Raw genomic sequence first — 221507 nt, 5'->3', positions numbered from 1 at the left:
AAGAACCTCCCCTACAACGTCATCGCCGGTTCGAACGGCGACGCCTGGGTCGAGGTTCGCGGCGAGAAATACTCCCCCGCGCAGGTCAGCGCCCTGATCCTTCAGAAGATGAAGGAGACGGCCGAGAGCTATCTGGGCGAGGAGGTCACGCAGGCCGTTATCACCGTGCCCGCCTATTTCAACGACGCCCAGCGCCAGGCCACCAAGGATGCCGGCAAGATCGCCGGTCTCGAGGTGCTGCGCATCATCAACGAGCCGACGGCCGCCGCGCTGGCTTACGGTCTCGACAAGAAGGAAGCGCGCACCATCGCGGTCTACGACCTCGGCGGCGGCACCTTCGACGTCACCATCCTGGAAATCGATGACGGCCTGTTCGAGGTGAAGTCCACGAACGGCGACACGTTCCTGGGCGGCGAAGACTTCGACATGCGCATCGTCAACTACCTCGCGGACGAGTTCAAAAAGGAGCACGGCGCCGACCTGACGCAGGACAAGATGGCCCTGCAGCGCCTCAAGGAAGCGGCCGAGAAGGCCAAGATCGAGCTCAGCTCCTCGTCGCAGACCGAGATCAACCAGCCCTTCATCTCGATGGGGACCAACGGACAGCCGCTGCACCTGGTGATGAAGCTGACCCGCGCCAAGCTGGAAAGCCTGGTCGGCGATCTGATCAAGCAGTCGATCAAGCCCTGCCAAGCCGCGCTGAAGGATGCCGGCATCGACAAGAGCGAGATCGACGAGGTCGTCCTGGTCGGCGGCATGACCCGCATGCCCAAGGTCATCGAGGAAGTGACGAAGTTCTTCGGGAAGGAGCCCCACAAGGGCGTGAACCCCGACGAGGTCGTCGCCATGGGCGCCGCCATCCAGGCCGGCGTTCTGCAAGGTGACGTCAAGGACGTGGTCCTGCTCGACGTGACGCCCCTGAGCCTCGGCATCGAGACGCTGGGCGGCGTGTTCACCCGCCTGATCGACCGCAACACGACGATCCCGACGAAGAAGTCCCAGGTCTTCTCGACTGCCGAGGACAACCAGAACGCGGTGACGATCCGCGTCTTCCAGGGCGAGCGCGAGATGGCGGCCGACAACAAGATGCTCGGCCAGTTCAACCTGGAAGACATCCCGCCCGCCCCGCGCGGCATGCCGCAGATCGAGGTGACTTTCGACATCGACGCCAACGGCATCGTGTCGGTCGGCGCCAAGGACAAGGCGACCGGCAAGGAGCAGCAGATCACCATCCAGGCGTCGGGCGGTCTGACCGACGAGGATATCGAGCGCATGGTGCAGGAGGCCGAGGAGAACGCCGAGGCCGACCGCAATCGTCGCGAGCTGGTCGAGGCCAAGAACCAGGCCGAAAGCCTGGTGCACGCGACGAAGAAATCGCTCGAGGATCACGGCGACAAGGTCGACCCGTCCACGGTCGAGGCGATCGAACTGGCCGTCTCCGCGCTGGAAGAGGCGATGGAGGGTGACGACGCCGGCAAGATCAAGTCGGGCATCCAAAACGTCTCCGAGGCGTCGATGCGCCTGGGCGAAGCCATCTATAAGGCGCAGGCCGAAGCCGAGGGCGGCGAGTCCGACACCGCCGCGACCGACGAAGCCGAAGGCGGCAAGTCCGACGATGACGAGATCCTCGATGCCGATTTCGAAGATCTCGACGATGACCAGAAGCGGGCTTGAGCCTTTCCGGTCATGAGGGCGACACAGAAGGCCGGCCCCGACGCGGGCCGGCCTTCTCGTTGGAGAATGAATGATGGCGAAACGTGACTACTACGAGACGCTCGGTGTCTCGAAGGGCGCCAGCGCCGACGAGATCAAGAAGGCCTACCGCCGTAAGGCGAAGGAGCTGCATCCCGACCGCAATTCCGACAACCCGAATGCCGAGGCGCAGTTCAAGGAAGCGAACGAGGCCTATGACGTCCTGAAGGATGCCGAGAAGAAGGCCGCCTATGACCGCTTCGGCCATGCCGCCTTCGAGGGCGGAATGGGCGGCGGCGGTCCGCGCCGTCCGGGCGGCGCCGGCGGGCCGGGGCAGGGCGATTTCGCGTCGGCCTTCTCGGACGTGTTCGAGGACCTGTTCGGCGATTTCATGGGCGGGCAGGGCGGCCCGGGCCGGGGCGGCGGGCGCACGCGCGCCACGCGCGGCTCGGACCTGCGCTACAACATGCGCGTCACGCTCGAAGAGGCCTTCGCCGGCGAGCAGAAGACGATCACCGTCCCGACCGCCGTGACCTGCAGCACCTGCGAGGGCAAGGGCACCGAGGGCGCGAGCGAACCCGCCACCTGCCCGACCTGCTCGGGCATGGGCAAGGTGCGCGCGCAGCAGGGCTTCTTCACGGTCGAACGCACCTGCCCGACCTGCTCGGGCGCGGGCCAGATCATCAAGAACCCCTGCAATGTCTGCGGCGGCGTCGGCCGGGTCGAGAAGGAGCGCCAGCTCTCCGTCAACATCCCCGCGGGCGTCGAGACCGGCACCCGCATCCGGCTCTCGGGCGAGGGCGAGGCGGGTCTGCGCGGCGGGCCGACGGGCGATCTCTACATCTTCATCGAGGTCTCCGATCACCCGATCTTCCAGCGCGACGGCGTAAACCTCTATTGCCAGGTTCCCGTGGCGATGACCGCGGCCGCGCTGGGCGGCGAGGTCGAGGTGCCCACCATCGAGGGCGGCCGCAGCCGCGTGAAGGTGCCCGCCGGCTCGCAGACCGGCCGCCAGATGCGCCTGCGCGGCAAGGGTATGCCCGCGCTGCGCGGCGGCGCGCGCGGCGACATGTTCATCGAGCTCGCCATCGAGACGCCGGTGAACCTGACCACCAAGCAGCGCGAGCTTCTGCGCGAGTTCGAGAAGATCGACGCCGACAACAATCCCCAGGGCGACAGCTTCTTCCGCAAGGTGAAGGGCTTCTGGGACGGCATGACGCAATGAGACGCCGCGCCGCGCTGGGATGCCTCGGCGCGGCGCTGGCCTGCCCCGCGATCCTGCGGGCGCAGACCCTGCCGGAGCTGCGCGACAGCGCGGCGGCCCTCGACCAGCTTCACAGCCTGATCGTCTGGCGCGGCGGCACCGAGGTGCTGGCCGAACGCTTCGGCGGCCCCGGGCTGGACCGCGTGGCCAATGTGAAATCCGTCTCCAAGACGCTTCTGTCGCTCCTCGTCGGGATCGCCGCCCAGCGCGAACTGCTGTCGGTCGAGGACCGCGTGCTCCCGCTCCTCGGTCGCGGGCCGGCCGGCGATGCGCGCGACGCCATCACCGTGGCCGACCTCCTGTCGCTCCGCGGCGGGCTGGCGAGCACCTCGGGCCCGAATTACGGTGCCTGGGTCTCCAGCCCGAACTGGGTGGAATACGTCCTGAACCAGCCGCTCGAATCCGAGCCGGGCGGGCGCTTCATCTACTCGACCGGCGCGACCCACCTGCTGGGCGCCGCGCTGTCGCGCGCGGCCGAGGCCGACCTTCTGACGCTGGCGCGCCGCTGGCTGGGCGCCCCGCTCGGGATCGACTTCGCGCCCTGGGTCGCCGATCCGCAGGGCAACTATCTCGGCGGGAACGACATGGCGCTCAGCCCGCGCGACCTGGGCCGGGTCGCGCGCATGTGCCTAAACCGGGGCGAATGGCAGGGCCGGCAGGTGATCGACCCCGCCTGGTTCGACCGCGCCTGGCAGCCCCGCGCCCGCTCGCCCTGGTCGGGCGATGGCTATGGCTACGGCTGGTTCCTGACGCGGCTCGGGGGCACGCCCGTCCACTACGCGCGCGGCTATGGCGGGCAGGTGATGGCGGTGATGCCGCGCATCGACACGGCCCTCGTGATCACATCCGACCCGACCCGGCCGGCCCGCTCCGGCGGCTATTTCGGCGACTTGCGCGACCTGATGGGCCGGGTCGCCGCGGCCTGAAGCCCGACCCGCTTCGCACCGCGCTCAGTTCCCCACGCGGCAGGCCGCGAGCAGCGCCATGTTGAGGATATCACTCGCCGTCGATCCGGTGGAGGCGATCTGGATCGGCTGGTCCAGCCCGGTCAGGATCGGGCCGATCACCGTGGCGCCCGCCATCTCCTGCATCAGCTTGACCGAGATGCTGGCCGAGTGCCGCGCCGGCACCACCAGCACGTTGGCCGGCCCGGTCAGGCGCGAGAACGGGTAGTTCGCCGCCACCTCCGGGTTCAGCGCGACGTCGACGGTCATCTCGCCCTCGAACTCGAAATCCGCGCCCCGCGCCTCCAGCACCGCGGGGGCGTGATGCATCTTCTCGGCACGCTCGGAGACCGGGTAGCCGAAGGTCGAGAAGCTAACGAAGGCCACCCGCGGCTCCAGTCCCATGGCGCGGGCGACGCGCGCGCCGGCCTGCGCGATGGTCGCCAGCCCCTCCTCGTCGGGCCATTCATGGACCAGCGTGTCGCCGATCAGGACGATCCGCCCGCGATGCAGCAGCGCGGTGATGCCGACGGCCTCCGGGTTGCCGTGGATCGGAAAGACATGGTCGAGCAGCCGCATCGCATGGGCCGATTTGCGCGTCGCGCCGGTCACCAGCCCGTCGCCATGCTCATGCGCCAGCATCAGCGCGGCGAAGACATGCCGGTCGCGGCTGGCCAGGCGGTGCACGTCCTGCCGGTCGAACCCCTCGCGCTGCAGCCGCTGGTAGAGGAAGGTCTTGTAGGTCTCGAGATGCAGCGTGTTGGCGGCGTTCACCACCTCCAGCTCGCGCGAGGCATCGGCGAGGCCTGCGGCGTCGAGCTTGGCCTTCACGTCCTCGGCCCGCCCGACGACCAGCGCGCGGCCATAGCCCGAGCGCTGATAGGCGACCGCCGCGCGCAGCACGCGGGGGTCGTCGCCCTCGGCGAAGATCATCCGCGCCTGGGCCTGCCGGGCCCGCGCGCTGATCCCCTGCACGATGCTGGCCGTGGGATCCATCCGCGCGGCCAGGGCGTGGGTATAGGCGTCCATGTCGAGGATTGGCCGCCGCGCCACGCCGGTATCCATGCCGGCGCGCGCCACGGCGGGCGGGATGACGTGGATCAGGCGCGGGTCGAAGGGCGTCGGGATGATGTAGTCGCGCCCGAAGCTCAGCTTGCGACCATAGGCCATCGCCACCTCGTCGGGCACGTCGGCGCGCGCCAGCTCGGCCAGCGCCTCGGCGCAGGCGATCTTCATCTCGTCGTTGATGGCGCGGGCATGGATGTCGAGCGCGCCGCGGAAAAGATAGGGAAAGCCCAGCACGTTGTTAACCTGGTTGGGATAATCCGAGCGTCCCGTCGCCACGATCGCATCCGGCCGGATCTCATGCGCTTCCTCTGGCGTGATCTCGGGGTCGGGGTTGGCCATCGCGAAGATCACCGGATCCTCGGCCATGCTCTCGACCATGGCCTGGGTGACCGCGCCCTTGGCCGACACGCCCAGGAACACGTCCGCCCCGGCCATCGCCTCTTCCAGCGTGCGCAGGTCGGACTTGACCGCATGGGCCGATTTCCACTGGTTCATGCCCTCGGTGCGGCCTTGGTAGATCACGCCCTTGGTGTCGCAGGCGATGCAGTTCTCGTGCCGCGCGCCCATCGACTTCAGCAGCTCGATACAGGCGATCCCCGCCGCGCCCGCGCCGTTAAGCACGATCTTCACATCCTCGATTTTCTTGCCCGACAGGTGCAGCGCGTTGATCAGACCGGCCGCACAGATCACCGCCGTGCCGTGCTGGTCGTCGTGGAAGACGGGGATGTCCATCTCCTCCTTCAGGCGGCTCTCGATCATGAAGCATTCGGGCGCCTTGATGTCCTCGAGGTTGATGCCGCCGAAGCTCGGACCCATCAGCTTCACCGCGGCGACGAATTCGTCGACCTCCTCGGTGTCGAGCTCGATATCGATCGAGTTGACGTCGGCGAAGCGCTTGAACAGCACCGCCTTGCCTTCCATCACCGGCTTGGAGGCCAGCGCGCCAAGGTTGCCGAGCCCCAGCACCGCCGTCCCGTTCGAGATCACGGCCACGAGGTTCCCCTTGGTCGTGTAGTCGTAGGCGGTGGCGGGATCGGCGGCGATCGCCTCGCAGGGCACGGCCACGCCGGGGGAATAGGCCAGGCTCAGATCGCGCTGCGTCGCCATCGCGGTCGAGGCGCTGATATCCAGCTTCCCGGGCCGCGGCTCCAGATGGTAGGCGAGCGCCTCTTCGCGCGTGATCTTGGTGCGTCCGGCCATGCGGTCCTCCCCGGTTTCGCTTCACGGTAGCGGAGGGTTCCGGTGGGCGGTAGGGTCGCCGCCGCGAAGGGGGGAAGCCATGTCCGTCACGCCGATGATGGCCCAGTATCTCGAGATCAAGGCGGAAGCGCCGGACGCCCTCCTGTTCTACCGGATGGGCGATTTCTACGAGCTGTTCTTCGACGACGCGGTGGCGGCGTCGGCGGCGCTGGACATCGCACTGACCAAGCGCGGCAAGCATCTGGGCGAGGATATCGCCATGTGCGGCGTGCCGGTCCATTCCGCCGAGAACTACCTGATGACGCTGATCCGCAAGGGCTTCCGCGTCGCGGTCTGCGAACAGCTGGAAAGCCCCGAGGAGGCGAAGAAGCGCGGCTCGAAATCGGTGGTGAAGCGCGGGATCGTCCGGCTGGTGACGCCCGGCACGCTGACCGAGGACACGCTGCTGGAGGCGCGGGCGCATAACTACCTCGCGGCCTTCCACGAGGTGCGGGGCGAGGGGGCGCTGGCCTGGGCCGATATCTCGACCGGCGCGTTCCACGTCGCCGCCTGTCCGCGCGTCCGGTTGGGGCCCGACCTGGCGCGGCTCGGCGTGGCCGAGCTGATCCTGGGCGAGGGCGCGGAAGGCGCAACCGTGGCCGAGGAGCAGGGCGCCTCGGTGACGCCGCTGGGCCGCAGCGCCTTCGACAGCGCCGGGGCCGAAACCCGCCTGAAGGCTCTATTCAAGGTGAAATCGCTCGACAGCTTCGGGCAGTTCTCGCGCGCCGAGCTCGGCGCGATGGGCGCCCTGATCGAATATGTCGAGATCACCCAGCGCGGCCGGCTGCCGCTCCTGCGCCCGCCCCGGCGCGAGGCGGCGGGCGCGATGATGGCGATCGACGCGGCCACGCGGCGCAATCTCGAGCTGACCCGCGGGGCCGGGGGCGGGCGCGACGGCTCGCTCCTCTGGGCGATCGACCGGACCGTGACCGCCGGCGGCGCGCGGCTCCTGGAACGGCGCGTCGCCGCGCCGTCGGCGCATGTCGAGACGATCCGCGCCCGGCTCGACGCGGTCGACTGGGCCGTGCGCAACGATGCGCTGGCCCAGCAGCTCCGCGACATGCTGCGCCGCGCCCCCGACATGGACCGGGCCCTGTCGCGCCTGTCGCTCGACCGCGGCGGACCGCGCGACCTGGCGGCGATCCGGGACGGGCTGGCGGCCGGGCAAAGCGTCTTTTCCGCCGTGTTCGAGACGGATCTACCGCTCGACGTCGCCGCGCTCGCGGGCGAGGAAGCGCTGAGCGAACGGCTGGAACAGGCGCTGGTCGCCGAACCGCCCGTGATGCTGCGCGACGGCGGCGCCATCGCCGCGGGCTTCGATGCCGAGCTCGACGAGGCGCGCGCGCTGCGCGACGAGGGCCGCGGCGTCATCGCCCGGCTGCAGGCCGACTACGTTGCAGCCACCGGCATCGCCTCGCTGAAGGTGAAGCACAACAACGTGCTGGGCTATTTCGTCGAAACCACCGCGACCCATGCCGAGAAGATGCGCGCCGACGCCGCCTTCATCCACCGCCAGACCACCGCGAACCAGGTCCGCTTCACCACGGTCGAGCTGTCGGAGCTGGAGACGAAGATCCTCAATGCCGGCGCCCGCGCGCAGGAGATCGAGACCCGGATCTTCGCGGCGCTGCGCCAGGCCGTGCTCGACGCCGCCGATCCGGTCTTCGCCGCAGCCCGGGCGCTGGCGGAGCTGGATGTGATTACAGCGCTCGCCGACCTCGCCCGGGCCGAGGATTGGTGCCGCCCGCAGGTCGATGAGAGCCGCGCCTTCGCCGTCCGCGCCGGGCGACACCCGGTGGTCGAACGCGCGCTCAAGCGCGACGGCGCGCCCTTCGTGGCCAACGATACCGCGCTTACGGCCGAGGACGGCGCCGCAATCCGGCTTCTGACCGGGCCGAACATGGCGGGCAAATCGACATGGCTGCGACAGAATGCGCTGATCGCCGTGCTGGCTCAGATGGGCGCCTTCGTCCCGGCCGAGGCCGCGCATATCGGCGTGGTCAGCCAGCTCTTCAGCCGGGTGGGGGCCTCGGACGACCTGGCCCGCGGGCGCTCGACCTTCATGGTCGAGATGGTCGAGACGGCCGCGATCCTGAACCAGGCCGATGACCGCGCGCTGGTGATCCTCGACGAGATCGGGCGCGGCACGGCCACCTATGACGGGCTGTCCATCGCCTGGGCGACGCTCGAGCATCTGCACGACGTCAACCGCTGCCGCGCGCTCTTCGCCACGCATTACCACGAGATGACGGCGCTCGCCGCCAAGCTCGACGGGGTCGAGAACGCCACCGTCGCCGTGCGCGAATGGGAGGGCGAGGTGATCTTCCTGCACGAGGTCCGCGACGGGGCCGCCGACCGCAGCTACGGGGTGCAGGTGGCCAAGCTCGCGGGCCTGCCCCCGGCCGTGGTCGAGCGGGCCCGCGCCGTCCTCGACGCGCTTGAGAAGGGCGAGCGCGAGGGCGGGGGCAAGGCCCGCGCGATGATCGACGACCTGCCGCTCTTCCGCGCCGCGCCGGCACCGGCACCCGCCCCGCAAACGAAAAGCGCAGCCGAGGACCGGCTGCGCGAGGTTCTTCCCGACGAGCTGACCCCGCGCGAGGCGCTGGACCTGCTCTACGAGCTGAAAGGCCTAGCCGGCGGGCGTGCTTGACACGCCGACCTGCGCGGGGCGCAGCAGGCGATCATGCAGCAGGAAGCCTTCGGCCGCGACCTGGATGATGTCGCCGGCCTTGGTGTCGGGCAGGGGCGCCTCGAACATGGCCTCGTGGTGCTGCGGATCGAACCGGTCGCCGATCTCGGGCGCGACCATGGTGATGCCGTGCTTGTTGAAGACCTTCAGCAGCTCCTTGAGGGTCAGCTTGATGCCCTCGACCACGCCGTCATTCGCGTCGCCCGCCGCGTCCAGCGCGCGGCGCAGGTTGTCATAGACCGGCAGCAGGTCGCGGGCGAGCTTGGAGCCGCCGTATTGCTCGGCTTCCGACCGGTCGCGGGCGGCGCGCTTGCGGACGTTCTCGGCCTCGGCCAGCGCGCGCATCAGGCGATCGCGCATCTCGTCGCGCTCGGCGATGACGGCTTCCATGGCGGCGCGGCCCGACTTCGCGGAGTCCTCCGGGTCCTCGTCCATCGCGGCGTCGAGGTCGAATTCCTCCTCCTCGGCCTCCGGGTCGTCGAGGAACGGGTTTTCCTTCGGCTCTGCCATTCGGATCCTCTATCGTTTCGGGCCGGACAGCATCCGTCCGACCAGTTGAGCAGTGTAGTCCACGATGGGGACGATTCGCCCGTAATTGAGACGGGTGGGGCCGATCACGCCGACCGCGCCCACGATTTTTCGATCCGCGTTCATATAGGGAGAAACCACCAGAGATGAACCGGAAAGTGAGAACAACTTGTTCTCCGAGCCGATGAAGATGCGGACGCCCTCGCCCTCCTCGGTCAAGCTCAGGAAATCGGCGATGTCGCGCTTGCGCTCCAGGTCGTCGAAGAGGCTGCGGATACGCTCCAGCGAGGCGGCGTCGGCGCCTTCGCCGAGCAGGTTGGAGCGTCCGCGCACGATCAGCCGCTCCGACCGCTCGCCCTCGTTCTCCCAGGCGGCGAGGCCCTTCTCGATCAGGTCATGGGCCAGCGCGTCGATCTCCTGCCGCCGGGCGCTGACCTCCTCGGCCATCAGGTTCGACAGGTCCGAGATCGTCCGCCCCTCGATGATCGCGTTGAGCAGGTTCGCCGCCTCGCGCATCGAGGACGGGGTCTGCCCGGGCGGCGGCGTGAAGACGCGGTTCTCGACATGGCCGTCGGCGAAGACCAGCACCACCAGGGCCCGGTCGGCGGCGAGCGACACGAACTCGATATGCTTGATCGGCGCCTCGCGCTTCGGTGCCAGCACCAGCGACGCGCCCTGCGTGATCCCCGACAGGGCGCTGCCCACGCGGTCCATCATCGCGGTCACGTCATCCTCGGACGCGCCGAGACTGGCTTCGATCTTCTCGCGATCCTCGTCGCCCAGCTGCGCCTCGAGCAGGCCGTCGACGAACATCCGCAGGCCCGATTGCGTGGGGATGCGCCCGGCGCTGATATGCGGTGCCTCCAGGAGCCCGAGGAACTCGAGATCCTGCATCACGTTGCGGATCGTCGCGGCCGAGACCTTCTCGGACATGGACCGCGTCAGGGTGCGGCTGCCCACCGGATCGCCCGTGCCGAGATAGCCCTCGACCACGCGGCGGAACACCTCGCGGGAACGGTCGTTCAACTCCGACAGGATTTGCGGGTTCGCGGTCATGGCGAACGGGATCTATGCACCGCGCCCCCCGTGGTCAATCGCGGGGTTGCATGGATCCGGCGCCGTGGGCATGTGACACGGCAACAGCAGACAGGAGTATTTCATGCGCCCTTCCGGCCGCGCGCTCGACCAGATGCGCGATATCTCGATCGAGACCGACGTCACCCGCCATGCCGAAGGCTCCTGCCTGATCCGCTGCGGCGACACGCATGTGCTCTGCACCGCGTCGCTGGAAGAACGGGTGCCGCCCTTCCTGCGCGGCGGCGGGCAGGGCTGGGTGACGGCGGAGTACGGCATGCTGCCCCGCGCCACCACGACGCGGATGCGCCGCGAGGCGGCCGCCGGCAAGCAATCGGGCCGCACGCAGGAGATCCAGCGCCTGATCGGGCGCAGCCTGCGGGCCGGGATCGACCGCAACGCCCTGGGCGAGCGGCAGATCACCGTCGACTGCGACGTGCTGCAGGCCGATGGCGGCACGCGCTGCGCCGCGATCACCGGCGGCTGGGTCGCGCTGCGCCTGGCGGTCAACAAACTGATGAAGGCCGGCGATGTGATCACGGACCCGCTGACCGACCATGTCGCCGCCGTCTCCTGCGGGGTCTATGCCGGTCAGCCCGTGCTCGATCTCGACTACCCCGAGGACAGCCAGGCCGGGACCGACGCGAATTTCGTCATGACGGGCGCCGGCTCGATGATCGAGGTCCAGGCCTCGGCCGAGGGCTCGACCTTCTCGAAGGGCGAATTCGGTGAGCTTCTGGCGCTGGCCGAAAAGGGCGTGGCCGAACTGGTCGCCGCACAGAAGGCCGCCACCGCGTGAGACGGTTCGACGGCGATACGCTCCTGATCGCGACGCACAACCGCGGCAAGCTCGAGGAGTTTCGTGCCCTGCTCGCCCCGCACGGCATCACCGTGAAGTCGAACCGAGATTTCGACCTGCCCGAGCCCGAGGAGACCGAGGCCACCTTCGTCGGCAATGCCCGCATCAAGGCGCGCGCCGCGGTCGACGCGACCGGATTGCCCGCGCTGGCCGACGATTCCGGGATCGAGATCGACGGCCTGGACGGCGCGCCCGGCGTCCACACGGCGGATTGGGCCGAGACGGGGCAGGGGCGCGATTTCCACGTCGCGATGGAGCGCGCCTGGCGCGAGCTGGAAGCCCGCGCCGCGCCCGAGCCCCGGACCGCGCGGTTCTGCGCCACGCTGGTCCTGCGCTGGCCCGATGGGCACGAGGAGGTGTTCGAGGGCCGGGCGGAGGGCCGCATCGTCTGGCCGATGCGCGGCGCGGACGGGCATGGCTATGACCCGATTTTCCAGCCCGAGGGCCACGACCGCACCTTCGGCGAGATGCCCACCGACGAGAAGAACGCTATCAGCCACCGCGCCCGCGCCCTGAAGAAGATGCAGGCCGTGTTCGGGGACCCGGCGTGACGCGCCGCCTGATCTCCACCGGCTCGCCCTTCGAGCGGGAGATTGGCTATTCGCGCGCCGTGGTGCAGGGCGACTGGTGTTTCATGGCGGGCGTGACCGGCTACGACTACGCGACGATGGAGCTGCCCGCCGATCTTGGGACGCAGGTCGCGAATTGCTACGCCACCGTCCGCTCCGTCCTGGCCGAGGCGGGCTTCACCCCAAAGCATATCGTCCGGGTCCAGCACCTCGTGGCCGACCGGTCCGATATCGACGCGCTGCTGCCGCTTCTCGGGGCCGAACTCGGGCAGATCCGCCCCGCCGCGACGATGCTGGTCGCCGGCCTGATGCAGCCCGAGATGCGCTACGAGGTCGAGGTGACGGCCTTCAGAGGCGCCTGATGACGGCGCTCGAGCCCTGGCAAGAAGGCGGCTTCGGCCTGTACTTGCATTGGCCGTTCTGCGCCGCGAAATGCCCTTATTGCGACTTCAACAGCCATGTCTCGCGCCGGATCGACCAGGATGAATGGCTGGCCGCCTACCTCCGTGATCTGGAGCACTGGGCCGAACGCACGCCCGGGCGCGTCCTTTCCTCGGTCTTCTTCGGCGGCGGCACGCCATCCCTGATGGAGCCGCGCATCGTTGGCGCGATCCTCGACCGGGTGGCGGCCCTCTGGACCCCGGCAAACGATATCGAGATCACGCTGGAGGCCAATCCAACCTCGGTCGAAGCGGATCGCTTCGCCGGGTTCGTCGGCGCGGGGGTGAACCGCTTCTCCGTCGGGTTGCAGGCGCTGAACGACCCGGATCTGCGTGCGCTCGGGCGGCTGCACAGCGCCGCCGAGGGCCGCCGCGCCGTCGATATCGCGCGGAGCGTCTGCGACCGCGTGTCTTTCGACCTGATCTACGCCCGCCAGAACCAGAGCCTCGCCGATTGGGAGGCCGAGCTGCGCGAGGCGCTGTCCTTCGCGGGCGAGCACCTGTCGCTCTACCAGCTGACGATCGAGGCCGGCACGGCCTTCGGCGACCGGTTCCGGGCCGGTCGGCTGCGCGGCCTGCCCTCCGACGATCTCTCGGCCGAGATGTTCGAGTTGACGCAGGCGCTCTGCGCCGAGGCCGGCCTGCCGCGCTACGAGGTCTCGAACCACGCGGTGCCGGGCGCGGAGAGCCGGCACAACCTGATCTACTGGCGCGGCGGCGATTGGCTCGGCATCGGGCCCGGCGCGCATGGCCGGATCGCGCGGAACGGCTCGCGTGTCGCGACCGAAGCGACGCGGATGCCCACGGCCTGGCTAGAGCATGTCGCCGAACGGGGCACCGGTACCGCCGAGACCGAAGACCTTCAAACTACTGATATCGCAGAAGAATACTTGATCATGGGGTTGCGGATGCGCGACGGGATCGACCTGGATCGCCTGCGGCGCATGGGCGGGCACGTCGACGCGGCGGCCCTTGAAGACCTGACCGCGGCCAAGCTCCTGGAGCGCGACGGCGCGCGGTTGCGGGCCAGCGAGAGCGGCGTGCTTCTGCTGAACCGGATCCTGGCCGAGCTAGCGCCGGTCTGAGCCCGAAAGGACGGCGCAGATCCGGTCCAGCTCGTCCAACGAACTATAGCTGAGCGTGACGCGGCCGCTCTCATTCGCGGCCTTGTGGTCGATCTTGACCGAAAGCCCCAGCGCTGCCGTCAGGTCCCCCTCCAGCGCGCGCGTGTCGGCATCCTTGTCGCTGCGCTTCGGAGCGGTGGCCGGCGCGTCGCCCTCCATCGCGCGCTTGGCCAGGCGCTCCGTCTCGCGCACGGACAGGCCCTTCGCGATCACCGTGCCGGCCAGTCCCGCCGGGTCCGGCGCGTTGATCAGAGCCCGCGCATGCCCGGCGCTGAGCACGCCCTCGCGCACATGCGCCTGCACGCTCGCGGGCAGCTTCAGAAGCCGCATCAGGTTGGCGACATGGCTCCGGGACTTGCCCAAGACTTCGGACAGCTTCTCCTGCGTGTGCCCGAACTTGTCCATCAGCTGGCGGAAGCCCTCCGCCTCCTCGATGGCGTTCAGATCGGCGCGCTGGATGTTTTCGATGATGGCGACCTCGAGAAGCTCGGTATCGTCCATCTCGCGTATGACGACCGGCACCTCGTGCAGGCCGGCGCGCTGCGCCGCGCGCCAGCGGCGTTCGCCGGCGACGATCTCGTAGCGGGCATCGCCCCCGCCGCGGGCTGTCCGCACAATAATCGGCTGGATCACCCCGCGCTGCCGGATCGACGCCGCCAGGTCGGACAGCTCGTCCTCGTCGAAATCCCGGCGCGGCTGGTTCGGATTGGGCCGCACCGTCTCGATCGGTACCGAGCTGTCGGGCCGCGGCGGGCGGCTGCGCGCGCCCTCGGCATCGACGCCCACATCCGCCATCAGGGCGGACAGGCCGCGCGCCATCGGTCGGTTCGGTTTGCCGTCAGACATTGGCGACCAGCTCCTGTTCGTGGCGCGCGAGCACTTCGCTGGCCAGGCTGCGATAGGCCACCGCCCCGCGAGAGGACGGATCGTAGTTCAGAACCGGCATGGCATGGCTCGGCGCCTCGCTCAGGCGGACATTGCGCGGGATCTTGGTCTCGAAGACGAGGTCGCCCAGCGTCTCGCGCGCCTCGTCCTCGACCTGCAGGCACAGGTTGTTCCGGCGGTCGAACATCGTCAATACGATGCCTTCGAGCCGCAGATCGGCATTCGCCGTGCTCCGCACCTCCCGCACCGTGAGAAGGAGTTGCGACAGCCCTTCCAGCGCGAAAAACTCGGCCTGCAGCGGGACGAGGATCCCGCTGGAGGCGACGAAAGCATTGATCGTCAACAGGTTGAGCGACGGCGGGCAGTCGATCAGCACGTAGTCGTAGGGCGTGTCCCGGTGATGCAGGGCGTTGCGCAGATGCATGACGCGCCGGCTGCTGGCCATCAACTCGCCATCCGCCGAGCTCAAATCCATCGTCGACGGGATGATGAAGAGCCCGTCCACCGCCGTTTCCCGCGCCAGTTTCGCGGCAGAGACATCGCCGAGAAGCAGGTCATAGACACTCTGCACACGCCGGTCGCGTTCCACGCCCAGACCGGTCGACGCATTGCCCTGCGGGTCGAGATCGACGATCAGGACCCGCTTTCCGCGCATGGCGAGGGCCGCGCCGAGATTGATCGCTGTCGTCGTCTTTCCGACACCGCCCTTCTGATTGGCGATGCTGATGATCCGGGCTTTCATGGGGCGGGGCTCACCTTTCGGATGCAGAGGATCGCGGCCGCCGGGTCTGTCCGGCTGGGCACGACGTCACAGTCAAACTGCCAAGTTTCCCGCGCTGCCTCAATCTCGGAACGCCAGGATTGCCCCTTGGGAAAGAGATACTGTGTCTTTGGGACCGCGTGGCGCGACGCCAGGGCCAGAAGCTGCGGCAGGGGCGCCAAGGCCCGCGCCGAAATGATGTCAGCCGCTTGCGCGGGGGCGTTCTCGATCCGGTCCTGCACGATTTCGTAGTGCAGCCCCAATTCGCGCCGGACGGTGCGCAGAAATTCGCATTTGCGCTTGTCAGCCTCCATCAACGTCAGATCGCGACCATCGTCGCGCAGGATCGCCAGCACCACGCCCGGCAGACCACCGCCCGATCCGAGGTCGAGCCAGGCTCTGGTTGGCGGGGCCAATTCGAGGATCTGGGCGCTATCTTCGATATGCCGCGTCGCGATCTGGTCGATCGTGCTCGGCGAGACGAGGTTAATCGCCCGATTCCACTTGCGGAGCAGCGCTTCGTATCGTGTCAGGCGGTCGGTTGTTTCACGTGAAACATCCACGATCGGCTACGCGGACTGACGAGCATGGGCGCGGACTGTCGCCAAGACGACGACCATCGCCGCGGGCGTCATGCCTTCCAGCCGCCCCGCCTGGCCGAGCGTCTCGGGTCGCGTGCCGTTCAGCTTCGCGCGGATTTCATTCGACAGCGCCTCAACCGTCGACCAATCGATATCCCCGGGGATCTCGACCGCATCGTCCTTCTTCAATGCCGCGATCTCGCGATCGGCGCGTAAGATGTAGTTGGCGTAGAGGGCCTCACGGGCAATCTGCAGCATGTCGTCATGTTCGACGCCCGCAAGCTCAGTGGCTGCAAGCAGGGTCGGAACGTCCAGTCCCGGCATCGCCATCGCGTCGTAAAGCGCGCGGTCGGGCGCGGTATCGGGAAGCGTTGCGCCGTGCCTGCGCAGTGCCACGGCGGGGATCTTGGTCCGACGCGCCATGTCGCGGGCCACCGCAAGGCGCTGCATCTTCGTCTCGAACGCCAAGCGCCGCGTATCGGACACGCAACCGAGTGCGATCCCCATGCCCGTCAAACGCTCATCCGCATTGTCGGCGCGGAGCTTCAGCCGGAATTCGGCGCGTGAGGTGAACATGCGATAGGGCTCGGTCACGCCGCGCGTTACCAGGTCGTCGACCATCACGCCGATATAGGATTGCGTCCGGTCGAAGGACGGCGCATCGACGCCCCGGGCCTGCGCCGCGGCGCTCAGACCTGCGACGAGCCCCTGCGCGGCGGCTTCCTCGTAACCGGTCGTACCGTTGATCTGGCCCGCCAGGAACAGCCCGGGCCGGGCGCGCAGCTCGAGCGTCCGACGCAGCTCGCGCGGATCGACATAGTCGTATTCGATCGCATAGCCCGGCTGGACGATCTCGGTTGCCTCCAACCCGCGGATCGACCGGACATAATCCAGCTGCACATCGACGGGAAGCGAAGTCGAGATTCCGTTCGGGTACACGAGATCGCTCTCGACGCCTTCCGGTTCGAGGAAGATCTGGTGCGAGCTCTTCTCGGCAAAGCGGACGACCTTGTCCTCGATCGACGGGCAGTAGCGCGGTCCGACGCCGCCGATATGGCCACCATACATTGCCGAGCGGTCCAGATTGGCGCGGATGATCTCGTGGGTCGTGGCGTTTGTATGGGTGATCGCGCAGCAGACCTGCGGGGCCGTGACGCCCGTGCTCAGGAAGGAAAACAGCGTTGGCGCGTCGTCGCCCGGCTGCATTTCAAGTTCGTCCCAGGCGATGCTGCTGCGCTTCAGGCGGGGCGGCGTTCCGGTCTTGAGGCGACCGAAGCGGATATCGAGCCCGCGGACCCGCTCCGCCAGCATGTCGGAGGCCTGCGCACCCATCCGGCCGCCGCGCCGTTGTTCGTCGCCGATATGGATGACGCCGCCGAGGAACGTGCCGGTGGTCAGGATGACCTTCGTCGTCGAGAGGATGCCGCCGTCGGCAAGGACGATCTCGGAACCGCCATTCCCGGTCTCGCGCAGGTCGGTGACCTCGCCATAGACGGTCTCGATGCCCGCCGTCCCGGCGATCTCCGCCTGCATCGCGGCGCGGTACAGATCGCGGTCGATCTGCGCGCGCGGACCTTGGACCGCCGGACCCTTGCGACGGTTAAGCAGACGGAACTGGATGCCGGCCCGATCGGCGAGGCGACCCATGATTCCGTCCAGCGCGTCGATCTCGCGAACCAAGTGGCCCTTGCCAAGTCCGCCGATTGCCGGGTTGCAGGACATGGCGCCAAGATCGCTCTCGCGCATCGTCACCAGCGCGACGGACACGCCCATGCGCGCGGCGGCATGCGCCGCTTCGCAGCCGGCATGACCGCCACCGATGACGACGATGTCGAAAGACTGTTTCACGTGAAACACCGCTATTTGCCGATGCAGAAGGAGGCGAAGATGTCGTCCAGAATCGCCTCGATATCAACCCCGCCGATGATCGCCCGCAGCGTGTCGGCCGCGGCCTGCAGTTCCGCCGCCACCAGCTCCGCTTCGATCGCCGAATTTTCCAGAACCGTCGCGATGCGCTGGCGGGCCTCGTTTAGCGCGGCGCGATCGCGCTCGCGCGTGATCAGCCCGGCATCGGCGCTCTGCTCGGCCAGGCGCGCGTGGACGCTGTCGAGAAGGGCGTCGATGCCCGCCATCGTCTTGGTCGAGATCGTCCCGCGCGGGTCGATATCGGCCCGGGTCCGAATGCGCAGATCGCCGGGCTGTTCCGGGAGGCCCAGTTCGTCCGCGCCGTCGCCTGCAAGGAAGATCCGCAGATCCGCCGCACTGGCACGTTGTCGGGCGCGTTCCACCCCAAGCTGCTCGATCCTGTCCGCCGTCTCGCGGATGCCGGCCGTGTCGAGGAACGTCACCGCGAGACCGCGAAGGTCGGTTCGGACCTCGATGACATCCCGGGTCGTGCCGGCGATATCCGAGACGATCGCGGCATCGGACCGCGTCAACGCATTGATAAGGCTTGACTTTCCTGCGTTCGGGGGCCCCACGAGCGCGACGGTGAAGCCCGAGCGGATCCGCTTCGCCGCACGCACGCCCGCGAGCTCCGCGTCGATCTCGGAGAGTAGTTGCGCGAGAATCGCGGTGACCTCGGGCGACACGTCTTCCGGCACCTCTTCGTCGGCGAAGTCGATGGTCGCCTCGGTCAGGGCGCGGGCGCGGATCAGCCGGTCGCGCCAGCCGGTCACCCGGGCCGAGATCTCGCCGGTATAGACGCGCATCGCCTCGCGACGCTGCGCCTCGGTCTCGGCGTCGATCAGGTCGCCCAGCCCCTGGACCTGCAGCAGGTCCATGCGGTCGTTCATCAGGGCACGGCGGGTGAATTCGCCGGGCCGGGCGAGGCGAGCCAGCCCGGTCCGGGCGATGGCGTCCAGCACCGCGCGGATGATCGCGATGGAGCCGTGGAGATGCAGCTCAACCACCGCTTCGCCGGTGAAGCTGGCGCCCTCGTCGAAGCGCAGGACCAGCGCCTCGTCGAGCAGGGCGCCCCCGTCATCCGTCAGCCGCTGCACCGAGGCGCGGCGGGCCTCCGGCGCGCGGCCTCCCAGCCGCTCGAGGATCGCGACACTGTCCGGGCCCGAGAGCCGGATGACGGCCACGCCGGCTTTTCCCTCGGCGGTGGCGAGGGCGAAGATCGTGTCCTCCACCCGGGCCCCCGGGTCAGGAATTCATCGAGTCGAAGAAATCGGAGTTGGTCTTCGTCTGCTTCAGCTTCGAGATCAGGAACTCGATGGCGTCGGTCGTGCCCATCGGGTTCAGGATCCGGCGCAGCACGAAGGTCTTCTGCAGGTCCTTGGCATCGACCAGCAGCTCCTCCTTCCGGGTGCCGGACTTGAGGATGTCCATCGCCGGGAAGACGCGCTTGTCGGCCACCTTGCGGTCCAGCACGATCTCGCTGTTGCCGGTGCCCTTGAACTCTTCGAAGATCACCTCGTCCATGCGCGAGCCGGTGTCTATCAGCGCGGTCGCGATGATCGTGAGCGAGCCGCCTTCCTCGATGTTCCGGGCGGCACCGAAGAACCGCTTGGGACGCTGCAGCGCGTTTGCGTCGACACCGCCGGTCAGGACCTTGCCCGAGGACGGGACGACGGTGTTGTAGGCGCGGCCCAGGCGGGTGATCGAGTCGAGCAGGATGACGACGTCGCGCTTGTGCTCGACCAGGCGCTTGGCCTTCTCGATGACCATCTCGGCCACGGCGACGTGCCGGGTCGGCGGCTCGTCGAAGGTGGAGGAGACGACCTCGCCCTTCACCGAGCGCTGCATGTCGGTCACTTCCTCGGGGCGCTCGTCGATCAGGAGCACCATCAGGTAGCAATCGGGATGGTTCGTCTCGATCGACTTGGCGATGTTCTGGAGGAGCACGGTCTTACCCGTCCGCGGCGGAGCCACGATGAGCGAGCGCTGGCCCTTTCCGATGGGCGCGACCAGGTCGATGATCCGCGCGGAGCGATCCTTGATGGTCGGATCCTCGATCTCCATCTGGAAGCGCTCGTCGGGATAGAGCGGCGTCAGGTTGTCGAAGCTGACCTTGTGCTTGGCCATCTCCGGGTCAGCGAAGTTGATCTGCGTGACCTTGGTGATCGCGAAATAGCGCTCGTTGTCGTCGGGCGCCTGGATCAGACCCTCGACCGTGTCGCCGGTGCGCAGGCTGTGCTGGCGGATCACCTCGGGCGAGACGTAGATGTCGTCCGGGCCGGGCAGGTAGTTCGCCTCGGGCGCGCGCAGGAAACCGAAGCCGTCCTGCAGGACCTCCAGCACGCCTTCGCCGTAGATCTCCCAGCCCTCGTCGGCGCGTTCGCGAAGGATCGAGAACATCATCTCGCCCTTGCGCATCGTCGAGGCGTTCTCGATCTCGAGCTCTTCCGCCATCTCGACGAGATCTTTGGGCGACATGGCCTTCAGGTCGCGCAGGTTCAGCGTCTCGGGCGGGCCGTCGGGGGCGACGGTCTCGGCCTCGTCGAAGGTTTCGGGGGCATCGGTCTGGATGTCGTCGCGCATTGGGCAACTCCGCAGGGACACGGGCCCCGTGGGGGCCGGTCGGTCGTGGAAACTGGAAATCGGCGCATGGGTCAGGACGACCCGCCGTCGCGTGTCAGCTACGCCGCGGGGCGGGGGAAGTCAATCAGAGCGGCTTCACGACGACCGAGACCACGATCACCAGAAGCAACAGGGTCGGCACCTCGTTCATCATCCGGTAGCGGCGGCCGGTCAGCCCGTCGCCCGCGACCAGCGCCTTGCGCTGGCCCGCGCACCACATGTGAAACCACGTCATCGCCAGCACGGCGGCAGCCTTCACCCAGGGCCAGATCATCGTCCAGTCGACGACGCCCAGGCCCACGAGCCAAAGCCCGAAGACCCAGGTCGCGATCATCGCCGGGTTCATGATCGCCTTCAGGAGCCGGCGTTCCATTACCTCGAGCACCGGGAGCATCTCCGGCACCTCGGCGCGTTTCTCGGCGTGATAGACGTAGAGACGCGGCAGGTAGAACAGCCCGGCCATCCACGCGATCACCGAGATCACGTGACCCGCCTTCACCCAGAGATAGAGATCGCCCATCATGCCCCCCCGTTCGATCCCTCTCCCTATAAAAGAAAGAATTAAAGAAGGAAGATTTGGATAGTTGGAGGCCTGAATAACGGGGATTATCAGGGCGTCCCGGATCGGTTCACAGGCCGGCTTGGCGATGGCGCTTGCCCGCGCGGCTCTGGGGATAAGGCGGTCGGATGGCTGCGGGGCAGGCCGATCGGCTGTGGAGCGCTCTTGGGGTACGTTTCAGGGAAACGAGGGACAGAACAGCGCTCCACAGCCACCGGGCAAACCGGCGCGGGCGTGAAAGGTTCCGGCGCATCGCGGGAAAAACCGGCGCTTATCCTCGACCGCGGCGCAGGGCTGGCCTATCCCTCGGCCGGACACAGGCTTGCGAACAGGGTTACGGACAGAACCATCCACATGCTGACACTCGCGTCCCGATCCCCCATCCGCGCCACGCTCCTGAAGAATGCAGGGATCGCCTTCGAGGTCGCGCCCGCCCGCGTCGACGAGGACGCGGTGAAGGACGCGCTTCTGGAGGAGGGGCTGGGTCCGCGCGACGTGGCGGACGCGCTGGCCGAGCTGAAGGCGCTGCGCGTGCGCGCGCCGGGGCTGGTGCTGGGCTGCGACCAGACGCTGAGCTTCGAGGGGGCGCTGATCGGCAAGCCCGCGAGCCCCGAGGCGGCCGTGGCGCAGCTGGCGGCGATGGGCGGCAAGCGCCACAAGCTGCATTCGGCCGTGGTCATCGCCGAGGACGGGCGGCCCGTCTGGCGGCATGTCGCGGACGTGACGATGATGATGCGCGTCGCCTCCGAGGCCTACCTTGCGGATTACGTGGCGCGGAACTGGGAGGAGATCCGGCATTGCGCCGGCGGCTACATGCTGGAGGGCGAGGGCGCGCGGCTGTTCCACCGGGTCGATGGCGATTACTTCGCCGTCCTGGGGCTGCCGCTCCTGCCGCTGCTCGATTACCTGATCACGCGCGGCGAGGTCGCGATATGACGATCCTGGCCGGGGTGATCGGCGATCCGATCGGCCACAGCCGGTCGCCACGCCTGCACGGGCACTGGCTGCGGCGCTACGGGATCGACGGGCAATATGTGCCGCTGCATGTCCGCCCCGCGGATCTGGAGGCGACGCTGCGCCTTCTGCCGCGGATCGGGTTCGCGGGGATCAACGTGACCCTCCCGCACAAGGAAGCGGTCTTCGCGCTGGCTGACACGGTGACCGACCGGGCCCGGTCGGTCGAGGCGGCGAACACGCTGAGCTTCCGGGATGGCGGCATCCATGCCGACAATACCGACGGGATCGGCTTCATCGCCTCGCTACGGCAGGGCGCGCCGGGCTGGCCTGCGGACCGCCCCGCGGTCGTGCTGGGGGCGGGCGGCGCGGCGCGGGGCATCGTCGCGGCGCTGCTCGACGCGGGCGTGCCGCACGTGCGGATCGCGAACCGGACCGCCGCGCGGGCCGAGGCGCTGGCCGCGCGGTTTCCGGCGGCGGAGGCGATCGCGTGGGACGCCACCCCTGCGGCGCTGGCCGATTGCGGGCTTCTGGTGAACACCACGAGCCTCGGGATGGCGGGTCAGCCGCCGCTCGAGATCGCGCTGGATGACCTGGCCCCGGAGGCGGTCGTCACCGACATTGTCTATGCACCGCTCGTCACCGACCTGCTCGCGCGGGCCGCGGCGCGGGGCAACCCGACGGTGGACGGGCTGGGCATGTTGCTGCATCAGGCTGCGCCGGGTTTCGCCGCCTGGTTCGGCGCGACGCCCGAGGTGGATGACGCGTTGCGCCGCGCGGTGCTGGGATGATTGTGCTCGGGCTGACGGGCTCCATCGGCATGGGCAAATCGACCACGGCGCAGATGTTCCGCGATCTGGGCGTGCCGGTCTGGGATGCGGATGCGACGGTGCATCGCCTCTATGCGCCGGGCGGCGCGGCGGTCGGGCCGATGGCCGAGGCGTTCCCGGCGGCGATCCGTGACGGGGCCGTGGACCGCGCCGCGCTTCGCGCGATCATCACGCGCGACCCGCAGGCCCTGCGCCGGATCGAGGCGATCGTCCATCCGCGGGTCGCCGCCGACCGCGCCGCCTTCCTGGAGACGGATGCGCCGCTCGTGGTGCTGGACATCCCGCTGCTCTTCGAGACCGGGGCCGAGGGGCAGGTCGACCGCATCGCCGTCGTCTCGGCCCCCGCCGATCTCCAGCGCGCGCGTGTGCTCGAACGCGGCACCATGTCGGAGGCGGAGCTCGACGCCATCCTCGCCCGGCAGGTTCCCGATGCTGACAAGCGCGCGCGGGCCGATTACATCATTCCGACCACCGACCTGGAGACAGCGCGCGCCGCCGTCGCCGCCATCGTCGGAGAGCTGCGGGGGGAGACCTGATGCGCGAGATCGTGCTGGACACCGAAACCACCGGCTTCGAGCCGGACACCGGCGACCGGATCGTCGAGATCGGCTGCGTCGAACTGGTGAACCACGTGCCCACGGGCGAGGTCTACCACCAGTATATCAACCCCGAACGGTCCATGCCGCAGGGCGCCTTCGAGGTGCACGGGCTGGGCGACGACTTCCTGAAGGACTTCCCGGTTTTCAAGCAGATCGGCCACGCCTTCGTGGACTTCATTGGCGACGCGAAGCTGATCATCCACAACGCCGCCTTCGACATGAAATTCCTCAATGCCGAGCTGGACTGGATGGGCCTGCCGCGGATGCCGATGGACCGCGCCATCGACACGCTGGCCATCGCGCGGTCGAAGTTCCCGGGCTCGCCCGCCTCGCTCGACGCGCTCTGCAAGCGCTTCGGCGTGGACAATTCCTCACGCACCAAGCACGGCGCGCTGCTCGACAGCGAGATCCTGGCCGAGGTCTATCTGGAGCTGATCGGCGGCCGCCAGCCCACCATGTCGCTGGTGGGCACCGGCGGGCGCGACCGCGGCGGCGATGCCGGCGCGTGGAAGCCGCGGCCGCGACCCGCGCCCTTGCCGCCCCGGCTGAGCGAGGCCGAGGCCGCCGCCCATGCCGCCTTCGTCGAGGGGCTGGGCGAGGGCGCGTTGTGGAAGCGGTCGGGCTGACCGCCCGGCGGGCCGGTCAGGCCTGCTGGCTGTTCGCCTGCTCGGCCTGCGCGCGACGCGTCAGCTCGTTGCGGTAGAGCGACACGAAATCGATCTGTTCGAGGTTCAGCGGCGGGAAGCCTCCGTCGCGCGTTACGTCCGACACGATGCGGCGCAGGAACGGGAAGAGCATGCGCGGGCATTCGATCAGTAGGTAGGGATGCAGCTGCGCCTCGGGCACGCCTCCGATCTGGAACAGGCCGGCATAATCCAGCTCCATCGCGAAGATCGGCGTGTCGCCGCCCTTGGCCTTGGCCGTGATGTTCAGCTTCACCGCGACCTCGAACTGGCCCTCGGTCGGACGCTTGCGCGCGTCGAGACCGACCTGGACGTTGATGTCGGGCTGGCCCTCCATCGTCTGGCCCTTCTGGGCGCTGACATTCTCGAAGGACAGATCGCGGATGAACTGGCCCAGCACCTGAAGCTGCGGCGGCTGCGGGGCTTCGCCATTGGGGGCGGGCGTGGTCGCGGTCGGCTTGGCGTCGTCTTCGGCCATGATGGCGGGTCCTCGGTCTGGATTGGCTTTTTCGGGTCGCCGAGGGGGTAGCAGAGCGGCCGTGGCCGAACAACCGGGCGGGTCAGTCGCGCGGCTGGGTCCAGCCCGAGGGCCCGTCGCGCCGCGGCATTTCGACATAGTCGCCTTCGATCACGTCATCGGGCTGCGGCGGGTGGCGCGGATCGCGCGGGCCTGTGCCCACGGTGAAGGATTGTACGCGAACGCGCTTGCGGATCTTCGCGAGCACGAGGTCGCGGACCTGCGGCACCAGCAGCGCGAAGCCCAGCCCGTCGGTGAAGAAGCCCGGCGTCAGGAGCAGCAGGCCCGAAGCCAGGATCATCGCACCATGGGCCAGCGGCCGGGTCGGATCGTTCAACTCCTCGAGCGAGCGCTGGATGCGGCGGATTTCGGCCAGCCCCTGCCGGCGCACCAGGAAGGTGCCCAGCGCGGCGGTCGCCACGACGATCGCCAGCGTCGGCCAGAGGCCGATCCAGCCGCCCACCTGGATGAACAGCGCGATCTCGAGGATCGGAACGGCGACGAAGATCGCGAAAAGCCACATGCGGCGCAAACCCTTCGGAGGCGGGGCGCTTCCCTTGACCCCTTGCCGCACTTACATATGTGCGGGTCTTGGGATACCAACCCCTCGCGCCCGGAGAGAAGGATGGACGACGCCGTGATACAACTTCTGGTACTGGCCGGGATCGCCCTCTTCCTCGTGATCCGGCTGAAGAACGTGCTCGGCACGCGAACCGGCTTCGAGAAGCCGCCCGCGGTCGATGCCGCCGGCCGCGCGGATGTGCGCCGCGACTTCGAGGTGATCGAGGGCGGGCCCGACCGGGACATCACCGATCATGTCGATGACGGCACGCCCGCCGCCAAGGCGCTGGCCGCGATGAAGCTGGCCGAGCCGGGCTTCTCGGTGACCGAGTTCGTCGGCGGCGCGCGGCAGGCCTACGAGATGATCCTGATGGCCTTCGAGAGCGGCGATCTGGGTCAGGTTCAGGCCTTCCTGTCCGAGGATGTCTACGAGGCGTTCCTCTCGGTCGTCTCGGAGCGCGAGGACAAGGGCCTGCGGGTCGAGGCCAATTTCGTCGGCGTGCGCGAGACCGTGCTGCAGGAGGCCGAGTTCGACCGCGCCACGGACGAGGCGCAGATCACCCTGCGCTTCGTGGCCGAGCTGACCTCGGTCGTGCGCGACGAGGAGGGCACGATCGTCGAGGGCAACCCCAACGAGATCAAGAAGCAGCGCGACGTCTGGACCTTCGCCCGCCGCATGGGCGTCGACGATCCGAACTGGAAGCTGGTCGCGACGGGCGGCTGACATGACCGGCCCGCGCGCGGATACGGCCGCCCCCGAAACGGGGCGGCCTTCGTTTTCCGGGATGACGGGCTGGGACGCGGACGATCTGGACGCGGCGCTGGCGGCCTTCCGCCTCTGCTCCGACGGGCCCCTCGTCCAGGCGGCCAAGCACGCGAGCGACGCGCGCCGGTTCTTCGAGAGCCGGTTTCGCCCCGGAGCCGAGCTGGCTGGGCACTTCACCGGCTATTACGAGCCCGAGATCCCCGCGAGCCTGACCCGCAGCGACGCCTTCCCCGTCCCGATCCACGCCATGCCGCCGGGCGGCGTCTCGGCCACTCGGGCCGAGATCTCGCCGTTCCTCGCGGGGCAGGAGATCGCCTGGCTGCGCGACGAGGTGGACCGGTTCTTCCTCCAGGTGCAGGGCTCCGGCCGGTTGCGCCTGCCGGGGGGCGCGACGATGCGCGTTGGCCATGCCGGCAAGAACGGGCAGCCCTATGTCTCGATCGGCAAGCTCTCGGTCGAACGCGGCGTCTTCGGACCCGGGATCACCGCCGACGCGCTGAAGGACTGGCTCCGCGCCGACCCGGATCGGGGCCACGCGGTCATGAATGAAAACCCGAGCTACGTCTTCTTCGAGATCCTCGACCTGCCCGAAGGGTCGGGCCCGCGCGGCACGCTCTGCCCGGTCACCTCACTCCGGAGCCTCGCCGTCGATCCCACGCACACTCCCCTCGGGACGCCGGTCTGGATCGAGGTCGCCGGCCACGCGCGGCTCTGCATCGCGCAGGATACCGGCTCGGCCATCAAGGGCGCGGGCCGGGCCGACCTGTTCTTCGGCTCGGGCGATACCGCGGGCCGCGCCGCCGGCGCGCTGAACCATCCGGGCCGCTTCGTGCCGTTGGTGCCGCGATGAGCCGCCGCCGCCGCCAGCTTTCGCCCGAGGACCGGGACATCTGGGCACGGGTCACCCGGTCGGCCGATCCGCTGCACAAGGCCCGGCGCGATCCCGCGCCCGAGCCGCCCGCCAAGCCCGCCCCCCGGTCGCAGCCCGCGCCGGAACGGGCCCGCGTCGATCCCTTCCGGCTGGGCGAGCGGGCGAAGGCCCGCGGCTCGACCCATTCCCTGACCCCGAGCCTGCCCGAGCAGGTGCGTGCCCAACCCCTGCGCATGGACGCCAAGACGCATCGGCGCATGACCTCCGGCAAGCTGCGGCCCGATGCCAAGATCGACCTGCATGGCATGACGCTGGACCAGGCGCATCCCGCGCTGATCCGCTTCGTGCTGGGTGCGCAGGCCGAGGGCCGGCGGCTCCTGCTCGTGGTGACCGGCAAGGGCAAGCGGCGCGAGAGCGAGGGGCCGATCCCCACCCGGCTCGGCGTGTTGAAGCATCAGGTGCCGCAATGGCTGCGGATGCCGCCGCTGGGCGCGGTCGTCCTGCAGGTCAGCGAGGCGCATCGCAGCCATGGCGGCGCGGGCGCTTATTACGTCTATCTGCGGCGTTAGGGCCTTCGCCGCGCGCCCTGGATCGCCCAGGCCGACAGGGCCGCCGCGCCCAGGAAGTAGACCGCGATGGCGGGCATCTGCGCCGGAAAGCTCACGCCCAGGTCGATCGCCACCGCCGTCAGGCCCGGGCCGATGGCCGAGCCGAAGACCATGATCGCCGTGCCCATCGCCTTGATCGCGCCGATATGGCGTGTGCCGAAGAACTCCGCCCAGAAGGCCGGAGGCACGGTGGCTTGCGCGCCCGTCCCGATGCCGAAGACCAGGAGGCCCAGCGCCGCGCCCGCCAGCCCCTCGGCCGCCCAGATCAGCGCGAAGGCGAGCGCGAAGGGCAGCAGGTAGACCTGCATCAGCCGGCCGGCCCCGAACCGGTCGATCAGCGCGCCCGAGCCGAAGGTGACCGCGACCGAGACGGCGGTGAAGACCGGAAAGAGCGCGGCGAAATCGACCAGCGCCCAGCCCTTGGTGGCGGTCAGGTGAACCTGGTGGAAGAACAGCGCCGTGCCGAAGGCCGGCGGCCCGAGGAGCAGCGGCACCAGCGCCCAGAAAAGCGGGTGGCGCAGCACCTCGCCCCGGGTCCAGTGCCGGTCGCCGAGCCCCGTGGCCGATGTCGAAGCGGCGACGGATTGCGGCGTCCGCTCGGCTCGCAACAGGCGCAGCACGACCGGCATCACCAGCACGGCCAGCCCCGCCGCCACCACCCAGAGCAGGCGCCAGTCCACCAGTGCCATGGCCGAGACGAAGATCACCGGAAGCGCCGCCTGGCCGATGGCGAAGCCCATGGCCGAGATCGACAGCGCCTTGCCGCGCGTGGCCACGTACCAGCGCGCCATCGCGACGGCGGCGAAATGGCTCATCAGGCCCTGGCCCGCGAAGCGCAGCAGGAAGACCACCCCGACCAGCGCCGCGACCGAGCCGGCCACCGCCATCCCGAGGCAGGCCAGCGCCAGCAGGCCCAGCGCGACCATGGCCAGCACCCGGATCCGCAGCCGGTCGGTCAGCGCGCCGGCCCAGACCATGGCCAGCGCCGAGCTGGTGGTGGCGACCGTGTAGGTCAGGCCCCAGCCGCCGTCGCTGAGGCCGAATTCGGCCATGATCTGCGCCGCGAAGAGCGAGATGAAGAAGGTCTGCCCGTAGCTCGACGTGAATGTCAGCAGGAGTCCCGCCGACAGAAAGGGCATGTTGGCCCGGGCGAAGGCCCAGTAGCCGGGCGCCGCGGATGCGGCGGCGGTCACAGAACGTAGCGCGACAGGTCGGTGGAGCGCGACAGCTCGCCCAGATGCGTCTCGACGAAGGCGTCATCCACGGTGACGGCATCGCCGGCGCGGTCGGGCGCTTCGAAGGACAGCTCCTCGAAGACCCGCTCCAGCACGGTATAGAGCCGCCGGGCGCCGATATTCTCGACGCTGGAATTCACCTCGGCCGCGATCCGCGCCAGCGCGGCGATGCCGCCTTCGGTGAAGCTGACGGTGACCTCCTCGGTGGCCATCAGCGCGGTATATTGCAGCGTCAGCGCGTTGTCGGTCTCGGTCAGGATGCGGACGAAATCGGCCTCGGTCAGCGCGCGCAGCTCGACCCGGATCGGCAGACGGCCCTGCAGCTCGGGCAGCAGGTCCGAGGGCTTGGCCACGTGGAACGCGCCCGAGGCGATGAAAAGGATGTGGTCGGTGCGCACGGGCCCGTATTTCGTCGAGACGGTCGTGCCCTCGATCAGCGGCAGCAGGTCGCGCTGCACGCCCTCGCGGCTGACATCGCCGCCGCGCGTGTCCGACTTGGCGCAGACCTTGTCGATCTCGTCGATGAAGACGATCCCGTTCTGCTCGACCGCGCGCACCGCCTCGCGGGTGACCGCCTCCTCGTCGAGAAGCTTGTCGGCCTCCTCGTCGATCAGCAGGTCGTAGGAGGCGGCGACGGTCAGCCGCTTCTTGACGCGGCGCTGCATCATCTTGCCGAAGATTTCGCCCAGGTTGGCCATCTGGTCCATGCCGGGCTGGCCGGGGATCGCCATGCCCATCGGGTTCGAGGTGTCGGCGACCTCCAGCTCGATGATCTTGTCGTCCATCTCGCCGCTCCGCAGCTTGCGGCGGAAGGCCTCGCGCGTGCTGTCGCGCGCGTCCGATCCGGCCAGCGCCTCGATCACGCGATCCTCGGCGGCGCCGTGGGCGCGGGATTTGACGTCGTCGCGCATCCGCTCGCGAACCATCACCATGGCGGCATCCATCAGGTCGCGGACGATCTGCTCGACGTCCCGCCCGACATAGCCGACCTCGGTGAATTTCGTGGCCTCGACCTTCAGGAAGGGGGCGTTGGCCAGCTTGGCGAGGCGGCGGCTGATCTCAGTCTTGCCGACGCCGGTGGGGCCGATCATCAGGATGTTCTTGGGATAGACCTCCTCGCGCAGGTCGTCGCCCAGCTGCTTGCGCCGCCAGCGGTTGCGCAGCGCGACGGCGACGGCGCGCTTGGCGTCCTTCTGGCCGATGATGAACCGGTCCAGCTCGGACACGATCTCGCGCGGGGTCAGGTCGGTCATGGGCGTCTCCTTCGCGGCCTACCTAAGGGCCGATCACGGAAACGCAACGCCGGTCACGAGCGCGTGGACGGGGATGGCGGCGAGATCGGCAGTGGCGCGCAGTCTGCCGCCACGCCCCATCGACAGGAGATGTCCCGATGCACCGCAGAACCTTCCTCGCCTCCGCCGCCGCGCTCGCGGCCTCCCCCGCCCTGGCCGGGGGCCATGGCCGGCTCGGCAGCTTTACCGGCGCGTCGGGTCACGCGACCAACGGCACCGCCGAGATCGCCGATGGCCGGGTGAACCTGCTGGCCGATTTCCGCTTCGATGGCGCGCCCGATCCGAAGGTGGCGCTGGGCCGCGACGGTTATGATCCCGCCACGCTGATGGGCCCGCTCGCCGCCGATAGCGGGGCCAGCAGCTACGCGCTGCCCGCGGGCGTGGACCCGGCGGATTACAACGAGGTCTGGATCTGGTGCGAGCGGTTCAACGTGCCGCTCGGCGTGGCGCGGCTGAACTAGGCCGCGGGCGGCAGCCGGTCGCGCAAACGGCCCGGCAGCGGCGCGACCAGCCGGGCCCGTGCCGCCTGCCAGCCCGCGCCCAGCGCCACGAGCGCGGCCCCGATGGCCAGGATGACCGGCGCGAAGGCGTCGCCCTCGGTAGCGACGGCGACCAGCGCCACCGTGTAGCCCGCCGCCGAGATCAGGAAGGATCGGCGGTCGATCACCACGGCGACGAGCGCGATCGCGGCCAGGAACACCGCCAAAAGCGCGCGCGCCCCGGTTCCGCCCTCGAGCAGCGACAGGGCCACGGTGTTCACGATGGCCGGGGCCGCCACCACATGCAGCCAGAACCCGCTGGCCGAGCGCAGGCTGACGCGGTGCGGATCGGCCATGTCGAAGCGCATCGCGAAGCCGAAGAGCACGAGACCGAAGGCCAGCGTGCCCAGTGCGAAGGGCCCTTCGCCGGACAGCAGCAGGAGCGACTCGGTCGTGACGTCCTCGCCGGTCGCGGCCGCCAGCGTCAGGATCAGCGCGCCGAACGCCGCCGCCGCCATCGCCGCCATGGCGAAGGGCACGCGGTAGCGCAGCCAGAACGCCCCCACCGCCAGCGCGGTGAGCAAAAGCGGCAGGATCGAGCCTTCGGGATCGACGCCGCCGAGCAGCGTCACGCTGCGGAACAGGAGCGACAGGAGCCCGAAGGTGACGATGGTCCAGCCGACGGTCAGCAGGATCGCCGGGGCCACCATGCGGCGGCGGCGGATGAAATACTCGGCCAGCAGCGCAATCAGAAGCAGCGTGGCCGACAGGCCCAGCGTCCAGACCGCCGACCAGTCGCCCAGCCCGGCCGCGAGAGCCAAGACGCCGAACCAGCCGCTCGCCAGGATGCCCAGCCCGACCACGATGAAGATCTCGTTGAAGCCGCGGAACAGCTCGAACGGCTCCTCGCCAGGGCGGGCGCCGTCGCGGCCGTTGCGGCGGTCGGCGGCGAGCGCGGCCAGCCGCGCGGCCTGGGCCTCGGTGACGATGCCCGCGCCGACGGCGGCGCGCAGGTCGGCGGGCTCCAGCGTCATCCGATGGTTTCGACGGTGATGTTGCCGTTGGTGTAGACGCAGATATCGGCGGCGATCGCCATCGCGCGGCGGGCGACCTCCTCGGCGGAAAGGGCGCCATCCATCAGCGCGCGCCCCGCGGCGAGCGCGTAATTCCCGCCCGAGCCGATGGCGGTCACGTCATGTTCGGGCTCCAGCACGTCGCCCGCGCCCGTGACCACGAGGAGATCCTTGCCGTCGGTGACGATCAGCATCGCCTCCAGCTTCTGCAGGTACTTGTCGGTGCGCCAGTCCTTGGCCAGCTCGACGCAGGCGCGCTGCAACTGGCCGGGCGCGGCTTCCAGCTTGGTCTCCAGCCGTTCGAGCAGGGTGAAGGCGTCGGCGGTCGAGCCGGCGAAGCCGCAGACCACCTCGTGCCCGCCGGGGTTGAGGCGGCGCACCTTGCGCGCGGTGCCCTTCATCACGGTCTGGCCGACGCTGACCTGTCCGTCGCCCGCGACCACCACCTTGCCGCCCTTGCGGACGCCGATGATCGTGGTGCCGTGCCAGCCTGGAAATTCGCTCATGAGGTGCCCTCCGGTCGCATTGGTCCCGGATATGGGCCGTCAGGCCCGGATGCGCCACCCCGACCGGCGCGGCACCCGGACGGCGAGCATCGGCATGAGCCACGGCCCCCGGAAGCGGCGCAGGTCCAGCGCCTCGTAGACGCCGCGCACCCGCTCGCCATCGATGACCGTCTCGACCTCGCAGCGATTGTAGAAGGGCGCGTCCAGCATCGCGCGGACCTGGCGGGGCCGGTGCCCGGGATCGCAGCGCGTCGCGCGCGCGACCAGCCAGTTCGAGCGGCGGAAGCGTTGCAGCGGCGGGGGCGCGTCCATCGCGGCGGCTCGGCCGTCGGCGTCGAAGCGAAGCGCGGTGTGAAGCCGCGTCCCGTCGCGCCGGATGCCGTCGTAGAAGGCGACCGCGCCCGTCTTCGTCGGGAAGCGTCCCCAGCTCCAAGTATCGAAATCGGCCTCCAGCGCGCGGGTGCCGAAATTGCCGTCGAGATAGCCGTGACCGTCCCAGCTCCAGCCCGGGCGGTCGATCTCGACCCGGATATCCGCGACCGGCGCGAAGGGCCGCCAGACATGCGCGCCGTCGCCGGTCAGCGGAAGCTCGACGCCGGTGACCGCGCTGGGCGTCACCGTGATGCGGCCCCGGATCGCCGATCCGTGGGGCGTGGCGCGCTCATCCATGTCGATCACCAGACGTTCGCCGTCCCAATGCAGCGCGGAGGGGCCGAGCGTCAGCGTCTCGGCGCTCTGGTGCAGCGCGGCGCGGCCGCGATCGGTCATCGTCCAGCGCCCGCCGCGCCCGTAGGTCACGACGTTCAGGCAGATGTGGTTCTCGGGATCCGCGCGGCCGCTCCAGCGATACCAGGGCGAGAAGACCGAGCCGATGAAGGCGATCACCGAGACGGCGCGCTGCCCGTCCTCGGAGATGCCGTCGACATACCACCAGGCATAGCCGTCCGGCGGGACGGCGAGGTCGAAACGCGGTCCGCCAGTATCGCCTCGGCCGCGAGCCGACCGGAGGTGGCCGCCATCGGCACGCCCGCCCCCGGATGCGTCCCGCCGCCCGCCAGGTAGAGCCCGGGCAGCGCCGTCCGCGCCCGCGGCCTGCGGAAGGCTGCCGTCATGCCCCGCGGGCTCAGCCCGTAAAGCGCGCCGCGACTGGCCGGGAACAGTGCCGCGAAGCCCTCCGGCGTCGTCAGGGCCGTTACGTCGGGGGTCGGATCGAAGCGCAGACCCATCCACGCCAGCCTGTCGAATGTCGTCCTTCGGCATGTCTCTGCTTCCTCCGGGTCGGGTCTCGTGGCGTCGCGCGGCGGGCCGTTGACGATGATCTCGAAGCGCTCCGGCCCCTCGGGGGCTGCGCCGCCGCGATCCTGCGCGCAGACGTAAAGGGTGGGATCGGCGGGCAGGCGGCCCGCCGCGATCTCGGCGAATTCGGAATTCGGGCGACGCGCGAAGAACACGTTGTGATGCTCCGGCGCGCGGCCCGCCGGGCGGGCGGCGAAGGACCAGACGAAGGCCGATAGGCTGCGCGGGGACACGGCCGCTTCGGGGACCGTGGCCGCCGCGGCGTCGCCCAGCAGGCCGGTGCGCAAGGCGCGGGGGTCGCCGTTGAAGACCACCCGGTCCGCGGCATGGCGCCCGTCGGCGCAGCGCACGGCGGTCACCCGGCCGCCCTGCACTTCGATCCGGTCGGCCCGGCTGCCGAAGCGGAACCGCGCCCCGGCGCGTTCGGCCACGGCCTGCATGGCGCGGGCCAGCCGGTGCATCCCGCCCCGGACGGCCCAGACCCCGCGCGATTCGGCTTGCCAGACCAGCGCCAGCAGCGCGGGCACCCGGGCGGGGTCGCCGCCGACATAGGTCGCGTAGCGCCCGAAGAGCTGCCGCAGCCGCGGGTCGTCGAAGCTGCGGCGCAGAAGCCCGTCCAGCGTCCGGCCGGGCGCCATCGCGGGCAGGAGCGCGGGGTCGCGGGCCACGACGCGGGCCATCCCGTGCGGGCCCGGATCGGCGGCCTGCATCATCGGCGCTTCGAACGCGTCGAAGAGCCGGGCGGTGCGGGCGTGGAAGCGGCGGAACTGTCGCGCGGCGGTCGCGCCAGCCATTGTGCCGATGGCGTCGGCCGAGCGGTCGGCATCGGGGAACAGGTCCAGACTGGCGCCGTCTTCCCAGTGGTGACGGGCGAGGACGGGCAGGGGGTCGAGCGTGACCTCGGTGTCGAGCGAGGTGCCGCAGGCGTCGAACAGCGCCGCGAAGACCGGGCGCAGCGTCAGGACGGTGGGCCCCGCATCGACCGGACCGGCGGGGCTCGGGACGGTGCGCATCTTGCCGCCGGGCGCCTTCGCGGATTCGAGCACGGTCACGTCGCAGCCGGCATGGGCCAGCCGCATCGCGCAGGCGAGGCCGCCGATCCCTGCGCCGACGATGACCACCTTTTCGGGCATGTTCCCCCGCACGTTGACAGATGTCGCAACTGTCAACATCATGTGACACATTCTGTCACGACGCAATGACATGCCGCGCGAGGTCCCCGCATGACGCTGAACACCCGCATCGAGGCCGCCATCGATGGCGCGCTGGGCCGCGCGACCGCGGGCTCGGTCCCGCCGAAGCTGGCCGCCGCGCTCTACCATGCCGTCAAGCCCGGCGGGGCTCGCATCCGGCCGACGATCTCGCTCTCGGTCGCGCTGGCCTGCGGCGACGACAGGCCAGCGCTGGCGGATGCCGCCGCCTCGGCGATCGAGCTGATCCATTGCGCCTCGCTGGTCCATGACGACATGCCGTGTTTCGACGATGCCGCGATCCGGCGGGGCAAGCCCTCGGTCCACGCGAAATACGGCGAGGCGCTGGCGCTGCTGGCGGGCGACAGCCTGATCGTGCTCGGCTTCGACGTGCTCGGCGTCGCCGCATTGGAGAACCCGGCCCGGGCCGGACGGCTGGTGGGCGAGATGGCGCGCTTCACCGGCATGCCGCACGGCATCTGCGCCGGGCAGGGCTGGGAGAGCGAGGCGACCATCGACCTCGCCACCTATCACCGCGCCAAGACCGGCGCGCTCTTCACCGCGGCGACCCGCATGGGGGCCCTGGCTGCCGGCGAGGATCCGGAGCCCTGGACCGAGCTCGGCGCGCGCATCGGCGAGGCGTTCCAGGTGGCCGACGACCTACTCGACGCGCTGCAGCCCGAGGCCGTGACCGGCAAGCCCGCGGGCCAGGATGCGCGGCTGGCGCGGCCCTCGGCCGTGACCGAGCTGGGCGTCGCCGGCGCGATCAAGCGGCTGGAAGACATCCTCTCCGGCGCGATCGCCTCGATCCCCGCCTGCCCCGGCGAGGCGATGCTGGCCGAGATGGTGCGCGCCACCGCCGCGCGGCTGACGCCCGCGCATACCGCCACCGCCGCCGAGTGACATGACGCTGGCCGATCCCGCGCCCCCGCCGCGCGCCGCCCGCGCCGGCTGGGCGATGCGGCTGGTCGCCTCGCGTCGGTTCCAGTCCCTCGTCGCCGCCACCCCGATCCTGCGCCGCTTCGCGCGCCGGGACGGCGAGGCGCTGTTCGACCTTGTTGCGGGCTTCGTGCATTCGCAGATCCTGTCGGCGGTCGTCGAGCTGCGTCTGCTGCACCGGCTGATGGACGGGCCCGCGGACGCGGCGACGCTGGCGGCCGGCACGCATGTCGCGCCCGACCGGATGGCGCAGCTTTGCGATGGGGCGAGCGCGCTGGGGCTGATGCGGCGCGACGGCGCGACTTGGCGGATCGCGCGTCGGGGTGCGGCGTTGCTGGGCGTGCCGGGGCTCGAGGCGATGATCGCGCATCACTCGGTGCTCTATCGCGACCTCGCCGATCCGCTCGCGCTGCTGCGCGGCGGCGAGACCGAGCTGTCGCGCTTCTGGCCCTATGTCTTCGGCGCCGGGGCGGCCGCGGATCCCGCGACGGCGCGGCGCTATTCCGACCTGATGGCCGACAGCCAGGCGCTCGTGACGGAGGAGACGCTGCGCCGCGTCGACCTGGCGCGCGCGGGCACGGTGCTGGATGTGGGCGGCGGGACCGGCGCGTTCCTGACCGCGCTCGGCCGGGCGCATCCGGGGCCGCGCCTGCATCTCTTCGACCTGCCCGCCGTGGTGCCCGATGCCCGCGCCCGGTTCGCTGCGGCGGGGCTGGGCGATCGGGTTACGATCACGCCAGGCAGCTTCCGCGACGACCCGCTGCCCGGGGGCGCCGACACGATCACGCTGGTGCGCGTGCTCTACGATCACGACGATACGACAGTGCTGAGCCTGTTGGGCGCGGTGCACGCGGCCCTGCCGCCCGGCGGCCGGCTGATCGTGTCCGAGCCGATGACCGGCGGGGATCGGCCGAGCCGCGCGGGCGACGCTTATTTCGCCTTCTACTGCATGGCGATGCAGACCGGACGGGCGCGCAGCCCGGAGCGGATCAAGGCCCTGATGGCGCAGGCGGGGTTCACCCGGATCACCGATCGCGGCACCACCCGCCCCTTCGTGACGCATGTCCTGTCCGCAGAGCGGCCTGACCTGTCAACCTGACACTCACGCTGTCTATTCTGGTTGACACAAATCAATCCGGAAGTAAGAGTCGAACGGCAATCCGGCGAGTCCCTCGTCAGGATCGCCATCGAGGGGAGCTACCTTGCAGACCGACGCGGTTCTCATTTCCGGTCCCGGGGCGATCGCCCTGGCCCCGCTGGGTCTCAAGGCCCCGCAGGGCGGCGATGCCGTTGTCCGCATTCTGCATTCCGCGATTTCCACCGGGACGGAGAAGCTGCTCTGGACCGGCGAGATGCCGCCCTTCCCCGGCATGGGCTACCCGCTGGTGCCCGGCTACGAGGCCGTCGGCGAGGTGGTCGAATCCCGCAGCGCCGCGCTGGGCGTCGGCACGCGGGTCTTCGTGCCCGGCGCCGATTGCTACGAGGATGCGCGCGGCCTGTTCGGCGCCGCCGCCGGTCACGTGACGACCGCCGCCGACCGGCTGGTTCCGGTCGATGCGGGCCACGGTCCCTCGGGGGCGCTGCTGGCGCTGGCTGCCACCGCGCGCCACGCCATCGCCGGGCTGCGGACCGAGCTTCCCGACCTGATCGTCGGCCACGGCACCTTCGGGCGCCTGCTGGCCCGTCTGACCCTTGCCGCCGGCGGCCGGCCCGTCGTCTGGGAGCGTGACGCCGCGCGCCGCGACGGGGCCACCGGCTACCAGGTCATCGACCCCGCCGACGACATGGCGACCTATGACACGATCTTCGACGCCTCGGGCGACACCGGGCTTCTCGACACGCTGATCGGGCGCCTGAACAAGGGCGGCGAGATCGTGCTGGCCGGGTTCTACGCCAAGCCCGTCTCCTTCGCCTATCCGCCCGCCTTCATGCGCGAGGCGCGGTTCCGCGTCAGCGCCGAATGGACCCGCGACGACCTCGTGGCCACGCGCGACCTGGTCGAGGCCGGGATCCTGTCGCTCGACGGGCTGATCACGCATGACCGCCCCGCCGCGGACGCGCCCGACGCCTACGCCACGGCATTCGCCGATCCGGCCTGCCTCAAGATGGTCCTGAACTGGGAGGGCCACGCATGAGCCTGGACGACGCCCCGAACCTGCGCGATTTCTCCGACCGCCTGCGCGAGGAGGCCTCTGAGGAGCCCAGCCTCGAAGTGCCCCAGGGCGAGCCCAAGTCCAAGACGCAGATCATCGCGATCTACGGCAAGGGCGGCATCGGCAAGAGCTTCACGCTCGCCAATCTCAGCCACATGATGGCCGAGCAGGGCAAGCGCGTGCTGCTGATCGGCTGCGACCCGAAATCGGACACGACCTCGCTGCTCTTCGGCGGCAAGGCCTGCCCCACGATCATCGAGACTTCGACTCGCAAGAAGCTCGCCGGCGAGGAAGTCGCCATCGGCGATGTCTGCTTCAAGCGCGGCGGCGTCTTCGCGATGGAACTGGGCGGGCCCGAGGTCGGCCGCGGCTGCGGCGGACGCGGCATCATCCACGGCTTCGAGCTTCTCGAGAAGCTGGGCTTCCACGACTGGGATTTCGACTACGTGCTGCTCGACTTCCTGGGCGACGTGGTCTGCGGCGGCTTCGGCCTGCCGATCGCGCGAGACATGGCGCAGAAGGTGATCCTGGTCGCCTCGAACGACCTGCAGTCGCTCTACGTGGCCAACAACGTCTGCTCGGCGGTGGAGTATTTCCGCAAGCTGGGCGGCAATGTCGGCGTCGCGGGCCTGGTGGTGAACAAGGACGACCATTCCGGCGAGGCGCAGGCCTTCGCCAAGGTCGCGGGCATCCCGGTGCTGGCCTCGATCCCGCAGGATGACGACCTGCGCAAGAAATCCGCCAACTACCAGATCGTCGGCACCGCCGCGAGCGAATGGGGCAGCCTGTTCGCCGCGCTTGGCGATGCGGTGGCCGTGGCGCCGCCGGTGCGGCCGACCCCGGTGGACCAGGACGGTCTGCTGGCGCTGTTCGATGGCTCCGAGACCGGGGCCGGCGTGACGCTGGAGCCCGCGACCGATGCCGATATGCGCGGCAAGTATTACGCGCCAAAGCCCTCGCTGGAGGTCGTCTACGACGATGCCTGACGATTTCCGCGATATCGGGCCGGAAACGGCGGGCGGGTGCGCCACCCCCGAGACCCTGGAGGCCGCGGCCCGCAAGGCCGGGCAGGGCGACCTGCTGGACCGCTACAAGGCGGATTATCCCGTCGGTCCCCACGACAAGCCGCAAAGCATGTGCCCCGCCTTCGGATCGCTGCGCACCGGCCTGCGGATGAAGCGGGTCGCGACGGTCCTGTCCGGCTCGGCCTGCTGCGTCTACGGGCTGACCTTCGTGTCGCATTTCTACGGCGCCCGCCGCTCGGTCGGCTACGTGCCCTTCGACAGCGAGACGCTGGTCACGGGCAAGCTCTTCGAGGATATCCGCGACGCCGTCCACAAGCTGGCCGATCCCGAGAAGCTCGACGCGATCATCGTCACCAATCTCTGCGTGCCGACCGCCAGCGGGGTCCCGCTGCGGCTGTTGCCCGACCAGATCGACGGGGTCCGGATCATCGGCATCGACGTGCCGGGCTTCGGCATCCCCACCCATGCCGAGGCCAAGGACGTCCTGGCCGGAGCGATGCTTTCCTATGCCCGCAAGGAAGTGGCGGCCGGCCCTGTGCCGATGCCAGCCGCGGGCAAATCCGATCGTCCGACAGTTGCGCTGTTGGGCGAAATGTTTCCGGCGGACCCCTTGGGGATCGCTGGAATGCTCGCGCCACTCGGTCTGGCGGCAGGTCCGGTCGTTCCCTGCCGTGAGTGGCGCGAGTTCTATTCTGCGTTGGATTGCAGCGTCGCTGCTGCGATCCATCCCTTCTACACCGCCGCCGTGCGGGAGTTTCAGGCGGCCGGACGCCCGATCCTCGCATCCGCGCCCGTGGGCGTGGACGGCACGGCGGCGTGGCTCACTTCAGTCGGCGACGCCTTCGGGATTTCGGCCGCCAAGGTGGCCGAGGCGCAGAACCAATTCACCCCCGCGATCCGCGCCGCGCTGGACGCCGCGCGGATCGACGGGACGATCACCGTCTCGGGCTACGAGGGCTCGGAACTCCTGGTGGCCCGCCTGCTGATCGAAAGCGGCGCGGATGTTCCTTATGTCGGCACCGCCTGCGCCAAGTCGCCCTGGTCGGCGCCGGATGTCGAATGGCTGGAGGCGCGCGGCGTCACCGTGAAGTTCCGCGCCTCGCTCGAGGACGACCTGAGCGTCGTCGAGGGCCTGCGCCCCGACCTCTCCATTGGAACCACGCCGGTCGTGCAGAAGGCCAAGGAGCTGGGGATCCCCGCGCTCTATTTCACCAACCTGATCTCGGCGCGCCCCTTGATGGGGCCGGCTGGGGCCGGGTCGCTGCAGCAGGTCGTCAACGCGGCGATGGGCAACAAGGACCGCATGGCGCGGATGCGCGGCTTCTTCGAAGGCGTGGGCCATGGCGATACCGCGGGCGTCTGGGAGGGCGATCCGAACCTGCGCCCCGATTTCCGCGCCGCGCATCAGAAGAAACTCGACAAGAAGGCGCGGGCCGACAAAGCCGCGCAGATGATCTAGATGCTGGTCCAGGACCATGATCGCGCGGGCGGCTACTGGGGGGCGGTTTACGCCTTTTGTGCCGTGAAGGGCCTGCAGGTCGTCATCGACGGCCCCGTGGGCTGCGAGAACCTGCCGGTCACCAGCGTGCTGCACTACACCGACGCGCTGCCGCCGCACGAGCTTCCGATCGTGACGACGGGCCTGGGCGAGGAAGAGCTGGGCCGCGACGGGACCGAGGGCGCGATGAAGCGCGCCTGGGGCACGCTCGACCCGGCCCTGCCCGCGGTCGTCGTGACCGGCTCGATCGCCGAGATGATCGGCGGCGGCGTCACCCCCGAAGGCACCAATATCCAGCGCTTCCTGCCGCGCACCATCGACGAGGACCAGTGGCAGGCCGCCGACCGCGCCATGACCTGGATCTTCACCGAGTTCGGGATGACCAAGGGCCGGATGCCCAAGGAAAAGGCCCGCCCCGAGGGATCGGCGCCGCGGGTCAACATCCTCGGGCCGATGTACGGCACGTTCAACATGCCCTCCGACCTGGCCGAGATCCGCCGCCTCGTCGAAGGCATCGGCGCCGAGGTCAACATGGTCATGCCGCTCGGCGCCCATCTTGCCGAGATGCGCGACCTGGTGAATGCCGACGTCAATATCTGCATGTATCGCGAATTCGGGCGCGGCCTGGCCGAGGTTCTGGAGAAGCCCTATCTGCAGGCCCCGATCGGGGTCGAGAGCACCACCGCCTTCCTGCGCAAGCTGGGCGAGCTGACGGGGCTGGACCCCGAGCCCTTCATCGCGACCGAGAAGCATTCCACGCTGAAGCCGGTCTGGGACCTGTGGCGCTCGGTCACGCAGGATTTCTTCGCCACGGCGAGCTTCGGAATCGTCTCGAACGAGACCTATACCCGCGGCATCCGGCTGTTCCTGGAAGACGACCTCGGCCTGCCCTGCGCCTTCGCGGTGCCGCGGCTGCAAGGCCAGAAGACCGACAACGACGCCGTGCGCGAGCTGATCGCCACCAAGCGGCCGCTGATCGTCATGGGATCGATCAACGAGAAGATGTACATGGCCGAGGCCGGCGCCGGGTTCGGCCCGAAGCCCGCCTTCATCCCCGCGGGCTTTCCCGGCGCCGCGATCCGGCGCGCCACGGGGACGCCCTTCATGGGCTATGCCGGCGCGACCTACCTGCTGCAGGAGATCTGCAACGGGCTGTTCGACGCGCTGTTCCACATCCTGCCGCTGGCCTCCGAGATGGATGCCGCGGAGGCGACGCCCAGCCAGCTGCGCCGCGACTTCCCCTGGGAGCCGGAGGCGCAGGCCCTGCTGGACCGCATCGTCTCCGACTTCCCCGTTCTGACCCGCATCTCGGCCGCCAAGTCGCTGCGCGATCGCGCCGAGGCCGCGGCCCTGAAGGCGGGCGCCGCCCGTGTCGATGCCGACACGATCGCGCGCCTCGCACCCCGTTCACCCGAGACGAAGGAGGACGCCAATGTCTGACATGACCTCGAACCCCCCCTGACCCGCCACCGCAAGGAACCGGGCTGGGAGTACTGGATGTATTTCGTCCCCGTGCTCGCGCTGTCGCTGCCCTTGGCGGCGCTGCGCGCGGCGGGGGCGGTGCTGACATCCGACGCGACCCCGCGGCCGGGCATCCTGACCGATGCCTGGACCCGCGCGAAGGACGTGACGACGACCATCTGCTCGATCTGAGCGGAGGCGGCGCCGCCTGCGGGCGGCGGCCAACGAATACCCCGGCACGTCAGACACGCCGGGGGTCAATTGGGCTCCCTCTCCCGTGGCCGGGCGGAACGGAGCCAGGCTTTCATCCCCCGCCAGGGGGGTGGACGGCCGGTGTCGCAATGAGGCGGCACCGGGGCCCGGCCGCAGGGTGTGCGGCGTCAGTTCAAGGGAGTTTTTCCAATGGCTGACAGAACCGACCTGTCCTTCACAGGTCTCACTGACGAGCAGGCCCAGGAACTGCATGCGGTGTATTTGAGCGGGCTCTGGCTTTTCACGGCCGTGGCCGTCGTCGCTCACATACTCACGTATATCGTGTTCCCGTGGTTCAGCTTCGGAGGGTAATTGATGAGCAAGTTCTACAAGATCTGGCTGGTCTTCGACCCCCGTCGCGTCTTCGTCGCGCAGGGCGTCTTCCTGTTCCTGCTGGCGGTGATGATCCATCTCGTTCTGCTGTCCTACGATGGCTATAACTGGTTCGAGCTGAGCCAGGCCGCGAGAATGGCCGAGTGACCTGACCCGGCGGTGGGCGGGCCAGGACGGCTCGCCCACGCCAACCCCCAGACAATCCGGCGGGCCCGAACCCGCCATGAACCCGCGGAGGCTGCCCCATGGCACTGCTCAGCTTCGAAAGAAAATACCGCGTCCGTGGCGGGACGCTGATCGGGGGCGATCTCTTCGACTTCTGGGTGGGGCCGTTCTATGTCGGCTTCTTCGGCGTCGTCGGGATGTTCTTCGCGATCCTCGGAACACTTCTGATCTTCATCGGCGCGATGTGGCAGGGGACCTACAACCCCTGGATCATCTCGATCGCACCGCCGGACCTGTCGGTCGGCCTCGGCATGGCGCCGCTGCGCGACGGTGGGCTCTGGCAGATCATCACCATCTGCGCGCTGGGCGCCTTCATCGGCTGGGCCCTGCGCGAGGTCGAGATCTGCCGCAAGCTCGGCATGGGCTACCACGTGCCCTTCGCCTTCGGCGCGGCGATCTTCGCCTTCGCCACGCTGAACGTCTTCCGGCCGATGCTGATGGGCGCCTGGGGTCACGCCTTTCCCTACGGCATCTTCAGCCATCTCGACTGGGTGTCGAACACCGGCTACGCCTATCTGCACTTCCACTACAATCCGGCGCATATGCTGGCGGTGACGCTGTTCTTCACCACCACGCTGGCGCTCGCGCTCCACGGCGCGCTGATCCTGTCGGCCGCCAATCCCGAGAAGGGCGAGGAGGCCAAGTCGCCGGATCACGAGGACACGTTCTTCCGCGACTTCATCGGCTACTCGATCGGCACGCTGGGCATCCACCGCCTCGGCTTCCTGCTGGCGATCAATGCCGGCTTCTGGTCGGCGGTCTGCATCATCATCTCGGGACCCATCTGGACCAAGGGCTGGCCGGAATGGTGGAACTGGTGGCTGACGCTGCCGATCTGGCCCGGTCAGGGAGGCATGTGACATGAGCTGGTGGCCCGAATATCAGAATATCTTCACCCAGGTTCAGGTGCAGGGCGCACCCGAGATGGGGATGGACAACGAACACGAGATGTCGCGCGAACGCACGCGCGGCGCCTCCTTCAGCACGCTGATCGGCCTTCTGGGCAACGCGCAGCTCGGCCCGATCTACCTGGGCTATTACGGCATCATCAGCCTCGCGACCGGCACGCTGTGGTTCAACATCATCGGCTTCAACATGCTGAGCCAGGTCGGCTGGTCGATCCCGGAATTCATCCGGCAGCTGTTCTGGCTCTCGCTGGATCCGCCGAGCCCCGTCCACGGGCTGAGCATGCCGCCCCTGCATGACGGCGGCTGGTACATGATCGCGAGCTTCCTGCTGCTGGTCTCGGTCATCTCCTGGTGGCTGCGCAGCTACAGCCTCGCCAAGCAGCACAAGATGGGCAAGCACGTCGCCTGGGCCTTCGGGGCCGCGATCTGGCTGTTCCTGGTGCTGGGCCTGTTCCGTCCCGTCCTGATGGGATCCTGGTCCGAGATGGTGCCCTACGGCATCTTCCCGCATCTGGATTGGACCACGGCCTTCTCGATCCGCTACGGCAATCTCTACTACAACCCGTTCCACTGCCTGAGCATCGTGTTCCTCTACGGCTCGGTGCTGCTCTTCGCGATGCATGGCGGCACGATCCTGGCGGTCACCCGCTACGGCGGCGACCGCGAGCTGGAGCAGATCTACGACCGCGGCACCGCGACCGAGCGGGCCTCGCTCTTCTGGCGCTGGACCATGGGCTTCAACGCCACGATGGAAGGCATCCACCGCTGGGCATGGTGGTTCGCGGTCCTGACCCCGATCACCGGCGGCATCGGCATCCTGCTCACCGGCACGGTCGTCGATAACTGGTTCATCTGGGCGCAGGAGCACAACTTTGCCCCCACCTACCTCGAGCCTTACGGCTACGAGTTCTACGTCCCGGAGGGTCAGTGATGTTTCCGAAATGGTTTGACGACTGGAACGCCAAGAACCCGACCAACGTCTTCGGCCCCGCCATTCTGGTGGGGACCGTGGGCGGCGCGCTCTTCGTGGCGGCGATGGTCGCTTCCTGGGGGTCGCCCTTCTACGACGAGACGACCCAGACCGGCCCCCGCGGCACGGGCATGCATGTCGTCAGCTTCGTCGGGACGGAACCCGATCCGACGATCGCGGACTACTACACGGAGCCGCCCTACGAGGCGGAGCCGGGCGAGCCGCTGGCCGGCGAGGTCTACGAGAACCTGCAGGTCCTGGGCGAGGTCAGCGAAGGCAACTTCCTGCGCCTGATGACCGCGATCACGCTGTGGGTCGCGCCCGAGGAGGGCTGCATCTACTGCCATGTCGAGGGCCCCGACGGCGAGATCAACCACGCCTCGGACGCGAACTACACCAAGGTCGTCTCGCGGCGCATGATCCAGATGACGCAATACATCAATGACGAGTGGTACGCGCATGTGAACGCGAACCAGGAGGTCGGGGTGAATTGCTACAGCTGCCACCGCGGCCAGCCGGTCCCCTCCGAGATCTGGTTCCGCATCGACCCGGTGGTCGAGTCGATGGAAGGCTGGGCCGGGGTGCAGAACCGCGCCACCGTGCAGTCGCAGTTCACCTCGCTGCCGTCGGACGCGCTCTATCGCTACCTCTACGAGGACAACCGGATCACCGTGCACGACCTCGAGAGCCGCGTGGCCGGCGTGCCCTCGGACCCGGACGTGCCGACCTGGCAGGACACCGAGCGGACCTATTCGCTGATGAACTACTTCGCGAATTCGCTCGGGGTGAACTGCGTGTTTTGCCACAATTCGCGGGCCTTCTACGATCCGGCGCAATACACGCCGCAATGGGCCACGGCCTCGCTGGCGATCCTGATGGTGCAGGAGATGAACAACATCTTCCTCGAGCCGCTGGGTCCGGTCTATCCCCCTGAACGGCTGGGACCGGTCTATGCGGATGCGCCGAAGGCGGCCTGCAAGACCTGCCACAAGGGCTATTACAAGCCGATGCAGGGTCTCAACATGATCGCCGACTGGCCGGAGCTGGCCGAGAGCGACATCTGATCCGACGGGATCCAACGGGGGGCGCGGTCCGGGAAACCGGGGCGCGCCCTTCGCGATTTCGGGGTGGGAAATCGTGGGTGATCCACGGGTGATCTGCGGGTGATCCGTGTCGGACGTCGCTCAGCCGAAGATGGCGGCGCGATGCTCGGCCATGTAGATCCGCAGCCAGGGCGTGAAGCGGCCCGGATCGGCGGCGATCTCGGCGGCGAGCGTGTCGAGGTCGACCCAGCGGACGGCCTGCACCTCGTCGGGATTCGGATCCACAACTAAGCTGGCGGGGGCGTCGGCGACGAAGGTCTCGACCACCTCGTGCTCGATCAGGCCGCCGCCGACATCGGCGCGGTATTCCAGCACGCCGCGCGGCCGCAAGACGAGGCCGGTGATCCCCAGCTCCTCGCGCAGGCGGCGGGCGGCGCAGGCCGCGCCGTCCTCGCCCCAGGCGGGGTGGGTGCAGCAGGTATTCGCCCAGAGGCCCGGCGTGTGATATTTCCCCGCCGCGCGCTGCTGGATCAGCATGCGCGGCCCGTCCATCACGAAGACCGAGATCGCCTTGTGGCGCAGGCCGCGCCGGTGGACCTCGAGCTTCTCGACCGGGGTGACGGCGCCGTCGACCCAGGCGGGGATCATCGCGGTCATGGGATCACTCGGCGGGATGGGTCGCCCCGCCCGACGGCGGTGTGGCCGTCAGCCCCGTCGCCGGGATCAGCCCCATCAGATGCGCGAGGTTCTTCGCGCCGATCCGGATATGTGCCCATGGCCGCGCCTTCACGAGTTCCTTGTTCATATAGGCCTCGAAGGTCAGCCGCTGCACGTCGATATCGTGGCAGAGCGTGACGAAGCGTTCGCGCCGGTCGTCGGAGCGATAATAGGCGTTCTGCATCGCGCCCAGCACGCGGAACACCGCTTTGTGGTCCTTCATGAAGAGCTTGCGGGCGAGGCGGAGATGCTTCGCCTGTCCGGTCGCCAGCACCTTCTCGCAGGCCAGCGCAGCGACGCGTCCGCCGACCATCGCGTAGTAGATCCCCTCGCCCGAGGACGGCGCGACCACGCCGGCGGCATCGCCGGCCAGCACCACGTCGCGGCCGTTGTCCCAGCGCTTGAGCGGCTTGAGCGGGATCGGCGCGCCCTCGCGCCGGATGGTCTCGCATTCGGTCAGGCCCGAGGCTTCGCGCAGCGCGCGGGTCGCCTCCTTCAGGTCGACGCCGTCGCGGCCGGTGCCCATGCCGACGCTCGCCGATTTGCCGTGGGGGAAAACCCAGCCGTAGAAATCGGGACTGATCGCGCCGTCATAGATCACGTCGCAGCGCGCGGGGTCGTACTCGCCGGTCTTGCCGGGCGCGGCGATGATCTCGTGATAGGCGATCACGTAGGGGATCGCCTCGCCGCCCGGCACGTCGGCGCGGGCCACGCCCGAGCGCGCGCCGTCGGCACCGATCACGAGGCGGGTCGCGATACGCGTCTCGGCGCCGGTGGCCTTATCGCGGTAGACGACCACGGGGTCGTCGCCGTCGCGGTCGACGCGCAGGAAGGTGCCGGTGCGGTGGTCGGCCCCGGCGCCGGCGGCGCGGACCCGCAAGAACTCGTCGAAATGCTCGCGGTCGACCATGCCGACATAGCCGTCCTCGATCGGGATATCGACGCGGCGGCCGGTGGGCGAGATCATGCGCGCGGTGTCGATCTTCGCGACGATCTGCGTGTCGGGGATGTCGAAATCGCGGATCAGTCGTGGCGGCACCGCGCCGCCGCAGGGCTTTATGCGCCCGGCCTTGTCGATCATCGCCACCTTGTGCCCCTGCCGGGCCAGGTCATGCGCGGCCGTGGCCCCGCAGGGCCCGCCTCCGATCACGACGACGTCATGGGTCATGGTCATTCTCCGGGTGTGAGCATGGGGGCATGGGACGGGGCGGGCACGGTGCGCCGCGCCATCATCGCGGCGGCGAGAAACAGCGCCGCCTCGAACAGGAAGACCGCGCCGAAGGCCTGCGCGTCGGGCAGGGCGGTGCGGCCGAGATCGACCAGCGCCGCGCCGGTCAGCCCGCCGAAGCCCGCGGCCACGGCCTGCGCCGCGCCCCAAAGCCCCATGCGGGTGCCTTCGCGCGCCGCGCGGCCCTCGCCGGCGAGCGCCATCATCGCGCCGATGGCGGCCACGGCGAACATGCCGTTGAAGAAGCCGAGCGCGACGGTGGCCGGGGTCAGCGGCGCGCGCAGCGCGATCGCCGCCAGCGCCAGCGCGGAGCCGAGGCAGCCCGCGATCACCCAGTGCCGCAGCGCGCCGATCCGGAGCCCGGTGCACATCAGCCCGACGCAGACCATGCCGAGGAAGACCCCGCCGTTCTGCGCGCCCGAGAGCGAGGTGCTCTGGCCCGGGGTGAAGCCGTAGACGAGCCCGGCGAAGGGTTCGAGGATGAGCTCCTGCATGAAATAGGCGGTCATCGACAGGAAGACGAAAAGCGTGAAGGCGCGGGCCCGCGGCTCGGCCCAGATCTCGGCCAGCCCGTGCAGGAGCGGCGCGGCGGGCGTGGCCGGCACGGGCGGGACGCCGCGTTCGATCCGGCCGATGGCGAGCGCGGTCAGCGCCACCGCGACGAGGCCCAGCGCGCCGGTGATCTTGAGCAGGCGGGCGGGGGTGTATGGGTCGAGGAGCTGGCCGATCAGCCCGGCGGTCAGCGCGATCCCGAGGATCATCATCAGCCAGGTGATCGTCGCCGCGGCCGCGCGGCGACTCGGTGCCGTCGCGGTGGCGAGCAGCGCGAGGAGCGAGGTGCCCGAGGCGCCCACGCCCAGCCCGATCAGCGCATAGGCCAGGACCGACAGCGCGAAGCCCGCCGCGAAGCTGGCGGCCAGCACGACGATGGCGAGCGCGGCGAGAAAGGCGCCCGCAGCGAGCGCCGCCATGCCGCCCACGATCCAGACCGTGCGGTTGCCCGCCACGTCCGAGCGGTAGCCCCAGCCGGGGCGCGAGATCTGCACGCCGTAATGCAGCGCCACGAGGAAGCCGGGCAGGAGCGCGGGCAGCGCCAGCTCGACCACCATCAGCCGGTTCAACGTCGAGGTCGTGAGCACCACGATCGCGCCCAGCGCCATCTGCACCAGGCCGAAGCGGACGATCTGGACCCAGCTCAGCATGTCAGGCCCCGCCCAGCGCCAGCGCGGCGACCATCATCCCGGCGACCGAGAGCAGCACGCCGGTGCCGTTGAACCAGGGAGCGAGGCCCTTGGGGTCGCGCAGCATCCGCCGCATCGCGGCCAGCTGCGCGACGATCAGCGCGGCGATCAGCGCGGCGTGGACCGGGTCGCCCCAGGCCCAGAGCAGGCCGGCCACGACGAGCTGCGGGGCGAGCATGATCGCGCAGGCCAGCCGCGCGGCGCGGTCGGGGCCCAGCGTCACCGGCAGCGAATCGACGCCGTGGACCCGGTCGCCTTCGAGCGCCTTGAAGTCGTTGAAGGTCATGATGCCATGCGCGCCAATCCCGTAGAGCAGGGCGACGATCAGGATCCGCGCGTCGGGCATGCCGGCGGAGAGCACGGCGGCGCCGGTGATCCAGGGCAGGGTCTCGTAGCTCAGGCCCACGAGGCCCGGGCCCCACCAGCCCGAGCGCTTCAGCCGCACCGGCTCGGCCGAGTAGGCCCAGGCGGCAAGCACCGCGAGGATCGTCGCGCCGAATCCCCAGGGGCCCAGCTGCCAGCCGACGAGAAGGGCCAGCACCGACATGGCCAGCGCGATCCAGAGGCCCCAGCGGCCGGGCACGCGGCCCGAAGGGATCGGGCGGTCGGGTTCGTTGACCGCATCGACATGCCGGTCGCACCAGTCGTTGGCCGCCTGGCTCATCCCGCAGGTGATCGGACCGGCGAGCGCGAGGCCCAGCATCACGAGCCCGAGATTGGACATCGGCGACACGCCCGAGGAGACGGCGCCGCAGAGATAGGCCCACATCGGCGGGAACCAGGTGATCGGCTTGACCAGGCGCAGCATCGCGCGCGGCTCGGGGAGCCGGCGGGCGGGGGGCAGGGATGGCTGTAAACTTTGAGTGACAGTCATGCCTGTACTCTAGACCTGACCGTGCGGCGCCGACAAGGAAATTGACGTGGCGGCGCGGCCGCCCGCCTAGAGCTCGTCGCGCTGCAGCAGACCGTATTTGCGTAGCTTGACGTAGAGGCTCTGGCGGCTGAGGCCCAGCATCTCGGCGGCGGCGACCCGGTTGTTGTTCGTCAGGTCGACGGCGGCCTCGATGCACTGCTTCTCGATCACGTCGGTCATCGCGGCGATGATGTCGCGCAGCGGCACGGAGCCGACCTGCGCGGTCGCGTCCTCGAGGCCGCGGGCGTTGAGCGGGCCGGGGGTCTCGTCCTCGCCGACTCCGGCGCGGGCGGCGTCGCGCAGCACGAAGGCGCGGCCGTCATCGGGCAGGGTGGCGACGGTCACCTCGACCGCGCGCTGCGAGCCGAAGGCGGTGACGATCCGCGTCGCGAAGCTGGACGGGCCGTCCGGGTCGAGGAGCACCTTGAGGTCGATGCTGCCGCGCGCCAGGAAATCCGCGAAGGGCTTGCCGCGCAGCTGCCCGACCGTGTCGAGATCCGTCATCGTCAGGAAGGCGTCGTTGGCCTCGGTCACGGTGCCCGCCGCATCGGTGAAGACGATGCCCTCGGCGGCGGTGTCGAAGAAGGCGTCGCGCGCGGCATGCGGGGTGCCGGTGGCGAATTCCGCCTCGCCATGGGGCTCGAAGCGGCAGAGGATCACCCGCTCGCCCGCATTGCGGAAGAGGCGCGGGATCAGCGTCACCGCGCGCTCGCCCTGGCGCAGCGCGACATGCAGACCCTCGGGCTCATCGCGCGAACCGGCGGCGGTCAGGGTCTCGATGAACTCTGCGCGGCGGCGGCCCTCGAAGGCCTGGGTGAAGGCCGAGCCGGTCAGCTCGTCGCGGTTGCCGCCCAGAAGGCGCGCGGCGGGGGCGTTCAGGTCCAGCACTCGGCCGGTCGTCGCGTCGACCAGCGCCAGCGGGTCGCGCACCGAATCGAGGATCACGCGATAGCGCGTCTCGTAGATCCGCTCGGAGACATAGTCCTTCTCGAGGGCGAGCTGCGCGCGGACCAGCCGCTGCTGCAATTCCGCGAGCGGGCGCATGTCGCGGCCCAGCATCAGGACGCGGCCTTCGCGCCCGGTGCGATGAAAAGTGTAGCGGACCGGGAAGTCCCAGAGCGCGCCGTCGGCGTGGTTGACCTCGATCGCCTCGGATCCGTTCGCCGCGCCGTCCAGCGTCGCGGTCAGCTGGCGCTCGACCTTGGCGATAGAATCGGGGGCCAGGAACTCGGCGATCGGCCGACCTTCCCAATGGTCGATGCGGCCCAGGCCGGAATTGAGCGGGTTGGTGGTGACCGAGATGATGCGACCCGAGGGGGCGACCAGCAGCGCCATGTCGGCGGCCGTGGCGACGATATCTCCGAAATACTCGGGCGCGATCCGGGGGCCGGCGCGCTCGTTCCAGAAATCGCTTTCCCTCGTGTTCATCGCGGTGTCCCCGCTGGTGGTTGCATGGGTTCGGGGTAATTCCCGGCGGTCCGGACTGGCAATATCATCCTTGCGAACGGCAGGGCTCCATGTCGCAAAACGACAGGGCCTCCGCCACCGAATTCGTCGTGAGGTCGGCGCGCAGCCGCTGGCCGATGCCGCGATCCTGCGCCACGGCCGGGCCGCCGACCACGACGGGCAGGGCCCGCTGCACGTCGCGGCGCAGCAGACGCACGAGATCGGTCAGCCGGGCGGCGGAATGGCCGCTTCCGACCGACACCATCAGCGCGGCCGCGGGGAAGCGTTCGATCATCGCCGGGATGCGGCGCCCCTCGACGCCGGAGATCAGGCGCACCGGCGCGCCCATGCGGCGCATCTCCTCGGCGGCGAAGACCGCGGCGAGGCTGTGCTGCTCCCAATGCGGCACGATCAGCGCGATGGCGGGTTTTTCCGCCGGCGGCAGGGCAAAATGGCCGAGGCGGCGCACCGCGTCCTGGATCCGCGCCGCGGCGATGGTGACGTCGACGAAGGACAGCCGGTCGTCGTTCCAGCCCGATTCGAGCCGCCGCGTGATGGCCGGCAGGACCCGGGTCAGCATCGCCACCCGGAGGATGGCGTCGCCGCGCGCGAGATCCAGAAGCGCCCGGCGGGCGAAATCCTCGGAATGCAGGAACACCCGCTCGCCCAGCACGACCAGCGCCGAATCGGCCGCGGGTTCGACCGGGGCCACGCCGGCGAGGCGGAGGACGGCATCGACGAGGTCATGCCCGTCACCGCGCTCCGCGATGGCAGGAACGAGTACCCTGGGAATGACCTTGGTCGTGTCGTCGTAGGGGGTCGTCATCTGCGGCCTCCCTCGAAGAGCTAACGCAGGGACAAGAACGCCCCATCGCAGGCGGTTTGTCAAGCAAAGCTGACAGTCCATCGGCGAAACCCGTCCGAAGCCCGTGACAGGTTCGTGCCGGCTGTGTAAGTTCAAGTTGACACCGTGACCGTAAATCGGATGATACGCCTAACCGGAGGGGGAGTCGTCACCATGGATGTGCCGCACCGAACCCGCGCCCGCCCCAGGCTCTACACGCCCGAGGAACGCGCGCGACGAGACGCCAGCCGCTGGACCTTGGTCCAGGGCCTGCTTGCGCCGTTGCAGTTCCTCGTCTTCCTCGTCTCGCTCGCCCTGGTCGTCCGCTTCCTGCTGACGGGCGACGGCTACGGCGCCGCCAGCGCCTCGATCGTGGTGAAGACCGGCGTGCTGCTGACGATCATGGTGACCGGCTCGATCTGGGAGAAGGCGGTGTTCGGCCGCTGGCTCTTCGCGCCGGCCTTCTTCTGGGAGGATGTCGTGAGCTTCGGCGTGATCGCGCTGCATCTCGCCTATGTCTGGATGCTGCTGGCCGGCGGCTTCTCGCCCGCCGCCGAGATGGCCGTCGCGCTGACCGCCTATGCCGCCTACGTCGTCAATGCAGGGCAGTTCCTGTGGAAGCTGCGCCTGGCGCGCCGGGACCTGGCCGCATGACCGGCTGCACCGACACCCCCGTCCTGAAGGAGCGCGGCCAGCACGAGGTGTTCTGCGGGCTGACCGGGATCATCTGGCTGCACCGCAAGATGCAGGACGCGTTCTTCCTGGTCGTGGGTTCGCGCACCTGCGCGCATCTGCTGCAATCCGCCGCCGGCGTGATGATCTTCGCCGAGCCGCGCTTCGGCACCGCCATCCTGGAGGAGGGCGACCTCGCCGGGCTGAAGGACGCCAACGAGGAGCTGGACCGCGAGGTCGCGCGCCTGCTGGAGCGGCGGCCCGATATCCGCCAGCTCTTCCTCGTCGGCTCCTGCCCGTCGGAAGTGATCAAGCTCGACCTCGCCCGCGCGGCCGAACGGCTGAGCGCGGAACATGCGCCCAATGTGCGGGTGCTGAATTATTCCGGGTCGGGCATCGAGACGACCTTCACCCAGGGCGAGGATGCCTGCCTGGCCGCGATGGTGCCCGGGTTGGCCGCGACCGATGCGGAGACCCTTCTGCTGGTAGGCGCGCTGCCCGACGTGGTCGAGGACCAGGCGCGCGACCTGCTGGCGGCGATGGGCATCACCTCGGTGCAGGTCCTGCCCGGCCGCCGGGCGGCCGCGGACCCGACCGTGGGGCCGAACACGCGCTACGCGCTGCTCCAGCCCTTCCTGGGCGACACGGCGGCGGCGCTGGACGCGCGCGGCGCGACGCGGATCCCGGCGCCCTTCCCTTTCGGCGAGGAGGGCACGACGCTCTGGCTGCGCGCGGTGGCCGACGCCTTCGGGGTCGATGACGCCACGTTCGCCCGCGCCACCGACGCGCCCCGCGCCCGCGCCCGCAAGGCGGTGGCCGCCGTCGCCGGGACACTGCGCGACAAGCGGGTCTTCTTCCTGCCCGACAGCCAGCTGGAATTGCCGCTCGCCCGCTTCCTGACCCGCGAATGCGGCATGCAGGCGGTCGAGGTGGGCACCCCCTTCCTGCACGCGCAGATCATGGCCGACGAGCTGGCCCTGCTGGCCGAGGGACCGCGCATCGCGGAGGGCCAGGACGTCGAGAAGCAGCTCGACCGCGTGCGCGCCGACCGGCCCGACCTGACGGTCTGCGGCCTGGGTCTCGCCAACCCGCTGGAGCGCGAGGGGCTGACGACGAAATGGGCCATCGAGTTGGTCTTCACGCCGGTCCATTTCTACGAACAGGCGGGCGATCTCGCATCGCTCTTCGCGCGGCCGATCCGGCGTAAGGCCCTGCTGGCGGCGGGGCGCGGGGACGCGCCGGTGGCGGTGGCCGCCGAATGAAGCTGACGGTCTGGACATACGAGGGCCCGCCCCATGTCGGCGCGATGCGCGTCGCGACGGGCATGGAGGGGCTGCATTACGTCCTGCACGCGCCGCAGGGCGACACCTATGCCGATCTGCTGTTCACGATGATCGAACGGCGCGGCCAGCGCCCGCCGGTGACCTACACCACCTTCCAGGCGCGCGACCTCGGCTCGGACACGGCGACGCTGTTCAAGGATGCCTGCCACGCGGCCTATGACCGGTTCCGCCCCGAGGCGCTGATCGTCGGCGCGTCCTGCACGGCGGAGCTGATCCAGGACGACCCCGGCGGGCTGGCCGAGCGGCTGGGCCTGCCGGTGCCGGTGATCGCGCTGGAGCTGCCCAGCTATTCCCGCAAGGAGCTGTTCGGCACCGACGAGACCTTCTACCAGCTGGCCCGCCAGCTCGCGCAGCCCTGCGAACGGACGCCGGAGGTGTCGTGCAACATCCTCGGGCCCGTGGGCCTGGGCTTCCGGCACCGCGACGACGTGGTCGAGGTGACGAAGCTGCTCGACGCGATGGGCATCGCGGTCAATTGCGTGGCGCCGATGGGGGCGCGGCCCTCGGATCTCGGCCGCCTGGGCGCGGCGCATTTCAACGTCCTCCTCTATCCCGAACATGCCGAGGCCGCCGCCCGCTGGCTGGAGCGCGAGCATGGCCAGCCCTTCACCCGCACCATCCCGATCGGCGCGCAGGCGACCCGTGCCTTCGTCGCGGAGGTCGCGGAGCTGGCCGGCGTCGCGCCCGTCCTCGACGCGGCGAGCCTGCGCCAGCCCTGGTGGAGCGCCTCGGTCGACAGCACCTACCTGACCGGCAAGCGCGTCTTCGTCTTCGGCGACGCCACCCACGCCGTGGCCGCCGCGAAGGTCGCGCGGGACGAGATGGGCTTCGAGGTCTGTGGGCTGGGCTGCTACAATCGCGAATTCGCGCGGCCCCTGCGCGCGCTGGCCCGCGAGATGGGCGTCGAGGCACTGATCACCGACGACTACCTGGAGGTCGAGCGGGCGATCGCCGCGGCCGCCCCCGAGATGATCCTCGGCACGCAGATGGAGCGGCATATCGGCAAGCGGCTGGGCATTCCCTGCGCCGTGATCTCCTCGCCGGTGCATGTGCAGGACTTCCCCGCCCGCCACTCGCCGCAGATGGGCGTCGAGGGTGCGAACGTGCTGTTCGACACCTGGGTGCATCCGCTGGTCATGGGGCTGGAGGAGCACCTGCTGACCATGTTCCGCGAGGATTTCGAGTTCTCCGACGCCGCCGGGCCCTCGCATCATGGCGGCCACGCGCCCGCGGCCGCCCATCCGGCGGAACCGGAGTCCCCCCAAGGCATTTCCGGCCAAAGGACGGACGGGGAGCCCGTCTGGGTCGAGGCCGCCGAGCGCGAGTTGCGCAAGATCCCCTTCTTCGTGCGCGGCAAGGCGCGGCGGAATACCGAGATCTTCGCCGTCGAGCGCGGCCTGGCCGAGATCGGCGTCGAGACCCTTTACGAGGCGAAGGCCCATTATGCGCGGTGACGGCCCCATCCCCGGGCCCGCGCCCTATCGCGTTGCCATCGTGACGATGGACGCGCATTCCGCCGGCACGGTGGCGCGCGTCGGCGCGCGGCTGGCGGGCGAGTTCCCGGGTCTGGCCGTGAGCGTCCATGCGGCCGCCGAATGGGCCGAGACCCCGGCCGCGCTGGACGTGGCGCGCGCGGCGGTCGCAAGCGCCGATATCGTGGTCTGCGGCCTTCTGTTCATCGACGAGCATATCCAGGCGATCCGCCCCGCGCTGGAGGCCCGGCGCGACGGGTGCGACGCGATGGTCGGCATGGTCAGCGACCCGGCCATCGTGAAGCTTACGCGAATGGGCGAGCTGGACATGGGCCAGCCCTCCTCGGCGGCGGTGCAATTGCTGCGCAAGCTGCGCGGGTCGAAATCGCCCTCCGGCTCGTCGGGCGAGAAGCAGATGAAGATGCTGCGGCGGCTGCCCAAGCTTCTGCGCTTCATTCCCGGCAAGGCGCAGGACCTGCGCGCCTGGTTCCTGTGCATGCAGTATTGGCTGGGCGGATCGGACGACAATTTCGAGGGGCTGCTGCGCCACCTGATCGGGCGCTACTCGACGCGCTTCGACACCGACGCGCCGGCGCCGGTCGAATACCCGGAGGTCGGACTCTACCACCCCGATCGCGGCATCACCGAGGAGGTGCCGCCCGAGACCGGCGCGCCGACGGTCGGGCTTCTGCTGATGCGCTCCTACGTGCTGGCGGGGGATGCCGCACATTACGACGCCGTCATCCGCGCCTTCGAGGCGCGCGGGCTGCGCGTGCTGGCGGCCTTCGCGGGCGGGCTGGACATGCGGCCGGCGGTGGAGCGCTATTTCACCGGCGGGCGGATCGACGCGCTGGTCGGGTTGTCGGGGTTCAGCCTGGTGGGCGGGCCCGCCTATAACGACAGCGCCGCGGCGGTGGACGTGCTGAAGGGCCTCGACGTGCCCTATCTCGCGGCGCATCCGCTGGAATTCCAGACGCTGGGCCAATGGGGCGCGTCGGCCACCGGGCTGGGCCCGGTCGAGACGACGATGCTGATCGCCTTGCCCGAGATCGACGGCGCGACCAACCCGACGGTCTTCGCCGGGCGCCACGACGCCTCGGGCTGCGCGGGTTGTGCGCGGGCCTGCCCGGGGGCGACCGACCGCGCCATGGCGCCCTGTCCCGAGCGGGTCGAGCGGCTGGTCGAGCGCGCCGCGCGGCTGGCGCGGCTGCGCCGGGCCGAAGTGGCCGAGCGCCGGGTCGGAATCGTGCTCTTCAACTTCCCGCCCAATGCCGGCGCGACCGGCACCGCGGCCTATCTCGCGGTCTGGGAATCGCTTCTGAACACGCTGCGGCGGCTGAAGGCCGAGGGGCATGACGTCGCGGTCCCGGCCGATGTCGATGCCTTGCGCGCCGCCCTGCTGGAGGGCAGCGCGGCGCAATACGGGCAGGACGGCAACGTCGCTGCCCGCATCCCCGCCGATCGGATCGTGGCCGAGGATCGCTGGCTTTCGGAGACCGAGGCTGCCTGGGGTCCCGCGCCGGGCCGCCAGCAATCCGACGGGGCCGGTGTGTTCGTGCTGGGCGCGCGGTTCGGCAAGGTCTTCGTCGGACTGCAGCCCGCCTTCGGCTACGAAGGCGACCCGATGCGCCTGCTCTTCGAGCGGGGCTTCGCGCCGACCCACGCCTTCAGCGCCTTCTACCGCTGGCTGCGCGAGGATTTTGGCGCCGATGTGCTGCTGCATTTCGGGATGCATGGCGCGCTGGAATTCATGCCGGGCCGGCAGGCCGGGATGGGTGCCGCCGACTGGCCCGACCGGCTGATCGGCGACATGCCGAACGTGTATCTCTATGCGTCCAACAACCCGTCCGAGGCGACGCTGGCCAAGCGCCGGTCGGGCGCGGTGACGGTGACCCATGTGACGCCGCCCTTGCTGGCGAGCGGTCTCTACAAGGGGCTTCTGGCCCTCAAGGACAGCCTGACGCGCTGGCGCGGCGGCGACCGGTCGGACACGCTGGCGGCGCTGATCGCCGACCAGGCGGCGGCGGTGGACCTTGTGGGCGGGCCGGACGATCTGTGGCTGGCCCTGCTCGAGACCGAGGCCGCGCTGATCCCCGAGGGGCTGCATGTCGTGGGCGCCGACCTGACCGAGGCGCAGCTCGCGGCCTATCTGGGCCACCTGCCGGAGGCCGCGCGCCCCGAGGCCGAGGCGGCGCTGCGCTCGGGCGCGGAACTGGACGGGCTGATGGCCGCGCTGGCGGGGCGCTTCGTGGCGCCGGTGCCGGGCGGCGACCTCGTCCGCTCGCCCGAGATCCTGCCGGCGGGGCGCAACATCCACGCCTTCGACCCGTTCCGCATGCCCACGGCCTATGCCCTGCGCGACGGCGCGGCGCAGGCGCAGCTTCTGCTGGAGACCCATGCCGCGCTGCCGCGCTCGGTCGCGCTGGTGCTGTGGGGGTCGGATAACATCAAGTCGGACGGCGTGCCGATCGCGCAGGCGATGGCGCTTCTGGGCGCGCGGCCGCGTTTCGACCATTACGGGCGGCTCTGCGGGGCGGAGTTGATCCCGCTGGTGGAACTCGGCCGCCCGCGGATCGACGTGGTGATGACCCTGTCGGGCATCTTCCGCGACCTGCTGCCCTTACAGACCCGAATGCTGGCCGAAGCCGCCTGGCTGGCCGCCAGCGCCGAGGAGCCCGCCGAGGCCAATTTCGTGCGCGCCCACGCGCTGGCCTATGCCGAGCGGATGGGCTGCGACCTGGAGACGGCGGCGCTGCGCGTCTTCTCGAACGCGGAAGGGGCCTACGGCTCGAACGTGAACCAGCTGGTCGACAGTGGCGCCTGGGACGACGATGGCGAGCTGGCGGATGCCTACGAGGCCCGAAAGAGCTTCGCCTACGGGCGCAACGGCAAGCCCGTGCGGCAGGCGCAGCTTCTGCAGGCGGCGCTCGGCGATGTGGACCTGGCCTATCAGAACCTCGAATCGGTCGAGCTGGGGGTGACCACGGTCGACCATTACTTCGACACGCTGGGCGGTATCAGCCGGGCGGTGAAGCGCGCCAAGGGCAGCGAGGCGCCGGTCTATATCGGCGACGCGACCACCGGGACGGCCAAGGTGCGCACGCTGGCGGACCAGGTCGCGCTGGAGACCCGCTCGCGCAGCCTGAACCCGCGCTGGTTCGAGGGGCTCCTGAAGCACGGCGCCGAGGGCGTCCGGATGATCGAGAGCCAGGTGACCAACACCCTGGGCTGGTCGGCCACGACCGGCGCCGTGGACCCCTGGGTCTACAAGCGCCTGAGCGAGACTTTCGTGCTGGACGAGGCCATGCGGCGCCGTCTGGCGGACTTGAACCCCAAGGCCTCGGCCCGGATGGCGAATCGGCTTCTCGAAGCCGGGGATCGCGATTTCTGGCAACCCGATGCCGACACGCTGGCCGCGTTGCAGAACGCCGCCGACGAGCTGGAAGACCGGCTCGAAGGCATCGTGGCCGCGGAATAGGAGAGGAACGACAATGCCCAAGGATATCCCCGACCTGAAGGGACTGGACGGCGAAGGCTCGGTCCAGGTCCACCAGGACGACGCCGCGAAGATCGAGGGGGCCAAGGTCTTTTCGGTCTACGGCAAGGGCGGGATCGGCAAGTCGACGACCTCGTCGAACCTGTCGGCGGCCTTCACCAAGCTGGGCAAGCGCGTGCTGCAGATCGGCTGCGACCCGAAGCACGACAGCACCTTCACGCTGACCGGCAAGCTGCAGCCCACGGTGATCGACACGCTCAAGGAGGTCGATTTCCACGCCGAGGAGCTGCGCCCCGAGGATTTCGTGACCGTGGGCTATGGCGGCGTGCAATGCGTCGAGGCCGGCGGCCCGCCCGCGGGCACCGGCTGCGGCGGCTACGTGGTGGGGCAGACGGTGAAGCTCCTCAAGCAGCACCACATGCTGGAGGACACCGATGTCGTGATCTTCGACGTGCTGGGCGACGTGGTCTGCGGCGGCTTCGCCGCGCCGCTGCAGCATGCCGACCGGGCGCTGATCGTGACCGCGAACGACTTCGACTCGATCTACGCAATGAACCGGATCATCGCCGCGGTGCAGGCCAAGGCGAAGAACTACAAGGTGCGGCTGGCGGGCTGCGTGGCGAACCGCTCGCGCGAGACCAACGAGGTCGACCGCTACTGCGACACGGTGGGGTTCAACCGCATCGCGCATATGCCCGACGTGGACGCGATCCGGCGCTCGCGGCTGAAGAAGAAGACCCTGTTCGAGATGGATGACGAGGAGGACATCGTCCGCTGCCGCGCCGAATACGTGCGGCTGGCCAAGACGCTGTGGGACGGGACCGAGGGGCTGGCCCCCGATCCGCTGCCCGACCGCGAGATCTTCGAGCTGCTGGGGTTCGACTGATGGCATTCGACGCGCTCCATGACGCCGGGCCGACCCCCGCCGGGGGCGGTGACGCCTATGCGTCGACCCGCGCCCGGGTGGAGCGCTATTTCGACGGCACCGCGACGCGGGCCTGGGAAGACCTGACCTCGGATGCGCCGGTCTCGGGCATCCGGCGCACGGTGCGCGCCGGGCGCGACCGGATGCGCGCCGCGATGCTGGACCGTCTGCCCCGGGACCTGCGCGGCGCGCGGGTGCTGGACGCGGGCTGCGGCACCGGTGCCAAGACCGCGGCGCTGGCCGCGCGCGGCGCGACGGTGGTGGCGGTGGATGTCTCGCCCAAGTTGCTCGGCATCGCCGCGAAACGTCTCGACCCCGCGGTTTCGAGCCGCGTCAGCTTCCGCGCGGCCGACATGTTCGACCCCGCGCTGGGCGCCTTCGACGCGGTCGTGGCGCAGGATTCGATGATCTATTACGCGGCGCCCGAACTGGCCGGCCGGTTGAACGCGCTGGCGCCCCGCGCCGGGCGCATCCTGTTCAGCCTGGCGCCGCGCACGCCGTTGCTGATGGCGATGTTCTGGGCTGGCAAGGCCTTCCCCCGCGCCGACCGCTCGCCCGCGATGGTGCCGCATTCGGCCGCCGCGCTGGCCCCGCGGCTGGACGGCACGCTGCAGGAGGTCGAGCGGGTGACGAGCGGCTTCTACATCTCTACCTGCCTGGAGCTGTGCGCGTGAGCGCGATGCGCCATATCGCCCTGAAGGCGCTGCCCTTCTCGGATGCCGGCTCGGACGCGCTGCCGCTGAAGCAGCTCCTGCGCCTGTCGCTCTTCCAGGTCTCGGTCGGGATGGCGGCGGTGATGATGCTCGGCACGCTGAACCGCGTGATGATCGTCGAGCTGGGCCTGTCGGCCTTCCTCGTCGCGGCGATGATTGCGCTGCCGGTGCTGATCGCGCCGTTCCGCGCGCTGCTGGGCTTCAAGTCGGACACCCACCGCTCGGCCATCGGCTGGAAGCGCATTCCCTATCTGTGGTTCGGCACGCTGTGGCAGTTCGGCGGGCTGGCGATCATGCCCTTCGCGCTGCTGATCCTCGGCGGCTACGACCAGGTCCGCATCCCGGCCTTCGCGGGCGAGGCGTTCGCCGCGCTGGCCTTCCTGATGACGGGGCTGGGCATGCACATGACGCAGACGGCCGGGCTGGCGCTGGCCGCCGACCGCGCCGATGACGAGACGCGGCCGCGCGTGGTGGCCCTGCTCTACGTCGCGTTCCTCGCGGGGATGCTGGTCAGCGCCCTGCTGATCGGCTGGCTGCTGCGCGATTTCGACGGGGTCCGGTTGATCCAGGTGGTGCAGGGCACGGCCGTCGCGACGCTGGTGCTGAACGTCGTCGCGCTCTGGAAGCAGGAGAGCCTGCGGCCCACCACCAAGGCCGAGCGCGCCGCGCCGGCCCCCGCCTTCGCCGATGCCTGGGCCGACCTGTCGCACGGCGGGACCGCGGGACGGCTTCTGCTGGCGGTGTTCCTGGGGACCGTGGCCTTCAACATGCAGGACGTGCTGCTGGAGCCCTATGGCGGCGAGATCCTGGGCCTTTCGGTCTCGAACACGACGCTTCTGACCGCCTCTTGGGCGACCGGCGCGATCCTCGCCTTCGCGCTGGCGGCGCGCTGGCTTGCGCAGGGGCTGAACCCGACCCGGATGGGCGCGCGCGGCGTGCTGGCGGGCGTGGCGGCCTTCTCGGCGGTGATCTTCGCCTCGCCGCTCGGGTCGGCCCCGCTGTTCTTCGCCGGCGCCTTCGGCATCGGCTTCGGCGGCGGGCTCTTCGCGGTGGCGACGCTGGTCACGGCGATGACGCTGCCGGTGACCGATATCGCGGGCCGGGGCCTGGCGCTGGGCGCCTGGGGCGCGGCGCAGGCCACGGCCCAAGGTGTCAGCACGGCGCTGGGCGGCGGCATCCGCGACGCGGTGGACGCGCTGGCGACCTCGGGCGCGCTGGGCCCGGCGCTGAACGATCCCGCGACGGGATACTCGGTCGTCTACCACGCCGAGATCGGACTTCTCTTCCTGACGCTCGTGGCGCTCGGCCCGCTCGTCAGGCGCACGGACAGACCTTCAGACAGACCCGAACCCAAGGAGGCCAGGATCGGACTGGCCGACTTCCCAACCTGAGAATGGAGGACGACCCATGGTGGACGCCTTTTTCGGAGATTTCGACCTCGCGAGCCTCTCGCTCTACCTGTTCTTCGGGTTCTTCGCCCTGCTGATCTACTATCTGCAGACGGAGAACATGCGCGAAGGCTACCCGCTGGAAAACGACGACGGGACGCTGGCGCCGAACCAGGGCCCCTTCCCGCTGCCCAGCCAGAAGACCTTCATCCTGCCGCATGGCCGCGGCACCGTGACCGTGCCCGACATGGCCCCCGAGGGGCGCGAGATCGCCATGGCGAAAACCGCCGTGCCGAACGGGTTTCCCTTCGAGCCGACGGGCGACCCGATGCTGGACGGGGTCGGCCCCGCCTCCTGGGCGCCGCGCCGCGACGTGCCCGAGCTGGACGGCCACGGCCATCCGAAGATCGCGCCGATGGACAAGGTGCCGGGCTTCCATGTCAGCGCCGGGCGCGACCCGCGCGGCCTGCCGGTGAAGGGCGGGGACGACAAGGTCGCCGGGACCGTCAGCGACATGTGGCTGGACGTCCCCGAGCAGCTGGTCCGTTTCATCGAGATCGACGTGCCCGAGGCGGGGAAGCGCCTGATCCCGATCCAGCTGGTCCGGATCTTCGCCGACCATGTCGAGGTGAAGAGCCTCTACGAACGCCATTTCGCCCAGATCCCCGCGACCCGGTCGCCCACGCAGGTCACCCTGCTGGAGGAAGACAAGATCATGGGCTTCGTGGGCGGCGGCAAGCTCTATGCCGCGCGCGACCGGCAGGAGCCGCAGCTCTGAGCCGCTGCTGACAAGGAGGACGACCCAGATGGACCATGACGATTTCGATCAGGAGCCGATCCCGGGCCTGCCCGAGATGTTGCCCCCGGGCGAGGAGATCCTGTGGCAGGGGGCACCGGACTGGCGCGCCCTGACGCGGGACGCCCTGAAGGTCCGCTGGGTCGCCGGCTATTTCGCCCTGCTCTTCGCATGGCAGGCGACGGCGGCGGCGGCGGTGATGCCTTGGGCGACCGCGCTGGCGCAGTCGACCTTTTACCTGGTGCTGGGCGCGGTGGCCTGCGCCCTGCTGGCGGCGATCGGCTGGTGCCAGGCGCGGGCGACGATCTACACGATCACCAATCGCCGCGTGATCCTGCGCATCGGCGCGGCGCTGAGCATGACGGTGCAGTTCCCGTTCAACTGGATCGGCGCGGCCGACCTGGTGACGCGCCGCGACGGTACCGGCACGATCGCGCTGCGGACGCTGGGCACGACGCGGTTCAGCTATTTGCTGATGTGGCCGCATGTCCGGCCGTGGCGCTTCGCCAAGACGCAGCCCGCGCTGCGCGCCATCCCCCGGGCGGCCGAGATCGCGCGCCTCCTGGCCGAAGCCGCGCAGGCCGAGATGTCGTTGCCGCGGGTGACCGCCGCTGCGCCGACGCAACCCCAACCCACGGGCGCCATGCCCGTCCCGGCGGAGTGAGACCATGACCCCCGAAGCCCGCCTTCGCCTGCGCGACAAGGAAATGATCCCGACGATCCTGCTGCGCGCCATGGGCACGTTGGTGGCCTGCGCGCTATTCATCACGACCTATGCCGTCCTGACCGATCGTCCGCTCGAGGCGATGCCGGTCATGGAGGGTGAGGCCCCGATCCTGCGCGAGCGCGCGATCATCATCGATGCCGACGGCGCCACCGGCGCGGCCCGCGTGCTGGACACCAACGGCACGGTGATCGCCGACCTTGATCCAGAGCAAGGCGGGTTCATTGCCGGGGTGCAACGTGCCCTGAGGTTCGAACGCAACCGCATGGGTGTGGAGGAGGCGCTTCCGGTCCGCCTCGTCCTTTTCGAGAACGGCCAGCTTTCGTTGCGCGACGACGCGACGGGCTGGCGGGCCGAACTGATCGGGTTCGGGGCGAAGAACGCAGACAGCTTCGCCAAACTGCTGAACTGACCAAAGGGAGGAACGACCCATGGGATTTCTGACGAGAACACGCGAGGAGGCGCCCTGCACGGTCGAGGTGTCGCATCGCTTCGAGGAGCTCTCGGCGCATGTGCGGCTCGATAACGGGGCGGTGATCCATCCCGGCGACACGGTCGAGGTCCAGGGGCCCGAGATCATGGCCCCCTACGGCGAGGTCGTGCGCGAGAGCCGGATCGCCGTGATCACCCGCGCCAGCCGTCTGGAGCGGATGTGGACCCGGGCGACCGGAGACTTCGAATTCATGGAGCTGTGCGAGTTCAGCTTTTCCGAGGAGGCGCTGTCATGAACGTTCAGACCACGCATTCCGCCGACGCCACCACCGTCGAGGCCGCGCTGGCCGCCGACAACCAGCACGCCGTGATCGACAGCGAGACCGCCACGCAGGTCGCGATGTCCAACACGCTGCTGACGCCGCGCTTCTACACCACCGATTTCGACGAGATGGACGCGATCGACGTCACGCCGGTGCGCGCCGACTGGGACCAGCTGATCGCGCAGATGAAGGCCGACCCGAACAAGGGCCATTTCAAGAAGAACGAGGACTGGGACCATATCGACTGGGACGGCATGGAGCCGGGGCTGCGCGCCGAGTTCATAGACTTCCTGATCTCGTCCTGCACGGCCGAGTTCTCGGGCTGCGTGCTCTACAAGGAGATGAAGCGCCGCGGGTCGAACAGCGACATCACCACGCTGTTCCAGCTGATGGCGCGCGACGAGGCGCGGCATGCGGGCTTCATCAACGACGCGCTGCGCGAGGCCGGGATCGCGGTGAACCTGGGCTTCCTGACGCAGAAGAAAAAATACACCTATTTCCGGCCCAAGTTCATCTACTACGCGACCTACCTGTCCGAGAAGATCGGCTACGCCCGCTACATCACGATCTTCCGCCACCTGGAGCAGCATCCCGAGCATCGGTTCCATCCGATCTTCAAGTGGTTCCGGGAGTGGTGCAACGACGAGTTCAGCCATGGCGAGGCCTTCGCGCTGTTGATGAAGACCGACCCGAAGCTGACCTCCGGGCGCAACGTCTGGTGGATCAAGTTCTTCCTGACCGCGGTCTACGGCACGATGTATGTCCGCGACCACCAGCGGCCCAAGTTCCACGCCGCGCTGGGGGTGGAGCCCGACTGGTACGCGCAGGAGGTGTTCCGCAAGACCTCCGAGATCAGCCGCCAGGTCTTCCCGATCACGCTGGATATCGACCATCCGCGCTGGATGCCGACGCTCAAGCGCCTGCAGAAGGCCAATGCCGATCTCGCGGCGGCCCAGAAGAAGACCGGGTTCGCGCGGCTGGCCGGCAAGCTCTCGGGCTCGGCCCGGGCGGCGCTGGCCTTCGCGTCGCTCTACACGATCCCGGCCAAACGCCACGACGTGCCGGTCGAGACCCGGCTGGAGCCGGCCTACTGATGCCCGGCTCGCCCTGGATCGCGGCGGCGCTGGCCGTCTTCGCCTGGTGGGCCTCCACCGGGGCGATCCTCGTGGCGACGCGCCGGGCCGAGCGCACGGGCCGCCCGGCCCGTGCCGTACTGCTCGCCACGCCGGTCATGGCGCTGGGCATCGCGGGCTTCTTGTGGTCGGCGGGCCGGACCGACGTGATCGCGGTCTATGCCGCCGCCGCCAGCGCGCTGGCGGTCTGGGGCTGGATCGAGCTGGCCTTCTTGGCGGGCGTGATCACCGGGCCCTCGCGCATGCCGGCCAAGCCCGGCGTTCCGGAATGGGAGCGCTTCATCCGCGCCTGGGGCACGGTGGCCTATCACGAGATGGCCCTGACCGGCGCCTTCATCGCGCTGGCGATGCTGTCGCATGGCGCGGCCAACCGCTTCGGGCTGTGGGTCTTCGCGATCCTGTATGTCGCGCGGATCAGCGCGAAGCTGAACCTCTACCTGGGCGTGCGGAAGGTGAACACGGAGTTCATCCCCCGCCATCTGTCCCACCTGCCCAGCCATTTCCGCGAGGCGCGGATCAACTGGCTGTTCCCGACAAGCGTGACCGGCCTGAGCTTCGCCGCCTTCGCCTGGTCGGAGCGCGCGATCGCCGCCGCTCTGCCCGCCGAGGCGGTGGGGTTTGCCCTACTGGCCGCCCTGACCGCACTGGCGCTATTGGAGCACTGGTTCATGGTCGTGCGCCTGCCCGACGAAAAACTGTGGCGCTGGATGCTGCCCAAGAGACAAGAGATGATGGAGGAGGGGCCCGATGCCGTTCGATAAGCTGTTCGAGGAACAACTCGACACCCTGAAGGCGGAGGGCAACTACCGCTATTTCGCCGACCTGACGCGACAATGCGGCCAGCATCCGCGCGCCAAGAACCACCATGACGGCGAGACGCGCGACGTCACCGTCTGGTGCTCGAACGACTATCTCGGGATGGGGCAGCATCCGGACGTGGTCGAGGCGATGGCCGAGACGGCCCGCGCCTGCGGCACTGGCGCGGGCGGCACGCGGAACATCTCGGGGACCAACCACCACCATCTGCTGCTGGAGCGCGAGCTTGCGGATCTCCACGGCAAGGAAGCGGCGCTCCTCTTCACCAGCGGCTACGTGTCGAACTGGGCGGCGCTGTCGACGCTGGGATCGCGCCTGCCGAACGCGGTGATCCTGTCGGACGCGCTGAACCACGCCTCGATGATCGAGGGCATCCGCCATTCCCGCGCCGACAAGGTGATCTGGAAGCACAACGATCCCGAGGACCTGGACCGCAAGCTGGCCCGCCTGCCCGCCAACACCACCAAGATCGTCGCCTTCGAGAGCGTCTATTCGATGGATGGCGACATCGCGCCGATCCGCGAGATCGTCGAGGTGGCCGAGAAGCACGGCGCCATGACCTATCTGGACGAGGTCCACGCGGTCGGCATGTACGGCCCGCGCGGCGGCGGCGTGGCCGAGCGCGACGGGCTGATGGATCGCATCACCCTGATCGAGGGGACGCTGGGCAAGGCCTTCGGCGTGATGGGCGGCTACATCACCGGGTCGGCGGCACTGTGCGACTTCATCCGCAGCTTCGCCTCGGGCTTCATCTTCACCACCGCGCTGCCGCCCGCCGTCGCCTCGGCCGCGACGGTGTCGATCCGTCATCTGAAGGCGTCGGAGATCGAGCGCGCGCAGCAGCGCCGCCAGGTCGCCCGGCTGCGCGCCCGGCTGGATGCCGAGGGCATCCCGCATGTCCGCAACCCCAGCCACATCATCCCGGTGATGGTGAAGGACCCGGTGAAATGCCGGATGCTGTCGGATTACCTGATGGACCAGTTCGGCATCTACGTGCAGCCGATCAACTACCCCACCGTGCCCAAGGGGACCGAGCGGCTGCGCTTCACCCCGGGCCCGAACCACACCGATGCCGATATCGACCGGCTGGTCGAGGCGCTGTCCTCGCTCTGGCGGCAATGCGCCCTGGCGCGTGCGACGGCCTGACGCGTAACGCGGCCCTTTCCTTCGGCCCGGCGGGCCATAGCTCTCCTGACAGACGGGGCGCGGGTAATACCGCGCCCCGAAAAACGAAGGAGACTGCAAGATGAAACTGACCCGACGCCAGAGTATCGCCCTCGCCGGTGCCGCCGCCGCTTCCGCTGCGCTGCCCCGTGCCGCCGCCGCCGACGCGCATGCGACCGTCCACGAAGTGCAGATGCTGAACAGCGCCACCGAAGGCCGCGACCGCAACGTGTTCGAGCCCGCGCTCGTGCGTGCCCAGCCGGGCGACACGATCCGCTTCATCTCCACCGACCGCGGCCACAATTCGCAGAGCAATTCGGACATGCTCCCCGAGGGCGCCGAGGAGTGGAAGAGCGACATTAGCGAGGATTTCGAGATCACCCTCGATGTCGACGGCACCTATGGCTACTACTGCACGCCGCACCGCGGCACCGGCATGGTCGGCCTGATCCTCGTCGGCGAGATCGACGAGGCGCAGTACCAGGCCGCGAAGGACGCGCGGAAGCAGGGCCGGGCCCGTCAGCGCTACGAAGACATCTTCGCGCAGGCCGACGAGCTTCTGGCCTCCGAATCCAGCTGATCGCCACGACGGCAACACGCTATGCCGGCGCCCTTCGGGGCGCCGGTTCGCGTTTCGGGGCCCCCGAAGACGCGCGCGATTGACGACCGGCGGTGCGCGGGGGATGTTGAGCCCTCGCCATTCCAGAAACGGGACACCGCCATGAAAACCCTTTCGACCCTGACCATCGCCGCCGCCCTGTTGGCCGCGGCCCCCGCCTTCGCCGATGCCCACGCGCCCGACCTGACTGCCTCGGGCGACGCCGGCGCGGGCGAAAGCGCCTTCCGCCAGTGCCAGTCCTGCCACGTGGTCCAGAGCCCCGATGGCGAGGTCCTCGCCGGACGTGCCGCCAAGACCGGCCCGAACCTCTGGGGCGTCGTCGGCCGCACCTACGGGATGGTCGAGGATTTCCGCTATTCCGACATCATGCTGACGGCCGGCGAGCAGGGCGCCATCTATGACGAGGCCAATTTCGTGGCCTATGTGCAGGATCCGACCGGCCACCTGCAGGAGATCACCGGCGAGGACGGTCGCGGCAAGATGACCTACAAGGTCCGCAAGGAAGAGGATGCCGTGAACCTCTACGCCTTCCTCGCGCAGTTCGGGGCCGAGGACGCCGCCACCAACTGATCGCCGCTTCAGCCGGTGGGCGCGACGCCCGCCCGGCCCAGAAACTCACCCACGGCCTCCGCCACCTCGGCGGGGGCCGTTTCGTGCAGAAGATGCCCGTGGCCCGCGATCTGGCGCAGCTCGGCGCCGGGCAGGCGGTCGGCCATGGCGCGGCTGACCTTCGGATCGACGGCGCGGTCCTCGGCCCCGGTCAGCAGAAGGACCGGCGCCGTCAGGTCGGGCGCGCGCCGGATCAGCCGCTCCAGCGACCAGTTCGCCATCATGGCGAGCGCCCCGCCCACATGGTCGCGATCCGAGACGAGGCGGTGATAGAGGGCGAGGCCGTCGGCATCGATCCGGCTGCCCGTGCCCTCGAGCAGGCGGCGCGTCCGCGCGGGGGAGCCCGCGGCGGTGAAGAAGATCGGCGTCAGCGGGTTGAGCGCGAGCGCCTTGGCCATAATCGGGAAGAGCCAGCCGGCGAGGCCCTCGAACTCCTGAAAGGCGCCGTTGATGGCGATGACGGGCCGGGGCGCGTCGAGCGCCATTCGCAGCGCCACCGCCGCGCCCGCCGAATGGCCAATCAGCGCGGCCGGCGTCACGTCCAGCCGCTCCATCAGCCGGGTCACGTCCTCGGCCATCGGGTCGAGGCCCGAGCGTCCGGACCGGCCCAGCCGGGTGAAGCCGTGGCCCGGCAGGTCGATCATCGTGACGCGGTGGTCCTTCGCCAGGAGCGGGGCGAGGCCGCGCCAGCTATGGGTCGCGCCGCCCGCGCCGTGCAGGAGCAGAAGGTCGGGCCCCGCGCCGATCTGCTGGACGTGCCAGCGATGCGGGCGCGATTCGACGAAACGCGAGGCGTCGGCGAAGGGCCAGTCGGGCGGGATCACAGCGCGTCCGCCACGGCGCGGCTGAGGCGTTCGGCATCGGCGCGGGGCAGGGGCAGGCAGGTCGCGCCCATCCGCGCCGCCAGTTCGGCCAGCGCCGGGGCGGGGCGGTTTCCGGTGTCGATGACGAGGCCCGGGATGGCGCGCGCCCGGATCGCGGCGGCCAGGGTCGCGGCGTCCTGCGCGGCGGCGGCGCGGCTGGTTTCGCCCGAGAGCGCGACATTGGGCCGCCCGTCGGTCAGCACGACCAGCGCCGGGTCCATGCCGCGCCCGCGTGCGTGGTGCGCCAGTTCCAGACCCTCGCGCAGGCCCGCGGCGAGCGGGGTGCCGCCGCCGCCGGGAAGCCCCGCCAGCGCGCGCTTGGTGCGCAGGAGGCTGCGCGTCGGCGGCAGCAGAAGCTGCGCGTCGGCGCCCCGGAAGGCGATCAGGGCGACGTGGTCGCGGCGGGCATAGGCCTCGGCCAGCAACAGCTCGACCGCGCCCTTCGCCTCGGCCAGCCGCGCGAAGGCGGCGGAGCCCGAGGCGTCGACGGCGAAGACGATCAGCCGGTCGGATTTCACCTCGAACCGCTTCAGCCGGATGTCGGAGGCGCGGATGCGCACCCGCTCGCCCGGGCCGCCGCCGCGCAGGCGCTGCCACGGGGCGGCGGCGCGCAGCGTGGCGGGCAGGTCGATGCGGGCGCGCCCGTCGGGGCGGCCGGGGCGCGAGGGCAGGGGCCGCCCGCGCCGGTTGCCCTTGCGCGCGGCCCCCGCGCCGGTGCCCGCCGCGCGCGGGACATGGCCCGCGGCGAGGCGCGCCAGCAGGTCGGGGGGAAGCTGCGCCAGCGCGGCCTCCAGCAGGATCTCCGCGCCCTCGGGCGGCAGGTCCGGCGCCGCGGCCTCGTCTTCGGTGTCGGGCGGCGGATCGGGGGGCGTATCCTGTTCCGGCTCGGCCTCGGGCTGGAGCAGCCGCGTGGCCCGCGGCACCAGCGCGACCGCGGTGGCGAAGGCGAGATCGGCCTCGGCCACGTCCGCGCGGCCGTCGAGCGCCGCCGAGAGCCGCGCGACGCGCAGTGCCTGACCCGGCGCGCGCAGCGACGCGATGCCGAGCGCTTGGGCCAGTGCCACCAACCGCTGGCGCGCCGTGTCGTCGTCGAGCGCCGCGCTGTCCGGCAGGGGCGCGAGGGCCGGGGCCTCGACGGCGCGCAGGCCCTCGAGGTCGATGGAGAGCGCCATGCGGTCGGCGAGGGCCGGATTTAGCCCCTCATCGGCGACGCCCTCGTCGAGGGCGAGCAGCCCGGTCCGTCCCGCATCCAGCGCCTGCCCAAGCCGGGCGCAGAGACCGGGCGTGGCGCGTTCCGCCATGGCGAGGATCGCGACCTCATGGCGGTCCAGAAGCCCGGCGCGGTGGCGCGCCTCGCCGGTCCGCAGCGCGGCATCGAGGTCGAGCCCGCCCAGCAGCACCTCGTCGGAGATGTCGGGATGTAGCCGCGCGACCGGGCCCAGGCGGTCGTGGAGCCGGCCCAGCCAGAGGCGCCGCGCGTCGGAGGATCGGGCCCGCAGGTGCAGCCCGCCCAGGGCCACGGGATCGGCGGCGAAGCAATGCAGGGCGCGGATCGCCGCGGCCCAGCGGGGCGCGCTCACGCCAGCACCTCCTCCACCGCGCGGGCGACGCGTGCGGTGGTGCCGGCCTCGTCCAGCGGATCGCGGCGCAGGCGGTGGCGCAGGGCCATGGCGGCGACCCGGCGCAGCTGATCGCGGCCGGGCGCGCGGGCCCCGTCGAAGGCGGCGAGCGCGCGGGCGGCGCGCAACAGCGTCAGCTCGCCGCGCAGCCCGTCGGCGCCCAGCGCGATGCAGAGCGCGGCGCAATCGCGCAGCACGTCGTCGCCGGCACCGGTCCCCGCGAGGCGGCCGCGCGCCGCCACGATCCGGTCGCGCAGATCGGCCTGGGCGTCGCCCCAGTCGCCCACGAAGCCGTCCGGGTCGCGGTCGAAGGCGTCGCGGCGCTTCACCACCTCGATCCGCTCCTCGATATCGCTGGGCGAGGCGACCTCGACCGACAGGCCGAACCGGTCGAGAAGCTGGGGCCGGAGCTCGCCCTCCTCGGGGTTGCCGGAGCCGACCAGCACGAAGCGGGCGGGGTGGCGGATCGACAGGCCTTCGCGCTCGACCACGTTCTCGCCGGATTGCGCGACGTCGAGCAGCAGGTCGACGATGTGATCCTCGAGCAGGTTGATCTCGTCGATATAGAGATAGCCGCGATTGGCGCGGGCCAGCAGCCCCGGCTCGAAGGCGGTCTCGCCGCGCGCGAGCGCCGCCTCGATGTCGAGCGCGCCGGTCACGCGATCCTCGGTCGCGCCGAGCGGCAGGTCGATCACGGGTGTCGGGCGCGCCTCGACCGCGGTGCCGGCGCCGCGGGCCCAGTCGGGCACGTCGGCCGGGTCGGCGGAGTTCACCGGGCAGCCCGCGACCATCTTCAGCGGCGGCAACAGGCCCGACAGCGCGCGCACGGCGGTCGACTTGCCGGTGCCGCGATCGCCGAAGACGAGGACCCCGCCGATCGACGGATCGACCGCGGTCAGGATCATCGCGGTCTTCATCTCGTCCTGGCCGACGATGGCGGCGAAGGGGAAGGGCGTCATGCAAGGACCTCGTGGATCGGGCGGCCCTGCCAGCGGCCCTCGGCGTCGGTGATGCGGAACCGGGCGTAGAGCTCCTCGGCGAACCAGTCGCCGTCGCGCACGGCGCGGATGGCCTCGGCATGGGGGCCGGAATTGCGCGCGAAGCGGGCCATGGCCTGCGCGTCGGGCCAGACCGAAAAGGTGACCTGATGCAGCAGCGGCACCTCGCCCACGCCGATCTTCAGTCGGACGGCGGGGTCTTCGCCCACCCGGGCCGAGATATCGGGCACGCGGCGCCAGAAGCGCAGCAGGTTGCGCGGCCGGATCGTCGCGCGGGTCAGCGCCGCCAGCGGGCCGGTCGGCGCGGCCGCGCCCGCGAAGGGCTGCGCGCCCGACCAGCGCCCGCGGGCCGAGACCGTGTCCAGCGTCAGGGTGCAGAATTCGGTCGCGCGGTCCGACCAGCGGCCCAGGACCGGCGCGGACAGCCCCGCCCGCGCGGCCGCCGGGTCCGACCAGCAGCAGAGGATCGCCCAGACCGCGGTGTTCGGGATCGGGGTGAAGCCCTCGCCCGTCCCCGAGCCCATGAGCTTCCAGAAGCGCAGGCCGGGCAGGCGTGCCAGCGGCCAGCGCGACAGGCCCATCTGCGCGAAGGCCCAGAGGCGGTCGCGCAGGGGGTCGAAGCGGTAGAGGCTGAGCGTCACGGTCTGAATGGTCGTCGTCCCTTCGGTCGCAGCCTGTCACGCGGCCCGGCACAAGGGAATAGCGTTTCAGACAGGTTATGTGTAAACCGAACTGGACAGAAGCGGAAGTCCGGCAGCATGACACGATTCGAACAGATCGACGGGACGCGCCCCCATGCCGTGGTCATCGGGGCGGGGCTCGGCGGGCTGGCCGCGGCGATGCGGCTGGGCGCCAAAGGCTGGCGGGTGACGGTGCTCGACCGGCTGGACATGGTCGGCGGGCGGGCGTCGTCGATCACCGAGGCCGGGCACCGCTTCGATCTCGGGCCGACGATCGTCACGGCGCCGTCGGTCTTCCGCAAGCTCTTCGCCGATTGCGGCCGCGATTTCGACCAAGCGGTCGATCTGCGGCCGCTCGACCCGTTCTACACGATCACCTGGCCCGACGGCTCGAAGCTCGATGCCCGCGCCGCGCATGCCGACATGGAGGCCGAGGTCGCGCGCCTGTCGCCCGGCGACGTGGCGGGGTGGAAGCGCTTCCTGCGCGACGCCGAGCGGCGCTATGTCGTGGGCTACGAGGGGATGCTCACCAAGCCGATGCACCGGCTCTGGGAGACGCTGAAGGTCTTGCCCGAATTCGCCATGCTGCGGGCCGACCGCTCGATCCTGGGGCTGGCCCGGGCGCGGGTGCGCGACGAGCGGCTGCGCATGGCGCTGAGCTTCCATCCGCTCTTCATCGGCGGCGACCCCAGCCGGGTGACCTCGATGTATGCGCTGGTCTCGCATCTGGAGGCCAAGCAGGGCGTGCATTACGCGATGGGCGGGGTCGGCGCGATGGCCGACGCGATGGCCGGAGTCGTGGATGATCAGGGCGGGCTGATCCGGACCGGCGCAGAGGTCGACCGCATCCTGCAGGACGGCACGGGCCGCGCGCGCGGCGTGCGGTTGGAGGGCGGCGAGGAGGTCGCCGCCGATATCGTCGTCTCGAACGCGGATGCCGGGCATACCTACGCCAAGCTGCTCGACGGCAAGCGCCGCCGCTGGACGCCGGGCAAGCTCGGGCGCGCCAAGTGGTCGATGGGCCTGTTCGTCTGGTATTTCGGGACCGAGGGTACGGCGGATATGTGGCCCGAGGCCGGGCATCACACCATCCTCTCGGGACCTCGCTACGCGGGGCTTTTGCGCGACATCTTCCGGCGCGGGCACCTGGCCGAGGATATGAGCCTCTATGTCCATCGCCCTTCGGTCACCGACCCCTCGGTCGCGCCGGCGGGCGGTGACACGTTCTACGCGCTCTCGCCCGTGCCGCATCTGGGTCATGCCGACCCGGTCGACTGGGCGCAGGCGGCGGATGCCTATCGTGACCGCGTCGCCGCGGTGCTGGAGGATCGGCTGCTGCCCGGTTTCCGGGAGCGTATCACCGCCGAGACGACCCTGACCCCGCCCGATTTCCGCGACCGCTACCTGTCGCCGCATGGCGCGGGCTTCTCGATCGAGCCGCGGATCCTGCAATCGGCCTGGTTCCGCCCGCACAACGTCTCGGAGGAGGTGCCGGGCCTGTTCCTCGTCGGCGCGGGCACGCATCCGGGCGCGGGCCTTCCGGGCGTCGTCGCCTCGGCCGAGGTGCTCGAGCAGGTCGTGCCGCCCATCGCCGCCCCCGTCTCCTACGCACAGGCCGCCGAATGACCGATCTTGCCGCCGAAACCGCCGCCGAATCCGTCGCCGACATGGCGCATTGCCGCGAAGCGATCCGCACCGGCTCTCTCAGCTTCCACGCCGCCTCGCGGCTGCTGCCCGGACGGGTCCGGGACCCGGCGCTGGCGCTTTACGCCTTTTGCCGGCTGGCCGATGACGCGGTGGACGAGACGGCCGACAAGGCGCCCGCCGTGCTGGCCCTGCGCGACCGGCTGGAGGCGGCCTTCGCCGGCCGGCCCCGCAACGCGCCCGCCGATCGCGCCTTCACCCGCGTGATCGAGACCTTCGACATGCCGCGCGCCCTGCCCGAGGCGCTGCTGGAGGGGCTGGCCTGGGACGCGACGGATCGCCGGTACGACACCCTGTCCGAGTTGCGCGCCTATTCCGCCCGCGTGGCCAGCGCCGTGGGCGCGATGATGTGCGTCCTGATGCGGGTTCGCGACGCCGATGCGCTGGCGCGGGCCTGCGACCTGGGCGTGGCGATGCAGCTGACGAATATCGCCCGCGACGTGGGCGAGGATGCGCGGGCCGGTCGGCTCTATTTGCCGACGGACTGGATGGCGGGGGTCGGGCTCGATCCGCAGGCCTTCCTCGCCGCGCCCGAACCCGACGCGCGCACGGCCGCGCTGACCCGCCGCCTGCTGGCCGAGGCGCGGCGGCTCTACCACCGCTCCGAGGCGGGGGTCGCGGCGCTGCCCGTCGCGGTGCGGCCCGGAATCCTCGCCGCGCGGCACATCTATGACGGGATCGGCGGCGCGGTGGCGCGCAACGGCCATGACAGCATTTCGCGGCGGGCCCGGACGGGCCGGGCGCGCAAGCTGGGCTGGCTGGTGCAGGCCGGCCTTCACGCGGCCACGGTGACGCTGCTGCCGCGCTCGGCGGTGCTGCACGCCCCGCCGCTGGACGAGACCGCTTTCCTGGTGCGCGCCGCTGCCGATCCGCGCCACGCCAGCCAGGGCTGGGGCGACGAGCTGGCCGCCGTCTTCGCGCAGCTGGCCGCCACCGACCGCTTGCGCGCGGGGCCCCTCGACGGATCGGGGGCGCGGCCTAGCTGATCCGTCATGGATTGGCCGCTGTTCATCATCTTCCTTGCCGCCTGCGGGGCCGCGGCCACCACCGGCGCCGTCTTCCAGCCCGGCGACTGGTACAAGCGGCTGGACAAGCCGGTCTGGACCCCGCCCGACTGGCTCTTCCCGGTGGCGTGGACATTCCTCTACCTCGCGCTGGCCTTCGCCGCGGCGCGGGTCGCGACGATCCCCGGGGCGCATTACGCGCTGGCCTTCTGGGCGATGCAGATCGCGTTCAACACGCTCTGGACGCCGATCTTCTTCGGTCTTCGCAGGCTGGGCCCCGCGCTGGTCGTGCTGGGCGGGCTGTGGGTCGCGGTGGTGGGGCTGCTCTGGGCGCTCTGGCCGCTCGACGCGCTCGCCTTCTGGATCACCGTCCCCTACCTCGTCTGGGTCAGCTATGCCGGCGCGCTGAACGCGAGCATCTGGCTGCGGAACCGCCACGCGGTTCCGGCCTGAGGGTTCAGCCCAGATAGGCCCGGAGCGCCGGGGTCGGATTGGCGAAGAGCTCGGCCGTCGGCACGGGCGGCGCGGCGCGGCCCTCGGCGATCACGCAGGTCTCGTCGGCCACGGCCCGCGCGTCGGACGGATCATGCGTCACCATCACGACCGAGAGACCCCGCTCCGCCGCCGTCTCGCGCAGCAGGTCGAGCATCTCGCGGCGGAGCGCGGGGCCCAGCGCGCTGAACGGCTCGTCGAGCAGCAGCCAGGGCCGGTCGCGTAGGAGCGCGCGGGCCAGCGCGGCGCGGCCCTGCTGCCCGCCCGACAGGTCGCGCGGCAGGCGGTCGCCCAGCCCGGCGAGGCCCACGCGGTCGAGCACGGCGTCGCGGCGCGCGCGCTGATCGGCCGAGAGGCGCAGGTCGGGGCGCAGGCCCAGCCCGACATTCTGCGCCACGCTCAGATGGGGAAAGAGGTTCTGGTCCTGGAACAGGATCGAGAGCGGCCGCGCGCCGGGCGGCAGGTCGGTGATGTCCTGGCCTTCGACGAGGACGCGGCCCGATGCGGGGGCGAGGAAGCCTGCGATCACCGACAGGAGCGTCGACTTGCCCGACCCGCTGGCCCCCATCAAGGCGGTGATCGCGCCGCGGCGGAAACCCAGGTCGGCGTCGAGGTGGAAGTCGCCCATGACGATCTCGATCCCGTCAAGCCGCATCGCGCGTCCCCCGTTCGAACAGCCAGAACAGCCCCAGCGACAGGATCACGAGGATCAGCGCCGCGGCCTTGGCCTCGGCCATCCGGTAGGATCCCATGAGCTGGTAGAGCGCCAGCGGCAGCGTCGCCTGGTCGGGCGCGGCGAAGAGCGCGATCACGCCCAGGTCGCCCGCCGCCAATGCCGCGGTCAGCCCGCCGGCGAAGCCCAGCGGACGGCGCAGCCGCGGCAGCGCGACGAGGCGTAGCCAGGCGATGCCGCGCATCCCCAGCGACGCGGCCAGCCGGTCATAGTCGCGGCGCATTTCGCGCATGGCGGGGATCAGGGCGCGCAACGCGAAGGGTAGGGCCAGCACGACGTTCACGCCAGCGGTCACCGGCAGGGCCAGCGCGACCGGGTTCGCGACGGGAAGCAGCAGGATGAACAGCCCGACGCCCAGCACGAGGGGCGAGGCCGCGATCGACAGCGTGCCCGCCGTCTCGACCCAGCCGCCCCGCGGCGTCGTCGCCGCCAGCGCCATGGGCATGGCCAGTGCCAGCGTGGTCGCGGCGGCCACCAGCGCGATGACGAGCGAGCGCAGCGCCGCCCACCAGACGGAGGCTGGCAGGTCGGTCAGCGCGGCGACGCCTTCGGCCAGCACCACGACCATCGGGGTCAGCAGGAAGGCGCAGGCCAGAGCCACGGCCAGCGCATCCTGCGCGCGCAGGCCGGGGCCGTCGCTGTCCCAGCGCGGCGCGACCCGGTCCAGCCCCGCGCCGAAGCCCGAGGGCAGCGCCAGCCTGAGCGACAGAAGCGCCGCGCCGGTGCCGATGGCCAGCTGCAGCGCCCCGAGGATCGCGGCGCGGCCGAGGTCGAAATCGAAGCGGAAGGCCTGATAGATCGCCAGCTCGACCGTGGTCGCGCGCGGGCCGCCGCCCAGCGCCAGCGCCACGGCGAAGCTGGTGGTGCAGATCAGGAAGATCACCGTGAAGATGCCGGGCACCACCGCGCGCAGCATCGGCCATTCGATCCGGCGGAGGGTGTCGGCGGCGGTGAAATTCAGCGCGGCGGCGAGGCGCAGGCGCTCGCCGGGGACGGCCTGCCAGCCCTGCAGGATCAGCCGGGTCGCCAGCGGCACGTTGAAGAAGACATGCGCCAGGATCACGCCCTGCCAGCCGTAGATCGAGACCGGCGCGATCCCGACCCAGCCCAGCCCCGTATTCACGAGGCCGGCGCGTCCGAACACCGCCACCAGGCCCAGGACCGCGACGATGACCGGCAGGATGAAGGGCGCGCCGAGCAGCAGGACCACCGCGCCGCGGCCCGCGAAGCGCCGCCGCGCCAGGGCGCGGGCCACCGGGATCGCCAGCAGGACCGACAGCGCCGCCGACACCACCGCCTGCCAGAGCGTGAAGCGCAGCGCGGCCCAGTCGCGCGGGTCGAGCGCGGCCCAGCCTTCCGCCCGCCACGCCACCGCGGCGAGCGGCAGGAGGAGCGCCGCCGCGACCAGCGCCGCGGCGGCTTGTCCGATGCGGGTGCCGGTCAGCGGCCCGACCCTGCCCGCCGGGGCCTCATCGGCCGAGGCCGGCCTCGAAGGCGGCGACGGCCGTGTCGCGCAGGGCCTCCGCCGTCTCGCTGTCATAGAGCAGCCCCGTCTCCGGCAGATCGAGCTTGGCGAAGCCCTCGGGCAGCTTCTCGGGCGCGAGCCGGGCCGGGAAGGACCAGTTGCCCTCGGGGATGATGGACTGGAAGTCCTCGGACAGGACGAAATCCATGAAGCGCTGCGCCAGCTCGGGCTGGTCGCTGCCGGCGACCTGCGCCGCCGTCTCGACCATCACGTAATGGCCCTCGGGGAAGATCGCGGCGCGCTTGGTGTCATCGCCTTCCGCGATGATGTGATAGGCGGGCGAGGTGGTGTAGCTGAGCACCATGTCGACCTCGCCCTCGGTGAACAGGCCGTAGCTTTCGGACCAGCCCTGCGTGACCGTGGTGATCTTGGGCGCGAGCGCGGCCCAGGCGGCCTCGGCCTCGTCGCCGAAGACGTTCTGGATCCAGAGCGCGAGCGCCAGGCCCGAGACCGAGCTGCGCGGATCCTGGATCGCGATCGACAGGTCGTCGGGCGCGTCGAGCAGGGCCTGGAAGCTCTCGGGCGCGTCGGTCTTGGTGCTGTCGTAGACGAAGGCCGTGTGGCCCCAGTTGAAGGGCAGGAAGGTGCGGTCGGTCCATTCGACGGGCATGGTCAGCCCCTCGATCCCGACCCCGTGCGGCGCGAAGAGGCCGGTCCGGCGCGCGCGCTCCGCGTCGTCGGTGTTCAGGCCGATGACGACATCGGCCCGCGTCCGCTCGCCTTCCAGCAGAAGCCGCGGCAGAAGGTCGCCGGTCACGTATTCCAGCTCCTCGCCGGTGGCGGTTTCGAAGGCCGCGGCGATGGCGGGGCCGGGGCCCCATTCGCTGGCGAAGTAGTCGGGGGCGTAGACGGTCAGCGGCTCGGCCAGCGCGGGGCTGGCGAGCAGGGTGATGGCCGTTGCGATGGTGGATCTCATGTCTCTCTCCCACATGCGACGGACGGGGTTCGGGTGAGAGCATCGCACCTTCCCTCCGCCGGTCTTAACCGGTTCAGGTTCAACGGGTCCGCTTTCGCATCTCAGCCCTGGTGGGCCCCCCGAGGTGGGCTGACAGATAGGGGAACGGCCTGGCGAGGTCCAGAGCAGCCGGGCCGCCGCGGCACGCGGGGCGCTTGCGGGGTGGCGGGGGGCTGGCTAGACCGCGCGGACGAGGAGAGCGTCCATGTCCCTGAACACCTTCGGCCACCTGTTCCGCGTCACCACCTGGGGCGAAAGCCACGGCCCCGCGCTGGGCGCGACCGTCGATGGCTGCCCGCCGGGCGTGGCGATCGATGCGGCCGACATCCAGCAGTGGCTGGACCGCCGCAAGCCGGGCCAGTCCAAGCACACGACACAGCGCAAGGAGCCCGACGCGGTCGAGATCCTCTCGGGCGTCTTCGAGGGGGTGTCCACGGGGACGCCGATCCAGCTGATGATCCGCAACACCGACCAGCGGTCGAAGGATTACGGCGAGATCGCCGAGAAATTCCGGCCGGGCCATGCCGACATCACCTATTGGCAGAAATACGGCATCCGCGACTATCGCGGCGGCGGCCGGTCCAGCGCCCGCGAGACGGCGGCGCGCGTGGCCGCGGGCGGCGTGGCGCGCTCGGCGCTGGCGGTGCTGGCGCCCACGGTGCAGGTGACCGGCTACATGGTGGCGATGGGGCCGCTCGACATCGACCGCGCCCGGTTCGACTGGGATGAGATCGGGCGCAACGATTTCTGGTGCCCCGACCCGGTGGCGGCGGGCGAATTCGCCGATCACCTGGATTGGCTGCGGAAGGACGACCACAATTCCGTCGGCGCGGTGATCGAATGCGTGGCGCGCGGGCTGCCCGCGGGGCTGGGCGCGCCGGTCTACGGCAAGCTCGACACCGACCTCGCGGCGGCGATGATGTCGATTAACGCGGTCAAGGGCGTGGAGATCGGCGAGGGCATGAACGCCGCGCGGCTGACCGGGCGCGACAATGCCGACGAGATCTCGATGGGGCCCGACGGGCCGGTCTATTCGTCGAACCACGCGGGCGGCATCCTGGGCGGGATCAGCACCGGGCAGGACGTGGTGGTGCGCTTCGCGGTGAAGCCGACCTCGTCGATCCTGTCGGAGCGGCGGACGATCACCAAGTCCGGCGAGGACACGACCATCGTCACCAAGGGCCGCCACGACCCCTGCGTCGGGATCCGCGCGGTGCCGGTGGCCGAGGCGATGATGGCCTGCGTGGTGCTGGACCACCTGCTGCTGCATCGCGGCCAGGTCGGCGATGCGGGCGGGCGGATCGGCTAGGGCGCGCCATCCGTCGCGGCGGGGGCGGTACGCGGGGCACGCAGGCGCGACAGCTGCACGGCCAAAATGCCGAAGGTCACGATCAGCACGCCCAGGATGTCGAGCGGACCGAGCCGTTCGGAGAGCAGCGCCCAGGCGATGACCACGCCGAAGAACGGGTTGAGGAAGTGGAAGGTCGCGGCCGGGGTGGCGCCGATGCTCTGCACCAGCTTGAACCAGATGAAGGTCGCGGCGAGGCCCGGGATCAGCGTGGTGTAGGCGAAGGCCGTCACCAGGAGGGGCGACCAGGTCACGTCCCAGTCCTCCAGCGCCAGCCCCACGGGGAGGAGCGCGAGGCTGCCCACCAGCATCTGCAGCCCGACGACCATCAGGAGGTTGCCTCCGCCCGAGGCGCCGCGCACCGACAGCGTCGCGACGGTCAGCGCCACGACCCCCAGCACGCAAAGCGCGATCGAGCCGGCATCGGCGCCGCCCTGCAGCCGCGTGCCCATGATCAGCAGGACGCCGAGCGTGCCCGCGACCAGCCCCGCGACGCCCAGAAGGCGCGTACGCTCGGCGAAGAGCACCCAGTTCGCCAGCGCCACCAGGAGCGGCAGGGTCGAGGCGATGATCGCGGCGAGCGAGGCCTCGATCTCGCTGCATGGCGACGAAGTTCAGCCCCAGATAGAGCGCGTTCTGGCAGATCCCGAACACGATCACCGCCCGCCACTGGGCGCGCGTCAGGCGCAGCCGTTCGCCCAGCGCGAAGGCGATGGCGCATCCCAGGACCCCCGAGATCGCGAAGCGCAGCGACAGCGACAGGATCGGCGGCGCCTCGGCCACGATGATGCGCGCCGAGGTGAAGGCCGAGGACCACATCACGGCGAAGGTCAGGCCGAGGAGAAGGGCGCGCGGATCCATGCGCGCGACCCTGCCGGAATCACCGGGGCGCGCAACGAAAAAGGGCCGCCCGAAGGCGGCCCCGGAACGGTTCGTGCCGGAAGGGTCAGGAGTTGACCGATTCCTTCAGGGCCTTGGCGATGGTCATCTTGACGACCTTGTCAGCGTCCTTCTTGAACTGCTCGCCCGTCGCGGGGTTGCGCACCATGCGCTCGGGGCGCTCGCGGCACATGATCTTGCCGACGCCGGGGAGCGTCACGGCGCCGCCGTTCGACACTTCCTCGGTGATGATGCCGGTGATCGCATCGAGTGCGGTGTTCGCCGTCTTCTTGTCGGTGTCCATCTTCTCCGCCAGCGCGGCAACGAGCTGAGTCTTGGTCATCGGCTTATTCGCCATCTGAATCTCCCTGTTTCAATTCTTGGGGCCGTTTCAGGCTGAGCGCACCCTAACCTCGCAAATCACGACCTCACAAGCGATTTGACGATAAAATAAAGGGGTTTTAGGGGGGAACGCTTCGTCAAAGGAAGGCGGTCTCCTCGAAACTGCGCAACTTCCGGCTGTGCAGCCGCGCAAGGGGCATCTCGCGAAGCGACTCCATCGCCCGGATCCCGATCAGCAGATGGCGGCTGACCTGGGTGCGGTAGAAGGATGAGGCCATTCCCGGCAATTTCAGCTCGCCGTGCAGGGGCTTGTCGGACACGCAGAGCAGCGTGCCGTAGGGCACCCGGAAGCGAAAGCCGTTGGCGGCGATGGTGGCCGATTCCATGTCCAGCGCGACGGCGCGCGATTGCGACAGGCGCTGGACCGGGCCGGCCTGCTCGCGCAACTCCCAGTTGCGGTTGTCGATGGTGGCGACGGTGCCGGTTCGCATGATCCGCTTCAGCTCGTAGCCCTCGAGCTGGGTGACATCGGCCACCGCGGTCTCCAGCGCGACCTGCACCTCGGCCAGCGCCGGGATCGGCACCCAGACCGGCAGGTCGTCGTCGAGCACGTGGTCTTCGCGCAGATAGGCGTGGGCGAGGACGAAATCGCCCAGCGACTGGCTGTTCCGCAGGCCCGCGCAATGCCCGACCATCAGCCAGACATGCGGGCGCAGCACGGCGATATGGTCCGTCGCGGTCTTCGCGTTCGAGGGTCCCACGCCGATATTGACCAGCGTGATCCCCGCCTGGCCCGGGCGCGTCAGGTGGTAGGTCGGCATCTGCGGCATCTTGGGCGGATCGACCATCGGTGCGTCCGGATCCTCGGGCGTGACGCGCTGACCCAGGGGACCGACCAGTTCCGCATAGCCCGAATCCGGATCGCGCAGCGCCTGGCGCGCATAGGCGATGAACTCGTCGACATAGAACTGGTAGTTGGTGAACAGGACGTGGTTCTGGAAATCGTCGGGGCTGGTGGCGGTGTAATGCGACAGCCGCGCCAGCGAGTAATCGACGCGCTGCGCGGTGAAGGGCGCGAGCGGCCGGGCGCCGTCCTCGTAGGTGAAGCCCACGCCGTTCACGATGGCGTCGTTCGTCGTCTCGAGGTCGGGCACGTCGAACACGTCGCGCATCAGGAAGGGCAGGACGCCGTCCTGCGGGACCTCCAGATCGCCGTCGTTCATCACTGCGAAATGGATCGGGATCGCGGTGGCGGACTGGCCGATCCAGATCGGGACCTCGTGGGATTTCAGGAGCAGGTCGATCTGGTGCGTCAGGTAGTTCGCGAAGAGGTCGGGCCGGGTGACCGTGGCGGCATAGCGCCCCGGATCTGTGACATGGCCGAAACTGAGCCGGCTGTCGGTGCGCCCGTAGCTGGTCGTGGTGATGCGGATCTCGGGGTAATAGGCCCGGAAGCGGCAATCGGGCATCCCGGCCGATTGCAGCGCGGTCTGGAAATTGTCGCGCAGGTAGCCCGTCGCCTCGCGGTAGAGACGGATCAGCTCCGCCACGGCCTTCGCCGGATCGGTGAAGGGCTGGGCCTCGGCCCGGCCGGGAGTGCAGAGGGGGGTCAGGTCGGTCATGCGGTCTCGATAAGGTCCGTCAGTTCGAATTTCGTGACATCCACCAGCCCCAAATCGCTGATCCGGAGTTCCGGGATCACGACCAGGGCCAGCAGGGAATGCTGCATATAGGCGTTGTTGAGCGTGCAGCCCGCCGCGCGCATCGCCGCGCCCAGCGCATCCGCCTTCGCGGCCACCTCGGCGGCCGGCCGGTCCGAGATCAGCCCCGCGATGGGCAGCTCGACCAGCGCCTGCTCGGTCCCGTCGGCGAAAAGCGTCACGCCGCCGCCGACCTCGGCCAGCCGGTTGGTGGCGCGGGCCATGTTCTCGGCATCGGTGCCGACGACGATCATGTGGTGGCTGTCATGCGCGACGGTTGAGGCCATGGCCATCGCGCCCTCGTAGCCGAAGCCCGACACGAAGCCGTTCACGACGCCGCCGGTGCCGCGATGCCGTTCCACCAGCGCGATCCGGCAGGTGTCGCCCGCGATCTGCACCGCGCCGTCCGCCACCGGCAGGCGGCGGGTCAGCGCCTTGGTGGGCGCCTGGTTCTCGACCACGCCGATGACGCGCGCGCTGACCTCAGTGGCGCCCTCGGGCGCGGGGACGGCGAAATCCGCCGCCGTCAGCGCGCGGCCCAGATGCACCGTGTCGCGGGCCTGGGCGGGCCAGTCGCCATGCGGGCAATCGGCGGTCAGCTCGCCGTCCATCGCCACCGTCCGGCCCAGCGCGATGACGCGCCCGATGGGAAGGTCTCGCAGGTCCGAGGTGAAGACGAGATCGGCGCGCCTGCCGGGGGCGATGGCGCCCAGCTCGCGCTCCATCCCGAAATGGGTCGCGGTGTTGATCGTGCACATCTGCAGCGCCACCAGCGGATCGCATCCGCACGCGATGGCGTGGCGCAGGACGCGGTTCATGTGGCCGTCGCGGGTCAGCGTGCCCGCGTGGCTGTCATCGGTGCAGAGCACGAAGTTGCGCGGGTCGAGCCCCCGCTCGGTCACGGCGGTGATCTGGCTCTCGACGTCATACCATGCGCTGCCCAGCCGCATCATCGACCGCATCCCCTGGCGCACGCGGGCCACGGCATCGGCCTCGCAGGTGCCCTCGTGATCGTCGGCGGGGCCGCCCGCGGCATAGGCGTGGAAGGCAGGGCCCAGATCGGGCGAGGCATAGTGCCCGCCGATCGTCTTGCCGGCCCGCGCGGTGGCGGCCATCTCGGCCAGCATCTTCGGATCGCCCGCCGCGACGCCCGGGAAGTTCATCATCTCGCCCAGGCCCACGATGCCCGGCCAGGCCATCGCCTCGGCCACGTCCGCGGGCGTGATCTCGTGGCCCGTCGTCTCCAGCCCCGGCGCCGAGGGCGCGCAGGATGGCATCTGCACGAACATCGAGCAGGGCAGGCCCCGCGCCTCGTCATGCATCAGGCGCACGCCTTCCAGCCCCAGGACATTGGCGATCTCGTGCGGGTCGGTGAACATCGCCGTGGTGCCGTGCGGCAGGACGGCGGCGGCGAATTCCGCGGGCGTCAGCATGCCCGACTCGACATGCATATGCGCGTCGATCAGGCCGGGGATCACGAAGGCGCCCTCCGCGTCGATCACCTCGGTCTCCGGGCCGATGCAATGACCGGCATCGGGGCCGACATAGGCGATGCGGCCCTGCGCGATGGCGATCTGCCAGTCAAGGATCTCGCGGGTGTGGACGAGGGCGACGCGGCCCCCCCGGATCACGGTTTCGGCGGGCTGTCGTCCGGCGGCGACGGCGATCAGGTCGGCGGCGCAATCGGGCCAGGCGGGCAGGGTCTCGGGCGTCATGGCGCAGCGTGTCACGCGCCGCGGACGGGTGCAATGGCCGCACCGGGAACCGCCGTGGCAGCGTCGCGCGTTGCCCTTCCATGGCACCGCTTCCCGACCTGATCTACTACCCCGACGACCGGCCCGGCATCACCCGCCGGAAGGCGGGGCGCGGCTGGTCCTATCGCGCGCCCGACGGCACGACCATCGACGACGCGGCGGAGCGTGCGCGGATCGACGCGCTGGCCGTGCCGCCCGCCTATGCCGATGTCTGGATCAGCCCGGAGCGGCGCGGCCACCTGCAGGCCACCGGCTACGACGCGCGGACGCGCAAGCAGTACCGCTACCATGAGGATTGGGCGGCCTGGCGCGCGATGCAGAAATACGAGGAGCTGCCGGAATTCGGCGCCGCCCTGCCGCGCCTGCGCCGCCGCGTGACCGAGGCGCTGAAGGGCGAGGCGGGCGAGCGCGACTTCGCCATCGCCGCGGTGCTCCGCCTGATCGACCGGCTGTCGATCCGCGTCGGTACGCCGGAATACCGCGCCGAGAACGGGACCGAGGGCGCGACGACGCTGCGCCAGGGCAACCTGCGCTCGCAGGACGGCAAGCTGCGGCTGGACTGGACCGCGAAGGGCGGCAAGCGCGTGCGGCGGCAGCTCGGCGACCGGCGCCTCGTGCGGGCGCTGCACGATCTGGCGGACCTGCCGGGCGCGCCGCTTTTCGAATGGATCGAGGGCGGGACGCGCTACACCGTTCAGGCCGACCAGGTGAACGACTGGCTGCGCGACGCGAGCGGGCTGGAGGAGGCGACGGCCAAGACCTTCCGCACCTGGAACGGGTCGGTCGCCGCGCTGGAGGCCGCGATGAAGGCGGGCGAGGGCGTGACGATCAAGACCATGGCCGACGCCGCCGCGAAGGTGCTGAACAACACCGCGACCGTGGCGCGGAACTCCTACATCCATCCGGCGGTCATCGACCTGTCCGAGGATTGGCGCGACGTCGCCGTGCCGGAGAACCCGCGCGGCCTGCGGCAGGGCGAGCGCGCGCTGCTGTCGCTGCTGGGCTAGGTCAGGTAGGGCAGGTCGCCCGCCAGTCCGATCCGGTTGAGCACCCAATAGGCGCCGACCACCGCGATGACGATGGAGCCCGGGATCGCGATGGCGGGGCGGTACCACGATTTCCGGCCGAACCACGCGCCCACCACCAGGAAGGCGATCGCGATCACGGCGAGCTGTCCGATCTCGACGCCGATATTGAACGCCACCAGCGAGGCGATCAGCGTCGCGGGCGCCATCCCGGCCTCCGAGAAGACCGAGGCGAAGCCCAGCCCGTGCAGAAGGCCGAAGACGAAGACGACGCCGATCCGTTCCCAGGTGATGTCGCGCCGGCCCTTCGACCAGATGTTCTCGATCGCGACCCAGACGATGGAGGCGGCGATGACGGTCTCGACGATCCACATCGAGCTTCCGGGGATGTTCACGACGCCCAACGTCGCCAGGGCCAGCGTCACCGTATGCGCCAGCGTGAAGGAGGTGACCTGCCACAGCAGCGGCCGCCAGTGCAGCGCGTAGAAATAGAGGCCCAGCACGAAGAGGATGTGATCGAGACCCGCCGGGATGATGTGCTCGAAGCCCACGACGACGTTGCGCAGGAAGGCGGCGCCCGCCGTGACCTGCGCGGCGCCCGCGCGCGGCAGCGGGTCCGACAGCGAGCCGGAGGCGAGGATCGCCTCGTAGCTGTCCTCGCCCATGTCGTCGCCCACCTGCCGGACGATGACGTTGCCGAGGCTGGCGTCGAAGCCGAAGATCACCGGAGCGTCGTCGGGCGGCAGGTCGGCGGTCAGCGTCAGTTCGCTGTCGCGGCGGATCTCGGGGTTGCCGATCGGGGGGATGTCGATCTCGGCCAGCGTCAGCGGGATCTGCGCGTCGCCGGCAATCAGAATGATGTCCGCGTCGATGGCGGACCAGGCCTCGGTCAGCGCGGCGGCCAATTCCTCGGGGGGCAGTTCGCGCAGGCGGTCGTGCCGGTCGGCCAGCGGCGAGTCGTTGGTGTCCTGCACGGCGCCGAGGTCGATCCCGGCGATCAGCGGCTCGACCGCGGTGCGCAGCCGGATCGTCACCCGGTCGGCATCCACGTCGATCTCGGCGAAGGAGGGCTCGACCTCATGTGCCGAAGCCGTGATCGTTGCCCCGATTGACAGCGCCAGCGCCAGCACCATCCTCGCGGCGACCCGCAGGAGATTGTCCATGTTCACCCGACCCTCGCTAATCCTCGCCGCAACCTGCATTCTTTCGACGCCGATTCAAGCACATGAATTCTGGATCCAGCCCGAGGATTACACCGTCGCGCCCGGCGATCCGCTGCGCGCCGGCTTCCGCAACGGCGAGGAATTCGAGGGCTCGAGCCTCAGCTACATCTCGACCCGGTCGACGCGGCTGGACATGGCGCTGGGCGACGGCGCGGTCGAACCGATGCCCGCGCGGCTGGGTGACAGCCCCGCGATCCAGATGGATGCGCCGGCCGAGGAGGGGCTGCTGATCCTCGTGCACGAGACCGCCGACATGCGCGTGACCTATACCGAGCGCGAGGGACGCAGCGCCTGGGAGCGCTTCAGCGGGTTCGTCGAACACAAGGACCTGGCCGGCGTGCTGGAGGCGCACGACGCGCGCGGGCTGTCGCGCGACAGCATCGTCGAGGCCTACCGCCGTTTCGCCAAGGCGCTGGTCGCGGTGGGCGCGGGGACGGGCTCGGACCGCGACATGGGCCTGCGCACCGAGATAGTCGCCGGGCTGAACCCGTATACCGACGACCTGTCGGGCGGGCTGCCGGTGCAGGTCCTGCTGGAGGGCGCGCCGAAGCCGCAGGCACAGATCGAGATGTTCGAGCGCGCGCCCGACGGCACGGTCGCCATCACCATCCACCGCGCCGATGGCGAAGGCCGCGCGACGCTGCCGGTGAAGGCGGGGCACGAATATCTGCTCGACTCGGTCGCGATGTTGCCGCTGGAGCCCGCGGGGGACCTTGATCCGGCCTGGCTGTCGCTCTGGGCCGCGTTGACCTTCGCGGTGCCCGGGGCGTAGATCGGGCCGACCGTTTTCCCGGAGGCCCAGATGGACAAGTTCGAGACCCTGACCGGCGTGGCCGCGCCGCTGCCGCTGATCAATGTCGATACCGACATGATCATTCCCAAGCAGTTCCTGAAGACGATCGCGCGCACCGGCCTCGGCAAGAACCTGTTCGACGAGATGCGCTTCGACGACCAGGGCCGCGAGATCCCGGATTTCGTGCTCAACAAGCCGGCCTATCGCGACGCGCAGATCCTGGTGGCGGGGGACAATTTCGGCTGCGGGTCGTCGCGCGAGCACGCGCCTTGGGCGCTTCTGGATTTCGGCATCCGCGCGGTGATCGCGCCCAGCTATGCCGACATCTTCTTCAACAACTGCTTCAAGAACGGCATCCTGCCTATCGTCCTGCCGCAGGAGCAGGTCGACGCGCTGATGGAGGATGCCGGCAAGGGCGAGAACGCGCGCATCACCGTCGACCTCGAAAACCAGATCGTCGTCGGCGCGGACGGGACGGAATACCCGTTCGAGGTCGACGCCTTCAAGAAGCACTGCCTGCTCAACGGCTTGGACGATATCGGCCTGACGCTGGAGAAGGCGCCGGCGATCGAGGGCTTCGAGGGCCGGATGGCGCAGGAGCGCCCCTGGGTCTAAGTCCGGCGGATTAAGGCCAACTCGCAAATACCTGAAATCAAAGATCTTTCGGTGTCGAGCCGGAAGGCCTGATGCGTTCCGGGCACAGTCATCGGCGCAATTCCGTTTCCGTTGCAGGTCAGGCGGTTGCGGGGTGAAGTTAAACAAGGCAAGGTTGGGGCAACAATGAGGCAGGCACCCGCAACAGGGTGAAACAACGAAACGGGGCTCGGCACGAACCGGGTCCGTCCTTCGAGGATGGGTAGGCAGTGATATCGCAGCTCTCCGGTGCGTGCATCCGTGCGGTGCTCGTCGTGATGATGGTCCTGATGCCGTCGCTGCTCCTGCCGGAGACCAATCCGCAGATCTCCGATGCCATGGTGCTGCTGGCGCTTTTCGCCGCGCTCTTCGTCATCGTCGAATACGGATCGACCTATCCCGGTCTCGTCGAATTCCGCGCCGCGCCGCCCTTCAACCGCGTCCGCTTCGGGATGCTGGTCGTCACGCTCCTGGTCATCGCGATCACCCTGCGGGGCCAGAGCGACGCGACGACGCTGTCGCGCCTGTTCTCGGCGGTGGGGATGCTCCTCGGCGAGTCGATGGATTTCCCGCTCAGCCCGATCCGCCTGATCGTCTGGCTGATGCCCGAGGGCACGACCCTGTCCGAGGCCTACCTGATCCGCGCCGCCGCCGGGCTGGCCTATCTGGTGTCGCTGGTGGCGCTGACGGTCTTCGCCATCCTGATCCGGGTGCGCAGTTGGCCCTCGCCCACCGGCAGCTTCAACGTCTGGGTCAACCTGCCGACCTTCGATCCCACCACCGGGGCCGACGTGGTCATCCGGCTCAAGCGCGACGGGGCGGTTAACATCCTGTTAGGGGTCCTGCTTCCATATGTGAGCCCGCCGATCGCGGTCTTCGTGGCGCAGACCTACGGGATCTCGATGATCGGCAGCGACCTGATGACGGTCTGGGTGATCGCGATATGGGCCTTCCTTCCCGCTTCCCTGTTCCTGCGCGGCATCGCGATGCGCCGGCTCGCGCTGATGATCTCGAAGAAGCGCCGCCGCGTCGACGAGGCCGAGGCCGCGGCCGCCGATCCGGCTTTCCTGCCGGCCTGACGGCGCTCCTGCTGGCGGCGCCCGCCGCCGCCGAGACGCTGCGCATCGCCACCTTCCATTCCGGTCTGGGGCGCCGGGGCCCCGGCGTGATGCTGCGGGACCTGGCCTCGGGGCGCGACGCGCAGGCTGAGGCGGCGCTCGACGTGATCGCGTCGGCCGCGCCGGAGGTGTTGCTGCTCCTCGATATCGACTGGGATCTCGGCGGGGCCGGGCTGGCGGCGCTGCGCGACCGGCTGGCGGAGCACGGGCTGGACTATCCGCATGCGGTGGCGCTGCGGCCCAATTCCGGCCTCCCCTCGGGCATCGATCTGGACGGCAATGGCGCGGCGGACGAGGCGCGCGACGCGCTGGGCTATGGCCGCTTCACCGGCGATAGCGGGCTCGCGCTTCTGTCGATGCGCCCGCTCGGGCCGCCGCGCGACCTGAGCGGCGTGCGCTGGTCCGCGCGGTCCGCGGCGGTGGCGGTCCTGCCCGAGGCGGCCCACCCGGTCGTCCCGCTGGCCACGACCGCGCAATGGGTGGTGCCGATGGGCGATGTGACGCTGGTGACCATGGCCGCCGGGACGCCGGTCTTCGACGGGCCCGAGGATCGCAACGGCAAGCGCACCGCCGACGAGCTGGCCTTCGTTGCGGAATTGGCCGGGGGCGCGACCCTGCCAATCGTGCTGGGACGCGCCAACGTGGATCCGCGCGACGGCGACGGCCCGCGCGCGGCGATCCGCGCCCTGCTGGGGCACCCCGCGCTGCAGGACCCCGCACCGCGCGGCGCGGGCGGCGGCGGGGCTGGCCATGCGGGCGACCCGGCGCTCGACACCGTCGCCTGGGACGGGCCGGGCCCGTTGCGCGTCGATTACGTCTTGCCGGCGCGCGCCCTGGCCGTGCGGGACGCGGGGATCGTCTGGCCCGCGCCGGGCGATCCGCTGGCCGAAACCGTCGCCGCCGCAGGCAGCGGGCGGCTGGTCTGGGTGGACATCGCCCTGCCCTGAGCCTTCCTTGACGGGTCCGGGGGCCTGGCTTAGGCCATGCGCGACCGCATCCAGGAAGGCCCCGCGACATGGCGAACCCCTCTCTCCTCATCCTGCCGGGCGACGGCATCGGCCCCGAAGTCATGGCCGAGGTCCGGCGCGCGATCGACTGGTTCGGCGCCAAGCGGGGCCTGGTCTTCGATGTGTCCGAAGACCTTGTCGGCGGCTGTGCCTACGACGCGCATGGCACGCCCCTGACCGACGAGACCATGGCCAAGGCGCAGGAGGTGGACGCGGTCCTGCTGGGCGCCGTGGGCGGCCCGAAATACGACAAGCTGGATTTCTCGGTGAAGCCTGAGCGCGGGCTGCTGCGCCTGCGCAAGGAAATGGACCTGTTCTCGAACCTGCGCCCGGCGCAATGCTTCGACGCGCTGGCCGATTTCTCCTCGCTCAAGCGCGAGGTCGTCGCCGGGCTCGACATCATGATCATCCGCGAGCTGACGAGCGGCGTCTATTTCGGCGAGCCGCGCGGCATCCACAAGGAAGGCAACGAGCGCGTCGGCATCAACACCCAGCGCTACACCGAGTCCGAGATCGCGCGCGTCGCCCGCTCGGCTTTCGAGCTGGCGCGCAAGCGGTCGAACAAGGTCTGCTCGATGGAGAAGGCCAATGTCATGGAGTCGGGCATCCTCTGGCGCGACGTCGTGCAGGAGGTCCATGACGCCGAGTACCCGGATGTCGAGCTCAGCCACATGTATGCCGACGCGGGCGCGATGCAGCTGACGCGCTGGCCCAAGCAGTTCGACGTGATCGTGACCGACAACCTGTTCGGCGACCTGCTCTCCGACCTCGCCGCGATGCTGACCGGATCGCTCGGGATGCTGCCCTCGGCCTCGCTCGGGCTGCCGATGGCGAACGGGCGGCCCAAGGCGCTCTACGAGCCGGTCCACGGCTCGGCCCCCGATATCGCTGGGCAGGGCAAGGCCAACCCGATCGCCTGCATCCTGAGCTTCGCGATGGCGCTGCGTTATTCCTTCGACGAGGGCGCGAATGCCGACCTGCTGGAAGGCGCGGTGCAGACCGTGCTGGCCGACGGCGTGCGCACCGCCGACCTGATGGGCCCCGATGGCGGCACGCCGGTCAGCACGACCGAGATGGGCGACGCGATCCTCGCGGCGCTGGACGCCGCCGCCTGAGACCCGTCCGGCCCGCGGGGAGGGCGGGCCGGTTCCAATCGCGAGAGACCGCCATGTCCGACAAGACCTCCCCGCTTCCCGGCATCCTGTCGGCCCTGGCCGCCTTCGCGGTCTTCTCGCTGCACGATGTCGCGATCAAGCTGCTGGGCGGCGGCTATGCCGTCTTCCAGATCGTCTTCTTCGCGGTGCTGTTCAGCTTTCCGCTGGCCGTCGTGATGCTGCTGCGCGACGACGTGGCCGGCACGCTGCGCCCGGTCCACCCGTGGTGGACGGCGCTGCGGACGGGGAGCGTCGTGATCACGGGCATGGGCGTCTTCTACGCCTTCTCGGAGCTTCCGCTGGCGCAGGTCTACGCGATCATCTTCGCCAGCCCGCTCCTCATCACGGTGCTGTCGATCCCGATCCTGGGCGAGAAGGTGCGCGCCCACCGCTGGGCCGCCGTGATCGTCGGGCTGATCGGCGTGATGATCGTGCTGCGCCCGGGTGGCGGCGTCGATCTGAGCTGGGGCCATGCCGCGGCGCTGGGCGGGGCGTTCTTCAGCGCGCTGGCCTCGGTCATCGTCCGCAAGATCGGCCGGGACGAGCGGACGCCCGTCCTGATGCTCTATCCGATGGTGGCGAATTTCGTGGTGATGGGGGCGATCCTCCCGCTCGTCTACCGGCCGATGCCGCTGGGCGATCTGGGGCTCTGGGCGCTGGTCGCGGTGGGCGGGTTCGCGGCGGGGCTTCTGATGATCCAGGCCTATCGCCGGGCCGACGCGGTCTTGGTCGCGCCGATGCAGTATTCGCAGATCATCTGGGCCGCGCTCTATGGCTGGCTGTTCTTCGGCGAGGCGATCGACGGCGGGACGGCCGCGGGGGCGGCTGTGATCATCGCCTCGGGGCTCTATATTGTGCTGCGCGAAGGCCGGGGGCGGTCGAACACCACGCCCGTTCTTCGGACCCGGTCGCGCGCCGAGACCGGGACGGCGATGCGCATCGGACCGATGATGAGCCAGGCCGAGCGCGATATCCGCGCCGCCGCCCGCGCCCATTACGGCTGAGCCGGGGCGCGGCCCGCAAACCCCCTTGCCTTGGCCCGGCTTGGGCCGTATCTGCCGCCCATCCGGCGCGGGGCAGGCCCCCGCGCGGATCCTCGAACGGTCGGGCAGTGGCGCAGCCTGGTAGCGCACCTGCTTCGGGAGCAGGGGGTCGGAGGTTCGAATCCTCTCTGCCCGACCATCGAGACCCGCCTCAGCGCAGTCGCCCCGCCGCCGCCGCCGTATAGAGCGCCGCGGTCCCGCCCAGGCCCTGCCGGCGGATGCGGTTGCGCATCAGCGACCCGGCGCCGCGATCGGCGGCCAGGCTGCGGGCGAGCGTCAGCGCCTCGTCCGTGATCAGCGTCCGCCGCGCGATCAGCGCCGCGCAATTGGCCGCGATCCAGCGCCCGAACGTGCCGTCGGTCAGCCGGGCGAGCCGCCGCAGCGCCGCGCCGGGTCCGCTGGGGCTGCCCATCAGGTTGCCGTCATGCTGGCGGTAGTCGAGCGCGGGGACGGGGTCGAGAATGGCGCGTCCCCCCGCGGCGAGGACGAGGAGCGAGAGCCACCAGTCGTGGAACGGCACGCCCGGCGGCGGGCCCGCCGCGCGGACCAGGCGCATCGTCTCGGGGGGCAGCACCATGCTGTGCCCGGCGATCGGGTTCTCGACGAAGGCGCGCCGCAGGTCGGACGGGTTGCGCGGGCGCCGCCCGGTGCGGCCGCCCGGGCCATGCACCGCCGCCGCGCCGTAGATCACCGGGCGCGGCCCGTCCCATTCGGCCAGCCGGCGCAGCGCGCGCGACAGCTTGTCGGGATACCAGACATCGTCCTGATCGCTGAGCGCGACATGCATCTCCGGGCCGAGTGGCAGCTCGGGATGGCAGAGAAGCGTCAGGAAATTCGTGGTCGCGCCGAGGCAGGGCCCCGGCAGGACGCGGACCGCGTGCCGGCCGCGATGCCGTCGGGCGAAACGATGCAGCAGCCGGACGGTCCCGTCGGTCGAGCCGTCATCGGCCACCCAGAGCCGCCAGTCGCGATGGTCCTGCGCCGCGATGCTGTCGAGCTGCGGCTGCAGGAACGCCTCGCCGTTGCGCGTGCACATCAGGATCAGAACGGGAGTCGCGTCGCCGGAAATGGCCCGCTCCTTTCGGATGATTTGAGGCGAAACGGTCTCGAGCGTCACCGTGCCGCCTTCGCAAGACCAAAGCCAGACCAAGCGGCGCCACCATTCCTGCCCCATCGAAACGAAGGTGGGCTTAACAATGGCGACGTTCCATCATCTTGCCACGATCACGACCCCGGACGACGTGCTGGTCACCGGGATCGTCGATCTGGATATCCACGAGATCGGCGGCGTGACGCGGCTCTATGCCGGCACGCGCGCGGGGGGCGGGCTGTCGGTCTTCGAGATCGGCGCGACGCTGGAGCTGGTCGATTTCGCGCTCGACGGCGCGCAGATCGGCCTGTCGGCGCCCGCGCGCATCGACCGCGTGACGCTGGACGGGCAGGACATGCTGATCCGCCACGGCGCCTTCGAGTCCGGGCTGCGCGGCTTCGAACTGGACGCCCAGGGCCGGCTCGCCGATGCGTTGGCGCTGGGCACGCCCCCGGGCGCGCGCTTCGCCACCTTCGAGACGGTCGCCACCGATGCCGGGCTGATCGCCTTCACGACCGACGCCTTCAGCGCCGGCATGACCGCATGGTCGCTGGCGCCCACCGGCGGGATGACGCGGCTCGCCGATTACGACCTCGGCGCCGAAGCGCCGGGCCTCGACGTGCCCGACATGGCACAGGTCGCCATCGGCGACACGACGATCCTGCTGGCCGTGTCGCGCGGCGAGAACAGCCTGACCAGCTACCGCGTCGCCGCCGATGGCAGCATCGCGCGGGCCGACACCGCCTCCACCGCGGCGGGCGAGTTGCCGATTTCGGTGCCCATGGCGGTCGAGACCGTCTCGGTGGCGGGCGCGACCTATGCGGTAGTCGCCGCCTTCGAGAGCGACTCGCTTTCGGTGCTGCGGATCGGCGCGGATGGGCGGCTGACCCCGGTCGACCATGTCGTCGACGGGCTGGAGACGCGCTTCGGCGGCGTCACCGCCATCGCGACCGTGGAGGCCGAGGGCCGCGCCTTCGTCTTGGCGGGCGGCGCGGATGACGGCGTGTCGCTTCTGGAGCTGCTGCCCGGCGGGCGCCTGCTGCACCGCGCCTCGGTCGCCGATGCGCTGGACACGACCCTGGCCAATGTCGAGGCGATCGCCGCGACGGCCCGCGCGGGCGGGCTCGACATCTTCGTCGCCTCGCAGGCCGAGGCCGGCATCACGCGTTTCGCCGTCGACTTGCCGCCGGGCGACGGCCCGCAGATCGGCACGGCGGGGGCCGACATCCTGACCGCCGCGCCCGGGGGGCAGTTCCTCGACGGTCTGGCCGGGGACGACACGCTGCAGGGCGGGGCAGGCGACGATGTCATCCGGGACGGGGCCGGCATCGATTCGCTCTATGCCGGCGGGGGAGAGAACATCTTCGTCCTCGCGGCGGATGGCGCCGAGGACCGGATCTGGGAGTTCCGCATCGGCCAGGACCGCCTGGACCTGACGGCGTGGGAAGGTCTGCGCAATGTCGAGCAGCTGGCCATCGCGACGCAGCGGCGCGGCGCGACGATCACCTATGGCGAGGAGGTGCTGTTCCTGCGCAGCGCCGACGGCACGCGGCTCGAGGTCGAGGATCTGCGCGCCTACGGCTTCGTGGACCTGTCGCATTTCGCCCCGCGGGACCTTCTGGCCGTCACCGGCACCGCGGCGAGCGACGCGATCATCGGCGGCGACGCCGCGGAGGACGTGGCCGCCGAGGGCGGGGACGACACGGTCGATGGCGGCGCGGGGGACGACATCCTGAACGGCGGCGCCGGTCGCGACCTGCTGCGCGGCGGCGACGGCTCCGACCTGCTGCAGGGCGGAAGCTGGGCCGACACGCTGGAAGGCGGCACCGGCGACGACACGCTGCGCGGGCAGGAGGGCGACGATCTGCTCGACGGCGCGGACGGGGCGGATCGCCTCGATGGCGGGCAGGGCGCGGACACGCTGCGCGGCGGGCTCGGGGACGACTGGTTGAGCGGCGGGAGCTGGTCGGACCTGCTGGAAGGCGAAGACGGCGACGACCTGATCGAGGGCGGCGAGGGCAACGACTCGCTGGACGGCGGTCTGCGCGACGACACGCTGCGCGGCGATGGCGGTCAGGACGTGCTCTACGGCGCGGACGGTCACGACGTGATCGAGGGCGGCAGCGGCGCCGACCGCGCCTGGGGCGGCTCGGGCGACGACCTCATCGACGGCGGGACCTGGTCCGACGTCCTGCATGGCGAGGACGGCAACGACACGATCCTTGCCGGGGACGGGACCGACCAGCTCTTCGGCGGCGCCGGCGCCGACCTCTTGCGCGGCGGGGCCGGGCAGGACGTACTGCGCGGCGGCACGGGCGACGATGTGCTCTGGGGCGAAAGCTGGTCGGACGCGATCTATGGCGAGGATGGCGATGACATCCTCGAGGGCGGATCCGGCGACGACATGATGGAAGGCGGCGCGGGGCGCGACGTGCTGCGCGGCGGGACGGGCTTCGACCGGCTTTTCGGCGGCGATGGCGACGATTGGATCGAAGGCGGCGACCAGCGCGACCGGCTGGAGGGCGGCCCCGGCGCCGACACGCTGGATGGCGGCACCTGGAACGACATGATTTTCGGCGATGGCGGCAACGATCACCTGATCGGCGGCGAGGGCGAGGACGGGCTGTCGGGCGGCGATGACGACGACTGGCTGCAAGGCGGCGTCGGACGCGACCAGCTCTATGGCGGGGGCGGCAACGACCTGCTGGAGGGCGGCAGCTGGGCCGACAGTCTCTATGGCGGCTTCGGCGACGACACGCTGCGCGGCGAGGAGGGCAACGATAGCCTTCTGGGCGGGGGCGGCGCGGACAGCTTCGTCTTCGAGAGCGGCCTCGACGTCGTGACGGATTTCGACCCCGCGGTGGACCGGCTGCTCTTCGCGGCGGAGCTCTTCGGCGGCACGCGGCCCAGCCAGGCCGATCTCGAAGCCTATGCTCGCGTCGTCGACGGCGATCTTCTGCTGGCTTTCGACTCCCTTAACGGCCTGCGGCTAGAGGGTCAGACGACGCTGACCGGCGTGGCCTGGGATCTGTTCGCCGGCTGAGCCGGTCCTATCGAGAGGTGGCGGGATGACGGTGCTCACTATCCATATCGGCGCGCACAAGACCGGGACGACCGCGTTGCAGCGCGCGCTGGACGGAAACGCGGCCGCGATTCAGGCGCAGGGGGTGCTCTACCCCGATGTGTGCCGCTTCCACCACGCGCAGCATCGGCTCGCCTTCGCGCTGAAGGGCATGGCCGATCCGGTCCGCGGCGACCGCCCGGACCTCGCGGCGGAGGCCGGGGCGCTGACCGCCGCGCTGGACGCGACCGACCTGCCGAAGGTCCTCGTCTCGTCGGAGGAGTTCTTCTCGGCGCCGCCCGAGCGCATCGCGGCCCTCCGCGCGGTCCTGGACGGGCGGGCGGTGCGGCTGGTCGCGACGGTGCGGCGGCCGGACGCGATGTTCCTGTCGATCTGGAACCAGAAGGCCAAGCAGCCGGGCAACGGGTTCGCGCGCATGGCCTCCTCCTTCCTGGACGACCCGCGCAGCCTCGATCCGGATCTCGACTTCCGGTCCTGCCTGCAGGCCTGGACCGACGCCTTCGGTCCCGAGGCGCTGACGCTGCTGCGTCACGAGGAGGGGCCGCCGGTGGCGCAGATGCTGGGCGCGCTCGGTTGTCCGCCGGACGCGGTCGCGGTGCCCGGGCCCGCCAATGCCAGCCTTTCCGGCGCCGCGGTCGAGGCGATGCGCCTGGCCAAGGCGGTGGGCCTGTCGACCGAGGCGCAGCGCAACCTTCTGACCCTCACGCAGGAGGTGTTCGCCGATCACCCGCCCTTCCACCTCGCCGCGGCGGAGCGTCGGCGCATCGTCGCGGCCTTCGAGCCCGGCAACGACGCGCTGTTCGCGGCGATGGGGGTCGAGAATCCCTACCGGGTCGAGACGCTCGACTTTCCCGACGTGCCCGCGGGACCGGGACCGAACATTCGGCTGCGCGACCTGATGATGCTTCTGGGCGAGGTGCTGGATTTCGCGGCCTGACCGCCGTCAGGCGACCGCCATCTGCCGCTGGTGAAGGGCGATGGCCGCGTCGAGATCGTCGAAATAGCGAAGCTGCCCGTCCTCGAGCACCGCGCCCGCGTCGCAGAGGCGGCGCAGCAGCGGCATGGAATGCGAGACGACGATGGCGGAGGCGGCGCGCATCCGCGCCCCCAGCACCGCCTCGGAGCGGGCGCGGAAATCGGCATCGCCGACCGCCGTGACCTCGTCCACGAGATAGGTGTCGAAGCGCACGGCCATCGAGGTGGCGAAGGCCAGGCGGGCCCGCATCCCGGCGGAGTAGCCGCGCACCGGCTGGTAGAGCTTGTCCCCGAGACGGGCGAAATCCTCCACGTAATCCAGCATCCCGCCGGTATCGACGCCGTAGACCCGCGCGATGAACCGCGCGTTCTGCGCGCCGGTCATGTCGGGGTGGAAGGCGCCGCCGAAACCCACCGGCCAAGACACCGTGCCGTCGGAGCGGACCCGGCCCGCCGAGGGCCGCATCGTGCCCGCGATGATCCGCAAAAGCGTGGACTTCCCCGCGCCGTTGCGCCCCAGAAGCGCCACCGCCCGGCCGGTCGGGAAGACCGCGCGGATCCGGTCGGCGACCACCGTCTCGCGCCCGCCGGTCCGGAAGCGCATGCTGACCCCGTCGAGCGCGATCATCAGCGCCGGTCGCGCAGCGCGTAGATGGCGAGCGTGCCGAGCGCCCAGAGCATTGCGGCGAACAGAGCGACCAGCCCCAGCAGCAGGATCCGCTGCGGATGGCGGGCCGATTCGGGCGTGGTCGGCCGGATATGGGCGGCGAGATAGCGGCTCTGCCGCCGCGCCTCTGCGCGCGCGACCTCCAGCCCGGCCAGCGCGGCGGTGTAGGATTGCTCGGCGAATTCGCGGTCGACCTGCAGCCGCTCGTATTCGCCCACCACGTCGGCGAAGGCCGCGCCGTCGCCGGTGGCGCCGCCGAGGCCCAGCTTCGCGCGCTCCTGCGCGATGCGGTCCTCGATAACCCCGACGGTCAGCCGGGCCTGGGCGATGCGCGGATCGCCGTCGCGGGTGCGTTCGCGCAGCAGGTCGAGCTCGATCAGCGCGGCGGCGAGCTGTTGCTCCAGCTGGCCGATCAGGGTCGTGCGACTGCCCGATTCGGCGGTGGGATCGACCAGCTGGTTGCGGTTGCGGAACCGGGTGACGGCGGCGCGCGCGTCCTTGAGCTGCGCCACCGCGTCGTCCAGCGTGATCCGCGCGTCGCGCAGCGCATCCTCGCGCGCGATATCGGACAGCGCCTCGACCAGCTCGCCCGAGCGGGCGAGGATCGCCCGGGTGATCGCGGTCGCGTCCGCCGGCGTGAAGGCCAGCGCGCGGATCGAGATCAGCCCCGTCGCGGGGTCGTGCGAGACGCGGACCATGCGCGCCCAGTGATCGGTCAGATCCTCGATCGTGCCCGGCGTGGGGTAGCCGAAGACCGGGTCGTCCGCCGGCCGCGACCAGATCGCGCGCAGGTCGATGGCGGCATCGACCTCGGCCACCATGCGCTGGCTGCGGATGAAGTCGTCCAGCACGTCCGCGTCCGAGACGCCGCTGCCCGACAGGTCCGCGATCCCGCCCAGGAGCGCAACGGCGGAGCGCGCCTCCTCCGTCCGGATGGAGAAGGCCGTGCGCGAGGCGTATTGGTCCGCCGCCCGGGTGAAGAGGTACCAGCCGGCCAGCGCCGCGGGCAGCAGGACCAGCGCGACGAAGCTGAGCGCCAGGAGGACGTGCCGCCCGCGCCGCGCGGCCGGAGCCACGGGCGGGCGCGGCGCCGGGACGGGCCGGGCGGCGGCGCGCAGTTCGGGGGCCGGGGCGACGGGTTTGTTCATGACCCCGGTCTGCCTCATCCAACCTTAAGACTCCGTGTGCCAAGCCGCCTGCATGGTCGATTTTCCCGCTCCCCCCGCCCCGCGCGGCCGCGCGCCCGGCGCGGTCCGGACCGTCACCGCGCTGATCCTGCGCGAAATGGCGACGGGCTATGGCCGCTCGCCCGGCGGTTATCTCTGGGCGGTGCTCGAGCCGGTGGCGGCCATCGCGCTGCTGACCGCGATCTTCTCGCTGGGATTCAGCGCGCCGGCGCTGGGCCGAAATTTCGCGATCTTCTACGCCACCGGGCTTCTGCCCTTCCTGATGTTCACCGACCTGGCCGGAAAGGTCGCGGCGTCGCTGACCTATTCGAAGGCGCTCCTGTCCTACCCGGCCGTGACCTTCTTCGATGCGATGCTGGCGCGGTTCCTGTTGAACCTGGTGACGCAGCTGACGGTCGGCGCGGTGGTGCTGGGCGGGATCCTGCTGGCATTCGAGACGGGGACGGCGCCGGACCTGCCGCGCATCCTGGGGGCGGCGGGACTGGTCGCGGCGCTCGGCTTCGGCCTCGGGGCGATCAATTGCCTGCTCTTTACGCTGGTCCCGCTCTGGCAGCGGGTCTGGAGCGTCGCGACCCGGCCGCTCTTCGTGCTGTCGGGCACGCTCTACGTCTTCGAGGCGGTGCCGCAGCCCTGGCGCGACTGGCTCTGGTACAACCCGCTGATCCACGCGGTGGGGGCGATGCGCGCGGGGTTCTACCCCTATTACGACGCGGGCTATGTCTCGATCCTCTATCCGCTGGGCCTGTCGCTGGGGCTCTCGGTGATGGCGCTGCTGTTCCTGCGGCGCCACCACCACGCGTTGCTGGCGCGCTAGGCGCGGCGTTTCTCGGCCGCGGGCCGGGACCGCCCGACCATCTGCGCCAGCCATGCCTCCGGCCCATCCTCGAGCCGCAGCAGGCTGCCCGGCGCGCCCCGGGCCATCGCGCCCCGCAGCGCCTCCGCCTGCGCGCCGAGGTCGAAGCAATGCACCGGCAGCCCGGTCGCCAGCGCCTCATGCGTGGTGAAGGAAAAGGTCTCGGGGCAGATCGACGGGATCAGCCAGCGGGTGATGCCGTATCCGGCGGCGAGCGGGCCGAGATCGGCGATAGCATAGCTGCCATGGACGCGGGTGCCGCGGGCGAGCGGGTGGCCCGGCAGGATATTCCCGAGAAGCACGATCTCCGGCCTGCGCGCCGCAGCCGCGGCTGCGCTGAGCGCGCCGAGCGCCGCCGCGCCTTTCTCCGGGCCGATATTGCCGAGGATCCCGATGACCTCAGGGCCCGGCCGCCGGGGCAGGCGCGGCACTGCGTGGGGCAGGGCATGCGGCCGGATCGTGATGCGCGCGGCGCAGCCCGGATAGGCGGACGCCACGATATCGCGGCCCGAGCGCGAGAAGACGCGGATCTCGGCGGCCTCGCGCATCAATCCGCCCCAGGCCGCCCGCCACGCGCGCAACGGCACCGAGGCGCCGCCGGGCCGGCGGGCCACATGGGCGGGATCGGTGCAATCGGCATCGGGCACGCCGCGCCACGTCCCGTCCTGGTCCATCAGGTTGAAGCTGGGGCTGAGCGGCAGGTAGTCGTTCATCAGCACGGTGATGCGGCCCGCCGGGCCCGCGATCCCGCGCAGAAGGTCCGGCAGCGCGACGGGGTCGCGTTCGCCCACGCCACAGGAATAGAGGACATGCCGCCGGGACACCGGCGCCAGGAGCGCGTGCAGATCCGCGATTTCGTCGCTCGCGCCTGCGATCACGCCCCCGTCAACATGCAGCTCCAGCCGCCAGCGGGGGCTGCCGCCGACGCGCAGGACCAGCGCGCCGCCCGACGCCTCGACCGCCTCGGCCAGCAGGCGCTGCAGGTAGAGCTCGGCCCCCCCGCCCATGCTGTGGGCCAGGAAGATCGGGACGGCCTCCGCGCCGCATCCGGCGGCGAGCTTCGCGATGCCCAGCGCCAGGCGCGGCGTGCGCAGCGGGTCGGCCGCGATGAAGGCCTGCACCTCCGCGTCGTACCGGGGATAGCGCGCGGCGATCAGCGCGCTGGCCTGACGGATAAGGGCGCGCTTCGCCTCGGAGCCGAAGGACTGGCCGCCGCGGTGCTCCACGAAGAGCCGCGGCTGCACGACGTTCCGGCCGCCGAGACGCCGCACCCGCTGGCACCAGTCGACTTCCTCGCCATAGCCGCGGCCGAAGGCGGTATCGAGTTGCGGAACGCGCGCGAGAAAGCGCCGCGACATCGCCATGCAGAAGCCGACGCCGGTCGGCGCCTCGATCGGAGTGGCAGGCGCGGCCAGCCTCCGGGCGCGGCGGTCGATCGCGTCGGCCTGTCCCGGGCGCAGCGCGTTCGCCCGGCAGATCCGGGGCGCGGTGAAGATCTCGGCATCGTTCGACATGGGCGTGACGCTGGCGACGCGGCGATCGGCCAACGGCGCGGTCAGGCGGCTGGCCCAACCATCGGGCACCAGCGCGTCGGAATTCAGCAGGACCACGTCCCCGTCCCGGCGCGCCGCCAGCGCGAGACCGCGGTTCACCGCGCCCACGAAGCCGAGGTTGCGGGCGTTCTCGACAAGGCTGACGCGGTCGGGATCGCGCCGCGCGGCCCAGGCCTGCAGCCAGGGACGGATCCGGGGATCGGTGGAGCAATCCTCGACCAGGATCAGGTGCCAGGGCAGATCGGTGTGCCGCTCGACCCGGTCGAGGCATTCGCGCAGCAGATCGAAGGCATTGAAGACCGGAAGCACGATGGTGATCGGCGCTTTCCCGTCCGCGCTCTCGTCGGGGCCGCCCAGCCAGCTCGCCTCGATCCGGTCGTCGCCCGCAGGGGCATCGCGCAGATCCAGCCGCCGGATCACCGCGTCCCGCGCGCGCGGATCCCGCGTGGCGAGCCAACGCGCGGCGGCCGGAAGGGCGGGCAGCGCGGCGCGCAGGAAGGGCCGCAGGCTGCGGCGCAGCCCGGCCCGGCGGTCGGCTTCGGTGAAGGCCGGCAGCTCCAGCTCGCGGCGCGACCCGTCGGGCAGCGTCAGGAGGAGGCGGTGATCGACCGGCTGCCAGGGCAGGTCCACGGTGAAGCCCAAGGCCGTCTGCCCAGGCAGGCCCAGCACCGCGGCGACATCCGCGCGCGTCAGGTCCGGCGCGACCTCGCGCGCGTCATGCGGGCTGCAGAGCCGGACCGTCTTGGCGCGGGTCCAGCCCTCGACCCGGAAGCGGCCGCGCGCCCAGGTGATCCGGTCGACGAAGCCCAGCCCCGTCGCGTCCGCGGGGTCCATCGCGAAGCCCTCCCGTTCCAGCACCATGTGCCGGGACGCGTAGCGCAGAAAGAGCTGCCAGCCCGCCACGGTCACGCCCGGAACCCCGCCCGGCAGATGGAATTCGTCGCGCGCAACGTCATGAGCACCCCTCCGCAATCCCGCCCCGACGGCGGTCCCGCGGGTTCTAGGCGGCGGATGGTGGGCGTTCGGTTAACACGGCGACCGCGTTGACAGGCGGCGTCCACGCCGGGCACGCCTGCGGCCCAGAGCAGGAGCCGCCATGTCCTACGTCATTCCCCCGCCCGAGCCGCCCTCGCTCGCCGTCGCGGGCCGCGCCGCGCGCTTTCCCATCCGGCGCGTGTTCTGCGTCGGGCGCAACTACGCCGCCCATGCGCGCGAGATGGGCAAGGACCCGGATCGCGAACCGCCCTTCTTCTTCATGAAGCCCGGCGATTCGGTCGTGCCTGCCGCGGGCGTGATCCCTTATCCGCCCGAGACCGCCGAGCTGCATCACGAGGTCGAGCTGGTGGTGGCGTTGGCCGCGGGCGGGCGCGACCTGTCGCCCGCGCAGGAGGCGGGCGCGATCTGGGGCGCGACCGTCGGGATCGACCTGACCCGCCGCGATCTGCAGGGCGCAGCCAAGGCCGCGGGCCGGCCCTGGGACTGGGGCAAGGGCTTCGACGCCTCCGCCCCGATGGCGCCGCTGGTGCCGATCGCGGAGGTTCCGGCGCTCGATCGCGGCGGCATCTGGCTGGAGGTGAACGGCACGCCCCGGCAGCGCGGCGACCTGTCCGAGATGATCTGGCCGGTGCTGGAGCATGTGGCGATCATCTCGCGCTCCATGGCCCTGGCGCCGGGCGACCTGGTGATGACCGGCACGCCCGCGGGCGTCGGCCCGCTGCAGCCCGGCGACCGGGTCCGCGCGGGGATCGACGGCCTGGCCGAGCTGTCCTTCGAGATCGGCGCGCGCGGCTAGAGCGAGGCGGTAATCCCGCCATCGACATAGAGCGTCGTGCCGTTCACAAAGCTGGACGCGGCCGAGCACAGGAAGACGCAGGCGCCGACCAGCTCCTCCACCCGGCCCCAGCGGCCGGCGGGGGTGCGCTTGGCCAGCCAGGCCGAGAATTCGGGATCGTCGACCAGCGCCTGGTTCAGCGGCGTCTCAAAATAGCCGGGCGCCAGCGCGTTCACCTGCAGCCCGTGCTGCGCCCAATCGGTCGCCATACCCTTGGTCAGGTTGCCCACCGCGCCCTTGGTCGCCGTGTAGGGGGCGATGCCCGGGCGGGCCAGCGCGGTCTGGACCGAGGCGATGTTGACGATCTTTCCCGCCCCGCGCCCGATCATGTGGCGCGCGCAGGCTTGGCCCACGTGGAAGACACTGGCGATGTTGGTCTGCAGCAGGCGCTCGAACGCCTCGGCGGGAAAGTCCTGCAGCGGGGCGCGGTGCTGCATGCCCGCATTGTTGACCAGGATGTCGATCGCGCCGGTCTGGGCCTCGAACCCGTCGATCGCCGCGCGCGCGGCCTCATGATCGGTCACGTCGAAGGGCAGAAGGTCCACCGTCGCACCGCCGGCGCGCAGATCAGTGACGGCGGCTTCCAGCTTGTCGCGGCTGCGCCCGTTCAGGACGATTGCCGCCCCGGCGCCCGCCAGCCCCTTGGCCAGCGCCAGCCCGATGCCCTGCCCGGATCCCGTCACCAGGGCACGCCGTCCGCTCAGATCGAAGAGGTCGAGGGTCATGGCGCGTCTCCTGCTCGGGCCTCGACTATCGCGGCCGGGCCTGTTTCTGTGATCGGCATCCGGCCCAAGTCAACCGGAGGGGGAGGGGCCATGCGCGCCATCGTCATCCACGCCGCCCACGATCTGCGACTGGAGGAGCGCCCCGATCCCGGGCCGCCCGGACCGGGCCAGGTCCGCATCCGGATGGCGGCGGGCGGGGTCTGCGGTTCGGATCTGCATTATTACAACCATGGCGGCTTCGGCGCCGTCCGACTGCGCCAGCCGATGATCCTCGGGCACGAGGTCGCGGGCCATGTCGACGCGCTGGGCGCCGGGGTCGAAGGCCTGTCGGAGGGGCAGCTCGTCGCCATCTCGCCCTCGCGGCCCTGCGGGACCTGCGAATACTGCCTGCGGGGGCAGCCGAACCAGTGTCTGAACATGCGCTTCTACGGCTCGGCCATGCCGTTCCCGCATATTCAGGGCGCGTTCCGCGATGTGCTGATCGCCGAGGCCACGCAATGCGCGCCCGCCGACGGGTTGAGCGCGGGCGAGGCCGCGATGGCGGAGCCGTTGGCGGTCGCGCTGCACGCCCTGCGGCAGGCGGGCGGGCTGGTCGGAAAGGCGGTGCTGGTGACGGGATGCGGACCGATCGGGCTTCTGACGGTGCTGGCCGCGCGCCGGGCGGGGGCGGAGCGGATCGTGGCGACCGACCTCGCGGGCTTCCCGCTCGACATGGCCCGGCGGCTGGGGGCCGATGACGGGCTCGACCTGAAGGCCGATCCGGAGGCGCTTCGACCCTGGCAAAGGGAAAAGGGCCAGTTCGACGCCGCCTTCGAATGCTCCGGCGCGGCACCCGCCCTGGCCGGCGCCATCGCGGCGCTGCGGCCCGGCGGCGTGCTCGTGCAGCTCGGCCTCGGCGGGGATATGCCCGTTTCGATGCAGGCGCTGACGGCGAAGGAGCTGTCACTCAAGGGCAGCTTCCGCTTCCACGCGGAGTTCCACGCGGGCGTGAGCCTGATGCGCAAGGGTCTGATCGACGTGACGCCGCTCATCACCCACAGCCTGCCGCTCGACGCCGCCACGGACGCGTTCACGATCGCCGGGGACCGCAGCCAGGCGATGAAGGCACAGATCGTCTTCGGCGCCTGACAAGGCTCTAACGCGGGGAAATCCGCGCGATCTCGGGGCGGGGCAGGCGGGCCAGCAGGTCGGCCACCTCGGCGCGGCAGGCGTCGCCCTGCCATTCCGGCGGAAAGGCCCAGCCCGGCAGGTCGGAGGCCCGCAACAGGATCCTTCGCCAGTCATGGACGATGACCGTGCGCAGCGCCGCGATTTGGGCGGGCGACAGCGCGACGGGGTCGAGCAGCGGGCCCGCGCGCCGCAGCGCCTGGGCCAGGTCCCGCGATGCGTCGCACAATTCGGGCGGCGCGCTCTGAGCGCGCAGCCAGTCCGGGGGCGGCCGGTCGACGGGCAGGGCGAAGCCTTCGCCCCGGGCCGACAGATGGACCCGCGGCTCCGTCCCGTCCGGCGAGAGGACCAGCCAGCAGGCGTCGGGGGCGTCGGTCGCGTAGATGCGCCGCCCTGCGGCGCGGCTTTCGGCCCGGGCGCTGGGCGTCAGGGCATGTGTGGTCGTCCGGCCGGTCCGGGTGCTTTCGATCCAGCCGTCGCGGCGCAGCCGGTGTAGCGCCGTGCGCAGCGCTTCGGGCCGGATTTCGAGCTCGGCGCCAATCGCACGCAGGGTCGCGCCGTCGAGCCCCGCGCCCGGGCCTTGGGCAAGATCGCCGAAAATGGTGACGAGTACCGACCAGACCCGCCGCGGCGCCGCCCGGTCGCGGAGCAGGTCGAGCGCGGCCCGGCTCACGCCCGGTCGCCGCGCGCGACCATGGTCAGAAGCTCGTAGGTGGCCACGGCATCCCCCGCCGCGTCGGCCACCGTCACGTCCCAGCGCACCTCGCCGTATTCGTCGTTGCGAGGTGTCTTGTCCTTGACGGTCAGGGTCGCGTGGATCGCGGTGCCGGGCGCGACGGGTTTCAGAAAGCGCAGCGCGTCGAGGCCGGTATTGGCGAGGACGGGCCCTTCATCCGGATCCACGAACAGCCCGGCGGCGAAGCTGAGGAGCAGGTAGCCATGGGCGACGCGGCCCGGGAAGAACGGGTTCCGCGCGGCGGCGGCGTCATCCATGTGCGCGTAGAACCGGTCGCCGGTGAATTCGGCGAAATGGGTGATGTCCTCGGATGTGATCACACGTGGCACGGTGGTGATCGTCTCGCCCGGCTGCAGCTCCTCGAAGTAGCGCCGGAAGGGGTGCGTCGGTCCGGAATGCGTCTCTGAACCGGGGAAAAACCGGCCCGTCACGCCGGAGAGGTGGTCCGGACTGCCCTGAACGGCCACGCGCTGCATGTGGTGCAGGACTCCCCGGATCCCGCCCTGCTCCTCGCCGCCGCCGGCGCGCCCGGGGCCGCCATGGATCATGTGCGGCATCGGCGCACCGTGACCCGTGCTGGCCGCCATCGAGCTGCGATCGTTGAGATAGATGCGCCCGTGCCACGCCCCCATCCCCTCGACCGCCTGTCGGGCGATCTCGGGATCGTGGGTGATCACGGACGCGACCAGGCTGCCTTCACCGCGATTGGCCAGCGCGACAGCGTGGTCCATGTCGCGATAGGGCAGGACGGTCGAGATCGGGCCGAACGCCTCGGTGGCGTGCACGGCCCGCGCGCCGTCGGGATCGGCGCAATGCAGCAGGATCGGCGGCAGGAAGGCCCCCGCCCCGTCCACGGCATCCGGATCGCCGCAGATCCGCCCGGTCTCGCCCGCGAGCGCATCGAGCTTCGCCAGCACGTCGTCGCGCTGCGCCTTCGAAACCAGCGCCCCCATCCGCGTCCCGGGGTCGCGCGGATCGCCGATATGGACCGCGCCCAACTTGGCCGAAAGGGCCTCGATCAGTGTCTTCGCATGGGGTTCGGGCACGAGGATGCGTCGGATCGCAGTGCATTTCTGTCCCGCTTTCGTCGTCATCTCGCGCGTCACCTCGCGCAGGAACAGATCCCATTCCGGGCTGTCCGGTCCGGCGTCGGGGCCGAGGATCGAGGCGTTCAGGCTGTCTTGTTCGGCCGTGAAGCGCACGGCGTGGCGCAGCAGGCCCGGATGGCCCCGCAGCTTCAGCGCCGTGGCGGCCGAGCCGGTGAAGCCCAGCGTGTCCTGCGGGCCGAGCCGGTCCAAAAGGTCGCCCACCCCGCCCGCGATCAGCTGCAGCGCACCCGCCGGCAGGAGGCCAGAGTCCAGCATCATTCGGACGCAGGCCTCGGTCACCTGGCAGGTCTGGGTCGCGGGTTTCACGATCGACGGCATCCCGGCCAGGAAGGCGGGCGCGAATTTCTCGAGCATGCCCCAGACGGGGAAGTTGTAGGCGTTGATCTGGACCGCCGCGCCCCGCAGCGGCACGCAGACATGTTGGCCGATGAAGCTGCCGTCGCGGGACAGGGCCTCGGGCCCGCCGTCGCGGTAGAGGCGCGCGTCCGGCATCTCGCGGCGGCCCTTCGAGGCGTAGACGAAGAGCGTCCCGATGCCGCCATCGATGTCGAAGAGATGGTCCTTGGCCGTGGCGCCGGTGGCGAAGGACAGCTCGTAGAGCGGGTCCTTCCGCTCCGACAGGTGCAGCGCCAGCGCCTTCAGGATCCGGGCACGGTCGTGGAAGGTGAGCGCGCGCAGCGCCGGCCCGCCCAGCTGCCGCGCGTGATCCAGCGCTGCCTGCATGTCGAGCGTGGCGTCGCCGGCGCGCGCGACCGGCGCGTCCGTCGCGGCATCCGTGATCACGAAAGCGTCGCGCCCCGGGGGCACCCAGCGCCCGGCGATGAAACTTCCGACCTCGATCAGCGACATGGGCAGTCTCCCTGCGCGGCAGATTGACCGGCCCCGCCGATCCCGGCAAGCCTGTGCGGGGGAGGAAACGCATGACCGACATGACGCCCGACGCGCGCGCCCGCCGTGCCGCCGACGCGATGTGGGCTGACGATGCGGCCAGCCGCTGGCTGGGCATGGAACTGGTCGCGGTGTCCGAGGGCGCGGCGACCCTGCGCCTGGCGGTGGGGGCGCATCACTGCAACGGCCACGGCACCTGCCATGGGGGCGTGATCTTCGCGCTGGCCGACAGCGCCTTCGCCTTCGCCTGCAATTCGCGCAACCAGGCCACCGTGGCGCAGCACGCCGCGGTGACCTTCACCGCGCCCGGCCGCGCGGGCGACGTGCTGACCGCCGAGGCCCGCGAGGTGACGCTGGCCGGGCGGTCGGGCGTCTATGACGTGCGGGTCACCGACCAGGGCGGCGCGGTCGTGGCGGAGTTTCGCGGGTTGTCGCGCGCCGTGCCCGGCCAGCTGTTCGAGGAGGAGAGATGAAGGACCTGACGCCGGACCCTGCGACGCTGGACCCGATCGAGACCGCGCCGCGGGCCGAGCTGGAAAAACTCCAGCTTCAGAGACTGAAACAGACCCTGGAACGGGTCTACGAGGCCGTCCCGACCTATCGCCGGAAATTCGACGCGGCGGGGGTGACGCCCGACGATCTGCGCGCGTTGGGCGACCTCGCCCGGTTTCCCTTCACCACCAAGGAGGACCTGCGCGCGGCCTATCCGTTCGGCATGTTCGCCGTCCCGCGCGAGCGGATCCGGCGCGTCCACGCCTCCTCGGGCACGACGGGCAAGCCGACCGTCGTGGGCTACACGGCCGGGGATATCGAGATCTGGGCCGATCTGGTGGCGCGCTGCCTGCGCGCGGCCGGCGTGCGGCGCGGCGACATCGTGCACAACGCCTATGGCTACGGGCTGTTCACCGGCGGGCTCGGCGCCCATTACGGGATCGAGAAGCTGGGCGCGACGGTCATCCCGATGTCCGGCGGCCAGACCGCGCGCCAGGTCCAGCTGATCGAGGATTTCCGGCCCAAGGCGATCATGGTGACGCCCAGCTACATGCTCAACATCCTCGAGGAATATGTCCGCCAGGGCCTCGACCCCCGCGCCTGCCCGCTGGAGGTGGGCATCTTCGGGGCCGAGCCCTGGACGCCGGCCATGCGCGCCGAGATCGAGGCGGCTTTCGACATGCACGCGGTCGATATCTACGGCCTGTCCGAAGTGATGGGGCCCGGGGTCGCGCAGGAAGCGGTCGACACGAAGGATGGTCTGCATATCTGGGAGGATCACTTCCTGCCCGAGATCGTGGATCCGGAGACCGGCGAGCCGCGTCCCGACGGAACCGAGGGCGAGCTGGTCTTCACCACGCTCACCAAGGAAGGGATGCCGGTGATCCGCTACCGCACGCGCGATCTGACCACGCTGATGCCCGGCACGGCGCGGACGCATCGGCGGATGGCCAAGGTCACGGGGCGCAGCGACGACATGATCATCCTGCGCGGCGTCAACGTCTTCCCCACCCAGATCGAGGAGCGGGTGCTGGCCACCCCCGGGCTCGCGCCGTATTTCCAGATCGAGCTGATCCGCGAAGGCCCGCGCGACGTGATGCGCGTCCATGTCGAGGGTCTGCCCGACGCGGATGGCGCGGCCTGCGGGCCGGTGCTGGAGCGGTCGATCAAGGAGATGGTGGGGGTCAGCTGCGCCGTATTGGTCGCCGCGCCCGGCGGGGTCGAGCGCAGCCAGGGCAAGGCCCGCCGCGTGGTGGACAAGCGCGGGGCGTGAGGCCGGGATTCAGGCTCTGACAAAGGGGGTTTCGCGTCAGTGGCCGGTGTAATACTCGACCGCGACATCGTCTGTCAGCGGGTAGGACTGGCAGGAGAGGACGTAGCCGGCTTCGACCTCGTAATCTTCAAGCGCGTGGTTCTGGATCATCTCGACCTCGCCCCGCGTCACCTTGCATATGCAGGTCGAGCAGACGCCCGCCTTGCAGGCATAGGGCGCGTCGATCCCGGCGGCGAGCGCGGCTTCGAGGATCGACTGGTCGCGCTCCATCTCGACGGTCTCGGTCGCGCCTTCCAGCGTGATGGCGGCCCGGGTGGGCTTGGCCTCGGCCTTCCGGCCCGCGCGCTGGGGCAGGCGGCCGGTCTGGGAGCCGGCGAAAAGTTCGAAATGGATGGCCTCTCTCGGCAGGCCGTGTGTCTCTAACCCGGCGGAAATCACCTTCATCAACGGCTCGGGACCGCAGATGAAGGCCTCGTCCACCGTGTCGATCCGGATCCATTGCGCGAACAGCGCGTCGAGCTTCTCGGCGTCGATCCGGCCGGTGAAGAGGTCGATATCCTGCGCGTCCTGGCCCAGCACGTGGACGATGGCGAGGCGGGCGAGATTGCGCGACTTCAGGTCGTCCAGCTCCTCGCGGAACATGATCGCGTTCACGGCGCGATTGGCATAGACCAGCGTCGCCTTCGATCGCGGCTCCAAGGCCAGGACGGTCTTCAGGATCGACAGGATCGGCGTGATGCCGGAGCCGGCGGCGAAGAAGAGGTTATGCTTCGCGGCATCGGGCGCGATGGCGCTGTGGAAGCGCCCCATCGGCGGCAGGGCCTGCAGCGTGTCGCCCACGGACAATTCCGCATTCGCCCAGGTCGAGAAGGCGCCGCCCTCGACCCGCTTGACGGCGACCTGCAGGGGCTCGCCCGGCGCGGCGCAGATCGAATAGGAGCGGCGCAGCTCGGTCCCGTCGAACGTGCGGCGCAGGGTCAGGTACTGGCCCTGGACCCAGTCGAACCCGTCGGGCGCGTCGAAGGTGATCACCACGGCATCCCGGGTCGTGTGGCGCAGATCGGTCACGGTGAGGTCGTGGAAGCGGGCCATCAGATGCACTTGAAATAATCGAAGGGTTCCAGGCAGTCGCCGCAGCGCCATTGCGCCTTGCAGGGCGTCGAGCCGTATTGGCTGACCCGCGACAGGTTCGTGCCGCCGCAGCGCGGGCAGGCCTCGGGTCCGCCGGCGGGCGAGGGCGGGGCGATGCCGTATTCCAGCAGTTTCGCGCGGCCCTTCTCGGACAGCCAGTCGGTGGTCCAGGGCGGGGCGATCTGCGTCTCTATCACGGGGCTTTCGATGCCATGGTCGCGCAAGGCGGCGTCGATCTGCATCGTGATCACACTCGTCGCGGGGCAGCCGGAATAGGTCGGCGTGACTGCCACGTGCAGCCGGTCGCCTTGCCAGCGCACGTCGCGCACGATGCCCAGATCGACGACGGAGATCACCGGGATCTCGGGGTCCGGCACAGCATCGAGCCAGTCCCAGATCTGCGCGGTGGACGGTCTTACCACGTCGCCCCCGGATAGGCGCGCTGCAGCCACTGCATCTCGGTCAGCATGTGGCCCAGATGCTCGGAATGGCGCTTGCCGCTGCGCCCGCCGCTCTGGGCCGCCTGGCTTTCCGGGCGGGTCAGGGTGGCTTCGGCGAGCAGCGCGTCCACGGCGGCGTCCCAATCCGCGCGCAATTCGGACGGACGCGGCGCGATTCCGGCCGCGGCCAGCGCCTCGTCGGTCGCATCGCTCTCGAACATCTCGGCCACATAGGGCCAGAGCCGGTCCAGCGCGGCCTGCATCCGCGCGTGACTCTCCTCGGTTCCATCGCCGAGGCCCACGACCAGCTCGGCCGAGCGTTCGGCGTGGTAGCGCACCTCCTTGACGGCCTTGGCGGCGATCCCGGCGATGGTGGCATCCCCGGATGCGGTCAGCCGTTCGAGCATGAGGAGGTGCCAGCGGTCAAACAGGAAGCTGCGCGCGAGCGTCTGGGCGAAATCGCGGTTCGGCTGTTCGACCAGCAGGAGGTTCCGGAAGTCCCACGCGTCGCGCAGCATGGCGAGGTCGTCCTCGGACCGGCCCTTGCCCTCGACCTGGCCGGCATAGGCCAGCCACATCCGCGTCTGGCCGATCAGGTCGAGCGCGGTGTTGGCGAGCGCGATGTCTTCTTCCAGCGCGGGGGCGTGGCCGCACCATTCCGAGATACGATGGCCCAGCAGCAGCGTGCTGTCGCCCATGCGCGTCAGGAAGGTGAACAGATCGCTCACATCGCCCCCACGTCGTCGGGAATGTCGAAGAAGGTCGGGTGACGATAGGTCTTGTCGTCGGCGGGGTCGAACATCGGCCCTTTGTCGGAGGGGTTCGAGGCGGTGATCGCGGCCGAGGGCACGACCCAGATCGAGGTGCCTTCGTGGCGGCGCGTGTAGACGTCGCGCGCGTTGAGCATCGCCGTCTTCGCGTCGGGCGCGTGCAGCGAGCCGACATGGCGATGGCTCATCCCGTGCTTGCCGCGGATGAACACCTCCCAGAGCGGCCATTCGCGGGCGGAGAGCGCCGGCCCGGTCATTCCGCCGCGACCTTCGCCGCGCGCTTCTTCGCGGCATGTGCCATCAGCCCGTCGCGTACCCAGCGGCCCTCGTCCCAGGCGCGGTTCCGGGCCTCCAGACGTTCGGCGTTGCAGGGGCCGTTGCCCTTGATGACCTCGAAGAACTCGGACCAGTCGGGCTGGGTGAAGTCGTAGCCGCCCTTCTCCTCGTTCCAGCGCAGGTCGGGATCGGGGACCGTCAGCCCGAGATATTCGGCCTGCGGCACGGTCTGGTCGACGAATTTCTGCCGCAGCTCGTCATTGGTGTTCATCTTGATCCGCCACGCCATCGACTGCGCGGAATGGACCGAGTCCTTGTCGGACGGGCCGAACATCATCAGCGACGGGTACCAGAACCGGTCCAGCGCATCCTGCGCCATGCGGCGCTGCGCCTCGGTGCCGTTGGCCATCTTCATCATGATGTCGAAGCCCTGCCGCTGGTGGAAGGATTCCTCCTTGCAGATGCGAACCATGGCGCGGGCATAGGGGCCGTAGGAGGTGCGCTGCAGCGGTACCTGGTTCATGATCGCGGCACCGTCGACCAACCAGCCGACCGCGCCCATATCGGCCCAGGTCAGGGTCGGGTAATTGAAGATCGACGAGTATTTCATCCGGCCATCGAGCAGCATCTCGGTCAGCTCGTCGCGGCTGACGCCCAGCGTCTCGGCGGCGCAGTAGAGATAGAGACCGTGCCCCGCCTCGTCCTGCACCTTGGCGAGCAGGATCGCCTTGCGCTCGAGCGTGGGCGCGCGGGTGATCCAGTTGCCCTCGGGCAATTGGCCCACGATCTCGGAATGGGCATGCTGGCCGATCTGGCGGATCAGCGTCTTGCGGTAGCCCTCGGGCATCCAGTCCTTCGGCTCGATCTTCTCGCCCCGGTCGATGCGCGCCTGGAAGGCGGCGGCCTTGGGGCTGTTATCGGCGGTCTCGGACTTCACCATCTGGGCGTACATGCGCGGACTCCGGAATGCAGGGGACAAAAACACAATACGCGCCGCGCGGGCCCGCGTCCAGAAATACGTTACAAGATCGTGTGGCCCGGCGGATTTCTGTAACATGACATTCGGCGTCGTATGGCCCCGATGCGCCCTGTCGCCATCCCCTTGTGTTTCCCCGACAAGGATGGTCGTCTCCGCGCCATCAAGCCCCCGAGGAGGGGTGTGAAACAACCGGGAGACCAAGATGCTACGCACGACCACCGCCATCCTGACCCTTGCGCTGACCGCCGGCGCCGCCAGCGCCGAGACGCTGCGCTGGGCCCGCGCGGGCGACAGCCTGACGCTCGATCCGCATGCCCAGAACGAGGGCCCGACCCACACGCTGGCGCATCAGATCTACGAGCCGCTGATCATCCGCGACCAGACCGGCGCCTTCGAGCCGGCGCTGGCCACCGACTGGGCGCCGAGCGCCGAGGACCCGAACATCTGGGTCTTCAACCTGCGCCAGGGCGTGACCTTCCACGACGGGGCCGCCTTCACCGCGGAGGACGTCGTGTTCAGCTTCGAGCGCGCGAAGTCCGAGACCTCGGCGATGAAGGAGCTGCTGACCTCGATCACCGAGGTGCGGGCGGTCGACGATCACACGGTCGAATTCGTCACCGACGGGCCGAACCCGATCCTGCCCAACAACTTCACCAACCTGTTCATGATGGACAAGGATTGGGCCGAGGCGAATGACGTGGTCGCCGTGCAGGACATCGCCAACGGCCAGACCACCTTCGCCGCGACCAACGCGAACGGCACGGGCCCCTACACGCTCGTCTCGCGCGAGCCCGACGTGCGCACGGTGCTGGACGCCAATCCCGATTACTGGGGCGTGGGCCAGTTCCCGCTGGAGGTGACGCGGATCGAGTACATGCCCATCCAGAACGCCGCGACCCGCGTCGCCGCGCTTCTGTCGGGCGAGGTCGACTTCATTCAGGACGTGCCGGTGCAGGACCTGAGCCGCGTGGCCGATACCGAGAACCTGGTGATCAAGACCGCGCCGCAGAACCGGACGATCTTCTTCGGCATGAATTCGGGCGCGGACGATATCGAGCGTGACGATGTCGAAGGGGCCAACCCGCTGGCGGATGTGCGCGTGCGCCAGGCGATGAACATGGCGCTCAACCGCGGGGCCATCCAGCAGGTCGTGATGCGCGGCCAAGCGCAGCCGACCGGCGTCATCATGCCGCCCTTCGTCAATGGCTGGACGCCCGAGCTCGACGCGCTGCCCGAAGGCGACATGACCGCCGCGCAAGCGCTGATGGCCGAGGCGGGCTATGGCGACGGCTTCACCATCCAGCTGGATTGCCCGAACGACCGCTACGTCAACGACGAGGCGATCTGCCAGGCGGCCGTCGGCATGCTGGGCCAGATCGGCGTGAACGTGAACCTGAACGCGCAGCCCAAGGCGCAACACTTCCCGCTGATCCAGAACGGCACGACCGATTTCTACATGCTGGGCTGGGGCGTGCCGACCTATGACAGCGAGTACATCTTCAACTTCCTCGCCCATACCAAGGACGGCGAGCGCGGATCGTGGAACGCGACCGGCTTCTCGGATGCGGACACGGATGCGAAGATCAAGTCGCTGGCCTCGGAGACTGATCTGGAGGTGCGCAACGCCACCATCGCCGAGATCTGGGACACGGTGCAGGACCAGACGCTGTACCTGCCGATCCACCACCAGGTGCTGAACTGGGGCATGACGGAAGCCGTCGGCACCGAGGTCTCGCCGGAGGACGATCCGAAGTTCAAGCATTTCTCGATGAACTGATCTTCGCTGCCAAGCGATCGTGAAAGGGCCCCGGCGGGGCCCTTTCTTTTTTCGTGAATGCGCTTTTCGCGCCGGCCCCGATTGAAGCCGCCCGCCCGGGTGCGTATTTTGACATCGCGACCGGAGATCACGAGACCATGGACGGAAAGATCGACCTGAACGGCACGGCGATGACGCCTCCCGGGGACCTGCCCGCGGCCCTGTCGGCGCAGTCCGTGGGCGCATTTCCCTTCTCGCTGGTCCTGACCGACCCGCGGCAGGAGGATCATCCGATCGTCTACGTGAATCCGGCCTTCACCCGGACGACCGGCTACCAGCCCGAAGAGGTCGTCGGCCGCAATTGCCGCTTCATGCAGGGGCCCGGGACGCAGCCGCAGGCGCGGGCCGCGATCCGCCGCGCGCTGGAGGCGGGGGAAGCCTGCACGGTGGATATCCAGAATTACCGTGCGGACGGGACGGCCTTTCCGAACCGCCTGATGCTCAGCCCGCTGCGCGACGAGAACGGCGAAATCGTCTATTTCCTCGGCGTCCAGAGCGACACGACCGCGGATGTCGGCACGGCCGGCGAGGCCCGCGAGATGCGCGAGCGGCTGCGCGAGTTACAGCATCGCGTGAAGAACCATCTCGCCATGATCCTGTCGATGATCCGGGTCGAGGCGCGCAACCGCGCGCCGGAAGAGGTCGCGCCCCGCCTCACGCGGCGCATCGGGGCGCTGGCGACGCTCTACGAGGCCTTCTCGAATGCCGATGACGGCGCGATCGACAGCGTGTCGGCGGAAAGCTTCCTCGGGAGGGTGGTCGAGGCGCTGCACAAGATCGACGACCGCGATGACATCGAGATCGCGCAGGATATCGCGCCCGTCCTGCTGAAGATGGAGGTGGCGGACCGCCTGGCGCTTTTCCTGTCCGAGGTGCTGACCAACGCGCTGCAGCACGGCATGAAGGACCGCGCGACGGGGCGGATCACGGTCGGCCTCTCCGCCGAGGGGGACCGGGGCACGCTCGTCGTCGAGGATGACGGCAATGGGCTGGGCGAGACGGAATGGCCGGGCTCCGCCTCGGTCGGCAGCCGGATCACCGAGGATCTCGTGTCGCGTCTGGACGGGCGGCTGAAGGTCGAAACCGGCGAATGGGGCACCCGGGTGTCGCTGGCCTTCCCGCTGAACCCTGCCGCGGACTGAGCGTTAACGTTGCCCGTCGAAGCGGCGCGCGACCTCTTCCAGAATTTCGATCCGAGTCCTTGCGCGGTGATCCTGCCCAGCACGCCTGTCTGCGCGCCGCCCCCTGACAGTCGTCCCGAAGCGCTTTGGGTGGAAGCCGTGATTTGACTCCCGCCACGCTGGCGTCATGCTTCGGTCTCCAGCAAGGAGGAGATTGCAATGAGACCGATCCTGACGGCGATGGCCCTGTCCGTCGCGCTGCCCGCGGGGGCGGCCGAACTGCGCTACGCCTCCACCACCGATCCGAACACGCTGGACCCGAATGCGGGCAATTCCGCCCCGGTCTTCAGCCTGCTGGGCAATGTCTACGAAGGCCTGGTCCGGCGCGGCCGCGACATGAGCATCGAGCCCGCGCTCGCCACCGCCTGGGAGCCGATCGGCGACGGCGCCGGCTGGCGCTTCACGCTGCGCGAGGGCGTGACCTTTCACGACGGCCAGGCCTTCACCGCCGAGGACGTGATCTTCAGCTACGAGCGCGCCGCGTCGGAGCAGTCGGACACGTCGAGCTGGTTCGCGGGCGTGACCGAGGTCGTCGCCATCGACGATACCACCGTCGAGATCCTGACCGAGATGCCGAACCCCATCTTCGTCGACGGGATCGCGAACTGGATGATGCTGGACAGCGGCTGGGCCCTCGAGAACGGCGCCGAGCGGCCGAACATCGAGCAGGGCAATTACGCCACGCTGAACGCCAGCGGCACCGGGCCCTATCGCGTGACCGAACGCCAGCCGGGCCTGCGCACGGTGTTGGAGGCCTATGACGGCTGGTGGGGCGAGGATCGCGGCAACGTCACGCGCGCCGTGTTCCAGCCGGTACAGAACTCCTCCACCGCCGTGGCGGCGCTCCTGTCGGGCGAGCTGGACCTGATCGAGCCCGTGCCGGTTCAGGACGCCGCGCGGGTCGAACAGGCCGAGGGCGTCGATGTCGTCCGCGGGATCGAGGCGCGCGTCATCATGCTGGGCTTCCCGCATGATGCGGAGGGCCTGATCACCGGCGGCGAGGGCAACCCCTTCACCGACGCCCGCGTCCGGCAGGCGGTGGCCCATGCGGTTAATGTGCCCGCGATCCTGCAGACCGTGATGCGCGGCTCGGCCGAGCCGGTGGCCCAGCTGGTGGGCGCAGGCATGCGCGGCTACACCGAAGGGCTGGACCGGCCCGAATACGACCCCGACCGCGCCCGCGCCTTGCTGGCCGAGGCGGGCTATCCGGATGGCTTCCGCTTCAGCCTGAAATGCCCCAACGACCGCTACCTGAACGACGAGGCCGTCTGCACCGCGATCACCGGGATGCTGGCGCAGGTCGGGCTGGAGCCGCTGCTGGAGACCATGCCGGTCGCCAATTACTGGCCGACGCTGCGGGCCGACGATCACGACATGTATCTTCTGGGCTGGTCGCCCGGCACCTTCGATGCCGAGCATCCGATCCGCTTCCTGCTGGCCACGCCGAACGAGGAGGCGAAGCTGGGCTCGTGGAATTTCGGCGGCTACTCGAATGACCGGATCGATACGCTCCTGCCGCAGGTCCAGTCCGAGATCGACGATGCGGCGCGCCAGGCGATGCTGGACGAGATCGCGCAGATCCAGCTCGACGACGCGGCCTATGTGCCGCTTTACGTCCAGCCGCTGATCTGGGGCGTGAAGGACGGGGTCGAGGTCGTGCAGCGGCCCGACAATTTCGTGAACCTGCGCTGGATCGAAGTCGCGGAGTGACGAACCCGTGGGGGGGCGGGCCCCGGCCCGGCCCCCCGAACCGACGGGCATCGCCCGTCTCCCGAGGGACGCTGAGCGCTTGACCCTCCGCGCGCGAGAGAGGAGACGGGGGCATGCTCGCCTATATCATCCGCCGCGTCCTGCAATCCGTCGTCGTCCTTCTGGCGGTGGGCCTCGTCGCGTTCTCCATGTTCCGCTTCGTCGGTGACCCGATCGAGAACCTGCTGGGACAGGAGCGGACGGTGCAGGACGTGGAGCGGTTGCGCGAGGCGCTGGGGCTGAACGAGCCCTTCATCGTGCAATACGCCACCTTCCTCGGCCGCGCGGTGCAGGGTGATTTCGGCATTTCCTACCGCCAGGCCCGCCCCGTCGCCGAGATCATCGCCGAGCGCGCGCCCGCCACGCTGGAACTGGCCGCGGTCTCGGGCCTTCTCGCCGTATCGCTGGGGATCGGGCTGGGCGTCTTCACCGCGATCCGCCGCGACGGCTGGGCGGCGAACCTGATCATGTCGACCTCGCTCATCGGGGTCAGCCTGCCGACCTTCCTGATCGGGATCCTGCTGATCTACGTCTTCGGCGTCCAACTCAGGTGGCTGCCCACCTTCGGACGCGGCGAGGTGGTCCAGCTCGGCTGGTGGTCGACCGGGCTTCTGACCGAGAGCGGGCTGAAATCGCTGATCCTGCCCGCGATCACGCTGGGCCTCTACCAGATGACGCTGATCATGCGGCTGGTCCGCTCCGAGATGCTGGAGGTGCTGCGCCAGGATTACATCCGATTTGCCCGCGCGCGCGGGCTGGCCGCGAAATCGGTCAATTTCCGCCACGCGCTGAAGAACACCATGGTGCCCGTGATCACGGTGACCGGCCTGCAACTCGGCGCGATCATCGCCTTCGCCATCATCACCGAGACGGTCTTCCAGTGGCCGGGCGTGGGGCTCTTGTTCATCAACGCCGTCCAGTTCGTCGATATCCCGGTGATGGCGGCCTACCTGATGCTGATCTCGGTGATGTTCGTGATGATCAACCTGCTGGTCGACATCCTTTACGTCTGGGTCGATCCGCGGCTTCGCATCGACGGGAGGCACGTATGAGCGATCTGCCCGACGCCGCCCGCCAGGGCCCGAAGCCGACCGAACGGCTGGAGGGCGCGGAAATCGTCCGCGCCTCGCGCTGGAAGGCCGCCTGGGACAGCGACCTGGCCTACAGCTTCCGACGCTCGCCCGTGGCGATGATCGCGGCGCTGGTGACGCTGATCCTGGTGCTGTCGGCGGTCTTCGCGCCGCTGATCGCGACGACGAACCCGTTCGACCCGTCCAGCCTGAACCTGATGAACGGCTTCACGCCCCCAGGCGAGGCCAATGCCTTCACCGGCGAAAGCTTCTGGCTCGGCACCGACGATCAGGGCCGCGACGTGTTCTCGACCATTCTCTACGGCTTGCGGATCAGTCTCTTCGTGGGCGTCATGGCGGTGATGTTCGCGATGGTTCTGGGCGTCTTGCTGGGCCTGGTCGCGGGCTATGCGGGCGGCTGGGCCGAGACCATCGTGATGCGCGTGGCCGATGTGCAGCTGACCTTCCCGTCGATCCTGGTGGCGATGCTGATCTTCGGCGTGGCCCGCGGCGTGATCCCGATCGAGTATCGCGACCAGATGGCGATCTGGGTGCTGATCCTGGCGATCGGCCTGTCCGACTGGGTGCAATTCGCCCGCGTCGTGCGCGGCGCCACGCTGGTCGAGAAGAACAAGGAATACGTCCAGGCCGCGCGGCTGATCGGCCGGTCGTCGGGGGCGATCATGCTGCGGCACATCCTGCCCAACGTAATGTCGCCGGTCCTGGTGATCGCGACGATCTCACTGGCGCTGGCGATCATCGCCGAGGCGACGCTCAGCTTCCTCGGCGTCGGCGCGCCGCCCACCCAGCCGAGCCTTGGCACGCTGATCCGCATCGGCCAGGATTTCCTGTTCTCGGGCGAATGGTGGATCCTGTTCTTCCCCGCCGTGACCCTTTTGGCGCTGGCCCTCTCGGTGAACCTCTTGGGCGACTGGCTGCGCGATGCGCTGAACCCGAGGCTGCGATGACCACCCCCGTTCTCGAACTCCGCGACCTGACGGTCGACATTCCCACCCGTCACGGCGTGCTGCGGCCGGTGGACAGCGTCTCTTGGGCGATCGACGCGGGCGAGATCCTGGGCGTGGTCGGCGAGTCCGGGGCGGGCAAGTCGATGACCGGCAACGCGGTGATCCGGCTGCTCGATCCGCCGGCGCATATCTCGGGCGGCGAGGTGCTGCTGGAGGGGGTGCGGATCGACAACGTGTCGCCCGCCGAGATGCGCCGTATCCGGGGCAAGCGGATCGGGATGGTGTTCCAGGACCCGCTCACTTCGCTCAACCCGCTCCTGACCATCGGGGACCAGCTCACCGAGACGATCCAGCGCCATCTCGACGTCACCACCGAGGAGGCGAGGAAGCGCGCCGTGCGCGGCCTCGACGAGGTCGGGATCCCCGCGGCGAAGGACCGGCTCGGCGCCTATCCGCACGAGTTCTCGGGGGGCATGCGGCAGCGGGTGGTGATCGCGCTGGCGCTCTGCGCCGAGCCCACGCTGCTGATCGCGGACGAGCCGACGACGGCGCTCGACGTGTCGGTGCAGGCGCAGATCACGGCGCTGCTGAAGCGGCTGTGCCGCGAGCGGGGGATGGCCGCGATGCTGGTCACCCACGACATGGGCGTGATCGCTGAGACCGCGGACCGCGTCGCGGTGATGTATGCCGGCCGGCTGGCCGAGATCGGGCCGGTCAGCCAGATCATCGCGCAGCCGCGCCATCCCTATACCGACGGGCTGATGGCCTCGACGCCCGCCGCGTCGGCCGGGCACGCGCGGCTGCGCCAGATCCCGGGCGCCATGCCCCGGCTCGGGCGCCTGCCCGACGGTTGCGCCTTCTCGCCCCGCTGCCCGCGCGCCGAGGCGAAGTGCCGCCACGATCCGCGTCCGAAAGTGGGCGAGGCCGATGCGCGCGCAGCCTGCTGGTTCCCGATCGAAGCCGGGCCCGACACGAAGGACTCCGCCGCATGAGCCTCGTCAGCATCAAGAACCTGACCCGCGTCTTCGACGTCTCGAAGCCGTGGCTGAACCGCGTGATCGAGCGTCTGCCCAAGCGGATGCTGACCGCCGTCAGCGATGTCAGCTTCGAGATCCCGGCCCGCACGACTTATGCGCTGGTGGGCGAGAGCGGCTCGGGCAAATCGACCATCGGCAAGATGGTGGTGGGCCTGCTGCGGCCCAGCGAGGGCACGGTCGAGATCGAGGGCATCGACCTCTTCGCCGAGACCGATCCCGCGAAGATCGAGCGCGTGCGCTCCGACATCCAGATGATCTTCCAGGACCCGTTCGCCTCGCTCAACCCGCGCTGGCGTGTCCGTGACATCATCACCGAGCCGGTCACCGCCCGGGGCGGTTCGGCCGAGGGCCTGGCCGAGCGCCTGCTGGAGCAGGTGGGCCTATCGGCCGAGGATGCAGCGAAGTACCCCCACCAATTCTCGGGCGGGCAGCGGCAGCGGCTCTGCGTGGCCCGCGCGCTCGCATCCGAGCCCAAGCTGATCGTCTGCGACGAGCCGACCTCGGCGCTCGACGTCTCGGTGCAGGCGCAGGTTCTGAACCTGATGAGCGACCTGAAGGATCAGCACGGGCTGACCTACCTGTTCATCAGCCACGACCTGACCGTGGTGCGGCATATGGCCGACACGATCGGCGTCCTCTACCTGGGCCGCCTCGTCGAGGAGGCGCCGCCCGAGGTGCTGTTCACCCGTCCCGCGCATCCCTATACGGCCATGCTGATCGACGCCGCCCCGCGCCTCGACGCCTTCGGGCGCGAGGTGATCCCGCCCGAGGGCGAGATCCCCGATCCGATCGACCCGCCCAAAGGCTGCGCCTTCCATCCGCGCTGTCCACTGGCGACCGGGATCTGCAAGTCCGAACGCCCGAAGCTGGAGCCCTTCGGTCCCGGGCGCGTGGCCTGCCACCATGCCGGCCAGATCGAACTGACCAGCGCAGCCTGACCCGCTCCGGTTGACAGCCGCGCCCCGCCCCCGGAGACCTGTCGCACCCCAATGGCGAGGCGCCCGCATGGCCGAGACCAGCGATATCCATCCCGTGATCCTCTGCGGCGGGTCGGGCACCCGGCTCTGGCCGCTGTCGCGCCGGTCGCGCCCCAAGCAATTCGCGGATCTGCTGGGCGACGAGACTCTGTTCCAGGCGTCGATCCGGCGCGTCGCGGCCAAGGGTTTCGCCGCGCCGATGGTGGTGACGGCCGATGATTACCGCTTCGTGGTCACCGAGCAGCTGGATGAGATCGGCGTGACGCCCCGCGCGGTGGTGATCGAACCCGCGGCGCGCAACACCGCCCCCGCGATCCTGGCCGCGGCCCGGCTGGTCGCCGCGCGGGACCCCGAGGCGGTGATGCTGGTGCTGCCTTCGGACCACGCGATCCCCGATGCCGCCGCCTTCCGCGCCGCCGTGGCCGAGGGGCTGGCCGCCGCGCGGGACGGGCGCCTCGTCACCTTCGGCATCCGCCCCGACCGCCCCGAGACGGGCTACGGCTATCTCGAGCTGGCGCCGGGCGGCGGCGACGGCGCGCAGCCGCTGCGCGGCTTCGTGGAGAAGCCCGATGCCGAGCGGGCCGCGGTGATGCTGGCCGAGGGGCACTACCTCTGGAACGCGGGCATCTTCCTGTTCCGCGCCGATGCCGTTCTGGCCGCCTTTGCGGCGCATTGCCCGGACCTCGTCGAACCCGTCGCGGGTGCGGTCGACGCCGCCGAGCCCGACCTGTCCTTCCTGCGGCTCGACGCCGCGGCCTGGTCGGGCGCGCGGGACATCTCGATCGACCACGCCGTGATGGAAAAGGCCGAGAACCTGTCGGTCGTGCCGTTCGCCGGCGCCTGGTCGGATCTCGGCGACTGGCAGGCGCTCTGGCGCGTCGATGGCGGTGGGACGGTGACGCATGGCGACGTGGTCGCCATCGATTGCGCGGGAAGCCTGCTTCGGGCCGAGCGGGAGGGGCAGGTCCTGGTCGGCATCGGCCTGACCGACATCGTCGCCGTCTCGATGGGGGACGCGGTGCTGATCGCCGACCGCAACCGCGCGCAGGATGTGAAGCTGGCCGTCGACCGTCTGAAGGCCGAGGGCCTGCCGCAGGCCCATCAGCACCCGATCGACTATCGTCCCTGGGGCTACTTCGAGAGCCTCGCGCAGGGCGACCGCTTCCAGGTCAAGCGCATCACCGTGAAGCCGGGCCAGTCGCTCAGCCTGCAGAGCCATCACCACCGCTCCGAGCACTGGATCGTGGTGCAGGGGACGGCCCGGGTCACCATCGACGACGCCGTGCATCTCGTCTCCGAGAACCAGTCCGTCTACATCCCGCTGGGCGCCGTCCACCGGATGGAGAATCCCGGCAAGCTCGACATGGTCCTGATCGAGGTCCAGACCGGATCGTATCTCGGCGAGGACGACATCACGCGATACGAGGATGTCTACGCCCGGAAATGACTGGTCATTCGGCGCCTCGCCTGCTGAAACTGGCATCCAGACCCGAGGAGAGCCGATGCATTGCGTCTTCGTCCAGATCCGCTGCCGTCCCGGCACGACCTATGCCGTGGCCGATGCCATCGTACTCCGGGAGATCCATTCCGAGCTCTATTCGACCTCCGGCGAGTTCGACCTGCTGATGAAGCTCTACATCCCGGAGGGCGCGGATACGGGCCGCTTCATCAACGACAACCTGCTGGATATCGACGGCATCGAGCGGACCTTCACGACGATCACGTTCAACACGTTTTGACGACCAGAAAAGACGACCCAAGAGGGAGAGGGACATGAAGACGATAGTAGCGGCGGCGCTGACCGCGCTCCTGGCCGTGCCGGCCCAGGCGGATGCGCATGATCCGCTGAAGGTGGGCATGATCACCACGCTGTCGGGCGGCGGTGCGGGGCTCGGCATCGACGTGCGCGACGGGTTCCTTCTGGCGGTGCAGGGCCGCGAGGATATCGAGGTCGTGGTCGAGGACGACCAGCGCAAGCCCGATATCGCGGTGCAGCTTTCGGACAAGCTGATCCAGTCCGAGCAGGTCGACGTGCTGACCGGGATCATCTTCTCGAACCTCGCACTGGCCGTGGTTCCCGGCGCGGTGGCGCAGGGCAAGTTCTATCTCTCGCCCAATGCGGGCCCCTCGCAGCTCGCCGGGCGCGGCTGCCACGAGAATTACTTCAACGTGGCCTGGCAGAACGATAACCTGCACGAGGCGGCGGGCGCCCATGCCAACGACGCGGGCTATTCCAACAGCTTCATTCTGGCTCCGAACTACCCCGCCGGGCAGGACGCGCTTACCGGCTACAAGCGCTTCTACGAGGGCGAGCTCGCGGGGGAGCTCTTCACCGAGCTGGGCCAGACCGATTACGCCTCCGAGCTGGCGCAGATCCGGGCGTCGGGCGCGGATTCGGTGTTCTTCTTCCTGCCGGGCGGCATGGGGATCAGCTTCTTGAAGCAATTCGCCGATAGCGGGATCGACCTGCCGGTGATCGGTCCGGCCTTCAGCTTCGACCAGGGCATCCTGCAGGCGGTGGGCGACGCGGCGCTGGGCGTGGCGAACACGTCGCAATGGTCGAAGGACCTCGACAACCCCGCCAACCGCGCCTTCGTCGAGGCCTTCCAGGCCGAGTACGGGCGGCTCCCCTCGCTCTATGCGAGCCAGGGCTACGACACGGGAAAGCTGCTGCTGAGCGCGATGGATGTGGCGAGCGTCGACGATCCCGACGCGTTCCGCGCCGCGCTGGAGATGGCCGATTTCGACAGCACCCGCGGCGACTTCGCCTTCAACTCGAACCACCACCCGATCCAGGACATCTATGTCCGCGAGGTGGTGCGCGAGGGCGACGTGCTGACCAACCGCGTGATCGGCACCGCGATGGAGAACCGGGGCGACGCCTACGCCTCCGAGTGCCAGTTCTGATCCGAACCGCCCCGGCGCCGCGCCGGGGCGGGTTTCGCCGATGACCGCGATCCTCCACGTCGAGCAGGTCCTCAACGGCCTGCAACTGGGCGTGATGCTGTTCCTCATGGCGGCCGGCCTGACGCTGGTCTTCGGCGTGATGGGGCTGATCAACCTCGCCCATGGCTCGCTCTACATGGTCGGGGCCTTCGCCGCCGCCGCGGTGGCCGGGGCGACCGGATCCTTCTTGCTCGGCCTTGCGGCGGCGCTGGCGGCGGCCGCGGCGGCGGGGGCGCTGGTGGAGCTGACGGTGATCCGGCGGCTTTATGCGCGCGATCATCTCGATCAGGTGCTGGCCACCTTCGCGCTGATCCTGATCTTCAGCGAGGGCACGCGCTGGCTTTTCGGGTCGTTCCCGCTGTTCCTCGAGATCCCGTCCTGGGCGGCGGGCCCGGTCGACCTGCCGGGCGGCATTGCCTACCCGCGCTACAGGCTGTTCCTGATCGCCGTCGGCTTGGGCGTCGCGGCCGCGCTCTTCTGGCTGATCCGGCGCACGCGGCTCGGCATCCGGATCCGCGCGGGCGAGGCCGACCGCGAGATGATCGCCGCCCTCGGCGTCGATATCGGCAAGCTCTACACGCTGGTCTTCGCGCTGGGCGCGGCGCTCGCCGGGCTGGCCGGCGCGCTGGTGGGCGCGATCCAGTCGGTGCAGGTCGGCATGGGCGAGCCGGTCCTGATCCTGGCCTTCGTGGTGATCGTGATCGGCGGCATCGGCTCGATCGAGGGGGCGCTGGTCGGCGCGCTGCTGGTCGGGCTGACCGACACGCTGGGCGGGCTGCTTCTGCCGGCGGCGCTGCGGCTGGTGACCGATGCGTCGGCGGCGGCGACGATCGGCTCGGCGCTGGGGTCGATGGCGATCTACGTGCTGATGGCGGGCGTCCTGTTCTGGCGGCCCCGGGGGCTCTTCGGATGAGCCGCGATGCGCTCGTCACCCTCGCCTTGATGGGCGGGCTGGGCGCGGTCGCGCTGGGCGCCTGGGCGCTGGGCGCGCCCTTCACCATCACGCTGGCCACCCGCGTCGCGATCCTGGCGCTGGCGGCGACGGGGCTGAACCTTGCGCTGGGGCAAGGCGGGCTGGTCAGCCTTGGCCACGCGGCCTTCTTCGGGATCGGCGGCTACGCAATGGGCGTGCTTGCCAGCCACGCGCAGGTCTACGACCCGATCTTCACCTGGCCCTTCCTGTTCGAGGGTAGCACCTCGATGCCGCTGATCTGGCTGGTCGCCATCCTCGCCTCCGCGCTGGTGGCGCTGGCCATCGGCTGGGTCTCGCTGCGCACGGGCGGTGTCTATTTCATCATGATCACCTTGGCCTTCGGGCAGATGTTCTACTATTTCGCGATCTCTTGGCCGGCCTATGGCGGCGAGGACGGGCTCTCGATCTACGTCCGCAACGGCTTTCCGGGCCTCGACACGCTCGACCCGATCCAGTTCTTCGCGCTCTGCTTCGCGATCCTCGCGCTGGCGATCTGGGGATCGGCGCGGCTGGCGGGCTCGGGCTTCGGGCTCGCGCTCAACGCGGCGCGGCAATCGGAGGCGCGGGTGCGGGCGGCGGGGCTCGACCCGATGCGCCTGCGGCTCTGGGCCTTCGTGATCTCGGGCGCGATCACCGGGCTGGCGGGCGCGCTCTTCGCCGATCTCAACCGCTTTGTCTCGCCCACCATGTTCGCCTGGCAGATGTCGGGCGAGATCATCGTGCTGGTCATCCTGGGCGGTGTCGCGCGGCTGGGCGGGCCGGTGGCCGGGGCCGCGCTTTTCGTGACGCTGGAGCATTGGCTGGGCGGGTTGTCCGAATACTGGCAGGTCTTCCTCGGGCTGCTCCTGCTCGGGATCGTGCTCTTTGCGCGCGGCGGGATCGTCGGCGCGCTGACGGGGCGGGTCCGTGGCTGAGCCGGTGCTGGAGGCGCGCGGCCTGACCAAGCGCTTCGGCGCCCTGGTCGCCAGCCGGGACGTGTCGCTGGACCTGCGCCCGGGCGAGATCCACGCGGTGATCGGGCCGAATGGCGCGGGCAAGTCCACGTTGATCGCGCAGCTCTGCGGCCAGATCGCGCCGGATGCCGGGTCGGTCCACCTGGACGGAACCGACGTCACCGGCTGGTCGGTCGAGCGGCGCGCCCGGGCGGGGATCGCGCGGACCTTTCAGGTCTCGGCGCTCGCGACCGAGGACACGGTGCTCCAGAACGCCATGCTGGCCGCCCTGCGCGGCGCGCGGCCGGGCTTCTGGCGCGCCATTCTGCGCGACCGAACGCTGCGCGAGCGGGCCGAGGCGGCGCTGGCGCGGGTCGGGCTGGACGCGCCGGAGACGCGCGTCGCCGCGCTCAGCCACGGACAGCGGCGGCAGCTCGAGGTGGCGATGGCGCTGGCGCTGGCGCCGCGGGCCTTCGTGATGGACGAGCCGATGGCCGGCTTGGGCGGCGAGGGGACGCGCGCGCTGACGGCCCTCCTCGACGGGCTGCGCGGCGAGGCGCCGATCCTGCTGGTCGAGCATGACATGGACGCCGTCTTCGCGCTGGCCGACCGGGTGTCGGTCATGGTCGAGGGCGCGGTGATCGCCACGGGACCGGTCGCCGCAATCCGCGCCGATGCCGCGGTGCGCGCGGCCTATCTGGGAGAGGACGCGTGATCCTGCTTTCGGTCGACGGGCTGCGCGCCTGCTATGGCGCGGCGGAGGCGCTCTCCGGGGTGTCGCTCGATGTGGGCGAGGGCGAGGTGGTGGCGCTGATGGGCCGCAACGGCATGGGCAAGACCACGACGATCCGCGCGATCTGCCGGATGATGCCGAGCGCGGGGCGGATCGTCTTCGCCGGCCGCGACCTGACGCGGCTGCCCTCGCACCGGGCGGCGCGGCTCGGGATCGGGCTGGTGCCCGAGGGACGGCGCTGCTTCGGGCCGCTCACCGTGGCCGAGAACCTGGCCGCCGCGGCGCGGCCGGGGCCCTGGGACGCCGGGCGCGTGGCCGGGCTGTTCCCGCGGCTGGGCGAGCGGATGGGGCAGCTGGCCGCGACGCTGTCGGGCGGGGAGCAGCAGATGCTGGCCATCGGGCGGGCGCTCGCGACCAATCCGCGGCTCCTGATCCTCGACGAGGCGACCGAGGGCCTAGCCCCGCTGGTGCGCGCCGAGATCCGCACGGCGATCCGGCGGCTCAAGGCCGAGACCGGGCTCGCCATCCTGATCGTCGACAAGTCGCTGGCCGAGCTGCGCGAGGTCGCGGATCGCGCGGTGATCTTGGAGCGGGGCCGCGACGTCTGGGACGGGCCGCTCCATACCCTCGATCCCGCGACGGCGGACCGGCTCCTGGGCGTGTGAGGCCGGGGGGGCTTCACGCCCCCGGACCCCCGTGAGGTATTTTCGGCCAGAGGAAGGACCGGTGCCCCGGGCGCCGGCCTAGCCCTCCTCCATCGCCATCAGCGTGGCGTTGCCGCCGGCCGCGGTGGTGTCCGTCGAGACGACCCGTTCCTCGACGAAACGCTGCAGGTAGAGCGGCCCGCCCGCCTTCGGACCCGTGCCCGACATGCCGCGCCCGCCGAAGGGCTGGCTGCCGACGATAGCGCCGATCTGATTGCGGTTGACGTAAACATTGCCCGCGCCGATGCGGCCCGTGACCTTGGCGATCGTGGCGTCGATGCGCGAATGCAGCCCGAAGGTCAGGCCGTAGCCGGTCGCCTCGATCTCGTCGAGAACGGTGTCCAGCTTGCCTGCGGCGAAGCGCTTGACGTGCAGGACCGGGCCGAAGACCTCGCGGTCGAGCGTCTGGCCCGTCGCGAGCTCGATGATCGTGGGCGGCATGAACAGCCCCTCGGGCGCCGTGCCCTGCCAGCGGACGCGGTGCCCCGCGACATGGGCCTGCAGCCGCGCGAGCGCGTCGGCGTCGATCACCGGCCCGACATCCGTTGCCGGGTCGCCCGGATCGCCGATCCGGAGCGTCGCCGCCGCGCCCTCGATCATCTCAAGCATCCGGTCGGCCACGTCCTGCTGGAGATAGAGGATGCGGCAGGCCGAACAGCGCTGCCCGGCGGAACGGAAGGCCGACATCACCACGTCGTCGGCCACCTGCTCGGGCAGGGCGGTGGCATCGGCGATCATCGCGTTGATGCCGCCGGTTTCGGCGATCAGCGGGACGATGGGGCCGTCCTTTTCGGCGAGCGCGCGGTTGATGGCCTTCGCGGTTGCGGTCGAGCCGGTGAAGGCCACGCCGGCCACCGCCGGGTGCGCGACCAGCGCCTGGCCCAGTTCGGTCCCGCCGGGGGCGAGGACCAGGGCGTCCTCGGGCACGCCGGCCTCGTGCAGGATCGCGACGGCCTGTGCCGCGATCCGCGGGGTCTGGGGCGCCGGCTTGGCGACCACGGCATTGCCCGCCGCCAGCGCCGCCGCCGTTTGCCCGAGGAAGATCGCGAGCGGGAAGTTCCAGGGCGCGACGGTCAGGAAGACACCCCGGCCGCGCACCGTCCAGGCATTGCGCTCGCCCGTGGGGCCGGGCAGCACGCGCGGCTGGCACAGCGCCTCGGCCTCGTCGGCGTAGTAGCGCAGGAAATCGACCGCCTCGCGGATCTCGGCGATGCCGTCGTCGATGGTTTTGCCGGCCTCGCGCGTCAGCGTGGCCATCAGGGGCGCGCGCCGCGCCTCCAGAAGATCCGCGGCGCGGCGCAGGGCGCGGGCGCGGTCGGCCACCGGGGTGTCGCGCCAGGCCGGGAAGGCGTGGGCGGCGCGGGTCATCGCGGCCTCGGCGGTGATCTCCTTGGGTGCGGAAGCGACCGGCGCGGCCGCCATCTCCGAGACGAGCGCATCGAGATGCGCCCGCGCGCCCCATTCGAGCCCCTTCGAATTCGCGCGCGGGCGGAACAGCTGGTCGGGCATCGGGATGCTCGGATGGCGCGGCACGGTCTTCAGGTCGTCGGGCTGGGCCAGTACGTCTGCGACCGGGACGGCCTTGTCGGCGGCCTGCGCGACGAAACTGGTCGAGGCGCCGTTCTCCAGCAGGCGTCGAACGAGATAGGCCAGCAGGTCGCGATGCCCGCCCACGGGTGCGTAGATGCGGCAGGGCACGCCCGAGATCCGGGCGGCGGCGTCGTGCAGTGCCTCGCCCATCCCGTGCAGGCGCTGGAATTCGTAGAACTTGTCGTCGCCCGCCATCTCGACGATCCGCGCGATGCTGAGCGCGTTGTGGGTGGCGAATTGCGGATAGAGATGCGGCCGCAGCTCCAGCATCCGCTCGGCGCAGGCGAGGAAATTAAGGTCGGTCAGCGCCTTGCGGGTGAAGACCGGGTAGTCCGCATGGCCGTCGACCTGGCTGTGCTTGATCTCGGTGTCCCAATAGGCGCCTTTGACCAGCCGGACCATCATCGTCTGGCCGTGCTTGCGGGCCAACGCGCCGATGCGGTCGATCACGGGCAGCGCGCGCTTGCCATAGGCCTGGATGGCGAGGCCGAAGCCGTTCCAGTCGCGCAGCCGGTCGTCGCCGAAGGCGGCTTCCAGCACGTCGAGCGACAGCTCCAGCCGCTCCTGCTCCTCGGCATCGACGGTGAAGTTCAGGTCGAAGGATTTCGCCTTCGCGGCGAGATCGGCCAGCACGGGCGTCAGCTCGGCCAGCACGGCGTCGCGGTTGCGGGGCGCGTAATGGGGATGCAGCGCCGACAGCTTGACCGAGATCCCGGGCCGGTTCGGCAGCGCCTTGTTGCCCGCTCGGCGGCCGATCACCTCGATCGCATCGGCATAGGCGCGGGCGTAGCGGCGGGCGTCGTCCCAGGTCCGCGCGCCCTCGCCCAGCATGTCGTAGGAGTAGAGCCCGCCCTTCGCCTCGCGCTTGGCGGCGCGGTCGATCGCGTCCTCGATGGTCTCGCCCAGCACGAATTGGTGGCCCATGAAGCGCATCGCCTGCCGCACGCCCTGCCGCACGGCCGGGGCGCCGATGCGCCGGCTGAGCTGGGTCAGGACGCCCGGCACGGTGTCGTTAGGGCGCAGGAGCTGTTTGGTCATCCCCATGCCCCAGGTCGCCGCTGAGACGAGCCACGCCTCGGACGCGCCGTGCCCGTCCCAGTCGCCCTGACCGATCTTGTCGGCGATGAGTTTGTCCTGCGTCTCGGCGTCGGGCACCCGCAGCAGCGCCTCGGCCATGGCCATCAGCGCGAGCCCCTCGCGCGTCGACAGGTCGTAGTCGCGCAGGAAATCCTCGAGCCCGCCGATCCGCGTCTGCGCGGCGCGCATCTTGCCGATCAAATCGGCCGCGGTCCTTTCCGCCTTGGGCGGTGTCTCGGCATAGGGCAGCAGCTTGGGCAGAAGCGTTTCGTCGGCGGGGGCATAGGCGAGGGACATGGCGGAACTCCCGGCAGGAAGGATGATGGCGGATGATAGCGCGGAGAGGCCTTGCGCGTCTCGCGGAAATCATCGGTTGTCGCGGGCGGATACCGCGGTATTCTCAGTCGAAACCGACCCCGCCTGTGAGATCCGCGATGATATCCCCGCTCGACCCCACGGATCGCCGAATCCTCGCCGCGCTTCAGGCGGATGGTCGCATCCCGGTCACCGCCTTGGCGGAGCGCGTGGGCCTGTCGGCCAACGCCGTGTCGGAGCGGATGCGGCGGATGCACCGCGATGGCGTGATCGAGGGATACGGCGTGCGCCTGTCGCCCGCTGCGCTGGGCCTGTCGCTGACCGCCTTCATCGAGGTCAAGCTGGAACGCATCGCCGCGGATGTCTTCGACCAGTTCGCCGCGGCCATCCGCGATCTGCCGGCCATCGAAGAATGCCACATGGTCGCCGGCGGGTTCGACTACCTTCTGAAGACGCGGCATCGCGACATGGATGCCTATCGCGCCTTTCTGTCGGACGAGCTGCTGACGCTGCCCGGGCTGCGCGAAACGCGGACCTATGTCGTGATGGAGCGGGTGATCGAGGCCGGGGCGATGCGGCTGCGCTAGCGCTCAGAGCTCGATCTCGACAATGCCGCCCGGCTCCGCCGCGCGGCTCTGGCACAGGATCATGCGCGTTTCGCGCTGGGCGTTCGACAGGACGAAATCGCGGTGATCGACCGCCCCGCGATAGCGGCAGGCGCAGACCCCGCAGATGCCGTCGGCGCATTTCACGTCGACCTGCACGCCCGCCCGTGCCAGCGCGTCGGTCGCGCTTTCCTCGGCGGCGACCGCCACCTCACGCCCGTCGGACAGGCGCAGGGTGAAGGGATGGCGGGGACGTTCCGGCGTCTCGGGCACGGCGAAATATTCGAGATGCCGGGCCGTCTCCGGGAACCCCGCGGCGGCGGCGGCCGCCATGACGGCGCTCATGTAGCGGTCGGGGCCGCAGGCATAGACATGGGTTCCGGGGCGATGGTTGACGATCGCCGGCAGGTCGGCGCGCGTGCCCTCATCGGCGACATGGAGGTGGACGCGGTCGGCCCAGGGGGCCGCCGCCAACGCGTCGAGGAAGCCCGCGCGGGCGCGGGACGGGATCGAGTAATGTAGATCGAAGCCGCGGCCCAGCGCGTGCAGCCGGTGCGCCATCGCGATCATCGGGGTCACCCCGATGCCGCCGGCCATCAGGAGGCTGTGGAGCGCCTCCTCGACCAGCGGGAAGTGGTTGATCGGCTTCGAGACGAAGACCCGGCGCCCGGGCCGGAAGATGCGGTGCATCAGGGCTGAGCCGCCACGCCCGGCTTCCTCGCGCAGGACGCCGATCCGGTAGGCGGTGCGGTCGGCCGGGTCGCCGGTCAGCGAGTATTGCCGCAGATATTCCGGTGCCACGACCACGTCGACATGGGCGCCGGCCTGCCATTCCGGCAGATCGGAGCCGTCAGCGGCGACCAATTCGTAGAGCGTGACATCGGGCGACATGCGCTGAACGGCGCGGATCTCGCAGGCGATGACCGGCGCGTCGCGATCCGCGGTGTAGCGGTGCAGGTGGCTTTCGTCGCCCGCCGCGAGCCGGGCGCGATACGCCTTGGGCGACAGCAGGGCCGCATGCGCGGCGATCCCGGCTTCGCGGTCCATCGGGTCGGGATAGGGATGCGGGTGCGGGGCCAGGGGCGCGGGATAGACGGCGAGCGTCTGATCCTCGGGGCGCAGTTCGAGATCGGTCTGCAACCCGCGCGCGTTGACGGGGTGGCGCGTCGGGCGGTAGGCGCCGTCGACCTGCAATTCGAGGTCCCACCACCATTTCTTGACCGGGTTCAGACCGCCCCGGCCCAGCGCGTCGTCGATCCGGGCCAGCACCGGCGCGGCGGCGGGCAGATGCGTCGCCGTCCAGCGGAAGGGCGCCTCGGCGAACAGGCCCTCGAGGTTCCAGGGGCAGGTCTTCATGCAGCGCCCGCACATCGCGCCGCCGGGCGTGGTGATCCGGTAGGTGGCGCATTTCTGGCTGTCCGACTTCCAGATCTCGTAGCCGTTGAACATGCGCTTGGGCCCGGCGGTGATCGCGCCCGACGGGCATTCCCGGGCGCATTTGTTGCACCCCTCGCAGAAGCGCTGCAGCCCGAAATCGATGGGGCGGTCACGGTCCAGCGGCATATCCGTTGTAATCACGCCGGATTTCAGCCGCGGGCCGAGGAACGGGTTCAGGATCACCTCGCCGATCCGGCTGACCTCGCCCAGCCCGGCCAGCAGCAGAAGCGGCGGCTGAAGCACCTCGCCTTCGATCACGGTATGCGCCTTGGCCTTCCAGCCCAAGTCCCGGATCAGCCGCGCCAGCACCCCGCCCAGAAGCGAGAAGCGCAGATAGGCGCGCATCGATTGCGCGACGCTGATCCAGTCGTCGCCCGACGCGCCCTCCATCGTCTCGAAGCCCTGGTCGACCACCATCGAGATCGCCTGGTCATGCGGCGGGTCGATCGGCTCGCCCCGCGCGTCGTGGCTGTACCAGGTCCAGGCCGGGCAGCGGCTGATGCCGACCGCGTCGACGCCCAGCCAATAGGCGGCTGCCTTCACGTTGTCGGCATTGGCGCGCGGATCGGCGGGGCGGGGCCCGTCGGCGGAGGGGCCGTCCTGCAGCAGGGTGAAGGCGCCCAGCATCCGGCGCTGCGCCGCCGAGGGCGCCGATTTGCGGACGTAATGCCCCGCGGTGGCCTGTTTCTGCACCGCCGGCCCGAGATCGCCGAATTGCGCCCGGGCGAAGAGATCGGCGCGCTTCGGGACACGCGGGACATTCGCCTCGTCGATGAAGGTGGTCGGCCGGTCGACCCGTTTCAGCGTCTCGAACGGGTGCGGCCCGTCGCGGAAGGCGCGGCGCGCGAAGGGGTCGCGGCTGAGCGCCGATTTCGCGGTGCCGATCCCCAGCCACCAGCGCGGATCGGCCGCCTGCCGGGGGTCGAGCGGGGCATCATGGGCGAGCTCGAAATCGGTCGTCACCGCGGCGATGCCGAAACGGCGGCCCAGGAAGGGCGCCTCGACGACGCCGTTCCGGACCGTCAGGACGCCCGCGGCGACGCCGAGCGCGTGCAGCTCCACCTCGCTGGACGTCGCGGTATGGGCCACCGCGTCCCAGCCCAGCACGCGCAGGTAGCTGGCCAGGACGACCGCCGTCTCGCTGGCGCGCAGCGCGGCGCGATGGGCTTCGGCGCCGTCGATCCAGGCGGTGCCGGGCTCGTCCTTCCGCAGCGGGCGCGGCATGTCCTGAATGACGACGATGGCATGGCCGTGGCCGCCGATCCCCGAGGGCGGCGCGGCCACCGCGTCGCGCAGATCGGCCATGATCACGTCGATGCCCGAGGCCAGCGTCTTCGCCTCGCCCTCGTCGAGGCGCCGCGCCAGGGCGTCGATGCCGGGATTGCGGCGCGCCGCGCCCAGGCGGGCGGCGTCGGGCACCGGCCCGATCCCCATCAGCGCCGCGTCCGAGAAATAGCCGAACGCCTTGAGATGCCGGGCCCGCTCTACGGGATCGACGGGGCAGTCGGCGCGGTTCCCGTTCACCAGCCCGTCCCGGATCGCGTCCATCGTCGCCTGGTAATCGGCCATCGCCGCCACGATCGGGGCCGGCCCGTCGAAGGCGAGCGGCGCGCGCGGCGGCACCGGATCGGGCGCGCGATCGCACCGGCGCAGCCGCTCCAGCGGGTAGGGGCCCAGATGCACCGGACGGTCGCGGGTCGAGAAGAGGCGCATCGCGGCATGTGACCGGCGCGCCGGGTGCAAGGCAAGACCGTTCGAATGCGCCGCGAATCCGCGGCATGGCGCGGGCCGGAATTAGGGATCCGTTAGGTCCCCGCTTCTAGCACCGGACGGGCCCAGAACGGCGAGGGGCCGGGCCGTGCGCCCGATCCATGGGACAGAATGTCGATGACGCCCGTCTGACGGGCCGTAACAGCCCGCGAAGCGGGCGCATTCAAAGGAAACGAAAATGTCCAGCATTCTGACCAATAACGGCGCGATGGTCGCGCTGCAGACGCTGCAATCCATCAACAAGAACCTCGGCATGACGCAAGCCGAGATCTCGACCGGCAAATCCGTGGCCAGCGCCAAGGACAACGCCGCTGTCTGGGCCATCTCCAAGCAGATGGACAGCGACGTGAAGGGCTTCAAGGCGATCTCCGAAAGCCTGGCCCTGGGCGAGTCGACCGTCGCCGTGGCGCGCAACGCGTCCGAGACGGTGACCGACCTGCTGACCGAGATGAAGGCGAAGATCGTCGCCGCGCAGGAAGAGAACGTCGATCGCGGCAAGATCCAGACCGATATCGTCGCGCTGCGCGACCAGATCGGCTCGGTCGTCACCGCGGCGCAGTTCAACGGGCTCAACCTGCTCGACGGCGCCAGCGACGACCCGATCTCGGTGCTGTCCTCGCTCGATCGTAAGACCGACGGCACCACGTCGGCCAGCCAGATCGCCGTCAACCGCCAGAACCTCTCGGTGACCGAGCCGGTGACCGCGGCGGCCTTCGGCGCGACCGACCTCGCCAGCGAGGCGGCGGCGAACGCGCTGATCGACAGCACGAACTCGACCACTGTGAACGACGACTCCGCGGTGATCGACGGCACGAACGAGGCCAGCCTCGCCAACGCGGCCGCCGACGAGATCGTGATCGGCACGGTGTTCGAAGGCGCCAGCTACCAGATCGTGCTCGACGACATCGACGTGAACGTCCAGGGCGGCGGCACGGCGAAGGGCTCGCGCACCTTCGAATACGTGGCCTCCGCCGATGACGGCACGGCCGACGTGGCCCGCGCGCTGACCAACCAGATCAGCGCCTTCTTCGCAGCCGCCACCGAGTCGAGCCTCGCCTACAGCGCCGAGCTGAAGGCGGGTGCGGACAACACGATCGTCATAACGAACGGCACCGCGACCACGACCAACGACGCGATCTTGGTCGGCCTGCGCGCGCAGGAAGACGGCACGCCCGGATCGTCGGCCAGCACCGGCGGGCTGGGCGCGCTGCAGAACATCGACGTCACCAGCGACACGGGTGCCACTGGCGCGCTCGGCGTGATCGATGGCCTGATCGACAAGGCGATCGAGGCCGCGGCCTCCTTCGGCTCGGCGCAGGGCCGGATCGAGACGCAGGCCGATTTCGTCTCGAAGCTGAGCGACTCGCTGAAGTCGGGCATCGGCTCGCTGGTGGATGCCAACATGGAGGAAGCCTCGGCCCGCCTCCAGGCGCTGCAGGTCCAGCAGCAGCTGGCGACCCAGTCGCTGTCGATCGCCAACCAGGCGCCGCAGTCGATCCTGTCGCTGTTCCGGTAAGGACCGGCCCCGCCCGTCCCGGCCCTCCGGCCGGGGCGGGTCCCCCAGGCCCGGCGCGACGCGCCCTTCCTCCGCCCGCGGGCGGACCTCTCTGAAAGCGAGACAGCCGAATGGGTTTTCCTCAGACCGCAACCGCCGCCTACGGCGCGTTGGAGCCCGCCCTCGTCGACCCGAGCCGTGCCGAGGCGCTGGTCTTCGCGCGCGTCACCCGCGCCCTCGAAGCCGCCTTCGCGACCGCCGACGCCAGCGCCGCCGACCGCGCCCGGGCGCTGCACGACAATCGCCGCCTCTGGCTGGCCGCCGCGGCCGCCTGCGCGGACGACGCCAACGCGCTGGCCCCGGACCTGCGCGCCGCGCTCATCAGCCTGGCGGGCTTTGTCGAACGCCACAGCTCGACGGTCCTGCGCGGCCAGGCCGGGCCGGAGCCGCTGATCGAGATCAACCGCCGCGTCGCCGGCGGCCTGACGCGCGGAGCCTCCTGAGATGGCGGGGCTGATGCTGAAACTGCCGGCCGGCGAGCGCATCCTCGTCAACGGCGCCGTGCTCGAGAACGCGGGACGCGGCGCGCGCTTGCGCGTGCTGACGCCGAACACGCAGCTCCTGCGCCTGCGCGACGCGATCGACCCGACGGGCCGGCTGACCCCGGTCTCGCGCATCGCCCATGCGGTGCAGATGATGCTTCTCGGCGAGGCCGAGCCGCGGATCGCCTTGCCCGAAGCCCTGGAGGGGCTCGTCCCCCTCCGCCACGCCTTCACCGCGCCCGAAGACCGCGACCGGATCGACCGGATCGCCGCCTTCCTGCAGGAGGAGCGGTTCTACCAGGCGCTGCGCCAGCTCGGCGCCCTGCGGGAGCGCGAGGCCCGGATCCTCGCCGCCGCGGGATGAGCTTCCAGCCCTTCGCCCCGAGCGGCGGCCTGTCGGGCTGGCGCTTCGTTCAGGCCACGCTTCCCCAGCAGCGCGCGGCCTTCGCCGCGGGCCCGGTGCTGGAACGCGAGCTCGCCTATTTCCGCGACCGGATCGGCACGGTGACCTCGGCGGAGGAGCTGGTCGGCGATTACCGCCTGCTTTCCGTCGCGCTCGCGGCATTCGGCCTCTCCGACGAGATCGGCAACCGCTTCCTGATCCGCAAGGTTCTGGAGGAGGGGACGACCGCGCCCGACGCGCTGGCCAACAAGCTGTCCGATCGCCGCTATCGCGCGCTGTCGCAGGCTTTCGGTTTCGGGGATTTCGCGACGCCCAACACGGCGCTTTCAACCTTCCCCGACCAGATCGCCGAGAAGTTCACGGAGCGCGGTTTCGAACGGGCGCTGGGCGAGACGCGGCCGGGGCTGCGGCTGGCGTTGAACGCGCGGCGCGAACTGGTCGAGATCGCCGGGAGCAGCGGCTCGAACCGGACGAAATGGTTCACGATCATGGGCACGCCGCCCCTGCGCAGCGTGATGGAGACGGCGCTGGCCCTGCCGAAGAGCTTCGCCGCGCTGCCGATCGACCGCCAGCTGCAGGAATTCCAGGTCCGGGCCGAGGCCGCTTTCGGGACCGACGATGTGGCCGCGCTCGCGGCGGCTCCTGTGCTGGACCGTCTCCTCGACCGCTTCGCCGCGCTCGACGGTCTGGGCCGGCAGGGTCCGGGCGGTCCCAGCTCGCCCGCGCTCGTCCTGCTCCGCGGCTTCTGATCCGCGCGGAAAGGTCCAGGAGCGCCATCGCCCGAGCATGCCGACGACAATCGCGCGCCTCTCGGTGCGAAATGACGGGGCCGGGATTTCGGTCGACCGGCCAAGATCGATCGGTGCCGCCGTCGGGGGCGCTGCGCCGGTCTCCTCAGCCCGGCGGATGGCCCTCCCGATCCGGTGCGCGATACGGCAGGCCGAGCGGTCCGGCGAGCTGCCGGAAGGCCTCCTCGACCGTCGGCAAATCGGTTTGGGCAAAGACCGCCTCGAGCCGCGGCACGATGGCGAGCGTCCGGTCGATCTCGGCGCTGGAGCCGCGCTCGTAGAGGCCCGACCGGACCATCAGCGCGTTGCGGTCGTGGATCGAAAGGAGGCGCCGGACCTCGCCGATGATGGCGTTCTCCTCCGCGCTCGCCACGCCGGGAAGACAGCGCGAGACCGAGCGCAGGACGTCGACCGCGGGAAAGCGCCCCGCCTCGGCGATGTCGCGCGACAGGACGACATGCCCGTCGAGCTGGCCCCGCAGGATGTCGGCGACGGGCTCCTCCATGTCCGACCCCGCGACCAGCACCGAGAAGATCGCCGTGATGTCGCCCTGCCCGTCCCCGCCGGGTCCCGCGCGTTCGGTGAGCCCGGCCAGGAGCGGCGTCAAGCTGGCGGGGTGGCCGCGCAGGTCGCAGGGCTCGCCCGCGGCGGCGGCGACCTCGCGATGCGCCTCCGCCAGTCGGGTGACGCTGTCGCACAGGAACAGCACGCGCCGGCCGCGGTCGCGGAAATGCTCCGCCGCGGCCATGGCGGTGATCGCGCAGCGGCGGCGCAGGCTGGCCGGCTGGTCCGCGGTCGCCGCGATCACGACGCTGCGCGCCATGCCCTCGGGCCCCAGCGCGCGGCTGGTGAACTCCGCCACCTCGCGCCCCCGTTCCCCGACCAACGCGAGGACGCAGATATCCGCCTCGATCTGCCGGGCCATCGCGGCCAGAAGGGTCGATTTGCCGATGCCCGAGCCGGCGAAGAGCCCGATGCGCTGCCCGGCCGCGAGGGGCAGCACGGTGTCGATCACCGCGTGGCCGGTATGCAGCCGCGGCCCCATCCCCCGCCGCCGCGTGGCCGCTTGCGGGCGCGCGTGAAGGGGGCGCGGAACCCCGTCCGGCACCGGCCCGTCGTCGAGCGGGCGGCCGAAGGGGTCGAGCACGCGCCCGATCCAGTCGTCGCCCGGCGCGATCTGCGGGGCCCCGCCCGGCCAGGCGGCTTGACCGACGCGCAGGCCGGTCGCCTGCCCGAAGGGCGTCGCCCGCAGCCCGGCCGGGTCGATGCGCACGATTTCCGCATGATGGCGGCCCCCGCTCTCGTCCTCATAGACGAGGTCGTCGCCCAGCCGGGCATGGCGCGACAGGCCACCGACCTCGAAGCCCGCGGCGTCGAGCGCGTTGATCCGCCCGATCGGCACGGCCGTCCGGATGCCCGCCAGACGCTGGCGGAGCGTGGCGAAGGGGTCGGCGGCGTTCTGGGTCATGTCGCTCCTGACGTCTTGGAACGGTTTCTAAAGGAATCGGCCTTAAGGGATCGTTGCGACCAAGGCCGGAGGGTTTGACCCGTGAACGAGATGCTTCCGCTGCTGGGACTGGCTGCCGGCGCCGCGCGCCATGCGGCGGCCCGCCAGGCGACGATTTCCGTCAATGTCGCCAATGCCGATACGCCCGGGTTCCGGGCCCGCGACCTGGCCCCGTTCGACCCCGGGGGCGACCCGTTCGCCTTGCGCCAGACGCATCCGATGCATCTGGGCGCCGGCGCGATGGCGCCCCCCAGTTTCGAGATCTCCGATGTCGCGGCCGATCCCAACGGCAACACCGTCGACCTGGAGGATCAGATCCTGCGCGGGATCGAGGCCGCGCGCGGCCATGACCGCGCCGTCACGATCTATCGCGGGACGCTCGACATGCTGCGTGCCAGCATCGGGCGGAGGTGAGCATGGCAGAATTCTCCGACGCGCTGACGATCCTGTCCTCGGGTATGCGGAGCCAAGGCCAACGGCTGCGCCACATCTCCGAGAATATCGCGAATGCCGATACGCCCGGCTATCGCCGCAAGACCGTCGATTTCCGGCAGACCGTCGAGGATGGCCGACGCTCCGGCGCGGTCGAGACCGGCGATGTCCGCCTCGACCGGCGGGAGCTGACGCGGGTCCGGGACCCCGACCATCCGATGGCCGATGCCGAGGGGTTCTATGACGGCTCCAATGTCGAACTCGTGGTAGAGCTGGCCGATGCCCGCGAGGCGCAGCGCAGCTACGAAGCCAATCTCAAGATGTTCGAGCAGGTGCGGCGCATGTCGTCGGGCCTGATGGACATCCTGAAACGATAGGACCTTTTCCCACTCTCACGGAGGCCCAGAATGGACCTGACCCAGATCAGCGCCGGCATCGCCGGCGCCCCGAGCCCCGCGCCCGCGCCGACGCTCGCCGCCGCCGAGGCCGCGCGCGGCTTCGCCGAGACGCTGGCGCTGGCCGAGACGCAGGCCCAGGCGGCCCTGACCGGCGCGGGCGACCCGCACCGGCTGGTCACCGCGATGGCCGAGGGCAAGCTCGCCGTCGACACGGTGGTGACGATCCGCGACCGGGTCGTCGAAGCCTACCAGGAAATCCTGCGGATGCCGGTCTGAGCGATGCCGGAGGCCCTGTTCTTCGACACCCTGCGCCAGGGATTGTGGGTCGCCGTCCTGATGTCGGCCCCGATCCTCGGGATCGCCCTGGCGGTCGGCCTGGCGATCGGCCTGTTGCAGGCGCTCACCTCCATCCAGGAGATGACGCTGACCTTCGTGCCGAAGATGGCGGCGATGCTGGGCGTGTTCTGGGTTTCCATGAGCTTCATGAGCCTGACCCTGGGCCGCTATTTCACGGACACCCTGCTGCCGATCGTGGAGGGGTTCTGACGTGACCGACGGCATCTATCCCACCATCGGCCGGCAGGTCGGGCTGCTACGCGAGATGGACGTAATCGCCCAGAACATCGCAAATGCGGCGACGACCGGATATCGCGCCGAGGGCCTGGTTTTCTCCGAGCATGTCTCGGCCGGAACGGGCGACGCGCCGTCGATTTCCTTCGCCACCGCGGGCGGGCGCCATGTCCGCCAGGCCCAAGGCGCGCTGGAGCGGACCGGCGGCACGCTGGACCTCGCCATCGAGGGCGAGGGCTGGTTCCTCGTCGATGTGAATGGGACGCCGCACCTGACGCGGGCCGGGAGCTTCACCGCGGGCCCGGATGGCGGGATCGTCACGCCGGACGGAAACGCGGTCCTCGACGAAGGCGGCGCGCCGCTATTCGTTCCGCCGGGCACCGCCGCCATCCATGTCGGCGGCGACGGGACGCTTTCGGCGGATGGCCAGCCGCTGGCGCGGATCGGCGTGGTGCGCCCGGGCGACCCGCTCGGCCTGACGCGCCGGGCGGGCACGCTCTTCGAGGCCGGGGCCTACGTCCCGGTCGAGGCGCCCTCGGTGCGGCAGGGCTTCCTCGAGGCGTCCAACGTCGCGCCCGTGCTTCAGATCGCGCGGATGATCGCCGTGCAGAACGCCTACCAGATGGGCCAGGGCTTCATGGATCGCGAGGACGAGCGCATGCGCGCGATGTTCCGCCTGATGGACAGATAAGGAGACGACATGCGTGCACTCAGTATCGCCGCGACCGGGATGAGCGCCCAGCAGATGCGGGTCGAGGTCATTTCCAACAACCTCGCGAATATGGACACCACCGGCTACAACGCCCGGCGGGCCGAATTCGCGGATCTGCATTACCAGCAGGTGACGCGCGCCGGCTCGATCGCCGCCGCGACGGGGGCGGTGGTGCCGGCCGGCGTGCAGCTGGGGCTCGGGGTGCGCTCCGCCGCGGTCAGCATGGAGGTGGCGCAGGGGTCGCTCGAGCAGACGGGCGGCGATCTGGACCTCGCCATCGAGGGCCGCGGCTATATCGAGGTGACGCTGCCCTCGGGCGTGGCCGCCTATACCCGCGACGGCGCGCTCAAACGCACGGGCGAGGGCCAGCTCGTCACGTCGGACGGCCATCCGGTCGTGCCCGACATCACCATCCCCGACGACACGCGATCGATCAGCATCAGCCCGGATGGCGAGATCTATGCCTATTTCATCGACCGCGTCGAACCCGAGCAGCTTGGCCAGCTGAGCCTCGTCAATTTCGCCAACGAGAAGGGGCTCGAGGCGCTGGGCTCGAATCTCTACGCTGAGACCGGCGCGTCCGGTGCGCCGCTCGTGGGCTTTCCGGGCGAGGACGGGCTGGGCTTCTTCCGGCAGGGCTATCTCGAGGACAGCTCGGTCGACGCGGTGCGCGAGATCACCGATCTGATCGAGGCGCAGCGCGGCTACGAGATGAACGCCAAGGTCATCACCGCCGCCGACCAGATGCTCGGCGCGACGACGCAGATCCGATGATCCGCATCCTCCTCTCGACGCTCGTGCTCCTCGGCCTGTTTGGCCCTGCGGCCATCGCGGGCTCGGTCACGGTGCTGCAGCCGGTGCGCGCGGGCGACGTTCTGGACGGCGATCTCCTCGCCTTCGGGACCGAGGAGGCGGCGGATGGCTTCACTGACCCCCGCGACCTGATCGGTCTCGAAGCCCGGGTGAACCTCTATCCCGGGCGGCCCGTCCGGACGCGCGAGGTCGGCGCGCCGACCGTGGTCCGGCGCAACGCCGTCGTGTCGCTGATCTTCCGGCGCGGGGGCCTGACGATCCTGTCGGAAGGCCGGGCGCTGGGACGGGCCGGTGACGGCGAGGCGGTGCGCGTCATGAACCTGTCCTCGCGGTCGACCGTGATGGGCGTCGCGACGGCGGCCGGTGCCGTCCTCGTCAACTGACCCGATCGGAGACTGCCATGCGATCCCTTTCCACCGTCCTGGCCGCAGCACTCGCCGTCGCCGGCTGTTCGCGGCTCGCCGATGTCGGCCAGGTCCCCGAACTGACGCCCGTCGGCGCCGGCCGGGAAGACGCCGCGCTCGCGATGGGGGCCCCGGTGCCCCTCCTGCCCGCGACGCCGCTACAGCGCGCATCGCTCTGGAACGGGGGGCCTCGCTCGCTCCTGGGCGACCGCCGCGCGGGGCAACAGGGCGACATCCTGACCGTCGTGGTCGAAATCGACGAGGCGGCGGAGATCAACAACACCACCAACCGGTCCCGCAGCGGATCGGAATCGATGGCCATTCCGGATTTCCTGGGCCTTCCGCAACGGATCGACCCACGCCTGCCCGCGGGCGCGAGCCTGGCGAATGCCGTCGACGCCAATTCCTCCAGCGCCTCGACCGGGGCCGGCGGCGTGCGCCGGAAGGAGCGCCTGACGCTGCGCGTGGCCGCGACGGTCGTCGACGTGATGCCGAATGGCGCCTTGCGGATCGAGGGCCGGCAGGAGGTCCGCGTCAATTTCGAGATCCGCGAGATGCTGGTGACGGGATATGTCCGCCCCGAGGATATCAGCCGCCAGAACGAGATCACCTATGACAAGATCGCCGCCGCGCGGATCGCCTATGGCGGGCGCGGCCAGATCACCGACATGCAGCAGCCGCGCTACGGCCAGCAGGTCGCCGATATCCTGCTGCCCTTCTGATGATGGGCAAGCTCCTCCCCGTTTTGCTGGTCCTGGCGGCGCTGGCTGGCGGCGGCGTCGCGGGTCACGCCCTGCGCCCGGCCCCGCCCGAGGGCGAGCCCGAACCCGAGGCCGAGCCCGTTCGCGCCGAGGTGCCGGAGGACGAGCGCTTCGTGACGTTTCGCGAGGCCTTCATCGTGCCCGTGCTGCGCGACGGGCGGCTCTGGGGCAACGTGATCCTCAATCTCGGGGTCGAGGGCCGCAATGTCGGTCGCGACGCGATTCTACTGCGCGAACCGCTCCTGCGGGATGGCCTGACCGAGGCCCTATTCCGCCATGGCAGCCTGGGCGGTTTCGACGGCAATTTCACCGAGGCGCTGGCGATGAATGGGCTGCGCCTGCGGCTCAACGAGGTGGCGCGGGCGCTGCTCGACGACCCCGAAGCGCGGGTCCTGATCGTGTCGATGGCGCGCCAGGACGCTTGAGCCCGGGCCCCTGTCAGGCCTTCCCCGACCCGATCAGCCGGTCGATCACTTCGCTGCGCGCGCGGTCGCGCGCATGGGCCTCGCGCTGGGGCTGCGCGGCGGCGTGAAGCCGTGCGGCGGCGAGGGACAGCTGCGACAGTTCGGCCGCGCGCCAGCGCAGCCAGCGGTCCTGCGCCGCCGCCTCGGCGAGCGTTTCGGGGGCCTGCAGCGGCTGATCGGTCAGGGTCGCGCGCCGGGCCTCGAGCGCGGCGATCCGGCCGCGATAGACGGCGAGATCGCGGCCCGACCGCTCGGCGCGAAGCTGCGCCAGGGCGCGCAGCGACCGGAGCTCGCGCGGGGTCACCCGCGTGCGCCCTCGTCGAGGGACCGGGCGAAGCGGATCGCGGCGGCGACGGCCGCGAAATGCTCGCGCTCGATCGCGGCGCCGATCTCGACGGATGCGTGAAGCGCCCGGGCGGTGGGCGGGTCTGAGAAGATCGGGACGCCCGCCGCCTCCGCCGCCTCGCGGATCCGGGCGGCGACGGCGTCGACGCCCTTGGCGACGCAGATCGGGGGCGACGGATCGGCGGGCGACCAGCGCAACGCCACCGCATAATGCGTCGGGTTGACCACGACGACCGCGGCCTCGGGGATATCCTGCAGCATCCGGTTGGTCGCGATTTCCTCCGCGCGGCGGCGGCGCTTGCCCTTGAGATGCGGATCCCCCTCGGCCTGCTTGGTCTCGTCGAGCAGTTCCTGCCGCGTCATGCGGTTCTTCGCCAGATGCGTGTGCCGCTGCCAGAGCCAATCTGCCGCCGCGATCGCGGCCGAGACGAGCATGACGAGCACCGTGAACTGCGCCAACAGCGCGGCCAGCGATCCCGCCAGGACACGGGGGTCGCTGGCGGCGGACGCGACGATCCGGTCGGCATTGCGGACGAGGAACAGGCCGCAGATCCCGCCGAAGACCACCATCTTCGTCGCGGATTTTGCGAATTCGAACAGGCCCGACGGCCCGAACTTGTTGCGGGCGTTCGCGAGGACGGAGATGCGCTGCCATTTCGGCGCGAGCCGGGTCGGCGCGAAGACCACCGCCCGCTGCGCCAGCAAGCCCGCGAGGACCAGTCCCGCCGCCGGCGCGACGAGCAGGCCCGAAATCGCCAGCGCCTCGCCCAGGATCGCGCCGCCGGCCCCGGCGCCACCGGCCCGCAGCGGCCGGGACAGCGGTCCTGCGTCCTGGATCAGCGTCCCACCCAGATCCGCCATTCGTTCGGCGAGGGCCGGGCCGAGCGCGGCGAGGGCGGCGAGCGCGCCCGCATAGGAGGCGAAAACCGCGATGTCCTGCGACCGGATCACCTCGCCCTTCCGGCGCGCCTGCATCAACTTTTGCGGCGTCGCCTCGTGGCTGCGTTCGGCCCCGTCCTCGCCGTTCACGGCAGGCCCGCCGCGACCGGATCGCCCAGCGCCGCCAGCATCGCGGTCTTCCAGATCGAAAGGATCAGCGGCGCCGACAGGAACAGCAGCACGCCGCTCGCCCCGGTGATCGCCGGCGCCCCGACCAGCGCCACCATCAGCTGCGGCATCGCGCGGTTGATGACGCCCATCGCCGCGTTGTAGACCAGCGCCGCCAAGGCGAAGGGGGCCGCCAGCCCGACGGCGAGGGCGAAGGCTTGGCCCGCGCGCGCGACGCCCCACCGGGCCATGTCCTCGCCCCCCGGCAGGCCGCCCATCGGCACGACGTCGTAGCTGCGCAGCAGCATCTCGATCACCATCAGGGGCAGGCCCGCCGCCATCAGCAGGCACAGCCCGGCGAGATTGAGCAGGTTGCCGATTGCCGAGGACGGCTCGACATTGCCGAAAAGCTGCGCGAGCGACGTGTATTGCGCGGCCATCATGCCCGCCATGGTCAGGGCCTGCGCGACGAAGCGCAGCACCGCGCCGAAAGCCACGCCGGTCACCGTCTCGATCGCGATCACGCCCGCGGTCAGGGCGGGCGGCGCCGCCACGGAGGGCGCGACGGCCGCGGTCAGCGCGAAGGCCGCCACGAGGCGCACGCGGACGGGGATCATCCGGTCGCCGAGCCCCGGCAGCAGCAGCATCAGGGCCCCGACCCGCAGGAACACCGCGAAGCCCTGGGCGAGATACGGCGCCACCAGATCGTGGATCTGCAGAAGCGCCGCGATCATGCGGCGACCGATCCCAGGATCGCGGGCGTCGCCCCGGGCCCGATCTCCTCGTAGGAGATGACCGGATTGCTCAGGCCACGTGCGGCGATGACCCCGTGGACAAAGCGGCGGCGCCGGGCCGAGGTGACGATCGCGGCGTGGCTTCCTTGCTCGGCGGCCTTCGCGACCATCTCGGCCAGGCCGCGCGCCAGTTTCTGGATCGCCTCGCCGGGAAGGGCGACCTCGCGCCCCGGCCCCGGCCCTTCGAGCTGGTGCCGCGCGAAAGTCTCCTCCCAGGCGGGGGCGAGCTGGATCAGCGGCAGCGTGCCGTCGGGCCGGCGCAGCTCGGCCGTGATCTGCTCGGCGAGCCGCTGGCGCACCAGTTCGGCCAGGTCCTCGGGGGTCGCGTTGCCGTCGCGCGCCTCCGACAGGGTCTCGAGGATCAGCGGCAGGTTCCGGACGGAGACGCGCTCGGCCAGCAGGAGGCGCAGCACGGCCAGAAGCGTTTCGGGCGCGACCTTTGTGGGGATCAGGTCGTCGAGAAGGCGGCGATTGGCGATCGAGAGTTCGGGCGAGGAGACCTTGCCGAAGGCGTCCAGCAGGGTCTGGAGCCCCTTCAGCCCCAGCAGGCGCGGGAAGTTGGACTTGATGATCTCGAGCAGATGCGTCGCCAGGACCTCGCCCGGCGTCACGATGGTCTCTCCGAGATAGTCGTCGGCCATGGACGCCGGGATCCAGCGGGCGGGGGCGCCGTAAACCGGTTCCTTCACGGCGCGGCCGGGCAGCGTCTCGGGCAGGCCTTCGCCGGTCAGCATGAGGACATGATCGCGTTCCAGCCGATCCCGCGCCGCCTCGACCCCCTGGATGCGGATGACGTAGGTCCCGGCGGGCAGGCCGGGATCGTCGGTCAGCCGGATCTCGGGCAGGATGATGCCGAAGCGCTCGGCGATGTGGTCGCGCAGGCCCGACATGCGCCCCTCCAGCCCGGTGGCCGGATCGAGGGCCAGGTCGACGAGATCCAGCGCAAATTCCACGCGGATATCGTCCAGCGCCAGCACGTCGCCGATGGCGCGCTGGGGCGCGGTGGGCTCGGCATCCTCGGGCAGGATCTCGGGCTGTGCCGCGGCGCGGCTTCGCCATATGGCGGCGCCGCCGAGGATCAGCGCGCCGATGAAGAACGGCACGAAGGGCAGGCCCGGGACGAAGGCGAAGACCGCCATGATCAGCGCCACCGTCGCGAGCGCGGCCGGGTGGCGCCCGATCTGGCCGAGGATCTGGGCGTCGATCGCGCCCGCCGCCCCGCCCCGCGCCAGCAAGAGGCCGGATGCGATCGAGATGATCACCGCCGGGATCTGCGACACCAGCCCGTCGCCCACGGTCAGGATCGCGTAGGTCTCGACCGCCTCGCCGATCGGCATGCCATGCGCGACCATGCCCGAAGCGAGGCCGACGACCAGATTGAGGATCGTGATCAGGAGGCCGGCGACGGCGTCGCCCTTGACGAATTTAGAGGCGCCGTCGAGCGAGCCGAAGAAATTCGTCTCGGCCAGTTCCTGCTCGCGCCGGCGCTTGGCCTCCGTGTGATCGATGGCGCCCGCGGACACGTCGCTGTCGATGGCGAGTTGCTTTCCCGGCATGCCGTCCAGGGCGAAGCGGGCGCCGACCTCGGCCATCCGGGTCGCGCCCTTCGTGATGACGACGAAGTTCACGATCAGCAGCACGCCGAAGACCACCAGGCCCAGGGCGACCGAGCCGCCCATCACGAAACTGGCGAAGCCCTCGATCACATGGCCGGCCGCATCCGTGCCCGTGTGCCCCTGGCCGATGATCAGCTTGGTGGAGGAGACGTTGAGCGACAGGCGCAGCATCACGGCGGCCAGCAGGATCGTCGGGAAGGCCGAGAAGTCGAGCGGCGCGCGGATGAAGAGCGTCGTGGTGAAGATGAGGATCGCGAGCGCGAAGCTGGCCGAGAGGCCGATATCCAGAACCCAGGACGGCATCGGCAGGACCATCATCAGGATCACCGCCATCAGCGCGATGGCCAACAGGACCGTGGGCTGAAAGATCGCTCGCATGGGGGCTCCGCCGGATTGGTTGAGGCCGGGCTAGCGAAGGAGCGTTAACGCGGCGTTTCGATCGCGCCCTCCAGCGCGAGAAGATCCGAGACCAGAGCGGCAAGCCGACGGCTGTCGGCCAGCGCGGCTTGCGCGGCGGCGAGATCGGGATCGGGCCCCGGCGCCGCCGGGGCCGAGGCGCGCCGATTGCGGTGCAGGACGAAGCGCGCCAATTCGGCGCGTGGGGCGGGGATGTCCTCCGCGCCCTCCGCCGAGGCCACCAGGTCGCGCTCCAGCCAGGGTTGCGCCGGTGGGATGGCGACGGGTCGCGCGGCCAGCCGTGGCACGTCGCGCGGCGATCCGGCGGCCTGGAGGAACGCGCCCGCCGCGTCGGGCAGGCCGAACCGGTCGAGTATCGCCGCCGCGTTCAGCGCCGGATCCGATCCCGGCGCGACGTGATTTCGAATCCGGATGGCGAGCTCGGCGAAATCGCCGGGGCGCAGCACCTCGCGCGCATGGTCGAGCACGGCCGTGGCGGAGATCCGGTCGGACCGGACCATGGCGGCCGCGTCCGCCAGGCGGCGCCGCGTGACGAGGCTGAGCGCCAGCGCGGCGTCCAGTCGCGCCGCTGCCTCGCCCGCGGGCAGGGACGGCCTGAGCGCCACCGCGTTGGCCAGGTCCAGATCGCTGAGCGCCGCGGCGTCCCGGGCCCCGTCTTCCAGCCGCGCGATGACCGCCTCGATCGCCGCGGGCCCGGTGCCGGCGGCCGGGTCGAGGCCGGGCGGCCCGGCTTCGGTCGCCATCTCGGCATCGGGCCGGATGAGCAGGAGCCCCGCTTGACCCTCCCGTTCGAGCCGCGCGCGCAGGCGCGGCCCATCGGCCTGCCAGCGCGCAGCGGGCAGCGCCGCGAGAAACCGCGCCAGCGCCCGGCTGTCGACCGCGCGCCAGTCGATGGCACGGCCCGGGACCAGAAGCGCCAGCGTCACGCTGCCCGGCCCGCAGGCCGGGTCCGGGCCCGGCGGGCCTTCACTGCCCTCGGCCGCAAGGGCGATGGCCGTCAGGATCGGGTCGGGATTATCCGTCAATTTAAGGACATGCCGGGTCTCCGCGCCCCAGCCCAGGGCCGCGTAGCGTTCGGCCAGGTCGCGCAAGGCCCCGGGCATCAGCGTGTCGCGGGTGTCGAAAAGGGTGGCGGTCCTGCCCGGAAGCTCGGCCAGTTCGGCCTCGGGGTCGCGCAGCAGGATCTGCGCGATCCGGCTTTCGCCGTCGCATGTCGGGCGGGGCGGCGGCGCGGCCTCGGGCGCGTCTCCGGGCAGGATCGTCGCGGCCCGAAACGGTCGGATCGCGACCTGGGGCAAGGGCGCCGCCGCATCCCCGGCCGGGGCGTCCGGCCCCGCGCGGGCGATCGGGGGCATCGGTGCGGAGGGCGGAAAGCCGATCGCGAAGTCGGCGGCCTGCGGAAGGCGCAGGGGCAGGGTCGGGACCGGGGGCTGCGCCACGGCGCGCGCGGTCGGGGCCGGGTCCGAGATGTCGATCACGATGTGATCGCTCGCGATCTGGCTCACGGAGACGGGGCAGTCGCAGGCCAGCGACAGGACGATCCCGTTCGGCGAAGCCGCGATACCCTCCAGCCGATCCCGGGGGATCAGGCGGAACACCTCGTCCAGGTCGAACGTGCCGCGCAAGCCCGTGAATGCGATCTCGACCCGCCCCGGGCCCGGGCGGTCGACCCTCCAGTCGATTCGGCCCGATGCCGGAAAGACGAGCCGCGAGAAACGCGCGTGTTCGCCCGATTGCACGGCGATCCGGTCCTGGGCCTTCGCGCCGCCGGCGAGGCAGGCAAGGCCCAGCGCGACGAGGACCGCGCGGATCATGCGGCTTTCCGGGCCTTCAGCGCCTCCTCGAGCTCGGCATAGCTCGGGCGCATATGCGTGGGCGTCGACTGGCGTCCGACCTCGATGCAGATATTCGTCGCGTGATTGTGGAGGTTCGCGACCAGCACCTCCTGGATCAGGGCGTAGAAATGACCGTCCTGCTCGCCGATGGCCTTGAGACGGATCGCGAAGGGGCCGACGATGCCGTAGGCCAGGAACACGCCGAGGAAGGTGCCGACCAACGCGCCGCCGATCAGCTTGCCCAGCACCTCGGGCGGCTGGTCGATCGACCCCATGGTCTTGATGACCCCCAGAACCGCCGCCACGATCCCCAGCGCGGGCAGCGCGTCGGCCATCGATTGCAGCGCGTGGCTGGAATGCAGCGAATGGTGCAGGTTCTCCTCGATCCGCGCCTCCAGCACCTCCTCGACCTGGTGCGGGTCGTCGTAATTCATCGAGATGGCCCGGAGCGTGTCGCTGATCATCGCGATCGCCTCCCGGTCGGCGAGGATCCGGGGATAGTTGCCGAAGATGTCGGAACTGTCGGGCGCCTCGATATGCTCCTCCAGCGCGACGGGATTCTGGCGGCCGAGCCGAACCAGTTCGAACAGAAGGCACAGCAGGTCGCGATAATCCTCGGGCTTCCAGCGCGGGCCCTTGAAGACCTTCCCGATATCCTTGAGCGTGTGCTTCACCTCGGCCAGCGAATTGCTGACCAGGAAGGCGCCGATCGCGGCCCCCCCGATCATCGTCATCTCGAAGGGCAGGGCCTTCAGGATGATCGCCATCTTGCCGCCGGCCATCAGGTAGCCGCCGAAGACCATGACGAAGATGCAGATGATTCCGATGATCCCGACCATTCGCGGTCACTCCCTCGCGGCGTTGGCGTTGCGGCCGGCCATGATCACGCTCAGCGCGTAGGCCGTGTCCGGTGTCAGGCTCGAGAACACGCCCGCCGCCGCGTCGGGCCGCATGCGGGCCAGGAAGCCGGCGGCGAAATCGGGCGACATCGTCTCGAAGAGAAGCGCCGCGTCCTTGGGTTTCATGCCTTCGTAGACGCTGACCAGCCGGGTGATGTCGGCCTCCGACGCCTCGGCCGAGCTGAACATCCGCGCCTCGAGGGCCGCCTCCGCGGCGGTCAGGCTGTCGAGGGCGGCCATGACCTCCTGCCTGGCGAGTTCGACGTCCCGCTCGCGCAGCGCGATCTCGGCCTCGCGCGTCTCGAGCGTTCCGGCGCGCGCGGAGATCTGGTCGAGGAGATCCCCGACCTCGCCCGAGGGCGGGCAGAGCAGCTCCGCCGCATCGGCGCGATCGGGCGCGTCTTCCGGCAGGCTGGCAAGCCCGGCGGAGACCACCCGCGCCACCGCGGAGACCAGGAGCAGCGCCAGCAGCCCGGTCAGCGAGAGCCGGCGCAGCTGTCGCCGAATTGCGACGCCCGCGCTCATGTCCGATCCCCGGCCCGGCGGGGATGGGCGCGGAAGCTGAGCGGCGCCTCCGCGGCCGGTGACGCGGGTGACATCTGCGCCAGCGCATCCTCCGCATCGTCGAGGCTGTCGAGCAGCATTTCGAGCCGGCCGATCCGGTCGTCGGCGGCGTCGGTCGCGTCGCTCAGGCGTTGCAGGCGCGCGTCGCCTTCGGCTGTGGCCGCGTCCAGCGCGGCGCGCATCGCGTCCAGCCGGTCGGAGAGCGCGGCGATGCTGCCGCCGATGCCGCTTTCGACGTCGTTGAAGGCGCGCAGCCGGGCGGCGAGCCGCCAGCAATACACGGCGAGCCCGACGGTCGCGCAGAGAAGGAGGAGATCGGGGATCAGGGCGAGGATTTGCATGTCAGTTGATCACGAATTCGGAAACGAGGAGGTCTTCGACCGTGCCGGGACCGGCCAGAAGCTGGACGCGGCGCAGCAATTGCGCGCGCACGCGCAGCAGCGCCGTCGGCGATTCGAGCACCTCCATCGGCACCGCGCGGAGATAGGTCGTCGCGATATCGGCGATGCGCGGCCGCACGGTCTCGGCGCGCTCCATCCCGGTGGCCGAGACCTGGAGCTGGGCGCGGAAGCGCAGGTTGCGCAGGGTTTCCGGACCGCCGACCGTCACGGTGATCGGGTCGAGCGGGAGGAAGGCGAGGGCGAGAGGCTCGGCCGCCTCCTCCAGCGCGGACTCGGCCGATTCGGCGCCCGGCAAGATCGCGTCGAGCGCGCCGCTGAAGGCCGTGTAGAAGCCGCCCCCGCCCGCGGCGAGCACGCCGACCCCGACGAGGATCCACTTGAGCTTGCCGCCCCGCTTCGGGCCGTCGTCTTCGCTGTCGGGACTGTCCGTCTCGGCCATGCGCCACCCTCCGGTTACGAGGGCGGTCCTAGACCATCGGTGACTAACCGAATGTTAAAGGAGTTCGGGAATGTTCCGCCTCGGGATCCAGAACGGATCGGCACCAGGCGGGGTGAAAAAGTTGGAGAAATTCAACGCCTTCTTGCAAGGCCAGGACAAGCGTCGACTCGCGATTCTCGCGCTGGCCACGGCCGTCGCCTTCTTCGCCATCCTCGGGCTGACGCGCCTGGCCACGGCCCCCCGGATGGAGCTTCTGTTCGCGCGGCTGGAACCGGCCGCGGCGGCCGAGATCGTCGCCAGCCTCGAGGCCAGCGGCACCGCCTTCGAAGTGCGCGGCGATTCGATCTTCGTCGATGGCCGCGCGCGGGATGCCCTGCGGATGCGTCTGGCGGGCGAGGGGCTGCCGCGCATGGACGGCGCGGGCTACGAGTTGCTCGACGGGCTCAGCGGCTTCGGCACGACCTCGCAGATGTTCGACGCCGCCTATTGGCGTGCGCGGGAGGGCGAGCTGACCCGGACGATCCTCGCGGCGCCCGGGGTCCGGATGGCGCGCGTCCACCTCGCCACGGCCGATGCCTCGCCCTTCGCGCGCGATCGGTCGGCCACGGCCTCGGTCACGTTGCAGATGGTGTCGGGCGCGGTGGGCGCGGGGCTGGCGCGGTCGGTGCAGTCGCTTGTTTCGGGGGCCGTGCGCGATCTCGCGGTCGAGGACGTCACCGTGATCGACGCGGCGAGTGGCCGCGTGGTCGGCGGCGGCGAGGTGGACACCGAGGCGGAAGCCCGGGACGCGCGACTGGCCGAGATGCGTTCGGCGGTCCAGAACCTTCTGGAGGCGCGGGTGGGGCCCGGCCGCTTCGTGGTCGAGCTGGCGCTCGAGACCTCGCGCGACCGCGAGACGATCACCGAACGCGTGCTCGATCCCGACAGCCGCGTCGTCGTCAGTACCGATACCGAGGAGCGCTCGGCCAATGATCGCGGCGGCCCCGGCGTCGGCGTGACCGTCGCCAGCAACCTGCCGGACGGCGATGCCGAGAGCGGCGAGGGCTCCGAGAGCTCCAACGCGGAGACGCGGGAGCGGGTGAATTACGATTTCTCGGCCACGCAGCGCCAGATCGAGAAGCCGCCCGGCGCGGTCGAGCGCCTGACCGTCGCCGTCATGGTCGACGGGGTCCGCGCGGTCGCGGAGGACGGCACGGCGACCTGGGACCCGCGCGAGGAGGCCGAGCTCGAGACCCTCCGCGAACTGGTGCAGTCCGCGGTGGGCTTCGACGCCGCGCGCGGCGACATTGTCACCGTCCGCTCGATGCAGTTCGAGCAGCCCGCGGGGCCCGAGGCGGCGCCGGGCCTGTCCCTGCCCTGGATCAGCGGCGCGCAGGTCACGCAATTGGTCACGGCGGTTCTGCTCGCGCTGGTGGCGCTGGGCGCGATGGCCTTCGTCGTGCGCCCGCTCCTGGCGCGGGTCCTGACCGGATCCGACGCAGCGGCGCCCGCCCCGGCCCTGCCTGCTGCGGCCCCGGCGCAGGCCGATCCGGCGCCGAACATGCTCGCGCCGCCCGAGGAGATCGGCGCCCCGCCCGAGACCACCGCGCGCCTTCCCGATATGGCGAGCGGCGGGACCGATCTGCCCGCGATGGCGCTGCTCGACATGGACAGCCTCGCCGCGCTGCCCTCCGAAGGCGGCGGCGACGATCCGGTCGAGCGGCTGCGTCATCTCATCACCGAGCGCCGCGAGGAAACGCTGGAAGTGCTGCGCGGCTGGATGGAGCAATCGCCCGAGGACGCGCGATGACCGCCCTCCCGCTCGAGGATTTCGGCGGGCCGGACGAGGTCGCGACCCCCGCCCCGGCCCCCGATCCGGCCGGGACGGACCGGTTCGACGAGGGCTATTCTGCGGGCTGGGACGACGCGGTGGCCCGGATCGACGCCGATCAGGCGCGCTTGGGCACTAGCCTTCAGGAGACGCTCACCCGGCTCGAGGCGCGGTATGCCGAGGCGACGGACGGGGTCATCGCCGCGCTGGAGCCCGCGTTGCGCGACATCTTCGACACGCTGCTGCCCAAGGCCGCGCAGGCGGCCTTCCTGCCGGTGCTTCTCGACGAGGTCACGGGCCTTCTGCGGGACGAGGCCCGCGAGCTGAGCGTGCTGGTCGCCCCCGAGGAGGCCAGCGCGCTGAACCGTCTGCTGGAGCGCGCGGGCGAGACGGCGGCGCAGGTCAAGGTCCGCCCCGAGCCGGCGCTCGCCGTCTCGCAGGCCCTGGTCCGCTGGGACGGGCAGGAGCGGCGCATAGACATGGAAGCGGTTCTCGCCGCGCTCGACGGGGCGCTCGACGCGTTTCTTTCGGAACTGACGCCGGGCGCACGGGTCGCGGCGGGCAACGGATACAGGGAGGCCCGGGATGGCTGACGGAACACAGGGCGGCGCGGCATTGGGCCGGGTCCCGGTCGAGATCACGGTCGCGGTGGGGCGCGCCCATCCGACGGTGGCGGAGCTGCTGGCGCTGGAACGCGACGCGGTGCTGCCGCTCGATCGCGGGGTCGACGATCTGGTCGAGCTCTATGCCGGGGACCGGCTCATCGCGCGCGGCCGCCTGCAGGAGATCGATGGCGAGCCGTCCGGCCGCCTCGGGGTCTGCCTGACCGAGGTCGTGCGGGCGGACGGCACGGATTGAACCGCGTCTTACCGATCCTGGCGGCGGCGTTCGCCGTCCTCGCCCTGCCGGCGGCGGCGCAGGACGTCGCGATCTCGCTGGGCGAGGACACGCTGGCCCTGCGTTCGATCCAGCTGATCGCGCTCCTCACGGTGCTGAGCCTCGCGCCCGGGATCGCGATCACGCTCACCTGCTTTCCCTTCGTGGTCACGGTCCTGTCGATCATGCGGCAGGCGATGGGGCTGCAGGCGGCGCCGCCGAACATGCTGATCGTCAGTCTGGCCCTGTTCCTGACCTATTTCGTCATGGAGCCGGTCGCGACCGCCGCTTGGGAGGCCGGAATCGGTCCGCTTTCGCGCGGCGAGATGGAGCCCGTCGCCGCCGCAAGCGCGGCGGTCGAACCTTTCCGCGCCTTCATGCTGGCGCGGGTCGATCCCGACACGCTGGCCCATCTCGCCGGTCTGCGCCCGAACGCGGAGCCCGACGCCTTGGCGGTCCTGGTGCCGTCCTTCCTGCTGTCCGAGATCAGCCGGGCGTTCCAGATCGGCTTTCTCGTCTTCATGCCGTTCCTGATCATCGACATGGTCGCCGCCGCGGTCCTGATGTCGATGGGCATGATGATGGTGCCGCCGGCCATCGTCTCGCTGCCCTTCAAGCTCGCTTTCTTCGTCGTGGTCGACGGCTGGACGCTGGTGTCCGGCGCGCTCGTGCGAAGCTACCTCTGAGGAGATCCGCCATGCCCGCCGCCCCCGCCGCCCGCCCCGACGCGGCGCGCGCCCTGCTCGAAATGCTGGAAAGCGGGCAATCGGCTCCCGCCCCCGTGCATCTGCGCGATCTTGCCGCCCAGCTCGTGGCCGAGGTCGAGGCCCGCCGGGCCGATTCCGGCACCCCGGCCCGCGACGAGCCCGGAGACGTCGCCCGCGCGCCCGCGCGACACAGCCCCGAGGGGCGCGCACCGAGGGCCGCCGATGATCCGCGCGCTGCCGGCCGGCTGACGCTCCGACCGCCCCGCGCCCCTGATCCGATGCCGGCGGCGGATGCGCCCGGCGCCCCGGCGCCGGAGTCGGCGGACTCGCGCAGGCTGTTCTCGAAGGCGGCGCCGATGGCCCTTCCGGCGGCGGCTTCGCCGCGGTCCCGGTTGACGCTCTCGTTGCCCCGGCCGCTGGTGGCGGAGGACCGTTCCACGCCCGCGCTGGCACCGGGCCATTCGCCGGAGGATGTCCGCAAGATCGTCGCCGCCGCGCGGGATCCGCAGGGCCTCGGCCGCGAACATCCGGCCATCATCGCCATCGGGCTGGAGGATCGCAGTCCGCGCGACCAGGCGGCGGCCTTGCGCAAGCTCGGTGGCGGACAGGTCCGCGCGGTGCACCGCGCCCTGCGCCAACTGGCGGCCGCGGATCGCTGATCGGGCCTTCCGTTGCGCCGCCGACCGGCCGCTGGGCGTCGCTCGGGCCGGATGCGGAAGCGGCGCTGCGGTATTGCGGGGACCCCGGTCGCGGTCTGCGCCGTGCCGGGACATTGCCCGCCGCGATGAGACCGTCATGGCCACTAGCCTTCCGCGCGCGGGACCCACGCGAAGGGCCGCAGGCGCGGCGTCCCCGCATGGCAGATCCACGCTGTCGGCGGCATCCAGATTACCCGCCGCACGAAAGTGTCTTCACGCCGGCGGCCTATCCTGCGGCCACGTCCGCCGCGGGCCGGGGGCGCGCCGCGGGTCGGCGAGCGCGATGCGCGGGCCGCGCCGGAGGACCTAGCGCGTGAACTTCTTGTACTTCACTCGCGTCGGCTCTAGCGCGTCGGGGCCGAGGCGGCGGGCCTTGTCTTCTTCGTAGGCCTCGAAATTGCCCTCGAACCATTCGACATGCGCCTCGCCCTCGAAGGCGAGGATGTGCGTGCAGAGCCGGTCGAGGAAGAACCGGTCGTGGCTGATCACCACGGCGCAGCCCGCAAAATCGGCGATGGCGTCCTCCAGCGCGCGGAGCGTTTCCACGTCCAGGTCGTTGGTCGGCTCGTCCAGGAGCAGGACGTTGCCGCCTTCCTTCAAAAGCCGCGCCATATGCACCCGGTTGCGCTCGCCGCCCGAGAGGAGACCCACCTTCTTTTGCTGGTCGCCGCCCTTGAAGTTGAAGCTGGAGCAATAGGCGCGCGAATTCACTTCCGCGTCGCCCAGCTTGATCAGCTCCGCCCCGCCGGTGATCGCCTCCCAGACGGTCTCGTCCGGATTGAGATCGTCACGCGACTGGTCGACATAGCTGAGCTTGACGGTGTCGCCATACTCGACCGTGCCGGCATCGGGCTTCTCCTGCCCGGTCAGCATGCGGAACAGGGTCGATTTGCCCGCCCCGTTCGGCCCGATCACGCCGACGATGCCGCCCGGCGGCAGGGCGAAGGACAGGTCCTCGATCAGAAGCCGATCGCCATAGGCCTTCCGGAGCCCGTTGGCCTCGATCACCTTGGACCCGAGGCGCGGGCCGTTGGGGATGACGATCTGGGCGCGGCCGACGCGCTCGCGCTCGGACTGGCCGGCCATTTGCTCATAGGCCTGGATCCGGGCCTTGGACTTGGCCTGCCGCGCCTTCGCCCCCGAGCGGATCCACTCCAGCTCGCGCTCCAGCGTCTTCTGGCGGGACTTGTCCTCCTTCGACTCCTGCGCGATGCGCTTGGCCTTCTGCTCGAGCCAGGCGGAGTAGTTGCCCTCGTAGGGGATGCCGCGCCCGCGATCGAGCTCGAGGATCCAGCCGGTGATGTCGTCGAGGAAATAGCGGTCGTGGGTCACAATCAGGATCGTGCCCATGTAGTCGATCAGGTGGCGCTGCAGCCAGGCGATGGTCTCGGCGTCGAGATGGTTCGTCGGCTCGTCCAGCAGCAGCATGTCGGGCGCTTCGAGCAGCAGCTTGCAGAGCGCCACGCGCCGCCGCTCGCCGCCCGAGAGGTTGACGGGCGAGGCGTCGTCGGGCGGGCAGCGCAGCGCCTCCATCGCGACGTCGATCTGCGCGTCGAGATCCCACAGGTTCTGGCTGTCGATCTCGTCCTGCAGGGCGGCCATCTCCTCGGCCGTCTCGTCGGAATAGTTCATCGCCAGTTCATTGAAGCGGTCGAGCTTGGCCTGTTTCTCGGCCACGCCCAGCATGACGTTCTCGCGCACGGTCAGGCCCTCGTCGAGCGTCGGCTCCTGCGGGAGGTAGCCGACCTTCGCGCCCTCGGCGGCCCAGGCCTCGCCCTGAAAATCCTTGTCGAGGCCCGCCATGATCCGCATCAGCGTCGATTTGCCGGTGCCGTTCACGCCGACCACGCCGATCTTCACGCCGGGCAGAAAGCTCAGCCGGATGTTCTCGAACACCTTCTTGCCGCCGGGATAGGTCTTGGACACGCCGTCCATGTGATAGACGTACTGATAGCTGGCCATGGCTTCGGAGCCTCGCGCTGTGGGGATTTGCGCCGTCCTATCGAAGCCCGCCCGCAGGGGCAATCGGGGCTGGACGGCGCGCGCGCGGCGCGCGAAGGAGCGGTCATGCGCCACGGTCTTCCCATCGCGCGCCCCGGGCAGGTCGTGGGCCTTCTGGGCGGCAGCTTCGATCCGGCCCATGCCGGGCATGTCCATATCACCCGGCAGGCGCTGGCGCGGTTCGGGCTGGACCGGGTCTGGTGGCTGGTCTCGCCGGGCAATCCGCTGAAGCCGCGCGGCCCCGCGGCGCTGGCGCGGCGCATGGCGCGGGCGCGGGCGCTGATGGACCATCCACGCGTCGCCGTCACCGATATCGAGGCGTGGCTGGGCACCCGGCATACCGCGCGCACGATCGCCGGGCTGCAACGGCTTTATCCCGGCACGCGTTTCGTCTGGCTGATGGGGGCCGACAACATGGCGCAGTTTCACCGCTGGGAGGATTGGCGCGAGATCGCGGCCCGCGTCCCGCTGGGCGTCATCGCGCGGCCCGGCGACCGGATCGCCGCGCGCAGCGCCGTGGCGGCGCGGGTGCTGGCGCGGCACCGCGTCGCCCCGCAGGATGCGCGCGGGTTGGGCCGGCTAGACCCGCCGGCCTGGGCCTTCGTGAACGTCCCGATGCACGCGGCCTCGTCGACCGCGATCCGCGACGGGGGCGGCTGGGGGGCGGGCTAGCGCCGGACGGCCAGCGTCGCGAAGCCCGCCGCGACCAGCACGGCGAGCCCGGCCAAGGCCAGCGGGTCGGGCCAGGTGCCGAAGATGAGCCAGCCCAGCGCCGTGGCCGAGATCAGCTGGAAATAGACGAAGGGCGCGAGCACCGTCGCGTTGGCGCGCCGGTAGGCCACGACCAGCAGCAGGTTGCCCGAGGCCGAGGCGATACCCGACCAGAGGACCAGCCCCGCCACCGGCCAGGAGAATTCGGGCACCGACAGAAGGCCCGGCGGCGCCAGGAGCGCCGTGCCGAGCACCGTCTGCGTCAGCATCAGCTGGCGCGGCGCGGCGATGCCCGAGAGCCAGCGCGATGCCGTCAGAAACGCCCCGTAGCAGAGCCCCGCGAGCACCGCGAAGCCCAGGCCGGGCGTCATTCCGAAGCCGGGCCGGACCACCAGCAGCACGCCGCAGAACCCGATGGCCAGCAGGACCGACTGGCGCCGCGACACCCGCTCGCCCAGAAGCCATACCGACAGCACGTAGCTGAAGATCGGCCCGACGAAGAACGCGCCGAAGACGGTCGCGATCTGCTCGGTCCGGAGCGCGGTGAGGATCGAGGCGATGCCGCCCGCGATCAGGGCCGCGCGCAGCCAGACCCGCCAATCCGCGTAGAGCCGCCATTCGACGCGCCCGCCCAGGATCAGCGCCACCATCGCCGCGCCCACCGCGAAGCGCGCGAAGGCCACGAAGAGCGGCGTCGCGCCGTATTGGGTGGTCAGGATCTTCCCCGCGCTGTCGCCCAAGGGGATCAGCGACATGGCGACGAACATCAACGCCACCGATCCGAGGGTCGTGCGGTCCATGATCCGCGCGCTATCATCCCGCGGGGACCGCGCCCAGATGCCGTCGGGCTTTCCTTCCCGGGCCAGGCCGGGCATCAAATCCGGGGATGCGGAGGACGACCTTGATGCGACGACGTTTCTTCCTGTCCGGTGCGCTCGCCACGGTGGCGCTGCCGGCCTGCGCGAACGCGCCCGAGGTCTCGGCCCGGCCGCTTCTGAGGCCCGCCGACGCGATCTCGCGCTCCGCCCCCGCGGCGGACCGGCTGGTCGCGCAGGCGGGCCTGGGCGGCCGCGTGGGCTTCGTGGTCAGCGACGCCCGCACCGGCGAGGTTCTCGAGACGCACAATCCGCTGCGCGCCCTGCCGCCCGCCTCGGTCGCGAAGGCGGTGACCGCGCTCTACGCGCTCGAGACGCTGGGCCCGGCTTATCGCTTCCAGACCCGGCTGGTGGCCACGGCCCCGATCCTGAACGGCCGCCTCGACGGCGACCTGGTACTGGTGGGCGGCGGCGATCCGGCGCTCGACACGGACGGGCTGGCCGACATGGCGACGCAGGCCAAGGCCGCCGGCCTGCGCGAGGTGACGGGGCGGTTCCTCGTCCATGGCGGGGCGGTGCCGAGCTTCGACCGGATCGACCGCAGCCAGCCCGACCACGTAGGCTACAATCCGGCGCTGGGCGGGCTGAACCTGAATTTCAACCGCGTGCATTTTCAGTGGAAGCGCAACGGCTCGGGCTACGAGACGACGATGGATGCCCGCACCGCGCGGTTCCGCCCGGCGGTGGCCACGTCGCGGATGCGCGTCGCCGACCGGTCGCTGCCGGTCTACACCTACGCAAGCGACGGCGGGGTCGACGCCTGGACCGTGGCGCGACGACAGCTGGGCCAGTCGGGCGCGCGCTGGCTCCCGGTGCGCAATCCGGCGCTCTATGCCGGCGACGTGATGCGGACCTTCCTGCGCTCCAACGGGATCGTGGTGGGGGCCCCGCAACGGGCGACCTCCGTGCCGCAGGGCCCGGTGCTGGCGCTGCAGCAGGGCGCGCCGCTGGAGCGGGTCTGCGCCTCGATGCTGCGCTACTCGACCAACCTGACCGCCGAGATGATCGGGCTGACCTCGACCCTGCGTCGCGGTGTCATCCCCCGCTCGCTCGACCAGTCGGGGGACGTGATGTCGGGCTGGCTGGCGGAGCGCACGGGCGCGCGCCGCCCGGATTTCGACGATCATTCGGGTCTTAACGGTAGCACGCGGATCTCGGCCTCCGACATGGTGGCGGCGCTGACCGCGCCGGGCGCCCGGGACCGGCTGCGCCCGATCCTGAAGGAGATGACGGTGGAGGGCGCCAAGCCCATCGCGGTGCGCGCCAAGACCGGAACGCTGAACTTCGTCTCGGGCCTCGCGGGCTATTTCGAGGCGCGGTCCGGCCGGCCGCTGGCCTTCGCCACCTTCTGTGCCGACACCGCGCGCCGCGACCGCCTGAGCGTGGCCGAACGCGAACGGCCCCAGGGCGGGCGCAGCTGGGCGCGCACGGCGCGCGGGCTGCAATCCGACCTGATCGAGCGCTGGGCGCTGGTCCACGCCTGAGCCGCGCGTGAGACCGGCCATCGTCCTCGTCCAGCCCGAGATCGCGGGAAACACCGGCAGCGTCGGCCGCACCTGCGTGGCCCTGGACCTCGATCTGTGCCTCGTGAAGCCCTACGGGTTCGAGATCACCGACCGGAACGTGCGCCGCGCGGGCCTCGATTACTGGAAGCATGTCCGCCTGCACGAATACGAGGATTGGGAGGATTTCCTGATCCGCCGCGCTCCGCGCCCCGAGGCGCTGTTCCTCTTCGAGGAATATGGCACGACAAGCTTCTACGATGCCGATTATCCCCCCGATTTCCACCTCGTCTTCGGGCAGGAGACGGTGGGCCTGCCGCCGGCCGTCACCGCGGGCCGCGCCGACCGGATGGTCCGTCTGCCGATGCGCTCGCCGCATATCCGCTCGCTCAACCTCGCCAATGCGGCCACGGCCGCGGCCTACCAGGCGCTGCGGGGCGTCTTGTGAGAGCCGCTGGGACTGCTAGGTAAGGTCCATGAAGCGGGACGAGATGAACGAGGAAATCGCCGGCCTGCGCCGCGAAGTGGCCCGCCTGAACCGGCATCGCTGGTTGCAGGTGCACAACTCCTTGCCCAAGCTCATCATGTTCCAGCTCTATCGCGGCCTGGCCTTCGGCCTCGGCACGGTTCTGGGCGCGACGGTGGTCCTTTCGATCCTCGTCTGGTCGCTGAGCCAGATCAACTTCATCCCGGTCATCGGCGATTGGGCGACGCAGGTGCTCGACGTCATCGAGCCGTCGCGCGGCGAATGACGGACGCGCTGGAGGATCGCACCGGCCTGCCCGACGCGCTGAAGGTGCTGCTCGCCCAGCATCCGCGCGAGGGCTGGCGGGCCCATCCCGAATTCGGCCCGCTGACACAGTTCTGGCTGGAACGGCATCTGGGCTTCCGCCGCGTCCTCGACGCCCTGCAGGGCGACCTTCGCGCGCGGATCGGCGGCGATCTCGACCCGCGCGAACACGGCCGGCGCCTGTCGCGGCTGGGCGGGATTCTCCTCAACGAGCTGCATGGTCATCACTCGATCGAGGACCACGTCTATTTCCCCAAGATGATCCCGCTGGCCCCCGGGCTGGAGCGCGGCTTCGAGATCCTCGACGCCGACCACCACCGCCTGCACGAGGAGCTCGACGCCTTCGCCGAGGCCGCGAATGCCGTGCTGCGCGACGCGGCCGATGGCGCGCCGCGGATGGCGGAGGGGCTCGAACGGATGGCGCGGTTCCTCGACCGCCACTTGACCGATGAAGAGGATCTGGTCGTCCCGGTCATCCTGAAGGTCGGCGAGGGGCGTCTGGGATGAGCCTGCCCGAGGAAGACGTGCAGACCTATCCCCGCCCCCCGCGGCTGGAGCCGGTGCCCCAGCGCATCGAGATCTGGCTGGGCGGCGAGCGGATCGTCTCGACCACCGACGCGCTGCGCGTGCTGGAGACGCATCATGCGCCTACCTATTACATCCCGCGCGCCGCGATCACCGCCCGGATCACGCCGGCGCCGGGCTCGAGCATGTGCGAGTGGAAGGGCGCCGCGCGCTACTGGACGCTGACGGCCGGGGGCCAGACGGCGCCGCGCTGCGCCTGGGACTATCCCAGCCCGACGCGGCGCTTCGCCGATCTGAAGGACCATCTCGCGATCTATGCGCATGCGATGGACGAATGCCGCGTCGGCGGCGTGGCCGTCACCCCGCAGCCCGGCGATTTCTACGGCGGCTGGGTCACGCCGAACCTGCGCGGCACGGTCAAGGGCGCCCCCGGCACGCGCCACTGGTAGGCGCGGTCAGAAGCTGCGGCTGAAGCCTGTGAAGAGCATGGTGCCGTCGTCCGAGCTCTGGAACAGGCCGAGGCGCAGCTCGCCCAGCGCGCCGGTGTTGAGCTGGACCACGGGCCCGACCTGCCAGGACGTGTCCGTCGCATGTTCGACGAAGGCGCCCAGTTCCAGCGACAGACGGCGATGGGGCTTCACGCCGACCACCGCGCCCAGATTGGTGCGCGTCGCCGCGTCCTGCGCGAGGGACGTGCGCAGGTCGAAGACCATCCACCCGTCCCCGAGGCGGCTTTCGAAGCCGCGCCCGAGACTGGCGCCGAGGCCCAGCCGGTTCACCTCGCGCCCGTCATCGAGCATGTCGCGCCCGAGGCTCAGCTCGACCGCGGCGAGCCAGGGCGCGGTCCAGTCCGGCGCGGCGCGCGGGATCGGCACGGGCACCCGCAGGAAGGCGCGGGCCCGGCCCGTGACCCCGTCGCTCCGCGCCGTCGGGACGGGACCGGAGAGCCGCGAGAGATGCCCGCCGAGATCGAGCCCGAAGGTCAGCCGGCGGCCTAGGCCGTATTCGGCATAGATCCCCGTATAGGGATCGTCGCCCGCGTAATGGCCGACATGGAGATAGACCTGCCCCGCCTCGCGCGGCCAGGGGCCCGCATGGGCAGCCGTCGCGAGGAGGCAGAACAGGACGGCGAGCACGCGGCACATCCGCGGAGGTTTCGTCAACCATGGTTAAGCCGGGGTTAACGCCGGGCGGCGCGCCGAAACGGCCGGCCCCGCGATTGTCCGCTTGCCGCAGGCGGGCCGGGCATGCCCTTGTCGGGGGGAACGGAAGCGAAAGGACGCGTGATGGAGTCGTTTTTCGAAGGCGTGGGCATCGTTGCCCTGATCGTGCTGGCGCTGGTCGGCGCGGGCGTGGGCGCGCTGGGCGGCAAGCTGACGGGGCGCAGCGCCGCGACCTATGCGCTGATCGGGGCCGTGGCGGCCGTGGCCGCGCCCTTCGCGCTGGCCGCGCTGGGGGTGACGGTGCTGGCCGCCGGCGGCGTGCTGCTGGTGGCGGTGGTGGGCGCCGTGGCGGCGGCCGTGGTCGTGGCGCTGGTGCGGGCGTTGAGCGGGCGGGGATGAGGGGCCGCGGCGGCGTCCACCGACCGCGGCGGGGGCGCTCCCGCGGATAACCCGGCACCCGCCCCGCGCGGGTCTTGACGGCCGTCAATTCCCCGCGCGGGGCGATTTGCTAGGCAGGAGGCATTCCGCAGATCCTTCCGGGAGCCACCACCATGCGACATCTCATCGCCACCCTGGCATTCGCATCCATCGCCGCCGCCGCGCCGATCTCGGCCGACGAGATCGGGCAGGACCTCTACATGCAGTATTGCGCCACCTGCCATGGCACCGACGCGAAGGGCGCCGGGCCGCTGGCCGAGCACATGATCACGGCCATCCCCGACCTGACGACGCTCGCGGAGCGCAATCCGAAGGCCCAAGGCGAGTTCCCGATGCTCGACGTGATCCATATCGTCGACGGCCGCACCGGCCTGCGGGCCCATGGCGGACCGATGCCGGTCTACGGCGCGATCTTCGCCGCGGAAGGGGCGGACCGCGAGAAATGGGGCGAGGTCATGTATACCCGCGGCAGGGTCATGTCGCTGGTCTACTATCTCGAGAGCCTGCAACAGCCTTCCTGACGCGCCGGCCGCGCGGGACATGATCGTCTGATCGCGTGCGCCACCACGGATAGGGGGCACGCGTCCCGGCGCGCTATCGGTGCCTTGTCACGAGATGGCCGACCGCCGGGAAGGGTTGGACTGCGAGCAGGGTTTCAACGGCCGTTCGTGTGAGAAGTCGTCGGAGCTCCGGCTGTCCTGTAACGGCCCCCGGTAGGGCCAGTCACCCACCGCGATCCGCCACATCATCGAAGCCGGCTTCCTACTCGACCGCACCCCCTCACGACCGCGACGGGATGCGGGTCTGGCGGATGCCGGGGCAGGCGGGATGGGTGGCGGAAGAGGGGACGCCTGCGAGCACCCTGGCTTAGTCGGGGCCGGCGCAGGGGTAGGCGGTGCCGTCGGGCAGGCGGCAGAGCGTGGCAAAAAAGCCCTCGGGCAGGCGCTCGTAGCTTGGCAGGCGGTGTTCGCGGTCCTGCGTGTCGAGGTAATCGGCGCAGGCCGCGAGGTAGTAGGCCGCGCGCCGTTCGCGGTTCAGATACCAGGCATCGAAAGCCACGGTGGCCGCGTCGGTTGCCGTCCCGCCCGCAGCGCGCGCGGCGTCGTATCGCGCGGCGATATCCGCCTGCAACGGCCAGTCTGCCAGCGCGTGCCACATCTCGGACGCGCCTGTCGCGCGCAACTCGTGGGCCAGCATGACACTCGTGACCGAAGCGTCAGCTTCCAGGGCAAAGATCGCGTCGGCATAGTCACGCATCGCCAAATCGGGCGCGGGACAGACGCCGCGGGCGAATTGGGCCGCATGGCGCATCTCGTGGACCAGGACCGCCTGCATCCGGCCGTCAGACAGGGCATCCGACAGCACGATCCGGGCGGTTTCGGGTTCGAAATACCCTTGGGCGTCAAGCGCGGCCGGCGTGAGGCAAATCGCTGCGACGGACCGGTCCAGAACGTCCTGGAAATCCGGATACTCATCGAGGACCGGCGCGAGTGCCGCAAGCGCGTCCGCGATCCGCGGAAGGGTGTCGAAGGGCGGCGGTGCGCAGGTCATGGGCTGCGCGACACCGATGCGCGGCATCACGGCGACCGCCGTGGCCAAAGCGATCGCGAAGGCGCGCCGTCTCACCGCCCGCTACCGCTTCTTCCGTCGCTTCACATTCCCCCCGCGCTGCCCCGGCCGCCCGGCGGTGCTCCGCCCCTCGGCCTTGCGGGCGTCCTCGACCGCCTGGGCCACCGCCGACTGGCGGGTGAGCGGGTCGTCGGAGACTAGCAGATCCACCTGTTCCAGCCGCTTGACCTCGTCGCGCAGGCGGGCGGCCTCCTCGAATTCGAGGTTCTCGGCGGCCTTGCGCATCTCTTCGCGCAGCCCGTCGAGATGGGCCTGCAGGTTGGCGCCGTGCATCGGCTTGTCGACCTTGGCCGTCACCCGGTTCATGTCGACATCGCCCTGGTAGAGCCCCGCCAGCACGTCCTCGACGTTCTTCTTCACCGTCGCGGGCGTGATCCCGTGTTCGTCGTTATAGGCCTTCTGCTTGGCGCGGCGGCGCTCGGTCTCGTTGATCGCGCGCTCCATCGAGCCGGTGACGCGGTCGGCATACATGATCACCCGGCCTTCCGAGTTGCGCGCCGCGCGGCCGATGGTCTGCACCAGCGAGGTCTCGGAGCGCAGGAAGCCCTCCTTGTCGGCATCGAGGATGGCGACCAGCCCGCATTCGGGGATGTCGAGCCCCTCGCGCAGCAGGTTGATCCCCACCAGCACGTCGAACGCGCCGAGCCGCAGGTCGCGCAGGATCTCGATCCGCTCGATCGTGTCGATGTCGGAATGCATGTAGCGGACCTTGATGCCCTGCTCGTGCAGATACTCGGTCAGGTCCTCGGCCATGCGCTTGGTCAGAACCGTGCAGAGCGTGCGGAACCCGTCCTGCGTGACCTTCCGGATCTCGTCCAGCAGGTCGTCGACCTGCATCTCGACAGGCCGGATCTCGACCTTGGGGTCCAGAAGGCCGGTGGGCCGGATCACCTGTTCGGTGAAGACGCCGCCGGTCTGCTCCAGCTCCCACGCCGCGGGCGTGGCCGAGACGAAGACCGATTGCGGGCGCATCGCGTCCCATTCCTCGAACTTGAGCGGGCGGTTGTCCATGCAGGACGGCAGGCGGAAGCCGTGCTCGGCCAGCGTCATCTTGCGGCGGAAGTCGCCGCGATACATGCCGCCGATCTGCGGCACCGAGACATGGCTCTCGTCGGCGAAGACGATCGCGTTGTCGGGGATGTATTCGAATAGCGTGGGGGGCGGCTCGCCCGGGGCGCGGCCGGTCAGGTAGCGCGAGTAGTTCTCGATCCCGTTGCAGACGCCGGTGGCCTCCAGCATCTCCAGGTCGAAATTCGTCCGCTGCTCCAGCCGCTGCGCCTCCAGAAGCTTACCCTCGCCCACCAGCTGGTCGAGCCGCTGCTGCAGCTCCGCCTTGATGCCCTTGATCGCCTGCTGCATCGTCGGGCGCGGCGTGACGTAGTGGCTGTTGGCGTAGATGCGGATCTTGTCCATCGACCCGGTCTTCGCGCCGGTCAGCGGGTCGAACTCGGTGATCGCCTCCAGCTCCTCGCCGAAGAAGCTCAGCCGCCAGGCCCGGTCCTCGAGGTGGGCGGGCCAGACCTCGACGCTGTCGCCGCGCACCCGGAAGCTGCCGCGCGCGAAGGCCGCGTCGTTGCGGCGGTATTGCTGCGCGACCAGGTCGGCCATGACGCGGCGCTGGTCGTACTCGTTGCCCGCGATCAGGTCCTGGGTCATCGCGCCGTAGGTCTCGACCGAGCCGATGCCGTAGATGCAGCTGACCGAGGCGACGATGATCACGTCGTCGCGCTCCAGAAGCGCCCGGGTGGCCGAGTGGCGCATCCGGTCGATCTGCTCGTTGATCTGGGATTCCTTCTCGATGAAGGTGTCCGACCGCGGCACGTAGGCTTCGGGCTGGTAGTAGTCGTAATAGCTGACGAAATACTCGACCGCGTTGTCGGGGAAGAAGCCTTTGAACTCGCCATAGAGCTGCGCGGCCAGCGTCTTGTTGGGGGCGAGGACGATCGCCGGGCGCTGCGTCTCCTCGATGATCTTGGCCATGGTGAAGGTCTTGCCCGAGCCGGTCACGCCCAGCAGGACCTGGTCGCGCTCGCCCTCGGTGACGCCCCGCGCGAGCTCGGCGATCGCGGTGGGCTGGTCGCCCGCGGGCTCGAAGGTCGTCGCCATGCGCAGCCGCTGTCCCCCCTCGAGCTTCGGGCGCGCGGCGGCAGCCCGCTGCACCATCGGCAGTTCGGCGGCGTCCATCACGGCCAGCCCGGCATCCTTGGGCGGGCGGTTCGTGTTGTTATGCGCCATTGCGGACCTCATGATCGGGGAGACCCGTAATGTAAGCCGCGCCCCCGAGGTCACAACCCTGCGCGCGCGGTCCGATGACGCCTTGCATGACGCCCGGGCGGGACGCTATCTGCCGGGGCGACGCCATCTTTTCCCAGCTCCGGAGCCCGGCCCATGCGCGCCCGCATCTACAAGCCCGCCCGAACCGCCACCTCCTCGGGCACCGCCAAGACCCGCGACTGGCTGCTGGAGTTCATCCCCGAGACCCCGCGCGAGATCGATCCGCTGACCGGCTGGACCGGCTCGACCGACACGCAGGCGCAGGTCATGCTGCGTTTCCACACCCGCGAAGAGGCCGAGGATTACGCCCGCGAGAACGGGATCGAATTCGTCGTCCTGCGCGCGCAGGGCCGCAAGCCCAACCTGCGGGCCGGCGGCTACGGCGAGAATTTCGCGACCAATCGCCGGGGCGCCTGGACGCACTGAAGGCGCGCCGCCCATGCGCATCACCTCGGTTACCCCGATGAAGGACGAGGGGCCGTTCATCCTCGAATGGCTGGCCTATCACCGGCTGATCGGGTTCAACGATTTCCTCGTCTTCACGAATGACTGTACCGATGGCAGCGACGCGCTGCTCGACCGGCTGGACGAGCTGGGATACCTGCGCCACCTGCCCAACCCGTCGATGATGCTGGATCACGGCCGTCACCACTGGGCGGTTCTGGAATACGCCAATTACATGGGCCGGCTGAAACGCGCCGACTGGGTGTTCAGCTTCGATGTCGACGAGTTCCTCTGCATCAATGCGGGCGACGGCACGCTCGCCGCGCTGTTCGCGGCACTGCCCGAGGCCGAGGCGATCTCGGTGAACCAGCTCAATTTCGGCTCGGCGGGGATGCGCAATTTCGACGAGCGGCTGCTGATCGAGCGCTTCACGCGTTCCGCCGAGCTCGCGGTGCCGTCCGAGGGGCGGGCCTCGCGCCGCGGGATCAAGACGCTGACCTCGAAGCGGGCCGGCATGGCGCGGCTGTCCAATCATTCCCCACGCTTCGACGCGGATCGGGCCGAGACCGTCAATTGGGTGAACGCGTCCGGCAGGCCCGTGCCGATGCGGAACCGCACCTCCGAGATCAAGGTGCTGGAGGGACCGGATGTCAGCTACGAGCTGGCGCAGCTCAACCACTATGCCCTGCGGTCCGTCGACAGCTTTCTCATGCAATCGGCGCGCGGCAACGCCAACCATCCCGACAAGGCGGCCTCGATGGTCTATTGGCGGCGCTACGACCACAACCATGTCGAGAACACCGCGATCACGCGCTGGGTCGAGCCGGTGCGGGCCGAGATCGCCCGGATGCTGCAGGATGCCGAGCTCGCCGCGCTGCACGATGCCTGCGTCGCGGCGCATCGCCGCCGCATCGCGGAACTGAAATCCGAAGATCACTACGCCATGCTCGCGCGCCGCACCCGCGTCGTTCACGAGCGCACCTGGGGTCCGGCGGAGGCCGATCTCTGACGATGCTTGTGCGGGTTCGTCCCGGCTGGCATTCAGGCCTGGCGCGGGCCCATAGCTCAGCTGGATAGAGCAGCCGACTTCTAATCGGCAGGTCGAGGGTTCGAATCCTTCTGGGCCCGCCAGCCTGCCGCGGATTCATCCTTTCCTCACTACGGTTCGCCGAAAGCGGGGCCCGTTTACCGGGCCTTAGCACCCGGCCTGCATGAACCCTCCAGGTCCGCCGGTCCGCGGACAGCATTTCTGGAGGTTCCGCATGTCCCGTCTCGCCCGCCTTCTCGCCATCGCGCCCCTGCTAGCCCTGGCCCATCCGCAACCGGCCGCCGCGAATCCCGCGATGATCGATTACGTGCGCGGCCAGATCACCGCGATGCGCCAATCGCCCGAGATCATGGAGGCGATCCGCGATGCCAATGCGCGCCACGCGGCCCTGCCCGAAACGCAGCTCGTCGCGATGGACGCGCAGTGGCGCGGCGAGATCGGCGCGAGCGAGGCGCCGACGATCTCCGCCATCGTCGAAAGCACCGCGTCCCAGCGGCTCCGCGCCATGGCGCAGGACAGCGGCGGCGTCGTGACCGAGATCATCGTGATGGACAATCGCGGCATGAACGCCGCGACCAGCGCGGTGACCTCGGATTACTGGCAGGGCGACGAGGCCAAGTTCATCGAAACCTTCCCGCGCGGCCCCGCCGGCCTGCATGTCGGCGAGGTCGAATACGACGAGTCCACCAACAGCTACCAGGTGCAGGTCTCGACCACGCTCGTCGATCCGGTCACCGGCCAGCCCGCCGGCGCCGTGACCTTCGGCCTCGACGCCACCGCCTTCTGAGTCCCCCCACGAGGAGCACGCCCATGGTTGTCCAGGCGCTACGATCCGCCCTCAGATCGGTGATCGCGAAGATCGCGATGATCCTCATCACCGCGATCGCGGCGGTCACGCTGGCCGAGACGACGATTTTCCGGCAGGGCCTGACGGAAATGACGTCGGACCTGGCGCTGCGCCTGGCGCGTGCCGAGGTCGAGGCGCAGGCGCGCTTCCTCGCCGCGCCGGTCGCCTTCGCGCGGACCGACGACGTGGCTAACCAGATCGCGGCGCTGATCGCGCAGTCGGATGGCACCGTCACCGGCGTCGAAGTGCGCACGACGGATGGCGAGCTTCTCGTCTCGGACGGGATGCCGCTGGCGTCCGTCGAAGCGGATCGCATCCTCTCGGTCCCGATGGTCCTGCCCAATGGCAACGCCGCCGGCACGCTCCGGGCGCTCTGGTCGGCGGAGCCCCTCGGCACGGTCATCGACGAAACCCAGGAACGGGCGACCTGGCTCGGCCTCGCCGTCACTGTCGTATCCCTTCTGGCCGCGCTCTGGGCCTTCCGGGCGCTGATCGGCAAACCGCTCGGCGCCCTCGGTCAGGGCGTGGCGCGCCTGCGGGAGGGCGATTACGACACCGAGATCGTCGGCGCCCGCCGCCATGACGAGTTCGGCACGCTGGCCAACGCGATGGAGAAATTCCGCGCCGACCTAGGCAAGATGGCCGAGATCCAGCGCGAGTCGACCTTCAGCAGCGCGGCCTTCCAGGGCAGCTCCGCCGCCTTGATGCTGGCGGATCCGACGGGCGCGATCCGCGCGGTCAATCCCGCCCTGACCCGTCTCTTCGCCGGCCACGAAGACTTGCTTCGCCGCCACCTTCCGAGCCTGGACCCGCAAGCCCTGGTCGGCCGCAACCTCGACATGTTCCGGGGCGAGATCGACTTGTCGCCCGCCCGGCTGTCCGGTCTCGGCGAACAGGGCCTCTCCACCATCCTCAGCCTCGCGGAGATCCGCATTGAGCTGAAGATCGCCGTGATCTTCGACGGGGAGAGCGCGCAGACCGGCTACGTGCTCGAATGGCAGGACGTGACCGAGCGCTGGCGCAACGAGGCGGTGATCGCCACGATCGAGGCAAGCCAGATCACCGCCGAGTTCACGCCCGACGGCGCCCCGGTCTCGGCCAATTCCGGCTTCCGCGAGATGCATGGCGGCGCAGACCAGCTCCCCGCTTTGCCTCAGCTTCTGGGCGAGGAGCCCGCGCAGGACGTCGATGCCGCCACCCTGATCCGCGAGGCGAAGGAGCTTGGCGCCTTCTCCGGCCTTCTGCGCCTGCGCGCCGCCTCGGGCGAGGATGTCTTCGTCGAGGGCAGTCTCAGCGCGATCCGCGACGTCGACGGTGCGGTATTCCGGCTCTTGCTTCTCGGTCGCGACGTCACCGCCGCACAGATCGCGATCGAGGCCTCGCGCGCCGAACGCATCGCCACCGAAAAGGAACGCTCGGCCGTGGTCGAGGCCCTTCGCGGAGGGCTGCGCAAGCTCAGCGCCGGCGATCTGGACGCCGCCATCGCCGACCCCTTCGCCGATCGCTACGAGGAGTTGCGCAGCGATTACAACATGGCCGTCGGCATGCTGGACGAGGCGCTGAGCGAGATCGCCGAACGCGCCGAGAGCATCCGCAACGAATCGAACGACATCAGCGCCACCGCCGAGGGCCTGTCCCAGCGCAGCGAAAGCACCGCCGCCACGCTGGAACAGACGGCCGCGGCGCTCGACGACCTGACCGGCGGCGTCCGCGTGGCCGCCGAAAGCGCCCAGCGCGCCGATCAGATGGTGGTCGATGCAAAGCGGAGCGCCCAGCAAAGCGGCGAGGTCGTGACGCGGACGGTCGCCGCGATGGACGAGATCGCCGCCTCCTCCGAGCGCGTGGCCTCGATCATCAAGGTGATCGATGACATCGCGTTCCAGACCAACCTGCTGGCGCTGAACGCAGGCGTCGAGGCCGCGCGTGCGGGCGATGCCGGCCGTGGCTTCGCCGTGGTCGCGTCCGAAGTGCGCGCCCTGGCGCAGCGCTCCTCGGAGGCCGCGCGCGAGATCAACGACCTTATCGCGCAAAGCGGCACGCAGGTGCGCGAAGGCGTCGATCTGGTGGGCAAGACCGGCCACGCGCTGGAAGGGATCGTCGGCTCGGTGACCGAGATCGCCGATCGTGTCTCCGAGATCGCGGAATCGGCCCGCCAGCAATCGTCCAGCCTTGAGGAGATCAACAGCTCGGTCACCAAGCTTGACCAATCCACGCAGCAAAATACCGCGCGGCTGGAAGAGACGACCGCCGCCAGCGACGCGCTGCGCGCCGACGCGGCGACGCTGGTCTCGACCATCGATCGCGTCCGCCTCACCTCCCGCAAGACGGAGGCCGCGCCGTCCCACCCGCCCGCGCAGGCGCGCAAAGCGGCACCGGTCGCCGCCAAGGGCGGTGCCGCGCCCGCCGAAGTCTGGACGGATTTCTGAGATGGGCCCACGCGTCGATCCGGGGTCGCCGACATGACCGCGCCCGGCGCCGGCCTGACCGCGAAACAGCGGATCGTGCCGATGATCCAGGGCGAGTGCCGCGCCTCCGACGAGGCCGATGTCGTCCTCACGACCCTTCTGGGATCCTGCGTCTCGGTATGCCTCTGCGATCCGGTCGCGGCGGTGGGGGGCATGAACCATTTCCTGCTGCCCGGCGGGCGGGAGGCGCGATCGGGCGGCGAACGATACGGGGTGAATGCGATGGAAGTCCTGATCAACGGGTTGCTCAAGCTCGGGGGCCGGCGCGCGCGCTTCGAGGCCAAGCTTTTTGGCGGCGCCGCCCTGGGCGATGGCATGGGTCGGATCGGCGCGGAAAACGCGCGCTTCGCGCTCGATTTCCTCAAGACCGAGCGCATCCCCTGCATCTCCAGCAGCCTCGGCGGCCTCCGACCCCGCCGGATCCGCTACGTGCCGACGACCGGGCTCGCCAGCCAGAGCTTCGTCCGGGACGCCGCGGCGGTCCCGATGCCGCTCGCGCCGCCGATCTCGGTCGGTGATGTCGATCTCTTCGAGGCGGGCGGCTGATGGGCGGTGTTCATGTGCTGCCGGACCGTCTGGGAACCGACGCCGTCGAGGGGCTTCGGGCCGGGCTCGACCGGCTTTCCGCTGGCGGCAAGCTCGACGGCCGCGCCGTGCGGATGATCGGTGCGCTGCCCGCCCAACTCCTCGTGGCCGCATCCATCTGCATCGCGCGCGCGGGCGGTCAGCTCGAAATCGTGGCCTCCGACGACATGCGCGCCGACCTCGCGCTGCTGGGGTTTGCCCCGCATCTGAACCTGGAAGGAGAGATCGAATGACGGCCCTCAAGGTGTTGGCGATCGACGATTCCCGCACGATCCGCAGCCTGCTTTCGGCGACGCTGGAACGGGCCGGGTTCGAGGTCCGGACGGCCGAGGACGGCGTGGCCGGCGTGGACAGCGTTGCCGCCGACCCGCCCGACGTGATCATAACCGATATCAACATGCCGCGGCTCGACGGTTTCGGGGTGATCGACGCGGTCCGGCGCATGCCGAATGCCGCCTCGGTCCCCATCCTCGTCCTCAGCACCGAGGGCGGCGACGCGCTGAAGCAGCGCGCCCGCGCGGGCGGTGCGACCGGCTGGATCGTCAAGCCCTTCGACGACGGCAAGCTGGTCGCGGCCATCCGCCGGGTCGCCAAGGTCTGAGCGGCATGGCGGGGCTCGACGACATCCGGCAGACGTTTCTCGTCGAATGCGAGGAACAGCTCGAGGTTCTGACCGACGGGCTGTCGGCGCTCGAAGGGGAGGAGGGCGACGCGCCGGATCCCGAAACCGTCAATGCGATGTTCCGGGCCGTGCATTCGATCAAGGGAGGCGCCGCGTCCTTCGGCCTGAACGCGCTGGTCCGCTTCGCACATGCGTTCGAATCCGTTCTCGACGAGATCCGGTCCGGCGCCCGGGCGGTCGATGCGGAGGTGCTGCGCGTCTTCTTCCGGGCCGCCGACCACCTCGCCGATCTCGTCGCCGCGGGCGAGGCGGCCGAGAGCATTCCCGAGGCCGAACGCGAGGCCCGGACCGCCGAGGTCGCGGCGCTGGCCACCGCCCCCCCGGAGGAGGCGGAGGACCTCGCCTTCGAGCCGCTCGCCCTGCCCATCGCCGCGCTGGCCGATCCGGATGGGCCGCTGCCTCTGCCGCTCCTGCCCGAGATCCCCGCGACCGGCCACCGCATCCGGTTCGCGCCGACCCCACGGCTCTATGCGAACGGCCACGATCCGCTGCACCTGTTCCGGGCCCTGGCCGAGCTGGGCGCGCTTGCGGTCGTGGCCGATCTCGGCGGCCTGGGCGAAGCGGACGGGCCCGACCCGGCGAGCGGGCCGGTGGCCTGGGACCTGACGCTCGACGGGGCGGCGAGCGCCGAGGAGATCGCCGAGATCTTCGACTTCGTGGGCGACCTGGCCCGTGTCGAGATCGTCCCGACCGGCCCCGACGCGACCCGGGACGACCCGATCGGCCTGCCGGTACCGGACGCCTCCCAGCCGGACCCCGCCGCGCCGCGTGTGACCGCAGCGGGGAACCCGGCGCCGCAGCCCGAGCCGGAGGCGATGGCCCCGCCCGCAGGCCGGCCCAAGGCACCCGCATCGGCCACCGTCCGCGTCAAGCTGGACGTCGTGGATGAATTGATCAGCATGGTCGGCGAGCTGGTGATCAACCAATCCGTCATCGCGCAGGCGGTGCACGAGCTTCCGGAGGGCAGCTCCCCGCGGCTCGACCAGGCGCTCGACGATTTCCGGCATCTCGCCCGACAGCTGCAGGAGGGCGTGATGGCCATCCGCGCGCAGTCGGTGAAGCCGCTGTTCCAGCGCATGGCGCGCATCGTGCGCGAGACGGCGGATGTCGCAGGCAAACCCATCACCTTCCACCCCGAGGGCGAGGCGACCGAACTCGACCGCACGGTGATCGAACGGCTGGTCGATCCGCTGACGCATATCATCCGCAACGCCATTGACCATGGGCTCGAGACGCCCGAGCGGCGTCGCGCCGCGGGCAAGCCTGAGCATGGCCGCGTGCGCCTTTCGGCGGCGCATCAATCGGGCCGCGTCGTGATCGAGGTATCCGATGACGGTGGCGGCATCGATCGCGAGCGGGTGCTCGAAATCGCCGTGGCCCGCGGTCTCATCGCCGCCGACGCGACGCTCGAGCCGGCCGAGATCGATCGGCTGCTTTTCCAGCCCGGCTTCTCCACCGCCGAGCAGGTCACCGACCTGTCGGGACGCGGCGTCGGCATGGACGTGGTGAACCGCGAGATCCGCAAGCTGGGCGGCCGGATCGCGATCGCCTCGACCCCGGGCCGTGGCACGACCCTTTCGATCAGCCTGCCGCTGACGCTGGCGGTCCTCGAAGGCATGATCGTCGAGATTGCCGACCAGACGATGGTCGTCCCGATCTCGGCCATCGTCGAGACGATCCGGCCCGATCCGGCCAAGCTGCGCCGCATCGGCGCCGAGGCGCTGATGGTGGACGTGCGCGGGCGGATGGTGCCCGTGATCGACATGGCCGCCCTGTTCGGATGGTCGCGCGAGCCCAATGCCGACCGCGTCCTTCTACTCATCCAGGGGGACCGCGACCGGCCTTGTGCGCTGCTCGTCGACGCCATCCACGACCAGCGCCAGGTCGTCATTCGCAGCCTTGAGGCCAATTACGGCCGGGTCCCCGGTGTCGCCGCCGCGACGATTCTCGGCGATGGACGCATCGCGCTGATCGTCGACCCGGAGGAGATCGCGCAGCACGGCCCCGGCGCCAGCGCCCCGGGGCTCGACCCGATGGAGATGTCCGCATGACAGCCGAGCCCGATCAAGCCGCCTTCACGCATCGCGAGATGATCACCTTCGACATCGACGCGCAGAGCTATTGCATGGACATCATGCGCGTCCGCGAGATCCGCGGCTGGACCGAGGTGACGGTGCTGCCGCATGCGCCCGACTATGTCCTGGGCATCATCAACCTTCGCGGCTCGGTGGTGCCGATCGTCGATCTGTCCGCGCGGCTGGGCCTCGCCCCACTGGAGCCGGGGCCGCGCCACGTGATCCTGGTGACCCAGCTGGGCCCGCGCATGGTCGGGTTCCTGGTCACCGCGGTCTCGGACATCTTCGATGTCGACGCCGCGGGGATCCAGCCGATCCCGCGGGTCTGGGGCAACACCCAGCCGAGCTTCCTCGAAGGCGTCATCGCGGGAGAGGAGCGGTCGCTCGGCGTGCTCGACGTGGCCGCCGCCGCGCCCGAAATCGGGCTGCCCGATGACGGGGCAGCGCTGTGACCGGGACGCGGCCCGACGCGCTGCTGCGCCACGACCTGGAGCTGCCCGATGCGGAGTTCCGGGCCATCGCGCAGCTGATGCATCGCCAGACCGGCGTGCTGCTGGACGACGGGTCGCGCCCGCTCGTCTTCTCGCGCCTGGCCCGCCATGTCCGCCGTCTCGGCAAATCGAGTTTCGCGGATTATCTGGCGTATCTCGCCGGCCCGAACGGCGCGGGCGAACGCGAACGGATGATCGATGCGCTGACGACCAACACCACGCGCTTCTTCCGCGAGCCCGCCCATTTCGAGCTGCTCCGCGCGCAGGTCATGCCCGACCTGCGGCGCAAGGCCGAGGCCGGTGCGCGCGTGCGCCTCTGGTCGGCGGCCTGCTCCAGCGGGGAGGAGGCCTATTCGATCGCCGCCGCGGTCCATGCGGCCTTTCCCGATGCCGCGCGGCACGACCTGCGGATCCTCGCGACCGACGTGAACCGCCAGATGCTGGACCGGGCGCAGGACGCGACCTACCCGGCCGAAATCGCGGGCGACGTGCCCGACGCCTATCGCGACGCGCTTTTCGAACCGGCCGCCAAGGGGGCCGCCCTCGTCGTACGCCGCGCCCTGCGCGACCTCGTCTCGGTGCGGTATCTGAACCTGATGGATCCGTGGCCCGTCAGCGGCGCCTTCGACGTCATCTTCTGCCGCAACATGGCGATCTATCTCGACGCGGCGACGCAGGCGCGGCTCTGGGCGCGGCTGGCCGGCGTCCTGGCGCCGCGCGGGGCGCTCTTCATCGGCCATTCCGAACGGCTCGGGGCCGAGCGCGAGCACGCGTTCGAGACGCTGGGCCACACGGCTTTCAGGCTGCGCGGCGCGCCCGCGGGCGAAACACGGGGGGCGCCATGTCGCTGAAGGACCAATTGTCGGTCGTCGTGGTCGACGACATGAGCGTCAGCCGGGGCCTGATCCTGAATGCGCTGGAACAGATCGGCATCGGCCATGTCGCCGCGCTGGCCGATGGCCCGACCGCCTTCGATCACATCGCGCGGAAGGGCTGCCACCTCGTGATCTCGGACCAGAACATGCCCGGAATGTCGGGGGTCGAGCTGCTGGCGAAACTGCGGCAGCACGCGCCGACCGCCCGGGTGGGCTTCATCCTGATCAGCGGCACCATGACCCGCGAGCTGATCGAGACGGGCCGCCAGTTCGGGTTGAACAACTTCCTGGCGAAACCATTTGACGCCAACAAGGTGCGCGACTGCATCGAAGCCGTCGTGGGGCGTCTGTGAGCGCGCGCGAGCCGGGCGATCCGTTCCGCTTCCTGCAGGTCGCGCTGGGCCAGCTCCACGACGCGCTGGAGCTGGCCGAGGCCGCTATCGCCAGCCATGCCGACCCGGCCGACGCCGCGACCCATGGCGACCTGCAGGAGATCGACCGCGCCCGCCAGATCGCGCAGGATCTCGAACGCTATTGCATGGCTCTGACGGGGACGGACGGCGGGCCCGGCGCATCGACCGTCACCCGGGCCGCCGAAGGCCTGCGGCTGGAAGCCCTGCGCGATACCGCCGGGGTCACCCGATCCCGGGTCGGGCCCGAGCCGGGCGAGCCCTTGCTGTTCTAGGTCGGGGCCGCCGGTCCTTTCCGGCGCGGCGGACCGCCCCTTGGCGGGCGCGCTACGACGAAGCCGAACGAGCCGGGTCGCCGATCGCATCGGCCTTCGGCACTGCGCCGACCCGCCCGTTCCCGGCGATCGGCGCCCATTCCCCCGGAGCCGGGAACCCCGCGCGGCGCGGGCGCCCCCGGCCTCAGCCGGTGGCGCGCGCCTGGCGCTTGCGCTCATGCGGGTCGAGGAAGCGCTTGCGCAACCGGATGTGGTTCGGCGTGACCTCGACCAGCTCGTCATTGTCGATATAGGCGATGGCCTGCTCCAGCGACATCGAGACCGGCGGGGTCAGGCGCACCGCCTCGTCCGTGCCCGAGGCGCGGACGTTGGTCAGCTTCTTGCCCTTGAGCGGGTTCACTTCCAGGTCGTTGTCGCGCGCATGCTCGCCGATGATCATGCCCTGATAAACCTGCTCCTGCGCGCCGATGAAGAACTTGCCGCGATCCTCGAGATTCCACAGCGCGTAGGCCACCGACACGCCGTCCTCCATCGAGATCAGCACGCCCTGGCGGCGCCCCGGGATGGCGCCTTTGTAGGGCGCCCAGTCGTGGAAGACACGGTTCAGTACGCCGGTGCCGCGCGTGTCGGTTAGGAACTCGCCGTGATAGCCGATCAGCCCGCGCGACGGCACATGCGCGATGATCCGCGTCTTGCCGACGCCCGCCGGCTTCATCTCGACCAGCTCGCCCTTGCGCGCGCCGGTGATCTTCTCGATCACCACGCCCGAATAGTCGTCATCGACGTCGATGGTGACTTCCTCGACCGGCTCCATCCGGTGGCCGTCGACCTCGCGGAACAGGACCTGCGGGCGACTGATGGACAGCTCGAACCCCTCGCGGCGCATGTTCTCGATCAGGACGCCCATCTGCAATTCGCCGCGGCCCGCGACCTCGAAGGCCTCGCCGCCGGGCGTGTCGGTCACCTGGATGGCGACGTTGGTCTCGGCCTCCTTCATCAGCCGGTCGCGGATGACGCGGGACTGCACCTTCTTGCCGTCGCGCCCCGCGAGCGGGCTGTCGTTGATGCCGAAGGTGACGGTGATGGTGGGCGGGTCGATCGGCTGCGCCGGCAGCGGCACGTCGATCGAGGTGTCGGCCAGCGTGTCGGCCACGGTGGCCTTGGCCATGCCCGCGATGGTGACGATGTCGCCCGCCTCGGCCAGGTCGATCGGCTGCGGCATCAGGCCCCGGAACGCCTGGATCTTGGTGACGCGGAACTGCTCGATCTTGTCGCCGCGCCGCGACAGGGCGTGCAGCGTCTGGCCGGTCTTGAGCGTGCCCGATTCGACCCGCCCGGTCAGGATGCGGCCGATGAACGGGTCCGCGCCCAGCGTCGTGGCGAGCATGCGGAACGGCTTGTCGCGGTCGGCGATCTGCTTGGGGGCCGGCACGTGGCTGACGATCAGGTCGAAGAGCGCGTCGAGATTGGCGCGCGGGCCGTCCAGCTCCATGTCGGCCCAGCCCGAGCGACCCGAGGCGTACATGGAAGGGAAGTCCAGCTGGTCGTCATCGGCGCCCAGATTGGCGAACAGGTCGAAGCATTCGTCCAGCGCGCGGTCGGGTTCGGCATCGGGCTTGTCGACCTTGTTGAGCACCACGATGGGCCGCAACCCGAGCGCCAGCGCCTTGGAGGTCACGAATTTCGTCTGCGGCATCGGGCCTTCGGCGGCGTCCACCAGCAGCACGACCCCGTCGACCATCGATAGGATGCGCTCGACCTCGCCGCCGAAATCGGCGTGGCCGGGCGTGTCGACGATGTTGATCCGCGTGCCCTTCCATTCGACCGAGGTCGCCTTGGCGAGGATCGTGATCCCGCGCTCGCGCTCCAGGTCGTTGCTGTCCATCGCGCGCTCGGCGACGGCCTGGTTCTCGCGGAAGGCGCCGGACTGCTTGAGCAGTTCGTCCACCAGCGTCGTCTTGCCGTGGTCCACGTGGGCGATGATCGCGATATTGCGAAGGTCCATGGGAATTGTCCTGAATGGGGCGTGCCGCTCGGGCGGGATCGCGCGCGCCTAACGCGGATCGGCGCCGATGGCCAGAGAGCTGCGACATGGGGAGCGCTTCCGTCCGGCGCAACCCTGTGCTTCTGATGGCCGATGATCCGCGCGCTTCTCGCCAGCCTGACCTTCGCCACCGTCGCCACCGCCGCCGCGGCGATGGAGTTTCCCGACCCGGTGACGGACGACGCCTATCGCCCGACCGATCCGCAGGTGGTCGCGCTGGGCCGGCTTCTGTTCTGGGACCCGATCCTGTCGGGCAACCGCAACATCTCCTGCGGGACCTGCCACCACCCAGCCTTCGGCACCGGCGACGGGCTGGCACTGGGCCTGGGCGAGGGCGGGCGCGGCCTCGGCCCCGACCGCGCTGCCGATCCCGACAATCCGCCCGAGCAGCGGATCCCGCGCAACGCGCCGGGCCTGTGGAACCTTGGCGCGCGCGAATTCACCGTGCTGTTCCATGACGGCCGGATCGAGGCGACGGCGGCGGGCCTGCGCACCCCGATGGGCCCTGAGATGGCGCAGGGTTTCGCGACGCTGCTCTCCGCGCAGACGATGTTCCCGGTCCTCTCCCCCGACGAGATGGCGGGCCATTACTCCGAGAACGAGGTCGCGCAGGCCGTGCGGCAGGGGCTGATCACCGGCCCGGACGGCGCCTGGGACCGGCTCTCGGCCCGCGTCCGCGCGATCCCGGAATACGCCGCGATGTTCGAGGCCGCGATGCCCGGGCGCCACGTGGATTTCACCGCCATCTCCGACGCGATCGCGCAATTCGTCGAGCATGAATGGCGCTCCGACGCGGCCCCGTTCGACGCCTGGCTGCGCGGTACGGGCGATCTGCACCCAAGGGCCCTCGAAGGGGTGGAGCTGTTCTACGGATCGCTCGGCTGCGCCGATTGCCATGCCGGCCCCTTCCAGACCGATCACGGCTTCCACGCGACCGGCCAGCCGCAGCTCGGGCCCGGCAAGGCCGCCCGGTTCGAGACCCATGCCCGCGACGAGGGCCGCGCCCGCGTCACCGGCCGCGCGGCCGACCGCTTCGCCTTCCGCACGCCGTCGCTGCGTAACGTGACCGAGACCGGCCCCTGGGGCCATGCCGGCGCCTATGACAACCTGCGCGATTTCCTGCGCGCCCATGCCGCCCCCCGGCGCGCGCTCGCGGCGCCGCCGCGGGACGTGGCGCTGCCCGCGCTTCCGGTCGAGGATTGGCGGATCATGGACGACCCGGCCGAGGTTCAGGCCATCTCCGCCGCCGTCACCGGCCCCGACCGGGTGCTGAGCGAGGCCGAGGTGACCGCGCTGATGGCCTTCCTCGAAACCCTCCGCGACGAGCGCGCGCTGCGAGGCCGCCTGGGAACGCCCGCGACGGTGCCCTCCGGCCTGCCGGTGGATCTCCTGCCCGAATAGCGCTTCCTCTGGCCGGAAATACCTCGGGGGCGCGCCGCAGGTGCGCGGGCAGCGCCCCCGGCCTCACCGGCGCAGCGTCACCCGGCCGGGCCGCACCACGCGCCACGGGCCGACCGTGCCGTCGGGCCAGGTGACCCGGATTTCCGCCGCCTTGGCCGCGCCCAGCCCGAAATGCAGCGGCCCCGTCGCGCCGCCGGCATGGCCGCCGCCCAACGTGACCTCCTGCGATTGCAGGCCCGCCTCGGTCCGCAACTCGACCCAGGCGCCCAGCGCCTCCGGGTTCGCGCCGTCCTGCGAAAGGGTCACGGCGACCGCCTGTCCCGCCGCCGATGCATTGCGCCAGACCTCCATCGGCGCCCGGCGATTGACCACGACGAGGTCCAGCCGCCCGTCGCCGTCCAGGTCTGCCAGCGCGGCGCCGCGGGACCGCTCCGTCGTGGCGACGCCCGCGGCGACCGACACCTCGCGGAAGGCCGCCCCCTCGTTCAGCAGCAGGTTGTTCGGGTCGGCCATCGCCATGCCGGGCATCTGGTCGACATTGCCCTTGGCGATGAACAGGTCGGCATCGCCGTCATTGTCCACATCGCCCCATTCCGCGTGCCACCCGGTCGAGGGCCGCCCGTCCTCGCCCACATGCGGCCGCTGCGCGAAGGTGCCCAGGTCGAACGGCGCCATCGCGTGCCCGTCTGGCGTCGACAGCATCGTGAGCTGGTCGCCCATCGAGGTCAGGACCAGGTCGGGCCGCCCGTCGCCGGTGATATCGCGCGAGGCGATGCCCATGCCCCAGATCGACGGCGCCTCGAACCCGTCCGCGGGGCCGAGGAACCGGTTTTCGGTGAGCGACCAGAGCTGCTCCGCCCCCTCGCGGATGTAGTAGTGCCGGTCGTTGGACAGCCGCAGCGTCGGCACCCCGTCGCGATCCTCGTCCGAGAACAGGGCCGAGAGCGCGCAGAACCCCGGCGTCAGGACCGTCTGCGTCCAGCCCTCGGCCCCGGGCCGCAGCAGCAGGTTGTCGTCGCAGGCGCCGAACGGGCCCTCCGGGTCGGCGCGGTCGACGTAATTGCCGAAGGCCAGCGTCGGGCTCGGTGCGCCCGCCTCCCAGGTGGCCGAGAAGGCCGTGGTCCAGGCCGCGCCGCCATCGGGCAGGCCGAAATCGTGCACCGCGAACCCGCAGGCGCCGTCGCCCTTCAGGAAGACATTCGGCCCGACCCGCAGCACCATCAGGTCCCGCGCGCCGTCGGCGTCGAGGTCCAGGGCGTAGACCCCGCTCGCGCCCGTGATCTCGGGCAGGGGCGCACGCTCGAAGACCATCCCGCCGCGATTGGCCAGAAGCGTGACCGGCTTCGTCCCGCCCGCGGCGGCGATCTCGGGCAGGGCGTCGCCGTCGCAATCGAAGACCGCCACGCCGCCGCCCACGAAATGCTCCCAGCCGCCGGCATAGACATGCGCGGGCACCGCGACGGGTTCGAAACGCGGGTCGGCGGCGGCGGGCGCGGCCAGGGCCGCCAGCGCGAGCGCCCATCTCATGCCAACAGCCGCGGCGTCGCGTCGGCCAGCGCCATCGCGGCGGCGCCGCGGGCCCAGACCAGGTCGTCCCACGCGTTCACCTCGATCGGCGGCGGATCGTTGAGGGTCAGGCCCGGCACCTCGGCCAGCATCTCCTCGGCATAGAGGAAGTCGTAGCGCATCCGGCTGCCCGACAGGATGATGCGGCGCGGGTCGAACAGGTTGGCCACGTTGGCGAGGCCCAGCGCGAGGTAGCGCCCCGCCCGGTCGAAGATTGCCCGCGCCGCCTCGTTGCCGTCCTTAGCCTGCGCGAAGAGCGCCTCCAGAACCTGACCGCGCGGCGGCAGCTCGCCATCCAGCGCGACCGCGGCTTCGCGCACCAGCGCGAAATCGGCGACATAGGCCTCCAGGCAGCCGCGCTGCCCGCAGCGGCAGAGCGCGCCATCGAGCTGGACCTTGGTGTGGCCCAGTTCCATCCCGTGGCCATGCGCGCCGCGATAGGGGGCGTGATCCACGACCAGCCCCAGCCCCACGCCGAACTCGATCGTGACCACCGCGAAATCCGACAGCTCGCGCCCGCGCCCGAACCACAGCTCGGCCATGGTCAGGAGGTTGGCGTCGTTGTCGACGGTGACCGGCACGCCCAGCCGCTCAGTCGCCATGCCGGCGAGGTCGACATCGCGGCCCGCCAGGATCGGGGACCAGCGCATCCGGCCCGAGGCATGGTCGATCATTCCCGGCAGGCCCAGCCCCGCGCCGATCAGCCGGTCGCGGTCCTGACCCTCCAGCAGGCGGTCCACGAGCTGCGCGATCTCGTCCAGCAGGCCCGAGACGGACCGGCCCGCGCCGCGCGGCGCGCCGACCTGCGCGACGGGCTGTCCGGCCAGGTCGACCAACGCCGCCGAATAGTCGTGATCGGAGACCTTCAGCCCGATCACCGTGCCCCGGTCGGCGGCGACGCCCAGCGTGACCGGCGGCCGCCCGCGGCCGGAATGCGGCGCGTCCTCCTCCTCGACCTCGCGCAGCAGGCCGCCGCTCAGCAGGTCCGAGACCAGGGGCGTGACCGAGCCGGGCGAGACCTCCAGAGCCTTGGCCAGGCTCGCGCGGCTGATATGCCCGGCCGAGCGGACCGCCTCGTAGATGCGCTGCTTCAGGGGGGCGACGCTCGCGACATGGGCGCCGCGCAGCGGGCCGCAGCCCGGCAGCCCCGTCGCGGGCAGCTGAGTCGCCGCCGCGGCGATGCGATTTGACGGCCCGTCAAGCCCCATTTATTCGGCCCCGCAACAATTAATTCCTCCCCGGCCCGAATCCACGGCGCTCCCCGCGCGTGTTCGCCCGATGCTCCGGCGAGATTTGAACGATTTTTGCGGCGAGGCGTCAAATTAATTTTGACAACCGAATTAAAACTCGGTTTCCTGCCGTCGTCCGCCCCCGGGGTCTCTTCGCGGGGTGCGATCCAACGGGAGGATTAAATGAAGAACCTACTCACGGCGAGCGTGCTCGCCACCGCCACCCTGACCGGAGCCGCTTTCGCCGACGCCCATGCGCCGGTCGTCGGCGTCAGCTGGTCCAACTTCCAGGAAGAGCGCTGGAAGACCGACGAAGCCGCCATCCGCGGGGCGCTCGAAGCCGCGGGCGCGAGCTACATCTCGACCGACGCGCAGTCATCCGCCTCCAAGCAGCTCTCGGACGTGGAAAGCCTGATCGCCCAGGGCGCCGACGCGCTGATCATCCTGGCGCAGGACGCGCAGGCCATCGGGCCGGCCGTCGCCGCCGCCCAGAACGAGGGCATCCCGGTGGTCGGCTACGACCGCCTGATCGAGGATCCCTATGCCTTCTACCTGACCTTCGACAATATCGAGGTCGGCCGCATGCAGGCCCGCGCCGTGTTCGAGGCGCAGCCCACCGGCAACTACGTGATGATCAAGGGCTCGCCCACCGATCCGAACGCCGATTTCCTGCGCGGCGGTCAGCAGGAAATTCTGCAGGCTGCGATCGACGCGGGCGACATCACCATCGTGGCCGAGGCCTATACCGATGGCTGGCTGCCCGCCAACGCCCAGCGCAACATGGAGCAGATCCTGACCGCGCAGGACAACAACGTCGACGCGGTCGTGGCCTCCAATGACGGCACCGCCGGTGGCGCCGTGGCCGCGCTGACCGCGCAGGGCATGGACGGCATCCCGGTCTCGGGCCAGGACGGCGATCACGCCGCGCTGAACCGCGTGGCCAAGGGTACGCAGACCGTCTCGGTCTGGAAGGACGCCCGCGACCTGGGCCGCGAGGCCGGCGAGATCGCCGTCGCGCTGGCCGGCGGCGCCGCCATGTCCGAGATCGAGGGCGCGCAGGAATGGACCTCGCCGGGCGGCACCACGCTGACCGCGAAGTTCCTGGAGCCGATCCCGGTGACCGCCGACAACCTGACCACGGTCACGGATGCGGGCTGGATCACCGTCGAGGCGCTCTGCCAGGGCGTCGAGGGCGGCCCGGCCCCCTGCAACTGATCGCGACCCCGGCCCGCCCCGTTTCCCGGGGCGGGCCGACCCCGATCATTCGCCCGAATGATCGGCCCCGCACGACCCGGAGGCTCCCATGACCGACGCGACCGCGCCCGACCATCGGCCCGCGCATCCGCAGCGCAGCGGTTTCGCCGCGCTGGAACTCGACACCCGCCTGCTGGGCATGATCGGGGCCTTCCTTCTGATCGCTCTGGCCTTCCACGTCGTGTCTGACGGCCGCTTCATCACGCCGCGCAACCTGTTCAACCTGACGATCCAGACGGCATCGGTGGCGATCATGGCGACCGGCATGGTCTTCATCATCGTGATGCGCCACATCGACCTGAGCGTGGGTTCGGTGCTGGCCACCTGCTCGGCGGTGATGGCGATGACGCAGACGGTGGTCATGCCCGACTGGGTCGGGCTGGGCCTGAACCACCCCGCGACCGCCTGGGTCGCGATCCTTTTCGGCCTGATCGCCGGCGCCGTGATCGGCGGCTTCCACGGCTGGCTGGTCGGCTACCTCGCCATCCCGGCCTTCATCGTGACGCTGGGCGGGCTTCTCGTCTGGCGCAACGTCGCCTGGTACATCACCAACGGCCAGACGATCGGGCCGCTCGACTCGACCTTCCAGAAATTCGGCGGGATCAACGGCACGCTGGGCGAGACGGGATCGTGGATCCTGGCCGCCGTCGCCGCGGCCGCGGCGGTCTGGGCGCTGGTCTCGGCGCGCCGCAACAAGCTCGCGCATGACTTCCCCGTCAAGCCCGTCTGGGCCGAGCTTCTGGTCGGCGCGCTGATCCTCGGCGCCATCGTGGGCTTCGTCGCGGTGATGAATTCCTACGGCGTCCCCGAGCGTGTGCTGGAGCGCCGCTTCGAGGCGCAGGGCCTGGTCATGCCGGAGGGCTATGCCGAAGGTTACGGCGTGCCGATCTCGGTCGTGCTGCTGCTGGCGGTGGCGCTGGTGATGACGATCATCGCGCGGCGGACGCGCTTCGGGCGCTACATCTTCGCCACCGGCGGCAACCCGGACGCGGCGGAGCTGTCGGGCATCGACACGCGCTGGCTGACGGTGAAGATCTTCGCGCTGCTGGGTGTGCTTTGCGCCATCTCGGCGGTGGTCGCCTCGGCGCGGCTGACGAACCATTCCAACGATATCGGCGTGCTGGACGAGCTTCGCGTGATCGCCGCCGCGGTGATCGGGGGCACCGCGCTGAAGGGCGGGGTGGGCACGATCTACGGCGCGATCATCGGCGCGCTGATCATGCAGTCGCTGCAGTCGGGCATGGCAATGGTGGGCGTCGACGCGCCCTTGCAGAACATCGTCGTGGGCGGGGTGCTGGTCGCCGCCGTCCTGATCGACATCTGGTATCGCAGGCGCACGGGGGCGAGGGATTGATCATGGACCGCAAAGACACCCCCCTCGTCGAGCTTCGCAACATCTCGATCGCCTTCGGCGGCGTGCAGGCCGTGGACGATGTCTCGCTCGATCTCTACCGCGGCGAGGTGGTGGGGCTGCTCGGCCATAACGGCGCCGGAAAATCTACCCTGATCAAGTGCTTGTCGGGGGCCTACCAGCGGGATTCGGGCGAGATCTTCATCGACGGCCAGCCCGCCGAGATCCATTCGCCGGCGGATGCGCGGCGCTACAATATCGAGACGATCTACCAGACGCTGGCGCTGGCGGACAATCTGGATGCGCCCGCGAACCTGTTTCTCGGCCGCGAGCTGGTGACGCCCTTCGGCACGCTGGACGACGCGCAGATGGAGGCGGAGACGCGCAAGATCATGGCGCGGCTGAACCCGAATTTCCGCAAGATCAACGAGCCGGTCAGCGCGTTGTCGGGCGGGCAGCGGCAGTCGGTGGCGATCGCGCGGGCCGTTTATTTCAACGCCCAGATCCTCATCATGGACGAGCCGACGGCGGCGCTGGGGGTGCATGAGACCAAGATGGTCGCGGACCTGATCCAGGAGCTGAAGGCGCAGGGCTTGGGCATCTTCCTGATCAGCCACGACACGCGCGAGATGATGGAGCTCTGCGACCGGGTCTCGGTGATGAAGAACGGCAAGATGGTCGGGACCGAGCGGGTGGAGGACGTGACCGAGGACGACATCCTGTCGATGATCATCCTGGGCAAGAATCCGAAGGCCGAGGCGGCGTAATTCGTGGGTGATCCGCGGGTGATCCACGGGTGATCTGCGGCATACCTAAAAATCGCACGCTTCGCCCCGTTTCGCCCGTCTTCTGTGCGCGGGAGTTCGCTTGATGTATCTGGGCCTCGATCTCGGGACCTCCTCGCTCAAGGCGCTGCTGGTCGATGCGGAGGGCCGCGTCGTCGCCGAGGCGACCGCGCCTTTGACCGTGGAGCGGCCGCATTCGGGCTGGTCCGAGCAGGACCCCGCAAGCTGGACCGAGGCCTGCGCCGCGGCGGTGGGCGCGCTGGGGGCCGACCTGTCGAGCCTCCGCGCCATCGGGCTGGCGGGGCATATGCACGGCGCGACGCTGGTCGGCGCGGACGACGCGGCGCTGCGGCCCTGCCTTTTGTGGAACGACACGCGCGCGGGCACGGAGGCGGCGGAGCTGGACGACGCCGAGGCGCGGCGCATCACCGGCAACATCGTCTTCCCGGGCTTCACCGCGCCCAAGGCCGAATGGGTTCGCCGGCACGAGCCAGAGACCTGGGCCCGGATGACCCGCATCCTGCTGCCCAAGGATTACCTGCGGCTGTGGCTGACCGGCGAGGCGGTGTCGGAGATGTCGGACGCCGCCGGGACCGCCTGGCTGGACGTGGGCGCGCGGGATTGGTCGGACAGCTTGCTCGCCCGCCAGGGGCTGGGCCGCGAGCACATGCCGCGCCTCGTCGAGGGCTCGGAGGTGTCGGGGCGGCTGCGCGACGCGGTGGCCGACCGGCTGGGCTTGCCGCGCGGCGTGGCCGTGGCGGGCGGCGCGGGCGATAATGCCGCGGCGGCGATCGGTACGGGCGCGGTCGCGCCGGGGCAGGGTTTCGTGAGCCTCGGAACCTCGGGCGTGCTTTTCGTGTCGGCGGACAGCTTCCGCCCGGATGCCGAAAGCGCGGTCCACACCTTCTGCCATGCCGTGCCGGACACCTGGCACCAGATGGGGGTGATCCTGTCGGCGACCGACAGCCTCGAATGGGCGGCCCGGCTGACCGGGCGGGATGCGGCGGCGTTGACGGGCGGTGATTTGCAGGCGCCGGGGCAGACGCTGTTCCTGCCTTACCTGGGCGGCGAGCGGACGCCGCATAACGACGCCGAGGTGCGCGGTACGCTGCTGGGGATCGAGCACGCCACCGATGCGGCGGCGCTGGGCCGGGCGGTGATGGCCGGCGTGGCCTATGCGCTGGCCGATTGCCGCGACGCGTTGGCGGCGACCGGCACCCGGGTCGAGCGGCTGCTGGCGGTGGGCGGGGGCGCGCGGTCGGATCACTGGCTGAAGATGATCGCGACGGTGCTGGACCACCCGCTGGAGGTGCCGGCGGGCGGTGCCTTCGGGGCGGCGCTGGGCGCCTGCCGGCTGGCGATGATGGCCGACGGCGCGGGCCCCGAGGTGGCGGCGGCGCCGGAGATCGCGCGGGTCGTCGAGCCGGAGGCGGATCTGGTCGCGCCCTATGCCGAGGGTCACGCGCGCTTCCGCGCGGCCTATGCGCCGGTGCGGGGGTTGTGAGGGTGGGCACGGCCCGCGAGGCAGGGCCAGCGCCGGGCCGGGGGGCGGCGCTGCGCCTTTCGCGCGATACGGTTTATCCATCACCCCCGAACGACCGCTCCGCGTCGCGCCCCTGTTGCAGGAGCGCCGGCCCGCTGGGCCGGACCGGCGCTGGCCCGGCGGGGTCTGCGACCCCGCGTTTCGGGCCGGCGGCGACTGACACCGATTTCAGCGAGATGAGGATCCCATGACCGATTTCTTCCAAGGCCTCGCCCCGGTGCGCTTTGACCCGGATGCCACCGACGACCTGAGCTTTCGCCATTACGATCGCGACGAGATCGTGCTGGGCAAGCGCCTGGAGGATCACCTGCGCTTTTCGGTCGCGTGGTGGCACAGCTTTGCCTGGCCGGGCGGCGACCCGTTCGGCGGGCAGACCTTCCAGCGGCCCTGGTTTCCCGACGCGATGGGCGGCGACACGATGGCGGCGGCGAAGCTGAAGGCGGATGCGGCCTTCGAGATGTTCGCGCTTCTGGGCCAGCCGTTCTACTGCTTCCACGACGCCGATATCCGGCCCGAGGGCGACAGCTTCGCCGAGAGCGCGGCGCGGCTGGACGAGATGACGGACTACTTGGGCGAGAAGATGGAGGCCACGGGCACCCGGCTTCTCTGGGGCACGGCGAACCTGTTCAGCCATCGCCGCTTCATGGCGGGCGCGGCGACGAACCCGGACCCGGCGGTCTTCGCCTATGCCGCCGCCACGGTCAAAAGCTGCATCGACGCCACGAAGAAGCTGGACGGCGCGAATTACGTGCTTTGGGGCGGGCGCGAGGGCTACGAGACGCTGCTCAACACCGATCTGGGGCGGGAGCGGCAACAGGCCGGTCGGTTCCTCTGCATGGCGGTGGATTATGCGCGCAAGTCGGGCTTCGACGGCACCATCCTGATCGAGCCCAAGCCGCAGGAGCCGACCAAGCATCAATACGATTACGACGTCGCCACGGTCTACGGCTTCCTGAAGGATTTCGGGCTGGAGGACGAGGTGCGCGTGAATATCGAGCAGGGCCACGCGATCCTGGCGGGCCACAGCTTCGAGCACGAGCTGGCGCTGGCGGCGAGCCTGGGAATCCTCGGCTCGATCGACATGAACCGCAACGACTACCAGTCGGGCTGGGACACCGACCAGTTCCCCGACAACGTGCCCGAGGTGGCGCGCGCCTATTACGAGGTGCTGCGCGCCGGGGGCTTCACCACGGGCGGGACGAATTTCGACGCCAAGCTCAGGCGGCAATCGCTGGACCCGGTGGATCTGCTGGCGGCGCATGTGGGCGCGATGGATGTCTGCGCGCGCGGGCTGAAGGCGGCGGCGGCGCTTCTGGAATCGGGCGAGCTGGAGGCGGCGCGGGCGGCGCGCTACGCGGGCTGGGACGGCTCCGACCTGATGGAGATGGATCTCGACGCGATCGCGCGGCGGGTGGTGGACGAGGATATCCGGCCCGAACCGGTCTCGGGCCGGCAGGAGCGGCTGGAGAATATCTGGAACCGCTACGTCTGAGCGAGGCGGCGGCGGCGGGCGAGCCCGAGACCGCCGAGCGCCGCGGCCAGGAACCAGAAGGGCGCGGGCAGGGGCACGACCGCGACGGCGGTGCCGCTGACGGTCAGGGTGGCCGAGTAGAGGCGGAAGCTGTCGGACACGAAGGCCGCGGGCTCGTCGAAGCCGAAGCCAATCCGGCCCGTGGCGAGCGCGTCGGCGAAGACGGTGGTGCCCTCGGCCGCGTCGGTGGCGGCGTCCACAAGGCGGGTCAGGGGGCCGGTGCCGTCGACCAGAAGGTCGGCGACGGTGCCGAACTCGTCCTCGGGGCGGATCTCGCCCAGGTCGAGATACCAGCGCTCGGTCGGAATGTTGAAGCCGAAGATCTGGAAGCTGGAGGGGCCGGCATCGGAGAAGGTCAGCGTCAGCTCCAGCCGGTCGATGGTCGCGCCCAGGAGCGAGGAGAAGTCGAACACGTCGCGGAACGGGTTCGCCTGCGCCTCGGAGATCTCGACATAATCGGGGCCGAGCAGGTCGTCGCCCTCGGGGTCGTAGAGGCCCTGCCTGTAATCATGCGTGAAGACGCCGAGCACCGCCGCCTGGGCCGGGGCGGCGAGGAGGAGGCCGCAAAGGGCCAGGAGCGGGACGAGTCGAACCATTTGGAACCGCTAGCCCGGGTTTGCAGCGTGATTGTGGCTGTTTGGGCAATTGATTGCGGCGCTCAGATCACCGCGAGTTCGGGGAAGGGCTCGTCCCGCAGCACGCGGTCGACGCCGAAGGGCGTGAGGTCGAGCGAGACGTAGCGGCCCTGCACGATCCATTCGGCGAGGCCGCGGCCCATGGCGGGCGATTGCTGCAGCCCGTGGCCGGAGAAGCCGTTCATCACGAGGAAGCCTTCGAGCCCGGGATGGGGTCCGAGGATGGCGTTCGCGTCGAGCGTGTTGAAATCGTAATGCCCCACCCAGGCGCGCCGGATGCGGATCTCCTCGAAGGCGGGGATGCGGGCGGCGAGGGCGGGCCAGACGCGATCTTCCCAGATCGACCAGTCGCCGGCGAAGTCGTCCGGGTCGACGGCGGGGTCGGGATCGGGCGTGGCGCCCGCCATGTAGAGCGACCCGTCGGTGCGGCAGTGGATGCCCGAAGGGTCGATGGTCAGCGGCAGGTCGCGGTCGAGGGGGTGCGCCGCCTCGAAGACCCAAGTGTAGCGCTTGCGCGGCTCGATCGGCAGGTCGAGCCCGGCCATCCTTGCCACCTGCGCGCCGCGCGTGCCGGCGGCATCGACGACGATGCCGGCGCCGAGCCGCGTGCCGTCGGCCAGCCGGACGCCCTGCACCCGGCCGCCCCGCGTGTCGATGCCCGTCACCTCGCCCGCGACGAAGCGCACGCCGCGGTCGCGCGCCAGCCTGCGCCACCATTCGAAGAGTGTCGTGCCGTCGAAATAGCCCTCGTCCACCGGCCCGTGCGAGCCCAGCACCACGCCGTCGAGATCGTAGAACGGCCATTCTGCGGCGATCTGGTCGGGGGTCATCAGCCGGGTCGCCGCGCCCGCCGCCGCCTGCACGGCCTGGGCCTGGTGCAGCCGCTCGGCCTGCGCGGCGTCGCCGGCGAGGTAGAGATAACCGAAGGCGTGCAGATGCACCGGCGGCACCCGGTCGTCGCCCATATAGGCCTGGAAGTTGCGGATGAACTCGACCCCGAAGCGGCTGATCGCGACGTTGAGCGGGTTGCCGAATTGCTGGCGGATGCAGGAATTCGAGAAGGCGGTGCCGCAGGCGGCATAGGTCGGGTCGCGCTCGACCACGGTGATGCGCGCGGGCGGGTGGCCCAGCTCGGTCAGCCACCAGGCGAGGCTGGAGCCCATGATGGCCCCGCCGACGATGACGATGTCCTGACCCATGCGCCGCCCTCCTGCGGGGAAACGCTGGCAGGCGGCGGGGCGTCAGGCAAGCGCCGTCGCGCGGAGCGGGCCCGGCGATGCGAAAGCGGCGCCGCCCCGGCCGAGACGGCGCTGCGAAACGGCATCCGCGGTCTGGGGCGCGCGTCAGACGATGGTGGGGTCGGCCTTGGCCTTGCGGCGGCTCATCACGCCCAGCCCGCCCAGCGCGGCCAGGAGCAGCAGGATCGGCGCGGGCAGCGGGACGACGGCGATGCCCTCGATCGACAGCGAGGCCGAGCTGAGCAGCATCGAGTTCGGCGTCAGAAAGGGCAGCGCGTCGTCGCGGAAGCTGAACGCGAGCTCCTGCGCGGATAGGGTCCGGGCGAAGGCGGTGGTGGCGCCGGTATCGGTGGTGGCGTCGAGGACGAAGGTCTGCGCCACCCAGGGGTTCAGGATGTCGCCGTCGCGCGACAGCGGGCTGGCGAAGGCGTCGGTCAGCGTGAAATCGTCGAAGCCCGCGACCATCAGGCTGAACGGGCTGGTCAGCTCGTTGATGTTGTGGGTCAGCGTCAGCGTGATCGAGCTGATCGAGTGGAAGTTCAGGTCGGCGAAGTCGAACACGTCGCGGAAGCGGACGTTGAGGTAATCGGCATCCTCGACCCAGGTGGGCCGCATGTTGTTGAAGAGCGGATCGGCGCCGCCGGCCGGCGCCACGCGGCCGGGATCGGTGCCGTAGAGGCGTTCCTGGAACCAGATCTCCATCGGCGCGGCCAGTGCGGGCGTCGCGGCGGAGATCACCATGGCGGCGAAAAGCGGGAGGAGGGTGCGGAGCTTGTTCATGCTTAACGCTCTGCCGGGCGATTCGAGCCGAAGCGGGACCCGTCTTGGGCAAGATCGGGGCAGGGGGAATTCTCCGCGCGGCCGGCGGCTTGACGGGCGGGGCCCGGCGCGTCACCGCGGGGCATGAGCCGCAACATGGCCACGCTGACGGGCTTCGGCGCCGTCCTTCTCTGGGCGACGCTGGCGCTGTTCACGACGCTGTCGGGCGACGTGCCGCCGCTGCAGCTTCTGGCGATGTGCTTCGCCTTGGGCGGCGGCGCGGCGCTGCTGCTGCGGCCGCGCTCCTGGCGCGCCTGGGCGCAGCCCTGGCCGGTCTGGGCGCTGGGGGTGGGCGGGCTGTTTGGCTATCACCTCGTCTACGTGCTGGCCCTGCGCGCGGCGCCGCCGGTGCAGGCCAGCCTGATCGCCTATCTCTGGCCGCTTCTGATCGTGCTGATGTCGGCGGGCGCGGGGCTGCGCGCGCATCACCTGGCCGGCGCGGCGATGGGCTTCGCCGGCGCGGCGCTGATCGTGACCGGTGGGCGCGGGCTGGCGCTGTCGGGGGACCATGCCGCGGGCTATGCGCTGGCCGGGGCGGCGGCGCTGATCTGGTCGGGCTATTCGGTGCTGTCGCGGCGCGTGGCGCATGTGCCCACCGGCGCGGTGAGCGGCTTCTGCCTCGGGGCGGCGCTTCTGTCGGGGCTGGCGCATCTGGCGCTGGAGCGGACGGTCTGGCCCGCGGGCGCCGAATGGCTGGCCGTGGCGGGGCTGGGGCTGGGGCCGGTCGGGCTGGCCTTCTTTTTGTGGGATATCGGCGTGAAGCGCGGCGACCTGCCGGTGCTGGGCGCGGCGAGCTATGCCGCGCCGCTTCTGTCGACGCTGGTCCTGATCGGGTTCGGGCGGGCCGAGGGATCGTGGACGGTCTGGACCGCCTGCCTCCTGATCACCGCCGGCGCGGCGCTGGCGGCGAAGGACATGCTGCGGCGGGGCGGTCAGGCGAAGGCGGCGACGAGGACGAGGTAGCGGCCCGTTTTGGCGATGGCGACGAGGGCGAGGAAGCTCCAGACCGGTTCGCGCAGCAGGCCCGCGGCCACGGTGATCGGGTCGCCCACGATCGGCAGCCAGGAGAGCAGGAGCGACCAGCGGCCGGTGCGGCGGTACCAGCGCTCCGCCCGGGCGAGGCCGGCTTCGCTGGCGGGAAACCAGCGGCGGCCCCGGAAGCGGCCCGCCATGCGGCCCAGCGCGTAATTCACGGTCGCGCCCAGCACGTTTCCGAGGCTGGCGGCGAGGAGGAGGCCGGGGGTCGAGAATTCGCCGGTGACGAGAAGCGCGGCGAGCGCGGCCTCGGACCCGGCGGGCACCAGGGTGGCGGCGACGAGGGCCGAGAGGAAGAGGCCGCAATAGGCGGTGAGGCTGGTCACGGGCTTGCCGCGTCAGTCCTTGTGGGTAAGCGAGACGAAGACATCCTCGAGGTCGGGCTCCTCGGTGCGGACGTCGCGGATGCCGACGCCCGCCTCCGCGAGGGCGGCCAGCACCTCGGAGGCGGAGATGCGCGCGCGCGAATAGGTCAGCGCGATGGCGCCGTCCGGGCGATGCGCGATCTCGACGCCGTCGGGGACGGCGATCTCGCCCGCGGGGGTTTCGGGGGTGACGACGAGGGTCTTGCCGTCCATCCGCGCGAGCAGGTTCTCCGTGCGGTCGCGGGCGATGAGCTCGCCATCGCCGATGATGGCGATCTCGTCGCACATTTCCTGCGCTTCCTCGAGATAGTGGGTGGTCAGGATGATGGTCATGCCGCGCTCCTCGTTGAGGCGGCGGACATTGCGCCAGAGCATCTGGCGCAGCTCGATATCGACGCCCGCCGTGGGTTCGTCGAGCACGAGGATCTGCGGGTGATGGACCAGCGCCTTGGCCAGCAGGAGCCGCCGGCGCATGCCGCCCGAGAGCGTGCGTGCGTAGGCGCCGGCCTTGTCGGCGAGGCCCACGAGGTCGAGGATCTCGTCGGTGCAGCGGTCGGATTTCGGCACGCCGTAGAGCCCGGCCTGCACCTCCAGCGCCTCGGCGGGGGTGAAGAACGGATCGAGGTTCAGCTCCTGCGGCATGACGCCGATGGCGGCGCGCGACTGGCGGGGATTGCGGTCCTGGTCGAAGCCCCAGATCCGCACGCGGCCGGCGGTCTTCTTCACCAGCCCGGCGAGGATGTTGATCGTCGTCGACTTGCCCGCGCCGTTCGGGCCCAGCAGGCCGAAGATCGCGCCGGTCGGGATCGTCAGGTCGAGGCCCTTCAGCGCCTCCTTGGCGGGGCTGCGGCCGTCGCCGGCATAGACCTTGCGCAGGCCCTCGATCTCGATCGCGTTTCCTGCGGCAGGCTGGCCCATGCGGTCTCCGGGTGTTGCGCGTCCCCCGGCCGCTCATGCATAAGCCGGTGACGGCCCACCTATTGCGGACGGGCCCCCCCGACAAGCCGAAGGCCTGCACCCATGACCACCGGAACCCCGCGCTATCCCAGCCGCCAGACCGACCTGCCGCCGCCCGAGACCGAGACGGTCACGACCCTGCGCGTGGCCTGCGACGGCGGCGAGGGCGCGATGGGCCATCCGCGCGTCTGGCTGTCGATCGACCCGAAGGTGGGCTTCGTCGAATGCGGCTATTGCGACAAGCGCTTCGTGCTGGACGACGGCTGAGGCCGCGGCGCGCGGCCGGGTCGCGCGGTTGTGACGGGACCCGCGCCGGGGCCGGAGAGGCCAATCCGAAAAGGGCCGCGGGGCGCGGGATAACGCGCGGCGCTGCGCCTGACGCCACGGAAAAGGTCCGTTTCGGTCCGAGATACGGGAAATTCACGATTCTTGGTTTATACTCAGAGCATGTCCGCGATCGAACCGACCCACGCCGCCCGCTTGCCCCGGCCCTACGACCGGGCCGAGATGGTCAGCGACGCGGTGGTTCACCTGGCCGGGCTGGTGATGGCGCTGGCCGCGGTGCCGGTGCTGATCACGCTGACGGCGTTCTGGCGCGGCGATTTCACCGGCATCCTGGCGGTGTCGGTCTATGGCGCGACGCTGATCGCGATGCTGAGCGCGTCGCTGGCCTATAACCATGTGCCGCATCCCGACTGGGCCGAGCGTCTGCGCCGGTTCGACCTGTCGGCGATCTATCTCAAGATCGCGGGCACGGTGACGCCCTTCGCGCTCCTGTCGGGGACGGGGGCGACCTTCCTCATCATGATGTGGACCGCCGCCGTGGTGGCGACGGCCACGGTCTTCCTGCGCAAGCGCCGCTCCGCCTCGCTCAGCGTGGTGATCGGGCTGAGCATGGGCTGGGGCGTGCTGCTGGCGGGCGGCGAGGTGATCGCCGCGACCTCCTGGCCGGTCTTCGCGCTGATGGTGGCCGGCGGGCTGATCTATTCGCTGGGCACGCCCTTCCTGCTGCTGGAGCGGATGCGCTTCCACAACGCGATCTGGCACGGCTTCGTGGTCGTCGCCTCGGTCGTCTATTTCGTCGCGATCACCTGGCATTTGGCGGCGACCGCGCTGGTCTGAGCGCGGGCGCGACGGGTGGGGCGTTTGGCGTGACCGGTCCGCGTCGGGGTTGATATTCGCGCGCCGAACGGCGGGATCTGCGCGCCACGGGCCCAAGCTTCCGACCATCTCCATCCCGGATCGCGCCGCGTGGGGCCGCTGCCCGCGCGGCGATCCGGCGGCCATCGGCCAGCGCGCGGGCCGGGCGCTGCGGGGGGTCCCCGAGGCGAGGCTGAGGGCTGCACCCCTTGGGCCCCCGGGAGCCAACCCACCGCCGAGGTCTTTTCGGCCAGAGGGCACCCCGGGCGCGCCGCGCGTTCTGGCGCCGCCGGGCGCATCGTGGCAAAGGAAGCTGCGACACGTTCCGGAGGATACGCCATGGCATTCGGCAAGGGCTGCCACCTGCACCTGATCGACGGATCGGCCTATATCTTCCGCGCCTTCCACGCGCTGCCGCCGCTCACGCGCAAGTCCGACGGGCTGCCCATCGGCGCGGTCGCGGGCTTCTGCAACATGCTGGACCGCTATGTCGAGCGGAACACCGGGCCGGATGCCGCCACCCATATCGCGGTGATCTTCGACAAGGGCTCGCACACGTTCCGCAACGACATCTATCCCGACTACAAGGGCCACCGCCCCGAGCTGCCCGAGGATCTGCGCCCGCAGATCCCGCTGACGCGCGAGGCGACCCGCGCCTTCAACATCGCCTGCGAGGAGCTGGAGGGGTTCGAGGCCGACGACATCATCGCCACCCTGGCGCGCCAGGCGCGCGAGGCGGGCGGGCGCTGCACCATCGTGTCGGCCGACAAGGACCTGATGCAGCTGGTCGGCGGCGGGGTCGAGATGAGCAAGCCGGGCATCCAGGGCAAGGCCGACGAGACCATCGACAGCGAGGGCGTCGCGAAATATTTCGGCGTGGGCCCGGACCGCGTGGTCGACGTGCAGGCGCTGGCGGGCGACAGCACCGACAACGTGCCGGGCGCGCCGGGCATCGGCATCAAGACCGCCGCGCAGCTGATCAACGAATGGGGCGATCTCGACACGCTCCTGGCCAATGCCGAGGAGATCAAGCAGCCCAAGCGCCGCCAGACCCTGATCGAGAAGGCCGACCAGATCCGCATGTCGCGCGAGCTGGTGCGGCTGGACGATGCCGTGACGCTGGATTTCTCGCTCGACGACCTGGAGCTGCGCGACCCGGATCCGGACAAGCTCTTGGAATTCCTCAACGCGATGGAGTTCCGCACGCTGACGCGCCGCATCGCCGAGCGCTTCGACCGCGATCCGCCGGCCCTGCCCGAGATCGCGGTCCCGCGCGCGCCCGAGGCGCCCGACGATCCCGAGATCGACCCCGCCGCCTACGAGGTGGTGCGCGACGAAGCGGGGCTGCAGGCCTGGCTCGACCGGATCGCGGCGACGGGCTACGTCGCCGTCGATACCGAGACGACCTCGCTCGACGAGATGCGCGCCGAGCTGGTGGGGGTGAGCTTGGCGGTCGCGCCGGGGGAGGCCTGCTATGTGCCGCTGCGCCATGTCGAGGGCGGCGGCGACCTGTTCGACCGCGACGCGCTGGCCGAGGGGCAGATGGTGCTCGACCGCGCGCTCGAGATGCTCAAGCCGATGCTGGAGGATCCGGCGATCCTGAAGATCGGGCAGAACATCAAATACGACTGGAAGATCTTCGCGGGGCTGGGGATCGCGCTGGGCCCGCTCGACGACACGATGCTGCTCTCCTACGCGCAGAACGCGGGGCTGCATCAGCACGGCATGGACGCGCTGGCGGATCGCTACCTGAACCACCAATGCATCCCGATCAAGGAGCTGATCGGGACGGGCAAGAGCCAGGTCACCTTCGACCGCGTCGCCATCGACAAGGCCGCGCCCTATGCCGCCGAGGATGCCGATGTCACCCTGCGCCTGTGGCGGCTGTTCAAGCCGCGGCTGCACGCCAATCGCGTGACCCAGGTCTACGAGACGATGGAGCGCCCGCTGGTCCCTGTGCTGGCGCGGATGGAGCGGGCGGGGGTGAAGGTGGACCGCGACGTGCTGAGCCGCATGTCGGGGGCCTTCGCGCAGAAGATGGCCGGGCTGGAGGAGGAGATCCACGCCAAGGCCGGCCGGCCCTTCAATGTCGGGTCCCCGAAGCAGCTGGGCGAGATCCTGTTCGACGAGCTGGGCCTGCCCGGCGGCAAGAAGGGCAAGACCGGCGCCTACGGGACCGGGGCGGATGTGCTTGAGGATCTCGCGACCGAGCACGAGCTGCCGCGGCTGATCCTCGACTGGCGGCAGATCTCGAAGCTGAAATCGACCTATACCGACAGCCTGCAGGAGCATATTCACCCCGAGACGGGGCGGGTGCACACCTCCTATTCGATCGCGGGGGCGAATACCGGCCGGCTCGCCTCGACCGATCCGAACCTGCAGAACATCCCGATCCGCACCGAGGAGGGCCGCCGCATCCGCGAGGCGTTCGTGGCGCCCGAGGGGCGGGTGCTGGTGGCGCTGGATTACAGCCAGATCGAGCTGCGCATCCTGGCGCATATCGCGGGGATCGACGCGCTGAAGCAGGCGTTCCGCGACGGGCAGGACATCCACGCGATCACCGCCAGCCAGATGTTCGGCGTGCCGCTGGACGAGATGACGCCCGAGGTGCGGCGGCAGGCCAAGGCGATCAATTTCGGGGTGATCTACGGCATCTCGGGCTTCGGGCTGGCGCGCAACCTGCGGATTCCGCGCGAGGAGGCGCAGGCCTTCATCGACACCTATTTCGAGCGCTTCCCGGGCATCCGCGCCTACATGGACGAGACGGTGAAATTCGCCAAGGAACACGACCGCGTCGAGACGCTGTTCGGCCGCCGCATCCACACGCCCGAGATCAACCAGAAGGGCCCCGGCGCGGGCTTCGCCAAGCGCGCGGCGATCAACGCGCCGATACAGGGCACCGCCGCCGACGTGATCCGCCGCGCGATGGTGCGGATGGAGGACGCGATCGCGGGGCTGGACGCGACGATGCTGCTGCAGGTGCATGACGAATTGCTGTTCGAGGTGGCCGAGGACGATGTCGACGCGCTGATCGACCGCGCCCGCGAGGTGATGGAGGGCGCGAACATGCCGCTGGTCGACCTGTCGGTGCCGCTGACCGTGGATGCGGGGCAGGGGCCGAACTGGGCCGAGGCGCATTAGGTGTCGGCAGTCGCCTCCGCGAAGGCTGCGCCTATCTCCTCCACTTCGTCATCCGTCAGGCTCTCGAATTCCCGCTGCCGCATCCGCCGACTGAACGTTCCCTCATTCTGACGGAGCATATGATAGAGGAGGTCGACGAGCCGTTCCGGCATGTCAACGATTTTCCCGACAGCCCTGTGGAATGCGTCGCGCGATGATAGAAAACGCAGTTCGTCCGGCAGCATGACATCAACGGCGCGTTCCAGCTTTGCGTAGAGAAATTCGGCGTGGGGCGTCGCGTCGAAGGTTTCGTAATAGTGGCGGACGTCCCCGATGACCTCAACATTGCCCTTGGCGGTGCTTCGCCAGTCGATGACCGTGAGCATGGGGCGCGATACGGTTTCGAGGGTCGAGCGGTATCCGAGCAGGTCCTCCAGGATCGCGACAGAGATAGGGATGACCGTGCCATCGGGCAGGAACCCCTGCCGCGCCAGAACGTGGTGGATAAGATATCGGTGAAGTCGTCCGTTCCCGTCTTCGAAAGGGTGAATGTATACAAAGCCGAACGCAATGGACGCTGCGGTCAGGACCGGGTCGTAGCCTTTTTCGGATGACAAGCGCTCAAAGTCGACGAGACCTTCTAGCAAGTACGACAAACTCTCTGGCGGAGCGGAGATATGATCGGGCCGCGGCTCTCCTACCGGCGAGTGTTCCCCGACGAAGCCACCCTCCGTCCGAATGCCGAGTTGGACGAAGCGGTCATCCTCGATCAGGTTCCGCTGCATCTCTACAAGGGATTGCACGGATAGCGCAGTCTCACCTGCCCGACCTATGACAGCAGCCCAACGTTGAGCCCGGTCTTTCGACGGGCGTTCGCGTTCGATCTCAAAGGACGCCTTCGAGTCGTTGAGCATCAGGAATGCCGCGGCGCGCCTCAAGATATCTTCCGGAATCGCGTTGATCGTTCTCTGAACCCGGGCGGCGAGATCTTCCGCAAAGTAGCGGTCAATGCGGGAGGTTCGCGAGACGAGCGGACAGAAGGCGGATGATCCCGGAAGATTGTCGCGGACCCTCCAGCGTGAAACGTTCACACTCCGCGCCGTCGCATATTGATGCTTGGTGTCGACCGCGTCCGCATAGTTGCCGCCGATTGGCAGCGGCGGCGAAATTGTCCCGAGACCCAGCCACTCGTAGAAGAAGCACAGCCGTCTCAGATATGCGCTGGTGGGTTTCTGGCCAATCGCCTTCTCAAGGTCGCCAGGCCCAACCTTCTGCATGATCTGCTTGAGCAGCAAGAGGTTCACGCCTTCGTTCTTGAGCGCGAAGACGAGATGATCGACGGTGGTCTCCCCGGGCCAGCGAGGAGCCGGATGAACAACACAGTCGACAGTTTTCAGCCGCGTGTTGGTCGTCGCGACAACATGGAGCCTGTACGGAAGGATCGTGCGAAGGCCATGGCTGTCAATTAGTCTCGCATAGCCTGCGAGACGACTTGGGACCGGAAGTGTTCGTGTTCGGAACGTAGTGGGAACATTCGGTTCGTTTTCGGTCATGCTGCCCCCAAGCCGCCACGAAGTTTGTTGCCTTCGCCCGTTTCTTGTAGAAAACCGCAGTAGTCAATCTTTTCTTGTAATCTTCCAGGCGAGCGCTTGCGGACCTCTCAATGCTGATCCTGTTCAACAAGCCGATGAACGTGCTGAGCCAGTTCACCGACGAGGGGCGCTGGCCGGGCCTGAAACATTGGATCGACCAGCCGGGGGTTTATGCCGCGGGACGGCTCGACCGCGACAGCGAGGGGCTCCTGGTGTTGACCGATGACGGGCGGCAGCAGGCGCGGATCAGCGCGCCGGGCGGGCATGCCAAGACCTATTACGCGCTGGTCGAAGGGGTGCCGGGGCCCGAGGCGCTGGCCGCGCTGCGCGGCGGCGTGACGCTGAGGGACGGGCCGACGCGCCCCGCCGAGGTCGAGCTCGTGGCGCCGCCGGATTGGCTCTGGCCGCGGGACCCGCCGGTGCGGCTGCGCAAGACGGTGCCCGATGCCTGGCTGCGGCTGGTGCTGACCGAGGGGCGCAACCGGCAGGTGCGGCGCATGTGCGCCCATGTGGGCCTGCCGGTGCTGCGGCTGATCCGATGGTCGGTCGGGGACTGGACGCTGGACGGGCTGGCCCCCGGCGAATGGCGGCGGGCATGAAGGACGCGGCCCCGGTCACCGTCGCGTCGCGCGCCGAATTGCGGGACTGGCTGGCGGCGCATCACGGGTAGGCGGAGGGCGTCTGGCTGGCCACCTACAAGGCGCATCATCCCGACCACCTGCCCTGGGGCGAGGCGGTGGAGGAGCTGCTTTGCTGGGGCTGGGTGGATGCGGTGGTGCGGCGGGTGGATGACGACAGCTCGGCGCATTTCGTGGCCCCGCGGAAGGAGAGCTCGACCTGGTCGGGCGTGAACAAGCGGCTGGTCGCGCGGGCCCGGGCCGCGGGCGCGATGACGCCGGCGGGCGAGGCGAAGATCGCGGCGGCGCAGGCGAACGGGATGTGGAGCTTCCTCGACGACGTGGAGGCTGGGATCGTGCCGGACGACCTGGCGGAGGCGCTGGGGGATCTGCGCGCGGTCTGGGACGGTTGGCCGGCGAGCGTGCAGCGCGGGACGCTGGGCTGGATCAAGGCGGCGAAGACCGAGGCCACGCGGGCCAAGCGGATCGCGGATGTCGTCGAGAGCGCGGGGCGGGGGCTTCGGCCGTCGCCGTTTCGCGGCTGAAGCCCCGGAGGGTCGCGCGTCGGAGGGAACAAGCACGCGGGCGGCCCCGTTTCATGGGCAAGCCAACACAACCCAAGGTGCCCCATGTCCGTTTCGATGCCCGTCCCCGGCAACCCCGCCCCGTCGCTCGACCTTGAGCTGATCATCGGCGCGAAGTGGCGGCTGGAGGACCAGTCCCCCGACGCCTTCACGATGATCGTCTTCTATCGCGGGCTGCACTGCCCGATCTGCAAGAATTTCCTCAACGATCTGCGCGGCGATTACGACGCGTGGCTGGAGAAGGGGGTCGAGGTGATCAATGTCTCGATGGACCCGAAGGAGAAGGCCGAGCAGGCGCACAAGGACTGGGGCCTGGACCCGATCCCGATGGGCTTCGGCCTGACCGAGGCGCAGGCGCGGGATTGGGGCCTGTACCTGTCGGGAGCGCGCAACGATGGCGAGCCGGAGGTTTTTTCGGAGCCGGGTCTGGCTTGGGTGAAGCCGGACGGCACGCTCTGGATGCTGGAGATGTCGTCGACGCCTTTCGTGCGGCCCGACATGAAGATGCTGCTCTCGAAGGTCGATTTCATCCGCGAGAAGGATTACCCGCCGCGCGGCACCAAGGCGGCCTGAGCCGCCGCACTCACTCGTAATGGCGGTCGCGGAAGACCTCGATCGTCTTGTCGGACTCGACCGGGAAGGGCGGGCCTTCGGTCATGCCCGCGATACGATCGACGCGGAACATGCGGAAATCGTCGCGCAGCTCGCACCAGCCGACCAGCGTCCAGACCGTCCCCCAGAACCACAGCCCCAGCGGGCGCACGTCGCGGCGGGTCGAGCGGCCCGCCTCGTCGGCGTAATCGAGGGTGAGGCGCAGACCCTCGGCGGTGGCCCGTTCGATCCGGTCGATCAGGTCGGTGGTCGCGGCGTCCAGGTGGTCGGGCCGGAAGGCGTGGACATGCACCGAGCCGGCGCGCGCGGCGGCCGGCTCGGGCAGGACGGCGGCGATCTTGTCGAGCGCGGCCTCGGCGGCGCGGGCCATGCCGGTGCCGCCCCAGGCGCGGATCAGGCGGATGCCGCCGACCAGCGCCACCACCTCGTCCTGCGAGAACATGATCGGCGGCAGGTCGTAGCCCGCGCGCATGACGTAACCCATGCCGGCCTCGCCCTCGATGGGCACGCGGTTGCCGATCAGATGCGCGACGTCGCGGTAGACGGTGCGCTGCGAGATTTCGAGCGTCTCGGCCAGCTCGCGCGCCGTCACCAGCCGACCGCCCCGCAGGATGTCGATGATCCGCAGGAGGCGGTCGGCCCGCCGCATCAGCCTTCCCGCGCCGCGGGCTGGAACAGGCCGATGGAGTTGCCGTCGGGATCGAGCGCATAGGCGAAGCGGCCGAAGGGCATCTCGACCACGGGCTGGTCCAGCAGGGTGCCGCCCGCCTGGCGCAGGCGGGCGGCGGCGTCCTCGACCGTGTCGGGCAGGACGAAATGGGTCGTTGCGCCGGTCGCGGGCGTGCCGGGATAGAGATGGCCCGAGACGCCCTGCGTCTCGTCATGGGGGAAGACCAGCATGTCGTTCACGGGGCTGCTCTCGCGCTTCAGCGTCCAGCCGAAGACGGCTTCGTAGAAGCGCCCGGCGGCGTCGAGATCGGTGACCGGGATCTCGGTCCAGACGATGGGCGTGGCGGGGGCGTGGGTCATGGTCGGGGCTCCTGTTGTCGATGCCCCGTCCATCGCACCCCCCTGCTGACAGCATGGTGTCAGCATCACGCCGCCCGCACCAGCCGCGCCGCCCGTCGCGGCGCGATTTGCGCGACGATCCGAAGCGCGGGGGTGGCCATGGCCCGGTTTCGCATCCAGAGCTCGAGCATGCCCTCCGCCGTGCCGGCGGCGCGGCCGGCCGCGATCCCCGAGACGAGACGCGATATCAGCCCCGACAGGATGAAGCCGAACGGGATCGGCGCGTATCGGGCGGCGGTCATGTCAGAACGGCTCGGCCATCGGGCGCAGCGTCAGCTCGTTCGTCCAGGTCGAGATCGGCTGGTCGATGAGCTGCATATAGGCGGTCGCGATGGCGTCGGGGTTCAGGCGATCGGGGCGGTCGTCGCGCGCGCCGATGGCGCCGTCGATATTGATCCAGGCGACATGGATTCCCTCGGGATGCAGCTCGCGCGCCATGGATTGCGCGAGGCCGCGCTGGGCGAACTTGCCCATCGCGAAGGGCGCCGATCGCGGGAAGCCCTTCACCCCCGCGCTGGCCCCGGTGAAGAGGATCGTGCCGCGATGCCGTCCGTCATTGCCGCGCATCAAGCGGGTCGCCTCGGCCCCCATCAGGAAGGCGCCGAAGGCCGTGACCTCGAGCGCGCGGCGCACGGCCTCCGGGTCCAGCGCGTCGATCGGGCCCTTGCTGCGGGCCGAGGGGTTGTAGACCGCGACCCGCAGGGGGCCGGGCAGATCGGCGAAGAGCGCCGCCATCGCGGCGGGGTCGCTGGCATCCATCGCGACGGTGCGGGCGGCGGTCTCGCGCGCGAGGTCTTCGAGGTCGTCGGTGGAGCGGGCGGCGAGGGTCAGGCCGAGGCCGCGCCGCGCCAGCGCCCGGGCCAGCGAGGCGGAGAGGCCGGGGCCGGTTCCGATGATGACGGCGTGGTCGGGCATGGCGGCCTCCTCGGCGCGTGGGATGCGCGCAGGGTAGGCCAGCGGCGGCGGCGCGTCATCTGCCGGGGTGGGCCTGACGGCCCTCGTTCCGGGCCGTAAAGTTCTCCCATGCCGGATCACGGGCCGGCCCGGCCTCTTACCCCTCCAGCTTCTCCGCGGCGATGATCGGGAAGAAGGCGCCGCCGGAGGCGAGGCCGAACTGGCCGCCGCGCTCCTCGCCGATCTCGACGAGGCGGTAGAAGCTCTTGCGGTCGATCAGCGCCTCGAGCCCGGCGCGCACCTCGACGTAAGGCGACGGCTCGCCATCCGCGCCGTGCTCGACCCGGATCGGGTGTTCCGGCCCGGCCTCGACCACGTCGCCGACATTGGTGGTGAAGACGATCCGATCCGCATCCGCCTCGAAATCGACGGCCACGAAGGGCGCGTCCTCGACCTGCAGGCCGACCTTCTCGACCGGGGTGACGAGGTAGTGGCGGCCGTCCTCCTTCTTCAGAATCGAGGCGAAAAGCCGCACCAGGCCGGTCCGGCCGATGGGCGTGCCCTCGTGAATCCAGGTGCCGTCGCGCTTGATGACGATGTCGATCTCGCCGCAATAGGGGGGGTTCCACAGGTGGACGGGCGGCGGGCCCTTCTGCCCGCGGGCGGCGGCGAGGAGGTTCTCCGCCGAGGGGGTCACGGGATCTTGTTCGTCCATTGCCCTTTGTCTCCGGCTGCAGCAGCGATAGCTATGCCACAAGATAACCCGCGCGAGGATCAGACAATGGCCGACGAGCTTCTGGGCGAAATCGAAGCGCTGGGCGACCGCCTGGGCGATGCCCGCAAGGCCATCGCCACCCGCATCATCGGCCAGGAGGACGTGGTGTCGCTCGCGCTTTCGGCCATGCTGGGCGGCGGCCACGCGCTGCTGATCGGCCTGCCGGGGCTGGGCAAGACGCGCCTGGTCGAGACGCTGGGCACGGTGATGGGCCTGAGCGAGGCGCGCATCCAGTTCACGCCCGACCTGATGCCGGCCGATATCCTCGGCTCGGAGATCCTGGAGACGGGTGCCGACGGGGCCCGGGCCTTCCGCTATGTCGAGGGGCCGATCTTCGCGCAGCTTCTGATGGCCGACGAGATCAACCGCGCCAGCCCGCGCACGCAATCGGCGCTGCTGCAGGCCATGCAGGAGCGGGTGGTGACGATCGCCGGCGCGACGCGCCCCCTGCCCAAGCCCTTCCACGTGCTGGCCACGCAGAACCCGATCGAGCAGGAGGGCACCTACCCGCTGCCCGAGGCGCAGCTGGACCGGTTCCTTTTGAAGATCGACGTGGCCTATCCCGACCGCGCGACCGAGCGCGACATCGTGCTGGCCACCACCGGCGCCGCCGAGGCGGAGGCCAGCCGGGTCTTCGACGCCGAGGGCCTGATCGAGGCGCAGGCGGTCGTGCGCCGGATGCCGGTGGGCGAAAGCGTGGTCGAGGCGATCCTCGACCTGGTGCGCGCCTGCCGCCCCGACGATGCGGACGCGACCGATGCGGTGAAGCGCCACGTGGCTTGGGGCCCGGGCCCGCGCGCGGCGCAGGCGCTGATGCTCTTGGTGCGGGCGCAGGCGCTGCTGGAAGGGCGGCTCGCGCCCGATGCGTCGGACGTGGCGCGGCTGGCGCGGCCGGTGCTGGGCCACCGCATGGCGCTGAGCTTCGCGGCCCGCGCCGAGGGGGTCGAGCTGGACGCGGTGATCGACGAGGTCACCGCGCGGGTGACCCGGGTCGAGCAGGCCGCTTGAGCGACGCGCTCCATAACCCGGCCTCGCTGCGCGCGCGATCCGAGGCGGTCGCGGGCGGGCTCCCGGGGCTTCTGATGTCCGCCGAGCGGCTGGCCGCCACGATCCTGCTGGGCGAGCACGGCCGCAAGCGCGCGGGGCCGGGCGACGCGTTCTGGCAATACCGCCCGGCTCAGCCCGGCGATGCCCGCCGCGCCATCGACTGGCGGCAGTCGGCGCGGGGCGACGCGCATTTCGTGCGCGAGACCGAATGGCAGGCGGCGCAGACGCTGATGCTCTGGGTCGACGATGCGGCCTCGATGCGCTTTGCCGTCGGGGACCGCCCGGCCAAGCTGCGCCGGGCGCAGACGCTGGCGCTGGCGCTGGCGGTGCTGGTGATCCGCGCCGGCGAGCGGGCGGGCCTGGCCGCCCTGCCGGAGCCGCCGCGTTCGGGGCGCGCGCAGCTCTACCGCATCGGCGAGGCGCTGATGGAGGGCGGCGACGTGCCCGATTACGGCGCGCCGCGCCCCACGGTGATGCCGCTGGGCAGCCGCGCGGTGTTCCTGTCGGATTTCCTGGGCGACCCCGCGCCGGTGGCCGAGGCGCTGACCGCCGCCGCCGATCGCGGCGTGACGGGCGTGCTGGTGCAGGTGCTGGACCCCGAGGAGGAAGCCTTCCCTTATGACGGCCGCACCCTGTTCGAGAGCATGTCGGGCGCGATGCGCTTCGAGACGCTGAAAGCGGGGCGGCTGCGCGACGATTACCTGGCGCGGCTGGCGGCGCGGCGGGCGGCGCTGCGCGACCTGTGTGCGCGGACCGGCTGGCAGTTCCACCTGCATCACACCGATGCCTCGCCCGAGGCGGCGCTGCTGTCGCTGTGGTCCGCGCTGGAGCGGCGGCGGTGAACGGCCTCGGAAACCTCGCCTTCACGGCGCCGCTGCTGCTGCTGGCGCTGGTTCTGCTGCCGATCCTGTGGTGGCTGCTGCGCGCGGTGCCGCCCGCGCCGATCCGGCGGCGCTTTCCGGGCATCGTGCTTCTGCTGGGCCTGAAGGACGACGAGAGCCAGACCGCGACCACGCCCTGGTGGCTGCTGATGCTGCGGATGCTGGCGCTGGCGGCGGTGATCCTGGGCTTCGCGGGCCCGGTTCTGAACCCGCGCGCGGCGGGCACGGGGACCGGGCCGCTGGTGGTGGTGATGGACGCCTCCTGGGCCTCGGCGCGCGACTGGCCGGCGCGGATCGCGCGGGTCGAGGCGATGCTGCGCGACGCGGCGCGTGCCGGGCGCGTGGCCGCCGTGCTGCCGCTGGCCGACCCGCTGCCCGAGACGCTGCCGCTGCAATCCGCCGAGGCCTGGATCGGGCGGCTGCCTTCGATCCGGCCGCGCCCCTGGGCGCCGGATTATGCGGCGCTGGAGGGCTACGACATGGGCGGGGCCGAGCTGGTCTGGGTGTCCGACGGGCTGGACCGGCCGGGACGCGACGCGCTGGCGGCCCGCGTGATCGACAGCGGGCGGCCGGTGCTGGGCCTGACGCCGGCGCGCTATGCCGACGGGCTGATCGCGCTGACCGTGTTGCGGTCGGGCGACGTGGGCGCGCGGACGATGCCGATCCGGGCCATCGGGCCGGGGCCGTCGGGCGCGCTGACCGAACTGGCGGTGGCCGAGATGGACTTCGCCGCGGGCGCGTCGGAGGCGGAGCTGGAGCTGTCGCTGCCGCCCGAACTGCGCAACCGCGTGCAGCGCTTCGAGATCGCGGGCGAACGCGCGGCCGGGGCGGTCAGCCTGACCGATGACAGCCTCGCGCGGCGCGAGGTGGCGCTGCTGACGCAGGCGGGGGACGAAGCGCAGGACCTGCTCTCGCCGCTCTACTACCTGCGCAATGCGCTGGAGCCGACCGCCGACCTGATCGAGGGCGACCTGGAGACGCTGCTGCCCGCGCAGCCCGATGTCCTGGTGCTGGCCGACGTGGCGCGGCTGTCGCCCGCCGAGACCGCGCAGGTCGAGGATTGGGTGCGCGACGGCGGGCTTCTGCTGCGCTTCGCCGGACCGACGCTCGCGGCCTCGGACCTGAGCCGGTCGGAGGAGGCCACGCTGATGCCGGTGCGGCTACGCTCCGGCGGGCGGTCGATCGGCGGCACGCTGAGCTGGGGCGAGCCCAAGACGCTGCGGCCCTTCGACGAGGCCTCGCCCTTCTTCGGGCTGGCGATCCCCGAGGACGTCACCGTGTCGAGTCAGGTCGTGGCGCAGCCCGACCCGACCCTGTCGGACCGCGCGATCGCCGCGCTGGCCGACGGCACGCCGCTGGTCACCCGCAAGCCGCTGGGACAGGGGCAGGTGGTGCTGTTCCACGTCACCGCCAACGCGGAATGGTCGACGCTGCCGCTGTCGGGCCTGTTTGTGCAGATGCTGGAGCGGCTCGCCGTCTCGACCCGCCCCGCGCGGCCCGAGGTCGAGGAGCTGGAGGGCACGACATGGGTGCCGCGCGTGGTGCTGGACGGGTTCGGAACGGCGCGGGACGCGGGCACCATGGCGGGCGTGCCGGGCGAGGCGCTGGCCAGCCCGGAGCCGTCGGCGGAGCTGCCGCCCGGGCTCTACGAGGGTCCGGGGCAGAGCTTGGCGGTCAACGTGCTCGACACCGGCGACACGCTCGCGCCGGCCCGCTACCCGGCGGGCACGGTGGTCGAAGGGCTGGAGCGCGCGCCCGAGACCGACCTGATGCCGCCGCTGCTGGCGCTGGCGATGATCCTGCTGGCCGTCGATGCGCTGGCCTCGCTCTGGCTGGGCGGGCGGCTGCGCCGGGGCGCCACGGGCGCCGCGGCCGTCGCGCTGGCCGCCCTTCTGGCGCAGGGGCCGGGACCCGCGCAGGCGCAGGCCGAGCCGATCCCCGGCGAGGTCGTGCTGGCCCATGTCGTGACCGGCGACGCGCGCACCGACGAGGTGGCGTTGGCCGGGCTGACGGGGCTGTCGGCGGTGCTGACCGCGCGCACCTCGGTCGAGCCGGACCTGCCGCGCGGCGTGGATCTCGAGACCGACGAGCTGGCCTTCTACCCGCTGCTCTACTGGCCGGTGACCGCCGATCAGCCGATCCCTTCGGACGCGGCCTATGCCCGGCTCAACCGCTACCTGCGGGGCGGCGGCATGATCGTCTTCGACACGCGCGACGCGGATCTGGGGGGCTTCGGCTCGACCTCGCCGGCGAGCCAGCGGCTGCGCGACATCGCCGCGCCGCTGGACATCCCGCCGCTGGAGCCGCTGCCCGAGGATCACGTGATGACGCGCAGCTTCTACCTGCTGCAGGACTTCCCGGGCCGCTACAATTCGCGCGAGGTCTGGGTCGAAGCCTCGCCCGACACGCCGCCCGTCGAGGGCATGCCCTTCCGCGAGCTCAACGACGGCGTCACCCCGGTGGTGATCGGCGCGAACGACTGGGCGGCGGCCTGGGCGGTGGACGATGCGGGCCGGACGCTGCTGCCCATCGGGCGCGGCTTCGCGGGCGAACAGCAGCGCGAGATCGCCTATCGCTTTGGGGTGAACCTGGTGATGCATGTGCTGTCGGGGAACTACAAATCCGACCAGGTGCACGTGCCCGCCCTTCTGGACCGGCTGGGGAACTGAATGGCGCGCGATATCATCTTCGACCCGCTCCTGCCGCTCTGGGCCATCGGCGCGCTGGCCGCGCTGGTGGCGCTGCTCTGCCTGCTCGCCGCGTGGCGCGGGCTGCCGGGCTGGTGGCTGCGGATGCTGGCGGGGGCGGTGCTGGTCGTCGCGCTGCTGGATCCGAGCCTGCAGACCGAGGATCGCGAGCCCTTGTCGGACATCCTGCTGATCGTGGTGGACGAGAGCGCGTCGCAGCAGCTCTCGGACCGGCCCGCGCAGACCGCCGCGGCGCTGGAAGGCCTGCTCGAGGAGGCGGAGGCCGACGGGCTGGACACGCGCGTGGCCCGCGTGGGCGACGGCGAGGGCGACGAGGGCACGCTGGCCATGACCGCGCTTTCGGAGCTTCTGGCCGAGGTGCCGCGCGACCGGGTGGCGGGCGCGGTGATCGTCTCGGACGGGCAGGTGCATGACGCAGGCCTCGCCCCCGATCTGCCCGCGCCGCTGCACCTGCTGCGCACCGGGCGCGAAGCCGATTGGGACCGCCGGCTGATCGTGTCGAACGCGCCGGCCTTCGCGATCCTGGGCGAGGAGTTCGAGATCACGCTGCGGATCGAGGACCAGGGCGCGGTGCCCGCGGGCTTGGGCGACGAGGCGGAGGTGATCCTGGCCGTCGATGGCGGCCAGCCGCGCAGCTACCGCGTGCCGGTGGGCCGCGACCTGCCGCTGCCCATCGCGCTGCCCCATGGCGGGCGCAACGTGATCGAGTTCCGCACGCCCGAAGCCGCGGGCGAGCTGACCGACCGCAACAACGCCGCCGTGATCCAGATCAACGGCGTGCGCGACCGGCTGCGCGTGCTGCTGGTCTCGGGCGAGCCCCATCCGGGGCAGCGCACCTGGCGCAACCTGCTGAAGGCGGATGCTGCCGTGGACCTGGTGCATTTCACGATCCTGCGGCCGCCGGGCAAGCAGGACGGCGTACCGGTGACCGAGCTGTCGCTGATCGCCTTCCCGACGCGCGAGCTGTTCTTCGAGAAGATCGACGAGTTCGACCTGATCATCTTCGACCGCTACCAGCGGCGCGGGATCCTGCCGGGCGTCTATCTCGACAACGTGCGCAACTATGTCGAGCAGGGCGGCGCGCTGCTGGTCGCGGCGGGGCCCGATTTCGCGACCGCCGATTCCATCTTCCGCTCGCCCCTGTCCGAGATCCTCCCCGCCGTGCCCACCGCCATCGTGCTGGAGGAAGGCTTCCGCCCCGCCGTGTCCGATCTGGGCGAGAAGCATCCCGTGACCGAGGCGCTGCCCGACGACTATGGCGCCGATGGCGAGCCCTGGGGCCGCTGGTTCCGGCAGGTGCAGGTCGAGGCCGCGCCCGAGTCGCAGGTGGTGATGGACGGGCTGGAGGGCGAGCCGCTCCTGATCCTCGACCGGGTGAAGGCCGGGCGCGTGGCGCTTCTGGGGTCGGACCAGGTGTGGCTCTGGGATCGCGGCTACGAGGGCGGCGGCCCGCAGGCGGAGCTCTTGCGGCGGCTGGCGCATTGGCTGATGCAGGAGCCCGAGCTGGAAGAGGAGGCGCTGACCGCCGCGGCGCTGGGCCAGGAGATCACGGTGACGCGGCGCACGCTGGGCGAGGCGCCCGGCGCGGTGACGGTGACGGCGCCGGACGGCACGGTCTCGGAGCTGGTGCTGGAGGAGGAGCTTCCGGGCCGCTTCACCGCGCGGCTGACCGGCGCGCAGCAGGGCCTCTACCGGCTGGAGGAGGGCGAGCGGACCACGGTGATCGGCCTCGGCCCCGCCGCGCCGCGCGAATTCGTCGAGACGATCGCCACCGACGCGGTGCTGGCGGGCGCGATGGACGCGACCGATGGCGGGCGCGTGGCGGTGGAGGACGGCGTGCCCGACCTGCGGCCGGTCCGCGCGGGGCGCACTGCCGCGGGCCGCGGCTGGCTGGGCTGGACGCCGCGCGACGCCTACCTGACGGCCGACATCCGGGTGCTGTCGCTGGTGCCCGCCTGGCTGTTTCTGCTGCTTGCGGGCGCGCTGTCGACCTTCGCCTGGCTGCGCGAGGGGCGGCGCTAGCGGCTGGCGGCGTTGTCGGGCGTTGCCCGATGCTGTTTCGCGCCGACCGCCCGAAATCGTTGCAGTTGCAACCTCCCTCTTCACATCCGTTGCCCGCGCGTATTCAATCCCGGGCATGACGCGGGCCCGAAGACCCGCGCTCACGCGATACGTGCATCAGGGAGGATGACACATGATTTGCCGCAGAACCCTCGCCGGCTTGCTGACCGGCGCCGCGCTCACCGTCACCGCGCTGCCCGCGCTGGCGCAGGAGGTGACGCTGAAGCTGCACCAGTTCCTGCCCGCGCAGGCCAACGTGCCGAAGCTGATCCTCGACGTCTGGGCCGACAATGTCGAGGAGGCCTCGGGCGGGCGCATCGAGGTCGAGCGCTATCCCTCCATGCAGCTGGGCGGCTCGCCGCCGCAGCTGATGGACCAGGCGATCGACGGCGTGGCCGACGTGGTCTGGACGGTGGTGGGCTACACGCCCGGCCGCTTCCCCTCGACCGAGGTGTTCGAGCTGCCCTTCATGGTAACCGACGCGCGCGCCGGATCGGCCGCCTATTGGCAGATGTACCAGGAGCACATGCAGGACGAGTTCGCCGACGTGCATATCCTGGGCACCTGGATCCACGGGCCGGGCATGATCCACGCCAACAAGGAGATCATCACGCCCGACGACATGCAGGGCATGAAGATCCGCGGTGCGACCCGGCAGGTGAATTCGCTGATCGAGGCGCTGGGCGCGACGCCCGTGGGCATGCCGGTTCCGGCGATCCCCGAGGCGCTGTCGAAGGGCGTGATCGACGGCACCACCATCCCCTGGGAGGTGACGCCGGCGCTGAAGATCCCCGAGCTGGTGCAGAACCACACCGAGTTCGAGGGCAACCATCTCTATAACGTCACTTTCGTGCTGGCGATGAACAAGGCCAAGTACGAGAGCCTGCCCGACGACCTGAAGCAGGTGATCGACGACAATTCGGGCCTCGAATTCTCGGTCTTCGCGGGCGGCACGCAGGCGGATGCGGACGTCCCCTCGCGCAAGATCGCGGCCGATGCGGGAAACAACATCGTCACCGTCTCGGAAGCCGACGCGGCGGCCTGGCGGGAGGCGGCGCAGCCCGTCTACGACGCCTGGCTGGCCGAGATGGCGGAGAAGGGCATCGACGGCCAGATGCTAATCGACGAGGCCCGCCGCCTGATGGACGAATACGAGGGCTGAGGCTAGGGTCCGGGCGAGGGGCCGCGCACCGCTGGGGCGCGGCCCCTTCGCTTGACAGGCAGGGGGTGCGGGCATGCTGGGACGGATCGTCGAGGCGCTGGCGCGGCTGATGGCCGTGCTGGGCGGGCTGGTCCTGACGGGGCTGATCGGGCTGACTTGCGCCTCGGTCGCGGGCCGGGCGATCAACGGCTGGATGCATGCCGACTGGGTCGAGACGACGCTGCCCGCGCTGTCGGGCTTCGTTCTGGGGCTGGGCGTGGGCCCGATCAACGGCGATTTCGAGCTGGTCGAGGCCGGCATGGCCTTCGTGATCTTCGCCTTCCTGCCGATCACCCAGCTCACCGGCGCGCATGCCAGCGTCGACATCTTCACCCGGGCGCTGGGGCCGCGGGTGAACGGGGGATTGATGGCGCTCTGGGCTCTGGTTTTCGCGGCCGTGCTGATCCTGATCGCGCGGCAGCTCTGGCTGGGGACCGAGGCCAAGATGCGCTACGGCGAGACGACCTACCTGATCCAGTTTCCGATCTGGTGGGCCTATGCCGCGGCGCTGTCGGGGGCGGTCGTGGCCGCCTTCGCCGCCTGCTACGTGGCCGCCGTGCGGGTGGCCGAGCTGGTGACCGGCGCGCTGATCCTGCCATCCGAGGAGGCCGATCATTGACCGATCTGGCCATCGGCCTGTGGTCCTTCCCGGCGCTGATGGCGCTGATCTTCCTGCGCGTGCCGATCGGGCTGGCGATGTTCCTGACCGGGCTCGCGGGCCTGTGGCTGGTCACCGGGGGCAATGTCGTGGCGCTGTCGCGGCTGAAGAACGAGACCTACTCGACCTTTTCCAGCTACTCGCTGTCGATCATCCCGATGTTCCTGCTGATGGGGCATTTCGCGACGCTGGGCGGCATGAGCCAGGCGCTGTTCCGCGCGGCCGAGGGCTTCCTCGGCCATCGGCGGGGCGGGGTGGCGATGGCGGCGGTGGGCGCCTGCGCGGGGTTCGGCGCGATCTGCGGCTCGTCGCTGGCGACGGCAGCCACGATGGGGCGCGTCGCCCTGCCGGAGCTGCGCCGCTACGGCTATGACGGCGGCTTCTCGACGGCGACGCTGGCGGCGGGCGGCACGCTGGGCATCCTGATCCCGCCCTCGGTGGTGCTGGTGATCTATGCCATCCTGACCGAGCAGAACATCGCCAAGCTGTTCCTCGCGGCCTTCGTCCCCGGCCTGCTGGCGGCGCTGGGCTACGTGATCGCGATCTCGATCTACGTGCGCCGCAACCCCGCCGCAGCCGGCACGCGCGAGGCCATCCCGATGGGCGAACGCTTCCGCCTGCTGGCCGCGGTCTGGCCGGTGCTGGTCGTCTTCGTCGCGGTGGTCGGCGGCATCTATGGCGGCATCTTCACGCCAACCGAGGGCGCAGCGGTTGGCGCGCTGGGCACCGGGCTGATCGCGCTGGTCAATGGCGGACTGACCGGCCGGACCCTGATCGAGAGCTTCATGGTCACCGCCAAATCGACCGCGATGATCTTCTTCATCGTGCTGGGCGCGGGGATCTACAACGGCTTCCTCGCGCTCACCCAAGTGCCGCAGGAGATGTCGCAATGGGTGGTCACCCAGGGCTTCGCGCCGGTCACGGTGCTGGTGGTGATCCTGGTCTTCTACTTGGTCTTCGGCTGCCTGATGGACTCGCTGTCGATGATCCTGCTGACCATCCCGATCTTCTTTCCGGTCGTCGCGGCGCTGGATTTCGGAATGACGGCCGAACACGTGGCGATCTGGTTCGGCATTCTGGTTCTGATCGTGGTCGAGGTCGGGCTGATCACGCCGCCCGTGGGCATGAACCTGTTCGTCATCAATGCGATGGATCGCGGGACGCCGATGCTGCAAACCTATCGCGCGGTGATCTATTTCGTGGGCTCCGACATCGTGCGCGTGGCGATCCTGGTGGCCTTCCCGGCGATCACGCTGTTCTTGTTGTAGCGGCGGGGGCGCGGCTCCCGGACCCCCGAGCGATGTCCGGCCAGAGGAGGAGGGCGCCATGTTCGACCTGTCCGAGCTGCAAGCGGCGGCGGATCTCGTGCATCGGTCGGTGCCGCCGAGCCCGCAGCTGCGCTGGCCGCTTCTCGACCGCGCGACGGGCGCGCGGGTGGTGGTCAAGCACGAGAACGCCAATCCGACCGGGGCCTTCAAGGTGCGCGGCGGCGTGACCTTCATCGATTGGCTGCGGCGCACGCATCCCGACTGTCCGGGGATCTGCACCGCCACGCGCGGCAATCACGGGCAGAGCCAGGCGCGGGCGGCGGTGGCCGCGGGGTTGCGGGCGGTGGTCTACGTGCCCGAGGGCAATTCGCCCGAGAAGAACGCCGCGATGGCGGCCTGGGGCGCCGAGCTGCGCGTCCACGGCGCCGATTTCGACGCCGCGCGCGAGGAGGCCTTCCGCGTGGCCGAGGCCGAGGGGCTGTTCATCGTGCCGCCCTTCCACCGCGAACTTGTGCGCGGGGTCGCCACCTATGCGCTGGAGCTTCTGTCCGAGCACCCGCAGATCGAGACGCTCTACGTCCCGATCGGCTGCGGTTCGGGGATCTGCGGCTGCATCGCGGCGCGTGACGCGCTGGGCCACCGGGCCGAGATCGTGGGCGTGGTGTCCGAAGGCGCGCCGGTGGCGAAGCTGTCGGCCGAGGCAGGGCGGCCGGTGGCCTGCAACGACGCGCGCACCTTCGCGGACGGGATGGCGGTGCGGGTCGCGGTGCCCGAGGCGCTGGCGATCTATGCCGCGGGCGCGGCGCGGATCCTGTCGGTGACCGAGGACGAGCTGGCCGAGGCGATCCGCCTGACCTGGACGGCTTGCCACCACGCCGCCGAAGGCGCGGGCGCCGCGCCGCTGGCCGGGTTGATGCAGGAGCGGGCGGCGATGGCCGGGCGCGAGGTCGCGGTGATCCTGTGCGGCGGCAATATCGATGCGCCGAAGATGGCCGAGGTGCTGCGCGGGGGGCACGCCCGCGCCCTGAGCCTCAGGTCTGTGCGATCCAGATCGTGTGGCGGGGGCCGCGCCGGGCGCGAGTGGCGCGGACGGTCTCGGTCGTAACGCGGAAGCCCGTGGCCGCGAGCCGGCGGGTGAAGGCCGGGGCGGGATGTGCCGACCAGACGGCCAGCACGCCGCCGGGGGCGAGCGCCGCCGCGGCGGCGCGCAGCCCGGCCTCGGAATAGAGCGCGTCGTTGCCCGGACGCGTCAGCCCGTCGGGGCCGTTATCGACATCGAGCAGGATCGCATCCCAGCCGCCTTCGGCGATCGGGCGGGCCACGTCGCGCAGGTCGAGCGTCACCCGCGGGTCGTCGAGGCAGGTGCCGAAGACGGGTGCCATCGGTCCGCGTGCCCAGTCAGCCAGGGCGGGCACGATCTCGGCCACGGTGACGCGGGCAGCCGGGCCGGTCCGGGCCAGCGTCTCGCGCAGGGTGAAGCCCATGCCGAGCCCGCCGATCAGCACCCGCGGGGCGGGCGCGCCGCAGGCGTCGACGGCGAGGCGGGCCAGCGCCTCCTCCGAGCCGCCGAGGCGGGAATTCATCAGCTCGTTGCCGCCCGCCAGCCGGATCGAGAACTCCGCCTCGCGCCGCATCAGGCGCAGCGTGTCGCCGCCGGGGGCATCGGCACGGGCGAGTTCGACCCACGGGCGCATGGCAACCTGCGATGTGAGGGAAATGGTGGAGCCTAGGGGAGTCGAACCCCTGACCTCTTGCATGCCATGCAAGCGCTCTACCAACTGAGCTAAGGCCCCGATCGGCCTGCCTGTTAGGACAGGGCCGCAGACGGCGCAAGCGGAAAAACCGCCCGCGCCGGGTGGTCGTCAGTCGTCGTCGTCGCCGTCGTCGTTCACGGCCAGCGTGTCGAGTGGGACGGTGTCGTCGTCATCGTCGTCGAGAACGGCGTCGTCATCTTCGACGGCGTCGTCGTCATCGTCATCCTCGACTTCGACATCCACATCGTCGTCGTCGAGCAGCAGATCCTCGTCGGCCTTCGCGGGCTTGGCGTCGGCGTCGTCCTTGTCGGCCACCAGGACGCGGGTCTTGGTGCCGGTTTCGACGTTCACGACCTCGCCCGTGTAAGGGCTGACGATGGGATCGCGGTTCAGGTCATAGAAGCGCTTGCCGGTCGTCGGGCAGACCCGCTTGACGCCCCATTCTTCCTTGGGCATGTCGCATCCTTCATATCATCCGAGACAGCGTTCCCGGCTGGGGAATCCGGGTGCGATGCCACAGCGGACAGGGGGTGGCAACCCCCGGCTCCGCGCCCGCGAACCGGAGGGGCGATGCGCGAAACCGACAGCCTGACCGTTCCGGGCGCCCCGCATATCGCGGTGCGGCTGCGCCGGTCGTCGCGCGCGCGGCGCATGGCGCTGCGGGTGGGGCGGTCGGACGGGCGGGTGACGCTGACCCTGCCGCCGCGCATGGACCTGGCCGAGGCGCGCGACTTCGTGGAGAGCCAGGCGGGCTGGATCGCCCGGCAGGTGGCCGCGGTGCCCGCGCCGCTGCGGGTGGCGGTGGGCGGATACCTGCCGCTGCGGGGGCGCGAGGTGCCGCTGGTGGCGGGATCGGGCCGGTCGGCGCGGCTGCGCGACGGGGCAATCGCGGTGCCCGACGACGCGCGCGCGGGGCCGCGGGTGAAGGTGCTGCTGGCGGCGCTGGCGCGCACGCATCTGGCCGAGGCGGTGGACCGCCATGCCGGGGCGCTGGGGCGGGTGCCGGGAAAGCTGACGCTGCGGGACACGCGGTCGCGCTGGGGGTCCTGCTCGTCGCGGGGAGACCTGATGTTCTCCTGGCGGCTGGTGATGGCGCCGCCCGAGGTGCTGGATTACGTCGCGGCGCACGAGGTCGCGCATCTGCGGCACATGGACCACTCGCCCCGGTTCTGGGCCCAAGTCGAGGCGCTGATGCCCGATTGGCGGCCCAAGCGCGACTGGCTGCGCGCCGAGGGGGCGCGGCTGCACGCGATCGATTTCTCCTGACGCTTGACGGGCGGGCCTGCGCGGGGAGAGTGGGGCCATGCTTCTCAACCCCCTTCCCGAAGGCGCCGGCGCCGCGCATGACCGGCTCTACCGTTCGCTGCGCGCCCGGATCATGCATGGCGAGCTGGCGCCCGGCGTCGCGCTGACGCTGCGCGGGATCGGGCGCGATTACGGGCTGTCGATGACGCCCGTGCGCGAGGCGCTGCGCCGGCTGGTGGCGGAGGGGGCGCTCGCGCTGTCGGCTTCGGGACGGATCGCGACGCCGGCGCTGTCGAACGACCGGATCGAGGAGCTTGCGGCGCTGCGCTCGCTGCTCGAGCCCGAGCTGGCCGTGCGCGCCCTGCCGCGGGCGCATCCGGCGCTGATCGACCGGATGGAGGCGATCAACACCGCCATCGCCGAGCAGATCGCCAAGCACGACGCCTCGGGCTACATCCGCACCAACCTGGAATTCCACCGCACGCTCTACCTGCGGGCGCAGGCTCCGGCGATGCTGGCGATGGCCGAGACGGTCTGGCTGCAGATGGGGCCGACGATGCGCGCGCTCTACGGGCGGCTGAACCGGACCGAGCTGCCGAAAAACCACCGCCTGATCGTCGCCGCTCTGCGCGCGGGGGACGAGCCGGGCCTGCGGCTCGCGGTGCGCGCCGATGTCACCCAGGGACTGCGGCTGCTGGCGGGCTGAGGGTCAGGCGGGAAGCAGCGCGCTGAGGCCGCGCAGCTGGTCGCGCTTGAGACCCAGGCCGCGGGCCAGCACCATCAGGAAGGCCCGGTCCGAGGGCGAGAGCGGCGCCTCGGCCAGGAGCACGGAGAGCGCGGCGTTGAAGACCACCATCTTCTCGCCCTGGGTCAGCCCCTTGCGCATCCAGCGGAAATTGATCGGGATG

The 221507-nt window shown here is 70.4% G+C and carries 219 protein-coding genes, 3 tRNA genes, 1 pseudogene and 1 riboswitch (2 of these 224 cut by a window edge); of the genes and pseudogenes, 140 read left to right on the top strand and 83 right to left on the bottom strand.

From position 1 onward, the window contains the following. The 3 genes from dnaK to P8627_RS08590 form a co-directional block, all read left to right on the top strand. Window positions 1-1674: the 3' portion of a molecular chaperone DnaK gene (gene dnaK, locus P8627_RS08600; protein ID WP_279967378.1), read on the top strand. It extends 255 nt beyond the left edge of the window; the window shows 1674 of its 1929 coding nt (coding positions 256-1929); the start codon falls outside the window, past its left edge; it ends in the stop codon at window positions 1672-1674. Window positions 1675-1747: 73 nt separating this feature from the next. Beyond that, window positions 1748-2917: a molecular chaperone DnaJ gene (dnaJ, locus tag P8627_RS08595; RefSeq protein WP_279967377.1), complete on the top strand. Its 1170-nt coding sequence runs from the start codon at window positions 1748-1750 to the stop codon at window positions 2915-2917. Beyond that, a complete protein-coding gene (locus P8627_RS08590) occupies window positions 2914-3882 on the top strand; it encodes a serine hydrolase domain-containing protein (RefSeq protein ID WP_279967376.1) in 969 nt (322 codons plus the stop codon). The genes dnaJ and P8627_RS08590 overlap by 4 nt, the downstream gene beginning before the upstream one ends. Window positions 3883-3906: 24 nt before the next feature. Here the strand turns inward: P8627_RS08590 and P8627_RS08585 are convergent, their stop codons facing one another. Next, window positions 3907-6168, bottom strand: a complete 2262-nt coding sequence (locus P8627_RS08585; protein ID WP_279967375.1) for an NADP-dependent malic enzyme — start codon at window positions 6166-6168, stop codon at window positions 3907-3909. A 79-nt stretch (window positions 6169-6247) separates the two neighbouring features. Here P8627_RS08585 and mutS point away from each other — a divergent pair, with 79 nt between their 5' ends. Beyond that, window positions 6248-8857 (top strand): DNA mismatch repair protein MutS, encoded by a 2610-nt coding sequence (gene mutS, locus P8627_RS08580; protein WP_279967373.1) that lies wholly within the window; start codon window positions 6248-6250, stop codon window positions 8855-8857. Here mutS and P8627_RS08575 read toward each other — a convergent pair. Both P8627_RS08575 and hrcA read right to left on the bottom strand, forming a co-directional pair. Next, a complete protein-coding gene (locus tag P8627_RS08575) occupies window positions 8837-9406 on the bottom strand; it encodes a nucleotide exchange factor GrpE (protein ID WP_279967372.1) in 570 nt (189 codons plus the stop codon). The genes mutS and P8627_RS08575 overlap by 21 nt on opposite strands. 9 nt (window positions 9407-9415) lie before the next feature. Then, the gene (gene hrcA / locus P8627_RS08570; protein ID WP_279967371.1) at window positions 9416-10480 is read right to left on the bottom strand and encodes a heat-inducible transcriptional repressor HrcA; all 1065 of its coding nucleotides are present in this window, start codon (window positions 10478-10480) and stop codon (window positions 9416-9418) included. Between the two features lie 103 nt (window positions 10481-10583). Between hrcA and rph the strand changes: the two genes are divergently transcribed. The 4 genes from rph to hemW are packed head-to-tail and all read left to right on the top strand — an operon-like array spanning window position 10584 to window position 13451. Beyond that, window positions 10584-11297: a ribonuclease PH gene (gene rph, locus P8627_RS08565; RefSeq protein ID WP_279967369.1), complete on the top strand. Its 714-nt coding sequence runs from the start codon at window positions 10584-10586 to the stop codon at window positions 11295-11297. Further along, on the top strand, window positions 11294-11908 hold the full coding sequence (gene rdgB, locus P8627_RS08560; RefSeq protein WP_279967368.1) for an RdgB/HAM1 family non-canonical purine NTP pyrophosphatase: 615 nt from the start codon (window positions 11294-11296) through the stop codon (window positions 11906-11908). The genes rph and rdgB overlap by 4 nt, the downstream gene beginning before the upstream one ends. Then, a complete protein-coding gene (locus tag P8627_RS08555) occupies window positions 11905-12288 on the top strand; it encodes a RidA family protein (protein ID WP_279967367.1) in 384 nt (127 codons plus the stop codon). The genes rdgB and P8627_RS08555 overlap by 4 nt, the downstream gene beginning before the upstream one ends. Next, a complete protein-coding gene (gene hemW, locus P8627_RS08550) occupies window positions 12288-13451 on the top strand; it encodes a radical SAM family heme chaperone HemW (protein WP_279967366.1) in 1164 nt (387 codons plus the stop codon). The genes P8627_RS08555 and hemW overlap by 1 nt, the downstream gene beginning before the upstream one ends. Here hemW and P8627_RS08545 read toward each other — a convergent pair. The 7 genes from P8627_RS08545 to P8627_RS08515 all read right to left on the bottom strand — a co-directional run bounded on the left by P8627_RS08545 (window position 13437) and on the right by P8627_RS08515 (window position 20766). Further along, window positions 13437-14336: a ParB/RepB/Spo0J family partition protein gene (locus tag P8627_RS08545; RefSeq protein WP_279967365.1), complete on the bottom strand. Its 900-nt coding sequence runs from the start codon at window positions 14334-14336 to the stop codon at window positions 13437-13439. The two genes, hemW and P8627_RS08545, sit on opposite strands and share 15 nt — an antisense overlap. Next, a complete protein-coding gene (locus tag P8627_RS08540; RefSeq protein ID WP_279967364.1) occupies window positions 14329-15117 on the bottom strand; it encodes a ParA family protein in 789 nt (262 codons plus the stop codon). Before P8627_RS08540 ends, P8627_RS08545 begins: the two co-directional genes overlap by 8 nt. Next, entirely contained in the window at window positions 15114-15698 is a 585-nt protein-coding gene (gene rsmG / locus P8627_RS08535) for a 16S rRNA (guanine(527)-N(7))-methyltransferase RsmG (RefSeq protein ID WP_279967363.1), read from the bottom strand. The genes P8627_RS08540 and rsmG overlap by 4 nt, the downstream gene beginning before the upstream one ends. 6 nt (window positions 15699-15704) lie before the next feature. Further along, window positions 15705-17573, bottom strand: coding sequence for a tRNA uridine-5-carboxymethylaminomethyl(34) synthesis enzyme MnmG (mnmG, locus tag P8627_RS08530; protein ID WP_407932973.1), 1869 nt, complete (start codon window positions 17571-17573; stop codon window positions 15705-15707). Between the two features lie 2 nt (window positions 17574-17575). Then, entirely contained in the window at window positions 17576-18853 is a 1278-nt protein-coding gene (mnmE, locus tag P8627_RS08525) for a tRNA uridine-5-carboxymethylaminomethyl(34) synthesis GTPase MnmE (protein WP_279967361.1), read from the bottom strand. Window positions 18854-18866: 13 nt separating this feature from the next. Continuing rightward, window positions 18867-20099, bottom strand: coding sequence for a transcription termination factor Rho (gene rho / locus P8627_RS08520; protein ID WP_279967430.1), 1233 nt, complete (start codon window positions 20097-20099; stop codon window positions 18867-18869). Window positions 20100-20328: 229 nt separating this feature from the next. Further along, the gene (locus tag P8627_RS08515; RefSeq protein WP_279967360.1) at window positions 20329-20766 is read right to left on the bottom strand and encodes a CopD family protein; all 438 of its coding nucleotides are present in this window, start codon (window positions 20764-20766) and stop codon (window positions 20329-20331) included. Between the two features lie 390 nt (window positions 20767-21156). Here P8627_RS08515 and P8627_RS08510 point away from each other — a divergent pair, with 390 nt between their 5' ends. From P8627_RS08510 to dnaQ, 4 genes are read left to right on the top strand one after another with little or no spacing between them, the layout of a single operon-like run. After that, window positions 21157-21738, top strand: coding sequence for a Maf family protein (locus P8627_RS08510; protein WP_279967359.1), 582 nt, complete (start codon window positions 21157-21159; stop codon window positions 21736-21738). After that, the gene (locus P8627_RS08505; protein ID WP_279967358.1) at window positions 21735-22547 is read left to right on the top strand and encodes a shikimate dehydrogenase; all 813 of its coding nucleotides are present in this window, start codon (window positions 21735-21737) and stop codon (window positions 22545-22547) included. Before P8627_RS08510 ends, P8627_RS08505 begins: the two co-directional genes overlap by 4 nt. After that, the gene (gene coaE, locus P8627_RS08500; protein WP_279967357.1) at window positions 22544-23122 is read left to right on the top strand and encodes a dephospho-CoA kinase; all 579 of its coding nucleotides are present in this window, start codon (window positions 22544-22546) and stop codon (window positions 23120-23122) included. The genes P8627_RS08505 and coaE overlap by 4 nt, the downstream gene beginning before the upstream one ends. After that, on the top strand, window positions 23122-23811 hold the full coding sequence (gene dnaQ / locus P8627_RS08495) for a DNA polymerase III subunit epsilon (protein WP_279967356.1): 690 nt from the start codon (window positions 23122-23124) through the stop codon (window positions 23809-23811). Before coaE ends, dnaQ begins: the two co-directional genes overlap by 1 nt. Before the next feature lie 16 nt (window positions 23812-23827). Here the strand turns inward: dnaQ and secB are convergent, their stop codons facing one another. Both secB and P8627_RS08485 read right to left on the bottom strand, forming a co-directional pair. Next, window positions 23828-24346 carry a protein-export chaperone SecB gene (gene secB, locus P8627_RS08490; RefSeq protein WP_279967355.1) on the bottom strand — a complete coding sequence of 173 codons (519 nt, stop codon included), beginning with the start codon at window positions 24344-24346 and terminating at the stop codon, window positions 23828-23830. An 82-nt stretch (window positions 24347-24428) separates the two neighbouring features. Then, window positions 24429-24908, bottom strand: a complete 480-nt coding sequence (locus tag P8627_RS08485) for an FxsA family protein (protein ID WP_279967354.1) — start codon at window positions 24906-24908, stop codon at window positions 24429-24431. Between the two features lie 102 nt (window positions 24909-25010). Here P8627_RS08485 and P8627_RS08480 point away from each other — a divergent pair, with 102 nt between their 5' ends. The 3 genes from P8627_RS08480 (at window position 25011) to P8627_RS08470 (ending at window position 27152) form a co-directional block, all read left to right on the top strand. After that, window positions 25011-25670: a Tim44/TimA family putative adaptor protein gene (locus P8627_RS08480; protein ID WP_279967352.1), complete on the top strand. Its 660-nt coding sequence runs from the start codon at window positions 25011-25013 to the stop codon at window positions 25668-25670. Between the two features lie 61 nt (window positions 25671-25731). Next, window positions 25732-26562 carry an MltA domain-containing protein gene (locus P8627_RS08475; protein WP_279967351.1) on the top strand — a complete coding sequence of 277 codons (831 nt, stop codon included), beginning with the start codon at window positions 25732-25734 and terminating at the stop codon, window positions 26560-26562. Continuing rightward, complete coding sequence (locus P8627_RS08470; RefSeq protein ID WP_279967350.1) at window positions 26559-27152, top strand: Smr/MutS family protein; 594 nt, start codon at window positions 26559-26561, stop codon at window positions 27150-27152. The genes P8627_RS08475 and P8627_RS08470 overlap by 4 nt, the downstream gene beginning before the upstream one ends. On the opposite strand, the gene P8627_RS08465 is transcribed toward P8627_RS08470, so the two are convergent. Continuing rightward, window positions 27149-28384, bottom strand: coding sequence for an MFS transporter (locus P8627_RS08465; RefSeq protein ID WP_347882299.1), 1236 nt, complete (start codon window positions 28382-28384; stop codon window positions 27149-27151). The two genes, P8627_RS08470 and P8627_RS08465, sit on opposite strands and share 4 nt — an antisense overlap. Further along, window positions 28381-29679: an ATP-dependent protease ATPase subunit HslU gene (gene hslU, locus P8627_RS08460; protein WP_279967348.1), complete on the bottom strand. Its 1299-nt coding sequence runs from the start codon at window positions 29677-29679 to the stop codon at window positions 28381-28383. The genes P8627_RS08465 and hslU overlap by 4 nt, the downstream gene beginning before the upstream one ends. A gap of 137 nt (window positions 29680-29816) precedes the next feature. On the opposite strand from hslU, the gene P8627_RS08455 reads away from it, so the two are divergent. Beyond that, window positions 29817-30179, top strand: a complete 363-nt coding sequence (locus P8627_RS08455; protein WP_279967346.1) for a DM13 domain-containing protein — start codon at window positions 29817-29819, stop codon at window positions 30177-30179. Here the strand turns inward: P8627_RS08455 and P8627_RS08450 are convergent. Genes P8627_RS08450 through crtD form a run of 4 tightly spaced genes read right to left on the bottom strand, consistent with a single transcriptional unit; the run spans window position 30176 to window position 34205 of the window. Further along, window positions 30176-31231 (bottom strand): hypothetical protein, encoded by a 1056-nt coding sequence (locus P8627_RS08450; protein WP_279967345.1) that lies wholly within the window; start codon window positions 31229-31231, stop codon window positions 30176-30178. The genes P8627_RS08455 and P8627_RS08450 overlap by 4 nt on opposite strands. Continuing rightward, the gene (gene hslV, locus P8627_RS08445) at window positions 31228-31776 is read right to left on the bottom strand and encodes an ATP-dependent protease subunit HslV (RefSeq protein ID WP_279967344.1); all 549 of its coding nucleotides are present in this window, start codon (window positions 31774-31776) and stop codon (window positions 31228-31230) included. The genes P8627_RS08450 and hslV overlap by 4 nt, the downstream gene beginning before the upstream one ends. A 39-nt stretch (window positions 31777-31815) precedes the next feature. After that, entirely contained in the window at window positions 31816-32661 is an 846-nt protein-coding gene (crtC, locus tag P8627_RS08440) for a carotenoid 1,2-hydratase (RefSeq protein ID WP_279967342.1), read from the bottom strand. Then, window positions 32658-34205, bottom strand: a complete 1548-nt coding sequence (gene crtD / locus P8627_RS08435) for a 1-hydroxycarotenoid 3,4-desaturase CrtD (protein ID WP_279967341.1) — start codon at window positions 34203-34205, stop codon at window positions 32658-32660. The genes crtC and crtD overlap by 4 nt, the downstream gene beginning before the upstream one ends. Window positions 34206-34295: 90 nt before the next feature. Here crtD and P8627_RS08430 point away from each other — a divergent pair, with 90 nt between their 5' ends. The 12 genes from P8627_RS08430 (at window position 34296) to pufC (ending at window position 45090) form a co-directional block, all read left to right on the top strand. Then, complete coding sequence (locus tag P8627_RS08430) at window positions 34296-35165, top strand: polyprenyl synthetase family protein (protein ID WP_279967340.1); 870 nt, start codon at window positions 34296-34298, stop codon at window positions 35163-35165. Between the two features lies 1 nt (window position 35166). After that, complete coding sequence (locus P8627_RS08425) at window positions 35167-36300, top strand: methyltransferase (protein WP_279967339.1); 1134 nt, start codon at window positions 35167-35169, stop codon at window positions 36298-36300. Between the two features lie 103 nt (window positions 36301-36403). Continuing rightward, complete coding sequence (gene bchC / locus P8627_RS08420; protein ID WP_279967338.1) at window positions 36404-37336, top strand: chlorophyll synthesis pathway protein BchC; 933 nt, start codon at window positions 36404-36406, stop codon at window positions 37334-37336. A gap of 2 nt (window positions 37337-37338) precedes the next feature. Beyond that, the gene (locus tag P8627_RS08415) at window positions 37339-38340 is read left to right on the top strand and encodes a chlorophyllide a reductase iron protein subunit X (RefSeq protein WP_456237545.1); all 1002 of its coding nucleotides are present in this window, start codon (window positions 37339-37341) and stop codon (window positions 38338-38340) included. Next, window positions 38333-39838, top strand: a complete 1506-nt coding sequence (bchY, locus tag P8627_RS08410) for a chlorophyllide a reductase subunit Y (protein ID WP_279967336.1) — start codon at window positions 38333-38335, stop codon at window positions 39836-39838. The genes P8627_RS08415 and bchY overlap by 8 nt, the downstream gene beginning before the upstream one ends. Beyond that, on the top strand, window positions 39839-41317 hold the full coding sequence (gene bchZ / locus P8627_RS08405) for a chlorophyllide a reductase subunit Z (RefSeq protein ID WP_279967335.1): 1479 nt from the start codon (window positions 39839-39841) through the stop codon (window positions 41315-41317). A gap of 57 nt (window positions 41318-41374) precedes the next feature. Then, the gene (locus P8627_RS08400; protein ID WP_279967334.1) at window positions 41375-41530 is read left to right on the top strand and encodes a hypothetical protein; all 156 of its coding nucleotides are present in this window, start codon (window positions 41375-41377) and stop codon (window positions 41528-41530) included. 210 nt (window positions 41531-41740) lie between these two features. Next, the gene (pufB, locus tag P8627_RS08395) at window positions 41741-41902 is read left to right on the top strand and encodes a light-harvesting antenna LH1, beta subunit (protein ID WP_279967332.1); all 162 of its coding nucleotides are present in this window, start codon (window positions 41741-41743) and stop codon (window positions 41900-41902) included. Between the two features lie 3 nt (window positions 41903-41905). Beyond that, on the top strand, window positions 41906-42070 hold the full coding sequence (gene pufA, locus P8627_RS08390) for a light-harvesting antenna LH1, alpha subunit (RefSeq protein WP_279967331.1): 165 nt from the start codon (window positions 41906-41908) through the stop codon (window positions 42068-42070). Window positions 42071-42168: 98 nt separating this feature from the next. After that, entirely contained in the window at window positions 42169-43008 is an 840-nt protein-coding gene (gene pufL / locus P8627_RS08385) for a photosynthetic reaction center subunit L (RefSeq protein WP_279967330.1), read from the top strand. Window position 43009: 1 nt separating this feature from the next. Continuing rightward, window positions 43010-43987 carry a photosynthetic reaction center subunit M gene (pufM, locus tag P8627_RS08380; RefSeq protein ID WP_279967329.1) on the top strand — a complete coding sequence of 326 codons (978 nt, stop codon included), beginning with the start codon at window positions 43010-43012 and terminating at the stop codon, window positions 43985-43987. Then, on the top strand, window positions 43987-45090 hold the full coding sequence (gene pufC / locus P8627_RS08375) for a photosynthetic reaction center cytochrome PufC (RefSeq protein WP_279967327.1): 1104 nt from the start codon (window positions 43987-43989) through the stop codon (window positions 45088-45090). The genes pufM and pufC overlap by 1 nt, the downstream gene beginning before the upstream one ends. Window positions 45091-45210: 120 nt before the next feature. Here the strand turns inward: pufC and idi are convergent, their stop codons facing one another. The 6 genes from idi to P8627_RS08345 all read right to left on the bottom strand — a co-directional run bounded on the left by idi (window position 45211) and on the right by P8627_RS08345 (window position 51440). After that, on the bottom strand, window positions 45211-45726 hold the full coding sequence (gene idi / locus P8627_RS08370) for an isopentenyl-diphosphate Delta-isomerase (RefSeq protein WP_279967326.1): 516 nt from the start codon (window positions 45724-45726) through the stop codon (window positions 45211-45213). Window positions 45727-45730: 4 nt separating this feature from the next. Next, on the bottom strand, window positions 45731-46954 hold the full coding sequence (locus P8627_RS08365) for a geranylgeranyl diphosphate reductase (RefSeq protein ID WP_279967325.1): 1224 nt from the start codon (window positions 46952-46954) through the stop codon (window positions 45731-45733). A 2-nt stretch (window positions 46955-46956) separates the two neighbouring features. Continuing rightward, window positions 46957-48216: a BCD family MFS transporter gene (locus tag P8627_RS08360; RefSeq protein ID WP_279967324.1), complete on the bottom strand. Its 1260-nt coding sequence runs from the start codon at window positions 48214-48216 to the stop codon at window positions 46957-46959. A gap of 1 nt (window position 48217) precedes the next feature. After that, window positions 48218-49129, bottom strand: a complete 912-nt coding sequence (gene chlG, locus P8627_RS08355; RefSeq protein ID WP_279967323.1) for a chlorophyll synthase ChlG — start codon at window positions 49127-49129, stop codon at window positions 48218-48220. Window positions 49130-49195: 66 nt separating this feature from the next. Continuing rightward, window positions 49196-50596: a transcriptional regulator PpsR gene (gene ppsR / locus P8627_RS08350; RefSeq protein WP_279967322.1), complete on the bottom strand. Its 1401-nt coding sequence runs from the start codon at window positions 50594-50596 to the stop codon at window positions 49196-49198. Between the two features lie 64 nt (window positions 50597-50660). Next, complete coding sequence (locus P8627_RS08345) at window positions 50661-51440, bottom strand: hypothetical protein (RefSeq protein WP_279967321.1); 780 nt, start codon at window positions 51438-51440, stop codon at window positions 50661-50663. Between the two features lie 192 nt (window positions 51441-51632). Here P8627_RS08345 and bchF point away from each other — a divergent pair, with 192 nt between their 5' ends. The 16 genes from bchF (at window position 51633) to P8627_RS08265 (ending at window position 68044) form a co-directional block, all read left to right on the top strand. Beyond that, complete coding sequence (bchF, locus tag P8627_RS08340) at window positions 51633-52112, top strand: 2-vinyl bacteriochlorophyllide hydratase (RefSeq protein ID WP_279967320.1); 480 nt, start codon at window positions 51633-51635, stop codon at window positions 52110-52112. Further along, a complete protein-coding gene (locus P8627_RS08335; protein WP_279967319.1) occupies window positions 52109-53392 on the top strand; it encodes a ferredoxin:protochlorophyllide reductase (ATP-dependent) subunit N in 1284 nt (427 codons plus the stop codon). Before bchF ends, P8627_RS08335 begins: the two co-directional genes overlap by 4 nt. Beyond that, a complete protein-coding gene (bchB, locus tag P8627_RS08330) occupies window positions 53389-54927 on the top strand; it encodes a ferredoxin:protochlorophyllide reductase (ATP-dependent) subunit B (RefSeq protein WP_279967318.1) in 1539 nt (512 codons plus the stop codon). Before P8627_RS08335 ends, bchB begins: the two co-directional genes overlap by 4 nt. Next, a complete protein-coding gene (locus P8627_RS08325) occupies window positions 54917-58423 on the top strand; it encodes a cobaltochelatase subunit CobN (RefSeq protein ID WP_279967317.1) in 3507 nt (1168 codons plus the stop codon). The genes bchB and P8627_RS08325 overlap by 11 nt, the downstream gene beginning before the upstream one ends. Window positions 58424-58436: 13 nt before the next feature. After that, window positions 58437-59327 carry a ferredoxin:protochlorophyllide reductase (ATP-dependent) iron-sulfur ATP-binding protein gene (gene bchL, locus P8627_RS08320; protein WP_279967316.1) on the top strand — a complete coding sequence of 297 codons (891 nt, stop codon included), beginning with the start codon at window positions 58437-58439 and terminating at the stop codon, window positions 59325-59327. Continuing rightward, entirely contained in the window at window positions 59327-60040 is a 714-nt protein-coding gene (gene bchM / locus P8627_RS08315; RefSeq protein WP_279967315.1) for a magnesium protoporphyrin IX methyltransferase, read from the top strand. Before bchL ends, bchM begins: the two co-directional genes overlap by 1 nt. Before the next feature lie 5 nt (window positions 60041-60045). After that, window positions 60046-61470, top strand: coding sequence for a PucC family protein (locus tag P8627_RS08310; RefSeq protein WP_279967427.1), 1425 nt, complete (start codon window positions 60046-60048; stop codon window positions 61468-61470). A gap of 16 nt (window positions 61471-61486) precedes the next feature. After that, the gene (gene puhA / locus P8627_RS08305) at window positions 61487-62245 is read left to right on the top strand and encodes a photosynthetic reaction center subunit H (RefSeq protein WP_279967314.1); all 759 of its coding nucleotides are present in this window, start codon (window positions 61487-61489) and stop codon (window positions 62243-62245) included. A gap of 28 nt (window positions 62246-62273) precedes the next feature. After that, complete coding sequence (puhB, locus tag P8627_RS08300) at window positions 62274-62927, top strand: photosynthetic complex putative assembly protein PuhB (protein WP_279967313.1); 654 nt, start codon at window positions 62274-62276, stop codon at window positions 62925-62927. 4 nt (window positions 62928-62931) lie between these two features. Continuing rightward, window positions 62932-63399, top strand: coding sequence for a photosynthetic complex assembly protein PuhC (gene puhC / locus P8627_RS08295; RefSeq protein ID WP_279967312.1), 468 nt, complete (start codon window positions 62932-62934; stop codon window positions 63397-63399). Between the two features lie 19 nt (window positions 63400-63418). Next, window positions 63419-63715, top strand: coding sequence for a hypothetical protein (locus P8627_RS08290; protein ID WP_279967311.1), 297 nt, complete (start codon window positions 63419-63421; stop codon window positions 63713-63715). Continuing rightward, window positions 63712-64836 (top strand): magnesium-protoporphyrin IX monomethyl ester (oxidative) cyclase, encoded by a 1125-nt coding sequence (gene acsF, locus P8627_RS08285; protein WP_279967310.1) that lies wholly within the window; start codon window positions 63712-63714, stop codon window positions 64834-64836. Before P8627_RS08290 ends, acsF begins: the two co-directional genes overlap by 4 nt. Continuing rightward, entirely contained in the window at window positions 64836-65636 is an 801-nt protein-coding gene (gene puhE, locus P8627_RS08280; RefSeq protein ID WP_279967309.1) for a putative photosynthetic complex assembly protein PuhE, read from the top strand. Before acsF ends, puhE begins: the two co-directional genes overlap by 1 nt. Then, window positions 65623-66837: a 5-aminolevulinate synthase gene (gene hemA / locus P8627_RS08275; RefSeq protein ID WP_279967308.1), complete on the top strand. Its 1215-nt coding sequence runs from the start codon at window positions 65623-65625 to the stop codon at window positions 66835-66837. The genes puhE and hemA overlap by 14 nt, the downstream gene beginning before the upstream one ends. A 100-nt stretch (window positions 66838-66937) precedes the next feature. Further along, on the top strand, window positions 66938-67435 hold the full coding sequence (locus P8627_RS08270; RefSeq protein ID WP_279967307.1) for a pseudoazurin: 498 nt from the start codon (window positions 66938-66940) through the stop codon (window positions 67433-67435). Between the two features lie 141 nt (window positions 67436-67576). Continuing rightward, window positions 67577-68044 carry a c-type cytochrome gene (locus P8627_RS08265; RefSeq protein ID WP_279967306.1) on the top strand — a complete coding sequence of 156 codons (468 nt, stop codon included), beginning with the start codon at window positions 67577-67579 and terminating at the stop codon, window positions 68042-68044. Window positions 68045-68052: 8 nt separating this feature from the next. On the opposite strand, the gene bchO is transcribed toward P8627_RS08265, so the two are convergent. From bchO to crtA, 4 genes are read right to left on the bottom strand one after another with little or no spacing between them, the layout of a single operon-like run. Further along, window positions 68053-68907 carry an alpha/beta fold hydrolase BchO gene (gene bchO, locus P8627_RS08260; RefSeq protein WP_279967305.1) on the bottom strand — a complete coding sequence of 285 codons (855 nt, stop codon included), beginning with the start codon at window positions 68905-68907 and terminating at the stop codon, window positions 68053-68055. Next, window positions 68904-70526 (bottom strand): magnesium chelatase subunit D, encoded by a 1623-nt coding sequence (locus tag P8627_RS08255; RefSeq protein WP_279967304.1) that lies wholly within the window; start codon window positions 70524-70526, stop codon window positions 68904-68906. The genes bchO and P8627_RS08255 overlap by 4 nt, the downstream gene beginning before the upstream one ends. Beyond that, the gene (gene bchI / locus P8627_RS08250) at window positions 70523-71524 is read right to left on the bottom strand and encodes a magnesium chelatase ATPase subunit I (RefSeq protein WP_279967303.1); all 1002 of its coding nucleotides are present in this window, start codon (window positions 71522-71524) and stop codon (window positions 70523-70525) included. The genes P8627_RS08255 and bchI overlap by 4 nt, the downstream gene beginning before the upstream one ends. Beyond that, the gene (crtA, locus tag P8627_RS08245; RefSeq protein ID WP_347882298.1) at window positions 71521-72204 is read right to left on the bottom strand and encodes a spheroidene monooxygenase; all 684 of its coding nucleotides are present in this window, start codon (window positions 72202-72204) and stop codon (window positions 71521-71523) included. Before crtA ends, bchI begins: the two co-directional genes overlap by 4 nt. Before the next feature lie 117 nt (window positions 72205-72321). On the opposite strand from crtA, the gene P8627_RS08240 reads away from it, so the two are divergent. Genes P8627_RS08240 through tspO form a run of 3 tightly spaced genes read left to right on the top strand, consistent with a single transcriptional unit; the run spans window position 72322 to window position 75404 of the window. Continuing rightward, window positions 72322-73869, top strand: a complete 1548-nt coding sequence (locus P8627_RS08240) for a phytoene desaturase (RefSeq protein WP_279967302.1) — start codon at window positions 72322-72324, stop codon at window positions 73867-73869. Further along, entirely contained in the window at window positions 73866-74933 is a 1068-nt protein-coding gene (gene crtB, locus P8627_RS08235; protein ID WP_279967301.1) for a 15-cis-phytoene synthase, read from the top strand. The genes P8627_RS08240 and crtB overlap by 4 nt, the downstream gene beginning before the upstream one ends. A 6-nt stretch (window positions 74934-74939) precedes the next feature. After that, a complete protein-coding gene (tspO, locus tag P8627_RS08230) occupies window positions 74940-75404 on the top strand; it encodes a tryptophan-rich sensory protein TspO (protein ID WP_279967300.1) in 465 nt (154 codons plus the stop codon). 4 nt (window positions 75405-75408) lie between these two features. On the opposite strand, the gene P8627_RS08225 is transcribed toward tspO, so the two are convergent. From P8627_RS08225 to P8627_RS08215, 3 genes are all read right to left on the bottom strand, one after another. Next, window positions 75409-76098, bottom strand: a complete 690-nt coding sequence (locus P8627_RS08225; protein WP_279967298.1) for a thiamine ABC transporter ATP-binding protein — start codon at window positions 76096-76098, stop codon at window positions 75409-75411. Beyond that, window positions 76088-77548 (bottom strand): ABC transporter permease family protein, encoded by a 1461-nt coding sequence (locus tag P8627_RS08220; protein ID WP_279967297.1) that lies wholly within the window; start codon window positions 77546-77548, stop codon window positions 76088-76090. The genes P8627_RS08225 and P8627_RS08220 overlap by 11 nt, the downstream gene beginning before the upstream one ends. Window positions 77549-77645: 97 nt before the next feature. Beyond that, window positions 77646-78617, bottom strand: coding sequence for a thiamine ABC transporter substrate-binding protein (locus P8627_RS08215; RefSeq protein ID WP_279967296.1), 972 nt, complete (start codon window positions 78615-78617; stop codon window positions 77646-77648). Between the two features lie 33 nt (window positions 78618-78650). Further along, window positions 78651-78749, bottom strand: a riboswitch (TPP riboswitch). 112 nt (window positions 78750-78861) lie between these two features. Here P8627_RS08215 and aroC point away from each other — a divergent pair. Further along, window positions 78862-79965, top strand: coding sequence for a chorismate synthase (gene aroC, locus P8627_RS08210; RefSeq protein ID WP_279967295.1), 1104 nt, complete (start codon window positions 78862-78864; stop codon window positions 79963-79965). Here the strand turns inward: aroC and P8627_RS08205 are convergent. The 4 genes and pseudogenes from P8627_RS08205 to P8627_RS08190 all read right to left on the bottom strand — a co-directional run bounded on the left by P8627_RS08205 (window position 79962) and on the right by P8627_RS08190 (window position 84640). After that, window positions 79962-80865, bottom strand: a pseudogene (locus tag P8627_RS08205) (DMT family transporter). The gene aroC and the pseudogene P8627_RS08205 sit on opposite strands and share 4 nt — an antisense overlap. A gap of 85 nt (window positions 80866-80950) precedes the next feature. After that, complete coding sequence (locus tag P8627_RS08200) at window positions 80951-81241, bottom strand: HU family DNA-binding protein (RefSeq protein WP_279967294.1); 291 nt, start codon at window positions 81239-81241, stop codon at window positions 80951-80953. Window positions 81242-81362: 121 nt separating this feature from the next. Beyond that, window positions 81363-82847: an AMP nucleosidase gene (locus P8627_RS08195; RefSeq protein ID WP_279967293.1), complete on the bottom strand. Its 1485-nt coding sequence runs from the start codon at window positions 82845-82847 to the stop codon at window positions 81363-81365. Continuing rightward, window positions 82844-84640 carry an adenine deaminase gene (locus P8627_RS08190; protein ID WP_279967292.1) on the bottom strand — a complete coding sequence of 599 codons (1797 nt, stop codon included), beginning with the start codon at window positions 84638-84640 and terminating at the stop codon, window positions 82844-82846. Before P8627_RS08190 ends, P8627_RS08195 begins: the two co-directional genes overlap by 4 nt. 80 nt (window positions 84641-84720) lie before the next feature. Between P8627_RS08190 and P8627_RS08185 the strand changes: the two genes are divergently transcribed. Further along, complete coding sequence (locus tag P8627_RS08185; protein WP_279967291.1) at window positions 84721-85686, top strand: DNA topoisomerase IB; 966 nt, start codon at window positions 84721-84723, stop codon at window positions 85684-85686. On the opposite strand, the gene P8627_RS08180 is transcribed toward P8627_RS08185, so the two are convergent. Continuing rightward, the gene (locus P8627_RS08180; RefSeq protein WP_279967290.1) at window positions 85683-86867 is read right to left on the bottom strand and encodes a HupE/UreJ family protein; all 1185 of its coding nucleotides are present in this window, start codon (window positions 86865-86867) and stop codon (window positions 85683-85685) included. The genes P8627_RS08185 and P8627_RS08180 overlap by 4 nt on opposite strands. Here P8627_RS08180 and P8627_RS08175 point away from each other — a divergent pair. From P8627_RS08175 to P8627_RS08145, 7 genes are all read left to right on the top strand, one after another. After that, window positions 86866-87699 (top strand): DUF4198 domain-containing protein, encoded by an 834-nt coding sequence (locus P8627_RS08175; protein WP_279967289.1) that lies wholly within the window; start codon window positions 86866-86868, stop codon window positions 87697-87699. The two genes, P8627_RS08180 and P8627_RS08175, sit on opposite strands and share 2 nt — an antisense overlap. A 30-nt stretch (window positions 87700-87729) precedes the next feature. After that, window positions 87730-88335, top strand: a complete 606-nt coding sequence (gene leuD, locus P8627_RS08170; protein ID WP_279967288.1) for a 3-isopropylmalate dehydratase small subunit — start codon at window positions 87730-87732, stop codon at window positions 88333-88335. Window positions 88336-88583: 248 nt separating this feature from the next. Then, entirely contained in the window at window positions 88584-89432 is an 849-nt protein-coding gene (locus P8627_RS08165) for a hypothetical protein (RefSeq protein ID WP_279967287.1), read from the top strand. A gap of 89 nt (window positions 89433-89521) precedes the next feature. Continuing rightward, window positions 89522-90418: an endonuclease/exonuclease/phosphatase family protein gene (locus P8627_RS08160; protein WP_279967286.1), complete on the top strand. Its 897-nt coding sequence runs from the start codon at window positions 89522-89524 to the stop codon at window positions 90416-90418. A gap of 68 nt (window positions 90419-90486) precedes the next feature. Beyond that, on the top strand, window positions 90487-91593 hold the full coding sequence (leuB, locus tag P8627_RS08155; RefSeq protein WP_279967285.1) for a 3-isopropylmalate dehydrogenase: 1107 nt from the start codon (window positions 90487-90489) through the stop codon (window positions 91591-91593). 53 nt (window positions 91594-91646) lie between these two features. Next, entirely contained in the window at window positions 91647-92636 is a 990-nt protein-coding gene (locus tag P8627_RS08150) for a DMT family transporter (protein WP_279967283.1), read from the top strand. A 101-nt stretch (window positions 92637-92737) separates the two neighbouring features. Further along, window positions 92738-92814 (top strand) — tRNA-Pro (locus P8627_RS08145). A 12-nt stretch (window positions 92815-92826) separates the two neighbouring features. Here the strand turns inward: P8627_RS08145 and P8627_RS08140 are convergent. Then, a complete protein-coding gene (locus tag P8627_RS08140) occupies window positions 92827-93849 on the bottom strand; it encodes a glycosyltransferase (protein ID WP_279967282.1) in 1023 nt (340 codons plus the stop codon). 22 nt (window positions 93850-93871) lie between these two features. Here P8627_RS08140 and P8627_RS08135 point away from each other — a divergent pair, with 22 nt between their 5' ends. Further along, complete coding sequence (locus P8627_RS08135) at window positions 93872-96808, top strand: hypothetical protein (protein ID WP_279967281.1); 2937 nt, start codon at window positions 93872-93874, stop codon at window positions 96806-96808. 25 nt (window positions 96809-96833) lie between these two features. Beyond that, a complete protein-coding gene (locus P8627_RS08130; RefSeq protein ID WP_279967280.1) occupies window positions 96834-97784 on the top strand; it encodes a hypothetical protein in 951 nt (316 codons plus the stop codon). Between the two features lie 6 nt (window positions 97785-97790). Here the strand turns inward: P8627_RS08130 and P8627_RS08125 are convergent, their stop codons facing one another. Both P8627_RS08125 and P8627_RS08120 read right to left on the bottom strand, forming a co-directional pair. Beyond that, window positions 97791-98450: an ABC transporter ATP-binding protein gene (locus tag P8627_RS08125; RefSeq protein ID WP_279967279.1), complete on the bottom strand. Its 660-nt coding sequence runs from the start codon at window positions 98448-98450 to the stop codon at window positions 97791-97793. Next, complete coding sequence (locus tag P8627_RS08120) at window positions 98450-99637, bottom strand: capsule biosynthesis protein (protein WP_279967278.1); 1188 nt, start codon at window positions 99635-99637, stop codon at window positions 98450-98452. The genes P8627_RS08125 and P8627_RS08120 overlap by 1 nt, the downstream gene beginning before the upstream one ends. A 52-nt stretch (window positions 99638-99689) precedes the next feature. Between P8627_RS08120 and P8627_RS08115 the strand changes: the two genes are divergently transcribed. Next, a complete protein-coding gene (locus tag P8627_RS08115; RefSeq protein ID WP_279967277.1) occupies window positions 99690-100490 on the top strand; it encodes an ABC transporter permease in 801 nt (266 codons plus the stop codon). On the opposite strand, the gene P8627_RS08110 is transcribed toward P8627_RS08115, so the two are convergent. Further along, the gene (locus P8627_RS08110; RefSeq protein ID WP_279967276.1) at window positions 100487-102991 is read right to left on the bottom strand and encodes a glycosyltransferase; all 2505 of its coding nucleotides are present in this window, start codon (window positions 102989-102991) and stop codon (window positions 100487-100489) included. The two genes, P8627_RS08115 and P8627_RS08110, sit on opposite strands and share 4 nt — an antisense overlap. Before the next feature lie 187 nt (window positions 102992-103178). On the opposite strand from P8627_RS08110, the gene P8627_RS08105 reads away from it, so the two are divergent. Then, the gene (locus P8627_RS08105) at window positions 103179-103874 is read left to right on the top strand and encodes a fumarylacetoacetate hydrolase family protein (protein WP_279967275.1); all 696 of its coding nucleotides are present in this window, start codon (window positions 103179-103181) and stop codon (window positions 103872-103874) included. Here P8627_RS08105 and P8627_RS08100 read toward each other — a convergent pair. Beyond that, a complete protein-coding gene (locus tag P8627_RS08100) occupies window positions 103871-104638 on the bottom strand; it encodes an SDR family oxidoreductase (protein WP_279967274.1) in 768 nt (255 codons plus the stop codon). The genes P8627_RS08105 and P8627_RS08100 overlap by 4 nt on opposite strands. A gap of 90 nt (window positions 104639-104728) precedes the next feature. Here P8627_RS08100 and P8627_RS08095 point away from each other — a divergent pair, with 90 nt between their 5' ends. Next, on the top strand, window positions 104729-105766 hold the full coding sequence (locus P8627_RS08095) for an L-idonate 5-dehydrogenase (protein WP_279967273.1): 1038 nt from the start codon (window positions 104729-104731) through the stop codon (window positions 105764-105766). A gap of 7 nt (window positions 105767-105773) precedes the next feature. On the opposite strand, the gene P8627_RS08090 is transcribed toward P8627_RS08095, so the two are convergent. Together P8627_RS08090 and paaZ are read right to left on the bottom strand one after the other, a co-directional pair. Then, a complete protein-coding gene (locus P8627_RS08090) occupies window positions 105774-106478 on the bottom strand; it encodes a PaaX family transcriptional regulator C-terminal domain-containing protein (RefSeq protein ID WP_279967272.1) in 705 nt (234 codons plus the stop codon). Continuing rightward, window positions 106475-108499, bottom strand: a complete 2025-nt coding sequence (gene paaZ / locus P8627_RS08085) for a phenylacetic acid degradation bifunctional protein PaaZ (protein WP_279967271.1) — start codon at window positions 108497-108499, stop codon at window positions 106475-106477. Before paaZ ends, P8627_RS08090 begins: the two co-directional genes overlap by 4 nt. An 80-nt stretch (window positions 108500-108579) precedes the next feature. On the opposite strand from paaZ, the gene paaI reads away from it, so the two are divergent. Together paaI and paaK are read left to right on the top strand one after the other, a co-directional pair. Continuing rightward, window positions 108580-109011: a hydroxyphenylacetyl-CoA thioesterase PaaI gene (paaI, locus tag P8627_RS08080; RefSeq protein ID WP_279967425.1), complete on the top strand. Its 432-nt coding sequence runs from the start codon at window positions 108580-108582 to the stop codon at window positions 109009-109011. Beyond that, on the top strand, window positions 109008-110303 hold the full coding sequence (gene paaK / locus P8627_RS08075; protein WP_279967270.1) for a phenylacetate--CoA ligase PaaK: 1296 nt from the start codon (window positions 109008-109010) through the stop codon (window positions 110301-110303). Before paaI ends, paaK begins: the two co-directional genes overlap by 4 nt. Before the next feature lie 36 nt (window positions 110304-110339). On the opposite strand, the gene P8627_RS08070 is transcribed toward paaK, so the two are convergent. Genes P8627_RS08070 through paaA form a run of 5 tightly spaced genes read right to left on the bottom strand, consistent with a single transcriptional unit; the run spans window position 110340 to window position 113872 of the window. After that, complete coding sequence (locus P8627_RS08070) at window positions 110340-111395, bottom strand: 2Fe-2S iron-sulfur cluster-binding protein (RefSeq protein WP_279967269.1); 1056 nt, start codon at window positions 111393-111395, stop codon at window positions 110340-110342. Next, on the bottom strand, window positions 111395-111856 hold the full coding sequence (paaD, locus tag P8627_RS08065; protein WP_279967267.1) for a 1,2-phenylacetyl-CoA epoxidase subunit PaaD: 462 nt from the start codon (window positions 111854-111856) through the stop codon (window positions 111395-111397). The genes P8627_RS08070 and paaD overlap by 1 nt, the downstream gene beginning before the upstream one ends. Beyond that, window positions 111850-112572: a 1,2-phenylacetyl-CoA epoxidase subunit PaaC gene (gene paaC, locus P8627_RS08060; RefSeq protein WP_279967423.1), complete on the bottom strand. Its 723-nt coding sequence runs from the start codon at window positions 112570-112572 to the stop codon at window positions 111850-111852. Before paaC ends, paaD begins: the two co-directional genes overlap by 7 nt. Before the next feature lie 26 nt (window positions 112573-112598). Next, window positions 112599-112901 (bottom strand): 1,2-phenylacetyl-CoA epoxidase subunit PaaB, encoded by a 303-nt coding sequence (gene paaB, locus P8627_RS08055; protein WP_279967266.1) that lies wholly within the window; start codon window positions 112899-112901, stop codon window positions 112599-112601. Continuing rightward, on the bottom strand, window positions 112898-113872 hold the full coding sequence (paaA, locus tag P8627_RS08050; RefSeq protein ID WP_279967265.1) for a 1,2-phenylacetyl-CoA epoxidase subunit PaaA: 975 nt from the start codon (window positions 113870-113872) through the stop codon (window positions 112898-112900). The genes paaB and paaA overlap by 4 nt, the downstream gene beginning before the upstream one ends. 229 nt (window positions 113873-114101) lie before the next feature. Here paaA and P8627_RS08045 point away from each other — a divergent pair, with 229 nt between their 5' ends. The 14 genes from P8627_RS08045 (at window position 114102) to P8627_RS07980 (ending at window position 128946) form a co-directional block, all read left to right on the top strand. Further along, window positions 114102-115676, top strand: a complete 1575-nt coding sequence (locus P8627_RS08045) for an ABC transporter substrate-binding protein (RefSeq protein ID WP_279967264.1) — start codon at window positions 114102-114104, stop codon at window positions 115674-115676. A gap of 137 nt (window positions 115677-115813) precedes the next feature. Continuing rightward, window positions 115814-116857, top strand: coding sequence for a PAS domain-containing protein (locus P8627_RS08040; protein WP_279967263.1), 1044 nt, complete (start codon window positions 115814-115816; stop codon window positions 116855-116857). A gap of 198 nt (window positions 116858-117055) precedes the next feature. Next, window positions 117056-118606: an ABC transporter substrate-binding protein gene (locus tag P8627_RS08035; protein ID WP_279967261.1), complete on the top strand. Its 1551-nt coding sequence runs from the start codon at window positions 117056-117058 to the stop codon at window positions 118604-118606. A 113-nt stretch (window positions 118607-118719) separates the two neighbouring features. Beyond that, window positions 118720-119697 (top strand): ABC transporter permease, encoded by a 978-nt coding sequence (locus P8627_RS08030; protein ID WP_279967260.1) that lies wholly within the window; start codon window positions 118720-118722, stop codon window positions 119695-119697. Next, window positions 119694-120683: an ABC transporter permease gene (locus P8627_RS08025; protein ID WP_279967259.1), complete on the top strand. Its 990-nt coding sequence runs from the start codon at window positions 119694-119696 to the stop codon at window positions 120681-120683. Before P8627_RS08030 ends, P8627_RS08025 begins: the two co-directional genes overlap by 4 nt. Beyond that, window positions 120680-121675 carry an ABC transporter ATP-binding protein gene (locus P8627_RS08020; protein ID WP_279967258.1) on the top strand — a complete coding sequence of 332 codons (996 nt, stop codon included), beginning with the start codon at window positions 120680-120682 and terminating at the stop codon, window positions 121673-121675. Before P8627_RS08025 ends, P8627_RS08020 begins: the two co-directional genes overlap by 4 nt. Next, a complete protein-coding gene (locus P8627_RS08015; RefSeq protein WP_279967257.1) occupies window positions 121672-122658 on the top strand; it encodes an ABC transporter ATP-binding protein in 987 nt (328 codons plus the stop codon). The genes P8627_RS08020 and P8627_RS08015 overlap by 4 nt, the downstream gene beginning before the upstream one ends. Before the next feature lie 67 nt (window positions 122659-122725). Next, window positions 122726-124144 carry a mannose-1-phosphate guanylyltransferase/mannose-6-phosphate isomerase gene (locus P8627_RS08010; RefSeq protein WP_279967256.1) on the top strand — a complete coding sequence of 473 codons (1419 nt, stop codon included), beginning with the start codon at window positions 122726-122728 and terminating at the stop codon, window positions 124142-124144. A 55-nt stretch (window positions 124145-124199) separates the two neighbouring features. Then, a complete protein-coding gene (locus P8627_RS08005; protein WP_279967255.1) occupies window positions 124200-124436 on the top strand; it encodes an Lrp/AsnC ligand binding domain-containing protein in 237 nt (78 codons plus the stop codon). 34 nt (window positions 124437-124470) lie between these two features. Continuing rightward, entirely contained in the window at window positions 124471-125604 is a 1134-nt protein-coding gene (locus P8627_RS08000) for an ABC transporter substrate-binding protein (RefSeq protein WP_279967254.1), read from the top strand. Between the two features lie 40 nt (window positions 125605-125644). Continuing rightward, window positions 125645-126556 (top strand): branched-chain amino acid ABC transporter permease, encoded by a 912-nt coding sequence (locus tag P8627_RS07995; protein WP_279967253.1) that lies wholly within the window; start codon window positions 125645-125647, stop codon window positions 126554-126556. After that, complete coding sequence (locus P8627_RS07990) at window positions 126553-127530, top strand: branched-chain amino acid ABC transporter permease (RefSeq protein WP_279967252.1); 978 nt, start codon at window positions 126553-126555, stop codon at window positions 127528-127530. Before P8627_RS07995 ends, P8627_RS07990 begins: the two co-directional genes overlap by 4 nt. Next, window positions 127523-128263 carry an ABC transporter ATP-binding protein gene (locus P8627_RS07985; protein ID WP_279967251.1) on the top strand — a complete coding sequence of 247 codons (741 nt, stop codon included), beginning with the start codon at window positions 127523-127525 and terminating at the stop codon, window positions 128261-128263. Before P8627_RS07990 ends, P8627_RS07985 begins: the two co-directional genes overlap by 8 nt. Further along, on the top strand, window positions 128260-128946 hold the full coding sequence (locus P8627_RS07980; RefSeq protein ID WP_279967250.1) for an ABC transporter ATP-binding protein: 687 nt from the start codon (window positions 128260-128262) through the stop codon (window positions 128944-128946). Before P8627_RS07985 ends, P8627_RS07980 begins: the two co-directional genes overlap by 4 nt. Window positions 128947-129024: 78 nt before the next feature. On the opposite strand, the gene P8627_RS07975 is transcribed toward P8627_RS07980, so the two are convergent. Beyond that, the gene (locus P8627_RS07975) at window positions 129025-131949 is read right to left on the bottom strand and encodes an L-glutamate gamma-semialdehyde dehydrogenase (RefSeq protein ID WP_279967249.1); all 2925 of its coding nucleotides are present in this window, start codon (window positions 131947-131949) and stop codon (window positions 129025-129027) included. 137 nt (window positions 131950-132086) lie between these two features. Here P8627_RS07975 and P8627_RS07970 point away from each other — a divergent pair, with 137 nt between their 5' ends. After that, window positions 132087-132554 carry an Lrp/AsnC family transcriptional regulator gene (locus tag P8627_RS07970; protein WP_279967248.1) on the top strand — a complete coding sequence of 156 codons (468 nt, stop codon included), beginning with the start codon at window positions 132087-132089 and terminating at the stop codon, window positions 132552-132554. A 3-nt stretch (window positions 132555-132557) separates the two neighbouring features. Here the strand turns inward: P8627_RS07970 and P8627_RS07965 are convergent, their stop codons facing one another. Then, entirely contained in the window at window positions 132558-135722 is a 3165-nt protein-coding gene (locus tag P8627_RS07965) for a 4Fe-4S dicluster domain-containing protein (RefSeq protein ID WP_279967247.1), read from the bottom strand. Window positions 135723-135957: 235 nt separating this feature from the next. Between P8627_RS07965 and P8627_RS07960 the strand changes: the two genes are divergently transcribed. From P8627_RS07960 to P8627_RS07945, 4 genes are all read left to right on the top strand, one after another. Then, window positions 135958-137295, top strand: coding sequence for a flagellin (locus P8627_RS07960; protein WP_279967246.1), 1338 nt, complete (start codon window positions 135958-135960; stop codon window positions 137293-137295). Between the two features lie 110 nt (window positions 137296-137405). After that, window positions 137406-137777: a flagellar biosynthesis regulator FlaF gene (gene flaF / locus P8627_RS07955; RefSeq protein ID WP_279967244.1), complete on the top strand. Its 372-nt coding sequence runs from the start codon at window positions 137406-137408 to the stop codon at window positions 137775-137777. 13 nt (window positions 137778-137790) lie between these two features. Further along, window positions 137791-138180 (top strand): flagellar biosynthesis repressor FlbT, encoded by a 390-nt coding sequence (locus P8627_RS07950; RefSeq protein WP_279967243.1) that lies wholly within the window; start codon window positions 137791-137793, stop codon window positions 138178-138180. Continuing rightward, entirely contained in the window at window positions 138177-138968 is a 792-nt protein-coding gene (locus P8627_RS07945; protein ID WP_279967242.1) for a DUF1217 domain-containing protein, read from the top strand. Before P8627_RS07950 ends, P8627_RS07945 begins: the two co-directional genes overlap by 4 nt. Before the next feature lie 145 nt (window positions 138969-139113). Here P8627_RS07945 and P8627_RS07940 read toward each other — a convergent pair whose 3' ends face one another. Then, a complete protein-coding gene (locus tag P8627_RS07940) occupies window positions 139114-140475 on the bottom strand; it encodes a FliI/YscN family ATPase (protein ID WP_279967241.1) in 1362 nt (453 codons plus the stop codon). A gap of 90 nt (window positions 140476-140565) precedes the next feature. Here P8627_RS07940 and P8627_RS07935 point away from each other — a divergent pair, with 90 nt between their 5' ends. Genes P8627_RS07935 through P8627_RS07895 form a run of 9 tightly spaced genes read left to right on the top strand, consistent with a single transcriptional unit; the run spans window position 140566 to window position 145029 of the window. Then, window positions 140566-140928 (top strand): flagellar basal body protein, encoded by a 363-nt coding sequence (locus tag P8627_RS07935; protein WP_279967422.1) that lies wholly within the window; start codon window positions 140566-140568, stop codon window positions 140926-140928. A gap of 2 nt (window positions 140929-140930) precedes the next feature. Beyond that, window positions 140931-141323, top strand: coding sequence for a flagellar basal body rod protein FlgC (gene flgC / locus P8627_RS07930; protein WP_279967239.1), 393 nt, complete (start codon window positions 140931-140933; stop codon window positions 141321-141323). A gap of 30 nt (window positions 141324-141353) precedes the next feature. Then, complete coding sequence (locus P8627_RS07925) at window positions 141354-141620, top strand: flagellar hook-basal body complex protein FliE (protein WP_279967238.1); 267 nt, start codon at window positions 141354-141356, stop codon at window positions 141618-141620. Window positions 141621-141623: 3 nt separating this feature from the next. Then, window positions 141624-141890 carry a flagellar biosynthetic protein FliQ gene (locus P8627_RS07920; RefSeq protein ID WP_279967236.1) on the top strand — a complete coding sequence of 89 codons (267 nt, stop codon included), beginning with the start codon at window positions 141624-141626 and terminating at the stop codon, window positions 141888-141890. A 1-nt stretch (window position 141891) separates the two neighbouring features. Continuing rightward, entirely contained in the window at window positions 141892-142605 is a 714-nt protein-coding gene (locus P8627_RS07915; RefSeq protein ID WP_279967235.1) for a flagellar hook-basal body complex protein, read from the top strand. Between the two features lie 9 nt (window positions 142606-142614). Continuing rightward, entirely contained in the window at window positions 142615-143400 is a 786-nt protein-coding gene (gene flgG / locus P8627_RS07910; RefSeq protein ID WP_279967234.1) for a flagellar basal-body rod protein FlgG, read from the top strand. Then, complete coding sequence (gene flgA, locus P8627_RS07905; protein ID WP_279967233.1) at window positions 143397-143822, top strand: flagellar basal body P-ring formation chaperone FlgA; 426 nt, start codon at window positions 143397-143399, stop codon at window positions 143820-143822. Before flgG ends, flgA begins: the two co-directional genes overlap by 4 nt. A gap of 17 nt (window positions 143823-143839) precedes the next feature. Further along, window positions 143840-144565 (top strand): flagellar basal body L-ring protein FlgH, encoded by a 726-nt coding sequence (gene flgH / locus P8627_RS07900; RefSeq protein ID WP_279967232.1) that lies wholly within the window; start codon window positions 143840-143842, stop codon window positions 144563-144565. Next, on the top strand, window positions 144565-145029 hold the full coding sequence (locus P8627_RS07895) for a flagellar basal body-associated protein FliL (RefSeq protein ID WP_279967230.1): 465 nt from the start codon (window positions 144565-144567) through the stop codon (window positions 145027-145029). The genes flgH and P8627_RS07895 overlap by 1 nt, the downstream gene beginning before the upstream one ends. A gap of 13 nt (window positions 145030-145042) precedes the next feature. Here the strand turns inward: P8627_RS07895 and P8627_RS07890 are convergent, their stop codons facing one another. Genes P8627_RS07890 through P8627_RS07850 form a run of 9 tightly spaced genes read right to left on the bottom strand, consistent with a single transcriptional unit; the run spans window position 145043 to window position 153425 of the window. Next, window positions 145043-145372 (bottom strand): hypothetical protein, encoded by a 330-nt coding sequence (locus tag P8627_RS07890; RefSeq protein WP_279967229.1) that lies wholly within the window; start codon window positions 145370-145372, stop codon window positions 145043-145045. Next, complete coding sequence (locus tag P8627_RS07885) at window positions 145369-146442, bottom strand: EscU/YscU/HrcU family type III secretion system export apparatus switch protein (protein ID WP_279967228.1); 1074 nt, start codon at window positions 146440-146442, stop codon at window positions 145369-145371. Before P8627_RS07885 ends, P8627_RS07890 begins: the two co-directional genes overlap by 4 nt. Next, window positions 146439-147194, bottom strand: a complete 756-nt coding sequence (locus tag P8627_RS07880) for a flagellar biosynthetic protein FliR (RefSeq protein ID WP_279967227.1) — start codon at window positions 147192-147194, stop codon at window positions 146439-146441. Before P8627_RS07880 ends, P8627_RS07885 begins: the two co-directional genes overlap by 4 nt. Continuing rightward, on the bottom strand, window positions 147191-149248 hold the full coding sequence (locus P8627_RS07875; RefSeq protein ID WP_279967226.1) for a flagellar biosynthesis protein FlhA: 2058 nt from the start codon (window positions 149246-149248) through the stop codon (window positions 147191-147193). The genes P8627_RS07880 and P8627_RS07875 overlap by 4 nt, the downstream gene beginning before the upstream one ends. 44 nt (window positions 149249-149292) lie before the next feature. Further along, complete coding sequence (locus P8627_RS07870; RefSeq protein ID WP_279967225.1) at window positions 149293-151101, bottom strand: hypothetical protein; 1809 nt, start codon at window positions 151099-151101, stop codon at window positions 149293-149295. Next, a complete protein-coding gene (gene motA / locus P8627_RS07865) occupies window positions 151098-151961 on the bottom strand; it encodes a flagellar motor stator protein MotA (RefSeq protein WP_279967224.1) in 864 nt (287 codons plus the stop codon). The genes P8627_RS07870 and motA overlap by 4 nt, the downstream gene beginning before the upstream one ends. Before the next feature lie 6 nt (window positions 151962-151967). Continuing rightward, complete coding sequence (locus tag P8627_RS07860; RefSeq protein WP_279967223.1) at window positions 151968-152546, bottom strand: MotE family protein; 579 nt, start codon at window positions 152544-152546, stop codon at window positions 151968-151970. Further along, a complete protein-coding gene (locus tag P8627_RS07855) occupies window positions 152543-152926 on the bottom strand; it encodes a hypothetical protein (RefSeq protein ID WP_279967222.1) in 384 nt (127 codons plus the stop codon). The genes P8627_RS07860 and P8627_RS07855 overlap by 4 nt, the downstream gene beginning before the upstream one ends. Before the next feature lies 1 nt (window position 152927). Beyond that, window positions 152928-153425: a flagellar basal body-associated FliL family protein gene (locus P8627_RS07850; RefSeq protein ID WP_279967221.1), complete on the bottom strand. Its 498-nt coding sequence runs from the start codon at window positions 153423-153425 to the stop codon at window positions 152928-152930. 70 nt (window positions 153426-153495) lie between these two features. Between P8627_RS07850 and fliF the strand changes: the two genes are divergently transcribed. From fliF to P8627_RS07825, 5 genes are read left to right on the top strand one after another with little or no spacing between them, the layout of a single operon-like run. Then, window positions 153496-155214, top strand: coding sequence for a flagellar basal-body MS-ring/collar protein FliF (fliF, locus tag P8627_RS07845; protein WP_279967220.1), 1719 nt, complete (start codon window positions 153496-153498; stop codon window positions 155212-155214). After that, window positions 155211-155828 carry a hypothetical protein gene (locus tag P8627_RS07840; RefSeq protein ID WP_279967219.1) on the top strand — a complete coding sequence of 206 codons (618 nt, stop codon included), beginning with the start codon at window positions 155211-155213 and terminating at the stop codon, window positions 155826-155828. Before fliF ends, P8627_RS07840 begins: the two co-directional genes overlap by 4 nt. Next, window positions 155821-156093: a FliM/FliN family flagellar motor switch protein gene (locus tag P8627_RS07835; RefSeq protein WP_279967218.1), complete on the top strand. Its 273-nt coding sequence runs from the start codon at window positions 155821-155823 to the stop codon at window positions 156091-156093. Before P8627_RS07840 ends, P8627_RS07835 begins: the two co-directional genes overlap by 8 nt. Continuing rightward, the gene (fliP, locus tag P8627_RS07830; protein WP_279967217.1) at window positions 156090-156797 is read left to right on the top strand and encodes a flagellar type III secretion system pore protein FliP; all 708 of its coding nucleotides are present in this window, start codon (window positions 156090-156092) and stop codon (window positions 156795-156797) included. The genes P8627_RS07835 and fliP overlap by 4 nt, the downstream gene beginning before the upstream one ends. A gap of 11 nt (window positions 156798-156808) precedes the next feature. Then, window positions 156809-157477: a hypothetical protein gene (locus P8627_RS07825; protein WP_279967216.1), complete on the top strand. Its 669-nt coding sequence runs from the start codon at window positions 156809-156811 to the stop codon at window positions 157475-157477. A gap of 345 nt (window positions 157478-157822) precedes the next feature. On the opposite strand, the gene ettA is transcribed toward P8627_RS07825, so the two are convergent. Beyond that, window positions 157823-159478 (bottom strand): energy-dependent translational throttle protein EttA, encoded by a 1656-nt coding sequence (gene ettA, locus P8627_RS07820; protein WP_279967215.1) that lies wholly within the window; start codon window positions 159476-159478, stop codon window positions 157823-157825. 105 nt (window positions 159479-159583) lie between these two features. On the opposite strand from ettA, the gene P8627_RS07815 reads away from it, so the two are divergent. Further along, window positions 159584-160189 carry a nicotinate-nucleotide adenylyltransferase gene (locus P8627_RS07815; protein WP_279967213.1) on the top strand — a complete coding sequence of 202 codons (606 nt, stop codon included), beginning with the start codon at window positions 159584-159586 and terminating at the stop codon, window positions 160187-160189. Here P8627_RS07815 and P8627_RS07810 read toward each other — a convergent pair. After that, complete coding sequence (locus tag P8627_RS07810; RefSeq protein WP_279967212.1) at window positions 160186-161028, bottom strand: DMT family transporter; 843 nt, start codon at window positions 161026-161028, stop codon at window positions 160186-160188. The two genes, P8627_RS07815 and P8627_RS07810, sit on opposite strands and share 4 nt — an antisense overlap. Before the next feature lie 104 nt (window positions 161029-161132). On the opposite strand from P8627_RS07810, the gene dacB reads away from it, so the two are divergent. The 5 genes from dacB to P8627_RS07785 are packed head-to-tail and all read left to right on the top strand — an operon-like array spanning window position 161133 to window position 164369. Then, window positions 161133-162587, top strand: a complete 1455-nt coding sequence (gene dacB / locus P8627_RS07805; protein ID WP_279967210.1) for a D-alanyl-D-alanine carboxypeptidase/D-alanyl-D-alanine endopeptidase — start codon at window positions 161133-161135, stop codon at window positions 162585-162587. A gap of 7 nt (window positions 162588-162594) precedes the next feature. Next, window positions 162595-163053 (top strand): tRNA (cytidine(34)-2'-O)-methyltransferase, encoded by a 459-nt coding sequence (locus P8627_RS07800; RefSeq protein WP_279967208.1) that lies wholly within the window; start codon window positions 162595-162597, stop codon window positions 163051-163053. Window positions 163054-163081: 28 nt separating this feature from the next. Further along, window positions 163082-163357 (top strand): DUF5665 domain-containing protein, encoded by a 276-nt coding sequence (locus tag P8627_RS07795; protein WP_279967206.1) that lies wholly within the window; start codon window positions 163082-163084, stop codon window positions 163355-163357. Next, on the top strand, window positions 163354-163902 hold the full coding sequence (locus P8627_RS07790) for a hemerythrin domain-containing protein (protein WP_279967204.1): 549 nt from the start codon (window positions 163354-163356) through the stop codon (window positions 163900-163902). The genes P8627_RS07795 and P8627_RS07790 overlap by 4 nt, the downstream gene beginning before the upstream one ends. After that, window positions 163899-164369 carry a DUF427 domain-containing protein gene (locus tag P8627_RS07785; protein ID WP_279967202.1) on the top strand — a complete coding sequence of 157 codons (471 nt, stop codon included), beginning with the start codon at window positions 163899-163901 and terminating at the stop codon, window positions 164367-164369. The genes P8627_RS07790 and P8627_RS07785 overlap by 4 nt, the downstream gene beginning before the upstream one ends. Before the next feature lie 6 nt (window positions 164370-164375). Here P8627_RS07785 and P8627_RS07780 read toward each other — a convergent pair whose 3' ends face one another. Continuing rightward, window positions 164376-165056 carry a hypothetical protein gene (locus P8627_RS07780; protein WP_279967200.1) on the bottom strand — a complete coding sequence of 227 codons (681 nt, stop codon included), beginning with the start codon at window positions 165054-165056 and terminating at the stop codon, window positions 164376-164378. A 150-nt stretch (window positions 165057-165206) separates the two neighbouring features. Here P8627_RS07780 and P8627_RS07775 point away from each other — a divergent pair, with 150 nt between their 5' ends. Next, entirely contained in the window at window positions 165207-165482 is a 276-nt protein-coding gene (locus tag P8627_RS07775) for a GlsB/YeaQ/YmgE family stress response membrane protein (protein WP_279967199.1), read from the top strand. A 152-nt stretch (window positions 165483-165634) separates the two neighbouring features. Beyond that, on the top strand, window positions 165635-166042 hold the full coding sequence (locus P8627_RS07770; RefSeq protein ID WP_279967198.1) for a c-type cytochrome: 408 nt from the start codon (window positions 165635-165637) through the stop codon (window positions 166040-166042). A 346-nt stretch (window positions 166043-166388) separates the two neighbouring features. Here the strand turns inward: P8627_RS07770 and P8627_RS07765 are convergent, their stop codons facing one another. Together P8627_RS07765 and uvrB are read right to left on the bottom strand one after the other, a co-directional pair. Beyond that, the gene (locus P8627_RS07765) at window positions 166389-167120 is read right to left on the bottom strand and encodes a DUF6782 family putative metallopeptidase (RefSeq protein WP_279967197.1); all 732 of its coding nucleotides are present in this window, start codon (window positions 167118-167120) and stop codon (window positions 166389-166391) included. A 33-nt stretch (window positions 167121-167153) separates the two neighbouring features. Continuing rightward, on the bottom strand, window positions 167154-169334 hold the full coding sequence (gene uvrB, locus P8627_RS07760; protein WP_279967421.1) for an excinuclease ABC subunit UvrB: 2181 nt from the start codon (window positions 169332-169334) through the stop codon (window positions 167154-167156). A 204-nt stretch (window positions 169335-169538) separates the two neighbouring features. On the opposite strand from uvrB, the gene P8627_RS07755 reads away from it, so the two are divergent. The 13 genes from P8627_RS07755 (at window position 169539) to P8627_RS07695 (ending at window position 179621) form a co-directional block, all read left to right on the top strand. Then, complete coding sequence (locus tag P8627_RS07755) at window positions 169539-169850, top strand: ETC complex I subunit (protein WP_279967196.1); 312 nt, start codon at window positions 169539-169541, stop codon at window positions 169848-169850. A gap of 13 nt (window positions 169851-169863) precedes the next feature. Continuing rightward, window positions 169864-170877, top strand: a complete 1014-nt coding sequence (locus P8627_RS07750; protein ID WP_279967195.1) for a glycosyltransferase family 2 protein — start codon at window positions 169864-169866, stop codon at window positions 170875-170877. A 45-nt stretch (window positions 170878-170922) separates the two neighbouring features. Beyond that, window positions 170923-170999, top strand: a tRNA-Arg gene (locus P8627_RS07745). Between the two features lie 131 nt (window positions 171000-171130). Next, entirely contained in the window at window positions 171131-171703 is a 573-nt protein-coding gene (locus P8627_RS07740) for a hypothetical protein (protein WP_279967194.1), read from the top strand. A gap of 77 nt (window positions 171704-171780) precedes the next feature. Continuing rightward, window positions 171781-174189, top strand: a complete 2409-nt coding sequence (locus P8627_RS07735; protein WP_279967193.1) for a methyl-accepting chemotaxis protein — start codon at window positions 171781-171783, stop codon at window positions 174187-174189. A gap of 33 nt (window positions 174190-174222) precedes the next feature. Beyond that, window positions 174223-174774, top strand: coding sequence for a chemotaxis protein CheD (locus P8627_RS07730; RefSeq protein WP_279967192.1), 552 nt, complete (start codon window positions 174223-174225; stop codon window positions 174772-174774). After that, on the top strand, window positions 174774-175046 hold the full coding sequence (locus tag P8627_RS07725) for a hypothetical protein (RefSeq protein WP_279967191.1): 273 nt from the start codon (window positions 174774-174776) through the stop codon (window positions 175044-175046). Before P8627_RS07730 ends, P8627_RS07725 begins: the two co-directional genes overlap by 1 nt. Further along, on the top strand, window positions 175043-175414 hold the full coding sequence (locus P8627_RS07720) for a response regulator (protein WP_279967190.1): 372 nt from the start codon (window positions 175043-175045) through the stop codon (window positions 175412-175414). Before P8627_RS07725 ends, P8627_RS07720 begins: the two co-directional genes overlap by 4 nt. 5 nt (window positions 175415-175419) lie before the next feature. Beyond that, the gene (locus tag P8627_RS07715; protein WP_279967189.1) at window positions 175420-177546 is read left to right on the top strand and encodes a chemotaxis protein CheA; all 2127 of its coding nucleotides are present in this window, start codon (window positions 175420-175422) and stop codon (window positions 177544-177546) included. Continuing rightward, on the top strand, window positions 177543-178022 hold the full coding sequence (locus P8627_RS07710; protein ID WP_279967188.1) for a chemotaxis protein CheW: 480 nt from the start codon (window positions 177543-177545) through the stop codon (window positions 178020-178022). Before P8627_RS07715 ends, P8627_RS07710 begins: the two co-directional genes overlap by 4 nt. Continuing rightward, the gene (locus P8627_RS07705; protein WP_279967187.1) at window positions 178019-178912 is read left to right on the top strand and encodes a CheR family methyltransferase; all 894 of its coding nucleotides are present in this window, start codon (window positions 178019-178021) and stop codon (window positions 178910-178912) included. Before P8627_RS07710 ends, P8627_RS07705 begins: the two co-directional genes overlap by 4 nt. Next, window positions 178903-179289, top strand: a complete 387-nt coding sequence (locus P8627_RS07700) for a response regulator (protein ID WP_279967186.1) — start codon at window positions 178903-178905, stop codon at window positions 179287-179289. The genes P8627_RS07705 and P8627_RS07700 overlap by 10 nt, the downstream gene beginning before the upstream one ends. Next, complete coding sequence (locus tag P8627_RS07695) at window positions 179286-179621, top strand: hypothetical protein (protein WP_279967185.1); 336 nt, start codon at window positions 179286-179288, stop codon at window positions 179619-179621. The genes P8627_RS07700 and P8627_RS07695 overlap by 4 nt, the downstream gene beginning before the upstream one ends. Window positions 179622-179805: 184 nt before the next feature. Here the strand turns inward: P8627_RS07695 and typA are convergent, their stop codons facing one another. Next, window positions 179806-181626: a translational GTPase TypA gene (typA, locus tag P8627_RS07690; protein ID WP_279967184.1), complete on the bottom strand. Its 1821-nt coding sequence runs from the start codon at window positions 181624-181626 to the stop codon at window positions 179806-179808. A 132-nt stretch (window positions 181627-181758) separates the two neighbouring features. Between typA and P8627_RS07685 the strand changes: the two genes are divergently transcribed. Next, a complete protein-coding gene (locus tag P8627_RS07685; RefSeq protein ID WP_279967183.1) occupies window positions 181759-183066 on the top strand; it encodes a cytochrome-c peroxidase in 1308 nt (435 codons plus the stop codon). A gap of 63 nt (window positions 183067-183129) precedes the next feature. Here P8627_RS07685 and P8627_RS07680 read toward each other — a convergent pair whose 3' ends face one another. Both P8627_RS07680 and P8627_RS07675 read right to left on the bottom strand, forming a co-directional pair. Next, entirely contained in the window at window positions 183130-184593 is a 1464-nt protein-coding gene (locus P8627_RS07680) for a CRTAC1 family protein (protein WP_279967182.1), read from the bottom strand. After that, on the bottom strand, window positions 184590-185840 hold the full coding sequence (locus P8627_RS07675; protein ID WP_279967181.1) for an ROK family transcriptional regulator: 1251 nt from the start codon (window positions 185838-185840) through the stop codon (window positions 184590-184592). The genes P8627_RS07680 and P8627_RS07675 overlap by 4 nt, the downstream gene beginning before the upstream one ends. 204 nt (window positions 185841-186044) lie before the next feature. Between P8627_RS07675 and xylF the strand changes: the two genes are divergently transcribed. From xylF to xylA, 5 genes are all read left to right on the top strand, one after another. Next, window positions 186045-187076: a D-xylose ABC transporter substrate-binding protein gene (xylF, locus tag P8627_RS07670; protein ID WP_279967180.1), complete on the top strand. Its 1032-nt coding sequence runs from the start codon at window positions 186045-186047 to the stop codon at window positions 187074-187076. Window positions 187077-187164: 88 nt separating this feature from the next. Then, window positions 187165-188469 carry a sugar ABC transporter permease gene (locus P8627_RS07665; protein WP_279967179.1) on the top strand — a complete coding sequence of 435 codons (1305 nt, stop codon included), beginning with the start codon at window positions 187165-187167 and terminating at the stop codon, window positions 188467-188469. 2 nt (window positions 188470-188471) lie between these two features. Further along, a complete protein-coding gene (locus P8627_RS07660; protein WP_279967178.1) occupies window positions 188472-189233 on the top strand; it encodes an ATP-binding cassette domain-containing protein in 762 nt (253 codons plus the stop codon). 103 nt (window positions 189234-189336) lie between these two features. After that, window positions 189337-190755, top strand: a complete 1419-nt coding sequence (gene xylB, locus P8627_RS07655) for a xylulokinase (protein ID WP_279967177.1) — start codon at window positions 189337-189339, stop codon at window positions 190753-190755. Window positions 190756-190981: 226 nt separating this feature from the next. Further along, window positions 190982-192286, top strand: a complete 1305-nt coding sequence (gene xylA / locus P8627_RS07650) for a xylose isomerase (RefSeq protein WP_279967176.1) — start codon at window positions 190982-190984, stop codon at window positions 192284-192286. On the opposite strand, the gene P8627_RS07645 is transcribed toward xylA, so the two are convergent. The 3 genes from P8627_RS07645 to P8627_RS07635 form a co-directional block, all read right to left on the bottom strand. Then, window positions 192277-192921, bottom strand: coding sequence for a VPLPA-CTERM sorting domain-containing protein (locus P8627_RS07645; protein WP_279967175.1), 645 nt, complete (start codon window positions 192919-192921; stop codon window positions 192277-192279). The genes xylA and P8627_RS07645 overlap by 10 nt on opposite strands. 62 nt (window positions 192922-192983) lie before the next feature. Further along, the gene (locus tag P8627_RS07640; protein ID WP_279967174.1) at window positions 192984-194159 is read right to left on the bottom strand and encodes an NAD(P)/FAD-dependent oxidoreductase; all 1176 of its coding nucleotides are present in this window, start codon (window positions 194157-194159) and stop codon (window positions 192984-192986) included. Window positions 194160-194303: 144 nt separating this feature from the next. After that, window positions 194304-194978 carry a VPLPA-CTERM sorting domain-containing protein gene (locus P8627_RS07635; RefSeq protein ID WP_279967173.1) on the bottom strand — a complete coding sequence of 225 codons (675 nt, stop codon included), beginning with the start codon at window positions 194976-194978 and terminating at the stop codon, window positions 194304-194306. A 123-nt stretch (window positions 194979-195101) separates the two neighbouring features. Here P8627_RS07635 and yddG point away from each other — a divergent pair, with 123 nt between their 5' ends. Further along, window positions 195102-195980: an aromatic amino acid exporter YddG gene (yddG, locus tag P8627_RS07630; protein ID WP_279967172.1), complete on the top strand. Its 879-nt coding sequence runs from the start codon at window positions 195102-195104 to the stop codon at window positions 195978-195980. Here the strand turns inward: yddG and P8627_RS07625 are convergent. Further along, on the bottom strand, window positions 195950-196378 hold the full coding sequence (locus tag P8627_RS07625) for a YqaA family protein (protein ID WP_279967171.1): 429 nt from the start codon (window positions 196376-196378) through the stop codon (window positions 195950-195952). The two genes, yddG and P8627_RS07625, sit on opposite strands and share 31 nt — an antisense overlap. Window positions 196379-196390: 12 nt before the next feature. Next, on the bottom strand, window positions 196391-197335 hold the full coding sequence (locus P8627_RS07620) for an ABC transporter ATP-binding protein (protein WP_279967170.1): 945 nt from the start codon (window positions 197333-197335) through the stop codon (window positions 196391-196393). Window positions 197336-197437: 102 nt separating this feature from the next. Between P8627_RS07620 and P8627_RS07615 the strand changes: the two genes are divergently transcribed. The 3 genes from P8627_RS07615 (at window position 197438) to polA (ending at window position 201655) form a co-directional block, all read left to right on the top strand. Beyond that, window positions 197438-197641 (top strand): zinc-finger domain-containing protein, encoded by a 204-nt coding sequence (locus P8627_RS07615; RefSeq protein WP_279967169.1) that lies wholly within the window; start codon window positions 197438-197440, stop codon window positions 197639-197641. Window positions 197642-197821: 180 nt separating this feature from the next. Continuing rightward, on the top strand, window positions 197822-198496 hold the full coding sequence (trhA, locus tag P8627_RS07610; RefSeq protein ID WP_279967168.1) for a PAQR family membrane homeostasis protein TrhA: 675 nt from the start codon (window positions 197822-197824) through the stop codon (window positions 198494-198496). A 357-nt stretch (window positions 198497-198853) separates the two neighbouring features. Further along, complete coding sequence (gene polA / locus P8627_RS07605; protein WP_279967167.1) at window positions 198854-201655, top strand: DNA polymerase I; 2802 nt, start codon at window positions 198854-198856, stop codon at window positions 201653-201655. On the opposite strand, the gene P8627_RS07600 is transcribed toward polA, so the two are convergent. Continuing rightward, window positions 201652-203187: a Fic family protein gene (locus tag P8627_RS07600; protein WP_279967166.1), complete on the bottom strand. Its 1536-nt coding sequence runs from the start codon at window positions 203185-203187 to the stop codon at window positions 201652-201654. The two genes, polA and P8627_RS07600, sit on opposite strands and share 4 nt — an antisense overlap. 110 nt (window positions 203188-203297) lie before the next feature. Here P8627_RS07600 and P8627_RS07595 point away from each other — a divergent pair, with 110 nt between their 5' ends. The 3 genes from P8627_RS07595 (at window position 203298) to P8627_RS07585 (ending at window position 205000) form a co-directional block, all read left to right on the top strand. Beyond that, window positions 203298-203825, top strand: coding sequence for a pseudouridine synthase (locus P8627_RS07595; protein ID WP_279967165.1), 528 nt, complete (start codon window positions 203298-203300; stop codon window positions 203823-203825). Between the two features lie 137 nt (window positions 203826-203962). Beyond that, on the top strand, window positions 203963-204388 hold the full coding sequence (locus P8627_RS07590) for a YdeI/OmpD-associated family protein (RefSeq protein WP_279967164.1): 426 nt from the start codon (window positions 203963-203965) through the stop codon (window positions 204386-204388). Between the two features lie 84 nt (window positions 204389-204472). Next, window positions 204473-205000, top strand: coding sequence for a redoxin domain-containing protein (locus P8627_RS07585; RefSeq protein ID WP_279967163.1), 528 nt, complete (start codon window positions 204473-204475; stop codon window positions 204998-205000). Between the two features lie 10 nt (window positions 205001-205010). On the opposite strand, the gene P8627_RS07580 is transcribed toward P8627_RS07585, so the two are convergent. The 5 genes from P8627_RS07580 to P8627_RS07560 form a co-directional block, all read right to left on the bottom strand. Continuing rightward, window positions 205011-205688, bottom strand: coding sequence for a helix-turn-helix transcriptional regulator (locus P8627_RS07580; protein ID WP_279967162.1), 678 nt, complete (start codon window positions 205686-205688; stop codon window positions 205011-205013). Next, window positions 205688-206068 carry a VOC family protein gene (locus P8627_RS07575; RefSeq protein ID WP_279967161.1) on the bottom strand — a complete coding sequence of 127 codons (381 nt, stop codon included), beginning with the start codon at window positions 206066-206068 and terminating at the stop codon, window positions 205688-205690. Before P8627_RS07575 ends, P8627_RS07580 begins: the two co-directional genes overlap by 1 nt. Window positions 206069-206133: 65 nt before the next feature. Beyond that, the gene (locus tag P8627_RS07570) at window positions 206134-206349 is read right to left on the bottom strand and encodes a DUF2798 domain-containing protein (protein WP_279967160.1); all 216 of its coding nucleotides are present in this window, start codon (window positions 206347-206349) and stop codon (window positions 206134-206136) included. Window position 206350: 1 nt separating this feature from the next. Next, window positions 206351-207022 carry an SDR family NAD(P)-dependent oxidoreductase gene (locus P8627_RS07565; RefSeq protein ID WP_279967159.1) on the bottom strand — a complete coding sequence of 224 codons (672 nt, stop codon included), beginning with the start codon at window positions 207020-207022 and terminating at the stop codon, window positions 206351-206353. A gap of 136 nt (window positions 207023-207158) precedes the next feature. After that, the gene (locus P8627_RS07560; protein ID WP_279967158.1) at window positions 207159-207716 is read right to left on the bottom strand and encodes a DUF1285 domain-containing protein; all 558 of its coding nucleotides are present in this window, start codon (window positions 207714-207716) and stop codon (window positions 207159-207161) included. Window positions 207717-207782: 66 nt separating this feature from the next. Here P8627_RS07560 and P8627_RS07555 point away from each other — a divergent pair, with 66 nt between their 5' ends. The 8 genes from P8627_RS07555 to P8627_RS07520 all read left to right on the top strand — a co-directional run bounded on the left by P8627_RS07555 (window position 207783) and on the right by P8627_RS07520 (window position 218705). Further along, window positions 207783-208784, top strand: a complete 1002-nt coding sequence (locus tag P8627_RS07555; RefSeq protein ID WP_279967157.1) for an AAA family ATPase — start codon at window positions 207783-207785, stop codon at window positions 208782-208784. After that, window positions 208781-209665: a DUF58 domain-containing protein gene (locus P8627_RS07550; protein WP_279967156.1), complete on the top strand. Its 885-nt coding sequence runs from the start codon at window positions 208781-208783 to the stop codon at window positions 209663-209665. Before P8627_RS07555 ends, P8627_RS07550 begins: the two co-directional genes overlap by 4 nt. Beyond that, window positions 209662-212373, top strand: coding sequence for a DUF4159 domain-containing protein (locus tag P8627_RS07545; RefSeq protein WP_279967155.1), 2712 nt, complete (start codon window positions 209662-209664; stop codon window positions 212371-212373). Before P8627_RS07550 ends, P8627_RS07545 begins: the two co-directional genes overlap by 4 nt. Then, window positions 212374-214434: a hypothetical protein gene (locus P8627_RS07540; RefSeq protein ID WP_279967154.1), complete on the top strand. Its 2061-nt coding sequence runs from the start codon at window positions 212374-212376 to the stop codon at window positions 214432-214434. A 172-nt stretch (window positions 214435-214606) separates the two neighbouring features. Continuing rightward, a complete protein-coding gene (locus tag P8627_RS07535) occupies window positions 214607-215635 on the top strand; it encodes a TRAP transporter substrate-binding protein (protein WP_279967153.1) in 1029 nt (342 codons plus the stop codon). Window positions 215636-215708: 73 nt separating this feature from the next. Next, window positions 215709-216293, top strand: coding sequence for a TRAP transporter small permease (locus P8627_RS07530; RefSeq protein ID WP_279967152.1), 585 nt, complete (start codon window positions 215709-215711; stop codon window positions 216291-216293). Next, window positions 216290-217600 (top strand): TRAP transporter large permease, encoded by a 1311-nt coding sequence (locus tag P8627_RS07525; RefSeq protein WP_279967151.1) that lies wholly within the window; start codon window positions 216290-216292, stop codon window positions 217598-217600. Before P8627_RS07530 ends, P8627_RS07525 begins: the two co-directional genes overlap by 4 nt. A 58-nt stretch (window positions 217601-217658) precedes the next feature. Continuing rightward, complete coding sequence (locus P8627_RS07520; protein WP_279967150.1) at window positions 217659-218705, top strand: threonine dehydratase; 1047 nt, start codon at window positions 217659-217661, stop codon at window positions 218703-218705. Here the strand turns inward: P8627_RS07520 and P8627_RS07515 are convergent. The 3 genes from P8627_RS07515 to P8627_RS07505 all read right to left on the bottom strand — a co-directional run bounded on the left by P8627_RS07515 (window position 218632) and on the right by P8627_RS07505 (window position 219810). Further along, window positions 218632-219294 carry a polyamine aminopropyltransferase gene (locus tag P8627_RS07515; RefSeq protein WP_279967149.1) on the bottom strand — a complete coding sequence of 221 codons (663 nt, stop codon included), beginning with the start codon at window positions 219292-219294 and terminating at the stop codon, window positions 218632-218634. The two genes, P8627_RS07520 and P8627_RS07515, sit on opposite strands and share 74 nt — an antisense overlap. 23 nt (window positions 219295-219317) lie before the next feature. Further along, a tRNA-Ala gene (locus P8627_RS07510) sits at window positions 219318-219393 on the bottom strand. A gap of 69 nt (window positions 219394-219462) precedes the next feature. Continuing rightward, a complete protein-coding gene (locus P8627_RS07505) occupies window positions 219463-219810 on the bottom strand; it encodes a TIGR02300 family protein (RefSeq protein WP_279967148.1) in 348 nt (115 codons plus the stop codon). Window positions 219811-219924: 114 nt separating this feature from the next. Here P8627_RS07505 and P8627_RS07500 point away from each other — a divergent pair, with 114 nt between their 5' ends. Together P8627_RS07500 and P8627_RS07495 are read left to right on the top strand one after the other, a co-directional pair. Next, window positions 219925-220620: a M48 family metallopeptidase gene (locus P8627_RS07500; RefSeq protein WP_279967147.1), complete on the top strand. Its 696-nt coding sequence runs from the start codon at window positions 219925-219927 to the stop codon at window positions 220618-220620. A 37-nt stretch (window positions 220621-220657) separates the two neighbouring features. Continuing rightward, complete coding sequence (locus P8627_RS07495; RefSeq protein WP_279967146.1) at window positions 220658-221305, top strand: GntR family transcriptional regulator; 648 nt, start codon at window positions 220658-220660, stop codon at window positions 221303-221305. Between the two features lie 3 nt (window positions 221306-221308). On the opposite strand, the gene P8627_RS07490 is transcribed toward P8627_RS07495, so the two are convergent. Continuing rightward, window positions 221309-221507: the 3' portion of a hypothetical protein gene (locus P8627_RS07490; RefSeq protein WP_279967145.1), read on the bottom strand. Its footprint extends 425 nt past the window's final position; the window shows 199 of its 624 coding nt (coding positions 426-624); the start codon falls outside the window, past its right edge — the gene reads right to left on this strand; its stop codon occupies window positions 221309-221311.

Origin of the sequence: Jannaschia sp. GRR-S6-38 (genome assembly GCF_029853695.1) — a bacterium.
GTDB lineage: Bacteria > Pseudomonadota > Alphaproteobacteria > Rhodobacterales > Rhodobacteraceae > Jannaschia > Jannaschia ovalis.
This window is presented reverse-complemented; position numbering and strand designations above follow the sequence as displayed.

What these genes read in the sequence shown, in the direction of transcription:
- rho (WP_279967430.1), bottom strand. Translation starts at nt 20,099, where the DNA reads ATGTCGCCCAAAGATCTCGTCGAGATGGCGGAAGAGCTCGAGATCGAG.
- P8627_RS08545 (WP_279967365.1), bottom strand. Translation starts at nt 14,336, where the DNA reads ATGTCTGACGGCAAACCGAACCGACCGATGGCGCGCGGCCTGTCCGCC.
- P8627_RS07770 (WP_279967198.1), top strand. Translation starts at nt 165,635, where the DNA reads ATGCGACATCTCATCGCCACCCTGGCATTCGCATCCATCGCCGCCGCC.
- P8627_RS07715 (WP_279967189.1), top strand. Translation starts at nt 175,420, where the DNA reads ATGGCGGGGCTCGACGACATCCGGCAGACGTTTCTCGTCGAATGCGAG.
- P8627_RS08430 (WP_279967340.1), top strand. Translation starts at nt 34,296, where the DNA reads ATGACGCTGAACACCCGCATCGAGGCCGCCATCGATGGCGCGCTGGGC.
- P8627_RS07560 (WP_279967158.1), bottom strand. Translation starts at nt 207,716, where the DNA reads ATGGACGAACAAGATCCCGTGACCCCCTCGGCGGAGAACCTCCTCGCC.
- P8627_RS08015 (WP_279967257.1), top strand. Translation starts at nt 121,672, where the DNA reads ATGAGCCTCGTCAGCATCAAGAACCTGACCCGCGTCTTCGACGTCTCG.
- P8627_RS07815 (WP_279967213.1), top strand. Translation starts at nt 159,584, where the DNA reads ATGCGCCACGGTCTTCCCATCGCGCGCCCCGGGCAGGTCGTGGGCCTT.
- flgC (WP_279967239.1), top strand. Translation starts at nt 140,931, where the DNA reads ATGGCAGAATTCTCCGACGCGCTGACGATCCTGTCCTCGGGTATGCGG.
- flaF (WP_279967244.1), top strand. Translation starts at nt 137,406, where the DNA reads ATGGGTTTTCCTCAGACCGCAACCGCCGCCTACGGCGCGTTGGAGCCC.
- dacB (WP_279967210.1), top strand. Translation starts at nt 161,133, where the DNA reads ATGCGACGACGTTTCTTCCTGTCCGGTGCGCTCGCCACGGTGGCGCTG.
- P8627_RS07950 (WP_279967243.1), top strand. Translation starts at nt 137,791, where the DNA reads ATGCTGAAACTGCCGGCCGGCGAGCGCATCCTCGTCAACGGCGCCGTG.
- P8627_RS07720 (WP_279967190.1), top strand. Translation starts at nt 175,043, where the DNA reads ATGACGGCCCTCAAGGTGTTGGCGATCGACGATTCCCGCACGATCCGC.
- fliF (WP_279967220.1), top strand. Translation starts at nt 153,496, where the DNA reads ATGTTCCGCCTCGGGATCCAGAACGGATCGGCACCAGGCGGGGTGAAA.
- P8627_RS08045 (WP_279967264.1), top strand. Translation starts at nt 114,102, where the DNA reads ATGCTACGCACGACCACCGCCATCCTGACCCTTGCGCTGACCGCCGGC.
- P8627_RS07660 (WP_279967178.1), top strand. Translation starts at nt 188,472, where the DNA reads ATGGACCGCAAAGACACCCCCCTCGTCGAGCTTCGCAACATCTCGATC.
- P8627_RS07995 (WP_279967253.1), top strand. Translation starts at nt 125,645, where the DNA reads ATGACCGCGATCCTCCACGTCGAGCAGGTCCTCAACGGCCTGCAACTG.
- P8627_RS07675 (WP_279967181.1), bottom strand. Translation starts at nt 185,840, where the DNA reads ATGGGGCTTGACGGGCCGTCAAATCGCATCGCCGCGGCGGCGACTCAG.
- P8627_RS08120 (WP_279967278.1), bottom strand. Translation starts at nt 99,637, where the DNA reads ATGAACAAACCCGTCGCCCCGGCCCCCGAACTGCGCGCCGCCGCCCGG.
- hslV (WP_279967344.1), bottom strand. Translation starts at nt 31,776, where the DNA reads ATGAGCGAATTTCCAGGCTGGCACGGCACCACGATCATCGGCGTCCGC.
- pufL (WP_279967330.1), top strand. Translation starts at nt 42,169, where the DNA reads ATGGCACTGCTCAGCTTCGAAAGAAAATACCGCGTCCGTGGCGGGACG.
- P8627_RS08040 (WP_279967263.1), top strand. Translation starts at nt 115,814, where the DNA reads ATGGACGGAAAGATCGACCTGAACGGCACGGCGATGACGCCTCCCGGG.
- P8627_RS07970 (WP_279967248.1), top strand. Translation starts at nt 132,087, where the DNA reads ATGATATCCCCGCTCGACCCCACGGATCGCCGAATCCTCGCCGCGCTT.
- bchY (WP_279967336.1), top strand. Translation starts at nt 38,333, where the DNA reads ATGCCTGACGATTTCCGCGATATCGGGCCGGAAACGGCGGGCGGGTGC.
- P8627_RS07790 (WP_279967204.1), top strand. Translation starts at nt 163,354, where the DNA reads ATGACGGACGCGCTGGAGGATCGCACCGGCCTGCCCGACGCGCTGAAG.
- pufM (WP_279967329.1), top strand. Translation starts at nt 43,010, where the DNA reads ATGAGCTGGTGGCCCGAATATCAGAATATCTTCACCCAGGTTCAGGTG.
- P8627_RS08215 (WP_279967296.1), bottom strand. Translation starts at nt 78,617, where the DNA reads ATGAGATCCACCATCGCAACGGCCATCACCCTGCTCGCCAGCCCCGCG.
- P8627_RS07775 (WP_279967199.1), top strand. Translation starts at nt 165,207, where the DNA reads ATGGAGTCGTTTTTCGAAGGCGTGGGCATCGTTGCCCTGATCGTGCTG.
- P8627_RS07530 (WP_279967152.1), top strand. Translation starts at nt 215,709, where the DNA reads ATGCTGGGACGGATCGTCGAGGCGCTGGCGCGGCTGATGGCCGTGCTG.
- P8627_RS07825 (WP_279967216.1), top strand. Translation starts at nt 156,809, where the DNA reads ATGCCCGCCGCCCCCGCCGCCCGCCCCGACGCGGCGCGCGCCCTGCTC.
- P8627_RS08025 (WP_279967259.1), top strand. Translation starts at nt 119,694, where the DNA reads ATGAGCGATCTGCCCGACGCCGCCCGCCAGGGCCCGAAGCCGACCGAA.
- ppsR (WP_279967322.1), bottom strand. Translation starts at nt 50,596, where the DNA reads ATGAACACGAGGGAAAGCGATTTCTGGAACGAGCGCGCCGGCCCCCGG.
- flgA (WP_279967233.1), top strand. Translation starts at nt 143,397, where the DNA reads ATGATCCGCATCCTCCTCTCGACGCTCGTGCTCCTCGGCCTGTTTGGC.
- P8627_RS07840 (WP_279967219.1), top strand. Translation starts at nt 155,211, where the DNA reads ATGACCGCCCTCCCGCTCGAGGATTTCGGCGGGCCGGACGAGGTCGCG.
- P8627_RS08575 (WP_279967372.1), bottom strand. Translation starts at nt 9,406, where the DNA reads ATGGCAGAGCCGAAGGAAAACCCGTTCCTCGACGACCCGGAGGCCGAG.
- P8627_RS07965 (WP_279967247.1), bottom strand. Translation starts at nt 135,722, where the DNA reads ATGCGCCTCTTCTCGACCCGCGACCGTCCGGTGCATCTGGGCCCCTAC.
- aroC (WP_279967295.1), top strand. Translation starts at nt 78,862, where the DNA reads ATGTCCCTGAACACCTTCGGCCACCTGTTCCGCGTCACCACCTGGGGC.
- P8627_RS08020 (WP_279967258.1), top strand. Translation starts at nt 120,680, where the DNA reads ATGACCACCCCCGTTCTCGAACTCCGCGACCTGACGGTCGACATTCCC.
- P8627_RS07555 (WP_279967157.1), top strand. Translation starts at nt 207,783, where the DNA reads ATGGCCGACGAGCTTCTGGGCGAAATCGAAGCGCTGGGCGACCGCCTG.
- P8627_RS07880 (WP_279967227.1), bottom strand. Translation starts at nt 147,194, where the DNA reads ATGATCGCGGCGCTTCTGCAGATCCACGATCTGGTGGCGCCGTATCTC.
- P8627_RS08540 (WP_279967364.1), bottom strand. Translation starts at nt 15,117, where the DNA reads ATGAAAGCCCGGATCATCAGCATCGCCAATCAGAAGGGCGGTGTCGGA.
- flgG (WP_279967234.1), top strand. Translation starts at nt 142,615, where the DNA reads ATGCGTGCACTCAGTATCGCCGCGACCGGGATGAGCGCCCAGCAGATG.
- xylB (WP_279967177.1), top strand. Translation starts at nt 189,337, where the DNA reads ATGTATCTGGGCCTCGATCTCGGGACCTCCTCGCTCAAGGCGCTGCTG.
- typA (WP_279967184.1), bottom strand. Translation starts at nt 181,626, where the DNA reads ATGGACCTTCGCAATATCGCGATCATCGCCCACGTGGACCACGGCAAG.
- P8627_RS08360 (WP_279967324.1), bottom strand. Translation starts at nt 48,216, where the DNA reads ATGCTGAGCTGGGTCCAGATCGTCCGCTTCGGCCTGGTGCAGATGGCG.
- hrcA (WP_279967371.1), bottom strand. Translation starts at nt 10,480, where the DNA reads ATGACCGCGAACCCGCAAATCCTGTCGGAGTTGAACGACCGTTCCCGC.
- P8627_RS07730 (WP_279967192.1), top strand. Translation starts at nt 174,223, where the DNA reads ATGACCGCGCCCGGCGCCGGCCTGACCGCGAAACAGCGGATCGTGCCG.
- P8627_RS07515 (WP_279967149.1), bottom strand. Translation starts at nt 219,294, where the DNA reads ATGCGCCCGTGGGTCGAACTCGCCCGTGCCGATGCCCCCGGCGGCGAC.
- P8627_RS08425 (WP_279967339.1), top strand. Translation starts at nt 35,167, where the DNA reads ATGACGCTGGCCGATCCCGCGCCCCCGCCGCGCGCCGCCCGCGCCGGC.
- puhA (WP_279967314.1), top strand. Translation starts at nt 61,487, where the DNA reads ATGGTGGACGCCTTTTTCGGAGATTTCGACCTCGCGAGCCTCTCGCTC.
- P8627_RS07920 (WP_279967236.1), top strand. Translation starts at nt 141,624, where the DNA reads ATGCCGGAGGCCCTGTTCTTCGACACCCTGCGCCAGGGATTGTGGGTC.
- chlG (WP_279967323.1), bottom strand. Translation starts at nt 49,129, where the DNA reads ATGACTGTCACTCAAAGTTTACAGCCATCCCTGCCCCCCGCCCGCCGG.
- P8627_RS08150 (WP_279967283.1), top strand. Translation starts at nt 91,647, where the DNA reads ATGTCCGACAAGACCTCCCCGCTTCCCGGCATCCTGTCGGCCCTGGCC.
- P8627_RS07860 (WP_279967223.1), bottom strand. Translation starts at nt 152,546, where the DNA reads ATGAGCGCGGGCGTCGCAATTCGGCGACAGCTGCGCCGGCTCTCGCTG.
- P8627_RS08480 (WP_279967352.1), top strand. Translation starts at nt 25,011, where the DNA reads ATGGACGACGCCGTGATACAACTTCTGGTACTGGCCGGGATCGCCCTC.
- ettA (WP_279967215.1), bottom strand. Translation starts at nt 159,478, where the DNA reads ATGGCCAGCTATCAGTACGTCTATCACATGGACGGCGTGTCCAAGACC.
- P8627_RS08100 (WP_279967274.1), bottom strand. Translation starts at nt 104,638, where the DNA reads ATGACCCTCGACCTCTTCGATCTGAGCGGACGGCGTGCCCTGGTGACG.
- P8627_RS08200 (WP_279967294.1), bottom strand. Translation starts at nt 81,241, where the DNA reads ATGGCGAATAAGCCGATGACCAAGACTCAGCTCGTTGCCGCGCTGGCG.
- P8627_RS07710 (WP_279967188.1), top strand. Translation starts at nt 177,543, where the DNA reads ATGACAGCCGAGCCCGATCAAGCCGCCTTCACGCATCGCGAGATGATC.
- P8627_RS07575 (WP_279967161.1), bottom strand. Translation starts at nt 206,068, where the DNA reads ATGACCCACGCCCCCGCCACGCCCATCGTCTGGACCGAGATCCCGGTC.
- P8627_RS08590 (WP_279967376.1), top strand. Translation starts at nt 2,914, where the DNA reads ATGAGACGCCGCGCCGCGCTGGGATGCCTCGGCGCGGCGCTGGCCTGC.
- P8627_RS08160 (WP_279967286.1), top strand. Translation starts at nt 89,522, where the DNA reads ATGCTGCGGGACCTGGCCTCGGGGCGCGACGCGCAGGCTGAGGCGGCG.
- P8627_RS08095 (WP_279967273.1), top strand. Translation starts at nt 104,729, where the DNA reads ATGCGCGCCATCGTCATCCACGCCGCCCACGATCTGCGACTGGAGGAG.
- P8627_RS07700 (WP_279967186.1), top strand. Translation starts at nt 178,903, where the DNA reads ATGTCGCTGAAGGACCAATTGTCGGTCGTCGTGGTCGACGACATGAGC.
- crtB (WP_279967301.1), top strand. Translation starts at nt 73,866, where the DNA reads ATGACCGATCTTGCCGCCGAAACCGCCGCCGAATCCGTCGCCGACATG.
- P8627_RS08195 (WP_279967293.1), bottom strand. Translation starts at nt 82,847, where the DNA reads ATGACCGACCTGACCCCCCTCTGCACTCCCGGCCGGGCCGAGGCCCAG.
- tspO (WP_279967300.1), top strand. Translation starts at nt 74,940, where the DNA reads ATGGATTGGCCGCTGTTCATCATCTTCCTTGCCGCCTGCGGGGCCGCG.
- bchZ (WP_279967335.1), top strand. Translation starts at nt 39,839, where the DNA reads ATGCTGGTCCAGGACCATGATCGCGCGGGCGGCTACTGGGGGGCGGTT.
- acsF (WP_279967310.1), top strand. Translation starts at nt 63,712, where the DNA reads ATGAACGTTCAGACCACGCATTCCGCCGACGCCACCACCGTCGAGGCC.
- P8627_RS08400 (WP_279967334.1), top strand. Translation starts at nt 41,375, where the DNA reads ATGTATTTCGTCCCCGTGCTCGCGCTGTCGCTGCCCTTGGCGGCGCTG.
- P8627_RS08185 (WP_279967291.1), top strand. Translation starts at nt 84,721, where the DNA reads ATGGCACCGCTTCCCGACCTGATCTACTACCCCGACGACCGGCCCGGC.
- idi (WP_279967326.1), bottom strand. Translation starts at nt 45,726, where the DNA reads ATGACCGCGATGATCCCCGCCTGGGTCGACGGCGCCGTCACCCCGGTC.
- P8627_RS08140 (WP_279967282.1), bottom strand. Translation starts at nt 93,849, where the DNA reads ATGGGGCAGGAATGGTGGCGCCGCTTGGTCTGGCTTTGGTCTTGCGAA.
- P8627_RS07750 (WP_279967195.1), top strand. Translation starts at nt 169,864, where the DNA reads ATGCGCATCACCTCGGTTACCCCGATGAAGGACGAGGGGCCGTTCATC.
- P8627_RS07495 (WP_279967146.1), top strand. Translation starts at nt 220,658, where the DNA reads ATGCTTCTCAACCCCCTTCCCGAAGGCGCCGGCGCCGCGCATGACCGG.
- P8627_RS08515 (WP_279967360.1), bottom strand. Translation starts at nt 20,766, where the DNA reads ATGATGGGCGATCTCTATCTCTGGGTGAAGGCGGGTCACGTGATCTCG.
- leuB (WP_279967285.1), top strand. Translation starts at nt 90,487, where the DNA reads ATGGCGAACCCCTCTCTCCTCATCCTGCCGGGCGACGGCATCGGCCCC.
- P8627_RS07895 (WP_279967230.1), top strand. Translation starts at nt 144,565, where the DNA reads ATGATGGGCAAGCTCCTCCCCGTTTTGCTGGTCCTGGCGGCGCTGGCT.
- P8627_RS07580 (WP_279967162.1), bottom strand. Translation starts at nt 205,688, where the DNA reads ATGCGGCGGGCCGACCGCCTCCTGCGGATCATCGACATCCTGCGGGGC.
- motA (WP_279967224.1), bottom strand. Translation starts at nt 151,961, where the DNA reads ATGGTCGGGATCATCGGAATCATCTGCATCTTCGTCATGGTCTTCGGC.
- P8627_RS07935 (WP_279967422.1), top strand. Translation starts at nt 140,566, where the DNA reads ATGCTTCCGCTGCTGGGACTGGCTGCCGGCGCCGCGCGCCATGCGGCG.
- P8627_RS07615 (WP_279967169.1), top strand. Translation starts at nt 197,438, where the DNA reads ATGACCACCGGAACCCCGCGCTATCCCAGCCGCCAGACCGACCTGCCG.
- P8627_RS07990 (WP_279967252.1), top strand. Translation starts at nt 126,553, where the DNA reads ATGAGCCGCGATGCGCTCGTCACCCTCGCCTTGATGGGCGGGCTGGGC.
- bchM (WP_279967315.1), top strand. Translation starts at nt 59,327, where the DNA reads ATGGCATTCGACGCGCTCCATGACGCCGGGCCGACCCCCGCCGGGGGC.
- mutS (WP_279967373.1), top strand. Translation starts at nt 6,248, where the DNA reads ATGTCCGTCACGCCGATGATGGCCCAGTATCTCGAGATCAAGGCGGAA.
- P8627_RS08190 (WP_279967292.1), bottom strand. Translation starts at nt 84,640, where the DNA reads ATGACGCCCGAGACCCTGCCCGCCTGGCCCGATTGCGCCGCCGACCTG.
- paaZ (WP_279967271.1), bottom strand. Translation starts at nt 108,499, where the DNA reads ATGTCGCTGATCGAGGTCGGAAGTTTCATCGCCGGGCGCTGGGTGCCC.
- P8627_RS08450 (WP_279967345.1), bottom strand. Translation starts at nt 31,231, where the DNA reads ATGACGCTGGAGCCCGCCGACCTGCGCGCCGCCGTCGGCGCGGGCATC.
- P8627_RS08585 (WP_279967375.1), bottom strand. Translation starts at nt 6,168, where the DNA reads ATGGCCGGACGCACCAAGATCACGCGCGAAGAGGCGCTCGCCTACCAT.
- P8627_RS08265 (WP_279967306.1), top strand. Translation starts at nt 67,577, where the DNA reads ATGAAAACCCTTTCGACCCTGACCATCGCCGCCGCCCTGTTGGCCGCG.
- coaE (WP_279967357.1), top strand. Translation starts at nt 22,544, where the DNA reads ATGATTGTGCTCGGGCTGACGGGCTCCATCGGCATGGGCAAATCGACC.
- P8627_RS07870 (WP_279967225.1), bottom strand. Translation starts at nt 151,101, where the DNA reads ATGATCCGCGCGGTCCTCGTCGCGCTGGGCCTTGCCTGCCTCGCCGGC.
- P8627_RS08365 (WP_279967325.1), bottom strand. Translation starts at nt 46,954, where the DNA reads ATGACCCATGACGTCGTCGTGATCGGAGGCGGGCCCTGCGGGGCCACG.
- P8627_RS07850 (WP_279967221.1), bottom strand. Translation starts at nt 153,425, where the DNA reads ATGGCCGAGACGGACAGTCCCGACAGCGAAGACGACGGCCCGAAGCGG.
- P8627_RS07725 (WP_279967191.1), top strand. Translation starts at nt 174,774, where the DNA reads ATGGGCGGTGTTCATGTGCTGCCGGACCGTCTGGGAACCGACGCCGTC.
- P8627_RS07640 (WP_279967174.1), bottom strand. Translation starts at nt 194,159, where the DNA reads ATGGGTCAGGACATCGTCATCGTCGGCGGGGCCATCATGGGCTCCAGC.
- P8627_RS07500 (WP_279967147.1), top strand. Translation starts at nt 219,925, where the DNA reads ATGCGCGAAACCGACAGCCTGACCGTTCCGGGCGCCCCGCATATCGCG.
- P8627_RS08310 (WP_279967427.1), top strand. Translation starts at nt 60,046, where the DNA reads ATGCGCCATATCGCCCTGAAGGCGCTGCCCTTCTCGGATGCCGGCTCG.
- P8627_RS07645 (WP_279967175.1), bottom strand. Translation starts at nt 192,921, where the DNA reads ATGGTTCGACTCGTCCCGCTCCTGGCCCTTTGCGGCCTCCTCCTCGCC.
- P8627_RS08130 (WP_279967280.1), top strand. Translation starts at nt 96,834, where the DNA reads ATGACGGTGCTCACTATCCATATCGGCGCGCACAAGACCGGGACGACC.
- P8627_RS08105 (WP_279967275.1), top strand. Translation starts at nt 103,179, where the DNA reads ATGTCCTACGTCATTCCCCCGCCCGAGCCGCCCTCGCTCGCCGTCGCG.
- paaB (WP_279967266.1), bottom strand. Translation starts at nt 112,901, where the DNA reads ATGACCGGGCCGGCGCTCTCCGCCCGCGAATGGCCGCTCTGGGAGGTG.
- pufA (WP_279967331.1), top strand. Translation starts at nt 41,906, where the DNA reads ATGAGCAAGTTCTACAAGATCTGGCTGGTCTTCGACCCCCGTCGCGTC.
- P8627_RS08010 (WP_279967256.1), top strand. Translation starts at nt 122,726, where the DNA reads ATGGCCGAGACCAGCGATATCCATCCCGTGATCCTCTGCGGCGGGTCG.
- P8627_RS08135 (WP_279967281.1), top strand. Translation starts at nt 93,872, where the DNA reads ATGGCGACGTTCCATCATCTTGCCACGATCACGACCCCGGACGACGTG.
- P8627_RS07875 (WP_279967226.1), bottom strand. Translation starts at nt 149,248, where the DNA reads ATGCGAGCGATCTTTCAGCCCACGGTCCTGTTGGCCATCGCGCTGATG.
- P8627_RS08485 (WP_279967354.1), bottom strand. Translation starts at nt 24,908, where the DNA reads ATGTGGCTTTTCGCGATCTTCGTCGCCGTTCCGATCCTCGAGATCGCG.
- P8627_RS08030 (WP_279967260.1), top strand. Translation starts at nt 118,720, where the DNA reads ATGCTCGCCTATATCATCCGCCGCGTCCTGCAATCCGTCGTCGTCCTT.
- P8627_RS08475 (WP_279967351.1), top strand. Translation starts at nt 25,732, where the DNA reads ATGACGGGCTGGGACGCGGACGATCTGGACGCGGCGCTGGCGGCCTTC.
- dnaQ (WP_279967356.1), top strand. Translation starts at nt 23,122, where the DNA reads ATGCGCGAGATCGTGCTGGACACCGAAACCACCGGCTTCGAGCCGGAC.
- P8627_RS08325 (WP_279967317.1), top strand. Translation starts at nt 54,917, where the DNA reads ATGCGCGGTGACGGCCCCATCCCCGGGCCCGCGCCCTATCGCGTTGCC.
- P8627_RS08125 (WP_279967279.1), bottom strand. Translation starts at nt 98,450, where the DNA reads ATGATCGCGCTCGACGGGGTCAGCATGCGCTTCCGGACCGGCGGGCGC.
- crtD (WP_279967341.1), bottom strand. Translation starts at nt 34,205, where the DNA reads ATGCCCGAAAAGGTGGTCATCGTCGGCGCAGGGATCGGCGGCCTCGCC.
- P8627_RS08005 (WP_279967255.1), top strand. Translation starts at nt 124,200, where the DNA reads ATGCATTGCGTCTTCGTCCAGATCCGCTGCCGTCCCGGCACGACCTAT.
- xylF (WP_279967180.1), top strand. Translation starts at nt 186,045, where the DNA reads ATGAAGAACCTACTCACGGCGAGCGTGCTCGCCACCGCCACCCTGACC.
- P8627_RS08035 (WP_279967261.1), top strand. Translation starts at nt 117,056, where the DNA reads ATGAGACCGATCCTGACGGCGATGGCCCTGTCCGTCGCGCTGCCCGCG.
- leuD (WP_279967288.1), top strand. Translation starts at nt 87,730, where the DNA reads ATGGACAAGTTCGAGACCCTGACCGGCGTGGCCGCGCCGCTGCCGCTG.
- P8627_RS07665 (WP_279967179.1), top strand. Translation starts at nt 187,165, where the DNA reads ATGACCGACGCGACCGCGCCCGACCATCGGCCCGCGCATCCGCAGCGC.
- trhA (WP_279967168.1), top strand. Translation starts at nt 197,822, where the DNA reads ATGTCCGCGATCGAACCGACCCACGCCGCCCGCTTGCCCCGGCCCTAC.
- hemW (WP_279967366.1), top strand. Translation starts at nt 12,288, where the DNA reads ATGACGGCGCTCGAGCCCTGGCAAGAAGGCGGCTTCGGCCTGTACTTG.
- puhC (WP_279967312.1), top strand. Translation starts at nt 62,932, where the DNA reads ATGACCCCCGAAGCCCGCCTTCGCCTGCGCGACAAGGAAATGATCCCG.
- flgH (WP_279967232.1), top strand. Translation starts at nt 143,840, where the DNA reads ATGCGATCCCTTTCCACCGTCCTGGCCGCAGCACTCGCCGTCGCCGGC.
- P8627_RS07835 (WP_279967218.1), top strand. Translation starts at nt 155,821, where the DNA reads ATGGCTGACGGAACACAGGGCGGCGCGGCATTGGGCCGGGTCCCGGTC.
- P8627_RS07785 (WP_279967202.1), top strand. Translation starts at nt 163,899, where the DNA reads ATGAGCCTGCCCGAGGAAGACGTGCAGACCTATCCCCGCCCCCCGCGG.
- bchL (WP_279967316.1), top strand. Translation starts at nt 58,437, where the DNA reads ATGCCCAAGGATATCCCCGACCTGAAGGGACTGGACGGCGAAGGCTCG.
- P8627_RS07535 (WP_279967153.1), top strand. Translation starts at nt 214,607, where the DNA reads ATGATTTGCCGCAGAACCCTCGCCGGCTTGCTGACCGGCGCCGCGCTC.
- puhB (WP_279967313.1), top strand. Translation starts at nt 62,274, where the DNA reads ATGGACCATGACGATTTCGATCAGGAGCCGATCCCGGGCCTGCCCGAG.
- P8627_RS07585 (WP_279967163.1), top strand. Translation starts at nt 204,473, where the DNA reads ATGTCCGTTTCGATGCCCGTCCCCGGCAACCCCGCCCCGTCGCTCGAC.
- P8627_RS07680 (WP_279967182.1), bottom strand. Translation starts at nt 184,593, where the DNA reads ATGAGATGGGCGCTCGCGCTGGCGGCCCTGGCCGCGCCCGCCGCCGCC.
- P8627_RS07925 (WP_279967238.1), top strand. Translation starts at nt 141,354, where the DNA reads ATGGACCTGACCCAGATCAGCGCCGGCATCGCCGGCGCCCCGAGCCCC.
- P8627_RS08225 (WP_279967298.1), bottom strand. Translation starts at nt 76,098, where the DNA reads ATGCGGCTTGACGGGATCGAGATCGTCATGGGCGACTTCCACCTCGAC.
- P8627_RS07620 (WP_279967170.1), bottom strand. Translation starts at nt 197,335, where the DNA reads ATGGGCCAGCCTGCCGCAGGAAACGCGATCGAGATCGAGGGCCTGCGC.
- P8627_RS07685 (WP_279967183.1), top strand. Translation starts at nt 181,759, where the DNA reads ATGATCCGCGCGCTTCTCGCCAGCCTGACCTTCGCCACCGTCGCCACC.
- P8627_RS08335 (WP_279967319.1), top strand. Translation starts at nt 52,109, where the DNA reads ATGACCGGCTGCACCGACACCCCCGTCCTGAAGGAGCGCGGCCAGCAC.
- paaC (WP_279967423.1), bottom strand. Translation starts at nt 112,572, where the DNA reads ATGGGCGACAGCACGCTGCTGCTGGGCCATCGTATCTCGGAATGGTGC.
- P8627_RS08505 (WP_279967358.1), top strand. Translation starts at nt 21,735, where the DNA reads ATGACGATCCTGGCCGGGGTGATCGGCGATCCGATCGGCCACAGCCGG.
- P8627_RS07570 (WP_279967160.1), bottom strand. Translation starts at nt 206,349, where the DNA reads ATGACCGCCGCCCGATACGCGCCGATCCCGTTCGGCTTCATCCTGTCG.
- P8627_RS08510 (WP_279967359.1), top strand. Translation starts at nt 21,157, where the DNA reads ATGCTGACACTCGCGTCCCGATCCCCCATCCGCGCCACGCTCCTGAAG.
- P8627_RS07855 (WP_279967222.1), bottom strand. Translation starts at nt 152,926, where the DNA reads ATGCAAATCCTCGCCCTGATCCCCGATCTCCTCCTTCTCTGCGCGACC.
- pufC (WP_279967327.1), top strand. Translation starts at nt 43,987, where the DNA reads ATGTTTCCGAAATGGTTTGACGACTGGAACGCCAAGAACCCGACCAAC.
- secB (WP_279967355.1), bottom strand. Translation starts at nt 24,346, where the DNA reads ATGGCCGAAGACGACGCCAAGCCGACCGCGACCACGCCCGCCCCCAAT.
- P8627_RS08175 (WP_279967289.1), top strand. Translation starts at nt 86,866, where the DNA reads ATGTTCACCCGACCCTCGCTAATCCTCGCCGCAACCTGCATTCTTTCG.
- bchI (WP_279967303.1), bottom strand. Translation starts at nt 71,524, where the DNA reads ATGACGCCCTTCCCCTTCGCCGCCATCGTCGGCCAGGACGAGATGAAG.
- bchB (WP_279967318.1), top strand. Translation starts at nt 53,389, where the DNA reads ATGAAGCTGACGGTCTGGACATACGAGGGCCCGCCCCATGTCGGCGCG.
- P8627_RS08455 (WP_279967346.1), top strand. Translation starts at nt 29,817, where the DNA reads ATGCACCGCAGAACCTTCCTCGCCTCCGCCGCCGCGCTCGCGGCCTCC.
- P8627_RS08180 (WP_279967290.1), bottom strand. Translation starts at nt 86,867, where the DNA reads ATGGACAATCTCCTGCGGGTCGCCGCGAGGATGGTGCTGGCGCTGGCG.
- P8627_RS07755 (WP_279967196.1), top strand. Translation starts at nt 169,539, where the DNA reads ATGCGCGCCCGCATCTACAAGCCCGCCCGAACCGCCACCTCCTCGGGC.
- P8627_RS07810 (WP_279967212.1), bottom strand. Translation starts at nt 161,028, where the DNA reads ATGGACCGCACGACCCTCGGATCGGTGGCGTTGATGTTCGTCGCCATG.
- P8627_RS08070 (WP_279967269.1), bottom strand. Translation starts at nt 111,395, where the DNA reads ATGGCCCGCTTCCACGACCTCACCGTGACCGATCTGCGCCACACGACC.
- bchF (WP_279967320.1), top strand. Translation starts at nt 51,633, where the DNA reads ATGGATGTGCCGCACCGAACCCGCGCCCGCCCCAGGCTCTACACGCCC.
- dnaJ (WP_279967377.1), top strand. Translation starts at nt 1,748, where the DNA reads ATGGCGAAACGTGACTACTACGAGACGCTCGGTGTCTCGAAGGGCGCC.
- hslU (WP_279967348.1), bottom strand. Translation starts at nt 29,679, where the DNA reads ATGACCGACCTGACCCCGCGCGAGATCGTGTCCGAGCTGGACCGGTTC.
- P8627_RS07565 (WP_279967159.1), bottom strand. Translation starts at nt 207,022, where the DNA reads ATGCCCGACCACGCCGTCATCATCGGAACCGGCCCCGGCCTCTCCGCC.
- P8627_RS07520 (WP_279967150.1), top strand. Translation starts at nt 217,659, where the DNA reads ATGTTCGACCTGTCCGAGCTGCAAGCGGCGGCGGATCTCGTGCATCGG.
- P8627_RS07960 (WP_279967246.1), top strand. Translation starts at nt 135,958, where the DNA reads ATGTCCAGCATTCTGACCAATAACGGCGCGATGGTCGCGCTGCAGACG.
- P8627_RS07795 (WP_279967206.1), top strand. Translation starts at nt 163,082, where the DNA reads ATGAAGCGGGACGAGATGAACGAGGAAATCGCCGGCCTGCGCCGCGAA.
- P8627_RS08290 (WP_279967311.1), top strand. Translation starts at nt 63,419, where the DNA reads ATGGGATTTCTGACGAGAACACGCGAGGAGGCGCCCTGCACGGTCGAG.
- paaA (WP_279967265.1), bottom strand. Translation starts at nt 113,872, where the DNA reads ATGTACGCCCAGATGGTGAAGTCCGAGACCGCCGATAACAGCCCCAAG.
- hemA (WP_279967308.1), top strand. Translation starts at nt 65,623, where the DNA reads ATGCCGTTCGATAAGCTGTTCGAGGAACAACTCGACACCCTGAAGGCG.
- puhE (WP_279967309.1), top strand. Translation starts at nt 64,836, where the DNA reads ATGCCCGGCTCGCCCTGGATCGCGGCGGCGCTGGCCGTCTTCGCCTGG.
- P8627_RS07735 (WP_279967193.1), top strand. Translation starts at nt 171,781, where the DNA reads ATGATCCTCATCACCGCGATCGCGGCGGTCACGCTGGCCGAGACGACG.
- pufB (WP_279967332.1), top strand. Translation starts at nt 41,741, where the DNA reads ATGGCTGACAGAACCGACCTGTCCTTCACAGGTCTCACTGACGAGCAG.
- P8627_RS07600 (WP_279967166.1), bottom strand. Translation starts at nt 203,187, where the DNA reads ATGACCGAAAACGAACCGAATGTTCCCACTACGTTCCGAACACGAACA.
- xylA (WP_279967176.1), top strand. Translation starts at nt 190,982, where the DNA reads ATGACCGATTTCTTCCAAGGCCTCGCCCCGGTGCGCTTTGACCCGGAT.
- yddG (WP_279967172.1), top strand. Translation starts at nt 195,102, where the DNA reads ATGAGCCGCAACATGGCCACGCTGACGGGCTTCGGCGCCGTCCTTCTC.
- P8627_RS08240 (WP_279967302.1), top strand. Translation starts at nt 72,322, where the DNA reads ATGACACGATTCGAACAGATCGACGGGACGCGCCCCCATGCCGTGGTC.
- P8627_RS08345 (WP_279967321.1), bottom strand. Translation starts at nt 51,440, where the DNA reads ATGACGACCCCCTACGACGACACGACCAAGGTCATTCCCAGGGTACTC.
- P8627_RS08470 (WP_279967350.1), top strand. Translation starts at nt 26,559, where the DNA reads ATGAGCCGCCGCCGCCGCCAGCTTTCGCCCGAGGACCGGGACATCTGG.
- P8627_RS08115 (WP_279967277.1), top strand. Translation starts at nt 99,690, where the DNA reads ATGGTCGATTTTCCCGCTCCCCCCGCCCCGCGCGGCCGCGCGCCCGGC.
- paaI (WP_279967425.1), top strand. Translation starts at nt 108,580, where the DNA reads ATGACGCCCGACGCGCGCGCCCGCCGTGCCGCCGACGCGATGTGGGCT.
- uvrB (WP_279967421.1), bottom strand. Translation starts at nt 169,334, where the DNA reads ATGGACGCCGCCGAACTGCCGATGGTGCAGCGGGCTGCCGCCGCGCGC.
- polA (WP_279967167.1), top strand. Translation starts at nt 198,854, where the DNA reads ATGGCATTCGGCAAGGGCTGCCACCTGCACCTGATCGACGGATCGGCC.
- P8627_RS07505 (WP_279967148.1), bottom strand. Translation starts at nt 219,810, where the DNA reads ATGCCCAAGGAAGAATGGGGCGTCAAGCGGGTCTGCCCGACGACCGGC.
- P8627_RS07540 (WP_279967154.1), top strand. Translation starts at nt 212,374, where the DNA reads ATGGCGCGCGATATCATCTTCGACCCGCTCCTGCCGCTCTGGGCCATC.
- P8627_RS07595 (WP_279967165.1), top strand. Translation starts at nt 203,298, where the DNA reads ATGCTGATCCTGTTCAACAAGCCGATGAACGTGCTGAGCCAGTTCACC.
- P8627_RS08000 (WP_279967254.1), top strand. Translation starts at nt 124,471, where the DNA reads ATGAAGACGATAGTAGCGGCGGCGCTGACCGCGCTCCTGGCCGTGCCG.
- P8627_RS07740 (WP_279967194.1), top strand. Translation starts at nt 171,131, where the DNA reads ATGTCCCGTCTCGCCCGCCTTCTCGCCATCGCGCCCCTGCTAGCCCTG.
- P8627_RS07975 (WP_279967249.1), bottom strand. Translation starts at nt 131,949, where the DNA reads ATGTCCCTCGCCTATGCCCCCGCCGACGAAACGCTTCTGCCCAAGCTG.
- P8627_RS07945 (WP_279967242.1), top strand. Translation starts at nt 138,177, where the DNA reads ATGAGCTTCCAGCCCTTCGCCCCGAGCGGCGGCCTGTCGGGCTGGCGC.
- paaK (WP_279967270.1), top strand. Translation starts at nt 109,008, where the DNA reads ATGAAGGACCTGACGCCGGACCCTGCGACGCTGGACCCGATCGAGACC.
- P8627_RS07940 (WP_279967241.1), bottom strand. Translation starts at nt 140,475, where the DNA reads ATGACCCAGAACGCCGCCGACCCCTTCGCCACGCTCCGCCAGCGTCTG.
- rph (WP_279967369.1), top strand. Translation starts at nt 10,584, where the DNA reads ATGCGCCCTTCCGGCCGCGCGCTCGACCAGATGCGCGATATCTCGATC.
- P8627_RS08270 (WP_279967307.1), top strand. Translation starts at nt 66,938, where the DNA reads ATGAAACTGACCCGACGCCAGAGTATCGCCCTCGCCGGTGCCGCCGCC.
- P8627_RS07635 (WP_279967173.1), bottom strand. Translation starts at nt 194,978, where the DNA reads ATGAACAAGCTCCGCACCCTCCTCCCGCTTTTCGCCGCCATGGTGATC.